This window comes from Pseudomonas sp. KBN12P06040, from assembly GCF_037574965.1.
GTDB lineage: Bacteria > Pseudomonadota > Gammaproteobacteria > Pseudomonadales > Pseudomonadaceae > Pseudomonas > Pseudomonas aeruginosa.
Window position 1 is genome coordinate 6,302,300 of sequence record NZ_JBBELS010000001.1, and the last position, 166,488, is coordinate 6,468,787.

At 66.8% G+C, this 166,488-nt stretch carries 152 protein-coding genes and 1 pseudogene (1 of these 153 running past the window's edge); 79 read left to right on the top strand and 74 right to left on the bottom strand.

Annotated features, from left to right (window positions below):
- From dgcA to VQ067_RS29695, 10 genes are all read left to right on the top strand, one after another.
- Nucleotides 1-2,052, top strand: the 3' portion of a protein-coding gene (dgcA, locus tag VQ067_RS29650) for a dimethylglycine demethylation protein DgcA (RefSeq protein ID WP_003110060.1). 9 nt of this gene lie to the left of the window's left edge; 2,052 of the gene's 2,061 nt are visible here — the last part of the coding sequence; its start codon lies off the left edge, out of view; its stop codon occupies nt 2,050-2,052.
- 104 nt (nt 2,053-2,156) lie between these two features.
- Nucleotides 2,157-4,118, top strand: a complete 1,962-nt coding sequence (gene dgcB / locus VQ067_RS29655) for a dimethylglycine demethylation protein DgcB (protein ID WP_003114447.1) — start codon at nt 2,157-2,159, stop codon at nt 4,116-4,118.
- Nucleotides 4,119-4,236: 118 nt separating this feature from the next.
- Nucleotides 4,237-5,469 carry an electron transfer flavoprotein subunit alpha gene (gene etfA / locus VQ067_RS29660; RefSeq protein WP_033991642.1) on the top strand — a complete coding sequence of 411 codons (1,233 nt, stop codon included), beginning with the start codon at nt 4,237-4,239 and terminating at the stop codon, nt 5,467-5,469.
- A 35-nt stretch (nt 5,470-5,504) separates the two neighbouring features.
- Nucleotides 5,505-6,278 (top strand): electron transfer flavoprotein subunit beta, encoded by a 774-nt coding sequence (gene etfB / locus VQ067_RS29665; protein WP_003105716.1) that lies wholly within the window; start codon nt 5,505-5,507, stop codon nt 6,276-6,278.
- A gap of 124 nt (nt 6,279-6,402) precedes the next feature.
- Entirely contained in the window at nt 6,403-6,972 is a 570-nt protein-coding gene (locus VQ067_RS29670; protein ID WP_009316002.1) for a hypothetical protein, read from the top strand.
- A 7-nt stretch (nt 6,973-6,979) separates the two neighbouring features.
- Nucleotides 6,980-7,186, top strand: a complete 207-nt coding sequence (locus tag VQ067_RS29675; protein ID WP_003096753.1) for a helix-turn-helix domain-containing protein — start codon at nt 6,980-6,982, stop codon at nt 7,184-7,186.
- Nucleotides 7,187-7,217: 31 nt separating this feature from the next.
- Nucleotides 7,218-7,622, top strand: a complete 405-nt coding sequence (locus VQ067_RS29680; RefSeq protein WP_003117179.1) for a hypothetical protein — start codon at nt 7,218-7,220, stop codon at nt 7,620-7,622.
- A 23-nt stretch (nt 7,623-7,645) separates the two neighbouring features.
- Nucleotides 7,646-7,879 carry a hypothetical protein gene (locus VQ067_RS29685; protein WP_003096756.1) on the top strand — a complete coding sequence of 78 codons (234 nt, stop codon included), beginning with the start codon at nt 7,646-7,648 and terminating at the stop codon, nt 7,877-7,879.
- Nucleotides 7,880-7,974: 95 nt separating this feature from the next.
- Nucleotides 7,975-8,208, top strand: a complete 234-nt coding sequence (locus VQ067_RS29690; RefSeq protein WP_003105710.1) for a hypothetical protein — start codon at nt 7,975-7,977, stop codon at nt 8,206-8,208.
- Nucleotides 8,205-8,495, top strand: coding sequence for a cell division protein ZapA (locus VQ067_RS29695; RefSeq protein ID WP_009316004.1), 291 nt, complete (start codon nt 8,205-8,207; stop codon nt 8,493-8,495). Before VQ067_RS29690 ends, VQ067_RS29695 begins: the two co-directional genes overlap by 4 nt.
- Here VQ067_RS29695 and VQ067_RS29700 read toward each other — a convergent pair.
- The 3 genes from VQ067_RS29700 to gbcA all read right to left on the bottom strand — a co-directional run bounded on the left by VQ067_RS29700 (nt 8,492) and on the right by gbcA (nt 10,807).
- Complete coding sequence (locus tag VQ067_RS29700; RefSeq protein WP_003096763.1) at nt 8,492-8,668, bottom strand: hypothetical protein; 177 nt, start codon at nt 8,666-8,668, stop codon at nt 8,492-8,494. The genes VQ067_RS29695 and VQ067_RS29700 overlap by 4 nt on opposite strands.
- A gap of 4 nt (nt 8,669-8,672) precedes the next feature.
- Nucleotides 8,673-9,233 carry an HdeD family acid-resistance protein gene (locus tag VQ067_RS29705; protein WP_003096765.1) on the bottom strand — a complete coding sequence of 187 codons (561 nt, stop codon included), beginning with the start codon at nt 9,231-9,233 and terminating at the stop codon, nt 8,673-8,675.
- A 284-nt stretch (nt 9,234-9,517) separates the two neighbouring features.
- Nucleotides 9,518-10,807, bottom strand: a complete 1,290-nt coding sequence (gbcA, locus tag VQ067_RS29710) for a glycine-betaine demethylase subunit GbcA (RefSeq protein WP_015503868.1) — start codon at nt 10,805-10,807, stop codon at nt 9,518-9,520.
- A 424-nt stretch (nt 10,808-11,231) separates the two neighbouring features.
- Between gbcA and gbcB the strand changes: the two genes are divergently transcribed.
- On the top strand, nt 11,232-12,332 hold the full coding sequence (gene gbcB, locus VQ067_RS29715) for a glycine-betaine demethylase subunit GbcB (protein ID WP_003096769.1): 1,101 nt from the start codon (nt 11,232-11,234) through the stop codon (nt 12,330-12,332).
- Here gbcB and VQ067_RS29720 read toward each other — a convergent pair.
- The 3 genes from VQ067_RS29720 to VQ067_RS29730 form a co-directional block, all read right to left on the bottom strand.
- Nucleotides 12,326-14,755, bottom strand: a complete 2,430-nt coding sequence (locus VQ067_RS29720) for a hypothetical protein (protein ID WP_033991646.1) — start codon at nt 14,753-14,755, stop codon at nt 12,326-12,328. The two genes, gbcB and VQ067_RS29720, sit on opposite strands and share 7 nt — an antisense overlap.
- 1,414 nt (nt 14,756-16,169) lie before the next feature.
- Nucleotides 16,170-17,210: a threonine aldolase family protein gene (locus VQ067_RS29725; protein ID WP_003096773.1), complete on the bottom strand. Its 1,041-nt coding sequence runs from the start codon at nt 17,208-17,210 to the stop codon at nt 16,170-16,172.
- Between the two features lie 83 nt (nt 17,211-17,293).
- Nucleotides 17,294-17,935: a hypothetical protein gene (locus tag VQ067_RS29730; protein WP_033991648.1), complete on the bottom strand. Its 642-nt coding sequence runs from the start codon at nt 17,933-17,935 to the stop codon at nt 17,294-17,296.
- A 215-nt stretch (nt 17,936-18,150) separates the two neighbouring features.
- Here VQ067_RS29730 and glyA point away from each other — a divergent pair, with 215 nt between their 5' ends.
- The 8 genes from glyA (at nt 18,151) to VQ067_RS29770 (ending at nt 28,356) form a co-directional block, all read left to right on the top strand.
- A complete protein-coding gene (gene glyA / locus VQ067_RS29735) occupies nt 18,151-19,404 on the top strand; it encodes a serine hydroxymethyltransferase (RefSeq protein ID WP_034019678.1) in 1,254 nt (417 codons plus the stop codon).
- Nucleotides 19,405-19,489: 85 nt separating this feature from the next.
- A complete protein-coding gene (locus VQ067_RS29740) occupies nt 19,490-20,740 on the top strand; it encodes a sarcosine oxidase subunit beta (protein ID WP_003096779.1) in 1,251 nt (416 codons plus the stop codon).
- A gap of 199 nt (nt 20,741-20,939) precedes the next feature.
- Nucleotides 20,940-21,260 (top strand): sarcosine oxidase subunit delta, encoded by a 321-nt coding sequence (locus VQ067_RS29745; protein WP_003096781.1) that lies wholly within the window; start codon nt 20,940-20,942, stop codon nt 21,258-21,260.
- A complete protein-coding gene (locus tag VQ067_RS29750) occupies nt 21,257-24,274 on the top strand; it encodes a sarcosine oxidase subunit alpha (protein WP_023098250.1) in 3,018 nt (1,005 codons plus the stop codon). The genes VQ067_RS29745 and VQ067_RS29750 overlap by 4 nt, the downstream gene beginning before the upstream one ends.
- A 93-nt stretch (nt 24,275-24,367) precedes the next feature.
- Entirely contained in the window at nt 24,368-25,003 is a 636-nt protein-coding gene (gene soxG, locus VQ067_RS29755) for a sarcosine oxidase subunit gamma (protein WP_003096784.1), read from the top strand.
- 49 nt (nt 25,004-25,052) lie between these two features.
- Nucleotides 25,053-25,910, top strand: a complete 858-nt coding sequence (locus VQ067_RS29760) for a formyltetrahydrofolate deformylase (protein ID WP_003096786.1) — start codon at nt 25,053-25,055, stop codon at nt 25,908-25,910.
- A 206-nt stretch (nt 25,911-26,116) separates the two neighbouring features.
- Nucleotides 26,117-27,316, top strand: coding sequence for a formaldehyde dehydrogenase, glutathione-independent (gene fdhA, locus VQ067_RS29765; RefSeq protein WP_003096788.1), 1,200 nt, complete (start codon nt 26,117-26,119; stop codon nt 27,314-27,316).
- An 83-nt stretch (nt 27,317-27,399) separates the two neighbouring features.
- Nucleotides 27,400-28,356 (top strand): D-hexose-6-phosphate mutarotase, encoded by a 957-nt coding sequence (locus tag VQ067_RS29770; RefSeq protein WP_003142078.1) that lies wholly within the window; start codon nt 27,400-27,402, stop codon nt 28,354-28,356.
- Between the two features lie 65 nt (nt 28,357-28,421).
- On the opposite strand, the gene VQ067_RS29775 is transcribed toward VQ067_RS29770, so the two are convergent.
- From VQ067_RS29775 to purE, 4 genes are all read right to left on the bottom strand, one after another.
- Nucleotides 28,422-28,970 (bottom strand): DUF3299 domain-containing protein, encoded by a 549-nt coding sequence (locus VQ067_RS29775; RefSeq protein ID WP_023876189.1) that lies wholly within the window; start codon nt 28,968-28,970, stop codon nt 28,422-28,424.
- 61 nt (nt 28,971-29,031) lie between these two features.
- A complete protein-coding gene (locus VQ067_RS29780) occupies nt 29,032-29,277 on the bottom strand; it encodes a GlsB/YeaQ/YmgE family stress response membrane protein (RefSeq protein WP_003096795.1) in 246 nt (81 codons plus the stop codon).
- Between the two features lie 114 nt (nt 29,278-29,391).
- Nucleotides 29,392-30,474, bottom strand: coding sequence for a 5-(carboxyamino)imidazole ribonucleotide synthase (locus VQ067_RS29785; protein WP_003142082.1), 1,083 nt, complete (start codon nt 30,472-30,474; stop codon nt 29,392-29,394).
- Nucleotides 30,475-30,504: 30 nt separating this feature from the next.
- Nucleotides 30,505-30,996 (bottom strand): 5-(carboxyamino)imidazole ribonucleotide mutase, encoded by a 492-nt coding sequence (purE, locus tag VQ067_RS29790; RefSeq protein ID WP_003106314.1) that lies wholly within the window; start codon nt 30,994-30,996, stop codon nt 30,505-30,507.
- 347 nt (nt 30,997-31,343) lie between these two features.
- Between purE and adhP the strand changes: the two genes are divergently transcribed.
- On the top strand, nt 31,344-32,372 hold the full coding sequence (adhP, locus tag VQ067_RS29795) for an alcohol dehydrogenase AdhP (protein WP_340080954.1): 1,029 nt from the start codon (nt 31,344-31,346) through the stop codon (nt 32,370-32,372).
- 36 nt (nt 32,373-32,408) lie between these two features.
- Here adhP and VQ067_RS29800 read toward each other — a convergent pair whose 3' ends face one another.
- Entirely contained in the window at nt 32,409-33,317 is a 909-nt protein-coding gene (locus VQ067_RS29800; RefSeq protein ID WP_003122350.1) for a LysR substrate-binding domain-containing protein, read from the bottom strand.
- 175 nt (nt 33,318-33,492) lie between these two features.
- On the opposite strand from VQ067_RS29800, the gene aspA reads away from it, so the two are divergent.
- Nucleotides 33,493-34,917: an aspartate ammonia-lyase gene (gene aspA, locus VQ067_RS29805; RefSeq protein ID WP_003096822.1), complete on the top strand. Its 1,425-nt coding sequence runs from the start codon at nt 33,493-33,495 to the stop codon at nt 34,915-34,917.
- Between the two features lie 363 nt (nt 34,918-35,280).
- Here the strand turns inward: aspA and VQ067_RS29810 are convergent, their stop codons facing one another.
- Both VQ067_RS29810 and pdxR read right to left on the bottom strand, forming a co-directional pair.
- Nucleotides 35,281-36,495, bottom strand: coding sequence for a YeeE/YedE family protein (locus VQ067_RS29810; protein WP_003106317.1), 1,215 nt, complete (start codon nt 36,493-36,495; stop codon nt 35,281-35,283).
- A gap of 36 nt (nt 36,496-36,531) precedes the next feature.
- Complete coding sequence (pdxR, locus tag VQ067_RS29815) at nt 36,532-38,007, bottom strand: MocR-like pyridoxine biosynthesis transcription factor PdxR (protein WP_023092781.1); 1,476 nt, start codon at nt 38,005-38,007, stop codon at nt 36,532-36,534.
- Between the two features lie 127 nt (nt 38,008-38,134).
- Here pdxR and VQ067_RS29820 point away from each other — a divergent pair, with 127 nt between their 5' ends.
- Nucleotides 38,135-38,584 carry a GNAT family N-acetyltransferase gene (locus VQ067_RS29820; protein ID WP_003142089.1) on the top strand — a complete coding sequence of 150 codons (450 nt, stop codon included), beginning with the start codon at nt 38,135-38,137 and terminating at the stop codon, nt 38,582-38,584.
- An 8-nt stretch (nt 38,585-38,592) separates the two neighbouring features.
- Nucleotides 38,593-39,267, top strand: a complete 675-nt coding sequence (locus tag VQ067_RS29825; RefSeq protein WP_009878309.1) for a GNAT family N-acetyltransferase — start codon at nt 38,593-38,595, stop codon at nt 39,265-39,267.
- Between the two features lie 24 nt (nt 39,268-39,291).
- Here the strand turns inward: VQ067_RS29825 and mtr are convergent, their stop codons facing one another.
- The 3 genes from mtr to VQ067_RS29840 form a co-directional block, all read right to left on the bottom strand.
- Nucleotides 39,292-40,545, bottom strand: coding sequence for a tryptophan permease (gene mtr, locus VQ067_RS29830; RefSeq protein ID WP_003146817.1), 1,254 nt, complete (start codon nt 40,543-40,545; stop codon nt 39,292-39,294).
- Between the two features lie 180 nt (nt 40,546-40,725).
- Entirely contained in the window at nt 40,726-42,549 is a 1,824-nt protein-coding gene (gene oadA / locus VQ067_RS29835; protein WP_003105555.1) for a sodium-extruding oxaloacetate decarboxylase subunit alpha, read from the bottom strand.
- A gap of 15 nt (nt 42,550-42,564) precedes the next feature.
- Nucleotides 42,565-43,980, bottom strand: a complete 1,416-nt coding sequence (locus VQ067_RS29840; RefSeq protein ID WP_003096848.1) for an acetyl-CoA carboxylase biotin carboxylase subunit — start codon at nt 43,978-43,980, stop codon at nt 42,565-42,567.
- Between the two features lie 213 nt (nt 43,981-44,193).
- Here VQ067_RS29840 and pycR point away from each other — a divergent pair, with 213 nt between their 5' ends.
- Nucleotides 44,194-45,129, top strand: coding sequence for a LysR family transcriptional regulator PycR (gene pycR / locus VQ067_RS29845; protein WP_003121355.1), 936 nt, complete (start codon nt 44,194-44,196; stop codon nt 45,127-45,129).
- Here pycR and VQ067_RS29850 read toward each other — a convergent pair.
- Together VQ067_RS29850 and hexR are read right to left on the bottom strand one after the other, a co-directional pair.
- Nucleotides 45,083-45,298 (bottom strand): PA3496 family putative envelope integrity protein, encoded by a 216-nt coding sequence (locus VQ067_RS29850; RefSeq protein ID WP_003105559.1) that lies wholly within the window; start codon nt 45,296-45,298, stop codon nt 45,083-45,085. The two genes, pycR and VQ067_RS29850, sit on opposite strands and share 47 nt — an antisense overlap.
- A gap of 106 nt (nt 45,299-45,404) precedes the next feature.
- Entirely contained in the window at nt 45,405-46,286 is an 882-nt protein-coding gene (gene hexR / locus VQ067_RS29855) for a transcriptional regulator HexR (RefSeq protein WP_003096857.1), read from the bottom strand.
- An 85-nt stretch (nt 46,287-46,371) separates the two neighbouring features.
- On the opposite strand from hexR, the gene zwf reads away from it, so the two are divergent.
- Together zwf and trhP are read left to right on the top strand one after the other, a co-directional pair.
- Nucleotides 46,372-47,838: a glucose-6-phosphate dehydrogenase gene (zwf, locus tag VQ067_RS29860; RefSeq protein WP_003096859.1), complete on the top strand. Its 1,467-nt coding sequence runs from the start codon at nt 46,372-46,374 to the stop codon at nt 47,836-47,838.
- 80 nt (nt 47,839-47,918) lie between these two features.
- Entirely contained in the window at nt 47,919-49,313 is a 1,395-nt protein-coding gene (gene trhP / locus VQ067_RS29865) for a prephenate-dependent tRNA uridine(34) hydroxylase TrhP (protein WP_003142098.1), read from the top strand.
- Here trhP and VQ067_RS29870 read toward each other — a convergent pair.
- The 3 genes from VQ067_RS29870 to VQ067_RS29880 are packed head-to-tail and all read right to left on the bottom strand — an operon-like array spanning nt 49,307 to nt 55,138.
- Nucleotides 49,307-50,032, bottom strand: coding sequence for a DUF3142 domain-containing protein (locus VQ067_RS29870; RefSeq protein WP_003096864.1), 726 nt, complete (start codon nt 50,030-50,032; stop codon nt 49,307-49,309). The two genes, trhP and VQ067_RS29870, sit on opposite strands and share 7 nt — an antisense overlap.
- Entirely contained in the window at nt 50,029-52,227 is a 2,199-nt protein-coding gene (locus VQ067_RS29875; protein ID WP_033989954.1) for a hypothetical protein, read from the bottom strand. The genes VQ067_RS29870 and VQ067_RS29875 overlap by 4 nt, the downstream gene beginning before the upstream one ends.
- A 58-nt stretch (nt 52,228-52,285) precedes the next feature.
- A complete protein-coding gene (locus tag VQ067_RS29880; RefSeq protein ID WP_023096349.1) occupies nt 52,286-55,138 on the bottom strand; it encodes a putative bifunctional diguanylate cyclase/phosphodiesterase in 2,853 nt (950 codons plus the stop codon).
- Nucleotides 55,139-55,314: 176 nt separating this feature from the next.
- Between VQ067_RS29880 and uvrD the strand changes: the two genes are divergently transcribed.
- The 4 genes from uvrD (at nt 55,315) to VQ067_RS29900 (ending at nt 60,139) form a co-directional block, all read left to right on the top strand.
- Nucleotides 55,315-57,501 carry a DNA helicase II gene (uvrD, locus tag VQ067_RS29885; RefSeq protein ID WP_003110348.1) on the top strand — a complete coding sequence of 729 codons (2,187 nt, stop codon included), beginning with the start codon at nt 55,315-55,317 and terminating at the stop codon, nt 57,499-57,501.
- A 37-nt stretch (nt 57,502-57,538) separates the two neighbouring features.
- Entirely contained in the window at nt 57,539-57,967 is a 429-nt protein-coding gene (locus VQ067_RS29890; RefSeq protein WP_003110349.1) for an EamA family transporter, read from the top strand.
- A gap of 97 nt (nt 57,968-58,064) precedes the next feature.
- Complete coding sequence (locus VQ067_RS29895) at nt 58,065-59,558, top strand: acetyl-CoA hydrolase/transferase family protein (RefSeq protein WP_003096875.1); 1,494 nt, start codon at nt 58,065-58,067, stop codon at nt 59,556-59,558.
- A gap of 377 nt (nt 59,559-59,935) precedes the next feature.
- Nucleotides 59,936-60,139, top strand: a complete 204-nt coding sequence (locus tag VQ067_RS29900) for a DUF1127 domain-containing protein (protein ID WP_003096877.1) — start codon at nt 59,936-59,938, stop codon at nt 60,137-60,139.
- A 55-nt stretch (nt 60,140-60,194) separates the two neighbouring features.
- Here the strand turns inward: VQ067_RS29900 and wbpZ are convergent.
- From wbpZ to VQ067_RS29945, 9 genes and pseudogenes are all read right to left on the bottom strand, one after another.
- A pseudogene (wbpZ, locus tag VQ067_RS29905) lies at nt 60,195-61,339 on the bottom strand (D-rhamnosyltransferase WbpZ).
- Nucleotides 61,340-62,467, bottom strand: coding sequence for a glycosyltransferase family 4 protein (locus VQ067_RS29910; protein WP_003102573.1), 1,128 nt, complete (start codon nt 62,465-62,467; stop codon nt 61,340-61,342).
- On the bottom strand, nt 62,451-63,833 hold the full coding sequence (locus tag VQ067_RS29915; protein ID WP_003110353.1) for a glycosyltransferase family 4 protein: 1,383 nt from the start codon (nt 63,831-63,833) through the stop codon (nt 62,451-62,453). The genes VQ067_RS29910 and VQ067_RS29915 overlap by 17 nt, the downstream gene beginning before the upstream one ends.
- Nucleotides 63,830-65,095: an ABC transporter ATP-binding protein gene (locus VQ067_RS29920; protein WP_340080956.1), complete on the bottom strand. Its 1,266-nt coding sequence runs from the start codon at nt 65,093-65,095 to the stop codon at nt 63,830-63,832. The genes VQ067_RS29915 and VQ067_RS29920 overlap by 4 nt, the downstream gene beginning before the upstream one ends.
- Nucleotides 65,095-65,892: an ABC transporter permease gene (locus tag VQ067_RS29925; RefSeq protein WP_003096887.1), complete on the bottom strand. Its 798-nt coding sequence runs from the start codon at nt 65,890-65,892 to the stop codon at nt 65,095-65,097. The genes VQ067_RS29920 and VQ067_RS29925 overlap by 1 nt, the downstream gene beginning before the upstream one ends.
- On the bottom strand, nt 65,892-67,331 hold the full coding sequence (locus VQ067_RS29930; protein ID WP_015503879.1) for a mannose-1-phosphate guanylyltransferase/mannose-6-phosphate isomerase: 1,440 nt from the start codon (nt 67,329-67,331) through the stop codon (nt 65,892-65,894). The genes VQ067_RS29925 and VQ067_RS29930 overlap by 1 nt, the downstream gene beginning before the upstream one ends.
- 3 nt (nt 67,332-67,334) lie before the next feature.
- Nucleotides 67,335-68,306 (bottom strand): GDP-mannose 4,6-dehydratase, encoded by a 972-nt coding sequence (gene gmd, locus VQ067_RS29935; RefSeq protein ID WP_003096890.1) that lies wholly within the window; start codon nt 68,304-68,306, stop codon nt 67,335-67,337.
- A complete protein-coding gene (gene rmd, locus VQ067_RS29940; protein ID WP_003096892.1) occupies nt 68,303-69,217 on the bottom strand; it encodes a GDP-6-deoxy-D-mannose reductase in 915 nt (304 codons plus the stop codon). Before rmd ends, gmd begins: the two co-directional genes overlap by 4 nt.
- Before the next feature lie 159 nt (nt 69,218-69,376).
- The gene (locus VQ067_RS29945) at nt 69,377-69,613 is read right to left on the bottom strand and encodes a hypothetical protein (RefSeq protein ID WP_003096896.1); all 237 of its coding nucleotides are present in this window, start codon (nt 69,611-69,613) and stop codon (nt 69,377-69,379) included.
- An 11-nt stretch (nt 69,614-69,624) separates the two neighbouring features.
- On the opposite strand from VQ067_RS29945, the gene VQ067_RS29950 reads away from it, so the two are divergent.
- The 10 genes from VQ067_RS29950 to VQ067_RS29995 all read left to right on the top strand — a co-directional run bounded on the left by VQ067_RS29950 (nt 69,625) and on the right by VQ067_RS29995 (nt 78,892).
- Entirely contained in the window at nt 69,625-71,247 is a 1,623-nt protein-coding gene (locus tag VQ067_RS29950; protein WP_015503881.1) for a glycosyltransferase, read from the top strand.
- Nucleotides 71,241-72,542 carry a glycosyltransferase gene (locus VQ067_RS29955; RefSeq protein ID WP_003125903.1) on the top strand — a complete coding sequence of 434 codons (1,302 nt, stop codon included), beginning with the start codon at nt 71,241-71,243 and terminating at the stop codon, nt 72,540-72,542. Before VQ067_RS29950 ends, VQ067_RS29955 begins: the two co-directional genes overlap by 7 nt.
- Nucleotides 72,539-73,402, top strand: coding sequence for a class I SAM-dependent methyltransferase (locus tag VQ067_RS29960; protein WP_003110359.1), 864 nt, complete (start codon nt 72,539-72,541; stop codon nt 73,400-73,402). The genes VQ067_RS29955 and VQ067_RS29960 overlap by 4 nt, the downstream gene beginning before the upstream one ends.
- Nucleotides 73,399-74,541, top strand: a complete 1,143-nt coding sequence (locus VQ067_RS29965) for an acyltransferase family protein (protein WP_004351842.1) — start codon at nt 73,399-73,401, stop codon at nt 74,539-74,541. Before VQ067_RS29960 ends, VQ067_RS29965 begins: the two co-directional genes overlap by 4 nt.
- On the top strand, nt 74,535-75,371 hold the full coding sequence (locus VQ067_RS29970; protein ID WP_033989956.1) for a class I SAM-dependent methyltransferase: 837 nt from the start codon (nt 74,535-74,537) through the stop codon (nt 75,369-75,371). Before VQ067_RS29965 ends, VQ067_RS29970 begins: the two co-directional genes overlap by 7 nt.
- Nucleotides 75,372-75,533: 162 nt before the next feature.
- Complete coding sequence (locus VQ067_RS29975) at nt 75,534-75,746, top strand: DUF1127 domain-containing protein (protein WP_003096905.1); 213 nt, start codon at nt 75,534-75,536, stop codon at nt 75,744-75,746.
- 95 nt (nt 75,747-75,841) lie between these two features.
- A complete protein-coding gene (locus VQ067_RS29980; protein ID WP_003096907.1) occupies nt 75,842-76,159 on the top strand; it encodes a DUF2388 domain-containing protein in 318 nt (105 codons plus the stop codon).
- A gap of 120 nt (nt 76,160-76,279) precedes the next feature.
- On the top strand, nt 76,280-76,573 hold the full coding sequence (locus VQ067_RS29985) for a DUF2388 domain-containing protein (protein ID WP_003110362.1): 294 nt from the start codon (nt 76,280-76,282) through the stop codon (nt 76,571-76,573).
- A 43-nt stretch (nt 76,574-76,616) separates the two neighbouring features.
- Nucleotides 76,617-76,937: a DUF2388 domain-containing protein gene (locus VQ067_RS29990; protein WP_003114112.1), complete on the top strand. Its 321-nt coding sequence runs from the start codon at nt 76,617-76,619 to the stop codon at nt 76,935-76,937.
- A complete protein-coding gene (locus VQ067_RS29995) occupies nt 76,934-78,892 on the top strand; it encodes a DUF7844 domain-containing protein (protein WP_033989958.1) in 1,959 nt (652 codons plus the stop codon). Before VQ067_RS29990 ends, VQ067_RS29995 begins: the two co-directional genes overlap by 4 nt.
- A 107-nt stretch (nt 78,893-78,999) precedes the next feature.
- On the opposite strand, the gene VQ067_RS30000 is transcribed toward VQ067_RS29995, so the two are convergent.
- Nucleotides 79,000-79,419: a GFA family protein gene (locus VQ067_RS30000; RefSeq protein WP_003110364.1), complete on the bottom strand. Its 420-nt coding sequence runs from the start codon at nt 79,417-79,419 to the stop codon at nt 79,000-79,002.
- A gap of 67 nt (nt 79,420-79,486) precedes the next feature.
- Between VQ067_RS30000 and VQ067_RS30005 the strand changes: the two genes are divergently transcribed.
- The 4 genes from VQ067_RS30005 to VQ067_RS30020 all read left to right on the top strand — a co-directional run bounded on the left by VQ067_RS30005 (nt 79,487) and on the right by VQ067_RS30020 (nt 83,159).
- Nucleotides 79,487-80,431: an AEC family transporter gene (locus VQ067_RS30005; RefSeq protein WP_003096914.1), complete on the top strand. Its 945-nt coding sequence runs from the start codon at nt 79,487-79,489 to the stop codon at nt 80,429-80,431.
- Nucleotides 80,428-80,790: a DUF2388 domain-containing protein gene (locus VQ067_RS30010; protein WP_003102543.1), complete on the top strand. Its 363-nt coding sequence runs from the start codon at nt 80,428-80,430 to the stop codon at nt 80,788-80,790. Before VQ067_RS30005 ends, VQ067_RS30010 begins: the two co-directional genes overlap by 4 nt.
- Nucleotides 80,791-81,069: 279 nt before the next feature.
- Entirely contained in the window at nt 81,070-82,374 is a 1,305-nt protein-coding gene (locus VQ067_RS30015; protein WP_033989959.1) for a CitMHS family transporter, read from the top strand.
- 20 nt (nt 82,375-82,394) lie between these two features.
- Entirely contained in the window at nt 82,395-83,159 is a 765-nt protein-coding gene (locus tag VQ067_RS30020) for a TerC family protein (RefSeq protein ID WP_003110368.1), read from the top strand.
- Nucleotides 83,160-83,164: 5 nt separating this feature from the next.
- Here the strand turns inward: VQ067_RS30020 and prfH are convergent, their stop codons facing one another.
- The 3 genes from prfH to VQ067_RS30035 all read right to left on the bottom strand — a co-directional run bounded on the left by prfH (nt 83,165) and on the right by VQ067_RS30035 (nt 86,083).
- The gene (prfH, locus tag VQ067_RS30025; RefSeq protein ID WP_033989961.1) at nt 83,165-83,779 is read right to left on the bottom strand and encodes a peptide chain release factor H; all 615 of its coding nucleotides are present in this window, start codon (nt 83,777-83,779) and stop codon (nt 83,165-83,167) included.
- Nucleotides 83,776-84,915: an RNA ligase RtcB family protein gene (locus tag VQ067_RS30030; protein ID WP_033989963.1), complete on the bottom strand. Its 1,140-nt coding sequence runs from the start codon at nt 84,913-84,915 to the stop codon at nt 83,776-83,778. The genes prfH and VQ067_RS30030 overlap by 4 nt, the downstream gene beginning before the upstream one ends.
- Before the next feature lie 367 nt (nt 84,916-85,282).
- The gene (locus VQ067_RS30035) at nt 85,283-86,083 is read right to left on the bottom strand and encodes a substrate-binding periplasmic protein (protein ID WP_074241028.1); all 801 of its coding nucleotides are present in this window, start codon (nt 86,081-86,083) and stop codon (nt 85,283-85,285) included.
- Nucleotides 86,084-86,436: 353 nt separating this feature from the next.
- Between VQ067_RS30035 and VQ067_RS30040 the strand changes: the two genes are divergently transcribed.
- Together VQ067_RS30040 and VQ067_RS30045 are read left to right on the top strand one after the other, a co-directional pair.
- Nucleotides 86,437-88,185 (top strand): Na/Pi cotransporter family protein, encoded by a 1,749-nt coding sequence (locus VQ067_RS30040; RefSeq protein ID WP_003096931.1) that lies wholly within the window; start codon nt 86,437-86,439, stop codon nt 88,183-88,185.
- A 68-nt stretch (nt 88,186-88,253) separates the two neighbouring features.
- Nucleotides 88,254-89,627: a M16 family metallopeptidase gene (locus tag VQ067_RS30045; RefSeq protein ID WP_003096933.1), complete on the top strand. Its 1,374-nt coding sequence runs from the start codon at nt 88,254-88,256 to the stop codon at nt 89,625-89,627.
- A gap of 5 nt (nt 89,628-89,632) precedes the next feature.
- Here the strand turns inward: VQ067_RS30045 and VQ067_RS30050 are convergent, their stop codons facing one another.
- Nucleotides 89,633-90,193, bottom strand: coding sequence for a GNAT family N-acetyltransferase (locus VQ067_RS30050; RefSeq protein ID WP_003096934.1), 561 nt, complete (start codon nt 90,191-90,193; stop codon nt 89,633-89,635).
- A gap of 141 nt (nt 90,194-90,334) precedes the next feature.
- Nucleotides 90,335-91,624: an MFS transporter gene (locus VQ067_RS30055; RefSeq protein ID WP_003096941.1), complete on the bottom strand. Its 1,290-nt coding sequence runs from the start codon at nt 91,622-91,624 to the stop codon at nt 90,335-90,337.
- Between the two features lie 374 nt (nt 91,625-91,998).
- On the opposite strand from VQ067_RS30055, the gene VQ067_RS30060 reads away from it, so the two are divergent.
- Nucleotides 91,999-93,039, top strand: coding sequence for a DUF5924 family protein (locus VQ067_RS30060; protein ID WP_023092798.1), 1,041 nt, complete (start codon nt 91,999-92,001; stop codon nt 93,037-93,039).
- Between the two features lie 18 nt (nt 93,040-93,057).
- Here the strand turns inward: VQ067_RS30060 and VQ067_RS30065 are convergent, their stop codons facing one another.
- From VQ067_RS30065 to VQ067_RS30080, 4 genes are all read right to left on the bottom strand, one after another.
- The gene (locus VQ067_RS30065; protein ID WP_003096953.1) at nt 93,058-94,287 is read right to left on the bottom strand and encodes a nucleoside recognition domain-containing protein; all 1,230 of its coding nucleotides are present in this window, start codon (nt 94,285-94,287) and stop codon (nt 93,058-93,060) included.
- A 104-nt stretch (nt 94,288-94,391) separates the two neighbouring features.
- Entirely contained in the window at nt 94,392-95,726 is a 1,335-nt protein-coding gene (gene gltP / locus VQ067_RS30070; protein WP_003096956.1) for a glutamate/aspartate:proton symporter GltP, read from the bottom strand.
- A 712-nt stretch (nt 95,727-96,438) separates the two neighbouring features.
- Nucleotides 96,439-96,906, bottom strand: a complete 468-nt coding sequence (locus VQ067_RS30075; RefSeq protein ID WP_003114119.1) for an inhibitor of vertebrate lysozyme family protein — start codon at nt 96,904-96,906, stop codon at nt 96,439-96,441.
- Between the two features lie 21 nt (nt 96,907-96,927).
- Nucleotides 96,928-97,089: a DUF1328 domain-containing protein gene (locus tag VQ067_RS30080; protein WP_003096961.1), complete on the bottom strand. Its 162-nt coding sequence runs from the start codon at nt 97,087-97,089 to the stop codon at nt 96,928-96,930.
- Between the two features lie 467 nt (nt 97,090-97,556).
- Between VQ067_RS30080 and algB the strand changes: the two genes are divergently transcribed.
- Nucleotides 97,557-98,906: a sigma-54-dependent response regulator transcription factor AlgB gene (algB, locus tag VQ067_RS30085; RefSeq protein ID WP_003096964.1), complete on the top strand. Its 1,350-nt coding sequence runs from the start codon at nt 97,557-97,559 to the stop codon at nt 98,904-98,906.
- Nucleotides 98,903-100,690: a KinB sensor domain-containing domain gene (locus VQ067_RS30090; RefSeq protein WP_003096967.1), complete on the top strand. Its 1,788-nt coding sequence runs from the start codon at nt 98,903-98,905 to the stop codon at nt 100,688-100,690. Before algB ends, VQ067_RS30090 begins: the two co-directional genes overlap by 4 nt.
- Nucleotides 100,691-100,724: 34 nt before the next feature.
- Here the strand turns inward: VQ067_RS30090 and ampDh2 are convergent, their stop codons facing one another.
- From ampDh2 to VQ067_RS30125, 7 genes are all read right to left on the bottom strand, one after another.
- Entirely contained in the window at nt 100,725-101,504 is a 780-nt protein-coding gene (gene ampDh2 / locus VQ067_RS30095; RefSeq protein WP_003096970.1) for an N-acetylmuramoyl-L-alanine amidase AmpDh2, read from the bottom strand.
- A gap of 29 nt (nt 101,505-101,533) precedes the next feature.
- Nucleotides 101,534-102,127: a MarC family protein gene (locus tag VQ067_RS30100; protein ID WP_003102836.1), complete on the bottom strand. Its 594-nt coding sequence runs from the start codon at nt 102,125-102,127 to the stop codon at nt 101,534-101,536.
- A 117-nt stretch (nt 102,128-102,244) separates the two neighbouring features.
- Nucleotides 102,245-104,260: a diguanylate cyclase DgcP gene (gene dgcP / locus VQ067_RS30105; protein WP_009316027.1), complete on the bottom strand. Its 2,016-nt coding sequence runs from the start codon at nt 104,258-104,260 to the stop codon at nt 102,245-102,247.
- The gene (locus VQ067_RS30110) at nt 104,257-105,135 is read right to left on the bottom strand and encodes an endonuclease/exonuclease/phosphatase family protein (RefSeq protein WP_003096975.1); all 879 of its coding nucleotides are present in this window, start codon (nt 105,133-105,135) and stop codon (nt 104,257-104,259) included. The genes dgcP and VQ067_RS30110 overlap by 4 nt, the downstream gene beginning before the upstream one ends.
- Before the next feature lie 15 nt (nt 105,136-105,150).
- Entirely contained in the window at nt 105,151-105,786 is a 636-nt protein-coding gene (gene dsbA, locus VQ067_RS30115) for a thiol:disulfide interchange protein DsbA (protein ID WP_009316028.1), read from the bottom strand.
- Nucleotides 105,787-105,953: 167 nt separating this feature from the next.
- On the bottom strand, nt 105,954-106,559 hold the full coding sequence (locus tag VQ067_RS30120; protein ID WP_003102831.1) for a c-type cytochrome: 606 nt from the start codon (nt 106,557-106,559) through the stop codon (nt 105,954-105,956).
- 45 nt (nt 106,560-106,604) lie between these two features.
- Nucleotides 106,605-106,898 carry a c-type cytochrome gene (locus VQ067_RS30125; protein ID WP_003096979.1) on the bottom strand — a complete coding sequence of 98 codons (294 nt, stop codon included), beginning with the start codon at nt 106,896-106,898 and terminating at the stop codon, nt 106,605-106,607.
- Between the two features lie 183 nt (nt 106,899-107,081).
- On the opposite strand from VQ067_RS30125, the gene yihA reads away from it, so the two are divergent.
- The gene (yihA, locus tag VQ067_RS30130) at nt 107,082-107,729 is read left to right on the top strand and encodes a ribosome biogenesis GTP-binding protein YihA/YsxC (RefSeq protein WP_009316029.1); all 648 of its coding nucleotides are present in this window, start codon (nt 107,082-107,084) and stop codon (nt 107,727-107,729) included.
- Nucleotides 107,730-107,992: 263 nt separating this feature from the next.
- On the opposite strand, the gene polA is transcribed toward yihA, so the two are convergent.
- Nucleotides 107,993-110,734: a DNA polymerase I gene (gene polA, locus VQ067_RS30135; RefSeq protein WP_033989968.1), complete on the bottom strand. Its 2,742-nt coding sequence runs from the start codon at nt 110,732-110,734 to the stop codon at nt 107,993-107,995.
- 77 nt (nt 110,735-110,811) lie between these two features.
- Between polA and VQ067_RS30140 the strand changes: the two genes are divergently transcribed.
- Both VQ067_RS30140 and VQ067_RS30145 read left to right on the top strand, forming a co-directional pair.
- Nucleotides 110,812-111,102, top strand: coding sequence for a DUF2782 domain-containing protein (locus VQ067_RS30140; RefSeq protein WP_003096984.1), 291 nt, complete (start codon nt 110,812-110,814; stop codon nt 111,100-111,102).
- Nucleotides 111,103-111,135: 33 nt separating this feature from the next.
- Nucleotides 111,136-112,086: a homoserine kinase gene (locus tag VQ067_RS30145; protein ID WP_003110565.1), complete on the top strand. Its 951-nt coding sequence runs from the start codon at nt 111,136-111,138 to the stop codon at nt 112,084-112,086.
- 288 nt (nt 112,087-112,374) lie between these two features.
- On the opposite strand, the gene VQ067_RS30150 is transcribed toward VQ067_RS30145, so the two are convergent.
- The 3 genes from VQ067_RS30150 to VQ067_RS30160 form a co-directional block, all read right to left on the bottom strand.
- A complete protein-coding gene (locus VQ067_RS30150) occupies nt 112,375-113,064 on the bottom strand; it encodes a TSCPD domain-containing protein (protein WP_003096987.1) in 690 nt (229 codons plus the stop codon).
- Nucleotides 113,065-113,080: 16 nt separating this feature from the next.
- On the bottom strand, nt 113,081-115,285 hold the full coding sequence (locus VQ067_RS30155; RefSeq protein WP_003136457.1) for an adenosylcobalamin-dependent ribonucleoside-diphosphate reductase: 2,205 nt from the start codon (nt 115,283-115,285) through the stop codon (nt 113,081-113,083).
- 109 nt (nt 115,286-115,394) lie between these two features.
- On the bottom strand, nt 115,395-116,318 hold the full coding sequence (locus VQ067_RS30160) for a zinc ABC transporter substrate-binding protein (RefSeq protein WP_003111666.1): 924 nt from the start codon (nt 116,316-116,318) through the stop codon (nt 115,395-115,397).
- Between the two features lie 69 nt (nt 116,319-116,387).
- Here VQ067_RS30160 and zur point away from each other — a divergent pair, with 69 nt between their 5' ends.
- The 12 genes from zur to VQ067_RS30220 all read left to right on the top strand — a co-directional run bounded on the left by zur (nt 116,388) and on the right by VQ067_RS30220 (nt 127,294).
- Nucleotides 116,388-116,891: a zinc uptake transcriptional repressor Zur gene (zur, locus tag VQ067_RS30165; RefSeq protein WP_003096992.1), complete on the top strand. Its 504-nt coding sequence runs from the start codon at nt 116,388-116,390 to the stop codon at nt 116,889-116,891.
- Nucleotides 116,891-117,700, top strand: a complete 810-nt coding sequence (znuC, locus tag VQ067_RS30170) for a zinc ABC transporter ATP-binding protein ZnuC (RefSeq protein WP_003099732.1) — start codon at nt 116,891-116,893, stop codon at nt 117,698-117,700. The genes zur and znuC overlap by 1 nt, the downstream gene beginning before the upstream one ends.
- Nucleotides 117,693-118,481: a zinc ABC transporter permease subunit ZnuB gene (gene znuB, locus VQ067_RS30175; RefSeq protein WP_003096998.1), complete on the top strand. Its 789-nt coding sequence runs from the start codon at nt 117,693-117,695 to the stop codon at nt 118,479-118,481. The genes znuC and znuB overlap by 8 nt, the downstream gene beginning before the upstream one ends.
- Nucleotides 118,482-118,522: 41 nt before the next feature.
- Nucleotides 118,523-119,311 (top strand): PA5502 family lipoprotein, encoded by a 789-nt coding sequence (locus VQ067_RS30180; RefSeq protein WP_003136459.1) that lies wholly within the window; start codon nt 118,523-118,525, stop codon nt 119,309-119,311.
- Nucleotides 119,312-119,517: 206 nt separating this feature from the next.
- Nucleotides 119,518-120,525, top strand: coding sequence for a methionine ABC transporter ATP-binding protein (locus VQ067_RS30185; RefSeq protein ID WP_003097002.1), 1,008 nt, complete (start codon nt 119,518-119,520; stop codon nt 120,523-120,525).
- Complete coding sequence (locus VQ067_RS30190; RefSeq protein ID WP_003097004.1) at nt 120,525-121,202, top strand: methionine ABC transporter permease; 678 nt, start codon at nt 120,525-120,527, stop codon at nt 121,200-121,202. Before VQ067_RS30185 ends, VQ067_RS30190 begins: the two co-directional genes overlap by 1 nt.
- Before the next feature lie 76 nt (nt 121,203-121,278).
- Complete coding sequence (locus tag VQ067_RS30195) at nt 121,279-122,061, top strand: MetQ/NlpA family ABC transporter substrate-binding protein (protein WP_003097007.1); 783 nt, start codon at nt 121,279-121,281, stop codon at nt 122,059-122,061.
- Nucleotides 122,062-122,263: 202 nt separating this feature from the next.
- Nucleotides 122,264-123,121 carry a transcriptional repressor QapR gene (gene qapR / locus VQ067_RS30200; RefSeq protein WP_003099726.1) on the top strand — a complete coding sequence of 286 codons (858 nt, stop codon included), beginning with the start codon at nt 122,264-122,266 and terminating at the stop codon, nt 123,119-123,121.
- A gap of 4 nt (nt 123,122-123,125) precedes the next feature.
- A complete protein-coding gene (locus VQ067_RS30205; RefSeq protein WP_003097010.1) occupies nt 123,126-123,779 on the top strand; it encodes an isochorismatase family cysteine hydrolase in 654 nt (217 codons plus the stop codon).
- Nucleotides 123,776-125,107, top strand: a complete 1,332-nt coding sequence (locus VQ067_RS30210; RefSeq protein WP_003136461.1) for a glutamine synthetase family protein — start codon at nt 123,776-123,778, stop codon at nt 125,105-125,107. Before VQ067_RS30205 ends, VQ067_RS30210 begins: the two co-directional genes overlap by 4 nt.
- A gap of 67 nt (nt 125,108-125,174) precedes the next feature.
- Nucleotides 125,175-125,843 carry an N-formylglutamate amidohydrolase gene (locus tag VQ067_RS30215; protein WP_003136463.1) on the top strand — a complete coding sequence of 223 codons (669 nt, stop codon included), beginning with the start codon at nt 125,175-125,177 and terminating at the stop codon, nt 125,841-125,843.
- Between the two features lie 101 nt (nt 125,844-125,944).
- Nucleotides 125,945-127,294, top strand: a complete 1,350-nt coding sequence (locus VQ067_RS30220; RefSeq protein WP_003099715.1) for an APC family permease — start codon at nt 125,945-125,947, stop codon at nt 127,292-127,294.
- 18 nt (nt 127,295-127,312) lie between these two features.
- Here VQ067_RS30220 and VQ067_RS30225 read toward each other — a convergent pair whose 3' ends face one another.
- Nucleotides 127,313-128,656 carry a sigma-54-dependent transcriptional regulator gene (locus tag VQ067_RS30225; RefSeq protein ID WP_003099712.1) on the bottom strand — a complete coding sequence of 448 codons (1,344 nt, stop codon included), beginning with the start codon at nt 128,654-128,656 and terminating at the stop codon, nt 127,313-127,315.
- Complete coding sequence (locus VQ067_RS30230) at nt 128,653-130,419, bottom strand: sensor histidine kinase (RefSeq protein ID WP_033989970.1); 1,767 nt, start codon at nt 130,417-130,419, stop codon at nt 128,653-128,655. Before VQ067_RS30230 ends, VQ067_RS30225 begins: the two co-directional genes overlap by 4 nt.
- An 81-nt stretch (nt 130,420-130,500) precedes the next feature.
- On the opposite strand from VQ067_RS30230, the gene poxA reads away from it, so the two are divergent.
- Both poxA and VQ067_RS30240 read left to right on the top strand, forming a co-directional pair.
- On the top strand, nt 130,501-131,379 hold the full coding sequence (poxA, locus tag VQ067_RS30235; RefSeq protein ID WP_033989972.1) for an alpha/beta hydrolase PoxA: 879 nt from the start codon (nt 130,501-130,503) through the stop codon (nt 131,377-131,379).
- 70 nt (nt 131,380-131,449) lie between these two features.
- Nucleotides 131,450-132,238 carry an OXA-50 family oxacillin-hydrolyzing class D beta-lactamase OXA-846 gene (locus VQ067_RS30240; RefSeq protein WP_033989974.1) on the top strand — a complete coding sequence of 263 codons (789 nt, stop codon included), beginning with the start codon at nt 131,450-131,452 and terminating at the stop codon, nt 132,236-132,238.
- A 12-nt stretch (nt 132,239-132,250) separates the two neighbouring features.
- Here VQ067_RS30240 and VQ067_RS30245 read toward each other — a convergent pair whose 3' ends face one another.
- A complete protein-coding gene (locus tag VQ067_RS30245) occupies nt 132,251-132,751 on the bottom strand; it encodes a DUF3301 domain-containing protein (RefSeq protein ID WP_003121391.1) in 501 nt (166 codons plus the stop codon).
- A 32-nt stretch (nt 132,752-132,783) separates the two neighbouring features.
- Between VQ067_RS30245 and pdxY the strand changes: the two genes are divergently transcribed.
- Nucleotides 132,784-133,650: a pyridoxal kinase PdxY gene (pdxY, locus tag VQ067_RS30250; protein WP_003109129.1), complete on the top strand. Its 867-nt coding sequence runs from the start codon at nt 132,784-132,786 to the stop codon at nt 133,648-133,650.
- 37 nt (nt 133,651-133,687) lie between these two features.
- On the opposite strand, the gene VQ067_RS30255 is transcribed toward pdxY, so the two are convergent.
- From VQ067_RS30255 to VQ067_RS30265, 3 genes are all read right to left on the bottom strand, one after another.
- On the bottom strand, nt 133,688-134,272 hold the full coding sequence (locus VQ067_RS30255) for a YqaA family protein (protein WP_003097034.1): 585 nt from the start codon (nt 134,270-134,272) through the stop codon (nt 133,688-133,690).
- Nucleotide 134,273: 1 nt separating this feature from the next.
- Nucleotides 134,274-135,977: a YbaL family putative K(+) efflux transporter gene (gene ybaL / locus VQ067_RS30260; RefSeq protein ID WP_003099695.1), complete on the bottom strand. Its 1,704-nt coding sequence runs from the start codon at nt 135,975-135,977 to the stop codon at nt 134,274-134,276.
- A gap of 378 nt (nt 135,978-136,355) precedes the next feature.
- Nucleotides 136,356-136,838, bottom strand: coding sequence for an acyl-CoA thioesterase (locus VQ067_RS30265; protein WP_003097040.1), 483 nt, complete (start codon nt 136,836-136,838; stop codon nt 136,356-136,358).
- 160 nt (nt 136,839-136,998) lie between these two features.
- Here VQ067_RS30265 and VQ067_RS30270 point away from each other — a divergent pair, with 160 nt between their 5' ends.
- Nucleotides 136,999-137,742: a hypothetical protein gene (locus tag VQ067_RS30270; protein WP_003146836.1), complete on the top strand. Its 744-nt coding sequence runs from the start codon at nt 136,999-137,001 to the stop codon at nt 137,740-137,742.
- A 47-nt stretch (nt 137,743-137,789) separates the two neighbouring features.
- Here VQ067_RS30270 and VQ067_RS30275 read toward each other — a convergent pair whose 3' ends face one another.
- The 3 genes from VQ067_RS30275 to VQ067_RS30285 all read right to left on the bottom strand — a co-directional run bounded on the left by VQ067_RS30275 (nt 137,790) and on the right by VQ067_RS30285 (nt 141,406).
- On the bottom strand, nt 137,790-138,548 hold the full coding sequence (locus tag VQ067_RS30275) for an SDR family NAD(P)-dependent oxidoreductase (protein WP_003097046.1): 759 nt from the start codon (nt 138,546-138,548) through the stop codon (nt 137,790-137,792).
- 94 nt (nt 138,549-138,642) lie between these two features.
- Complete coding sequence (locus tag VQ067_RS30280) at nt 138,643-140,010, bottom strand: glutamine synthetase family protein (RefSeq protein WP_014603445.1); 1,368 nt, start codon at nt 140,008-140,010, stop codon at nt 138,643-138,645.
- A gap of 1 nt (nt 140,011) precedes the next feature.
- Complete coding sequence (locus VQ067_RS30285; protein ID WP_015503894.1) at nt 140,012-141,406, bottom strand: aspartate aminotransferase family protein; 1,395 nt, start codon at nt 141,404-141,406, stop codon at nt 140,012-140,014.
- 115 nt (nt 141,407-141,521) lie between these two features.
- Between VQ067_RS30285 and VQ067_RS30290 the strand changes: the two genes are divergently transcribed.
- Nucleotides 141,522-142,304 carry an SDR family NAD(P)-dependent oxidoreductase gene (locus VQ067_RS30290; RefSeq protein ID WP_033989976.1) on the top strand — a complete coding sequence of 261 codons (783 nt, stop codon included), beginning with the start codon at nt 141,522-141,524 and terminating at the stop codon, nt 142,302-142,304.
- A 64-nt stretch (nt 142,305-142,368) separates the two neighbouring features.
- On the top strand, nt 142,369-143,049 hold the full coding sequence (locus VQ067_RS30295; protein ID WP_003097059.1) for a GntR family transcriptional regulator: 681 nt from the start codon (nt 142,369-142,371) through the stop codon (nt 143,047-143,049).
- Between the two features lie 16 nt (nt 143,050-143,065).
- Here VQ067_RS30295 and VQ067_RS30300 read toward each other — a convergent pair whose 3' ends face one another.
- From VQ067_RS30300 to VQ067_RS30310, 3 genes are all read right to left on the bottom strand, one after another.
- On the bottom strand, nt 143,066-143,278 hold the full coding sequence (locus tag VQ067_RS30300) for a YgdI/YgdR family lipoprotein (RefSeq protein WP_003097061.1): 213 nt from the start codon (nt 143,276-143,278) through the stop codon (nt 143,066-143,068).
- A 217-nt stretch (nt 143,279-143,495) separates the two neighbouring features.
- Entirely contained in the window at nt 143,496-143,897 is a 402-nt protein-coding gene (locus tag VQ067_RS30305; RefSeq protein WP_003099687.1) for an SMI1/KNR4 family protein, read from the bottom strand.
- Nucleotides 143,898-144,092: 195 nt separating this feature from the next.
- Nucleotides 144,093-144,950 carry a Tim44 domain-containing protein gene (locus VQ067_RS30310; protein ID WP_003109134.1) on the bottom strand — a complete coding sequence of 286 codons (858 nt, stop codon included), beginning with the start codon at nt 144,948-144,950 and terminating at the stop codon, nt 144,093-144,095.
- Between the two features lie 363 nt (nt 144,951-145,313).
- Here VQ067_RS30310 and VQ067_RS30315 point away from each other — a divergent pair, with 363 nt between their 5' ends.
- Entirely contained in the window at nt 145,314-147,071 is a 1,758-nt protein-coding gene (locus VQ067_RS30315; RefSeq protein WP_009316041.1) for a cation:proton antiporter, read from the top strand.
- A gap of 315 nt (nt 147,072-147,386) precedes the next feature.
- Nucleotides 147,387-148,694: an MFS transporter gene (locus VQ067_RS30320; protein ID WP_003109136.1), complete on the top strand. Its 1,308-nt coding sequence runs from the start codon at nt 147,387-147,389 to the stop codon at nt 148,692-148,694.
- A gap of 415 nt (nt 148,695-149,109) precedes the next feature.
- Here VQ067_RS30320 and tonB1 read toward each other — a convergent pair whose 3' ends face one another.
- Nucleotides 149,110-150,138 carry an energy transducer TonB1 gene (tonB1, locus tag VQ067_RS30325; RefSeq protein WP_003136512.1) on the bottom strand — a complete coding sequence of 343 codons (1,029 nt, stop codon included), beginning with the start codon at nt 150,136-150,138 and terminating at the stop codon, nt 149,110-149,112.
- A gap of 92 nt (nt 150,139-150,230) precedes the next feature.
- Nucleotides 150,231-151,199 (bottom strand): CobW family GTP-binding protein, encoded by a 969-nt coding sequence (locus VQ067_RS30330; protein ID WP_003122315.1) that lies wholly within the window; start codon nt 151,197-151,199, stop codon nt 150,231-150,233.
- A 102-nt stretch (nt 151,200-151,301) separates the two neighbouring features.
- Here VQ067_RS30330 and VQ067_RS30335 point away from each other — a divergent pair, with 102 nt between their 5' ends.
- Entirely contained in the window at nt 151,302-151,670 is a 369-nt protein-coding gene (locus VQ067_RS30335; RefSeq protein WP_003097081.1) for a hypothetical protein, read from the top strand.
- Nucleotides 151,671-151,822: 152 nt separating this feature from the next.
- Here VQ067_RS30335 and VQ067_RS30340 read toward each other — a convergent pair whose 3' ends face one another.
- From VQ067_RS30340 to dksA, 3 genes are read right to left on the bottom strand one after another with little or no spacing between them, the layout of a single operon-like run.
- Nucleotides 151,823-152,464, bottom strand: a complete 642-nt coding sequence (locus tag VQ067_RS30340; protein ID WP_033989977.1) for a DUF1826 domain-containing protein — start codon at nt 152,462-152,464, stop codon at nt 151,823-151,825.
- Nucleotides 152,461-153,663 (bottom strand): zinc metallochaperone GTPase ZigA, encoded by a 1,203-nt coding sequence (gene zigA / locus VQ067_RS30345; protein WP_003097084.1) that lies wholly within the window; start codon nt 153,661-153,663, stop codon nt 152,461-152,463. The genes VQ067_RS30340 and zigA overlap by 4 nt, the downstream gene beginning before the upstream one ends.
- Before the next feature lie 14 nt (nt 153,664-153,677).
- Nucleotides 153,678-154,082 carry an RNA polymerase-binding protein DksA gene (gene dksA, locus VQ067_RS30350; RefSeq protein ID WP_003097086.1) on the bottom strand — a complete coding sequence of 135 codons (405 nt, stop codon included), beginning with the start codon at nt 154,080-154,082 and terminating at the stop codon, nt 153,678-153,680.
- Between the two features lie 112 nt (nt 154,083-154,194).
- Here dksA and VQ067_RS30355 point away from each other — a divergent pair, with 112 nt between their 5' ends.
- The gene (locus tag VQ067_RS30355; protein ID WP_003097088.1) at nt 154,195-154,611 is read left to right on the top strand and encodes a hypothetical protein; all 417 of its coding nucleotides are present in this window, start codon (nt 154,195-154,197) and stop codon (nt 154,609-154,611) included.
- Here VQ067_RS30355 and VQ067_RS30360 read toward each other — a convergent pair.
- Nucleotides 154,589-155,782: an N-acetylmuramoyl-L-alanine amidase gene (locus VQ067_RS30360; protein WP_003097089.1), complete on the bottom strand. Its 1,194-nt coding sequence runs from the start codon at nt 155,780-155,782 to the stop codon at nt 154,589-154,591. The two genes, VQ067_RS30355 and VQ067_RS30360, sit on opposite strands and share 23 nt — an antisense overlap.
- A gap of 99 nt (nt 155,783-155,881) precedes the next feature.
- Between VQ067_RS30360 and folE2 the strand changes: the two genes are divergently transcribed.
- Genes folE2 through VQ067_RS30375 form a run of 3 tightly spaced genes read left to right on the top strand, consistent with a single transcriptional unit; the run spans nt 155,882 to nt 158,675 of the window.
- Nucleotides 155,882-156,778 carry a GTP cyclohydrolase FolE2 gene (gene folE2 / locus VQ067_RS30365; RefSeq protein ID WP_009316045.1) on the top strand — a complete coding sequence of 299 codons (897 nt, stop codon included), beginning with the start codon at nt 155,882-155,884 and terminating at the stop codon, nt 156,776-156,778.
- Nucleotides 156,775-157,335: a gamma carbonic anhydrase family protein gene (locus VQ067_RS30370; protein WP_003097094.1), complete on the top strand. Its 561-nt coding sequence runs from the start codon at nt 156,775-156,777 to the stop codon at nt 157,333-157,335. The genes folE2 and VQ067_RS30370 overlap by 4 nt, the downstream gene beginning before the upstream one ends.
- Before the next feature lie 2 nt (nt 157,336-157,337).
- Entirely contained in the window at nt 157,338-158,675 is a 1,338-nt protein-coding gene (locus VQ067_RS30375) for a dihydroorotase (protein WP_003097095.1), read from the top strand.
- A gap of 44 nt (nt 158,676-158,719) precedes the next feature.
- On the opposite strand, the gene VQ067_RS30380 is transcribed toward VQ067_RS30375, so the two are convergent.
- The 5 genes from VQ067_RS30380 to cfaB form a co-directional block, all read right to left on the bottom strand.
- Entirely contained in the window at nt 158,720-159,964 is a 1,245-nt protein-coding gene (locus VQ067_RS30380) for a serine hydrolase domain-containing protein (RefSeq protein WP_015503897.1), read from the bottom strand.
- Between the two features lie 86 nt (nt 159,965-160,050).
- On the bottom strand, nt 160,051-160,449 hold the full coding sequence (locus VQ067_RS30385; protein ID WP_003109142.1) for a DUF1850 domain-containing protein: 399 nt from the start codon (nt 160,447-160,449) through the stop codon (nt 160,051-160,053).
- Nucleotides 160,446-162,470: a TRAP transporter permease gene (locus VQ067_RS30390; protein ID WP_003097101.1), complete on the bottom strand. Its 2,025-nt coding sequence runs from the start codon at nt 162,468-162,470 to the stop codon at nt 160,446-160,448. The genes VQ067_RS30385 and VQ067_RS30390 overlap by 4 nt, the downstream gene beginning before the upstream one ends.
- A 74-nt stretch (nt 162,471-162,544) precedes the next feature.
- Nucleotides 162,545-163,504 carry a TAXI family TRAP transporter solute-binding subunit gene (locus VQ067_RS30395; RefSeq protein WP_003097103.1) on the bottom strand — a complete coding sequence of 320 codons (960 nt, stop codon included), beginning with the start codon at nt 163,502-163,504 and terminating at the stop codon, nt 162,545-162,547.
- Between the two features lie 163 nt (nt 163,505-163,667).
- Complete coding sequence (cfaB, locus tag VQ067_RS30400; protein ID WP_003109143.1) at nt 163,668-164,852, bottom strand: C17 cyclopropane fatty acid synthase CfaB; 1,185 nt, start codon at nt 164,850-164,852, stop codon at nt 163,668-163,670.
- 237 nt (nt 164,853-165,089) lie between these two features.
- On the opposite strand from cfaB, the gene VQ067_RS30405 reads away from it, so the two are divergent.
- Together VQ067_RS30405 and VQ067_RS30410 are read left to right on the top strand one after the other, a co-directional pair.
- Nucleotides 165,090-165,713, top strand: a complete 624-nt coding sequence (locus VQ067_RS30405) for an HAD-IB family phosphatase (protein ID WP_003097106.1) — start codon at nt 165,090-165,092, stop codon at nt 165,711-165,713.
- A 353-nt stretch (nt 165,714-166,066) separates the two neighbouring features.
- A partial coding sequence (locus tag VQ067_RS30410) for an MFS transporter (RefSeq protein ID WP_340080957.1) occupies nt 166,067-166,488 on the top strand: 422 nt, incomplete at its 3' end.

Below are 166,488 nucleotides of genomic sequence, written 5' to 3' on the forward strand. Positions count from 1 at the left end.
GAAGCAATGTTCCAGCCGATCCAGATCGGCAAGCTGACCATCCGCAACCGCGTGCTCTCCACCGCCCACGCCGAGGTCTACGCCACCGACGGCGGGATGACCACCGAGCGCTACGTGAAGTACTACGAGGAAAAGGCCAAGGGCGGCATCGGCCTGGCCATCTGTGGCGGCTCCTCGGTGGTCGCCATCGACAGCCCGCAGCAGTGGTGGAGTTCGGTGAACCTGTCCACCGACCGGATCATCCCGCACTTCCAGAACCTGGCGGACGCCATGCACAAGCACGGCGCCAAGATCATGATCCAGATTACCCACATGGGGCGCCGTTCGCGCTGGGACGGCTACCACTGGCCGACCCTGATGTCGCCGTCGGGTATCCGCGAGCCGGTGCACCGCGCCACCTGCAAGACCATCGAGGTGGAGGAGATCTGGCGGGTCATCGGCAACTACGCGCAGGCCGCCCGCCGCGCCAAGGAAGGCGGCCTGGACGGTGTCGAGCTGTCCGCCGTGCACCAGCACATGATCGACCAGTTCTGGAGCCCACGGGTCAACAAGCGCACCGACGAGTGGGGTGGCAGCTTCGAGGGGCGCATGAAGTTCGGCCTCGAGGTGCTCAAGGCGGTGCGCGCCGAGGTCGGCGAGGACTTCTGCGTCGGCATGCGCATCTGCGGTGACGAGTTCCACCCGGACGGCCTGTCCCACGAGGACATGAAGCAGATCGCCAAGTACTACAGCGATACCGGCATGCTCGACTTCATCGGCGTGGTCGGCTCCGGCTGCGATACCCACAACACCCTGGCCAACGTCATCCCCAACATGACCTTCCCGCCGGAGCCGTTCCTGCACCTGGCGGCCGGCATCAAGGAAGTGGTCGACGTGCCGGTGCTGCACGCGCAGAACATCAAGGACCCGAACCAGGCTACGCGGATCCTCGAAGGCGGCTACGTGGACATGGTCGGCATGACTCGCGCGCACATCGCCGACCCGCACCTGATCGCCAAGATCAAGATGGGCCAGGTCGACCAGATCAAGCAGTGCGTCGGCGCCAACTACTGCATCGACCGCCAGTACCAGGGCCTGGACGTGCTGTGCATCCAGAACGCCGCGACCTCCCGCGAATACATGGGCGTGCCGCACATCATCGAGAAGTCCGCCGGACCGAAGCGCAAGGTGGTGGTGGTCGGCGGCGGGCCGGCCGGGATGGAAGCGGCCCGCGTGGCGGCCGAGCGCGGCCACGACGTGACCCTGTTCGAGAAGAAGGAGCAGCTCGGCGGCCAGATCACCACCGCCGCCAAGGCGCCGCAACGCGACCAGATCGCCGGCATCACCCGTTGGTACCAACTGGAGCTGGCGCGCCTGGGCATCGACCTGCGCCTGGGCACCGCGGCCGACCCCGAGACCATCCTCGACCTGCGCCCGGACGTGGTGGTGCTGGCCAACGGCGGACATCCGTTCCTCGAGCAGAACGAACACTGGGGCGCCGCCGACGGCCTCGTGGTGAGCAGCTGGGACGTGCTCGACGGCACGGTCGAGCCAGGCAAGAACGTGCTGGTCTACGACACCATCTGCGAGTTCAGCGGCATGTCGGTGGCGGACTTCCTCGCCGACAAGGGCGCCCAGGTGGAGATCGTCACCGACGACATCAAGCCGGGCGTGGCCATCGGCGGCACCACCTTCCCCACCTACTACCGCAGCATGTATCCCAAGGAAGTGATCATGACCGGCGACCTCATGCTGGAGAAGGTCTACCGCGAGGGCGACAAGCTGGTTGCGGTGCTGGAGAACGAATACACCGGCGCGCGGGAAGAGCGGGTGGTCGACCAGGTGGTGGTGGAGAACGGCGTGCGCCCCGACGAGAGCCTCTACTACGCGCTCAAGCAGGGCTCGCGGAACAAGGGCCAGATCGACGTCGAGGCGCTGTTCGCGATCCAGCCGCAGCCCTGCCTGGACCAGCCCGGCGAAGGCTACCTGCTGTTCCGCATCGGCGACTGCGTGGCCCAGCGCAACACCCATGCGGCGATCTATGACGCGCTGCGCTTGTGCAAGGATTTCTAAGACACGCCTCGTGGCATCCGACCGGCACGGCCGGCCCCCCCTCTCCCGCAAGCGGGAGAGGGGGCCGATCCAGCGCCGCCTGACGTCCCGCAGGGAGACCAGAAATGCTCGACACCCTCCTTCCCGTCCTGCTCTTCGCCGCCCTGGCACTTGCCGTGCTCGGCGCCGCGAAGCGCTTCCTCATGTGGCGCCGCGGCCGACCCGCCAAGGTCGACTGGATCGGCGGCCTCTTGCAGATGCCGCGTCGCTACCTGGTGGACCTGCACCATGTGGTAGAGCGCGACAGGTACATGTCCAGGACCCACGTCGCCACCGCCGGCGGCTTCGTCCTGGCGGCGCTGCTGGCGATCCTGGTACACGGTTTCGGGCTGCACGGCCGGATCCTCGGCTTCGCCCTGCTGGCGGCCACGGCGCTGATGTTCGTCGGCGCGCTGTTCGTCGCCCGCCGCCGCCTCGACCCACCGTCGCGGCTGTCGAAGGGCCCCTGGATGCGCCTGCCGAAGAGCCTGCTGGCGTTCGCCGCGAGCTTCTTCCTCGCCACCCTGCCGGTGGCCGGCATCCTGCCGGAAGGCTTCGGCGGCTGGTTCCTCGCCGGCCTCCTCGCCATTGGCGTGGCCTGGGGCGTGTCCGAGCTGTTCCTCGGCATGACCTGGGGCGGGCCGATGAAGCATGCCTTCGCCGGTGCCCTGCACCTGGCCTGGCACCGCCGCGCCGAACGCTTCGGCGGCGGCCGCTCCACCGGCCTCAAGGCGCTCGACCTGGCCGATCCGCAGGCGCCGCTGGGCGTGGAAAAACCCAGCGACTTCACCTGGAACCAGTTGCTCGGGTTCGACGCCTGCGTGCAGTGCGGCAAGTGCGAGGCGATGTGCCCGGCGTTCGCCGCCGGCCAGCCGCTGAACCCGAAGAAGCTGATCCAGGACATGGTCATCGGCCTGGCCGGAGGCAACGACGCGAAGTTCGCCGGCAGCCCCTATCCAGGCAAACCGCTGGGCGAGCACGGCGGCGGCCCGCACCAGCCGATCGTCGCGCTGGATGGCAAGGCCCTGGTCGACGCCGACACCCTGTGGTCCTGCACCACCTGCCGGGCCTGCGTCGAGGAGTGCCCGATGATGATCGAGCACGTCGACGCCATCGTCGACATGCGCCGCCACCTGACCCTGGAGAAAGGCGCCACGCCGAACAAGGGCGCCGAGGTGCTGGACAACCTGATCGCCACCGACAACCCCGGCGGCTTCGCCCCCGGCGGCCGGTTGAACTGGGCGGCCGACCTGAACCTGCCGCTGATGAGCGAGAAGAAGAGCGCCGACGTGCTGTTCTGGGTCGGCGATGGCGCCTTCGACATGCGCAACCAGCGCACCCTGCGCGCCTTCGTGAAGATCCTCAAGGCAGCCGCGGTGGACTTCGCCGTGCTCGGCCTGGAGGAGCGCGACAGCGGCGACGTGGCGCGCCGGCTGGGCGACGAGGCGACCTTCCAGAACCTGGCCAGGCGCAATATCGCGACCCTGGCGAAATACCGCTTCACCCGCATCGTCAGCTGCGACCCGCACAGCTTCCATGTGCTGAAGAACGAATACGGCGCCCTCGGCGGCGACTACCAGGTACTACACCACAGCACCTTCATCGACGAACTGCTGCGCGCCGGCACGCTGCAACCGGGCCGCAGCAAGGCCGGCAGCGTCACCTACCACGACCCCTGCTACCTGGGCCGCTACAACGGCGAGTACGAGGCGCCGCGCAACGTGCTGCGCGCACTCGGCATCGAGGTCAAGGAAATGCAACGCTCCGGCTTCCGCTCGCGCTGTTGCGGCGGCGGTGGCGGCGCGCCGATCACCGACATCCCCGGCAAGCAACGGATTCCCGACATGCGCATGGCCGACATCCGCGAGACCGGCGCCGAGCTGGTGGCCGTCGGCTGCCCGCAGTGCACCGCGATGCTCGAAGGCGTAGTGGCGCCGCGGCCGGAGATCAAGGACATCGCCGAGCTGGTAGCGGAAGCGCTGATAGAACAGGCGGAAGCGCCGGCAAAAAAGCCGTTGCGGCGTGAAGCCGTGGCGGAGGTGCATTGATGAGAGTGTCGAGCTTCACATCGAACCCGCTGCTGACCGGGGCAGCACGGATAGCGGCCTCTCCCTCCAGGGAGGGGGCCGCAGGATCGGGTAGCCGCAGCCACAGGAAGCATTCCGCATGAACGACATCGTCCGTCGCGATCCACGCGCCGAATGGATCGCCCGCAACCGCCTGCATCCGCTGCATGCGGCCATGCACTCCGCCCAAGGCGGCGAGGTGCGCTGGATGGGCCCCCACGGCGTGGTCCGCAAGAACCCGCACGCCGTCGGCTTCGTCGGCCCCAACGGCATCCGCCGCATCGATCGCTCCGGCGGCCAGCAGGGCAGCGGCGCGCCCCGCGCCAGCGCAGTGCAGGAAGCGCAGTTGCCGCTGCATGTGGTCGAGCAACCGGCATTCCTCGTCGCGGTGGTCCCGGACATGGTCGGCGGCCGTCTCTCCAGCCACGACAAGGACCTCCTCGGACTGGCCCGCAAGCTCGCCGGCAACGACGGCGCGGTGCTCGCCGTGGTGTTCGGCGAACACAAGGAAAGCGCCTTCGACAGCGCCGGCATCGACCGCCTGCTGCACCTCGCCGGCGGCGAGTACGACGGCTACGCGCCCGAGCAGCGAATACTCGCCCTGCGCAACCTGGAGAACCAGCTCGCCCCGCGCCACTGGCTGTTCCCGGACAGTCGCAACGGCGGCGGCGAACTGGGCCGGCGCCTGGCCGCTGCGCTCGGCGAACGGCCGGCCGGACGCGTCTGGCAGGTCGAGGACGGCCGCTGCATCGGCCGCGCCGGCGCCGGCCGCGAGGACATCCAGCGCGCCCTGCCGCGCCTGCTGCTGGCCGCGGCGGAATGCGCCGAGCCGGTCAGCGAAACCCGCCATGAGGCTCGCGAACTGCACATGGCCGCGCAGGTGGCGCGCAACCTGCCACGCATCGAGGACCTCGGCCCGGTGGCCGTGGACCCGGCGCGGATCCCCATGGCCGAGGCCGAGTTCATTCTCTCCGGCGGCAACGGCGTGCAGGACTGGGCGCTGTTCCACCAGGCCGCCGCCGCCCTCGGCGCCACCGAGGGCGCCTCGCGGGTGGCGGTGGACGACGGGCACATGCCGCGCAACCGTCAGGTCGGCGCCACCGGTACCTGGGTCACCGCGCGGGTCTACCTGGCGGTGGGCATCTCCGGGGCGATCCAGCACCTGCAGGGCATCGGCGCCTGCGACAAGGTGGTGGCGGTGAACCGCGACGCCGGCTGCGACATGATCAAGCGCGCCGATCTCTCGGTGATCGGCGACTCGACGGAAATCCTCCGCGCGCTGATCCGCCTGGCCGAGGCACACCGCAACGGCGCCGCCCGCGATGCGGCCTGAACCCGCTTCAACGTACCTTTCATCGGTATCGAACCATGACTGAGCTGAACATCGTCGCGCTGGTCTCCATCGGCGCCCATCCCGCCTCCGGACGCCCGCGCCGTGCCGAACAGGACGCCCGCGCGGTGGAACTCGGCCTGCGCCTGAGCGGCCCACGCCTACAGGTGCTGCACGCCGGCGACCCGCACGCCGAGGCGCTGCGCGGCTATCTCGGCATGGGCCTGGAACGCTTGTCCGTGCTGGAACAGCCGGCCGGCGCCGACGCCCTGCCCGCACTGGCCGAGCACCTGCGCGACTCCCGCGCGCAACTGGTGCTCACCGGCAGCCAGGCGGAAACCGGGGAAGGCTCCGGGATGCTGCCCTTCCTCCTCGCCGAGCGCCTGGGCTGGCCACTGGTGGTCGGCCTGGCCGAGGTCGAGAAGGTCGAAGACGGCAGCGCCCAGGTCCTCCAGGCTCTGCCTCGCGGCCAGCGACGCCGGCTGCGGGTACGCCTGCCGTTCGTCGCCAGCGTCGACAATGCCGCGCCGGTGGCCCGGCAGAGCGCCTTCGGCCCGGCTAGGCGTGGCGAGATCGAGGCCCATGAGGTGGAGGTGGTCGACGACCCACTGCTCGCCGAAGACAGCCTGCAACCGGCCCGGCCGCGACCGAAGCGGCTCAAGGTAATCAAGGCGAAGACCGGCGCCGAGCGGATGAAAGCCGCCACCGCCAAGGCCTCCGGCGGTACCGGGCAGGTACTCAAGGATCTTTCGGCGGAAGCCGGCGCCGAAGCCATCTTCAAGCTCCTGCGCGAGGAAGGCGTGATCCGCTGAAGCGGGTCAGAACGCACTGTGCGCCAGATCACAAGTTATGACGTGGTGACGATAAATTATTGTATTACGATAATTTATTCCCTAGTTTCGCCATCCAGACGCGAAACACACAGGGGAACCCGGCATGGCGCTGTCCACGTATCTCAGCAACCACAAGCTCTATCTGCTCGGCATGCTCTGCGCCATCCTGGCCTGGGGCATGGCCTGCATCGAACTCGGAGCGAACACCCACCTCTGGTTCTCCGGCCTCAGCGAGCAGGGCTACCTGCAGGCCTGGAGCGATGAAATGCCGCGCCTGGCCAGCGACGGCTTCGTCCTGTCCTGGAGCAGCCGGGCGCTGCTGATGCTGCTGGACTACCTGCCGACCCTGCTTTCCGCGTTCGGCCTGGCGCTCACCGGCCTGTTCTTCCGCCGCCTGGCCAAGGGCGAACGCTGGTCGCAGCGCAACGCCAGGACCCTGGTGCACATCGGCCTGCTGTCCTTCCTGGCACTCTTGCTCCAGCCATTTATCAATACGCTGCAAGGTCTTGTACTATCTCTCGACCTGCCCGACGGCGAGCGTGTCCTGAGCGTTTCGATAGGACTCACTTCCGAAGCGGCCTACGAGTTCCTCAAGGCGATCTTTCTCTGCTCGTTCGGCCTGATGATGAGCGAAGCCAGGAAACTGGACGAAGAAGTAAGAGCCTTCATATGACGACCCCATGATCATCATCCGACTAGACGTCATCCTGGCGAAGAACAAGGTCCGCTCCAAGGAGCTGGCGGAAGCCATCGGTATCACCGAACAGAACCTGTCCCTGCTAAAGAACGGCAAGGTCAAGGGCATCCGCCTCGACACCCTGGAGAAGATCTGCGCCTTCCTGGACTGCCAGCCGGGCGACATCCTGGAATACGTCGCGGACGACTGATCCCCGCTCCCCCCTTTCCCAACCAGAAACCATGAACAGACACCTGAACCTCTCGGGCGTTGCGCTCGCGCTCGCCCTGATCTCGGGCTGCGGCCCCTCCGTCCGCTACCAGTACGTGATGCCGCCGAGCGAGGCGGGACGCACCTGCGTCGCCCAGTGCCGCACGCAACAGAGCCAGTGCGAAAGCCTCGCGCGCCTGGAATGGCAGAACGAAAACCGCCTGCGCGAAGCGGAACGGCGCAGCTACCACTATTGCAGCCAGGGCAAGAGCAAAAAGCAGGCGCGCAAGGAATGCCTGGCACCAGGCTATTCCTCCTCGTTCGGCTACAACGGCTTCGGCGGCTCCGGCAACTTCAACTGCGGTTCCGACTACGACCGCTGCTTCACCGACATCTGCGGCGGCACCATCCGCCGCATCGTCGAGCAACCCCAATGATCCCCACCCACCGGAGTATCCCCATGAGCCGACGCCTCTTCCCTTTCCTGCCGTGCCTGTTCCTGGTCGGCTGCGCCCAGGGCTACCCCTCCTTCTCCGGCAGCCTTCCGGACTTCCGCGTCAGCGGCGACGAACGCAGCTACGCCGAGCGCGCCGATGACTGCCTGAAGCGGCGCAACTGCCCGCCGGCCACCGATCGCGATCCCTTCGTCGCCGACCCCGGGCACTACTCGCTGGGCGGCAGCTTTCACTGGTGAAGCCGGGTGCCGAAGCCTGGCAACCGACCACGGACCTGGCTTCGGCAGGCGCTTTTCTTTATCCTGCGCGCCCTTTGAACGACTGGGACGAGATCATGCTGGAGAACACCCTGGAACGCCTGGAAACCCTGGTAGCCGAGCTACTGCAACAGAACCAGGCCCTGCGCGACAGCCACGACCAGCTTCAGCAGCAGCTGCGCCAGGCCACCGAGGAAAACGAAACCCTGCAACTCTCCATGCTCGAGCAGGAAGAAAAGCAGAGCGGCACCCAGGCCCGCCTGGAAGCCCTGGTCGAGCGCCTCAGCGCGCAGCAACCGGTTAGCGCATGAGCCGCGACGGCGTCCAGGTCCTGTCGATCCTCGGCCGGGACTATTCGATCCGCGTGCCGGCCGGCGAGGAACGGGCCCTCGCGGACGCCGCCGCGTTGCTGCAGGCGGAAGTGGACGCCAACAAGCGCAAGTTTCCCTACGTCACCAGCAACGAGCTGGTGGTGCTCTCCGCGCTCAACCTCTGCGCCCGCCAGCTCGGCGCGAACGACGGCGAGTCGCCGCGCCTGCGGGCGGTGGAGCAGCGCCTGGAGGCGCTGGTCGAGCGGATCGCCGGGACATCGAGCTAGTCGCGCGCCTGCGGACTCGCCCAATACAGCTGCCGATGCCCGCGCGCCTGGTAGTCCTTGACCAGCGCGCAGGCCTCGTCGCGCGTCAGGTCGCGGCGCATGACGAAGGCATTGCCGTTGTCGTCCTGGCGCCACAGGCACCAGCGCGTTTCCTCCGCCGGCTTCGCCGCCACCGCCTCAGGCCTTCAGGGTCGAAGTCTTGCGCAGGCGCAGCGCGAGCATGACCAGCAGCACGCCGAAGAACACCGCGTAGGCGCCGATCACCCAGACCACCGCCAGCGCCCCGGCGCCGGGGTTGGCGATCATCAGCACGCCGAACAGCACCGAGATGGCGCCAGAGAGGATCATCCACCATTCGTTCTGGATCGACTTGCGCAGGCGGATCGCCGCGACGATCTGGAAGATGCCCATCGCCAGCGCCCAGCCGGCGATGATCAGGAGCAGGCCGATGGCGGTCAGTTGCGGCCAGAAGAACGCAACCAGGCCGGCCGCCACGCCGATCACCCCGACCAGCGCCAGCGGCCAGTTGAACTGCCCATCGCTGCGCATGTTGAACGCGGCGATCAGGGCGAACGCTCCGTCCACCAGCGCGTAGGCGCCCCAGAACAGCACCAGCACGGTCAGCGCCAGGGCCGGCGAGAGCAGGGTCAGGACGCCGAACACCAGCGCCGCCACGCCGCGCAGGGCCACCAGTTTCCAGTGCTTGCCCAGTTCGGCCCACAGGGGATTGTTTTCCACGCTTGCCTCCAGAGGCCGCCCTTGAGCGGCCCGTTCAGGTTGAGTCCTCCCACCTTAGTCCTTTTGCCGGGAGGCTGTCAGGGGGCGGAAGCGGGAGGCGAGGCGAGGCGTGGCGAGCGCGCGGGCTCAGGGCCGGGACTTCTCCGGCGGCCGCTGGCGGCGCCAGCAGGCGAACAGGTTCCAGGCCAGCAGCAGGCTGACGAAAGCGGAACTGACGTAGAACAGCAGGTTGTCCATGACCTTTCCTCCGCAGCGGCGCCCCGCCAGGGGGCGCCTCGTCCGGCTTAGCTGCCGGCCACCTTGCGCACGTGGGCGGACTCCTCGCCGAGGTTGTTCAGCATGCGCTCGCTGTACCAGTCGAGGAAATTGATCACGCCGAACTCGTAGGTCTTCGAGTATGGACCAGGCTGGTAGGCGTCGGAGTTGATCCCGCGCTGGTTCTCCTCGGCCAGCCGGCGATCCTGGTCGTTGGTCGCGTCCCATACCTCGCGCAGGCGCGCCACGTCGTAGTCGACGCCTTCCACCGCGTCCTTGTGCACCAGCCATTTGGTGGTGACCAGGGTTTCCTGGGCGCTGATCGGCCACACGGTGAAGACGATCAGGTGGTCGCCCATGCAGTGGTTCCAGGAGTGCGGCAGGTGCAGGATGCGCATCGAGCCGAGGTCGGGGTTCTTGATCCGGCCCATGAGCTTCTTGCTGCCCTGCTTGCCGTCCATGGTCATCGACACGGTGCCGTCCAGCAGCGGCATGCGCACGATGCGATTGCGCAGGCCGAAGCTGGCGTGGGCGTACGGGATCTTCTCGGCGTCCCAGGCGCTGGTGCAGGCCGCCACCTGGTCCTTGAACGCCTGGCTGGCGCGCGGGTCGGTGACGTCGTCCCACTCCAGCAGGGTCTTCAGCAGTTCCGGGTGGGAGCCGTTGCAGTGGTAGCACTCGCGGTTGTTCTCGATCACCAGCTTCCAGTTGGCGGCTTCGCGGATGGTGGTCTGCACCGCCACCTTGGCGTTCTCCATGTCGTACGGCTCCATGTAGTGCTCGAGCGTCGCCAGGAAGTCGTCGATGGCCGGCGGGTTCTCCGCCAGGCTGATGAAGATGTAGCCGCCGGCGGTCTTCACCTGGATCGGCTTCAGGCCGTACTCCTTCATGTCGAAGTCGGCGCCCATCTCGGTGCCGGCGAACAGCAGGCGGCCATCCAGTTCGTAGGTCCACTGGTGGTAGGGGCAGACCAGCTTGGCCACCTTGCCCTTCTCGCTCACGCACAGGCGCGAGCCGCGGTGCCGGCAGACATTGTGGAAGGCATGCACCTGGCCTTCGGCGCCACGGATCACCAGGACCGGGTTCCTGCCGATCTGCAGGGTGAGGAAATTACCCTTGGCGGGAATCTCGCAGGTCATGCCGGCGATCAGCCATTCCTTGTGGAAGATCTCCTGCATGTCGATCTCGAACAGGCGCTGGTCGCAGTAGAAGGGCTGCGGCAGCGAGAAGCTGTGGTCGCGGCTGCGCAGCATGTCGGCGGTGGCCTTGCGGGCCGGTTCCAGGGGATCGCCGAGACTCAGGGTGGAAGTGACGTCCATCGGTAACTCCTCATGCCGCCCCCGCGCGGGTGGCGGCGGAAAAAGTGGCTGATACGGTTGCTACGCAAGGTGGCGTTCACAGCCTTCCTCATCCCGGCGCGGCGTCCGGAATCCCGCCCTGCCGATGGACGGGCCCCGCCGTGGCGGGAATGAAGGTCAGTCGCTCTACACGTCCGGGCTCTACCCTCCCGGGGTTCATGCAAACCCTCGTCTCGGCTGGTCTGGAGTGTGGGCCCGCGCCCGCCGCCGACCTTATCCATGGGCGACATGACCGCATCCGTTTCCGACGCTCCGGACCGCGCCCCAGCAGGCAGGTCGCGATAAGCATGTAAATGTCGCTGGCAGGTAAATGAGCGGCCACGGCGATGCGCACAATCCGCCCCATCAGGCCATCGTTCGGCCCCGTGCGCACGGAGAGATCATCATGTCGAGCAACTTCCTCAATCCGGTCACCACCCAGACCTGGGCCAACGGCCGGCACCTCGTGCGCTGCGTCAAGGTCATCCAGGAAACCTGGGACGTGCGCACCTTCTGCTTCATGGCCGACCAGCCGATCCTGTTCTTCTTCAAGCCGGGCCAGTTCGTCACCCTGGAGCTGGAGATCGACGGCGAGCCGGTGATGCGCTCCTACACCATCTCCAGCTCGCCCTCGGTGCCCTACAGTTTCTCCATCACCATCAAGCGGGTGCCGGGCGGGCGGGTTTCCAACTGGCTGCACGACAACCTCAAGGAAGGCCAGGAGCTACCGGTGCACGGTCCGGTCGGCCTGTTCAACGCCATCGACTTCCCGGCCGACAAGGTGCTGTTCCTCTCCGGCGGGGTCGGCATCACCCCGGTGATGTCCATGGCGCGCTGGTTCTTCGATACCAACGCCAACGTCGACATGGTCTTCGTCCACAGCGCCCGTTCGCCGAAGGACATCATCTACCACCGCGAGCTGGAGCACATGGCCTCGCGGATCGACAACTTCAGCCTGCACATCATCTGCGAGCGCCACGGCCTCGGCGAAGCCTGGGCCGGCTACCGCGGCTACCTGAACCTGCGCATGCTGGAACTGATCGCCCCGGACTTCCTCGAACGGGAAATCTTCTGCTGCGGGCCGACGCCCTACATGAGCGCGGTGAAGCACCTGCTGCAGGGCCACGGCTACGACATGAGCCGCTACCACGAGGAAGCCTTCGGGCCGACTCCGCCGGAGGTCCGCGCCGACGTCAGGGAACTGGCCGCGGAAGCCGCCGAGGCGCCGGAGGTACCGGTCGCCGACCAGCACCAGGTGGAATTCACCGCCACCGGCAAGAGCATCCGCGTCAGCCCCGGGGAAACCGTGCACGCCGCCGCCGCCAAGCTCGGCCTGCACATTCCGAAGGCCTGCGGGATGGGCATCTGCGGCACCTGCAAGGTAATGAAGACCGCCGGCGAGGTGGAGATGGAGCACAACGGCGGGATCACCGACGAGGATGTCGCCGAAGGCTACATCCTCTCCTGCTGCAGCGTGCCCAAGGGCGACGTGGTCATCGACTACTGAGGACGCGAGGGAAACGCCAGGCGCTCCCAGTAGCGCCGCCGCGGCAGCTCCTCGGCCGGCAGCCAGCGTCCGACGCAGGCCTGCAGCGACTCGGCGGGAGCCTTCAGCAGCGAGTCCAGGGCCAGCACGTAGCGCCCCGTCCCCGCGCAGCGGAAGCACAGGTCGTCGTCGAAGCTGTCGAAGCACGGGTACTCGCCGAGGTCGTCGCGGTAGCGACGCAACGTCCGCTCTTGCACGTCGAGCAGCAGCAGGCGCCACTGGTCCCGCTCCAGCTCGCTTTCCTCGTAGCGCTGGACGTGCCGGGTCAGCGCCAGGTAGCGACCGTCCGCCGACCAGATCATTGGCGCCGCCAGGTTGCCCAAGCCGATGCCCGACGCGGTCAGCAGGTAGCCATCGCGGCTGAACCCGGCGCGCACGTCCTCGTCGCGGTGCATGCCCTCGTAGTGGAAACCGAAGCCCCAGGCGGCGTCCTTCGCGCCCACCGACGGCAAGACGAAGTTGCCGTCGCTCCAGGGCCGCGGCGGTGCGCCCAGCCAGCGCGACGCGGGGCACAGCCGCCAGGCCGTGCCATCGAACGCCACCCGCGCCTGCTCGTAGTAATGCCGCCAGTCGTCGTGGAAGCGGCCGAATGCGTGCCAGGCGCCGGACTCGGGCAAGCCTTCGTCGAAGCGGCGCAACAGGCCGGGGTCGCCTTCGCCCGGCCCGCCCGGCGGCTGGTAGGCGTTGCGGCCGAGCAGGTGGAGCAGATGCACCTGGCCATCGATGAAACCTTGCAGGTGTAGATCGGCCAGCGGCTCGGCGAGCCACTCCAGACGCCGCTCCCGGCTATCGAGTATGGCCAGGCGCTGCGGCAGGGTCGGCGCCTCGGCGAAGGCCACCAGGGCCAGGTAGCGACCGCAATCGGACACGCGGTGGTCGAGCGTCCACTCGCCATCCAGGCGCCAGTCGCCCAGGCGCAAGGCATAGGCGCCGCGCTCCGCCTCCTGATCGTCGCGCAACCACTCCCAGACGGCCCGGCTGCCATCGGCCAGCGGTGCGCTCTGCAACAGGCATCCCGGCCTGCCGGCCGCGCCATCCAGGGGCAGCAACAGGTCCAGGCGCGGCATGTCGGCCTCGCGCCAGCGCGGCCGGTCGTCCGCATCGCGAGCGTGCAGAAGGTAGAGGCTGGAATGGCTGTACGAACCCAGCGTGCCGTAGCGTTCGTAGGTCAGGCAGGGTTGCGCCAGGTCCAGGCCGAAACGCAGCCAGCCATCCTCCAGCCCGAGCAGTTCGGGCCCGCCGGCATGGGGCTCGGCGGGCAACGCCGACCACGGCGCGCCCAGCGCACGCAGGCCGCCACCCTCTCGCCAAAACCAGTAGGTATCCTGCCCCAGGGGCTCGCCTGCTGCCTGCAGCGCCAGCGCCCGGCCGTCATCGTTCCAAGCCAATGGCGGCGCTTCCCGCGACAGGTAGAGGCCGCTGGCCTCGCCGTTTATCCACAGCTCGCCGCGGTTGGCGCGCAGCGGCGCGAAAGGATCGTCCAGGGCCAGCAGGCTGGCCGGCAGCCAGGGGCGGATTTCCAGCGCGGGCCCGCCAAGCGGGGACGGTAGCGGTTGCGCGCGCAGATCCCCGCTCCAGCGCTGCCATTCGCTTTCGGGCAGCCAGAGGTCACCGATGGCAACGAAGGCCTCGGCCTCGCTGCCGGCCTTGAGCGCCTGCAGCTCGAGGCGCTGCGGTGCGTTGGACGTCAGCGGGCTGTGCCGCCCGATCACCTCGCGCTCGGTGACGCTGTCCAGCTCCCAGAAGTTGTCCACGGCACAGCGGTAAAGCAACCGCTCCTGCCGGTCGAAGATCGCCAGGCCCCACGCGCCTCGGCTCGGTATCGGCGAAACGAAGTGGCGGCCATCGCTGGAAAAGCGTGCCGAAGGATTGCAGTCGGGGATGAAGCAACCGTCGGGCATCAGGTAGTGGCATACCAGCGGGCCGCCCATGGCGATCTCGCCGCCGTCGAACAGGCGGATCGGCTCGCCCTCGGGGGTTCGCTCGGGCGCTTCGCCGCCCCAGGCGCTACCTCCCGCCGGCAGCGGTACGTCCAGCGCCTGCGGAGCCTGGCGCTCCAGGCGCAGGCCACGCTCGAAACGGATCTGCAGCAGCACGCCGCCGATCACCGCCAGCAAGCCACCGCCCAGTCCCAGCCAGAAGCCCGGCAGTGCCTGGCCCAGGGCGATGCCGCCACCCAGAACCCAGAAGAACAGCGCCTGTTGCAGGCGATACGGCACCTTGCCGCGCCAACGATCCGTGGCCCACTCGGCGCCCAGCAGCAGCGCCCAACCCAGCGCTACCAGCGGCAACGGCAGGAGGACGCCAAGGGCCACCAGCACGGCGATCCAGGCGATCTCGCCGAGGCCTTCGAGCAACAAGCGGCCGAGCGGCTTGTCTGACATCCGATCATCCATGATCCATCCCACTTTCCTGGCAAAAGCCAAGGGTAATCAAGGCTCCGGCCAACCACCAGAGCCATCGCGCAGCTCTGTCCTTCTCATACTTGAAAACACCAGGGCGCCAAGGTTGTCCACATTCGGACTGGAATTCCATACAGGTGTCTTCTCGCCACCTTGGCGTTCTCGACGATCGAATGTAAGCATTTGAAGTTAAAGGTAAAAACGGCAAATTCAAGTTGGTTTCAGGCTCCAGGAACAAAGCCCTTGCCGATCTCTGGAGAGGCCTTTCGAGGGTAGGTTGATCACAGACTTATCCACAGACCGTGTGGTCCATGAGACCCCCTGATACCCCGCGGGTCAACGATCGCTATACCGACGATGTCCACTCGCCCTGGCGCATGGGCTCCGCCAGCACATCCGGCTACCCTCCGGGTGAATCGCGCTTCTCCTCCGCTCGCGCTAGGCGCAGTCTCCTGCTCATTTAACGATCAATCCGCCAGAGACCCCGCCGTCCGGCCGCCCCAAGCGTGAGCGAACAATTTTTCCACAGGGCTTTACACTCCCCTTGGGGAAAACCAGAAAAATATTCACAGGATGAAGAAAAAACCTGGCCTATTCTGGCTCTTCATCCCTTCCCGCCCGGCCTGACCATTTATTGACCAACTCCATGCAGGCCTTACCTTATAAGGCTTACAGAACTATCCATACAGGTTGTCCACAAGGCTTTCCAGGCCTTTTGTGAGCAACCCTGCGTTGTGCACATGTCCCCTAAAGCAAGCCGGCAGCCTGTTGACAGAAAATCCGCTCAATTCTTGACCAATAGCCTGGAAGGCGCGGGCCCTCTGGCTCCCAGCATTCTATAAACAGGCTCTGCACACTGACCTCAACAGGAATTGGGGGAAATTCCCGGCGGCGGCCGCAACCGCTGTTCCAGCGCCATCGGAGCGGGAGAATTTTGTCTTTTTCCTCAAGCCGTTACGTCCGCGCAGGGGGTTTGCGGCATTTGCCCCCACTTCGCTCCTTGCTTTTCTATCCACAGACCTGTCTGGGTCCCGCAGGGACAATGCCCGTCACCGTTTCGTCAGCGCTTTTCACCTGAACCTTCATCGTCCTTTCACAAACGGCTGTTTTCGCTCAAAAACCGACCAACCTCCGAAGAGCCCGGCAGGGCGCCGCGCGGAAGCGACTGCGAACACGTTATTCACATTCGACTCCACAGTGTTTGTGGATTGGCCAGGTTCTCCTGGCATGGGAGTGGAACCGCGTGGATAAAGGCTTTCAACACCCCCGGCGGAGATAGGGAGGGTGTTGCCGGGGGCACTTTTGCATAGCTCCCGAACAGTTAGCCCACAGAGTTATCCACAGGAGATGAGGAAAGAGCGGCCGCCCCGGTTCATGGAGGCGGCCGAGAGTGGACTCAGGCGCCCATCACCAGGCGGATGTCCCGCGCCAGTTCGCGGACCCGCTCGATATCGGTATCCCAGGAACACATGAAACGCGCGCCACCTTCACCGATGAAGGTGTAGAAGCGCCAGCCGCGCGCGCGCAAGGCTTCGATCGCCGGCTCGGAAAGCTGTAGGAACACGCCGTTGGCTTCTACCGGGAACATCAGGCTGACGCCGGGAACGTCGGCCACCAGCTCGGCCAGCAGGCGCGCGCAGCGGTTGGCGTGATCGGCGTAGCGCAGCCAGGCATCGTCCTGCAGTACGCCGACCCAGGGCGCGGCGAGGAAGCGCATCTTCGAGGCCAGTTGGCCGGCCTGCTTGCAGCGGTAGTCGAAGTCCTCCGCCAGGTCGCGGTTGAAGAACAGGATCGCCTCGCCCACCGCCATGCCGTTCTTGGTGCCGCCGAAGCAGAGCACGTCGACCCCGGCCTTCCAGCTCAGCTCCGCCGGCGAGCAGCCGAGGAAGGCGCAGGCGTTGGAGAAGCGCGCGCCGTCCATGTGCAGGTGCAGGCCGAGTTCCTTGCAGGTGGCGCTGATCGCCTTCAACTCGTCCGGGCGGTACACCGTGCCGACCTCGGTGGCCTGGGTGAGAGTCACCACGCGCGGCTTCGGATAGTGGATATCCTGGCGCTTGAGAGCGATGTCGCGGATCGACGCCGGGGTCAGCTTGCCGACCTCGGTCTGCGCCAGCAGCAGCTTGGAGCCGTTGGAGAAGAACTCCGGCGCGCCGCACTCGTCGGTCTCGACGTGGGCGGTCTCCGAGCAGATCACGCTGTGGTAGCTCTGGCACAGCGCGGCCAAGGCCAGGGAGTTGGCGGCGGTGCCGTTGAAGGCGAAGAACACTTCGCAATCGGTCTCGAACAACTGGCGGAAGTAGTCCGAAGCGCGCGCGGTCCACTGGTCGTCGCCATAGGCGCGCTCGTGGCCGCGGTTGGCTTCGGCCATCGCCGCCCAGGCTTCGGGGCAGATACCGGAATAGTTGTCGCTGGCGAACTGTTGGGTGTTATCGGTCATGTGGGCCTCGGATGGAACGGTTGCCGAGCCCTCGTGGGGCTCCGTGCGGTCGCGCCGGTACGGGTAGGTGCCGGCACAGTCTGTCAGGGTAGCTTGGTCAGCTTCATCTGCTCGACGAACGGCACCAGCACCTGGCGCATCGCCGTGGCGCTGCCGCCATTGGGCATGTCGCGGGTGCTGAGGGTCAGTACGTAGCGGTTCTTGATCACTCCGCTGAGGGTCGCGACGCCCTCCTCGCCCTTGGCCGGGACCATCACCCCCAACGGGTCGCCCATTCGCGTGGTATCGATCAGCGGCAGGTAGTCCTCGCCGCCGAAGCGCTCGGCGGTGCCGTTCTTCAGGGCGGTCTCGCGGGTCTTGTGAAGCAGGGTCAGGTTGGTCTGGGTCATCTCGCGCAGCTTGTCCTGCGCCGCCCGATAGGCCACCGCGTCGCCCTCGGTCGGCGGCGCCGGCAGGCCGGTGTCGGTGAGGACGATCTCCAGGCGCTTGCTGCCGTCGGCGGCGCCGAAGACCACGGTGGCATCGTTGTAGCCGCACTGGCGGGAGAGGAAGTCGTAGCCGAACAGTGGCTTGCCGGCCGGCGGCAAGGCTACTTCGAGTTCATGGCCGGTGCAGGAATCGGCCGGCAGCGCAGGCGCGGCGGCCTGCTTTTCATCGCCGCCCCCGCACCCTTGCAGGGATGCGCCGAGCAGCACGGCGGAAAGGAAGATCAGCGGGCGTTTCATGGTGTTCTCGCAAGACGAAGAGCACGCAGTTTAGCGCCAGCCCGGGGCGTTCCGCATCGGTTGCCGAATCCCACCGCCATGTCGCAAACGCACCTCCCCGTGGCGTGCATAGGCATCTGGGCCGGCAGGGCCGGTCATACCATCGCTGGCAAAGGGACCGCGTGTCCCGTTGCAGCCATTCCGGCGCGGTTCCGGCGCCGCAGGGAGACCCAGCGATGTTCAGCAAGCATGACCAGATCCGCGGCTACGACGACGAACTGCTCGCCGCGATGGACGCCGAAGAGGTCCGCCAGGAAGACCATCTCGAACTGATTGCCTCGGAGAACTACACCAGCAAGCGGGTCATGCAGGCGCAGGGCAGCGGCCTGACCAACAAATATGCCGAGGGCTATCCGGGCAAGCGCTACTACGGCGGCTGCGAACACGTCGACAAGGTCGAGCAGTTGGCCATCGACCGCGCCAGGCAGCTGTTCGGCGCCGACTACGCCAACGTCCAGCCGCATTCCGGTTCCTCGGCCAACGCCGCGGTGTACCTGGCGCTGCTCAACGCCGGCGACACCATCCTCGGCATGAGCCTGGCCCACGGCGGCCATCTCACCCACGGCGCCAAGGTGTCCTCCTCCGGCAAGCTGTACAACGCCGTGCAGTACGGCCTGGACACCGCTACCGGGCTGATCGACTACGACGAAGTCGAGCGCCTGGCCGTGGAGCATAAGCCGAAGATGATCGTCGCCGGCTTCTCCGCCTACTCCAAGACCCTCGACTTCCCGCGCTTCCGCGCCATCGCCGACAAGGTCGGCGCGCTGCTGTTCGTCGACATGGCCCACGTCGCCGGGCTGGTCGCCGCCGGCCTCTACCCGAACCCGATCCCCTTCGCCGACGTGGTCACCACCACCACCCACAAGACCCTGCGCGGCCCGCGCGGCGGCCTGATCCTGGCGCGCGCCAACGAGGAGATCGAGAAGAAGCTCAACTCCGCGGTATTCCCCGGCGCCCAGGGCGGCCCGCTGATGCACGTGATCGCGGCCAAGGCGGTGTGCTTCAAGGAAGCGCTGGAGCCGGGCTTCAAGGACTACCAGGCGCAGGTGATCCGCAACGCCAAGGCGATGGCCGAGGTGTTCATCGGGCGCGGCTACGACGTGGTTTCCGGCGGCACCGACAACCACCTGATGCTGATCAGCCTGGTGCGCCAGGGCCTGACCGGCAAGGAAGCCGACGCCGCCCTCGGCCGGGTCGGCATCACGGTGAACAAGAACGCCGTGCCGAACGATCCGCAGAGCCCGTTCGTCACCTCCGGCATCCGCATCGGCACCCCGGCCATCACCACCCGCGGGCTGCAGGAAGCGCAGAGCCGCGAACTGGCCGGCTGGATCTGCGACATCCTCGACCACCTCGGCGATGCCGACGTGGAAGCCAAGGTCGCCACCCAAGTCGCCGGTCTCTGCGCGGACTTCCCGGTCTATCGCTGAGCCCCCCGAAGACGGTCGGGGAGCCCGACGCGCCCCGGCCCAACCCTCTCCGCGGGAGAGGGAGCAACAGTTCAGGAGCATCCACATGCAACGCTACTCCGGCTTCGGCCTGTTAAAGCATTCACTGAGCCATCACGAGAACTGGCAACGCATGTGGCGCACGCCCACGCCGAAGCCGGTCTACGACGTGGTCATCGTCGGCGGCGGCGGGCACGGCCTGGCCACCGCCTACTACCTGGCCAAGGAACACGGCATCAGCAACGTGGCGGTGGTCGAGAAAGGTTGGCTGGGCGGCGGCAACACCGCGCGCAACACCACCATCGTGCGCTCCAACTACCTGTGGGACGAGTCCGCGCTGCTCTACGAACACGCGATGAAGCTGTGGGAGGGCCTGTCCCAGGACCTCAACTACAACGTGATGTTCTCCCAGCGCGGGGTCTACAACCTCTGCCACACCCTCCAGGACATGCGCGACGGCGAGCGCCGGGTCAGCGCCAACCGCCTCAACGGCGTCGACGGCGAACTGTTGAACGCGCAGCAGGTGGCGGAGGAGATTCCCTACCTGGACTGCAGCAAGAACACCCGCTACCCGATCATGGGCGCGACCATCCAGCGTCGCGGCGGCGTCGCCCGCCATGATGCGGTGGCCTGGGGCTTCGCCCGCGCCGCCGATGCCCTCGGCGTGGACCTGATCCAGCAGACCGAAGTCACCGGCTTCCGCAAGCAGGACGGCGCGGTGATCGGCGTCGAGACCAACCGCGGCTTCATCGGCGCGCGTCGTGTCGGGGTGGTCACCGCCGGCAACTCCGGGCACATGGCCAGGCTCGCCGGCTTCCGCCTGCCGCTGGAGTCGCACCCGTTGCAGGCGCTGGTCTCCGAGCCGCTGAAGCCGATCATCGACAGCGTGATCATGTCCAACGCCGTGCATGGCTACATCAGCCAGTCGGACAAGGGCGACCTGGTCATCGGCGCCGGCATCGACGGCTACAACGGCTACGGCCAGCGCGGCTCTTACCCGGTGATCGAGCACACCCTGCAAGCCATCGTCGAGATGTTCCCGGTGCTCTCGCGGGTACGCATGAACCGCCAGTGGGGCGGCATCGTCGACACCACCCCGGACGCCTGCCCGATCATCGGCAAGACTCCGGTGCAGAACCTGTTCTTCAACTGCGGCTGGGGCACCGGCGGCTTCAAGGCCACTCCCGGCTCCGGAAACGTCTTCGCCGCCACCCTGGCCAAGGGCGAACCGCATCCGCTGGCCGCGCCCTTCTCCATCGAACGCTTCCACAGCGGTGCGCTGATCGACGAGCACGGCGCGGCGGCAGTGGCGCACTGACAAAAGCCGCCCGAAGGGCGAAATCCGCTGCCCCTCGCCCTTCAGGGAGAGGGTGCCCGAAGGGCGGGAGAGGGTGTTGAAGGCGCGCGCCCACTCTCGACCGTAACGAAACAACCGGGGAGCGACCCTCTCCCCAGCCCTCTCCCTGAAGGAAGAGGGTGCCGGTCAACCGGCAAGAACAGTTTCCGGAGGCTACAAAATGCTGAATATCTTCTGTCCCCACTGCGGCGAACTGCGTTCCGAAGAGGAATTCCACGCCAAGGGTCAGGCCCACATCCCGCGCCCGCTCGACCCGAACGCCTGCAGCGACGAGGAATGGGGCGACTACATGTTCTTCCGCGACAACCCGCGCGGCCTCCATCACGAGCTGTGGGTGCACGCCGCCGGCTGCCGCAAGTACTTCAACGTCACCCGCCATACGGTGACCTACGAGATCCTCGAGACCTACCTGATCGGCGAGCAGCCCAGCGTCGTCGCCGACGGTGAGAAGAAACCCGCCGTACAAGGGGAACCGGCATGAGCCAGATCAATCGCCTGTCCAGCGGCGGCCGCATCGACCGCAACCGCCCGCTGACCTTCAGCTTCAACGGCCAGCACTACCAGGGCTATGCCGGCGACACCCTGGCCGCCGCGCTGCTGGCCAACGGCGTCGACATCGTCGGCCGCAGCTTCAAGTACTCGCGGGCGCGCGGCATCGTCGCCGCCGGCGCCGAGGAGCCCAACGCGATCCTGCAGATCGGCTCCCGCGAAGCCACCCAGATCCCCAACGTGCGCGCCACCCAGCAGGCGCTCTACGGCGGCCTGGTGGCCACCAGCACCAACGGCTGGCCGAACGTGCAGAACGACCTGATGGGAATCTTCGGCAAGGTCGGCGGCAAGCTGATGCCGCCCGGTTTCTACTACAAGACCTTCATGTACCCGCAGTCGATGTGGATGACCTACGAGAAGTACATCCGCAAGGCCGCCGGCCTGGGCCGCGCGCCGACCGAGGTCGATCCGGACAGCTACGACTGGATGAACCACCACTGCGACGTGCTGGTGGTCGGCGCCGGCCCGGCCGGCCTGGCCGCCGCCCTCGCCGCCGCTCGCAGCGGCGCGCGGGTGATTCTCGCCGACGAGCAGGAAGAGTTCGGCGGCAGCCTGCTGGACACCCGCGAGACCCTCGACGGCAAGCCCGCCGCCGAGTGGGTCGCGGACGCCGTGGCCGAGCTGCAAGGCCTGCCGGAAGTCATCCTGCTACCGCGCTCCACGGTCAACGGCTACCACGACCACAACTTCCTCACCATCCACGAGCGGCGCACCGACCACCTCGGCGAGGTCGCCCCGCTCGGCCAGGTCCGCCAGCGCGTGCACCGCGTGCGCGCCAAGCGCGTGGTACTGGCCGCCGGCGCCCATGAGCGGCCGCTGGTCTACGGCAACAACGACCTGCCCGGCAACATGCTCGCCGGCGCGGTTTCCACCTATGTACGGCGCTACGGCGTGGCACCGGGCAAGAAACTGGTGCTGGCCACCAACAACGACTACGCCTACCGCGTCGCCCTCGACTGGCAGGAAGCCGGCCTGCAAGTGGTGGCCATCGCCGACGCCAGGGCCAATCCGCGCGGCGAGTGGGTCGAGGAAGCACGCCAACGCGGTATGCGGGTGATCACCGGCAGTTCGGTGATCGAGGCTCGCGGCGGCAAGCGGGTCAGCGGCGCCAAGGTCGCCCGGATCGACCTGCAGGCCATGCGCGCCAGCGGCGGCGAATGGCTGGACTGCGACCTGATCGCCAGCTCCGGCGGCTACAGCCCGGTCGTGCACCTGGCCTCGCACCTGGGCGGCAAGCCGGAATGGCGCGAGGAAATCCTCGCCTTCGTCCCCGGCGACGGCCTGCAGAAACGCATCTGCGCCGGCGCCGTGAACGGCGTGTTCGGGCTCGCCGAGGTGCTCGCCGACGGCTACCAGGCCGGGAGCCGCGCCGCCCTCGACGCCGGCTACAAGACCGCCGCCGGCAGCCTGCCGAAGGTCCAGCCGCGCCGCGAGGAAGCACCCGTCGCGCTGTTCCAGGTGCCCCACGAAAAGCCCACGGCGCGCGCGCCGAAGCAGTTCGTCGATCCGCAGAACGACGTCACCGCCGCCGCCATCGAACTGGCCTGCCGCGAGGGCTTCGAGTCCATCGAGCACGTCAAGCGCTACACCGCGCTGGGCTTCGGCACCGACCAGGGCAAGCTGGGCAACATCAACGGCCTGGCGATCGCCGCGCGGGCCCAGGGCAAGAGCATCGCCGACACCGGCACCACCATGTTCCGTCCGAACTACACCCCGGTGACCTTCGGCGCCGTCGCCGGCCGCCACTGCGGGCACCTGTTCGAACCGGTGCGTTTCACCGCCCTGCACGCCTGGCACGTGAAGAACGGCGCCGAGTTCGAGGACGTCGGCCAGTGGAAGCGGCCGTGGTACTTCCCGCGCCGCGGCGAGGACATGCACGCCGCCGTGGCCCGCGAATGCCGCGCGGTGCGCGAGGCGGTCGGCCTGCTCGACGCCTCGACCCTGGGCAAGATCGACATCCAGGGCCCGGATGCGCGGGAGTTCCTCAACCGGGTCTACACCAACGCCTGGACCAAGCTCGACGTCGGCAAGGCGCGCTACGGCCTGATGTGCAAGGAAGACGGGATGGTCTTCGACGACGGCGTGACCGCCTGCCTGGCCGACAACCACTTCGTCATGACCACCACCACCGGCGGCGCCGCCCGCGTACTGGAGTGGCTGGAGCTGTACCACCAGACCGAATGGCCGGAGCTGAAGGTGTACTTCACCTCGGTCACCGACCACTACGCGACCCTCACCCTGTCCGGCCCGAACAGCCGCAAGCTGCTCGCCGAAGTCACCGACATCGACCTGGACAAGGACGCCTTCCCCTTCATGACCTGGAAGGAAGGCAAGGTCGCCGGGGTGCCGGCGCGGGTGTTCCGCATCTCCTTCACCGGCGAGCTGAGCTACGAGGTGAACGTCCAGGCCGACTACGCCATGGGCGTGCTCGAAGCGCTCGCCGAGCACGGCGCGAAGTACGGCCTGACACCCTACGGCACCGAGACCATGCACGTCCTGCGCGCCGAGAAGGGCTTCATCATCGTCGGCCAGGACACCGATGCCTCGGTCACCCCGGACGATCTCAACATGGGCTGGGCGGTGGGCCGCAGCAAGCCGTTCTCCTGGATCGGCTGGCGCGGCATGAACCGCGCCGACTGCCTGCGCGAGGATCGCAAGCAACTGGTCGGACTCAGGCCGAGCAACCCGCAGGAGGTACTGCCCGAAGGCGCGCAACTGGTGTTCGACACCCAGCAGGCGATCCCGATGAAGATGGTCGGCCACGTCACCTCCAGCTACATGAGCGCCAGCCTCGGCCACGGCTTCGCCCTGGCGGTGGTGAAAGGCGGCCTCAAGCGCATGGGCCAGAAGGTCTACGCGCCGCTGGCGGACGGCCGCTTCATCGAGGCGGAGATCTGTTCCTCGGTGTTCTACGACCCGAAAGGGGAACGGCAGAACGTGGATTGACCGGAGAGGGGCTCGCCCCTCTCCCCGGCCCTCTCCCCGAAGGGAGAAGGCAGACAGGCTACCAGGGCGCGCGGCGCCCCAAGGTGAAAACGAATGAGCAAGGCAAACGTCTACCAGCAACGCCCCGAACCCGGCGTCCACGCCGAATCGCCGCTGCACCATGCCGAGCTGCACAAGCTCGCCGGCAAGACCGCCGCGAAGGCCGGTATCGTCCTGCGCGAGAAGAAGCTGCTCGGCCACCTGGTGCTGCGCGGCGATGCCGCCGACCCGGCCTTCGCCGCCGCCGTGCACCAGGCCCTCGGCCTGGAACTGCCGGTGGCCCTGACCCTGGTCGCCAGCGGCGAGACCTCGCTGCAATGGCTGGCCCCGGACGAATGGTTGCTGATCGTCCCCGGCGGCGAGGAATATGCCGTCGAACAGCGCCTGCGCCAGGCCCTGGGCGAGGAGCTGCACTACGCGGTGGTCAACGTCAGCGGCGGGCAGACGCTGCTCGAACTGAGCGGAGCGAACGTCCGCGAACTGCTGATGAAATCCACCAGCTACGACGTGCATCCGAGCAACTTCCCGGTGGGCAAGGCGGTCGGCAGCATCTTCGCCAAGTCGCAATGCGTGATCCGCCATACCGGCGAGGACACCTGGGAGCTGGTCGTGCGCCGCAGCTTCGCCGACTACTTCTGGCTCTGGTTGCAGGACGCCAGCGCCGAATACGGCCTGCAGGTAGCGGCATGAGCAGCTTTACCCGCTCCCCGGGAGGGGATACCGGACCCGGAGCCTCGCGATGAGCCGTACCCCCGACACCTGGATCCTCACCGCCGACAGTCCCAGCCTACTGGGCACCGTCGACGTGGTGACGCGCTACCTCTTCGAGCAGCGCTGCTACGTCACCGAGCACCATTCGTTCGACGACCGCCTGGCGCAACGCTTCTTCATCCGCGTGGAGTTCCGCGCCGGCGACGGCTTCGACGAAGCCTCCTTCCGCGCCGGACTGGCCGAACGGGTGGCACCGTTCGGCATGCGTACCGAGCTGACCGCGCCGGGCTACCGCAGCCAGGTGGCGATCATGGTTTCCAAGGCCGACCACTGCCTGAACGACCTGCTCTACCGCCAGCGCATCGGCCAGTTGCCGATGGACGTGGTGGCGGTAATTTCCAATCACCCGGACCTGGAGCCGCTGGCGCGCTGGCACGGCATTCCCTACCACCACTTCCCGCTCGACCCGAACGACAAGCCGGCCCAGGAAGCCAGGGTCTGGCAGGTGCTCGAAGAGAGTGGCGCCGAGCTGGTGATCCTCGCTCGCTACATGCAGGTGCTGTCGCCGGAACTGTGCCGACGCCTGGACGGCTGGGCGATCAACATCCATCACTCCCTGCTGCCCGGCTTCAAGGGCGCCAAGCCGTACCACCAGGCCTACCAGAAGGGCGTGAAGCTGGTCGGCGCCACCGCCCACTACATCAACAACGACCTCGACGAAGGGCCGATCATCGCCCAGGGCGTCGAGACGGTCGACCACGCCCACTACCCCGAGGACCTGATCGCCAAGGGCCGCGACATCGAGTGCCTGACCCTGGCGCGGGCGGTGGGCTACCACATCGAGCGGAGGGTATTCCTCAACGCCAATCGGACCGTGGTGCTGTAAGCGCGCCCTCTCTCCCCAACCCTCGCTGAAGGAAGAGCGCCAGGGAGAGGGGCGCTTCCCACGGCCTTGCGTCCCGAGCAACACCGACAGCCCGCCGGCTGCCAGCATTCTCCGGCCCTGTCGCGCAACAGACGACTTTCCAGTGCAAAGCCGCGCGGCCGTGGACGCCGCGCATTTGTACCCACAACGACAAAGAGGAAACGCGTATGTCTGGCAATCGTGGTGTGGTCTATCTCGGCCCGGGCAAGGTCGAGGTGCAGAACATTCCCTATCCGAAGATGCAGGACCCGCAGGGCCGGCAGATCGACCACGGGGTGATCCTGCGGGTGGTCTCCACCAACATCTGCGGCTCCGACCAGCACATGGTGCGCGGCCGCACCACCGCGCCGGAAGGCCTGGTGCTGGGCCACGAGATCACCGGCGAGGTGGTGGAGATCGGGCGTGGCGTGGAAACCATGAAGATCGGCGACCTGGTCTCGGTACCGTTCAACGTCGCCTGCGGCCATTGCCGTACCTGCAAGGAACAGCACACCGGCGTCTGCCTGACGGTCAATCCGGCGCGGGCCGGCGGCGCCTACGGCTACGTCGACATGGGTGGCTGGGTCGGCGGCCAGGCCGAATACGTGCTGGTGCCCTACGCCGACTTCAACCTGCTGAAACTGCCCAACCGCGAAGCGGCGATGGAGAAGATCCGCGACCTGACCTGCCTTTCGGACATCCTCCCCACCGGCTACCACGGCGCGGTCACCGCTGGCGTCGGCCCGGGCAGCACGGTCTACATCGCCGGCGCCGGTCCGGTCGGCCTGGCCGCGGCGGCCTCGGCACGCCTGCTCGGCGCGGCGGTGGTGATCGTCGGCGACGTCAACCCGACCCGCCTGGCCCATGCCAAGAAACAGGGCTTCGAGATCGCCGACCTGTCCAAGGACACCCCGCTGCACGAACAGATCGCCGCTCTGTTGGGCGAGCCGGAGGTCGACTGCGCGGTCGACGCGGTCGGTTTCGAGGCGCGCGGCCACGGCCATTCGGGCTCGCAGCAGGAAGCCCCGGCCACCGTGCTCAACTCGCTGATGGGCATCACCCGGGTCGCCGGCAAGATCGGCATCCCCGGCCTGTACGTCACCGAAGACCCGGGCGCGGTGGACGCGGCCGCCAAGCACGGCGCCCTGAGCATCCGCTTCGGCCTGGGCTGGGCCAAGTCGCACAGCTTCCATACCGGCCAGACCCCGGTGATGAAGTACAACCGCCAGCTGATGCAGGCGATCATGTGGGACCGGATCAAGATCGCCGACATCGTCGGGGTGGAAGTCATCACCCTCGACGATGCGCCGAAAGGCTACGGCGAGTTCGACGCCGGGGTGCCGAAGAAGTTCGTCATCGACCCGCACAACCTGTTCCGCGCGGCCTGAACCACCGGCAACAACCGACGCGGCCTACGGGCCGCGTCTTCGTTGGCGCTATCCGGGGGAACTGCCGGCGATAAAATGGATCGGTGATACTGCTGCCATCCATTCGCCTCCCGGAGACCGCCATGAGCACCGATAGCCCGATCAACCGCGTCGAACAGGTACAGGTCGACGACCTGGCCTGCTGGCGCATCCACACCGCCCATGGCGAGGCGCTGATCGCCCAGCAGGGCGCGCAACTGCTCAGCTACCAGCCCCACGAACAGCCGCCGCTGGTCTGGCTCAGCGACGAGGCCGGCTACCGGCGCGGGCAGTCGGTACGCGGCGGGGTGCCGGTGTGCTGGCCGTGGTTCGGTCCGCTGGAGCGCAACCCGCAGGAAGTCCGCGGCCAGGTGGAAGATGGCCTGAAGGCGCCCGCCCACGGGCTGGTCCGGGCGGTCGACTGGGAAATCGACGACATCGCCGAGGAGGACGGCGACCTCTGCGTCAGCTTCCGCCTCGACGCCCCCGATGGCCTCCCCGGCTGGCCGCACCCGGCGGCGCTGCGCATGCTGTTCCGCTTCGGCGAGCGCCTGACCTTGCGACTCACCAGCGAGAACCTCGGCAGCAAGCCGCTGGTGCTCAGCCAGGCACTGCACACCTACTTCGCGGTCAGCGACAGCCGCGAGATCGCCATCGAGGGCCTGGAAGGCGCGCGCTACATCGAGACCCTGGAGAACTGGGAAGAACGCACTCAGCACGGCGCGGTACGGGTCAAGGGCGAACTGGACCGCATCTACCTCGGTCTCGAACGCGACCTGCTGATCAAGGACCCGCGCTGGGAACGCAGCATCCACCTGCACGCCCTCGACTCGCGCTCGGCGGTGGTCTGGAACCCCTGGGTGGACAAGTCCCGGCGTCTCTCGCAGTTCGCCGACGACGCCTGGCAGCAGATGCTCTGCATCGAGACCGGGCGGGTCTGGGACGACCTCATGGTGGTCGCCCCCGGGCGCAGCGAAAGCTTTGGCGTGCAGATCTGGAGCGAGCCGCTGAAACGGCCCTGAGCGGGACGGCGAGCGGACGGGGCGGCTCGCATCGTCCGCCATGGGCCGTTGCGCAGGTGCCGGCCCTACAGGTCCGCTTCCTCCACTACCTTCACCTGCGCCTTGTCGATGGCGTAGGCGGCATCGGCCAGGTCATTGCTCACCTGCTCGATCTTCAGCGTGCCGCTGACCCACAGCGGGGTGTAGATATCGGTCAGCTTCAGCCCCTGTGGATAACGCACCAGGACGATCTGGTTCGGCGGCGGCGGCGGCACGTGGATGCAGGCGCCCGGATAGGGCACCAGGAAGAATTCGGTGACGCGGCCCTTGGCGTCGTTCTCCAGCGGCACCGGGTAGCCGCCGAGGCGGATCGCCTTGCCATCCAGGCTGGCGACGGTCTTGGCCGAATACATCACCGCCGGCATCTTTCGGTCCGACTGCTTCAGGCCCCCCTTGCTGGTGAAGGTGCCGGCGGCCTCCGGGGTGTCGTGGACGATGTCGGGCATTTCTTCCAGCGCCTTGCGGTCGGCCGGCGGCATCAGTTCCAGCCAGTCGGTCTCGGGCAGTTCGGCGTGGGCCAGGGGTGAGGACAACAGGGCGAGCAACAACAGGCGGGCGAACGGGAAGCGGCGCATGATGGCGGGAATACCGGCGAAGTGAGGAAACGCCGGCCCCCGCGGGGGCCGGCCAGAGCCATCAATTCTTCTTGATCAGGCCGTAAATGACCAGCAGTACGACGGCGCCGACCACCGCGCCGATGAAACCGGCCGCCTGGCCGGCCTGGTAGAAGCCGATCGCCTGGCCGCCGTAGGTGGCCAGCAGCGAACCGCCGATGCCGAGCAGGATGGTCATGATCCAGCCCATGCTGTCGTCACCTGGCTTCAGAAAGCGTGCAACGAGACCAACGATCAGTCCGACGATGATGGTTCCGATTAATCCCATGACAGTCCCTCCTTACGGGTGTATGCGCATGTATTGCGCCTGCCATGGGACAGTGTAGAAAAGCCTTGGGTTCAGTGCCGCCCGCCAACCCAAGGATGGGCGGACGGCAATCGCTCACGCCTCGATCAGCGCCTCGACCTCGGCGATGCGCGCCTGCAGCGTCGCCCGGTCGGCACAGCGCAGGGTGGCGTGGCCAACCTTGCGGCCGTTCTTGAAGGCCTTGCCGTAGTGATGCAGGTGGCAATCGGCGACGGCGACCACCTGATCCACCGGGGGGACCGCGCCGATGAAATTGAGCATCGCGCTCTCGCCGACCTTGGCGGTCGAGCCCAGCGGCAGGCCGGCGACGGCGCGCAGGTGGTTCTCGAACTGGCTGCACTCGGCGCCTTCGATGGTCCAGTGCCCGGAGTTGTGCACGCGCGGGGCGATCTCGTTGGCCTTCAGGCCGCCGTCCACCTCGAAGAACTCGAAGGCCAGCACGCCGACGTAGTCGAGCCGTGCCAGCACGCGGCCGACGTAGTCCTCGGCCAGCGCCTGCAACGGATGCCCGCTGCTGGCCACGGAGAGCTTGAGGATGCCGCTGTCGTGGGTGTTGTGCACCAGCGGGTAGAAACGCGTCTCGCCATCGCGGGCGCGCACCGCCACCAGCGAGACTTCCCCGGTGAACGGCACGAAGCCCTCGAGGATGCACGGCACGCTGCCCAGTTCGGCGAACGCGCCCTGCACGTCGGCCGGCTGGCGCAGGACCTTCTGGCCCTTGCCGTCGTAGCCCAGGGTGCGGGTCTTGAGCACCGCCGGCAGGCCGATGGCGGCCGCGGCGGCATCGAGGTCGGCCTGGGACTGGACGTCGGCGAAGTCCGGGGTGGGAATGCCGAGGTCCTTGAACATCGACTTCTCGAACCAGCGGTCGCGGGCGATGCGCAGCGACTCGGCGTTCGGGTAGACCGGCACGAACTGGGAGAGGAAGGCCACGGTTTCCGCCGGCACGCTCTCGAACTCGAAGGTCACCAGGTCGACCTCGTCGGCCAGTTGCCGCAGGTGCTCCTGGTCGCCGTAGTCGGCGCGGATGTGCTCGCCCAGGGAGGCCGCGCAGGCGTCCGGCGCCGGGTCGAGGAAAGCGAAGTTCATGCCCAGCGGGGTTCCCGCCAGGGCCAGCATGCGGCCCAGCTGGCCGCCACCGATGACACCGATTTTCATGGTTCGAGCCTTACCTTCTCAGAGCCTGTCTCACGCATCGCGCGGGTCGGGATTGTCCAGCACGGTTTCGGTCTGGTTGGCGCGGAACTGCTTCAGCGCCTCGTGGTACTGCGGGTGCTTGGCGCCGAGGATACTCGCCGAGAGCAGCGCCGCGTTGACCGCGCCGGCCTTGCCGATGGCCAGGGTGGCGACCGGTACGCCGGCGGGCATCTGCACGATGGAGAGCAGCGAGTCGACACCCGACAGCATCGACGACTGTACCGGCACGCCGAGTACCGGCAGGTGGGTCTTGGCCGCGCACATGCCCGGCAGGTGGGCGGCGCCGCCAGCGCCGGCGATGATCACTTCGAGGCCGCGGCCTTCGGCTTCCTCGGCGTACTGGAAGAGCAGGTCCGGGGTGCGGTGGGCGGAAACCACCTTCACTTCGTAGGGGATGCCCAGCTTGTCCAGCATGTCCGCGGTGTGACTGAGGGTGCTCCAGTCCGATTTGGAACCCATGATCACGCCAACCAGTGCGCTCATCGTCGTGCCTCTCTCAAATGCGCCGTCCGGCGCGTCAGAAACCAACAAGCCACGCTTCGTCGAGGGGCGTGGCTTGTACTGGGCCGAGCCGGCGGGCAGTGCCGGTTCGAAGGCGGCGCAGTATACCGCAAAGGCAGGCCGGGCGCGCGCCGGGGGTTACCGTCCGTCCCGTTTTTTCGCGCCATGGCGGGAAACTTGCCGCAACTCAATGCGCGCCTGCCACGAGCGGCCAGACTGGTTGTCGCGGCGCGCTCCGAGGGAGCGGCGGCCGCGCCGGTTCCGCAGCCTGTCGCGGTGCCCGTCAAAGGCGCCGCGACAGGCGCTCAGCCCCGTCCAAGGAGATGACCATGACCCTGCCACAGACCATGAAAGCCGCGGTCGTGCACGCCTACGGCGCGCCGCTGCGGATCGAGGAAGTCAAGGTTCCGCTGCCCAGCCCCGGGCAGGTACTGGTGAAGATCGAAGCCTCCGGCGTCTGCCACACCGACCTGCACGCCGCCGAGGGCGACTGGCCGGTGAAGCCGCCGTTGCCGTTCATTCCCGGTCACGAAGGCGTCGGCTACGTCGCCGCGGTGGGCAGCGGAGTGACCCGGGTGAAGGAAGGCGACCGGGTCGGCATCCCCTGGCTGTACACCGCCTGCGGCTGCTGCGAGCACTGCCTGACCGGCTGGGAGACCCTCTGCGAGAGCCAGCAGAACACCGGCTACTCGGTGAACGGCGGCTATGCCGAATACGTATTGGCCGACCCGAACTACGTCGGAATTCTGCCGAAAAACGTCGAATTCGCTGAAATCGCGCCGATCCTCTGCGCCGGCGTCACCGTCTACAAGGGGCTCAAGCAGACCAACGCGCGCCCCGGCCAGTGGGTGGCGATCTCCGGCATCGGCGGCCTCGGCCACGTCGCCGTGCAGTACGCCAGGGCCATGGGCCTGCACGTCGCCGCCATCGACATCGACGACGCCAAGCTGGAACTGGCGCGCAAGCTCGGTGCCAGCCTGACGGTCAACGCCCGGCAGGAAGACCCGGTGGAGGCGATCCAGCGCGACATCGGCGGCGCCCACGGGGTGCTGGTCACAGCGGTATCCAACAGCGCCTTCGGCCAGGCCATCGGCATGGCCCGCCGCGGCGGCACCATTGCCCTGGTCGGCCTGCCGCCGGGTGACTTCCCGACGCCGATCTTCGACGTGGTGCTCAAGGGCCTGCACATCGCCGGCTCCATCGTCGGCACCCGCGCGGACCTGCAGGAAGCCCTCGACTTTGCCGGCGAAGGCCTGGTCAAGGCGACCATCCATCCGGGCAAGCTGGACGACATCAACCAGATCCTCGACCAGATGCGCGCCGGGCAGATCGAGGGGCGCATCGTCCTTGAGATGTGACCTGCGGGGCGGCGTCCCGGCGCCGCCCTTGCCTGTCTACTCGACGCTGCCCAGCCCGCCTTCCAGCTTGCGCCAGAGCAGGCGGATCGCCGCCTTGCGCACCAGCGCGCAGCGGTACAGGCGGATTTCCTGCGGCACGAACCATTGCGGCCCGCCACAGATCGCCAGTTCGCCGCGCTCCAGTTCGTTGACCACGCTCAGCCGTGGCACCCAGGCCACGCCCATGCCTTGCAGCGCCATGCTCTTCAGGCTGTCGGCCATCGCCGTCTCGTAGACCGTGGTGTAGCGCAGGTTGCGCTGGCGCAGCAGCAGGTTGACCCCGCGACCGAGGAAGGCGCTGGCGCTGTAGGCGAGCAGCGGCACGCTCTGGCCGTTCTCCAGGTCGAACAGCGGCAGGCCCTCGGCGTTCACCGCGCAGACCGGCAGCATCTCGGTGCGCCCCAGGTGCAGCGAGGGGAAGATCTCCGGATCCATCTGCAACGCGGCGTCAGGGTCGTAGAACGCCAGCATCAGGTCGCAGCTACCCTCGCGCAGGGAATGCACCGCCTCGCCGACGTTGGTGGCGATCAGCCGGCTGGCGATGTTCAGCCCCTCGTTGCGCAGCCGCGCGATCCACTGCGGGAAGAAGCCCAGCGCCAGCGAGTGGGCGGCGGCGAACTGCAGCACCTCGCCCTGCCCGCCTTCCAGGTGGTGCAGGTGGCGCACCACCTGGCCGAGCTGCTCGACCACGCTGCGCGCGGTGACCAGGAACAGCTGCCCGGCCTCGGTCAGTTCCACCGGCGTGCGCTGGCGATTCACCAGGGTCAGGCCGAGGGCGTCCTCCAGGCTGCGGATGCGCCGGCTGAAGGCCGGCTGGGTGACGAAGCGCTTCTCCGCCGCCTGGGAAAAGCTGCGGGTGCCGGCCAGGGCGATGAAATCCTCCAGCCACTTCAGTTCGAGGTTCACGACGGGAAAGGCTCCGGTAATGCGACGACACGTCCGCCATCATACCAGCGTCACATCCAACATTATGCCGTTTGTGCATGAGGCAGCGTTTAACAGCATTGGCCACGAAATCGTCACATCCTTAGTCTAGTGGGCATCGCGGCACTGGCCGTGTCCCTCTGAGACAAATCCCGTCATGTCCCCCGTTGCATCTTCCCGTATCGAGAAAGACCTGCTCGGCACCCTCGAAGTGCCCGCTGACGCCTACTACGGCATCCAGACCCTGCGCGCCGTGAACAACTTCCGCCTCTCCGGGGTGCCGCTGTCGCACTACCCGAAGCTGGTCGTTGCCCTGGCCATGGTCAAGCAGGCCGCCGCCGACGCCAACCGTCAGCTCGGCCATCTCCCGGAAGACAAGCACGCCGCCATCAGCGAGGCCTGCGCCCGCCTGATCCGCGGCGATTTCCACGAGCAGTTCGTGGTGGACATGATCCAGGGCGGCGCCGGTACCTCCACCAACATGAACGCGAACGAAGTGATCGCGAACATCGCGCTGGAAGCCATGGGCCATACCAAGGGTGAGTACAAGTACCTGCACCCGAACAACGATGTGAACATGGCGCAGTCGACCAACGACGCCTACCCGACCGCCATCCGCCTGGGCCTGCTGCTCGGCCACGACACCCTGCTGGCCAGCCTCGACAGCCTGATCCAGGCCTTCGCCGCCAAGGGCGTCGAATTCGCCGGCGTACTGAAGATGGGCCGCACCCAATTGCAGGACGCCGTGCCGATGACCCTCGGCCAGGAATTCCACGCTTTCGCCACCACCCTCGGCGAAGACCTCGATCGCCTGCGTCGCCTGGCGCCGGAGCTGCTCACCGAAGTGAACCTCGGCGGCACCGCCATCGGCACCGGCATCAACGCCGACCCCGGCTACCAGAAGCTCGCCGTCGAGCGCCTGGCCGCCATCAGCGGGCAGCCGCTGAAACCGGCCGCCGACCTGATCGAAGCCACCTCCGACATGGGCGCCTTCGTGCTGTTCTCCGGCATGCTCAAGCGCACCGCGGTCAAGCTGTCGAAGATCTGCAACGACCTGCGCCTGCTCTCCAGCGGCCCGCGCACCGGCATCAACGAGATCAACCTGCCGCCGCGCCAGCCGGGCAGTTCGATCATGCCGGGCAAGGTCAACCCGGTGATCCCGGAAGCGGTCAACCAGGTCGCCTTCGAAGTGATCGGCAACGACCTCGCCCTGACCCTGGCGGCCGAAGGCGGCCAGTTGCAACTGAACGTGATGGAGCCGCTGATCGCCTACAAGATCTTCGACTCGATCCGCCTGCTGCAACGCGCCATGGACATGCTCCGCGAGCACTGCATCACCGGCATCACCGCCAACGTCGAGCGCTGCCACGAACTGGTCGAGCACAGCATCGGCCTGGTCACCGCGCTGAACCCGTACATCGGCTACGAGAACTCCACGCGGATCGCCAAGACCGCCCTGGAGAGCGGCCGCGGCGTACTGGAACTGGTACGCGAGGAAAAGCTGCTGGACGAGGCCACCCTGGCCGACATCCTGCTGCCGGAAAACATGATCGCGCCGCGCCTGATTCCGCTGCGCGCCTGATCCGATACGAGATCGAGCGCGCCCAGGTCCGGCTGTCGACGCAGCCGGGCCGCAGCACAGCCGATCGAAGAAGGCTCACCGGTAGAGGGGGAGTACTACCCCCTCGACCTTTAGGGATGGATACCCTTCATCCCTTCTTTTATACCCGGCGCCCCGGCCCAGCCGCGGCGCCACGCTCACCGGTCGAGAGGGATACCAACTTTCCCTCTCTACACTCTGAGGGACACGGCGACCTGCGGTGTCCCTTCTTTTTTTCACCGCTCAGGACGGCCCGCAGATCTTCCCCGTTGCCGAGGTGTTGTGTGGCTGCGCTCACCTGTGGATAACGTCCGCGTCATACGTCCTACGAAGGCATATCCCCTCTCAACACCCCGTCAACCCTTGCTCCCGCCGCTCCTCCGGGAAGAAATAAGGCCTCAATACCCGTACCCCGACGCTGTTGCCGGCAAACGCCGCCACCAACCACAACCAGCCATGCAGGCTGCCGGAAGCGATCCCGCTGAAATACGCGCCGATGTTGCAGCCATAGGCCAGGCGCGCGCCGTAGCCGAGCAGCAGCCCGCCGATCACCGCCGCCGCCAGCGAACGGCGCGGGATGTCCAGGTTCGGCGCGAAGCGTCCGGCCAGGCCGGCGGCGAGCAGCGCGCCGAGGACGATGCCGATGTCCATCACGCTGGTGATGTCTTCCCACAGCGGCGCGGCCAGCGCCTTGGCGTTCGCCGGCGTCTGCCAGAAGGCCCAGGCGCCGACGTCCAGGCCCACGCCCTGGGCGATCTTCGCGCCCCACAGGGCGAAGGCCGACGTGATGCCCCAGGGGCGTCCGGCGAGGTACAGGGTGAGGAAGTTGAGCAGCGCCAGCGCCAGCGCCCCCCAGACCAGCGGCCAGGGGCCGCGGAGGAAGCGCCGCCAACCACGCCATTCGGCGCTCGGCGGGGTTTCCAGGGTGCCGTGGCGGGCCTTCTCCATGCGTACCGTGACCCCGGCGATGCCGATGAACACCGCCAGGCTCAACACCAGCGCCGGTGCCAGGCCCAGTTCGGCGACCAGCGAGATCGGCGGCAGCGACGGCAGGGCGAACCACCAGCCGACATGCTGGGTGGCGATCAGCGAGCCGAGGATGAAGAACAGCAGGGTCACCAGCATCCGCGCGTTGCCGCCGCCGACGGTGAACAGGGTGCCGGAGGCGCAGCCGCCGCCCAGTTGCATGCCGATGCCGAAAATGAAGGCGCCGACGATCACCGAAGTGCCGACCGGCGAGACGAAACCGCTCACCGGCTGGCCGAACAGGCTGCCCGCCGCCAGCGCCGGGAAGAACAGCAGCACCGCCAGCGCCAGCATCACCATCTGCGCGCGCAGCCCGGCGCCACGCCGTTCGCGGATGAATACCCGCCAGGCGGAGGTGAAGCCGAAGGCGGCGTGGTAGAGGGTCAGGCCCAGGGCGCCGCCGACGATGAAAAGGATGGCCTGGCGCGCGCTGACCGCGTTGAACAGGAACAGCCCGCCGAGCACCAGCAGGGCGAAGGCGATCAGGGGGGCGGCGAGCTTGCGCTCGGGCGCGGCGGAAAGGGCGACACTCATGGCTACTCCTGGGCGCGAGGGTGATCCGGGGGCATTCTAGTCAGTCGCGACGACGGGTCCAACCAGGGCCTCCCGCCGCCAGGCCTTGCGCAACGCCCGCAGCGCCTCGTCGATACGCGCCTCGGGTACTGCCGCGAAGCCCAGCACCAGGCCCGCGCGGTCGTCTGGCGCAACGCTGGAGTCGTCCATCCAGTAGTCGCTCAAGGCGCTGACTTCCACCCCGGCGGCTGCCGCCGCGGCGATCAGGGCCCGCTCCCGCGCCAGGCTGTCGACCCGCACGCACAGGTGCAGCCCCGCCTCCACCGCCGGCAACGGCTGGCAACCCGGCGCCTCTGGCCAGCCCCGCAGCAAGGCGTCGCGGCGGGCGCGGGCGGCGCGGCGCATGCGGCGGACGTGGCGCTGGAAATGCCCCTCGGCGATGAAGTCGGCCATGACCCGCTGGGTGCCCACCTCCGAATGGCGTACCTCGATGGCCCGCCGCTGGCGGAAGCGCTCGACCAGCGCCGGCGGGACCACCAGGTAGCCCAGGCGCAACGCCGGGAAGGCGATCTTGCAGAAGGTCCCGACGTAGAGCACCCGGCCCTGTCGGTCCAGCGCGGCCAGCGGCGCCAGCGGCGTACCGCTGTAGCGATACTCGCCGTCGTAGTCGTCCTCGACGATCCAGCCGTCGGCGCGCTCGGCCCACTCCAGCAGCTCCAGGCGCCGCGCCAGCGACAGGGTGACGCCGGTGGGATACTGGTGTGACGGCGTGACATAGGCCAGGCGGCAGCCGGCGATGCCCGCGAGCCGGTCGCTGCGCAGGCCCTCGGCGTCGATGTCGATCCCGTGCGGTACCGCGCCGGTCGCGGCGAAGGCCAGGCGCGCCGCGCGGTAGCCAGGGTTTTCCACAGCCACCGGATCGCCGTTCTCGAGCAACACCTGGGCGCACAGGCGTATGGCCTGCTGCGCGCCATGGGTGACGATCACCTGTTCCGCCTCGCAGCGCAGGCCGCGAGCGCTGCGCAGGTAGGCGGCGATCAGCTCGCGCAGGCGCGCCTCGCCGGCCGGGTCGCCGTAGCCCAGGCAGTCCGCCGGCGGGTTGCGCCAGAAGCGCGCCTGTAGCCGCGCCCAGGTGTCGAAGGGGAACAGGTCGAAGGCCGGCACGCCGACGCGGAACGCTCGCGGCGCGCCTTCCGGTGGCGGCGCCAGGGCCGCCGGGCCGCGCGGCGCGGGAGCGCTCGGGGCGACGGCGGGGGCCCTGCCTGGGATTTCCTGCAACTCGGCAACGTAGGTGCCGTCGCCTGTGCGCCCATCGATATAGCCCTCGGCGTGCAACTGTTCATAGGCCCGCACCACGGTGTTGCGCGAGACCTTCAGGGCCTGGGCCAGCTCGCGGCTGGCGGGCATCCGCGTGCGGCTGCCGAGGCGGCCGTCGAGGATCCGTTCGCGCAGCGCGGCGTAGAGCTGGCGGGCCAGGCCCTGGGCGGGGTCGAGGTGGATGCCGGCGGCGTCGAAGGGCAGTACGGTGGCCATGGCGGTCTCGGAGGGAAGAAAGCGCCAGTGTGGATTGGACCTGTGGAATTGACCAGCAATGGATCTTCTAGCGGACCATTTCCCGGCCTAGTCTGGAGGCACCTTTACCCGGACATGGAACCGAGCCATGAGCACGTCCCTGCAGATTCGTCCCGTCGGCGCCGCCGACCACGCCGCCTGGCTGCCGCTGTGGGAGGGCTACCAGCGCTTCTACAAGACCGAGATCGCCGCCGCTACCAGCGACGCCACCTGGCAGCGCTTCCTCGACGCCGACGAACCGATGAACGCCGCCCTCGCCTGGCTCGACGAGCGCGCCGTGGGCCTGGTGCACTGGATCTACCACCGCTCCTGCTGGACCGTCGGCGACTACTGCTACCTGCAGGACCTGTTCGTCGCCGAGGGCCTGCGCGGCGAAGGCATAGGGCGCCGGCTGATCGAGCATGTCTACGCCGAGGCCGGCGCCGCTGGCTGTTCGCGGGTGCACTGGCTGACCCACGAGAGCAACAGCGACGCGATGAAGCTGTACGAGCGCATCGCCGACAAGTCCGGTTTCCTTCAGTACCGCAGGATTCTCTGAGGCCCACCATGCGCGAACCCTTGAACTGGCGCCCCGTCGCCACTCCGCCCCACGCCCCGCTCGACGGCCGCTTCGTCAAGCTCGAACCACTCGATCCGCAACGCCACGGCGACGAACTGTGGGACGCCCTGCAAGGGCCTGGCGCCGACCCGCTGCTGTGGGAATACCTGGCCTACGGCCCGTTCGCCGAGCGCCCGGCGTTCGACGCCTGGCTGGCCGGCCAGGCGGCCAGCCGCGACCCGCTGTTCTTCGCCGTGCGCGAGCGGCGCACGCAGCGCGCCGTCGGCCTGCTCAGCTACCTGCGGATCACGCCGAAGGATGGCGTCATCGAAATCGGCCATATCGCCTTCGGCGCGCCGATGCAGCGCACACCGGGGTCTACCGAGGCGGTCTACCTGCTCGCCGAACTCGCCCTCGGCCGCCTCGGCTACCGCCGCCTGGAGTGGAAGTGCAATGCCGGCAACGCCCGTTCGATGCGCGCCGCCGAGCGCCTGGGCTTCACCTACGAAGGCACCTTCCGCCAGCACATGGTGGTCAAGCAGCGCAACCGCGACACCGCCTGGTTCTCCCTGCTCGACAGCGAATGGCCGGCGCGACAGGCGGCGTTCGAGCGCTGGCTCGATCCTTCCAACTTCGACGCCGAAGGCCGCCAGCGGCAGACGCTGGAGGCGCTGCGCGACTAGCCCCTGGCAGGGACTGCCGGTCGCTCAACGGTACTCCGGCAGCCAGTGCAGGCTGGCCAGGATGTGCGCGACCGCGTTGGCCACGCCGAACAGCAGCACCAGCACGATCGCCGGCGTGCCGCCCCAGGCGCGGAACAGCGGGCTGCCGAAGCGCTTGCGCGAGGCCCGCGCCATCAGCGCCGGAACGATCACCGCCCAGAACGCCGCGGCCAGCCCGGCGAAACCGATGGCGTAGATGAAGCCGTTGGGGAACAGCAGCCCGCCGATGGTCGGTGGGACGAAGGTCAGCAACGCGGTCTTGAAGCGCCCGAAGTGGCTGTCGTCGAACTTGCACAGGTCGGCCAGGTAGTCGAACAGGCCGAGGGTCACGCCGAGGAAGGAGCTGGCCACCGCCAGGTTGGAGAAGGTGGTGAGCAACGCGTTCAGCGAATCCGACGCGGTGATCCGGTGCAGGTATTCCACCAGGGTGCCGACGTTGCTGCCGCCGGCGATGATGCCCTTGAACTGCTCGCGCGGGATGGTGCCCAGGGTGCTGGCCTGCCACAGCAGGTAGATGGCCAGGGCGATCAGGGTGCCGATCCACAGCGAACGGCTGATCCGCTGCGGGTCCTTGCCGTAGTACTTCATCAGGCTCGGCACGTTGCCGTGGTAGCCGAAGGAAGTCAGGCAGAACGGCAGGGTCGCCAGCAGGTAGGGCCAGTAGACCGCGTCCGGCTCGCCGCTGTTGAACAGGATCGCCGGCTGGATGCGCCCGAGCAGGCCGCTGATGGAGAGGCCGAAGGTAATGATCATGCCGCCGAGCATCAGCGTGGTGATGCGGTCCACCGCGCGGGTGCTCCACCACACCACCAGCGCCACCGCCAGGGCGAACAGCAGCCCGGCGAGCTTTTCCGGCAGGGTCACGCCGAGGCCGCTGGACAGGGTGTAGCCGATGATCGAGCCGCCGCCGGAGATATAGGCATAGGTGAGGATATAGAGGACGAAGGCGATGCTCAGCCCGTTGACCACATTCCAGCCCTGGCCGAGCAGGTCGCGGGTGATGGTCGAGAAGCTCGAGCCCACCGGGTAGTTGAGGTTGGCCTCGAGGATCATCATCCCCGACAGCAGCATGCAGAACCAGGTGAGCAGGAACACCGCCACCGACCAGCCGAACCAGATGCCGGACATGGCGATGGGCAGGGAGAACATTCCGGCACCGACGGCGGTGCCGGCGATGATCATCGAACCGCCGAGCAGCGAGGGCCGGCGGCTGGGCGTTTGAGCTGGAGAGGACGACACCTGGACTTCCCGATAGTCAGCGCCTGCGGCGCGACGCGCCGTTGGGCAGAGGCGGCATTCTAGGCGGCGCGCGCGCCGGGCGCACCCTGGCAGGGCGAACAGCCGGCCGACGCGGCAACCGATGCCGATAAAAAAAGGGGAGCATCATGCTCCCCCAGGGACTTTAACCGTCTGTCGCGGTCAGCCCGCAATCTCGATCAGGATCTCGCCCGGGTTGACCCGGTCGCCCTTGGCCACGTGGATCGCCTTGACCGTACCGGCGATGCCGGCCTGGACCTCGGTTTCCATCTTCATCGCCTCGGTGATCAACACCGCCTGGCCGGCCTTGACGCTATCACCTTCCTTCACCAGCACGTCGACGATGTTGCCCGGCATGGTGGTGCTGACGTGGCCCGGCTCGCTGGCATGCTTGCGGCCGCTGGCGGAGCCGGCGACATATTCGTTGAGCGGCTCGAACACCACTTCTTCCGGCATGCCGTCGATGGACAGGTAGAAGTGCCGCTTGTTGTCGCTCTTCACGCCGACCCCGGTGATGTCGACGCGGTAGGTCTCGCCGTGCACGTCGATGACGAACTCGGTCGGGGTGCCTTCCGCGCCGGCGGCGGCGACGCCCTTGCCGGTGGGAATCGGCAGCAGTTCCTCGGGCTTCAGGGTGCCGGCCTCACGCTCTTCGAGGAACTTGCGCCCGATGTCCGGGAACATCGCGTAGGTGAGTACGTCTTCCTCGGACTTGGCCAGGTTGCCGATCTCGCTGCGCAGCTTGTTCAGCTCCGGCTTGATCAGGTCGGCCGGGCGCACGTCGATGACTTCCTCGCTGCCGATGGCCTGGCGCCGCAGTTGCTCGTTGACCTCGCCGGGGGCCTTGCCATAACGGCCCTGCAGGTACAGCTTCACTTCGTTGGTGATGGTCTTGTAGCGCTCGCCGGCGAGCACGTTGAAGAACGCCTGGGTGCCGACGATCTGCGAAGTCGGCGTCACCAGCGGCGGGAAACCGAGGTCGGCGCGGACCCGCGGGATTTCCTCGAGCACCTCGCCCATACGGTTCAGCGCGCCCTGCTCCTTGAGCTGGTTGGCCAGGTTGGAAATCATCCCGCCCGGCACCTGGTTGACCTGCACGCGGGTATCCACGCCGGTGAATTCGCTCTCGAACTGGTGGTACTTCTTGCGCACCGCGTGGAAGTACATGCCGATCTCCTGGATCAGCTCCAGGTCCAGGCCGGTGTCGTAGGGGGTGCCGCGCAGCGCCGCGACCATCGACTCGGTGCCCGGGTGGCTGGTGCCCCAGGCCATGCTGGAGATCGCCGTGTCGATACGGTCGGCGCCGTTTTCCACGGCCTTCAGCTGGCACATGCTGGCGACACCGGCGGTGTCATGGGAATGCACCACCACGTCCAGCGGCAGGGCGTCCTTCAGGGCCTTGACCAGGTCGCCGGTGGCATAGGGGGTGAGCAGGCCGGCCATGTCCTTGATGGCGATGGAGTCGACGCCCATGTCGGCCATCGCCTTGCCCTGGGCGACGAAGGCCTCGATGGTGTGCACCGGGCTGGTGGTGTAGCAGATGGTGCCCTGGGCGTGCTTGCCGGCGGCCTTCACCGCCTCGATGGAGACGCGCAGGTTACGCACGTCGTTCATCGCGTCGAAGATGCGGAACACGTCGATGCCGTTGACCGCCGCCTTGGCCACGAAGGCGCGCACCACATCGTCGCTGTAGTGGCGGTAGCCGAGCAGGTTCTGCCCACGCAGGAGCATTTGCAGGCGGGTGTTGGGCAGCGCCGCCTTGAGCTTGCGCAGGCGCTCCCACGGGTCTTCCTTGAGGAAGCGCACGCAGGCGTCGAAGGTCGCGCCGCCCCAGACTTCCAGCGACCAGTAGCCGACGCGGTCGAGCTTGTCGCAGATCGGCAGCATGTCCTCGGTGCGCATGCGGGTCGCCAGCAGCGACTGGTGGGCATCGCGCAGGATGGTATCGGTGACGCCGGTCTTCTTCGCTTGGATGGTGTTGCTCATGTTCTGCTCCTTCCCTTACAGGCCGGCGTGGGCCGCGATGGCGGTGGCGATGGCGATGGCCAGGTGCGACGGGTTGCGCTTGATCGAGTACTGGGTCAGTTCCGGGTGGCTTTCGACGAAGCTGGTGTTGAACTGGCCGCTGCGGAATTCCGGGTTGCGGAGGATTTCCTGGTAGTACGGCGCGGTGGTCTTGACCCCTTGCACGCGCATGTCGTCGAGGGCGCGCAGTCCGCGATCGAGGGCCTCTTCCCAGGTCAGCGCCCAGACGATCAGCTTCAGGCACATCGAGTCGTAGTACGGCGGGATGGTGTAGCCGGTGTAGATCGCCGTGTCGGTACGCACGCCGGGGCCGCCGGGGGCGTAGTAGCGGGTGATCTTGCCGAACGAGGGCAGGAAGTTGTTCTTCGGGTCCTCGGCGTTGATGCGGAACTGCAGGGCGTAGCCGCGATGGACGATGTCGTCCTGCTTGACCGACAGCTCCAGCCCGGAAGCGATGCGGATCTGCTCGCGGACCACGTCGATGCCGGTGATTTCCTCGGTGATGGTGTGCTCCACCTGGACCCGGGTGTTCATCTCCATGAAGTACACCTCGCCGTCGGCGAGCAGGAACTCCACGGTGCCGGCGTTCTCGTAGCCCACCGCCTTGGCCGCGCGCACCGCCAGGTCGCCGATGTAGGCGCGCTGCTCGGGGGTGAGCTGCGGGCTCGGGGCGATCTCGATGAGCTTCTGGTTGCGGCGCTGGATCGAGCAGTCGCGCTCGAACAGGTGCACGGTGTTGCCGAAGGAATCGGCGAGGATCTGCGCCTCGATGTGCTTGGGATTGACGATGCACTTCTCGAGGAATACTTCGGCGCTGCCGAAGGCCTTGGTCGCCTCGGAGATCACCCGCGGGAACGCCTGCTCCAGTTCCTCGCGGCTGTTGCAGCGACGGATGCCGCGACCGCCGCCGCCGGAGGTGGCCTTGAGCATCACCGGGTAGCCGATCCGCTCTGCTTCGCGCAGGGCCTCGGCGAGGTCGGCGACGTTGCCTTCGGTGCCGGGGGTGCAGGGCACGCCGGCGGCGATCATGCTGCGGCGGGCTTCGGTCTTGTCGCCCATGCGGCGGATCACTTGCGCCGACGGGCCGATGAACTTGATACCGCGCTCGGCGCAGATTTCCGCCAGCTCGGCATTTTCCGAGAGGAAGCCATAGCCGGGGTGCAGGGCGTCGCAGCCGCTTTCCACCGCCAGGTTCACCAGGGCGCGCGGGTTGAGGTAGCCGGCCAGCGGGTCCGCGCCGATGCTGTGGGCTTCGTCGGCGCGCTTGACGTGCAGCGCGTGGCGATCGGCCTCAGAGTAGACGGCCACCGAGCGGATGCCCATCTCGGCGCAGGCGCGCACGATGCGGACGGCGATCTCGCCGCGGTTGGCGATCAGGATCTTCTTGATCACGGAGGTCTCCCTCTTCGGGGTTGGGAACCTGGTACGGTCGATCCGGATATTCCGGTCGCTGCATGACCGGCAGGCAGCTCCCGGTCGCACTTTTACCCTACCCCCGCGAGGGTGATTAACAAAAATCAATAATTATTGGGATAGCCATTAGAAAAGCTTTATAGTCGCCCGACCGATCTCGGTCAGAGTGTGACTGGAATGCGTAAGTCGTTGATGCGTATGACATTACGGCAGCTTCAGGTTTTCCGTGCCGTATGCGAGAGCCGCTCCTACAGCCGGGCGGCGGAGGAAATGGCCTTGACCCAGCCGGCGGTCAGCCTGCAGATCCGCCAACTGGAAGAGCTGGTCGGCCAGCCGCTGTTCGAGTACGTCGGCAAGAAGCTCTACCTGACCGATGCCGCCGAAGCCCTGCTGAAGACCAGCACCGACCTGTTCCAGCGCCTGGAAAGCCTGGACATGCAGCTCTCGGACCTGAAGGGCTCGCTGCAGGGCCAGTTGCGCCTGGCGGTGGAGTCCAGCGCCAAGTACATCACCCCGCACCTGTTCAAGGCGTTCCAGAACCTGCATCCGGAAGTCAGCCTGAGCCTGACGGTGGTCAACCGCACCCAGGTGATCAAGCGCCTGGCCGACAACCGCGACGACCTGGTGATCATGTCCCTGGTACCGCAGGACATGGCCCTGGAGTTCCTGCCCTTCCTGAACAACCCGATCATCGCCGTGGCGCCGCCGGACCATCCGCTGTGCAACGCCGCGAAGCTGGCCCTGAAGGACCTGGAGCCCTTCCCGCTGCTGGTCCGCGAACCGGGCTCGGGCACCCGCAAGGCCTGCGAGGAGTTCTTCCAGCAACGCCGCGCGCACTTCTCGCAGATCCAGGAGATCGCCTCGCTGGAGTCCCTGCGCGAAGGGGTGATCGCCGGCCTCGGCCTGGCCCTGCTGCCGCGCCATGCGGCGCACCAGGAACTGGCCAACGGCCTGCTGCGCGAACTACCGGTGGAGGAATTGCCGCTCTATCGCAGCTGGTGCCTGGTGCACGCCAAGGGCAAGCGCCTGAGCCCGGTGGCCCAGGCGTTCGTCGCCTTCGTCCGCGAGGAGCGGGCGCTGATCAGCCAGCTCGCTGGGCGCTTCGCCGGCCCTGGCGGTTCGAGCTGAGGTAGGCGGCGGCTACCAGCTCGGGGTAGTCGGCCAGTTCCTGGCGCAGGCGCAGTTCTTCGCAGTGGTCCTCGATCGCCCGGCGGAATTGCATGCGCCGCTGGTCTTCGAGCTTGCGGCGGGTTTTCGAATCCACGTGCTGGGCATTGGCATCGCTATGACGGGGCATCTCGCGTCTCCCATGGCCGACTGGCTGGAGTCGCGAGCATCGCGCAGCAATGTGACGGTTTGGCGGCAGGCCGGTGAAGACTGCGTTATGCCCTCCCGGCGGCGCCTCAGGACGGCTCGCCGCGCTCTTCCTGGTTCTTCATCACCTTCGGCGACAGGCGCAGGCTGCGCAGGCTGCGCTTGACGCTCTTGAGGTGGTTGACCAGGTCCGGGCCGCGGGCCATGGCCACGCCCATCGCCAGCACGTCGATCACCACCAGGTGGGCGATGCGCGAGGTCAGCGGGGTGTAGATGTCGGTGTCCTCGTGCACGTCGATCGCCAGATTGACCGTGGCCAGGTCGGCCAGCGGGGTCTGGCTCGGGCACAGTGTGATCAGCGTGGCGCCGGCCTCGCGGACCAGGTTGGCGGTGATCAGCAGGTCCTTCGAGCGACCCGACTGGGAAATGCAGATGGCCACGTCGCTGGGCTTGAGTGTCACCGCCGACATCGCCTGCATGTGCGGGTCGGAGTAGGCCGCCGCCGACAGCAGCAGGCGGAAGAACTTGTGCTGGGCATCCGAGGCCACCGCGCCGGAAGCGCCGAAGCCGTAGAACTCCACGCGCTGGGCGTGGGCGATGGCGGCGATGGCGCGCTCCAGGGCGTGGGTGTCCAGGTGCTCGCGGACTTCCATCAGGCTGTGCAGCGTGGTGTCGAAGATCTTCAGGCTGAAGTCGGCCACCGAGTCGCTCTCATGGATCGAGAACTGGCCGAAGCTGGCGCCGGCCGCCAGGCTCTGCGCCAGCTTCAGCTTGAGGTCCTGGAAGCCGCTGCAGCCGATGGCGCGGCAGAAACGCACGATGGTCGGCTCGCTGACCCCGACCCCATGGGCCAGTTCGGCCATGGAGCTGTGCATGACCGACGCCGGATCGTTGAGAACGTGATCGGCGACCTTGAGTTCCGACTTGCGGAGCTGTTGGCGGGACTGGGCTATGTGCTGCAGCAGGTTCACAGGCTGGGCTCGATTCTCTGTAGTAACCTTGTAGTTATACTACAAACAGTCAGCCACGCCCAGCCAACGCCGTCGGGAGCTTGCCTTGAGTACACCAGCCACTCCAACGTCCTGCGACATCCTGGTCTTCGGCGGTACCGGCGACCTGGCCCTGCACAAGCTGCTGCCGGCGCTCTATCGCCTGCACCGGGAGGACCGCCTGCCGGCCGATACGCGGATCTTCGCCCTCGCCCGCAGCGCGCTGGACAACGCCGCCTTCCTCGCCCTCGCCGAGCGCAACGTCCGCGCGGTGGTGGCGCGCAGCGAGTTCGCCGCCGAACAATGGAAAGGCTTCGCCGCGCGCCTCGACTACCTGGCCATGGACGCCTCGCAGAGCGCCGACTTCGGCCGTCTCGCGCGGCACCTGAAGAGCAGCGAGGGCCGAGTGCTGGTGCACTACCTGGCGACCTCGCCGAGCCTGTTCGCGCCGATCGCGCAGAACCTCTCCATCGCCGGCCTCGCCGGGCCGCAAGCGCGCATCGTGCTGGAAAAACCGCTGGGCCATTCGCTGGACTCGGCGCGGGCGATCAACCAGTCCATCGGCCGGGTGTTCGACGAGTCGCGGGTGTTCCGCATCGACCACTACCTGGGCAAGGAAACCGTGCAGAACCTGATGGCCCTGCGCTTCGCCAATGCGTTGTTCGAGCCGGTCTGGCGCGCGGCGCACATCGACCATGTGCAGATCAGCGTCAACGAGACCCTTGGCGTGGAGAACCGCGGCGGCTACTACGACCACGCCGGGGCGATGCGCGACATGGTGCAGAACCATCTGCTCCAGTTGCTCTGCCTGGTGGCGATGGAGGCGCCGGTGCGTTTCGACGCCGAGGCGGTGCGCAACGAGAAGCTCAAGGTGCTGCAGGCGCTGAAGCCGATCTCCGGGCTCGACGTGCAGGACAAGACGGTACGCGGCCAGTACGCCGCCGGCAGGATCGGCGGCCAGGAGGTGCCGGCGTACTACTTCGAGAAGAACGTCGACAACGACAGCGATACCGAGACCTTCGTCGCGCTCCAGGCCGAGGTCGAGAACTGGCGCTGGGCCGGGGTGCCGTTCTACCTGCGCACCGGCAAGCGCATGGCGCGCAAGTGCTCGGAAATCGTCATCCAGTTCAAGCCGGTGCCGCACAGCCTGATCGACGGCGGCGGCGGGCCGGCCAACCGCCTGTGGATAAGGTTGCAGCCGGAGGAGCGGATCAGCGTGCAACTGATGGCCAAGACCCCGGGCAAGGGCATGCAACTGGAACCGGTGGAGCTGGACCTCAACCTGGCCGAGGCCCTCAGCCGCAACAAGCGGCGCTGGGACGCCTACGAACGCCTGCTGCTGGACGTGATCGAGGGCGACTCGACGCTGTTCATGCGCCGCGACGAGGTAGAGGCCGCCTGGGGCTGGGTCGACCCGATCCTCGCCGGCTGGCGCGAGCACTACCAGAGCCCGCGGCCCTACCCGGCCGGCAGCAACGGCCCGGAACAGGCGCAACTGCTGCTGGAACTGCAGGGTCGACGCTGGCTGGAATGACGCGGACATTGATCCGGCTCAGGATCGCCCGGCGCGCGCTCGGCTAGAGTCGCGCGCCCACGTCGTTGCGAGCCCGAACCATGACCGCCACCGCCCTCCGCCCCGAACTGCTGTGCCCCGCCGGCACCCTGAAAAGCATGCGCTATGCCTTCGCCTACGGCGCCGATGCCGTCTACGCCGGGCAGCCGCGCTACAGCCTGCGGGTGCGCAACAACGATTTCGACCACGCCCAACTGGCCGAAGGCATCGCCGAGGCCCACGCGCTCGGCAAGCGCTTCTACGTGGTGGTCAACATCGCCCCGCACAACGCCAAGCTGAAGACCTTCCTGCGCGACCTGGAGCCGGTGGTCGCCATGGGTCCGGATGCGCTGATCATGTCCGATCCCGGCCTGATCATGCTGGTTCGCCAGCATTTCCCGCAGATGCCCATCCACCTGTCGGTGCAGGCCAACGCGGTGAACTGGGCCGCGGTGCAGTTCTGGCGGCAGCAGGGCCTGACCCGGGTGATCCTTTCCCGCGAGCTGTCGCTGGAGGAGATCGAGGAAATCCGCCAGCAGGTACCGGACATGGAGCTGGAAGTGTTCGTCCACGGCGCCTTGTGCATGGCCTATTCCGGGCGCTGCCTGCTGTCCGGCTACATCAACCGCCGCGACCCCAACCAGGGCACCTGCACCAATGCCTGCCGCTGGGAATACAAGGCGGTGGAGGGCCGCGAGGACGAGCTGGGCAACGTGGTGGCGCGGGAGCCGACCCTGGGACGCGGCGCGCCGACCGAGCAGGTGTTCCTCCTCGAGGAAGGCAACCGTCCCGGCGAACCGATGGCCGCCTTCGAGGACGAACACGGCACCTACATCATGAATTCCAAGGACCTCCGCGCCGTACAGCACGTCGAGCGGCTGGCGCGGATCGGCGTGCACTCGCTGAAGATCGAGGGCCGCACCAAGTCCCACTACTATGTGGCGCGCACCGCCCAGGTCTACCGCCAGGCGATCGACGACGCGGCGGCCGGCAAGCCGTTCGACCGCGGTCTGATGGACACCCTGGAGTCCCTCGCCCACCGCGGCTACACCGAGGGCTTCCTGCGCCGCCACGTGCACGACGAGTACCAGAACTACCAGCACGGCCATTCGTTGTCCGAGCGCCAGCAGTTCGTCGGCGAACTCACCGGCGAACGCCGCGACGGCCTGGCCGAGGTGGAGGTGAAGAACCGCTTCCAGCGCGGCGACAGCGTCGAGCTGATGACTCCGCGAGGCAACCTGAGCCTGCGCGTGGAGGACCTGCGCAACGCCGCCGGCGAAGCCATCGAGGTGGCGCCGGGCAATGGCCACGTGGTCTACCTGGCGCTGCCGGAAGGCCTGGACCTGCGCTACGCGTTACTGATGCGCGATCTCCAGCCCGGCCAGGACACCCGCCAGCCGCAGGCCGAACGCAGCGGCGGGTGTGCCGGCAAGGGCGCTTGCGGCTGCGCTCACTGAGGGTTGAGCAGGAACACCACGTAGCCCCTGAACCAGGGGCTCTTTTCCAGGTAGTCGGGGGCTTGCCAGTCGCCGCCCTGGACCAGGCCGATCCGGTACGGCAGTTGCAGGCGGCTGACCCGCGGGAGGTAGGCGGCGTGGTTGGGAATGCTGTGGCGCCCCTGGTAGGTCTGCACCACCACTTCGTCGACCACGCCCTTGAGCCGGTTGATCGCCGCCGGCTCGGCGTTGCTGCCCCAGTCGAGCAACCCGGTGATGCTCAAGCGGTATTCGCGGGGCAGGCGCCGGCGCAGGTCGCGGAGGAAATCGACGTACTCGTCGAGGTAGCGGGTACGCGCATCGAAGTCGATCTGGATGCCGACCACCGGGTTGCCGGCACGCTTCCAGCGCTGCACCTGGTTCAGCACGGCCTGGTAGATCTGCGGCGTCCAGCGCAGGGTATGGGCGCGGTACACCACCCAGACCTCACCCCGCGCCAGGCGCGGCACCGAGATGCCCTGGGCGATCAGCCGCACGCCCTCACCGGGGCGCCGGCGCGACTGGCTGATCTGTCCCTGCAGGATGTACAGCGTCTCGGCCCGCGCCAGCACCGGCTGCGGCGCGACGCCGCTCCACAGCCAGAAAGCGCCGTAGTCCTCGGCGCGCACCGCGGCCTCGACGGACGGCAACAGCGGCAGGCCCAGCAACAGGCCCGCCAGCCAGGCTCGCCAGCGCCTCACCAGTAGTACTTCAGTTCCTTGGCCCAGGAGCTGTCGGCGTAGGTCGACTTGAGCGTACGGAACCATTGCTTGCGCTCGGCCTGCGGGATGTCCTGCTGTCCGCAGGTGTTGTAGCCGGCCGGGGCGAAGCAGTTGATCGCGCGGAACAGCGCGTAGGCCTTGTCTTCGCGCGGTGCCTTGGGGTTGTCCATGACCAGGCGATAGCCATCCAGCCGGGAGTACACCGCGCCCTTGAAGCCGCTCGGGGTGCCGCCCAGCTCGTTGGCCTCGGGCTGGCTGTCCAGCGGCATGCCGTCAAGACCGTTGCGCAGGATGAATTCGCCCAGGCAGTTCAGGCCCTTCGGGTCCTTGTCATCGGCGGCCAGCGCCGCGGCCGACTCGGCGATGGCCGGGCAAACGTAGCCGGACTCGGCCTTGTCGCCCTTCCAGCGGAACAGCTCCAGGCTGTTGCCGGCGCCGTAGACATAGCCGAGGCTGGTGCCCAGCTTGGTCTGCGAGGGGGTTTCGCCGAGCAGCGCGAAGTCCTTGCCGAAGTCGGAGAAGCGGCTGCGGCGCAGGTCCTTGTAAAGGAGAGTGAACAGCGCGCTGTCGCGCTCTTCCGCCGTCGCGCCCTGCTTGGCCTGGCGGCGCAACAGCGCGGCGTCGGCGACGTTGCGCAGGAGGATGCTGCGCAGCAGCGGCTCCTGGACCGGCGAACCTTCGGCGAAGACCTTTTCCAACTGGCCGCTGCGCTCGTAGTTGAGCGCCAGGGCCAACTGCAACTGGCCCTTCTGGTACGGCTGCGCGGCCTGCGGCAACAGTTCCAGCCAGAGCGCCTCGGCGGCTTTCCAGTCCTTCTGCTGCTCCAGCGCCAGCCCGCGCAGGGTCTGCTGGCTGAAGCCGACGTAGTCGAGGCTGCCGACCTTTTGCGGCAGCGCTTCGAGGGTCTTCGCCGGGTCCTGGTCGACATAGAAGCGATAGGCCGCCTGCAGGTAGGCGAACAGTTCGGGATGCGCGGCGAAGCTGGCCTGCTGGGCCTGTAGCGTTTCCCAGGTGAAGCTGCGCGGGGTCGACGGATCGTGGGCGCGCATCTGCACCAGGTCGGCCACCGCCAGCAGCAGCGGGGTCTGGATGTCGCCGAGCTGGATACCGGTCAGGAGCTTGTTGTCGACCTCCTGGACCAGGTCTTCCAGGGCCATGTTGCGCTGCCCTTGCTCGGCTTCGGCGAATTGCGCGGCATAGTCCTGGGCCAGCAGCTTCTGGTCGCCGGCCAGCCAATGCACGCGCCGCTGCAAGCCCTTGGCCGAGGCGGCGTAGAGCCCCTTCGGATACGCCTGCAGGTAGGCATCGAGGGCGCTGCGGGTCTGTTCCAGGCGAGCCTTGTCGACATTCTGCAACTCGGGGAAGCCCATGTCGTCGAAGGCGTTCTGCTGGGCGGCGTTGAGCAGGGTGCGCGCCTGCAGGTACAGGGCGGTTTCCTTCAGCCAGGGCTGCGACACGTCCTGCAACGCCTTGAAGCCCTGTTCGGCTTCGTCGAAGCGGCCGCTGTAGAAGTTGGCCGCAGCCTCCAAGTACGTGGCGAAGGCCTTGCCTGCGGCCGACTCGACGCCTTGCGCGAGCACACCGCCCAGTTCCTCTTGTTCCCAGCCGCAGGCACCGAGCAGCTCCAGGCGGCTGTTGGCCAGTGCCTTGGTCTCCGCCTCGCCCAGCCCGGCGTCACGCACCTGGCGAAGAAACGCCAGCGCGCTGTCCTGGTCGTTGCTGCGGCAGCGGCTGCCCTCGCCCTCGAAGAATTCGGCGCCGGCGATCTTTTCCGGTAGCGCTGCGGCGCCCATCTGCCGGGCCAGTTCGGCGAGCGGCGAGGGCGCTGGCGCAGGCGGCGGTGTCTCCGCCTCGCTCGCCGCCGGCGCAGGCGGCTGGCTGCCGTCGCCGGGCAGCAGGCGGAACAGGCCGAACGGCACCAGGCCGTAGCCTTCGAGCTTCTCTTCCTCCGACGGCGGCGCCTCCACCAGCCGCCAGTGGCCGGCGTCGGCCAGCAGCAGGCGCAGGTTGGCGCGGGTGTCGTTGCCCGGGGCGAGGAACGGCAGGGTATCGCAGACACCGCCGCCGACCAGCGACCAATCGGGATAGCAGGAGTCGTCGCTGCTGGCCTGGGCCAGCGGGGAGAGACCGGCGCCCACCAGCAGGAGGGCAGGAAGAAGCGGCTTCGAGCGCATGAATCGTCCTTAATTCGTGGGAGTCGAAAGTGCTACAGCATACTCCGCCGGATCGCGTTCAACGAGCCTGGCGCAAACCTTCCTCCAGGGCATGGGCCGGCAACGGCCGGCCGATCAGGTAGCCCTGCAGCTCGTCGCAACGCTGGGCCACCAGGAAGTCCCGCTGCTCGATGGTTTCCACGCCTTCGGCGACCACCTTCAGGTCGAGGCTGTGGGCCATGGCGATGATCGCCCGGATGATCGCCGCATCCTCGCTGTTCTGGGTCAGGTCGCGGACGAACGACTGGTCGATCTTCAGGTAGTCCAGCGGCAGGCGCTTCAGGTAGCTGAGCGAGGAATAGCCGGTGCCGAAGTCGTCGACCGACAGCTTCACCCCCATCTCGCGCAACTGGCGGAAGGTCGCCAGGACACTGTCGAGGGCGTCCAGCCACTGGCTTTCGGTCAACTCCAGCTCCAGTTGCGCCGCCGGCAGGCCGCTGTCGGCCAGCGCCGAGCGCACTACGTCGAGCAGGTCGCCCTGGCGCAACTGGTGGACCGAGAGGTTCACCGAGACCCGCAGGTTCAGGCCCCGCTGGCTCCACTCGGCGGCCTGCAGGCAGGCCCGGCGCAGGACGAATTCGCCGATCTCGCCGATCAACCCGCACTCCTCGGCCAGGCCGATGAAGGTCGACGGCGGGATCATGCCCTCCTCCGGATGGTGCCAGCGCACCAGCGCCTCGACCGAGTCCGGGCGGCCGCTGGCCAGGCACAGCTTGGGCTGGTAATGCACGTCCAGCTGGCCCTCCTCGACCGCCTTGCGCAACCGGGTTTCCAGGCGCAGGCGTTCGAGGGTGCTGTCCTGCAGGTTGTCGCGGAAGAACTGGAAGGTGTTGCCGCCGAGTTGCTTGGCATGTTGCATCGCCAGGTTCGCCTGGCTCATGAGCACGGAGATTTCCCGCGCCTGCTCGGAAAACAGGCTGATCCCCAGCGAGGCGCCGAGGATCAGCTCGTGGCCGAGCACGCTCACCGGCTGGCGCAACTGGACCAGCAGGCGTTCGGCCAGGCGCGACAGGGCCGCGGCGCCGGTGCCGCCATCGAGGAGGATGGCGAACTCGTCGCCGGCCAGACGCGCCAGGGTGTTGGCTTCCGGCGCGGTGCGCCGCAGGCGCTGGGCCATCTCCCTGAGCAACTGGTCGGCGACCTCATGGCCGAGGCTGTCGTTGAGCAGCTTGAAGCGGTCCAGGTCGATCAGCAGCAGGGCCAGCCCGCCCTCCTCCTGGCGCGCCCGCTGGGCCGCCTCGTGCAGCCGCTCGCGGAACAACCGGCGGTTGGCCAGGCCGGTCAGTTCGTCGTAGTGCAGCAGATGACGCAGGCGCTCCTCGACGTCGCGGCGGGCACTGAGATCGGTGAAGAAACCGACGATGTGGGTCGCCTCGCCATTGCCGTCGCGCAGCAGGTTGAGCTGCAGCCATTGGGGATAGGGATCGCCATTCTTCCGCGTATCCACCAGTTCGCCCTGCCACTGCCCGTGCTGGCGCAGCTCGGCGCGGATCTGCCGGTAGTGGCGCTGGGCCTCGGGGGTATTCACCAGCAGGCTGGCGTTGCGCCCGACCACGTCCTCGCGGCGATAGCCGGTGATGCGACTGAAGGCCTGGTTGACCGCCAGCAGGTTGTAGGCCGGATCGAGGATCACAATGCTCTCGCTGGCCGCCTCGAACACTGTCGCGGCCAGTTGCTGCTGCTCTTCCAGGCGCTTGCGCGCGCTGATGTCGCTGCGCGTGCCGAGCATCCGCGTCACCCGTCCCCGCGGGTCGCGAGCCATGGCCCGGCCGCGATCCTCCAGCCAGCGCCAGCCGCCCTCCCGGTCGCGCACGCGGTACTCCACCCGGTACAGCTCGCTGCGCCCCTTGAGATGTTCGGCGAGGGCGCGACGGATACGCGGCAGGTCGCCGGGGTGGATGCTTTCGATCAGCCTGCGATAGTCCTCGGGACCGTCCCCGGCGCTGAAGACCGCCTCGAGATAGGAATGCTGGACCCGGCCGCTCTCCAGGTTCCAGTCCCACAACCCCAGTTCGCTGGCCTCCAGGGCCATGGCCAGACGCGCCTCGCTCTGGCTGAGCGCCTGGCTGGTCGCGCCAAGCTCCTCGGTGCGCGCCTCCACCCGGCGCTGCAAGGCATCGCGGGCGGCGCGCAGCTCGCGTTCGACCAGGCGTCGCTGGCCGACCTCCTGGGCGAGCTTGCGATTGAGCGCTTCGGCCTCGGCGTTGACGCGTTCCAGGTGCAGGTTCAGCGCCTGGGTCTGGAAGCGTCGCAGCAGCGCGCCCTGCACCAGCCGGTGGATCTGCCCGGCGACCACCAGCAGCGCCACCAGCAGGATCAGGCCGAGCACACCCCAGCCCTGCAACAGGCTATGCGGCTGCAACAGCAGGAAAACGATGGACGGCAGCAGGCCCGGCAAGGCGAAGGTGAGGAAGGCCGGCAGGCTCACCGCATAGGCGACGCTGGCGGAGAGGATCGCCGCCGCCACCAGGCCGAACACCAGCACCTGCTGGAGGAAGGCATCGGCCGGGACCAGCATGATCACCGCGAACGCCAGGGTCAGGCCCGAGGCGCCGGCGCCGCACAGGAAGGTCCGCCGCCAGTGGCGGCTGGCCTGGCGACGGCTGTCGGCCTGCTGGAAGGCGGCGACCTGCAGCAGGCGCAGGACGGCGAGCAACACCAGCCAGACCAGCCAGCCACCGAGCAGCCAGCTGCTGACCTTGCCCCACACCAGGCAGGCGCTGGTCACGCCGCCGAGCAGCATGAGCAGGGTCGGCGTGCGCGAGCCGAGATAAAGGAGCCGGGTACGCTCGATGGCAATTTCGCGGGCGTAGAGCCGCAGTACATCGGTGCTGCCGCCCGGCAGCGCCAAGGGCTCGACATGGACGGTCATAGGCGCTTGTTCTTGTAGTGGTTTGCCTTGAAGTGGCCGGAGCATAACCGAGCAGGGGCAGGCTGCCCAAGGCCGGGATAGAGCATTTTTCCGCAGCCAGGCCCGACGCTGCGCCGGCCTGCGCCGAATGGCGGCCCGGTTTGCCCGGCTTTTCCCCGCCCCGGTAGAATGCCGCGATGAACGACGACCTCTCCCTCCTGCTGAACTCCCTCAACGACCCGCAGCGCCAGGCCGTGGCCGCGCCGCTGGGCCGCCAACTGGTCCTCGCCGGCGCCGGCTCGGGCAAGACCCGCGTGCTGGTGCACCGGATCGCCTGGCTGATCCAGGTCGAGCACGCCTCGCCCTACAGCATCCTGTCGGTGACCTTCACCAACAAGGCGGCGGCGGAGATGCGCCACCGCATCGAGCAGTTGCTCGGGATCAATCCGGCGGGCATGTGGGTCGGCACCTTCCACGGCCTCGCCCATCGCCTGCTGCGCGCGCACTGGCGCGAGGCCGGGCTGAGCGAGAACTTCCAGATCCTCGACAGCGACGACCAGCAACGCCTGGTCAAGCGGGTGATCCGCGAACTCGGTCTCGACGAGCAACGCTGGCCGGCGCGCCAGGCCCAGTGGTTCATCAACGGGCAGAAGGACGAGGGCCTGCGGCCGCAACACATCCAGCCCGGCGGCGACCTGTTCCTCGCCACCATGCTGAAGATCTACGAAGCCTACGAGGCGGCCTGCGCCCGCGCCGGGGTGATCGACTTCTCCGAGCTGCTGCTGCGCGCCCTGGACCTCTGGCGCGACCATCCCGGCGTGCTCGAGCACTACCAGCGGCGCTTCCGCCATATCCTGGTGGACGAGTTCCAGGACACCAACGCCGTGCAGTACGCCTGGCTGCGGATTCTCGCCAAGGGCGGCGACAGCCTGATGGTGGTCGGCGACGACGACCAGTCGATCTACGGCTGGCGTGGCGCACGGATCGAGAACATCCAGCAGTTCAGCGACGACTTCGCCGACGCCGAGGTGATCCGCCTGGAGCAGAACTACCGTTCCACCGCGTCGATCCTCAAGGCCGCCAACGCCCTGATCGCCAACAACCAGGGACGCCTGGGCAAGGAGTTGTGGACCGACGGCGAGGACGGCGAGTCGCTGAGCCTGTACGCCGCGTTCAACGAGCACGACGAGGCGCGCTACGTGGTCGAGTCGATCGAGAGCGCGCTCAGGGGCGGCCTGGCGCGCAGCGAGATCGCCATCCTCTACCGCTCCAACGCCCAGTCGCGGGTGCTGGAGGAAGCCCTGCTGCGGGAGAAGATTCCCTACCGCATCTACGGCGGCCAGCGCTTCTTCGAGCGTGCCGAAATCAAGAACGCCATGGCCTACCTGCGCCTGCTCGACGGCCGCGGCAACGACGCGGCGCTGGAACGGGTGGTCAACGTGCCGGCACGCGGCATCGGCGAGAAGACCGTGGAGAGCATCCGCGAATTCGCCCGCGGCAACGATGTGTCGATGTGGGAGGCGATTCGCCTGATGATCGCCAACAAGGTCCTGCCCGGCCGCGCCGCCAGCGCCCTGACCGGCTTCGTCGAGCTGATCGAGAATCTTTCGGCGAAGGTCATGGACATGCCGCTGCACCTGATGACCCAGACGGTGATCGAGCAGTCCGGACTGATCAGCTACCACAAGGAAGAAAAAGGCGAGAAAGGCCAGGCCCGGGTGGAGAACCTCGAGGAACTGGTCAGCGCCGCCCGCGCCTTCGAGAACAGCGAGGAAGAGGAAGACCTCACCCCGCTGCAGGCCTTCCTCAGCCACGCCTCCCTGGAGGCCGGGGAAACCCAGGCCGACGCCCACGAGGACAGTGTCCAGCTGATGACCCTGCACAGCGCCAAGGGCCTGGAGTTCCCGCTGGTGTTCCTGGTCGGCATGGAGGAAGGGCTGTTCCCGCACAAGATGAGCCTGGAGGAATCCGGCCGCCTGGAAGAGGAACGCCGCCTGGCCTACGTCGGCGTCACCCGCGCCATGCAGCGACTGGTCCTGACCTACGCGGAGACCCGCCGGCTCTACGGCAGCGAGACCTACAACAAGGTTTCGCGCTTCATCCGCGAGATCCCACCGTCGCTGATCCAGGAAGTGCGCCTGTCCAATACCGTCAGCCGCCCCTACGGCGGCACTTCGCGCAACGCCGGCGGCAGCCTGTTCAGCGGCGCCGGGGTGCCGGAGACGCCCTTCTCCCTCGGCCAGCGGGTGCGCCACGCGCTGTTCGGCGAAGGGACTATCCTCAACTTCGAAGGCGCCGGCGCCCAGGCCCGGGTGCAGGTGAACTTCGAGAGCGAAGGCAGCAAGTGGCTGATGCTCGGCTACGCCAAGCTGGAAGCCCTGTAGCGGCGCAGCCCGTGGAGAAAGCCCGGAGGAGGACGACATGCTGGCATCCTGGGCCTTCTGGGCACTGCTTTCGGCGCTGTTCGCCGCGCTGACCGCGATCTTCGCCAAGATCGGCCTTGACCGGGTCGATTCGGACTTCGCCACCTTCATCCGCACCCTGGTGATCCTCGTCACCCTCGGCGGCATCCTCGCGGTCCTGGGCAAGTTCCAGGCCCCGGGCAGCATCCCGCCGCGCAGCTGGCTGTTCCTGGTGCTCTCCGGGCTGGCCACCGGTGCCTCCTGGATCTGCTATTTCCGCGCCCTCAAGCTCGGCCCGGCGTCGCTGGTGGCGCCGCTGGACAAGTTCAGCGTGGTGCTGGTGGCACTGCTCGGCGTGGCCCTCCTCGGCGAACGCCTGGACCTGCGCCAATGGCTCGGCGTAGCCCTGGTGACAGCGGGCGTGGTGGTCCTGGCAATCCGCCCATAAGCCCGCTGAATGGCGCTTCGACCTTGGTATAAAGGCGAAAAATCGCGGAAACCCTAGACTGGCGGCCTCTAATAATTCGTCGTCTGAGGTTCGTTCCATGTACCGTGATCGCGTGCGCCTGCCCTCCCTGCTCGACAAGGTGATGAGTGCGGCCGAAGCCGCCGACCTGATCCAGGACGGCATGACCGTCGGCATGAGCGGTTTCACCCGCGCCGGCGAGGCCAAGGCCGTACCCCAGGCGCTGGCCATGCGCGCCAAGGAACGTCCGCTGCGTATCAGCCTGATGACCGGCGCCAGCCTCGGCAACGACCTCGACAAGCAGCTCACCGAGGCCGGCGTGCTCGCCCGGCGCATGCCGTTCCAGGTCGACAGCACCCTGCGCAAGGCGATCAACGCCGGCGAAGTGATGTTCATCGACCAGCACCTCTCGGAAACCGTCGAGCAGTTGCGCAACCACCAGCTGAAGCTGCCGGACATCGCCGTCATCGAAGCCGCCGCGATCACCGAGCAGGGCCACATCGTGCCAACCACCTCGGTGGGCAACTCGGCGAGCTTCGCGATCTTCGCCAAGCAGGTCATCGTCGAGATCAACCTGGCCCACAGCACCAACCTGGAAGGCCTGCACGACATCTATATCCCGACCTACCGGCCGACCCGCACGCCGATCCCGCTGACCCGCGTCGACGACCGCATCGGCAGCACGGCGATCCCGATCCCGCCGGAGAAGATCGTCGCCATCGTCATCAACGACCAGCCGGACTCGCCATCCACCGTGCTGCCGCCGGACGGCGAGACCCAGGCCATCGCCAACCACCTGATCGATTTCTTCAAGCGCGAGGTCGACGCCGGACGCATGAGCAACAGCCTCGGCCCGCTGCAGGCCGGTATCGGCAGCATCGCCAACGCGGTGATGTGCGGCCTGATCGAGTCACCGTTCGAGAACCTGACCATGTACTCCGAAGTGCTGCAGGACTCGACCTTCGACCTGATCGACGCCGGCAAGCTGCGCTTCGCCTCGGGCAGCTCGATCACCCTGTCGCCGCGGCGCAACGCCGACGTGTTCGGTAACCTGGAGCGTTACAAGGACAAGCTGGTGCTGCGCCCGCAGGAAATCTCCAACCACCCCGAGGTGGTCCGTCGCCTGGGCATCATCGGCATCAATACGGCGCTGGAGTTCGACATCTACGGCAACGTCAACTCGACCCACGTCGGCGGCACTAAGATGATGAACGGCATCGGCGGCTCCGGCGACTTCGCCCGCAACGCGCACCTGGCGATCTTCGTCACCAAGTCGATCGCCAAGGGCGGCAACATTTCCAGCGTGGTGCCGATGGTCAGCCACGTCGACCACACCGAGCACGACGTCGACATCCTCGTCACCGAGCAGGGCCTCGCCGACCTGCGCGGCCTGGCGCCTCGCGAACGGGCCCGGGTGATCATCGAGAACTGTGTCCACCCGTCCTACCAGGCACCGCTGCTGGACTACTTCGAGGCGGCTTGCGCGAAAGGCGGCCACACGCCGCATCTGTTGCGCGAGGCGCTGGCCTGGCACCTGAACCTGGAAGAACGTGGACACATGCTGGCCGGCTGAGGCTGAACCGTTTCATCCGCAACTATTTCCAGCGCCCGGACGATTAATTCTTCCGGGCGTCTGGACAGGGCAGAAAAAACCACGTAAAAACATATTTCGGCGGCCTTTTCTCTTGCCGCCATCGCAACACGCCCACCCGGCCCTTTCGCTTTTCCTGCTGTAACACTTCGCTGTTTCTTTCGGTAACGCACCATGACGGTGCAGAGCGGTACAGTTACGCACCGAAACAACCCATACAGTTCGGAAACACACCCCGGTGATCCAACGCAATTCTCCGCAACTGTTCCTATTCTTGTTGACCTGTTAGTCAGATCATATTGCTCAGTTAATCACTAGCAACCTGACTACCCACCACAAGTGGGAAGGATCGACACATCATGGAACGTACCCTCGGTTCCAACACTTTCGACATCGCTCGCTCCAACCGCCGCAGCAGCAGCCTGCTGGGCACCATGAAACTGTGGCAGCGCCGCATCCAGAGCCGTCGCCAGCTGGCCCGCCTGGACTCCCGCCTGCTCGCCGACGCCGGCATCAGCGAAGCCCAGCGCTACGCCGAGCTGAACAAGCCGTTCTGGCGCTAAGCGATACTGTAACGCCCCGGTTCGACCCAGCCTGAACTGTACCGTAGGCCGCTCCTTACCGAGCGGCCTTCACGTATCTGGAAGAAGCCTTTTCCTCCAGCAGTTCACGGTACAGCTCGCTCCAGCGACGCCCCATCTCTTCGGCGGTGAACAGTTGCCGATAGCGGGCCTCCGCGTTCCTGCCCATTTCCTCCGCCTGCTGCGGATGCTCCCAGAGCCAGCGCATCGCTTGGCGAAACGCGCCGGCTGGCTGGGCGGCACGACCAGGCCGGTCTCGCCATGGATATTGATGTAGCTGGTGCCGGTGCCGATCTCGCTGGAGATCATCGGCTTGCCGTACATCGCGCCCTCCAGCAGGGAAATGCCGAACGCCTCGGAACGCAGGTGCGACGGAAAGACCATGGCGTAGCTGAGTTGCAGCAGGGCGACCTTGTCCTCGTCGTCCACCCGCCCGAGGAAGTGCACGTTGCGCAACCCCAGCGCCGCGGCCTGGGCATACAGCTCGGCCTGCAACGGCCCGGCACCGACGATCACCACCGGGTAATCGGTGCCCTGCAACGCATCCAGCAGGATATGCAGGCCCTTGTAGTAGCGCATCACCCCGACGAACAGGAAGAACCGCGGCCCGAGTTTCTCTCGCCAGTGCTCCAGACGCTGTGCCGCAGGCTTCGGGTAGCCGTCCTTGTCCAGGCCGTAGGTGATCACCCGGGTCTTTTCCCGGTACTGGCGGAGCACGTCGCTGGTACTGAAGTAGTTGGGCGAGGCTGCGACGATGCGATCCACGCTGTGGAGGAAACGACTCATCAGCGGCCGGTACAGTTTCAACAGGACGCGCTGGCGGATGATGTCCGAATGGTAGGTGACCACGCTCGGCTTGTTCATACCGGTGAGGAAATGCACCAGGTCCATGAACGGCCAGGGGAAGTGGTAGTTGACCACGTCCGCCTCCGCCGCCAGCTCGCGGAACTGCTTGAACACGCTCAGGGAAAACCCGGTGGAGGCGAGTTGCAGGTCGAGCCTGGCGCGATGCACCACATGTCCGCCGAAGGGCACGACAGGCGGATGCGGGTCGCTGCTCAGGGTCAGGACGTGGTTGTCGATCCCCCACGGCCCGCTGCTCTCGCAAAGCTGGAAGATCACCTGTTCGATCCCGCCTACCGTTTCGCTCAGGTAGGTCTTGTAGAAGTGCAGTACCCGCATTCAGCCCTCCACGGCACGACGATAGGCTGCAGCGGTGAGATTCGCGCAACGTTTCCAGGAAAACTGCTCCGCCCGTCGCAGGCCGGCTTCCCGGCAGCACTCCCAGTAGACGGTATCCTCGGTCATGCGGACCAGCATGTCAGATAGCCCATTGGCATCATCCGGGTCAATATAGCTGCCCGCCTCGCCGGCCACCTCCGGCATTGCGGAGAGTCGCGTGAGCAATACCGGCGTGCCGCTGGCCATGGCTTCCAGCACAGGCAGGCCGAAGCCTTCGTAGATCGAGGGGAAGACCAGCGCCCGAGCGCCCGACATCAACTCGGCGACCCGCTCGTCCGGCAGGTAGCCGAGCAGCCGCACCGTCCCCGAAGCCAGCGCCTGGCGCAGTTCGTCGTCAAGCGAGCGACTTTCCCATCCCGGCATGCCGACGATCATCAGCGGAAAACGCTGGCGGACCGCCGCCGGCAGTTGCCCATGGGCGCGCAGGGCCAGCGACAGGTTCTTGCGCGGTTCGAGGGTTCCTACGCAGAGGAAGTACCCGCGCGGCACCAGGCCATGCGCGCGCAAGGGCTCGCGCAGGGACTCCCGGTCCCGCGGACGGAACCGCGCGGCATGGCCGAGGGGCGCCACCACGAAGCGCTCGCGCGGCAGGCCGAAATACGCCTGCGCCTCGTCGGCGATCGCCTGCGAGTCGGTCAGGATCAACCGGGCCTTTTCCATCCCGCGCGCCAGCCGGCGTTCTATTTCGCGCAAGCGGGCGGCGGGTTGCGTCGCCGGATAATGCAGGTGGGTCAGGTCGTGCAGGGTCATCAACATCGGCCCGTCGAAGTCCAGCGGCCAGAGACTGGGCTCATGGTAGAGATCGACCGGCGGCCGACCGCTATCGAAACGCCGCTGCTCCAGCCAGCGTCGTGCCCGGTAGGCTCCGGGCAGGTTGCGCAGCCAGGGCGACAGACGCGAATAGCCGGGCAGCGCCGCCGCCGGCAGGTCGCCGCTCCAGCCCCAGCCATGGAACAGGGAAAACTCGAAGTCCGCGTGCGCCTGCAACGCGCCCAGCAACTCGACCAGGTAATGTCCGATGCCGGTCCGCGGCGCCTGGAGAATCCGTGCGTTAACCGCAATCCGCATGTACTGCCTCGCCATGCGTCGGGGCCTTGCCGAGGGCGAGCAGGATCCGCGCGATCAGTTGCCGACTCGCTTCGTGCCAGCCGATCCAGCGCCATTCGCCGACCGGTCGCTCGGCCGGGAACTCGCCCGTGGCTTCGAAGCGGGTGACCAGGTTCGCCAGGGTCTGCGGATCGGCAAGGTCGAAGTAGGCCATGAATTCGCCGCCGATCTCGCGGAACACCGGGATGTCGCTGCCCATCGCCGGCAGGCCGCGCTGCATGGCCTCCACCAGCGGCAGGCCGAAACCTTCCACATAGGACGGGAAGACCAGCGATGCGGCATGGGAGTATGCGTACTCCAGGCTCTTGTCGGAGAGGTCGTTGAACATGAACAGGCGCTTGTTCAGCTCCGGATGCTGCCGCACCCGTTCCACCAGCGCCTCGCACTTCCAGCCGATGCGTCCGGCGATGCACAACCGCACCTGCGAACCCTGGGCCCAGGCGCGCTCGAAGGCATCCAGCAGGTAACCGTGGTTCTTCCGCGGCTCGATGGTGCTGACCATCAGGAATACCGGCGCCTTGGCCTTGAACATGCGCAGCAGGTCGGGCTCGACGGAGGCGCCGTCCTCCACCAGGTCCAGCTCCGAACCCAGGTGGAAATAATCGAACCAGCGTTGCGCGACCTTCTCCGGGCCGATACGCCGCAGCATCTCCGCGCGCACTTCGTCGCGAATGGTCTCGGAAATCGCGACGTAGCCGTCGGCGGTGGCCGCGATCCAGTCGAACCAGTGGTTGAATACCTTGACCAGGCCGGCATCGCAGAATTGCGGATGGGTCAGGGGAATCAGGTCGTAGATCACCGAGACGATGCCCACGCCCTCGCTCTTGAGGCGTTCCGCCAGCGGGAAGAAATCGGCGTGCCAGGAGGAGTCCAGCAAGACCAGTTGGTCGCCGGCCCGATGTTCGAGCGGGGTCGCGCGCACGGGTGCAGGCTGCTGCTTGCCGAGGATGCGGTCGAGCAGGCGCAGCGGAATGCTGAGGAAGGCGAAGGCGAACAGGCGGCAGGCTACATAGAGAAGGCGCCGGGCCCACGGCGAGGAACGGAACGGGCGGCGCTTTTCCAGGGTGCGCTGGCCCAGCCAGAAGTAGTTGGCGGCTCGCTCCACCAGGATGCGCAGGCGTACCAGCGGCGAATGCGGCCGTGGGTCCAGCGGCGCCAGGCTGTGGACCTGATACAGGGTGCCGTCGAGCATTGCCACCGGGATGCACTCCACCGTCTCGTCGGCTTCCGGCAACTCGCGGATGACGTTGCGCACCACCCGCTGAATACCGGAATTGACCTTGGGATGCTCGAACACATAGGTGCATTCGACCAACAGACGCGTCATGGAGTGCTCTCCGCGGAAGTGGGGTCCAGAGCCGCCTCGCCGGAGCGGCTGATATGGGTTTCGGCGCCCAGCCAGGAGCAACCGACGAAGTCTTCCTGGCGGTTGTTGATGACATGGAAGACCAGGCCGTAGTCGCGCCATTCGAAGTTGCGGTCCAGGTGCGAGTCCAGCCGCGACAGGCTCAGCGCCACCGAGTAGTGCCCCTTGCCCAGGCGCATGTCGAAGGCGAAGCGGTAGGTGATGCGCTCGCCGGCCTTCAGGTCGGTGAGGGCCTTGTCCAGGCGGTGGGTATTGATCCCGTACATCGGCTGGCCGAGGCGGTCCTTGATCATGAAGCCGAGGATCAGCCGCTCGATGTCCTGGCGAACTTCGACCTCGACTTCCAGCGTCACCGCCTGGCCTACCTCGACCACCTCCAGCGCGCGCTGCCGCTGGTCGACCATCCGTACGTCGAGGATCGCTGCCTCGCCGGTGCCGGAAATCGTCCGCACCTGGCCGTCGGCGAGCATTTCCTGGCGCACGGTCTGCCCCTCGCGCTCGGCGAGCAGGGCGTTGTAGTAGTCCATAACCTCTTCCGGCCGCCCGCGCATGGCCATCCGTCCCTGCTCCAGGAGGATCGCGGAGTCGCAGATGGACTGGATCGCCGAGCGGTCGTGGGAAACGATCAGCAGGGTGGTGCCGGCCTTGCGGAAACTGCGGATGCGCTCGAAGCTCTTGTGCTGGAAATAGGCATCGCCAACCGACAGGGCCTCGTCGACGATCAGGATGTCCGGCCGCCGGGCAGTCGCCACGCTGAACGCCAGGCGCATCTGCATGCCGCTGGAGTAGGTGCGCACCGGTTGCTCGATGGCCTCGCCGATTTCGGCGAAGGCCTCGATCTCCGGCATCAGCGCCTGGATTTCCTCGACCTGCATGCCCAGCAATTGCCCGGCCATGAAGACGTTCTGCCGGCCGGTGAAGTCCGGGTGGAAGCCCATGCCCAGCTCGAGCAGCGCGGCGACCCGGCCGGCCACGCGGATCTCGCCGCAGGTCGGCTGGGTGGTGCCGGCGATCATCTTCAGCAAGGTGCTCTTGCCGGCGCCGTTGATCCCGACGATGCCGACCGCTTCGCCCGGCTCGATGGTGAACTCGACCTCGCGCAGGATCCAGTGCAGGTGGTGGCGCGGAGGGCTGTAAGGCACCAGCCATTCGAACAACCGGCTCCAGCGATTGGGATACTGTTTGTAGGCCTTGCCGAGGCCGGATACGCGTATCTGTCCCATCAGAGTTCATCCACCATTTCGCCGACCCGCTGGCGGAACAGACGCAGGCCGAGCGCGCACAGCAGCAGCGCCAGCAGGGTGATCGGCAGCAATGAAGGCCAGTCCGGCCATTGCCCGTGGAGGAACAGCTGCTGGTAGCTGCGCATCAGCGCGGTCATCGGGTTGAGTTCGATCAGCGAGCGGATACCCTCGGGCAGGATGCCGATCGGATAGACGATCGGCGTCAGCCAGAACCAGAACTGCAGGCAGATGCCGAACAACTGGCCGACGTCGCGGAAGAACACGTTGAGCACCCCGAGGATCATCCCCAGTCCCGCCGCGAACAGCACCTGGATCGCCAGCAGCGGCACCAGCGCGAGCAATGCCGCGCCCGGCAGGCGCCCGCTGAGTGCGAGAAAGCCGAGGAACAAGGCGAGGATGATGGCGAAATTGACCCCGGCGTTGAGCAGTACGATGACCGGCAGGCAGATGCGCGGGAAGCTGATCTTCTTCAGCAGGTTGGCGTTCTCGATGAACATGCTCTGGCTGCGCGAGGTGATTTCCGCGAACAGGCCCCAGGTCAGCAGGCCGGCGCAGAGATAGACGCTGTAGGCCAGGCCGTCGTCGACCCCCGGCAGGCGCGCGCGCATCACCTGGGAGAAGATCACCGTGTAGACGACGATCATCGACAGCGGATTGAGCACCGTCCACAACGCGCCGAACAGCGATCCGCGGTAGCGCGACTGGAACTCGCGCTTGACGCTGCCGAGAACGAAGCCACGATAGCCCCACAAGGAACGAGACAAGCCAAGAAGCATCAGACCACCCTGCCGTACTGGTCCTCGAAGCGGACGATGTCGTCCTCTCCCAGGTATTCGCCGCTCTGCACCTCGATCATCACCAGGTCGATGACCCCCGGGTTTTCCAGGCGATGCCGGTGGCCCGCGGGAATGTAGGTCGACTCGTTGCTGTTGACCAGCCGCGCGCCATCGCCATTGGTGACCCTGGCCATGCCTTGCACCACGATCCAGTGCTCGCTGCGGTGATGGTGCATCTGCAGCGACAAGCGCTCTCCGGGCCTGACCACGATTCGCTTGATCTTGAAGCGCGACCCTTCCTCGAGGACGGTATAGCTGCCCCAGGGACGGTTGACGGTCCGATGCAGCCGATAGGCCTCGTGCCGCTCGTCCTTCAACCGCTGCACCACCCTGCGCACCTCCTGGACCCGGTCGGCGCGGGCGATCAGCAGCGCATCGGAAGTATCCACCACGACCAGGTCGTCGACCCCGACCGTGGCGACCAGGCGCCCGTCGCTCTGCACGAAGGTGTTACGGGTGTCGACGAACAGGGTGTCGCCGCTGCCGCGATTGCCCTTTGCGTCCGCGTCGAGCAGCGCGCTCATCGCGCCCCAGGAACCGATATCGCTCCAGTCGAAGGCCGCAGGCACCACGGCGACCCGCGCGGAGCGCTCCATCAGCGCATAGTCGATGGAAATGTCCGGCAGCGCGGCGAAGGCTTCGCCCGCCAGCTCATGCTGGATGCCATCGGCCATCTTCACCGCCGCACTGGCGGCCAGGCAGGCCCTGGCCTGCTCCAGCAGGGCCGGGGCATGCTGCGCCAGCTCGTCGACCAGGGTCGAGGCCGTGAAACAGAACATCCCGGAATTCCACAGGAAACCGCCACTTTCCACGTAGCGACGGGCGGTTTCCTCATCGGGTTTCTCGACGAAGCGGCGCACCTTGGCCGCCCCCTGCTCGTCCAGCCGGTCGCCCAGCTCGATATAGCCGAAACCGGTTTCCGCTGCGTCCGGCACCACGCCGAAGGTAACCAGGTGCCCGGCGACGGCGAGACGCGCGGCATGCCCCACCGCCTCGCGGAAGGCCTCCTCGTTGCGGATCAGGTGATCCGCCGGCATCACCACCAGTACCGCCGCGTCACCATGTTCGGCTTGCAGCGCCAGGGCGGCGACGGCAATCGCCGGAGCGGTGTTGCGCCCGGTCGGTTCGAGGATGAAATGTCCCCGGTGCCGCCCCAGGCGGGCCGCCTGGAACTGGTCCTTGCTCTGGAAGTAATGCTCGCGGTTGGTCACCGTGACGATTTCGCCATGCCCGGCCAGGAGCCCGGCGGCACGTCGGTAGGTCTTGCCCAGCAGGGTCTGGCCATCGGGCAGGCGCATGAACGGCTTCGGCTGTCCTTCACGCGACACTGGCCACAGGCGGGTACCGGCGCCGCCGGAAAGCACCACGGGAATCAGCATGGCTTACTCCCGGGAAACGCGTCGCAGGTCCGCCTCGACCATCATCCGGATCAGCTCGTCCAGGCTGGTCCTGGGCTTCCAGCCGAGCACACGCTGGGCCTTGGCCGGATTACCCAGCAGCACGTCGACCTCGGCGGGCCGGAAGAACGCCGGGTCGATCTTGAGGAAGTCGCGGTAGTCCAGGCCCACATGCTCGAAAGCGATCTGGCACATGTCGCGCACGGTGGTAGTGACACCGGTGGCCACCACGTAGTCGTCGGCCTTGTCCTGCTGCAACATCAGCCACATGGCTTCGACGTAGTCCCCGGCAAAGCCCCAGTCGCGCTTGGCGTCGACGTTGCCCAGGCGCAATTCCTGCTGCTTGCCGAGCTTGATGCGGGCCACCGCGTCGGTAACCTTGCGCGTGACGAACTCGATGCCGCGCAGCGGCGACTCGTGGTTGAACAGGATGCCGCTGGAGGCATGCAGGCCGAAGCTCTCGCGATAGTTGACGGTGATCCAGTGGCCATAGAGCTTGGCCACGCCGTAGGGGCTGCGCGGGTAGAACGGCGTGTTCTCGTCCTGGCGCTCGGCCTGGATCAGGCCGAACATCTCGCTGGTGGAAGCCTGGTAGAAGCGCGTTTCCGGGCTGAACTGGCGGATCGCCTCGAGCAGGTGGGTCACGCCCAGGCCGTCGACGACGCCGGTGGTCACCGGCTGGTTCCAGGAAGCCCCGACGAAGCTCTGTGCCGCCAGGTTGTAGACCTCCTGCGGCTGCGCCTTGATCACCGCGCGCTGCACCGAACAGGCATCGGCCATGTCGCCGTCCTCGTACTGGATATCGCCTTCGATCCCCAGTTCGCGCAGGCGCCAGCGCGTGTCGCTGCTGCGCCGCGCCACCAGGCCGTGGACCCGGTAGCCCTTCTCCAGCAGCAGCTTGGCCAGGTACGCTCCATCCTGACCGGTGATCCCAGTTACCAGTGCACTTCTTGTCATTCTTCTCGTACCCGTGACTCCCAGTCGGACAGGATCGCCCGCAGGGACTGTTTTATGGTTATTTCAGGCTTCCAGCCCGTGGCGTCGTGCAGTCGCGCATGGCTGCCGCGAACCCGACGCTGTTCCGCCCGGCGCATCCGGGCAGGGTCCTGAACGATTTCCAGCTCGACCTGGGCGATGTCCGCCAGCAGTTCGATCAGCTCGCGAATCTTCTGCTCCTGCCCGGAACAGACGTTATAGACGGCGCCCGCCTCGCCGTGGGAGAGCAGGCGCAGATAGGCTGACAGCACGTCCTGGACATCGAGGAAATCACGGCTGACGTCGATGTCCCCCACTTCCAGCCGATTGGCCTGCAAGCCCTGCTTCATCCGGGCGATCTGCCGCGCGGCGCTGGCAATCACGAAGCTGTCCTTCTGCCCCGGCCCGATATGGTTGAACGGCCGCGCCACCAGCACCCGCCAGCCTTCGGTGATACCCCACTGCAGGCACAGCGACTCGGCCGCCAGCTTGCTGACCGCATAGGGATTGCGCGGGTGGGGGATGAGTTCCTCGTGGATCGGCAACGCCGCCTCGGCCACCTGGCCGTAGACGTCGCCGGAGCTGATGTACAGGAAGGTACCGGAGAAGCCCCGCGCCTTAAGCGCCTGGAGCAGGTTCAGGGTGCCAAGGAGGTTGATCTGCAGGGTCCGCGCAGGATCGCGGAAGGCCTCCGGCACATAGGTCTGCCCGGCCAGGTGGATGACCGCATCCGGCAGCTCCGGCCAGAGGTCGCCCAGCGAATCCGGCTCCAGCAGGTCGTAACGATGCGGTACGGGAAGGAGCGCCCACGGCGTGTGGGCCGCTGCCAGATAAGCTTGAAGATGCTTGCCTACGAAACCGGAGAGCCCGGTGACGAACAGACGCTGAGTCAAGGAAGCGGGCCTTTTATCTGATGCTACGCTCGGCGACGCTCTTCCTAGGAATACGACGTTCCAGATGTCATGCCGGATAGCGTGTTGTTCTGATTATCGCGCTCCAATCTGTGCCAAGAATGCGCCAATTTCAACCGCTTATTCGTGACCGGTAGGTTCTCACTCGAACGGCATGACGTTTTCTCCGTCAGCCTTCACGTTTTTGCGAAAGGTATGTTTAGAATGCCTCTCGATTTCGTGCTTGACTGCCTCCTGTTCTGTTGATCGAACAGGTCGCGGCTGCGATAACAGAACAAGAACACGATGGGTCGACCAGTCCGCCGGGAAGGCTTCCGGACAACGAAGCAGCGCCTGGCCTCGCTCATCACCACCAAGCTGTCGAACGGGCAGTTTCATCACGAGATGCCATGAATTTCATCCTTTACTCGGATATCAACGAGCGCTCGATCGGCCACAACCTCGGTCGCCCCGAATACAGCTACTACTTCGTCCTCAAGGCCTACCGGCCAATCCTCGAATCGCTGGGACAGGTCCACCTGGTACAGAGCACGGACGAAGTCGACCCGCTCTATCGGCAACTGCATGAACAGGGCGAAGACTGCCTGTTCCTCTCCTTCACCCCGCCGCACAAGGCGGCGCGGGACCTGCAATGCCCGATGCTGTGCGTGGTCGCCTGGGAGTTCGAGTCGATTCCCGACGTGGCGTGGGACGGCGATCCGGCGCAGGACTGGAGCCAGGTCCTGGCCGGCCATGGCGCAGCCATCACCCTCTCCGAGCAGACTGCCCGCGCGGTTCGCCGGGTGCTGGGCGAAGATTTTCCGGTGCTGGCGCTGCCGACGCCGATCTGGGAGGAGTTCGCCGCGATCCGCCAGCAAGGCGAACGGAATCCGGTCAAGTCCGGCGAGACCCTGCAACTCAAGGGCTGCGTCATCGACAGCCGCCTGCTGGGCCTTTCCGCCGACGGCCTCATCGCACCGATCATGGAAGAGACCGAGGACGAGATCCTCGAGGTCCTCCCCGAGACGCCCGCCGAGCCCGAACCGGTCCCTGAGCCAGAACCAGAGCCAGAGCCGGTTCCTCTCGACTGGAGGCGCCGACTGGTCATCAGCAAGCACTACCTGCTGCTGTGGTACCGGGAAGCTGTCAGCGACCTCGTACCCATACCGGTACGCCGCTGGCTGTTCCGTCACCTGCGCCAGCCGCTGCCGCCCCCGCCAACGGCGCTGGAAACGCTGCCGGAGCCATTGCCCCAGGCCATCGAGCCGATGCCGCCCGCCGAGCCCGAGCATCCGCCGGCGCTGCTGCCGGACGTCGACCAGCACCAGCAGGTCGTCGTGGACGGGGTGGTCTACGTCTCGGTGTTCAATCCGCTGGACGGGCGCAAGAACTGGCATCAGCTGATCTCCGCCTTCTGCTGGGCATTCCGCGACACCAGCGATGCCACGCTGGTGCTGAAGATGACCCAGAGCGACCTGACGACCTACCACGTCGAACTGCTCACCCTGCTTTCCCAACTGTCGCCGTTCGCCTGCAGGGTCATCGCCCTGCACGGCTATCTCGACGCCGCGGAGTACGCCCGTCTGTACGGAGCCGCCAGCTACTACGTGAACGCCTCGCGCTGCGAAGGCCTGTGCCTGCCGCTGATGGAGTTCATGTCCTGCGGCACCCCGGCGATCGCTCCGGACCATTCGGCGATGGCCGACTACATGGACGCCCAGGTGGGCTTCGTGGTCCGCTCCAGCCAGGAGCCCGCGGCCTGGCCGCAGGATTCGCGCCGGTTGTACAGCACCCGGCGCTACCGGCCGAGCTGGGAGTCCCTGAAGGAGGCCTACCTGGAGAGCTACCGGGTGGCCCGGGAACAGCCGGAGCGCTATCGGCAGCTGTCCACCGCGGCCAACCAACGCATGCGCGGCTACTGCGCCGGCGACGTGGTCCGCCAGCGCCTGGAACCCTTCCTTTCCGCTCGCAAGGCAACCCCTGCGCCCGGCGTCGAACTGGCGGCCACCGCCACAGGCAACGTTCCATGCTGATCATCATCCACTCCGAGACCAACAAGACCACCATCCGGCAGAACCTCGGGCGCCCGGAGTACAGCTATTACTTCGTCCTCAAGGAATTCCGTCCGCTGCTGGAAGAGATCGGCCAGGTGGTCGAAGTCAGCGATCCCGACGAACTGGTGGACCGCCTCTACCACGACTGCCGCAAGCGCGGCGAACCCTGCGTCTTCCTCTCCTTCTCGCCGCCCCATCGCACGCCGATCCACCATGCCTGCCCAACCATCCCGGTGTTCGCCTGGGAGTTCAGCACCCTGCCCAGCGAAACCTGGCACGGCGAACCGCGCCACGACTGGCGACACGTGCTGCGCCACAGCGGACGGGCCATCACCCATTCCAGCTTCACGGTCGACGTGGTGCGCGCCGCCATGGGTCGCGACTACCCGGTACTGAGCGTGCCGGCGCCGGTCTGGGATCGCTTCGCCAACCGCGCCTCGCAGCAGGCGGGCCGTCCCGAAGCCCGGGATGTGCGCCTGCGCCTGGACGGCCTGCTGGTGGACAGCCGCCAGCTGGACCTGGCCGTCCATGCCGACCCCGAGCCCTCGGCGGAGGTCCTGGCCCTGCCGGACCGCGCGGCGAAACAGGTCGAGCTGAGCCTCGACGGGGTCATCTACACCTCGGTGTTCAACCCCTACGACGGGCGCAAGAACTGGCAGGACATGATCAGCGCGTTCTGCGCCACCTTCCGCGACGAGCCCGACGCCACCCTGGTGCTGAAACTGACCCACCACAACGTCGGCGAAGCGCTGGCCGACATGCTTCACCACCTGTACAAGAACCAGTCCTACCGCTGCCGCATCGTGCTGATCCACGGCTACCTCGCCGACCCGGACTACGAGCGGCTGGTCGAGGCCACCAGCTACGTGGTGAACACCTCCTACGGCGAAGGCCAATGCCTGCCGCTGATGGAATTCATGTCCAGCGGCAAGCCGGCCGTGGCTCCGCGCAATACCGCGATGATCGACTACATCGACGCCGACAACGCCTTCATCGTCGACTCCTCGGAAGAAGCCACCGCCTGGCCCCACGACCCGCGTGCGGCCTACCGCACGCTGCGCTACATCACCGACTGGGAGTCGCTGTGCCGGGCCTACCGGGCCAGTTTCGAGGTCGCTCGCCAGGAGCCGGAGCGCTACGCACGCATGTCCGCGCATGCCAGCGCCAGCCTCGAACGCTTCTGCAGCCGCAAGCTGGCCGTGGAGCGCCTGCGTCGCTTCCTCGACGAAGCGGCACAAGGCGACCCCGCCGCCTTGCAAAGCATCCCGGCATGATCCGCGCCCTGCTCCAACGCTGGCGTTCCCGTCCCGCTGCGGCGAGCGAACCGGTGTCGCCACGCATGTGCGGTCTGCGCGATGCGGTGCTGGATGGCTGGTTCCGCAGCGAAACCGGCGAACTGCTCGCCGGCTTCGCCATCGGCGCCCAGGACACCCTGCTCGATCTCGGCTGCGGCGAAGGCGTCGCCACCCTCTTCGCCGCCCGCCAGGGCGCTTCGGTGATCTTCACCGACAGCGAGGAGGACAAGGTGCGGAGCCTGGCGCAGCAGGTCGAGGCGGTGGCCCGGAGGCCCTTCACCGGCCTGGTCAGCGACAGCGACCCGCTGCCGCTGCGCGACGCCTGCGCCGACAAGCTGGTGTGCATGGAAGTGCTCGAACACGTGGCCAACCCAGCGCGGGTGATGGCCGAACTCGTGCGTCTCGGGCGCCCTGGCGCGCAGTACCTGCTGAGCGTGCCGGACCCGGTCGGCGAACACCTGCAGCAGGGCATCGCCCCGGCCGACTACTTCCGGGCGCCCAACCACATCCACATCTTCTCCCGCGACGACTTCGCGCGCCTGGTGCAGGACGCCGGGCTGGTCATCGAGCACCGCCAGGCCAGCGGCTTCTTCTGGGTGATGGGCATGATCTTCTTCTGGGCCAGCGAACGGGCCGCCGGCCGTGAGCTCGGAGGCGCCGTCCGCGACCGTATCCAACCGCCCTACCCGGCGCTGATGGAAGACTGGGCACGGCTCTGGGAAAACCTCCTGGCCCGTCCCGACGGCCTGGAGATCAAGCACCTGCTCGACCATTTCATGCCCAAGAGTCAGGTGATCATCGCGCGCAAGCCGCTCGACCCTGGACCGTCGCGGACATGAGCGGCAAACGCATCCTCGACATCGAACTGTTGCGCGGGCTGGCCGTACTCGGCGTGGTATTCCACCATCTGCACGGCAACCTGTTCAGCGGCTCCCCGGCACTGCTGGACGGCATCAACCAGCGCGTCCAGTTCTGGTGGGGCGTGGACCTGTTCTTCGCCATCTCCGGCTTCGTCATCGCCCGCACCCTCATCCCGCAACTGCGCGAGGCGCCCACACGCCAGGCATTCTGGGAACAGGCGCGGTACTTCTGGATCCGCCGCGCCTTCCGCCTGCTGCCCTCGGCCTGGCTGTGGCTGGCGCTGATCCTGGCCTGTTGCCTGCTGCTGAACCGCTCCGGAGCCTTCGGCAGCCTGTCGGCCAACCTCGCGGCGAGCCTCGCCGGTTTCCTTCAGGTCGCCAACTTCCGCTTCGCCGACAGTTTCTACCGCTACGAATACGGTGCCAGCTTCGTCTACTGGAGCCTTTCCCTGGAGGAACAGTTCTACCTCCTGCTGCCGCTGCTGATCCTCTGCCTGCGTCGCTACCTGGGCTGGGCCCTGCTGGCGCTGGTGCTGGTCCAGTTCTTCAGCCTGCGCACGCCGCTGCTGATGGTATTGCGCACTGACGCCCTGGCCATCGGCGTACTGCTCGCCCTCGCCTCCCTGCAGCCTGGCTATGCCCGCTGGAACCCCACCCTGCTGGGCCGCGCCTGGAGCGGGCCGTTGCTGCTGGTCGCCGTGGCCGCGGCCCTGGGCGTGCTGGCCAGCGAAGCGTACAGCCTGGTCGCCGTGCGGATCGGCGCCATCGCGCTATTGTGCGGACTGCTGGTGTGGATAGCCTCCTACGACCGCGACTACCTGCTCTCCAACGGGCCGCTGAAGCGCTTGCTGGTCTGGGTCGGCGCGCGCTCCTATGCGATCTACCTGATCCACATCCCGGCGTTCTATCTCAGTCGCGAACTCTGCTTCCGCCTGGGCTGGGACGCCGGCGAGCGGCCCCTGTCGCTGCTCGGCACCAGCCTGGTCCTGATCGTCGTACTCAGCGAGCTCAACTACCGCTTCGTCGAGAGCCCCTGCCGCGACCTGGGCTCCCGCCTGGTCAAGCGCCTGAGCGCCGCCCGCCGCGTCGCCACCACTTCCGGAGCCACCTCATGCTGAACTTCCTCAAGAAGATCGTCTCGCCGCCCAGCCCCGCCACCGAGCCCGTCGCCGCGCCACCCGCCCCCGCGCCGGTCGACCCGTACATGCTCGGGTTGCGCGACGCGGTGCTCAGCGGCTGGTTCAACCAGGAGACCGACGAGCTGTTCAGCGGCTTTCCGATTTCCGCCGAGGACACCGTGCTCGACGTGGGGTGCGGCGACGGCGGCAACGTTCATTTCTGCGCCATGCGCGGCGCTCGCATCATCATCGCCGACATCGACGCGGAAAAGATCGCCAGGACCCGCGAGCGCCTGGCCGATACCCCGGCCCGCGAACTGGAATGCCTGGTCAGCGACTGCGACCCGTTGCCCCTGGCTGACGCCACGGCCACCCGGGTGGTCTCCACCGAGGTCATCGAGCACGTCGACGATCCGCGGCAGTTCCTCGCCGAGCTGGTACGGGTCGGCCAGCCCGGCGCACTCTATCTGCTCAGCGTGCCGCATCCCACGTCGGAAGACCTGCAGAAAGACTTCGCCGCCGACGAATACTTCCGCAAGCCCAACCACATCCGCGTGCTCGGCGAGGAGCAGTTCGCCGCACTGGTGCGCGAAGCCGGGCTGGAAATCCTCAGCCACAGCCGCTACGGCTTCTACTGGTCGCTGTGGATGCTGCTGTTCTGGGAGGCCAAGGTCGATTTCGGCAATCCCGACCATCCCCTCCTCGAACACTGGGCCAGGACCTGGCAGGTGCTGCTCGACTCGCCGCGCGGCCCGGCCATCAAGCAGGCCCTGGACGCCGTGGTCGCCAAGAGCCAGGTGATCATCGCGCGCAAGCCCGCCCAGGCGTAGAACCACCGGAACAGTTCCGCTACAGCCGGGCGGAACAGTTGCCGGGGCCACCGAACTGTTCCGTCCAACTCCCGCGTGGTTGCCCCTGAGCAAGCCAGCGGTCCCGGCGCATCATGAGGTTCCACACCCCGCCCCCATCCCCGGGATGGGAAGGAACGCACGATGAGGACATCCCCGCACCCGCACGCCGGGAGTTCCAGCGGTCTCCCGGCTGCCCATCCACATCTCGCCGCCCTGCTGGAAAAATTGAATTCCTGGCGACAAAACGCTCGATCGCGCAAGCATCTTGCGCAAATGTCCGAACACGACCTCGCCGACCTGGCGATCAGCCCGAGCGAACGCTACGTAGAGATTTCGAAACCTTTCTGGCGCTGAGCCGCTGGTGACGTGGCGCACAGTTGGTTAGTCTCAGCGTTGACACGGCCGCGCGGATGCGGCCGTCTACGCTGACTTCGTTCGGAGCAACTCACATGAAACGTCTGCGCCTGATCGGTGCCGCTGCCCTGCTCGCCTGCGCCTCCAGCGCGTTCGCCAGCAGCTTCGTGGTCACCACGGATACCCTGGTCCGCGCCACCGGCATGACCTCCAATGCCACTTCGGACATCACCAATTCCTTCCGCGACGACAAGATCGTCCTCGAAGCGCGCGACGACGCCGCCAGCTTCGTCGCCAGCCAGGGCGACATCCGCGGCTCGCACCTGGAAGCCGCACTGCGCCACATCCGTGGCAAGCTGCCGAGCCTGGCCGCCAACGACATGCAACTGGCCCAGGCGATCCTGACCATCTGAGTCGCCCGCCCCGCCGCCGCAGCCGCCCGGCTGCGGCGATGACCCGGCCGGCCACACTGGCTCCGCGCCGCACATTCCGTTAGCCTTGGCGGCTGTTCCAGTCCTATTCCGCTCAACCCCATGCGTTACCGGTTCTCGTTGTTCTTCTGTTGCCTGCTGGCGCCCGCTGCGCACGCCTTCGATACCACGACGGCGTTCACCGCGAAGTCTCTTTACGTCACCAGCAAGCTGACCAGCACGCCGTTCGAGAACAAATTGTTACGCGATGCCCGGGGCGATGCGGCCAGTTTCGTCGCCAGCGATGGCAGCATCCGCGGTGCGCGCCTGGAAGCGGCATTGCGCTGGCTGCGTGTCGCGCACCCCGAGCTGGCGGCCAGCGATCAGGAACTGGCCGAAGCAATTCTTGCCCAATAGGCGATCACCACCGTTCCGGAGAACCTCCATGCGCCGTAGCTCCATGCGTCATAGCCCCCTGTTCGCCGCCCTGCTGCTGGCGCTCTGCGCCACGGCCGCGGAAGCACGCTCGGTGGTCGCGACCAGCAATATCATCGTCCGCGCCCTCGACCGCAGCATCGACTTCACTTCCGACACCACCACTTCCGTGCGCGACATGAAAGTGGTCACCGAGGCGCGCGACGACGCCGCCAGTTTCGTCGCCAGCGACGGCGCCATTCGCGGCGCCCAGCTGGAAGCCGCGATGCGGACCCTGCGCAGCCGTCTGCCGGAAGCCCGCGAAGCCTCCGACCAGGTACTTGCCGAAGCCATTCTCGCCCTGTGAGGAAGGCCTGCGCCTGGCTGCTGGCGCTGGCCCTCTGCGGAGCCGGCAACGCGACGGCGGCCCTGCGCCTGAAACTCGACGCGCCTGAGCTGGACCCTGCGCAGCGCGAGGCCAGCCAGCAACTCTTGGACGAAGCCGCGGACAAGCTGCCGCCGGCCTTCCGCGAACGCCTGGACCGCGAGATCGAGGTCGAGTGGCGCGACGACCTGCCCGCCAACGGCATGGGCCAGGCCCGTGGCCCGCAGCGCATCGCGCTGAACCGCAAGTACCTGGCCGATCTCACCGACGGCAGCGCCGCCAGCCGCCAGACCGGGCGCGTGCACGGCACCGAGCGGCGCGAACTGCTGGCGACCCTGCTGCACGAGCTGACCCACGTCTACGATCGCGCGCGCCTGTGGTCGGCGGAGGAAAAACGCGAGATCCGCCGCTGCACGCGCCAGGAAGAAACCCTCGGCCGGATCGCCCAGCCCACCGATTGCCGCGGGCAGAGCGGGCGCCGCTTCACGCTCTCCGACGACCCGCGCCTGCTCGATCTCGCCGGCTGGCCGCAGCGCGCCGGCCAGCGCGGGCGGCGCGAGGCGCACAATGGCTTCGTACTGCGCAGCCCGGACGTCTACGAGCTGAGCAATCCGCGCGAGTTCGTCGCGGTGAACATGGAGTACTTCCTTCTCGATCCCAGCTACGCCTGCCGCCGCCCGGCGCTCTACCGCTACTACCAGCAACGCTTCGGCTGGGCGCCGGAACACAGCACCTGTGCGCAGAGCTTCGCCTACCTCAACGCCGGCCGCGACTTCGGCCAGCAGCCGCTGGGCCAGCTCGACCCCGAGCGGGTCTACGAGGTCGACTACCTGCTGGCCGAGGCCAACGACAACCTGGTCAGCCGCTGGGGCCACACCATGCTCCGCCTGGTGATCTGCGCCCCCGGCCGGCCGCGTGGGCCGGACTGCCGGCTGGACCTCGACCAGCATCTGGTGCTGTCCTACCGCGCCTTCGTCGGCGACCTGCAATTGTCCAGCTGGGACGGCCTGACCGGCGCCTATCCGTCGCGCCTGTTCGTCCTGCCGCTGTCGCAGGTGATCGAGGAATACACCAAGGTCGAGCTGCGCAGCCTCGCCTCGGTGCCGCTGAAGCTGGACCGCGAGGAGGTCGCCAGCCTGGTCGAGCGCGCCGCGCAGAGTCACTGGAGCTACGACGGTCAGTACTACTTCATCTCCAACAATTGCGCGGTGGAAACCCTCAAGCTGCTGCGCAGCGGCATCCCCCGGCGACCGCTGCAAAGCCTGGACAGCATCACCCCCTACGGCGTGCTCGAGATGCTGGAGAACCGCAAGCTGGCCGATCCCAGCGTGCTCGACGACCCCAAGGAAGCCCTGCGCCTGGGCTACCGCTTCGACTCCTTCCGCGACCGCTACCAGGCGATGTTCGATGTGCTCAAGCAGCGCCTGCACATTCCCCAGGACAAGGTCGAGGACTGGCTGGCGCTGCCGGCCAGGGAGCGCCAGCCCTGGTTCGCCAAGGCCGACCTGCGCGCCAGCGCCGCGCTGCTGCTGCTCGAGCAGGCCTCGCTGCGGCGCCAGCTGCTGCTCGCCCAGGACGAGTTGAAGCGCCTGTACCTCGGCCATCTGGACAAGCCGGCCGGCGACCAGCGCCTGGAAGTGGCCGGCAAGACCTTCCAGCAGATCCTCGACGACAGCGGCTTCCTCAGTCGTCCGGCGGAACTCCTGGAGGGCGGCTACGGCCTGCCGCAGGCCGCCGAGTGGAAGCACCTGGAAGAGCAGACCCGCGAACGCCAGGCGCGCCTGCGCCGGCTCAGCGACGACCTCGACCGCGAGGTCCGCGCCCTGCTCGATCCCGAGCGCCGCGCCGAGCTGGAAGCCAACGAGGCCAACATCAAGGAGGTCGGCGCGCACCTGCGCGAGCTGCACAAGGCGGCCGGCGGGCTGATGCTGCCCTGAGGGAGGCGCCTGCAGGACGCATGGTCTCGGGCGCTCTTCCAGCGCCTCGCAGACGGCGGATAACGCTCTGCGTTATTCACCCTACAGGTGCCAGCTCCGGTCTTCGCTCACGGGGCGTCCGCTCCGGCGATGAACTCCTCGTCCTCTTCGGGCAACTGCGGGTCGAGGTGTAGCCATGGCAGGCGGCTGCCGACCCAGATGTGCCGGTTGGCGGGGGCGCGCTCGGGATGGTCGAGGCTGGCCACGGTGAAGTCCAGGGTATCGGCGCTGAGCCGGGTGAACAACGCCAGGTTGGCCCCGCAACGCGGGCAGAAGTAGCGCGTGCAACTGGCCGACGAGGCATATTCCGCCGCTTCGCCCGCCAGCCAGCGGAACGCCGCGCGCGGCACCGTGGCCCAGGTGGTGACGATGCCGCCGGTGGTGCGCCGGCAGATCGAGCAGTGGCAGTGAGCGACATCGTCCAGCGGCGCGGCGACGGCGTAGCGCAGATAGCCGCAATGGCAACCGCCGGTATGGGTCTCGGGCATGGCGAATCCTCCTCGCGGGAGTGCCAGCATAAGCCGGACTTGCCCTGTGCCGCAGCCACCTCGCAAGATGAGCGGATTCCACTATCCGGGGGTGCCCGTGACCGCTCTGCTCTACTCCCTCTGGCCGCTGTTCGCCCTCATCGTCGGCGGTTACGCCCTGCGCCGCTGGGACTTTCCCGGCGAAGCCTTCTGGCCTGCCGCCGAACGCCTGAACTACTTCATCCTGTTTCCCGCGCTGCTGTTCAGCAACCTGGCGACCGCGCCGCTGGACGACCCCGGCCTGGCCCGCCAGGCCCTGGCCGTACTGCTCGGGCTCGGCGTCGCCTGGCTCGCCCTGCTGCTCTGCAAGCGCTGGCGCGGCTGGGACGCCGGGCGCTTCGGCGCCATCGCCCAGGGCGTATTGCGCTTCAACACCTATCTCGGCCTGGCCGCGGTCGGCAGCCTGTACGGCAAGCCGGGGCTGACCCTGGCCGCGCTGATGCTGGCGCTGATGGTGCCGACGGTGAACGTGATGTCGGTCTGGGCGCTGACCGCCGAGCGCGGCATCAGCCTGCGCGCGCTGCTGCTGCCGATCCTGAAGAACCCGCTGATCCTCGCCTGCCTCGCCGGCGCACTGGTCAACCTGGCCGGCGTCGGCCTGCCCGGCGGCAGCGATCGCCTGCTCAACCTGCTGGCGGTGGCCAGCCTGCCGCTGGGCCTGCTGTGCGTCGGCGCGGCGCTGAAACCCCAGGAACTCGGCGGCGAAGTCGCGGCCCTTGGCTGGAACTGCGCGGCGCGGCTGCTGGCGATGCCCCTGCTGGCCTTCGCCATCGCTCGCGGGCTGGGCCTGCCGAGCATGGAAAGCGCCGTGCTGGTGCTGTTCTTCGCCCTGCCGACGGCGCCCACCGCCTATGTGCTGACCCGCCAACTGGGCGGCGACGGCCACCTGATGGCGGGCATCATCACCTTGCAAACGCTGCTTTCCGGCGCCACCCTGGTCGGCGTACTCCTCGTGCTGCAAGGAAGCCCATGACAACAGGACGCGTGGCCGCCGCCCTCACGGCGCTCTGCCTGCTCTGCCAACCGGCCTTCGGTTTCATCAAGGTGTTTCCCGAATTCGACGACGAACCCGGCGCCGCCACCTTCTTCTGGGCGGCCGTCACCACCGTCGGCCCGTTCATCGGCAGCACCGTCAGCGCACAGGAGTCCAGCGCTGACGAGGGCGACAAGCTCGTCCAGGCGCGGGACGACGCCGCCAGCTTCGTCGCCAGCGACGGTGCGATCCGTGGCGCGTACCTCCAGGCGGCCTTGCAGGTCCTGCGCCAGGCCCCGGAATACGCCGGGTACAGCGACCTGCAACTGGCCGCGGCGCTCCTCGCGCGGCAGCCCTGATCGACCACATATCCGAAATTACCCGCACGTTTCCCGCCGTTATCCAGCGAAAGCTGCCTGAAAGCTTCCCGCCGTAGCATCCGCCCACCACCGGCAGAAGACCGGTCACGACGGCGCGTCCATGAGACGCCCGCTTACCCGTACAAAAACAACAATGGTGATTGCCATGCCCCGTTCCGCACACGCCTACAGCCGCACTCCGTCCGCGCGACGCCTCCCGCCCGCCGCCTGCTGACCGCACGCCGCACGCCCGTCCGCCGTCTTCCCCGGAGTGAACCCATGCTGACCCTGCTCGCCTTCGCCATGGTGGCGACCTTCATGTTCCTGATCATGACCAAGCGCCTGTCCGCGCTGATCGCGCTGATCCTGGTTCCGATCGCCTTCGCCCTCATCGGCGGTTTCGCCGCCGGCCTCGGCCCGATGATGCTCGACGGCATCCGCACCCTGGCGCCGACCGGGGTGATGCTGATGTTCGCGATCCTCTACTTCGCCATCATGATCGACTCCGGGCTGTTCGACCCGGCGGTGCGCAAGATCCTCCGGCTGGTCAAGGGCGACCCGCTGAAGGTCTCGCTGGGCACCGCGGCGCTGGCGATGATCGTCTCCCTCGACGGCGACGGCTCGACCACCTACATGATCTGCGTGGCCGCCGTACTGCCGTTGTACAGCCGCCTGGGCATGAGTCCGCTGGTGATGGCCTGCCTGATCATGCTCTCCAGCGGCGTGCTCAACATGACCCCCTGGGGTGGCCCCACCGCCCGCGCGGCGAGTGCCCTGCACGTCGACCCGGCGGATATCTTCGTGCCGATGATCCCGGCGATGATCGCCGGGCTGCTGGCGATCTTCGCCATCGCCTGGATCTACGGCAAGCGCGAGCGCGCCCGCCTCGGCGAGCTGCACCTGCCCACCGACCACGAGGACCTGGCGGAGATCAGCGTGTCGCAGTATCCGGAGGCGCGCCGGCCCAAGCTGCTGTGGTTCAACGCCATTCTCACCGTGGCCCTGATGGCGACCCTGATCGCCGGCCTGCTGCCGATGCCGGTGCTGTTCATGATCGCCTTCGGCATCGCCATGATCGTCAACTACCCGTGCATCCAGGAGCAGAAGAAGCGCATAGGCGCGCACGCCGAGAACATTCTCGCGGTGGTCTCGCTGATCTTCGCCGCCGGGGTGTTCACCGGCATCCTCTCCGGCACCGGGATGGTCGACGCCATGTCCAAGAGCCTGCTGGCGGTGATCCCGCCGGCGCTGGGCCCGTACCTGGCGACCATCACCGCGCTGGTGAGCATGCCGTTCACCTTCTTCATGTCCAACGACGCCTTCTACTACGGCGTCCTGCCGATCCTCACCCAGGCCGCCGCCGAATACGGCATCACCCCGGTGGAAATGGCCCGCGCCTCGATCGTCGGCCAGCCGGTGCACCTGCTCAGCCCGCTGGTGCCCTCCACCTACCTGCTGGTGGGGCTGGCCAAGATCGACTTCGGCGACCACCAGCGCTTCACCCTGAAATGGGCCGTGCTGGTGTGCCTGGCGATCCTCGCCATGGCCCTGCTGCTGGGCCTGTTCCCCCTGTTCAGTAACTGACCGAGACGAGTGACCGCTTCATGGAATGGCTGACCAGCCCGGAAATCTGGATTGCGTTCTTCACCCTGACCGCCCTGGAGATCGTCCTCGGCATCGACAACATCATCATGATCTCGATCCTGGTCGGGCGCATGCCGAAGCACCTGCAGCCACGCACCCGCTTCTTCGGCCTGGCCCTGGCGATGGTGACGCGGATCCTGCTGTTGCTGTCGATCACCTGGGTCATGCGCCTGACCGCCGACCTCTTCCACCTGTTCGGCCAGGGCATCTCCGGACGCGACCTGATCCTGTTCTTCGGCGGCCTGTTCCTGCTCTGGAAAAGCAGCTCGGAGATCTACCAGGGCCTGGAAGGCGAGGAAGAAAGCGGCGAGGAACCGAAGGGTTCGGCGGGCGGCTTCATCGGCACCATCATCCAGATCGCGATCATCGACATCGTCTTTTCCCTGGACTCGGTGATCACCGCCGTCGGCATGGTCTCCCACGTGCCGGTGATGGTCGCGGCGATCATCGTCGCGGTACTGGTGATGATGCTCTGCGCCGGCGCTATCAGCGACTTCATCGACAAGCACCCGTCGCTGAAGATGCTCGCCCTGTCGTTCCTCATCGTGGTCGGCACGGTGCTGATCGCCGAAGCCTTCGAAGTCCATGTGCCGAAGGGCTACGTCTACTTCGCCATGGCCTTCTCCCTGGCCGTGGAGGCGCTGAACATCCGCATGCGCGGCGCCGCCGCGCGCAAGCGGGGCGAAGAGCCAGTGAAGCTGCGCAAGGAAGTGCTCGGCGACTGAGCCGCTCAGGCCGGCTCGAAACGCTCGCCGCGGAATACCCGGCGAGCCGCGCCGCGACTGATCCGGCCGTGGGCCTGGCGGCGCTCCGCGCGCAGCGCGTCGGCCGCGCTGCTCGCCTGGTCCGCGAGGCGCCGGGCGATCAGCAAGATCGCCAGGCGTTTGTTGGCGTGCTGGCTACGCTGGCTCTGCACCCTGACGCTGATGCCGCTGGCCAGGTGGGTGGCGCGCACCGCCGAGTCGGTGGTGTTGACATGCTGGCCGCCGGGGCCGGAAGAGCGCAGGGTCTCGAAACGGATCTCGCCCTCCAGACTGGCCGGCGGCGCGGCGAAGCGCTCCGCGCCGATGAACCAGTTCTTGCGCGCATGCCTCGCCCGGTAGGGACTGGTGCAGATCCACTGGATACCGCCGCACCAGTGCTCGGCGAGCGCTTCGGCGGCAACGCCGCGCAGCCCCAGGAGCAGCGAACGCCAGGTGCGCGGACGCTCGCCGGCCACCTCCTCGAGCACCTCGACCTCGACGCCGGCTTGCGCCGCCTCGAGGCACAGCCGCTCGAACGCCTTCGCCACCGCCAGGCAGCATTCCGCCGGGCCCTGGGCCGCGGAGAGTTGCAGCAGGATCATCGGCAGCACTCCCCACGGGTCTTGTAGGTCAGCACCGGCTTCAGGCGGGCGACCAGGCGCAGCAGGCCGGCTTCGAGCAGCGCGCCGACCACCGAGTCGATACCCTTGTAGGCTTCCGGCGCTTCCTCGTAGATCAGCTGGCGGTCGCCGCAGATCACCCGGCTACCAAGGCGCGTGCGGCCCAGCTGGTCGACGTTGAAGCGCGCCGCCAGGCGTTCCCGGCACTCGCCGCGCTGCCATTTGCGACCGGCGCCGTGGGCCAGGGAGAACAGGCTCTGCGCGCTCGGCACGGGCTCCACCAGGTAGCTGTAGTCGCCGCGCGAGCCGGGGATCACCAGCACGCCCTGGTCGGCCGGGGTGGCGCCCTTGCGGTGCAGCCAGCCGTCGACGCCATCGACCTGTGCCGGCGCCACCAGGTTGTGGTTGACGTCGAGCAGTTCCAGGCCGTCGCAGCGCAAGCGTTCGAGAATGCGCCGGGCGATGAGCTGGCGGTTACCCTCGGCGAAGCGCAACGCATTGGCGTGGCGCGCCAGGTAGGCGGAAGCTTCCAGGCTGCCGTCGAGCAGGCCGGCGTGGCCGTGCAGGCTGACATGCTCTTGCAGGATCGCCTGGCCGAGCCCGCGCGAGCCGCTGTGCACCAGCAGTTGCAGGCGATCGGCATCGAGGCCGAGGGCGTGCAGGGCAGCCTGGTCGAACACGGTCTCGACCTGCTGTAGTTCGGCGAAGTGATTGCCGCCACCGATCGTGCCGAGCGCGCGCCAGTGCTCGCGGGCCGGCAGCTCCAGGGCTTCGATGCAATCGTTCCAGGTCTCGTCCAGCGGCAGGTCGAGATTGCCCAGGCGCTTTTCCAGTTTGTCCGCCGACAGCTTGCCGGGGGCCAGGCCGGTTTCCCACAGGGCCATGCCACAGCCGATGTCGTTGCCGACCAGCGCCGGGTAGAAGCGGCCGACGGAGAAGAACGCCGCGCCGACCGGATAGCCGCGACCGGGATGCAGGTCCGGGAGACCGACGACGCGGCGCATGCCGTCCAGCTCGGCGGTGGTTTGCAGTTGCTGGATCGCCTTGCCTTCGATCCAGGTGCTGTCCGAGGCGATCAGTGCGACGCCCGCGGACAAAGGCTTGATGTAGTTGCCCATAATCCAATCCATGTGATTGAAACGGTAGATCCGGGGGGCAGACCGAAGCCGAGCGGGCACTCGCGGAAGGGCGAAGGGCGTCTAACGGAGAAGTGAAAACCTGGGGAGCGGTGACCGCGGCAGCCGATGACCTCTCGCCGGAAGCTTGCGCGGACGCAAGGGCGGGAATCGTTCAGCGGTGCAGGGGGTCGAGCGGTAGGTTTCGGTGGCCGTTAGGCCAGGCGCAGCCTGCAAAGGGTAGAGAACTGAATCATCGATGTAACCTCCTTTGCGGTGCGTGAGTGGGGGAAATGAAGGGCGAATCCTAGGCGTTTCATTCCCGCCGCGCAAGCCCCGGAAAGGCTGCGCGGTGGAAATGAGCGGCGCATCACTGCGCCGAAAGGGCCTGCACGGCGCCGGGCACCTCGCTGTTCCAGCGCTGGTAGAGCGCCCGCAGCTCGCCGGACGCCGCCATCTGCCGTACCCGCGCGTCATAGACCTCGCGCAGGAGCCGGCCGCTGGCGCTGTCGGCGAAGGTCATGAAGGACTCCTTGCCGGGCGGCAGTTGCGCGATCGGATAGGCATCGGCCGGCAGATGCGCTTCGCTGCGCTGCTTTTCCAGTTCGTCCGGCTCGTCGAGGAAGAAATCCAGCTCGCCGTTCTGGACCTGCTCGGTGCAACGCTCGGGGCGGACGCACTCGACCAGGGTGAAGTCGCGCTGCTCCGCGGGGATCAGGTTGTAGCTGTGGCGCCAGCCGACGCGCTTGCCGGTGAGGCTGGCGCGGCCGGAAAAGGGCGTCTTCGCCGCATGCATCACGCCGTGGTACTCGATGTCGATCGGCAACTGGGCGTACAGCTTGCCCTCAACGCCGGGGATCTCGCCCGGCACGCCATCGACCATGGAGCCCGCGGTCATCAGCTTGTTGGCGCGGTTCCAGGGCATGTTGATGAATTTCACGTCGAGCCCGTAGGGCGCATAGACCTGCTTCAGCAGGTCCCAGTACAGACCGCTGCCGTCGGCGTTGGTATAGCCTTCCCAGGCCGGCGCGGCGAAGGTCGCCTTGCGGATGTGCACCTGCTCCAGGCTATCGCCCAGCGCATCGGCCCGAACCGCCGGCGCTCCCCCTACCCCGAGCGCCAACACCGCTGCCGAGAGGCAGCCACTGATCCCCGCAAATCGCATCCGCACCACTCCTCTGTATCCCTCTAGACCGGGGCTTTTCAAAAGGTGCAAAGGATACCCTTCCTGTCGGCTAATTCCATGGCCTGTGGCGCAAACGCATGCATCGCACGGAAGGCGAAAAAATCTTCGCCGTTTCGCGGCGCGCACGCTTGAATGAAGGGTAGGCGCCCTGCCGCTCGGGCTGCCGGGACGAACTCCCGCGGGGGGCGCCTGTCCAAATATGACGTTCGTGTTACAACTCGCCTGAACGCTGCCTTTCCATCGTGGCCGTTGGCGCCGTTGTCCGGGCTCTGCGGCGCAACGCACGCGGAACCTGGCGCGAGGTTGGCCATTCGTCGTAGTGCCAGGGGGGCCACGCCATGCTGAAACTGCTCGACCTGCTCTCTGCCGTCGCCCTGCTGGTGTGGGGCACGCATATCGTCCGCACCGGAATTCTCCGGGTCTACGGCGCCGACCTGCGGCGCATCCTCAGTCGCAGCGTGGAAAAACGCCCGCTGGCGTTCGCCGCCGGCATCGGCGTCACCGCTCTGGTGCAAAGCAGCAACGCCACCGCCCTGCTGGCCACCTCCTTCGTCGCCCAGGGCCTGATGGCACTGGCGCCGGCCCTGGCGATCATGCTCGGCGCCGATGTCGGCACCGCGCTGATGGCGCGGGTGCTGACCCTCGACCTGTCGTGGCTTTCGCCATTGCTGATCTTCTTCGGCGTGATTTTCTTCCTCAGCCGCAAACAGACCCGCCTCGGCCAGCTCGGCCGGGTATTCATCGGCCTCGGCCTGATCATCCTGGCGCTCCAGCTGATCGTCGCTGCCGCCGAGCCGATGACCCAAGCCAAGGGCGTCAAGGTACTGTTCTCCAGCCTGACCGGCGACATCATGCTCGACGCGCTGACCGGCGCGTTGTTCGCCATGATTTCCTATTCCAGCCTGGCCGCCGTGCTGCTTACCGCGACCCTCGCCGCGTCCAAGGTGATCTCGCTGAAAGTCGCGCTGTGCCTGGTGGTCGGCGCCAACCTCGGCAGCGGCATCCTGGCCATGCTCAGCGCCACCGCGCAAAACGCCGCCGGTCGCCGGGTGGCCCTCGGCAGCCTGTTGTTCAAGGTCGCCGGCTGCCTGCTGGTGCTGCCCCTGGTGGGGCCGCTGGCGGACTGGATGGATCACTGGCAGTTCAGCACAGCCGAACTGGTGATCGCCTTCCACGTGCTCTACAACGCCGCGCGCTGCCTCGCCTGCCTGCCGCTGACCAACGCCATGGCCAGCTTCTGCACCCGGGTGATGCCCGACCGTGCCCTTCCCGACGACGTCGCCCGGCCGCGCCATCTCGACCCCGCCGCCCTCGACACGCCGAGCCTGGCGCTGGCCAACGCGGTGCGCGAGACCCTGCGCATGGGCGACACCGTCGAGCAGATGCTGAACAATCTGATGCAGATCATCCGCGGCGGCGATCCGCTGCTCGGCAAGGACATCCGCAAGCTCGACGACGACGTCGACGCCCTCTACACCGCGATCAAGCTGTATCTGGCAAGGATGCCGCGCGAGGACCTGTCCGAACGCGACAGCCGGCGCTGGGCGGAGATCATCGAGCTGGCGATCAACCTGGAGCAGGCCGGCGACATCATCGAGCACATGCTCGCCGCCGTGCAGGACAAGAAGACCTCGCGCAGCCGCTCGTTCTCCGACACCGGCCTGGAAGAGATCGGCACCCTGTACCAGCAGTTGGTCTCCAACCTGCGCCTGGGTCTCTCGGTGTTCCTCAACGGCGACCTCGACAGCGCCAAGCGCCTGCGCCGGGCCAAGCAGCGCTTCCGCCTGCAGGAACGGCGCTACGCCCATGCCCATGTCGACCGCCTGCACCAGCAGGTGGTACAGAGCATCGAGACCAGCTCGCTGCACCTGGACCTGATCAGCGACATGAAGCGTCTCAACTCGCTGTTCTGCGCCATCGCCTACGCCGTGCTGGACAATCCAGACGCGCCGAGCAGCGCGGCCGACGAGGGCACTCGGCGGGACGAGGACGACTGGGCCGACGAAGTCGACGACATGACCTCGGCGCCGCTGGCCGAGCCAGCGCTCGCCGAGGAGCGAGCGGAAACGCGCCGTTCGCGACATTAGCCGTTCTGCGGGTAGGTTCGTCATGAAGCATCCGCTATTCTCGGTATTTTCAGTTCCAGGCTCGGCCCATGCGTTCGTTGTCCACCCTGCTGCTGTTCTGCCTGCTCTGCCCCTGGTCGTACGCCGACCAGCGCAGCGAGGTCGAAGCCTTCCAGCTGGAAAACGGCATGGGCGTGCTGCTCAAGCCCACCGAGCAGCACCGGCACGTCTCGATCCGGCTGGTGGTGGGGGTCGGTTTCGCCGACTTCTCGTGCCGTGAAAAGCAGCTGCCGCACCTGCTCGAGCACCTGTTCTTCAGCGGCCTGGACGGCGGCGACGAGGCCGACCTGGAAGCCCGCATGCAGGCCCTCGGCGGACAATGGAACGCCTACACCAGCGAAGGCGACACCACCTTCGTCATCGAGGCACCTGCCGCCACCCAGCGGCAGGTCCTCGACCTGCTGCTGGACACCATCACCCGCACCGAACTGGACGAGCCGCGCATCGCCGCCGCCAAGCGAGTGATCGAGCGCGAAGGCGGCGGCCATTACTCGCACCTGCAGCGCTGGCTCGACCGCGAGAACCTGGGCCGTGGCGCCATGGACCAACTGGCGGTGGAACTGGGCCTGGCCTGCTCCCAGCGCGCGCCGCTGGCGCCGCTTGGCGCGGAGCAGCTGGAGCGGCTGCGCAGCGACTGGTACGTACCGGGCAACATGACCCTGATCCTGGTCGGTGACCTCGATCCGCGCCTGCCTGCCTATCTGACCCGGACCTTCGGCACCCTGGAAGACCACGAGCTCCCCGAGCGCCGCGAGCTGCCGGCGGCCAACGGGCATGCCGAGGCCAGGCGCACCCTGATCACCCGGCCATTCGGCGAGGGTGCGATGCTGCACTGGATCTATCCGGAGCCGGACGACGCCGACCCGGACGCCATGGTCCTGCTCCAGGCCTATATGAACGACGCGCTGTACGCCGACCTGCGTGTGCGTCGCGGACTCACCTACGGGCCATCGACCGATCGCCAGGTGTTCGCCAACCAGGGCTTCTTCAGCCTCGACGCGGATGTCGAGCGCAGCGACCTGCCCGCCACCGAGGCCGCCCTGCGCGAGTTGCTCGACGGCATCCGCCAGCATGGCCTGGACCCGGGGCGTTTCAAGCGGGTGCAATTCGCCGAGCGCGCCAGGCTGGCCTGGAGCACTCAGGGCAACGCGGCGCTGGCGGACTATTACTGGGGCTCGCTGGCCGACTACGAGGACGGCCATTTCCCCAATGAGGAGCGCCGCCTGGCGAAGGTCAGCCTGCAACAGGCGAACGCGCTGGCGAAGCGGCTGTTCGACGGCGAAGGCTACCTGCGCATCGAAAAGCCGCTGTTCGACGACGACATGCTCTACCCGTTGCTACTCGCCGCCGGTCTCCTGGCCAGCGGCCTGCTCTGGTTCGGCCTGCGCCGCCGGCGCGCCTGAGCGGGCTACAGGGCCAGGCGGTGGATGACCTGGGTCGAGTCGTCCGGGTCGCGCTGGCCGACGAAGCCCAGTGCGCAACACAGGTCGCGCATCGCCCGGTTGGCCGCCGAGTCCACCGAATACATCTGGCGGAAGCCGTTGCGCCGCGCCACGTCGATCAGATGGCGCATCAGCACGGCGTCGAGGCCCAGTCCCTGGTAGTCGTCGGCGATGGTTACCGCGCATTCGCACTGCCCTTCCTCGCAACAGGCGGCGTAGCGGCTGATACCGACCTCGCGCAGCTCACCGTCCTCGTGCACCAGGGCAACGAAGGCCATGCTCTGCTGGTAGTCGATGTCCATCAGTTGGTCGAGCAGCGCCGGGCTGGCTTCCTTGATCTCGCCGAGGAAGCGGAAGTGGCGGGTCGCCGGGGACAGCCGGTTGATGAACTGGCGTTCGCGCTCCCGGTCCTCCTCGCGCAGGGGACGGATCAGCACGTGGCGGCCATCGTCGAGGGACTCGACCCAATGGTCGCCCTCTACCGCCGCGAACGCGGAAGACCGGCTGGCATTTTGTACATTGGACATGATGCGATCTCCAGGAAGGGAAGGAAGTCGGTACAACCACTTCCTTCCTGTCTACGCGGTTTGGCGCAGCTCCGGTTGATCGACATCAACGCCGCCGCCGCAGCCCCGCGGGAGCCGACGCACGGCATGCGGCGAAACGCCTCAGGCGTTGGCCAGCTCGGCCTCGGCGATCTCCTTGCCGCGCCGGCGGAACAGCACCAGGGTGGCGAGCAGCCCCAGCAGCGCCGCGCCACTGAGCCAGATGCCCGGGGCCGCGCGGTTGTCCAGGGTGTGGATCAGCCAGGTGCAGACCGCCGGGGTGAAACCACCGAAGGTCGCCGTAGCCAGGCTGTAGGCGAGGGAGAAACCGGTGGTGCGCACGTCCGCCGGCATCACCTCGGTCAACGCCACCACCATCGCGCCGTTGTAGCTGCTGTAGAGGAACGACAGCCACAACTCGACGCCGAGCAGGCCGGCGAAACTCGGCTCGCGGACCAGCCAGGACAGCGCCGGGTAGGCGGTCAGCAGTGCCAACGCGGAGGCACCCAGCAACAATGGCTTGCGCCCGATGCGGTCGGAGAACGCGCCCATCACCGGCAGCCAGATGAAGTTGGACAGGCCGATGCACATGGTCACCAGCAGGCTGTCGAGGTCCGACAGTTGCAACTCATTCTTGCCGAAGGTCGGCGTGTAGGCGGTGATCAGGTAGAACGATACGGTGGTCATCACCACCATCGCGGTACCGGCCAGCACTACGCCGAAGTTCTGCCCGATGGAGCGCAGCACCTGCGACAGCGACGGGCGGTGGGTGCGCGCCTCGAACTCCGGCGTTTCCTCCAGCGAGCGACGGATGACGAACAGCGCCGGAACGATCAGGCAGCCGATGAAGAACGGTACGCGCCAGCCCCATTCGCCCATGTCCTGCGGGCTCAGCCACTGGTTGAGGAGCACGCCGAGCAGGCCGGCGAAGACCACCGCGACCTGCTGGCTGGCCGACTGCCAACTGACGAAGAAGCCTTTGCGTCCTGGCGTGGCGATCTCCGACAGGTAGACCGAAACCCCTCCCAGCTCGACGCCGGCGGAAAAACCCTGCAGGAGCCGGCCGAACAGCACCAGCAACGGCGCCGCCACGCCCAGCGTGGCATAGCCGGGAACGAAGGCGATCAGCAGGGTGCCCATGGCCATCAGGCCGAGGGTAATGATCAGGCCCTGGCGGCGGCCGTGGCGATCGATGTAGGCGCCCAGGAACACCGCACCCAACGGCCGCATCAGGAAGCCGGCGCCAAAGGTGGCGAGGGACAGCATCAGGGAGGCGAACGGGTTGTCGCCGGGGAAGAAGGTCTTGGCGATGGCGGTGGCGTAGAAGCCATACACCATGAAGTCGTACATCTCGAGGAAGTTGCCACTGACCACACGGAAAATGGCGACGCCTTTGGATTTATTAGAGGCCATGGGACACACACTCAGGCAGACACGGGGAAGCGGTCCATGGCGGCGTCGATGGCCACGCAGGCGGGTACGTCATCCATCGACCGAGTTGTAACCATATGTGTAAAAACTCCTGTCGAACAATCTAAAATTGCCCGAAAGGTGCGAATTGAAGGGGTTTGAAAGGCTGCCGAAAGCTTCGCGACCATCGGTCGGGAAAGCGACGCCTTTTTCCCTGGTCGCCCTCCGCGAAAGGAGAGCGGAGCCTCTGTCGGGCGAAGGAAACATTCGCCGCGCGGTAGCTGTCCTTCGTTCATACCCAGGAAACCCGGCCGGGGTTATGCTGCGCGCCCCGGCCGGCTGGCCGAGCAGATCCGATCGAGAACCCGCTGTTCCCCATGCCCAACCAACAACGCCCCATCCTCAAGGTCCGCCTGGAGCAACTGATCGCCCTGGTCGGCGGCCTGATGGCCCGCTATCCACGCACCATCGCCCTGTTCGGCTTCTGTTCGGGCGTGTTCAGTTTCATCATGGTCGACCGGCAGAAGGGCTTCGCCCAGGTACTCGCAATCATCATGCTGGTCAGCTGGGTCTGGTTGATCCTCGAGAACCTCCTGCGGGAGACCTTCGCCCGCCGCTTCGGCTGGGAGATCCCGGCGCCGCTGCTGCGCTACGCGACCCAACTGATCCACCAGGAAAGCCTGTTCTTCGTCCTGCCGTTCTTTCTCATCACCACCACCTGGAACAGCGGTCAGGCGCTGTTCACAGGGACGCTGGCCGCCGCGGCGCTGATCTCCATCACCGATCCGCTCTACTATCGCTGGCTGTCCAGGCGTCGCTGGGTGTTCCTCGCCTACCACACCCTGACCCTGTTTGCGGTGTTGCTGACCTCGCTGCCGATCCTGCTGCACCTGACCACCCCGGAAAGCTACCGGTTGTCGCTGGGCATCGCCGTCGTGCTGTCCTTCCCCAGCCTGCTCGTGACCTTCCCGCTACAGCACTGGTGGCGCGGCTTCCTGCTTCTCGGCCTGACCCTGGCGGTAGGCCTGGCCGGCTGGTTCGGCCGTACCTGGGTGCCGCCGGCCACCCTGTGGCTGACCGAAGTGGCGGTGAGCAGCCAGTTCGACGACCAGAGCCGCACGCCCGGCGACAGCCTGGAGCAGGTCGGCGCCAGCCAGTTGCGCAGCCAGGGCCTGTTCGCCTATACCGCGATCAACGCGCCGCGCGGCCTCGACGAGCGCATCTATCACGTGTGGATGTTCAACGGGAAGGAGTTCGACCGCATCGCCCTGGATATCCACGGCGGCCGCAAGGAGGGCTACCGGGCCTGGACCCACAAGCAGAACTTCCCCGGCGACCCGGTCGGCCACTGGCAGGTGAAGGTACTCACCGAGGCCGGACAGATGATCGGCACCCTGCGCTTCGACGTCACCCAGTGACGTCGAAGCCTGGCGACCTCAGGCGAAGAACCAGTAGCACACGCCGATGGAGGCGATGACCCCGGCCAGGTCCGCGGTCAGCGCGCAGCCCACCGCGTGGCGCGCGCGCTGCAGGCCGACCGAGCCGAAATAGACGGCGAGCACGTAGAAGGTGGTCTCGGTACTGCCCTGCACGGTGGCGGCGACCAGCGCCGGGAAACTGTCGACGCCGTGGGTCTGCATGGTCTCCAGCAGCATCGCCCGCGCCGCGCTGCCGGAGAACGGCTTGACCAGCGCGGTGGGCAGCGCCTCGACGAAGCGGCTGTCCCAGCCCAGCCCCTCGACCGCCCAGCGTATCCCGCCGAGTACCACTTCCAGCGCCCCGGAGGCGCGCAACACGCCAACCGCGCAAAGCATTGCGACCAGGTACGGCAACAGGTTCCTGGCGACGTCGAAACCTTCCTTCGCCCCCTCCACGAAGCTCTCGTAGACCGGCACCTTCTTCAGCGCGCCGACGATCAGGAACAGCACGATCAGGCTGAACAGCGTCAGGTTGCCCAGCAGCGAGGACAGCTGCGCCAGCGCGGTGGCCGAGAGCGTGCCGAGCACCGCCATGAAGCCGGCCAGCAGCAACGCGCCGGGGATTAGGTAGGCCAGCACCACCGGGTCCCACAAGCGCAGGCGCTGCATCAGCGCCACCGACAGCAGGCCGGCCAGGGTCGAGGCGCTGGTGGCCAGGAGGATCGGCAGGAATACCAGGGTCGGATCGGCCGCGCCCTGCTGCGCGCGGTACATGAAGATGGTCACCGGCAGCAGGGTTAGGGACGAGGCGTTGAGCACCAGGAAGAGGATCTGCGCATTGCTCGCGGTGGTGCTGCTGGGATTGAGTTCCTGCAGCGCCTTCATCGCCTTCAGGCCGATCGGCGTGGCGGCGTTGTCCAGGCCCAGGCCATTGGCGGCGAAGTTCAGGGTGATCAGGCCGATCGCCGGATGCCCCGGCGGCACTTCCGGCATCAGCCGACGGAACAGCGGACCGAGCAGCACCGCCAGGCGCTCCACCAGACCGGCCTTCTCGGCGATGCGCAGGAAGCCGAGCCAGAGCGTCAGGGTGCCGAACAGCAGGACCATCACCTCGACCGCCAGCTTGGCCATGGCGAACAGGCTCTCCACCATCGCCGCGAACACCGTCGCATCGCCGCCGATCAACCAGCGCGCCAGCGCGCTCGCCGCCGCCACCAGGAAAAAACCCAACCACAAGCCGTTCAGCATTCAGAATCCCCCGCGTTGCGCGGATGATAGCGGCGCAGGCGGTGCCGGCGCCAGAAACGCCGAGGCCCCGGACGATGCCGGGGCCTCCTGGGCGGGAAGCCGCCTTATTCGAGGGTGGCCTGCTTGCCCTTGGCTTCGCCGACCGCCTGCCGCAGGTGCGGCAGCGAATCCCAGTAGCGCTGGCCCTTGGCCGCGTCGTACATGCCTTCCCACTTGGAGATGACCAGCACCGCGAGGGCATTGCCGATCACGTTGAGGGCGGTACGCGCCATGTCCATGATGCGGTCCACGCCGGCGATGAAGGCCAGGCCCTCGAGCGGGATGCCGACGCTGCCCAGGGTGGCGAGCAGCACCACGAAGGACACGCCCGGCACGCCGGCGATACCCTTGGAGGTCACCATCAGGGTCAGCACCAGCATGATCTGCTGGCCGATGGACAGGTCGATACCGTAGAGCTGCGCGATGAAGATCGCCGCGATGCTCTGGTACAGGGTCGAGCCATCGAGGTTGAAGGAGTAGCCGGTGGGCACCACGAAGCTGCTGATCGCCTTCGGCGCGCCGTAGGCTTCCATTTTCTCGATGATGCGCGGCAGCACGGTTTCCGAGCTGGCGGTGGAATAGGCGAGGACCAGGTCGTCCTTGAAGATGCGAATCAGGCGCATGATCGAGAAGCCGAACATCCGCGCGATCAGGCCCAGCACCACCAGGGCGAAGAAGACGATGGCCACGTAGACTAGGATCACCAGCTTGGCCAGCGGCAGCAGCGAGGCGAAGCCGAAGTTGGCGACGGTCACCGCGATCAGGGCGAAGACACCGATAGGGGCGTACTTCATGATCATGTGGGTGACCTTGAACATGGTCTCGGAAACGCCCTGGAACACCTTCACCAGCGGCTCGCGCAGGTCGTTGGGCAGGCTCGACAGGCCGAGGCCGAACATCACCGAGAAGAAGATGATCGGCAGCATCTCGCCACGGGCGATGGCGGCGAAGACGTTGGAGGGAATCAGGTTGAGGATGGTCGCGATGAACGCATGGTCATGCTGCACTTCCTGGGTGGTCTTCTGGTACTGGGAAATGTCCACGGTACCCAGGGTGCTCATGTCGATGCCGGTGCCGGGCTGGAACAGGTTGGCCAGCAGCAGGCCGACGACGATGGCGACGGTGGTGACGATCTCGAAGTAGATGATGGTCTTCAGGCCGATGCGGCCAAGCTTCTTCGCGTCGCCGACGCCGGCGATGCCGACCACCAGCGAGGAAATCACGATCGGCACCACGATCATCTTGATCAGACGGATGAAGATGTCGCCGGCCGGTTGCAGCACGTTGGCGATCCACCAGGCCTTTTCGGCGCTGAAATGGTTGAGCACTGCGCCGACGGCGATACCGAGTGCCAGACCGATCACGATCTGCCAGGCGAGGCTTAGCTTGGCTTTACCCATGTTTCGTCACCCTTAATTCTTGTGGAAGTCGGGAGTCGCTCCAACGGGAGAGTCGCTCCCGACAGGCGAAAGGGCGCAATGATTCATGCGCTCCCCTACCCCGTCTAATGCCGTAAGTGACTGCCCCATGCCGAATCGGCATGAGAAATCACTAATGAAACGTCCGTCCCACAGGAAATTGCCCTTGATTTTCGTACAAGAACAGGGAGCGGAAGGCACTCCGTGCAAGGCCCGGGAGCCTCGTGCCCATCCTGGGAAGTTGAAAGTCGCTCATCATCGCTGCGATGGATGGTCGCAGGACACGCAACGCCGTCCGGCACGCCATCGCCGGCTGTGGATAAGCGGCACTCTGTGGATAACCGCGCGGTAAAGCCCTTCTGGGAGGGCGCCTCGGAACGCGCGGGTGGTCGATTGTAAAACGACTCAGCCATCCACAGGCATTGATCGATATCAGGGAAGTTCGCGGAGTATCGGTGCGGAAGCCGACGCTCCGCCGGACGGCGGAGCGTCGTACCCCTTCTATATATAGAAGCGCGCCGGAAGGCAGCGAGACATCGGTGGCTCCCCTCCGGCGCGTTTTCGCCTGGCCCGACCCCGAAGGAGGTACTCCCTGTACCCCTGGAACCCGCCGGATCGACCTCACCCAGCGCATCCCGGTCCCCTGGCCATGCCCCGCTGCGGGCGGGGCGGTGTCACGCAAGCCCGTTCCGCCTCAGTACCAGTTCGGATCGGCCTTGAGTTGTTCGTCGAGGATCTTCTGTACCGCCGGCTCCGGCTTGCCCAGCCAGCGGAAGCTGGCGTGCTTGCTCGGCGACTTGTCCTGCGGCAGCCCTTCGGGCACCTGCACGTAGAGCCCGTAGGCATGACTCTTGTCCCAATCGAAGGCGACCAGCAGGCGCTGGCCCTTGCAATCGGACTTCTCGCAGAGACCGCCGACCAGATACTTGTCGCCCTGGTCGTCGACGGCATGCATCGGCGTAGCGGTTCCCGAGAGATTCATCACCCAGTCGGGCAAGCGGCTCTCGTCTTCCACCAGGTTCTGCCAGGCCTTGCGGTATCCGGCATCGGTGCTCTGCAATTCGTTCAAGCGGTATTCGCCGTCCCTGTCGGCCGCCACCGCCAGCGAACTGGCGGCGGCACCGAGCAGCAGTGCGTTCATCAGGTTACGCATGAGTCGCATCGCTTTCTCCTTGGCATCCGGCTAGCCGCGACGGCGTCCGAAGAAGAACGAGACCACGAAGAGCACCAGGAACAGCACGAAGAGGATCTTCGCGATTCCGGTGGCGGCACCTGCGATGCCACCAAACCCGAGGACGGCAGCGATGATGGCGATGATCAGAAAGGTGATAGCCCAACTAAGCATGATGTTTTCTCCTGTGTGCCTTCGGAACTGTCGGTACCGCCTCGGGGCCGGGCCCATCGGGGTAGCGAACCGGCCTGTGTCCATTTTTTCTTCAGGGAGACCGTGACTACCTCATTGCACGCCCCATGCCAGCCTTTCTGAAAAATAAAAATACTTTTAATTCAATAAGTTATAAAACAACCCAGGTAGTCTGCGCAGTTCATCCTGCACGACGCGACAAATTATTCCGGGCGTTTTGCACGATCGGCGCGGTACGCTGTCACATGCAACAGGGAAGCGACCCGGCACCTGCTACCCGGAGCCATCCGTGGAGCCGCCACGGCTTCCCGAAAACCCAAGAACAGCAACATCGGCAGGTTGCACGCCGCCCGGATGGGCGGCGGGGCGCTCTGCAACTTGCATGGGCTTTCCGGGGACTAACCCAGAAGCCGAATGGCAGTGAATTCCCTAGAGGATAAAAAGCAACGATGGAAACCACTTCCGAAAAACAGGGGCGCATCCTGCTGGTCGATGACGAGTCGGCGATCCTGCGCACTTTCCGTTATTGCCTCGAAGACGAAGGCTACAGCGTGGCCACCGCCAGCAGCGCGCCGCAGGCGGAGGCCCTGTTGCAGCGCCAGGTATTCGACCTGTGCTTCCTCGACCTGCGCCTGGGCGAAGACAACGGGCTCGACGTTCTCGCCCAGATGCGCGTCCAGGCGCCATGGATGCGCGTGGTGATCGTCACCGCGCATTCGGCGGTGGATACCGCGGTCGACGCCATGCAGGCCGGCGCGGTGGATTACCTGGTCAAGCCCTGCAGCCCGGACCAACTGCGCCTGGCCGCCGCCAAGCAACTGGAGGTGCGCCAACTGACCGCGCGCCTGGAGGCCCTGGAGGACGAAGTGCGCCGCCAGGGCGACGGCCTGGAATCGCACAGCCCGGCCATGGCCGCGGTACTGGAGACCGCGCGCCAGGTCGCGGCGACCGACGCCAACATCCTCATCCTCGGCGAATCCGGCTCCGGCAAGGGCGAACTGGCACGCGCCATCCACACCTGGAGCAAACGCGCGAAGAAGCCCCAGGTCACCATCAACTGCCCGTCGCTGACCGCCGAACTGATGGAAAGCGAACTGTTCGGGCACAGTCGCGGCGCCTTCACCGGTGCCACCGAAAGCACCCTGGGCAGGGTCAGCCAGGCTGACGGCGGCACCCTGTTCCTCGACGAGATCGGCGACTTCCCGCTGACCTTGCAACCCAAGCTGCTGCGCTTCATCCAGGACAAGGAATACGAACGCGTCGGCGATCCGGTGACCCGCCGCGCCGATGTGCGCATCCTTGCCGCGACCAACCGCGACCTGGGCGCGATGGTCGCCCAGGGCCAGTTCCGCGAGGACCTGCTCTACCGCCTCAACGTGATCGTGCTCAACCTGCCTCCCCTGCGCGAACGCGCCGAGGATATCCTCGGCCTGGCCGAACGTTTCCTCGCCCGCTTCGTCAAGGACTACGGCCGCCCCGCCCGCGGCTTCAGCGAAGCCGCCCGCGAGGCCATGCGGCAATACCCCTGGCCGGGCAACGTACGCGAGCTACGCAACGTGATCGAGCGCGCCAGCATCATCTGCAACCAGGAACGGGTGGATGTCGACCACCTCGGTTTCAGCGCTGCGCAATCTGCCAGCAGCGCGCCGCGGATCGGCGAATCGCTGAGCCTGGAAGACCTGGAGAAAGCCCATATCACGGCGGTGATGGCCTCCAGCGCGACCCTCGACCAGGCCGCCAAGACCCTCGGTATCGATGCCTCGACCCTGTACCGGAAGCGCAAGCAGTACGGCCTATGAGCATGCCGCTGCCGATGAAGCTCCGGACCCGGTTGTTCCTCAGCATTTCCGCGCTGATCACCGTCTCGCTGTTCGGCCTGTTGCTCGGGTTGTTCAGCGTGATGCAGCTCGGCCGCGCTCAGGAGCAACGGATGTCGCACCACCACGCGACCATCGAGGTGAGCCAGCAGTTGCGCCAGCTGCTCGGCGACCAGTTGGTCATACTGCTCCGCGAAAAACCCGACGGGCAGGCCCTGGAGCGCTCGCAAAACGACTTCCGACGAGTCCTGGAACAGGGCCGGGCGAATACCGTCGACGGCGCCGAGCAGGCCGCCCTGGATGGCGTTCGCGACGCCTACCTGCAACTGCAGGCGCACACCCCGGCGCTGCTCAAGGCGCCCATGGCCGACAACGACGGCTTCAGCGAAGCCTTCAATACCCTGCGCCTACGCTTGCAGGACCTGCAGCAACTGGCGCTGGCCGGCATCAGCGACGCCGAGACCAGCGCCCGCCACCGAGCCTACCTGGTCGCCGGCCTGCTTGGCCTGGTGGGCGTCGCCATCCTGCTGATCGGTTTCGTCACCGCCCACAGCATCGCCCGGCGCTTCGGCGCGCCGATCGAAACCCTGGCGCGGGCGGCAGACAGGATCGGCGAAGGCGATTTCGACGTGACCCTGCCGATGACCAACGTCGCCGAGGTCGGCCAGTTGACCCGGCGTTTCGGCCTGATGGCCGAGGCCCTGCGGCAGTACCGCAAGACCAGCGTCGAAGAGGTGCTTTCCGGCGAGCGGCGCCTGCAGGCGGTACTCGACAGCATCGACGACGGCCTGGTGATCTTCGACAACCAGGGGCGCATCGAACACGCCAACCCGGTCGCGATCCGCCAGCTGTTCGTCTCCAACGACCCCCATGGCAAGCGGATCGACGAAATACTCAGCGATGTCGATGTCCAGGAAGCGGTGGAAAAGGCCCTGCTCGGCGAAGTCCAGGACGAGGCGATGCCCGACCTGGTGGTGGACGTCGCCGGCGAGTCGCGCCTGCTGGCCTGGTCGCTGTATCCGGTCACCCATCCCGGCGGGCATAGCGTCGGCGCGGTGCTGGTGGTCCGCGACGTGACCGAGCAGCGCGCCTTCGAACGGGTCCGCAGCGAATTCGTCCTGCGCGCCTCCCACGAACTGCGTACGCCGGTGACCGGCATGCAGATGGCCTTCAGCCTGCTCCGCGAACGCCTGGACTTCCCCGCGGAGTCACGGGAAGCGGACCTGATCCAGACGGTGGACGAAGAGATGTCGCGGCTGGTCCTGCTGATCAACGACCTGTTGAACTTCTCGCGCTACCAGACCGGCATGCAGAAGCTCGAACTGGCTTCCTGCGACCTCGTCGACCTGCTCACCCAGGCGCAGCAGCGTTTCACTCCCAAGGGCGAGGCCCGCCGGGTCTCGCTGCAACTGGAGCTGGGCGATGAACTGCCGCGCCTGCAGCTCGACCGCCTGCAGATCGAGCGGGTGATCGACAACCTGCTGGAAAACGCCCTGCGCCATAGCAGCGAAGGCGGGCAGATCCACCTGCAGGCCCGGCGCCAGGGCGACCGGGTGCTGATCGCGGTGGAAGACAATGGCGAAGGCATTCCCTTCAGCCAGCAAGGACGGATCTTCGAGCCTTTCGTCCAGGTCGGACGCAAGAAGGGCGGCGCCGGCCTCGGCCTGGCGCTGTGCAAGGAAATCATCCAGCTGCATGGCGGGCGCATCGCGGTGCGCTCGCAACCGGGCCAGGGCGCGCGCTTCTACATGCTGCTGCCGGTGTGACCGGGGCCGCTCCCGGCAGGCTTTTCCACAGGCCTCAGGAAGTCGGCACCGCCAGCAGCAGCGCGGCGGTTTCCAGGTCCGGCTCGCCATCGAAGCGGGCCGGACGGTATTTCATCTGGAAAGCGCCGATGACGTCGCGGGTGTCCTTCTCCAGCTCGCCGGTCTGCGGCACCAGGTAACCGTGCCGCGCTAACTGCTGCTGGAACCAGCGCACATCCGGCAGCTGGCCGTTCAGTTCGGCGAGCCGGCGCGCCAATTCGCCGGGCTTCGGCCAGGGCACCAGACCGGCATCGGCGAGGCGCTTCCAGGGGAACAGCGGACCCGGATCAACCTTGCGGCCCGGCGCGATATCGCTGTGTCCGATGATCCGGTCCGGGGTGATGCCGTGGCGCTTGGCGATGTCCTTCAGCAGGGGGATGAGCGCCTGGATCTGCGCTTCGCTGAACGGATACCAGACCCGCCCCTGGGGTGTATCGCGATAGCCCTGGTTGACGATCTCGATGCCGATCGAGGTGGCGTTCAGCCAGGTCCGGCCCTGCCATTCACTGACCCCGGCGTGCCAGGCGCGGCGGTTCTCATCCACCAGGCGGTAGACGGTGGCCGGCTCGTCGTCGCCGATCAGGTAGTGCGCGCTGACGCCGCCGTGGGTGAGGATGCCCAGCGAATGCGGCAGATCGGTGGAGGTGTAGTGGAGGACGATGAACTGGACGCGGCTGTCCTGGTTCGCCGAGGTGTAGTCGGTATTCAGGCGCGGGCCGCTGGAGCAGCCGGCCAGCAGCGACAGGGTGAAAGCCAGTAAAACGAACGAACGCATGATGACTCCGAAAAAAATGGGCAGCGCGGTCAGGCGGCGATGTGCAACACGCTGCGCAGGTTGTCCAACAGCATATCGACGCTGAGCATGATCAGCAGCATGCCGGCCAGGCGCTCGATGGCGGTCAGCCCGCGCGGGCCGAGGAAACGCTGGAGGAACGCCGCCTGCAGCAGGATCAGCGCAGTAGCGGCCCAGGCCAGCACCACCGCCAGGTAAAGCTCCCACAGCGGACCGTCGAAGGTGGTGCGCAGGGTGATCAGCATCGCCAGCGCCGAGGGCCCGGCCACCGCCGGGGTGGCCAGGGGTACCAGCAGCGGCTCGCCGTCGGGCACTTCGCCGAGCAGCCCTTGGGGCGACGGGAAGATCAGGCGCATGGCGATCACGAACAGGATGATGCCACCCGCGATCCCGGTCGCCTCGCGGGACAGGCCGAGGCCGCTGAGGATGTGCTCGCCGAGGGTGAGGAAGAGCAGCAGCAGGCCCAGGGCGAAGGCCAGCTCGCGAAACGCCACGCGCAAGCGGCGCCCGGGGGCGACGCCTTTCAGCGCGGCGAGGAACACGGCGATGTTGCCGAAGGGATCGGTGACCAGAAAGATCAGGACGGCGACGCCGAACATATCCATGGGAGTTTCCAGAGCGGGACAGCCGGTCATTCTACCGGGCGGGACCATTCTAGCGAGCCGCGGCAACACCTGCAGGCGAGCCCGTCCCGAGTCGCCGGAATGTGCGCTGGTCGCCCTTCAGGCCACTTCCAGGCGATCCCGGCCGGCGCGCTTGGCTCGATACAGCGCTTGGTCGGCGCGCTCGAAAACCACTTCGCCGGCCTCGTTGCCTTCGAACGCGGTGATGCCGGCGGAACAGGTGATGCTCAGGGGCTCGCCCTTGAAATGGAACGGACAGGCGGCGATCGCCGCGCGCAGCCGTTCGAGCAGTTGCCGGCCGGCTTCCAGGGACGTGGCCGGGAGCAGGACGACGAACTCCTCGCCGCCGAAACGGGCGATGAAATCGGCCTGGCGCAACCGTTTGCGCAATTCGCCGGCAATGATCTTCAGCACCTTGTCCCCGGCCAGGTGGCCGAAGTCGTCGTTGATCCGCTTGAAGTGGTCGATGTCCAGCACCGCCAGCAGCAGATCGCCGCCGTCCCGGTGCCGGCGCGCCACCTCCTGTTCCAGGCGCTCGCTGAGCGCCGCGCGGTTGGGCAGCCCGGTCAGCGGATCGGTCAGGGCTTTCTGTCGCTGGTCCTCCAGGTGGCTGTGGAACGCCTTGGCATCCTGTTCCATGCTGTTGACCCGTTCCATCAGCGCCTGCAGGCGGCCGGACACCTCCTGTTCGTGCTCGGCCTGTTCGCGCTGGTGTTCGTCCATGGAGGCGAGCAGGCCGTTCAGCCGGCTGTCCACCGCCAGCTTGAGGCTGTTCAGGTCGGTCGCCTGCTGCACGCTGGCCTGCAGGCCACTGACCTGCTCACGCAGCGATTGGTCGAAGCCGCGCGCGTTGTCCAGCACGTCGGTATAGCCGGCGTGGGCGTCGCCCAGGTGGCCGAGGAAGCTTTCCAGGCGCTCGTTGAGTTGCCGCAGGTATTCCTCGAAGTCGCGCTGGCCACTGTCCGCCAGGGACAGCACCAGCACCGCCAGGTCGTCGAGTACCGGCACCAGCTCATACCAGTTCAGGCTGCCATCGATCCGCTCCCGCAGCGCCTCGGCCTGGGGCTGGTGGCTGCTCGGCAGGGACAGGCCGTCGAGCAGCCGCAGCAGGCTGGCCTCGATGTGCGGCGCCACCGCGCTGTAGCCGGGCTCCGGTATCGGCGGCGGCAGTTCGTAGGCCTCGTCTACCGCCTGCCCGTCGAGGTTATCCACAGGGGTGGCCGGAGCTTCGGGCGCGCTTTCAACGTCCGCCGGCACTGCGGGCGGCGACTCCGCACCCGCGTCTTCCAGCGTCTCGCTAAAGCTCAGGCCGGCCGGCAGCGGCAGGCTGTCGAGCCAGATTTCCCGAGGCTCATCCAGCAGGATCTGGTTCGGCTCGCCACGCTCGGCGACCCCGACCCAACCCGCTGGCGCGCTTTCGATGGCGGCGACCGTGCGGGCGGGCAACGGCTGCGGCGGACCGCCTGGCGCCTCGTCGTGCTCGGCGACCGGCAGGGACGGCGCGGCCGCCGCCGGTTGGATCGGTGTATTGCTTGCCGCCACAACGGACGGCACCGATGCGCTCGGCTCCGCGGCGGTTTCCGACTCCTTGCCGCCGAACAGGCGTTGCAACAGGCTCGGGCGACCGTCTTCGGCATCGCCGCCCTTGCGCTCGGCCAGCGCCTGGCGTTGCAGCCTGCTCAGCTCGCTGAGCAGGATCGGAATCTCGCGCGACTGCCGGGCGCGCTCCTCGATATCGCGGGCGAACTGCTTCAGCGGCTTGCGCAGTTCCCGCGGCAGGTTCAGGGCCAGCAACTGCTGGGCCAGTTCGCCGAGGGCATCGATGTTCTGCTGGGTGCGTTGCTGGCGGCGTTGTTCGGAGTCGAGCACGGCCTTTTCCAGGCGCGGAATCAGGCCCGACAGGCCGGCGTCCATGTCGTCGCGACGGAGGATCTCGCGCAGCTCCTTCATGCACTGGTCGACCGCCTTGTCGCTGCCTTCGGCCGCCAGACTGCTACGCACCAGGCCGCGACGTAGCAGGTCGATGCGGGCATCCCAGCGCCGTTGCAGGCGCTCCTGCTGCTCGATGTTCTCCAGGTACTTGTCTTTCCAGCGCTGGACGTCGTCGCGACTCATGGCGGACTCCCGGCATCCCCGCGCACGACCAAGGCCTTGTCGCGCAGGTTGTCCGGCAGGCGAATCTCCACCGATACCGGCAGATGGTCGGAGATCGGCTGGTCGAGCACGTCGACCCGCTCGAGAGCGAGATCGGAACTGAGCAGGATGTGGTCGAGATTGCGCTGCGGCCGCCAGCTGGGAAACGTCGCCTCGACCTGCGGCGCCATCAGGCCGAGGTCGCGCAGGGGCGAGTTTTCCAGAAGATCGACGGCATGGGTGTTCATGTCGCCCATCAGCACCTGGTGGCGGTAGTCGCCGATCAGCTCGCGGATATAGGCGAGCTGGCGGGTGCGGGTGCGAGCGCCGAGAGCGAGATGCATCATCACTACCACCAGCGCGTCGGCGCCTTCGCCAAAACGCACGAAGATCGCGCCGCGCCCCGGCGGACCGGGCAACGGATGATCTTCCAGCAGGGTCGGCCGCCAGCGGCTGAGCAGGCCGTTGCTGTGCTGGGCGATACGCCCGAGGTTGCGGTTGAGCTGCTGGTACCAGTAGGGGAACGCCCCCAACTGGGCCAGGTGCTCGACCTGGTTGACGTAGCCGGAACGCAGGCTGCCGCCGTCGGCTTCCTGGAGGGCGACGAGATCGTAGTCGGCGAGCAGTTCGCCGATCCGCTTCAGGTTGGTCGCCCGCCCCGCGTGGGGCAGCAGGTGCTGCCAACCGCGGGTCAGGTAGTGGCGGTAGCGCTCGGTGCTGATACCGACCTGGATGTTGAAGCTGAGAAGGCGCAGGCGGCCGTCGTCGGGCAGCTCCCGCGAATCGTCACAGGAGGGGTTCACTCGCGGGTCGCAGCTGCCTGCGACCCGAGGTTCACGCTGCCAGCGGCGCAACATGCCGAATCACCTTGCCTACTTCTTGGCCGCTGCGCGCTCTTTCTCGATCAGGTAGTCGGCCAGCTTGAGGGTTTCCTCCGGACCACCGGCGGAGCCGATGTCGAAGCGGTATTTGCCATTGACCACCATGGTCGGTACGCCGGTGACCTGGTAGGCCATCGCCAGCTTCTTGGCCTTTTCCATCTGGCCCTTGATGGCAAAGGAATTATAGGTGCTCAGGAATTTTTCCTTGTCCACGCCCTTGCCGGCGAGGAAATCGGCCATTTCCTCCGGAGTGGCGAGCTTCTTGTGCTCCTTGTGGATCGCCTCGAACACGGCGTTGTGTACGTCATGCTCGACACCCATGCTTTCCAGGGTCAGGAACATCTGCCCATGGACGTTCCAGATACCGCCGAACAGGGCAGGCAGGCGCACGAAATGGACATCTGCCGGCAGCTTCTCGCTCCACGGCACGATGGTCGGCTCGAACGCGTAGCAATGCGGGCAGCCATACCAGAACAGTTCCACCACTTCGATCTTGCCCGGCTGGGACACCGGCACCGGGCTGCTCAGCTCGACGTATTCCTTGCCGGCGGTATAGTCGTCGGCCTGGGCGGCCATGCCGAACAGGCTGGCCATGGCCAGCATGACGGTGAGAATCAGGTTACGCATCGTTCACTCCTAGGCGAGGTCAGTGCCGCTCTCCGGCCGGGTTCGGCCCGGTCAGTTCGACCGGGGGGAGCGGTCACGGGTTCCAGCATTGTAGCGATGGCGGACGCAAAAAAGGGCAGCCGAGGCCACCCTTTTTCATACATCTTTTTTGCCGTGCTACGCAGCGATCAGTGCAGACCCTGGATGTAGCTGGAAATCGCGGCGATGTCCTTGTTCGACAGCTTGGCGGCGATGGACTGCATGATCTTGGTGTCGCCGTCGTTGGTGCGGGTGCCTTCGCGGAAGTCGGTCAGCTGCTTGGCCACGTAGGTCGCGTGCTGGCCGCCCAGGTGCGGGAAACCGGCGGTTGCGATGCCGACGCCGCTCGGGGAATGGCAACCGGTGCAGGCCGGCATGCCTTCGGCGATCTTGCCGCCGCGGAACAGCGCTTCGCCCTGGGCCACCAGGTTCGGATCGGCCATGCCGACGCTCATCTTCTGGCTGGCGAAGTAGGCGGCGATGTCGGCCAGGTCCTGGTCGCTGAGGTTGGTCAGCAGGCCGGTCATTTCCAGCACGGTACGCTTGCCGTCCTTGATGTCATGCATCTGCTTGAGCAGGTAACGCTCGCCCTGGCCGGCCAGTTTCGGGAAGTTCGGCGCCGGGCTGTTGCCATCCGCACCGTGACAGGCGCCGCATACCGCGGCTTTCGCCTGGCCCGCGGCGGCATCGCCAGCGGCATGGGCAAGGCCGGTCAGACCCAGGGTCAACAGCAGACTCACGAGAAGTTTGTTCATCAGCTAATCCAATTACGGCTAAGGGTGAAAGATAGTGGGCTTCGGCTACTTCTTCACCATCCACTGGATGGTTGCCTGGTAGTCTTCGGCACTGCAGTCGGTGCACAGGCCGCGGGGCGGCATGGCGTTGAATCCGTTGGTCACATGCTGGACCAGGGTCGGCATGCCCTTGGCCAGCCGCGGCTCCCAGGCGGCATGGTCGCCCTTTTTCGGCGCCATCGGCAGCTGGCCGTCGTGACACGCGCCACAGGTCCGGTTGAACACTGCTTCCGGGTCCTGCGCCGCCTGCGCCGTAACGGCCACCGCAACGACTGTCGCTGCGAGCAGCAGTTTCTTCATGATCGTCCTCATCAGGGGGAACGCCCGCGTTCTACCGCGCGGAAAATGCTCTGTCCGTTCCCGCGCGCGCTCGACCCTGGGGGATAAAGCGCACACAAAATCCGCGGCATTATATACTTCCGATACCGAAACGGAAACGAAACAGCCCCCCGCGACACCGAGTCGCACCCCTGTGGATAACCCATGTCAGAGAAGAACCCCATCGTCGGCCTGTGCCAGAAGGCCAGCTTTCTCATCAGTGCCGCCCAGGTCGACCAGTGCCCCCCCGACGAGGGCCTGGAAGTCGCTTTCGCCGGGCGCTCCAATGCCGGCAAGTCGAGCGCGCTGAACACCCTCACCCACGCCAACCTGGCGCGCACCTCGAAAACCCCGGGACGTACCCAACTGCTCAATTTCTTCGCCCTGGACGACTCGCGGCGCCTGGTGGACCTGCCCGGCTACGGCTACGCGAAGGTGCCGATCCCCCTGAAGCAGCACTGGCAGCGCCACCTGGAAGCCTACCTGAGCAGCCGCGCAAGCCTGGCCGGGGTGTTCCTGATGATGGACATCCGCCATCCGCTCACCGACTTCGACCGACTGATGCTGGATTGGGCACAGGCCAGCCAGCTGCCGATCCATGTACTGATGACCAAGGCCGACAAGCTGGCCTTCGGCGCGGCCAAGAACGCCCTGCTCAAGGTACGCCGGGAAGTCCAGCAAGGCTGGGGCGACGTCGCCACCCTGCAACTGTTCTCCGCGCCCAAGCGCCAGGGCGTCGACGAGGCGCAAATGGTCCTGGCGCAATGGCTGGGCCTGCTGGACGAGGAACAAGAGGCGTTCGGGGAAGCCTGAATTCCAGGCAAAAAAAACCCCGAGCTTCGTATGGGGAGGGGGAAGTTCGGGGTTCAAGTCCGGACCGCTAGGGCGGGGTCCAGGAATCTGCCAACACTAAACACTGCAAAGGAGCATCGAAGGGCTCAAGAAGCCATTCGTGTGTTATGACTGTCGGCAAAACGGGAAAGTTCAGCGCGCCGCGAAAAACTTTTCCACGGCACCCTCCGCGGGCACTCCGGACCTGCTCGCAAGGCCCGCCACACGGGCCTCGCAACCGTTCATCAGTGGGCTTCGTCCCAGTTCGAACCGACACCCGCCTCGACCACCAGCGGTACGTCCAGGGTCGCCGCGCCGCTCATCAACGGGCGGATTCCCTCGCGCACCTGCTCGACCAGGTCCTCGCGCACTTCCAGCACCAGTTCGTCGTGCACCTGGAGGATCACCCGGGCATCGAGGCCGCTTTCCAGTAGCCAGTTATCCACAGCGACCATGGCGCGCTTCATGATGTCCGCCGCGGTGCCCTGCATCGGCGCGTTGATCGCGGTGCGCTCGGCGGCCTTGCGCATGGCACCGTTCTTCGAATGGATCTCCGGCAGGTACAGGCGACGGCCGAACAGGGTTTCGACGAAGCCCTGCTCCGCGGCCTGGGCGCGGGTCCGTTCCATGTACGCCAGGACGCCGGGGTAGCGGGCGAAGTAACGGTCGATGTAGGCCTGGGCCTCCTTGCGCTCGACGCCGATCTGCTTGGCCAGGCCGAAGGCGCTCATGCCGTAGATCAATCCGAAGTTGATCGCCTTGGCGCTGCGTCGCTGGTCGCCGCTGACGTCTTCCAGCGGCACGCCGAAGACTTCCGCCGCGGTGGCGCGGTGTACGTCCAGGTCGTGGCGGAAGGCATCCAGCAGGCCGTCGTCCTTGGCCAGGTGGGCCATGATCCGCAGCTCGATCTGCGAGTAGTCCGCGGCCAATAGCTTGTAGCCCTGCGGCGCGACGAACGCCTGGCGGATGCGCCGGCCCTCCGCGGTGCGGATCGGGATGTTCTGCAGGTTCGGGTCGCTCGACGACAGCCGCCCGGTAGCCGCCACCGCCTGGTGGTATGAGGTATGGATGCGCCCGGTGCGCGGGTTGATCTGCTCGGGCAGGCGGTCGGTGTAGGTGCTCTTGAGCTTGCTCATGGAGCGGTACTGCATGATCACCTTGGGCAGCTCGAAGTCCTGCTCGGCCAGTTCGGCGAGCACCGCCTCGGCGGTGGACGGCTGGCCGGTCGCGGTCTTGCTCAGCACCGGCAGGCCGAGCTTGTCGTAGAGGATCGCGCCGAGCTGCTTGGGCGAGCCGAGGTTGAATTCCTGCCCCGCCAGGTCGTATGCCTGGCGCTCCAGGGCGACCATCTTCTCGCCCAGTTCGCGGCTCTGGATGCCCAGCAGGTTGGCGTCGACCAGCGCGCCGTTGCGCTCGATCCGCGCCAGCACCGGTACCAGCGGCATCTCGATATCGGTCAGGACCCTGGCCAGGGACGGGATCGCCTCCAGCTTCTGCCACAGGGCCTGGTGCAGGCGCAGGGTCACGTCGGCGTCCTCCGCCGCATAGGGCCCGGCCTGTTCGATGGCGATCTGGTCGAAGGTCAGTTGCTTGGCGCCCTTGCCGGCGATGTCCTCGAAACGGATGGTGCTGTGGCCGAGGTACTTCAGGGCCAGGCTGTCCATGTCGTGGCGAGTGGCGGTGGAGTCCAGCACATAGGACTCGAGCATGGTGTCGTAGGCTACGCCCCGCAGCGCGATGGGGGTACTGGCATTGGCCAGGACATTGATGTCGTACTTGGCATGCTGGCCGACCTTGAGCCTCTTCGGATCCTCCAGCAGCGGTTTCAACGCACGCAGCACCGCGTCACGGTCCAGTTGCTCGGGAACGCCCATGTAGCTGTGGGCCAGCGGCACGTAGGCGGCCTCGCCCTCCTTCACGGCGAAGGACACCCCCACCAACTGCGCCTGCTGGGCGTCGATGCTGGTGGTCTCGGTATCGAAGGCGATCAGCTCGGCCTCCTCCAGCTTCTTCAGCCAGGCGTCGAACCCGGCCTGGTCGAGCACCACGTCGTAGTCGACCTCGGCCTGGATAGGCGTTTCCGCCTCGCCGTTCTCGCCGGCCTCCTTGGCCTCGCGCAGGAGGTCGTCCAGCCAGTTCTTGAACTCCAGCTCGCGGTACAGGGCGATCAGTGCTTCGCGCTGCGGCTCGCCGGGATACAGCTTGTCGATCTCCACGTCCAGTTCGACGTCGGTCTTGATGGTCGCCAACTGATAGGACAGGAACGCCTGCTCGCGATTTTCCTCGAGCTTCGCCGGCAAACCCTTGGCGCCGCGGATCGGTAGCTCGGGCACCTTGTCCAGGCTGGCGTAGAGCACCTCCAGGCCGCCACCGACGCCGGTCAGCAGGCCCAGCGCGGTTTTCTCGCCGACGCCGGGAACGCCGGGGATGTTGTCGACCTTGTCGCCCATCAGGGCGAGGAAATCGATGATCAGCTCAGGACCGACGCCGAATTTCTCTTTCACGCCATCCACGTCGAGGCGGCTACCGGTCATGGTGTTGACCAGCGTAATGTGCCCGTCGACCAGTTGCGCCATGTCCTTGTCGCCGGTGGAAATCACCACCGGGCGGTCAGCCGCGGCGCTGCTGCGCGCCAGGGTGCCGATCACGTCGTCGGCCTCGACCCCCTCCACGCACAGCAGCGGCAGGCCGAGGGCGCGGACGCTGGCATGCAGCGGCTCGACCTGGACCCGCAGGTCGTCGGGCATCGACGGCCGATTGGCCTTGTACTCGGCGAACAGCTCGTCGCGGAAGGTCGGGCCCTTGGCGTCGAAGACCACCGCGAACGGGCTGTCCGGGTACTGCTTGCGCAGGCTCAGGAGCATGTTCAGCACGCCCTTCACCGCACCGGTGGGCTTACCGGTCGAAGTGGTCAGCGGCGGCAGGGCATGGAAGGCGCGGTACAGGTACGAGGAACCGTCCACCAGGACGAGGGGCGCTTGGCTCATGAGGGGAATCAACCTTTTCCGGAGACCAGGGCGTGTAGAATGAACCCTGGACGATTCGATAAAGGAGCAAGGTTACCATGCGTACGCTGAACCGCTTGATGCTCGCCGGACTGCTGGCGTTCGCCCCGCTCGTCGCGATGGCGGCGGACGACGACGCGCCCTCCGGCGAGCCCGACGTAACCATCCGCCAGGAGGGCGACAAGACCATCCAGGAATACCGCGTGAATGGCTTCCTCTACGCCATCAAGGTGGTTCCCAAGCATGGCAAACCCTATTTCCTGGTCCGCGCCGACGGCAGCGATGGCAACTTCATTCGCTCCGACCAGCCGGACAAGCTGATTCCACAATGGGAGATCTTCAGCTGGTGATGTGCATTTCCAACCTGGCGAGGCCGCGCTGACATGTCGGTGTTCACCCCACTCGAACGCTCGACCCTGGAAGCCTTCCTCGCCCCCTACGACCTGGGCCGCCTGCGGGATTTCCGTGGCATCGCCGAAGGCTCCGAGAACAGCAACTTCTTCGTCAGCCTGGAACACGGCGAGTTCGTCCTGACCCTGGTCGAGCGCGGGCCGGTGCAGGACCTGCCGTTCTTCATCGAACTGCTCGACGTGCTCCACGAGGACGGCCTGCCGGTACCCTACGCCCTGCGCACCCGCGACGGCGAGGCCCTGCGCCGTCTCGAAGGCAAGCCGGCGCTGCTGCAACCGCGCCTGGCCGGCCGCCACGAGCGGCAGCCGAACGCCCACCACTGCCAGGAAGTGGGCGATCTGCTCGGCCACCTTCACGCCGCCACCCGCGGGCGCATCCTCGAACGCCCCAGCGACCGTGGCCTGCCCTGGATGCTGGAACAAGGTGCCAACCTCGCCCCGCGGCTACCGGAACAGGCCCGCGCCCTGCTCGCCCCGGCCCTGGCGGAGATCGCCGCGCTGGATGCCGAGCGCCCTGCGCTGCCGCGCGCCAACCTGCATGCCGACCTGTTCCGCGACAACGTGCTGTTCGACGGCCCGCACCTGGCCGGCCTGATCGACTTCTACAACGCCTGCTCCGGCTGGATGCTCTACGACCTGGCGATCACCCTGAACGACTGGTGCTCCAATGCCGACGGCAGCCTGGACCCGGCCCGCGCCCGCGCCCTGCTCGCCGCCTACGCCAACCGCCGGCCGTTCACCGCGCTGGAAGCCGAGCACTGGCCGAGCATGCTGCGGGTCGCCTGCGTGCGCTTCTGGCTGTCGCGACTGATCGCCGCCGAGGCGTTCGCCGGACAGGACGTGCTGATCCATGATCCGGCGGAGTTCGAGATGCGCCTGGCGCAACGGCAGAACGTGGAGATTCATTTGCCGTTTGCGTTGTAGGCAGGAACCACAGGAGCACGGCCGTCCTGCGGCCGTTCGCCCTTCAAAAACCATGCGGTTCGGCGTCTCGGAGTGAGGCCGAGCCGACATCCTGTCGAGGCCTCGTCGTTCAGCCCACCCCCGGCCCGGCCATCCTGGCCGGTCGTTCGCATTGAAAAACGCATGCGGTTCGGCGTCTTGGGTAAGGCCGAGCTGACATCCTGTCGAGGCTTCGTCGTTCAGCCCCCCCCCAGCCCGGCCATCCTGGCCGGTCGTTCGCATTGAAAAACGCATGCGTTTTTCAAGTGCTCACCCACATTTCGAGTGTCCGCAGTTGAGGCAGGTGGCGCAGCCGTCCATCTGTACCACCGCCATGCTGTTGCACTTGCCGCACAGTTGCGCGCCGGCGGGGAAGCCTTCGCCCGGCTCGACCTTGCTGGTGCCCTGGGCGGCCTCGTAGGCGGCGCGTTTTTCCGCGAGGAAAAGACGCTGTTCCTCGTCCAGTTCAGGGCCACGCAACAGGCCGATGGCCGTCAGGTGGCGCTCCAGCACGCCGCCGATCTCGGCGACGATGGAAGGCATGTAGATGCCGCCTTTCTTCAGGTAGCCCCCGCGCGGGTCGAATACCGCCTTGAGTTCCTCGACAAGGAAGGTACAGTCGCCGCCCTTGCGGAAAACCGCGGACATGATGCGGGTAAGTGCGACGATCCACTGGAAATGATCCATGTTCTTCGAGTTGATGAAGATCTCGAAGGGACGCCGCTGCTCGTGCGCCGTGCCCGCGTTGAGGACCATGTCGTTGATGGTCACGTAGAGCGCGTGCTCGAACAGCGGCGACTTGATCTTGTAGGTGGCGCCGATCAGGGTATCCGGGCGCTCCAGGGTCTCGTCCATCTGCACCACCGACGCGGCTTCCGCGGCGGCGGCAAGGGCCTGCTCCTCGGCTTCGTTGACGACCTTGAAGCCCTTGATCTTCTGCGTGATCTTGACTGCTGACATATCGATTCCCCCGGCCTCAGTACTTGCCGTAATAGCCTTCTTTCAAGGCGTCGAAGAGGTTGGCGGCGGTATGGATCTCACCGTCGTACTCGACCTGCTCGTTGCCCTTGAACTCCACCACGCTGCCGTCCTCCAGTTCGAAGCGGTAGCGGGTCTTCTCCAGGTCGGACTCCTTGACCAGCACGCCCTGGAACGCCTCGGGATTGAAGCGGAAGGTGGTGCAGCCCTTGAGTCCCTGGTGCCAGGCGTAGCGGTAGATGTCCTTGAAGTCCTCGAACGGGTAGTCGGTGGGCACGTTGGCGGTCTTGGAGATCGACGAATCGACCCACTTCTGCGCCGCCGCCTGGATGTCCACGTGCTGCGCCGGGGTGACGCTGTCGGCGGTGATGAAGTAGTCCGGCAGGCGTCGCGCCGGGTCGTCGCTGTCCGGCAGGGCCTGGGCGTTGACCAGGGTCCGGTAGGCCAGCAGCTCGTAGCTGTAGACCTCGACCTTTTCCTTGGTCTTGCGGCCTTCGCGGATCAGGTTGCGCGAATAATGGTGGGCGAAGCTCGGCTCGATGCCGTTGGAGGCGTTGTTCGCCAGGCTCAGGCTGATGGTACCGGTCGGCGCGATGGAGCTGTGGTGGGTGAAGCGCGCGCCGGTTTCAGCCAACGCCTCGATCAGTTCCGGAGCATGTTCAGCGACCCGCTGCATGTAGCGGGAATACTTGGCGTGAAGCACGCTGCCGCGGATGCGGTCGCCGGCCTTATAGCCATCGGCGGCCATTTCCGGACGCTTGCGAAGCATTTCCGCGGTGACTTCGTAGTCCTGCGCCAGGATCGGCGCCGGGCCCTTCTCCCTGGCCAGCTCCAGGGCCACTTCCCAGCCCACCAGGGCCATTTCCCGCGCCACTTCCTCGGTGAATACGCAGGCCTCGGGACTGCCGTAGCGCAGCTTGAGCAAGGTCAGGGTCGAGCCCAAGCCGAGGAAGCCCATGCCATGCCGGCGCTTGCCAAGGATTTCCTGGCGTTGCTGTTCCAGCGGCAGGCCGTTGATTTCCACCACGTTGTCGAGCATCCGGGTAAACACCCGCACCACTTCGCGGAAACGGTCCCAGTCGAAGCGCGCCTCGTCGCCAAATGGCTGCTCGACGAAGCAGGTGAGATTCACCGAGCCGAGCAGGCACGAGCCATACGGCGGCAGCGGTTGCTCGCCGCAGGGGTTGGTGGCGCGGATCGCCTCGCACCACCAGTTGTTGTTCAGTTCGTTGACCCGGTCGATGAGGATGAAGCCCGGCTCCGCATAGTCGTAGGTGGAGACCATGATCATGTCCCACAGGTGACGGGCGCGGACCTGGCCGTAGACCTTGCAGGCGACCAGCCCGTCGGCGCGCTGGACGTAGTCGTCCTGGATCGGCCATTCGCGCCAGACCACCGCGTTGGGGTCGTCGAGGTCGATCTCGTCGCGCTCCTTCACGTGCACCGGGAATACCAGCGGCCAGTCGGCGTCCTGTTCCACCGCCTGCATGAACTGGTCGGTGATCAGCAGGCTCAGGTTGAACTGGCGCAAGCGCCCGTCCTCGCGCTTGGCGCGGATGAATTCGCGGACGTCCGGGTGGCTGACATCGAAGGTGCCCATCTGCGCGCCGCGGCGGCCGCCGGCGGAGCTGACGGTGAAGCACATCTTGTCGTAGATGTCCATGAACGACAGCGGCCCGCTGGTGTAGGCTCCGGCACCGGAAACGTAGGCGCCGCGCGGGCGCAGGGTGCTGAACTCATAGCCGATGCCGCAGCCGGCCTTGAGCGTCAGGCCGGCCTCGTGGACTTTCTCGAGGATGTGGTCCATGGAGTCCTGGATGGTCCCGGACACCGTGCAGTTGATGGTCGAGGTGGCCGGCTTGTGCCCCAGGGCGCCGGCATTGGAAATGATCCGGCCGGCCGGGATGGCGCCGTTGCGCAGGGCCCAGAGGAAGCGCCCGTACCAGTGTTCGCGGGAGGCCTTGTCCTCGACATCGGCAAGGGCGCGGGCGACGCGTTGCCAGGTACCGTCGACGCTGGCATCCACCGGCGTACCGTCCTTGCTCTTGAGCCGGTACTTCTTGTCCCAGATATCCTGCGACGCGTCCTGCAGGGCGATGGTCCCGCGTTCGGTGCGGGGACTGCGTGCGTCTGTCTTGGCCATCCGCTGATTAACCTCCCGATGGTTGTTGGGGCGTCCGAAGCCGGCCACCGTACGCAACATCTAGTTATCCGTACCTGACGGGAATCAATATCTTGTGTCAGGCAGCAACAGACAACCTTAGTCATCGGGACGCCGCGCGCAAGAGGGCGCGGCCATCAGTCACGGGTTTTCAGAGCTTTTCCAGACAGCCGGCAAATTCGCCTGCCAGGTTGTTCAGAAGATTCTCATAGCCGTTGGCGTCCACGCTCACGTTCACGCCCAGGTCGTCCAGTTCGGCCAGGCGCACCGGCAGGCCTTCGCTGAGGGTGTCGGCCAGCCGCGGTCGAAGCGGCGGCTCGCTGAAGATGCAGGCCGGACCGGCGGCCTTCAGCTGGGCGCGCATGGCGGCGACATGGCGTGCTCCCGGCTGGACCTCCGCGGATACCGCGAACACGCCGGTATGGCGCAGCCCATAGGCTTCCTCGAAATAGTCGAAGGCTTCGTGGAAGACGAAGAAAGGCTTGCCGGCAAGCTTGCCCAGGCGTTCGCGGAGTTTCCCGTCGAGCCCGCCGAGGCGCTCCTCGAAGGCCTTCAGGTTGGCCCGGTAGCGCCCGGCGTTGGCCGGGTCGACCTGGGCCAGGTCCTCGGCCATCCGCGCGGCGATGGTGCGGGCGTTGGCCGGCAACAGCCAGAGGTGGGCGTCGAGCATGCCGGGACGATGGTCATGGTCGTGCTCGTCGTGCCCGGCATGCTCCTCTTCCTCGAAATTGACGAACTTGCGCAGGTGCATGCCCGGCAGGTCCTGCACCGCGACGCTGGTGCCCTGGCGGCCGGCGAGCACCTTGGGCAGGAAGTTCTCCAGGTCCGGGCCGATCCAGTAGAACAATTGCACCTCGCGCAGCCGCCGTACGTCGGAAGGACGCAGGGCGTACTGGTGTGGCGAGGCGCCCGGCGGCAGCAGTACGTCCGGCTGGCCGACGCCGTCCTGGATGGCCGCGGCGACCAGTTGCAGCGGTTTGATGCTGGTCAGCACGCTGACCTCGGCGAGCGCCGGCGAAGCCAGCAGGAACAGGGCGAAGCAGGCGGACAGCAGGGCAAAGGGACGCAGGGTCACGGCGGCACTCACATGAAAGGTGGTTAGCGGGTAATATAATAACGTCTCTACCCTCGAGCGTCGCAGCCCATGTACAAGATTGCGCCCAAGACCCCGCTGGCCTGCCAGCCCCATGACCACAGCCAGTGCGTCAGCACCGCGCTGGCCGAGGCCGATGCGCTGTGCGCGCGCCAGGGCGTGCGCCTGACCGAACTACGGCGGCGCGTGCTGGAACTGGTCTGGCAGAGCCACAAGCCGCTGGGGGCCTACGATATCCTCGCGGTGCTCAGCGAAACCGACGGCCGCCGCGCCGCGCCGCCGACCGTCTACCGCGCGCTGGACTTCCTCCAGGAGAACGGCCTGGTGCACCGCATCGCCTCGCTCAACGCATTCGTCGGCTGCAACAACCCGGAGCACAGCCACCAGGGCCAGTTCCTCATCTGCCGCACCTGCCACACCGCGATCGAGCTGGAACAGCCGGATATCAGCCGGGCCATCGTCGCCGGAGCGAACAGCGTCGGCTTCGCCGTGGAAAGCCAGACCGTCGAGGTGGTCGGCCTCTGCGGCACCTGCCGGGACCAGAAGGACGCCTGATGGACAACGCGCTGGTGCGGCTGACCCAGGTCGGCGTGTCCTTCAACGGCCAGGCGGTGCTGAGCGATGTCGACCTGGCCATCGAGCCCGGCCAGATCGTCACCCTGATCGGCCCCAACGGCGCCGGCAAGACCACCCTGGTACGCAGCGTGCTCGGCCTGCTCAAGCCGCACGTCGGCGAGGTCTGGCGACGGCCGCGGCTGACCATCGGCTACATGCCGCAGAAACTCCACGTCGACGCCACCCTGCCGCTCAGCGTACTGCGCTTCCTCCGCCTGGTACCCGGGGTCAGGCGCGAGCAGGCGCTGGCGGCGTTGCGCGAGGTCGGCGCGGCGCACGTGCTGGAGCGCCCGCTGCAAAGCATTTCCGGTGGCGAACTGCAACGCGTGCTGCTGGCCCGCGCCCTGCTGCGCAAGCCCGAGCTGCTGGTGCTCGACGAGCCGGTGCAGGGCGTCGACGTCGCCGGCCAGGCCGAACTCTACCGCCTCATCGGCAAACTGCGCGACCGCTACGGCTGCGGTGTGCTGATGGTCTCCCACGACCTGCACCTGGTGATGAGCGCCACCGACCAGGTGGTCTGCCTGAACCGCCATGTCTGCTGCTCCGGGCACCCCGAGCAGGTCAGCGGCGACCCGGCCTTCGTCGAGCTGTTCGGCCAGGACGCTCGCAGCCTGGCGATCTACCACCACCACCACGATCACGCCCACGACCTCCACGGCGAGGTGGTCAAGGCCGGACCCGGCGCCTTGCCTCCAGGCACCCGCTTCACTCCTGTCCACAAGCACGGCCCCGACTGCAACCATGGCTGACTTCCTGCTCAACGCCCTCCTCGCCGGCCTCGCCCTGGCCCTGGTGGCCGGCCCCCTGGGCTCCTTCGTGGTCTGGCGACGGATGGCCTATTTCGGCGATACCCTGTCCCACGCCGCACTGCTCGGGGTAGCCCTGGGTTTCCTCCTCGATGTCAGCCCGACCCTGGCAGTGACCGTCGGCTGCGTGCTGCTCGCAGTGCTGCTGGTGACCCTGCAGCAGCGCCAGCCGCTGGCCGCCGACACCCTGCTGGGCATCCTCGCCCACAGCACCCTGTCGCTGGGCCTGGTCACCCTGAGCTTCATGAAGGAAGTGCGGGTCGACCTGATGGCTTACCTGTTCGGCGATCTGCTGGCGGTGAGCGCCAGCGACCTGCTGTGGATAATCGCCGGCAGCGCGCTGGTCCTGGCACTGATCTGCTTCCTCTGGCGGCCGCTGCTGGCGATCACCGTGCACGAGGAACTGGCGAAGGTGGAAGGCCTGCCGGTCGGAGCGATCCGCCTGGCGCTGATGTTGCTGATCGCCATCGTCATCGCCGTGGCGATGAAGATCGTCGGCGTACTGCTGATCACCTCGCTGCTGATCATTCCCGCCGCCGCCGCCCAGCGCCATGCCCGCAGTCCCGAGCAGATGGCGGTCGGTGCCAGCCTGCTGGGACTGGTCGCGGTGTGCGCCGGCCTGGCCCTGTCCTGGTTCAAGGATACCCCCGCCGGCCCCTCGATCGTGGTCAGCGCCGCCGGCCTGTTCCTGCTGAGTTTTGTCCTGCCCCGCCGCACGGTGTAGAATCTGGCGATTTTTTGACCAAACGAGAACCCGCAGGAATGATGTCGTCCTTCTTTCGCCTGCTGTCCATCCTGGCGGCGGCGCTGCTGGTCAGCGCCTGCCAGGGCAATGCGTCGTCGCAACCGACGCCGGTGGTCGCGCCCCAGGCGCAGCCCGCCGATCCCTATGCCGAACTGCAGGAAACCCTGGCCGCCGGCAAGCTCGAACAGGCCGAGCAACAATGGCTGGCCCTGCGCAGCGCCGCCGCCGGCGACGAGCGCGTCGAAGCATTCCGCCGCCAGTTGGCCGAGGCCTACATGCAGCGCGGGGAAACCGCGCTGCGCCAAGGAGACCTCAACACCGCCACCAGTGCCCTCGGCCATGCCCGCGGACTGATGCCCAAGGCGCCGGCGCTGACCGCCGGGCTGGACGGTGCGATCAACCGCGCCAAGGTCGATCCCGCCCGTGCCGAGCAGGCCCGACGCATGCAGCAGGCGGCCCAGCAGCAGATGCAGCAGATCATCCAGACGCCGCCCGACGGCCAACTGAAGCCGCTGCCCGGCGCTCCCCACCTGATCGATCCGCAAGCGGCCAGCAGCGCCGTGCCCCTGCCGATGCTCGACGGCACCGGCCAGGGCGGCCTCGGTGCGGTGCTCGACGCGGTGGCCGCGGATGTCGTCGCCTACCGTTGCAGGGTGCATATCGAAGTGCGCCGGGACAGCGACTATCCGCTGGTTTCCGACCAGCTCCTGGCGCGGGTGAAGAAGCTCTCACCCGATTTCGACCTGCATCTCAGCCATGTCGTACAGGCCGACAAGCCGACCCGATTGATACTTACCCCCCGGAATTGAGGCCGGTCCAGCCCCGGCCGCAGCAGAAAGCGCTTGTCGGGAGCGAGCCAGACGCTTATTCCATTTCAATGTTTTTTCATCACCAATAAATATTAATAATGCATAAGAAAGCAAGGTAAAATGCTCGGTTTAGCTGACCGCCCATGCTTCCCGCCAAGCCCGTGCTCCAGCCGTAACAGCATCGCCGCACCCACAAGGTTCGCCCAGTGATCGAATTCCACGACGTCCACAAGACCTATCGAGTTGCCGGTCGGGAAATCCCCGCCTTGCAACCGACCCGCCTGAACATCCAGGCCGGGCAGATTTTCGGCCTGATCGGCCATTCCGGTGCCGGCAAGAGCACCCTGCTGCGCCTGATCAACCGCCTCGAGGAGCCCAGCGGCGGCCGCATCCTGGTCGAGGGCGAAGACGTCACCGCCCTCGACGCCGAAGGCCTGCGCCGTTTCCGCCAGCGCGTCGGGATGATCTTCCAGCACTTCAACCTGCTGTCCTCGAAGACCGTCGCCGACAACATCGCCATGCCCCTGCGCCTGGCCGGCGGCTTCAGCCGTGCCGAAGTCGATGCGCGGGTCTCCGAGCTGCTCGCGCGGGTCGGCCTGTCCGACCACGCGCGCAAGTATCCGGCCCAGCTCTCCGGCGGACAGAAACAGCGCGTCGGCATCGCTCGCGCCCTGGCCTGCCGGCCGAGCATCCTGCTCTGCGACGAGGCCACCAGCGCCCTCGATCCGCAGACCACCGCCTCGGTCCTGCAACTGCTGGCGGAAATCAATCGCGAGCTGAAGCTGACCATCGTCCTCATCACCCACGAGATGGACGTGATCCGTCGTGTCTGCGACCAGGTCGCGGTCATGGACGGCGGCGCCATCGTCGAGCAGGGCGATGTCGCCGATGTCTTCCTCCATCCGCAGCACCCGACCACCCGCCGCTTCGTGTTCGAGGCCGAACGGGTCGACGAGGACGAGCGCCACGACGATTTCGCCCACGTGCCGGGTCTCATCCTGCGCCTGACCTTCCGCGGCGAAGCCACCTATGCGCCGCTGCTGGGCACCGTGGCGCGGCAGACCGGGGTCGACTACAGCATCCTTTCCGGACGCATCGACCGCATCAAGGACACGCCCTACGGCCAGCTGACCCTGGCCCTGGTCGGCGGTGACCTGGAAGCCGCCATGAGCCAGTTGAACGCCGCTGACGTACATGTGGAGGTACTGCGCTGATGGACTTCTTCGAAACCATGAGCTTCGCCAACATCGACTGGTACGAAATCTGGCTGGCCAGCGTCGACACCTTCTGGATGCTCGGCGGTTCGCTGCTATTCACGGTGGTCCTCGGCCTGCCCCTCGGCGTCCTGCTGTTCCTTACCGGGCCACGGCAGATGTTCGAGCAGAAGGCGGTCTACACCCTGCTCTCGCTAGTGGTGAACATCCTCCGTTCGTTGCCGTTCATCATCCTGCTGATCGTGATGATCCCGCTGACCGTACTGATAACCGGTACCTCGCTGGGCGTCGCCGGGGCCATCCCGCCGCTGGTGGTGGGCGCCACGCCGTTCTTCGCGCGCCTGGTGGAAACCGCGCTGCGCGAGGTCGACAAGGGCATCATCGAGGCAACCCAGGCGATGGGCGCCAGCACCCGGCAGATCATCTGGAACGCCCTGCTGCCGGAAGCCCGGCCGGGCATCATCGCCGCCATCACCGTCACCGCCATCACCCTGGTCTCGTACACCGCGATGGCCGGAGTGGTCGGCGCCGGCGGGCTGGGCGACCTGGCGATCCGCTTCGGCTATCAGCGCTTCCAGACCGACGTGATGGTGGTCACCGTGGTGATGCTGCTGATCCTCGTCCAGATTCTGCAAACCGTGGGCGACAAGCTGGTGGTGCACTTCTCGCGCAAGTAAGCTTGCCGGCCAAGCCCAAAACCCTGAGCGCCGCGGTTATCCACAGCCGCCAGGAACACCTCGAAAGGAGTTGAAGATGAAAAAACTGCTTGCTGCTTTCTCCGCTGTCGCGGCGCTCGGCCTCACCGCCGCCCAGGCCGCCGAGTCCCTCACCGTCGCGGCCACCCCGGTGCCGCACGCGGAGATCCTCAACGTGGTCAAGCCGCTGCTGGCCAAGGAAGGCGTGGACCTGAAGATCAAGGAGTTCACCGACTACGTGCAGCCGAACGTGCAGGTCTCGGAAAAGCGCCTGGACGCCAACTTCTTCCAGCACCAGCCGTACCTCGATGAGTTCAACAAGGCCAAGGGCACCGACCTGGTCGCCGTGACCGGCGTACACATCGAGCCGCTGGGCGCCTACTCGAGCAAGTACAAGAAGCTCGACGAACTGCCTTCCGGCGCTACCGTGGTGATCCCCAACGACGCCACCAACGGCGGCCGCGCCCTGCTCCTGCTGGACAAGGCTGGGGTGATCAAGCTCAAGGACAACAAGAGCATCACCGCCACGCCGAAGGACATCGTCGACAATCCGAAGAACATCAAGATCCGCGAACTGGAAGCCGCGACCCTGCCGCGCGTGCTGACCCAGGTCGACATGGCGCTGATCAATACCAACTACGCCCTGGAAGCCAAGCTGAACCCGACCAAGGATGCGCTGGCCATCGAAGGCAGCGACTCGCCCTACGTGAACATCCTCGTCGCGCGGCCGGACAACAAGGACAGCGACGCCATGCAGAAGCTGGCCAAGGCCCTGCACAGCGCCGAGGTCAAGCAGTTCATCCAGGAGAAATACAAAGGCGCGGTGGTGCCGGCGTTCTGAGCCACGCTGCGTAACCGCCCCTGGAAAAAGCCCGGTCTTCGACCGGGCTTTTTCGTTTCCGGCCCGGCCGCACGTCTGCCTGCCGTGCCACGACAGCGGTCATTCGGTCGTTTTCGGGGAATGTAGTGAAAAAAACATTCCGTCACATATTGAACAATCTGAAAAATTCACTACACAATCGACCCACCTTCGAGGATGCCCCATGCAAGAACTAAAACAACGCCTGGCCTCCCCGCCCGCCGAACTGACGCCCGCGGAGCGCAAGGTGGTGCGTGCCCTGCTCGATGACTACCCGCGCCTCGGCCTCGGCCCGATGACGCGCCTGGCCCGGCACGCCGGAGTCAGCGACCCGACGATCATGCGCCTGGTGAAAAAGCTCGGCTTCGCCGGCTACGGCGACTTCCAGGAAGCGCTGCTGGCCGACGTCGACGACCGCCTGCGCTCGCCGCGCACCCTGCTCGCCGAACGCCGCGAGCGGATGGGCCGCGACGACACCTGGGCGCGCTACCTCGACCAGGCTGGCCAGAGCCTGCAACAGACCCTCGGCCTGACCCGCCCCGATGACATCCAGCGCCTCGCCGACTGGCTGCTCGACAGCCGCCTGCGCGTGCACTGCCACGGCGGACGCTTCAGCCGTTTCCTCGCCGGCTACCTGGTCACCCATCTGCGCCTGCTGCGCCCGCAATGCCGATTACTCGACGACGGCGCCCTGCTCCCCGACCAGCTCTACGACCTCGGCCGCCAGGACCTGCTGGTCCTGTTCGACTATCGCCGCTACCAGAGCCAGGCCCAGCACGTGGCCCAGGCCGCCAAGGCACGCGGCACACGGCTGGTGCTGTTCACCGACATCTACGCCTCGCCGCTGCGCGAACACGCCGACCTGATCGTCAGTTCGCCAGTGGAATCCGCCTCGCCCTTCGACTCGCTGGTGCCGGCCATGGCCCAGGTCGAGGCACTGGTAGCGACCCTGGTGGCGCGCATGGGCGCGCCGCTCGACGAACGCCTGGAGGGCATCGACCAGCTCCGCAACGCGTTCAGCAGTCATATTCTGGAGGAATGACCCGATGTTCAGCCTGCCCCACCACTCGCCGCGCGACCTGCCATTCGGCCGCCGGCAGACCGCCATCCTGTTCGTCGACATGCAGCGTGCCTGGGTCGAGCCGGGGCGCGACCCGCACGTCGATCCGCAGGCGGCCGGCTACTTCTACGAGCGCGTGCAGAACCAGGTGATCCCCAACCAGCAGCGCCTGCTCGGGGCCATGCGCGCAGTGGACGAGAACGTCCTGCACACCGTCATCGAGAGCCTCACCGCCGATGGCCGCGACCGCTCGCTGGATCACAAGCTGTCGGAGATGCACCTGCCCAAGGGCAGCCCGGACGCCAGGGTGATCGACGCCCTGGAGCCGACCGCCAACGAGATCGTGCTGCCGAAGACCTCTTCCGGCGTTTTCAACTCCACCGCCATCGACTACGTACTGCGCAACCTCGGCACCCGCCACCTGATCGTCTGCGGGGTGGTCACCGACCAGTGCGTGGACATGGCCGTGCGCGATGCCGCCGACCGCGGCTACCTGGTCACCCTGGTCGAGGATGCCTGTGCCACCCATACCCCGGAACGCCACCAGGCCTGCCTGGAAGCGATCAAGGGCTACTGCTGGATCAGCGACACCGAGACCGTCCTGCAACGCATCGCCGCCCTCGGCCGGAGCAACCTGTGAACCGCCTGCAGCCGGTACGCCTGGTCAGCTTCGTCACCACCGACCTGGCCGGCATCACCCGCGGGCGCTCGCTGCCCCTGGCGACCCTGGAAGAGCAACTGGCCAGCGGTTGCGGCTGGGTACCGGCGAACAGTTCGCTGACCCCGCAGGACCTGATCGACGAGAGCAGCCCCTGGGGCAGCCACGGCGACCTGCGCCTGCTGCCCGACCCGAACAGCCGGGTGCGCGTCGAGCAGGGTCCCGACGCCGCTGCGCCGGCGCTCGACTACCTGCACGGCAACCTGGTGGAAACCGACGGCACGCCGTGGCCGGCCTGCCCGCGCGGCCTGCTGCTGGCCGAGGTGGAGCGCTATCGCGACAGCGGCCTGCAGGTCATCGCGGCGTTCGAACACGAATTCAGCCTGCTCGGCCTGCCCGGCGAGCGTCCGGCCGCGGCGTTTTCGCTGCAGGCCCAGCGTGCCGCCGGGCAGTTCCCCGGCTGGCTGGTCAGCGCCCTGGCCCAGGCCGGCACCGAGCCGGAGATGTTCCTCCCCGAATACGGCCAGCGCCAGTACGAGGTCACCTGCCGCCCGGCGCAGGGCGTGGCCGCCGCCGACCGCGCGGTGAACGTCCGCGAGGTCACTCGCGAAGTGGCGCGGCAGATGGGCCTGCGTACCTGCTTCGCACCGCTGCCGGCACCCGGCGCGGTGACCAACGGGGTGCACCTGCACCTGAGCCTGCAACATGCCGACGGCAGCCCGCTGCTGTACGAGCCCGGTCGACCCAACGATCTCTCCGAACTCGGCGAGCACTGGGCCGCCGGCGTGCTCGCGCACCTGCCGGCGCTGTGCGCGCTGACCGCGCCTACCGCCGCCTCCTACCTGCGCCTGAAACCCCACCACTGGAGCGCCGCCTACGCCTGCCTGGGACTGCGCAACCGCGAAGCGGCGCTGCGCATCTGCCCGGTGGTGAGCGTCGGCGGCAAGCCGCTGGGCAAGCAGTACAACCTGGAATTCCGGCCGATGGACGCCACCGCCTGTCCGCACCTGGCGATGGCCGCGGTGCTGATCGCCGGCCGCCTGGGCATCGAACGACGCCTGCCGCTGCGCGCCCTGGCCGATGTCGATCCGCACGGCCTCAGCGACGAAGAGCGCCAGGCCCGCGGCATCCAGACCCTGCCGGCGACCCTCGGCGATGCGCTCGACTGCCTGCAGCGCGACGAGACGCTCTGCGCCGAGCTGCCAAAGCCGCTGCTGGACACTTACCTCGCCATGAAGCGCCACGAACTGGCACTGACGGCGGGCCTTTCCGACGACGACCTGTGCCGCCACTATGCCGAGCTTTACTGACAACCCCGAACTCGGCATCTACCAGCTGCCACCCTACCGCCTGCTCAACCCCGAAGGGCGCAGCCCGGTGGTCCTGGTCTGCGAGCACGCCAGCCGGCACATCCCGCTGGAGTTGCAGCGCCTCGGCCTGGACCAGGCCGCGGCGGAAGAACACATCGCCTGGGATATCGGCGCCCTGGCGCTGGCCGAAGAGCTTTCCCGGCGGCTCGACGCGCCATTGCTGGCGGCCGGCTACTCGCGCCTGCTGATCGACCTGAACCGACCGCTGGAGGCACCCGACAGCATTCCGCCGCACAGCGAGATCTACCCGGTTCCCGGCAACCGCGAGCTGTCCGAGACGGTGCGCCGCTATCGCCAGGATTGCCTGTTCCATCCGTTCCACCAGCGCCTGACGCAACTGCTCGACGAGCGCCAGGCCGCCGGCGTGCCGACCCGCGTGGTCGGCGTGCACAGTTTTACCCCGGTGTACCACGGCAGACCCCGCCCGCTGGTTGCCGGGGTGCTTTATCGCAACGCCGGCGCCTACGCCGGGCGCATCCTCGACGGTTTGCGCCGGCACGGCCTGGAAGTCGCCGGCAACCAGCCCTATGCGATCGACCCGGCGGAAGACACTACCGTTCCGGTGCATGGCGACGCACGCGGTCTGGAAGCGGTGCTGCTGGAGATCCGCAACGATGGATTGCGCACGCCGGATGCGGTGAGCGCCTGGGCCGAGCGTCTGTATCCCTGGCTCTGATGCGATGACCGGCGCCGCCGGTCGCCAATAACGAGAAAGAGGCCCGCTTCGCGTGCGGCGCCGATAACGACAATACGCTGCCTTTTCCCGAGGAGCCCGTCATGGCCATCGAACAGTTCGGATACCGGCAACAGCTGCGCCGCAGCCTGTCCCTGAGCGACCTGATCATCTACGGGATGATCTTCATGATCCCCATCGCCCCGTTCGGGGTCTACGGCTGGGTCCATGCCGACGCCCACGGCATGGTGCCGATGGCCTACCTGGTGGGCATGCTGGCGATGCTCTTCACCGCCCTCAGCTACGGAGCCATGGCCAAGGCCTTTCCGATTGCCGGCTCGGTGTATTCCTACGCCCAGCGCGGCATCCACCCCCATGTCGGCTTCATCGCCGGCTGGGTGCTGCTGCTCGACTACCTGCTGATCCCGCCGCTGCTCTACGTGTTCAGCGCGCTGGCGCTGAACCACTTGTTCCCGGCGATCCCCAAGCTGGCCTGGATGCTGCTGTTCCTGGTCTCGGCGACCCTGGTCAACCTGCGCGGCATCACCTTCGCCGCCCGCGCCAACCTGTTGTTCCTGATCGGAGAGCTGGTGGTCCTGGCGATCTTCCTGGTGGTCGGCTACCAGGCGCTGGAAGGCGGCCTGGGCAACGGCCGGCTGACCCTCGAGCCGCTGTATCGCCCGGAGGCCTTCGATCTCGGCCTGGTGATGAAGGCCGCCTCGATCGCCGTACTGTCGTTCCTCGGCTTCGACGCCATCTCCACCCTCGCCGAGGAGGTCAAGGGCGATCCCGCGCGACAGATCGGCCGCGCCGCGCTGATCGCGCTGTTCATCATGGGCGGCATCTTCATCGCGCAGACCTGGCTGGCCACCGACCTCGCCGCCGGGATGAACTTCAAGTCGGCGGACACCGCCTTCTACGAGATCGCCGAAGCGGCCGGTGGCCAGTGGCTGTCGATGCTGACCGCGGTAGCCACCGCGCTGGCCTGGGGTGTCACCGTGTCGATCACCTCGCAGGCAGCGGTCTCGCGCCTGCTCTACTCGATGGCCCGCGACGGCAGGCTGCCGCGCGCGCTGGCCAGGGTCCATCCGCGCTACCAGACGCCGCACGTCAGCCTGTACCTGGTGGCGGTGCTGTCGCTGGGAATCGGCTGGGCCTTCCTCGACGCACCGGACGTGCTCACCTCACTGGTGAACTTCGGTGCCCTCACCGGCTTCTGCCTGCTGCACCTGAGCGTGATCAACCACTACTACCGCCGCCAGCGCTCCGGCCAGTGGTTGCGGCATCTACTGTTCCCGCTGGTGGGCCTGGCGATCATCGCCTACGTGCTGTACAGCATGAGCCTCGACGCACAGTTGCTCGGACTGGCCTGGATCGCGGTGGGGCTGGTCTACCTGGCGTTGCTGCAACGCGGCGGGCGCCAGGCGCCAACGGAGTTGGCCAAGGATCTCTGACGCCTCGCGAGGGCTGCTTCAGGCCGGCTCTTCGCCGACGAAATCGCTGCGGCTGAGGCCATGCCGCAGCATCTTTTCGTTGAGTGTCCGGCGCGGCAGTTGCAGCAACTCCATCACCGCCTTGATGTCCCCGCGGCACTGGCCGAGCGCCTGGCGCAGGCACTCCGCCTCGAAGGCTTCCATGCGTTCCGCCAGCCCCGAGGTAAGGCCGCCGCCTTCCTCCGCGTCCCCACGCTCCAGGCCGAGGACATGACGCTCGGCGGCGTTGGCCAGCTCGCGTACATTGCCAGGCCAGTCGTGGGCCATCAGCCGCGCCAGTTCCGCCGGCGCGGCGGGCTGCGGCTCGCGGCCGAGGCGCTGGCTGGCAACGCTGGCGAAATGTTCGAAGAGCAGCGGGATGTCCTCGCGACGCTCGCGGATCGGCGGCAGGCGCAGCTCAGCGACGTTCAGGCGATACACCAGGTCCTCGCGGAAGCGTCCGGCACGTGCTTCGGCCAGCAGGTCGGGCTTGGTCGCGGCAATCACCCGCAGGTCGACGTGGATGCTCTGGTTCGAGCCGAGCCGCTCCAGTTGCTGCTCCTGCAGGACGCGCAGCAGCTTGACCTGCTGCGCCAACGGCATGCTTTCGATCTCGTCGAGGAACAGGGTGCCGCCATGGGCATGCTCGAGCTTGCCGATGCGCTTGCCCTGCGCGCCGGTGAAGGCGCCGCTCTCATGACCGAACAGCTCGCTCTCGAACAGTTGCTCGGGAATCGCCGCGCAGTTCAGCGCCACGAACGGCTTGTCGGCGCGCGGCCCGAAGTCGTGCAGGCAGCGGGCAACCAGTTCCTTGCCGCTGCCGGTCTCGCCACGGATCAGGACGTTCACCGGGGTCGGCGCCAGGGCCAGAACCTGCCGGCGCAACGCTTCCATCGGCTTGGACACGCCGAGCAGACGCGCATCGACCTGGTCCTTGAGACTGGCCTGCTCCTTCAGGCGCCGGTTCTCCAGCACCAGGCGGCGCTTTTCCAGCGCACGCCGCAAACTGCCGAGCAGGCGCTCGGGCGTGAAGGGTTTCTCGATGAAGTCGTAGGCACCCTGGCGCATGGCCTCCACCGCCATCGGCACGTCGCCGTGCCCGGTGACCATGATCACCGGCAGGTCGCGATCGACCGCCTGCAGGTTGGCGAGCAGTTGCAGGCCGTCCATGCCGGGCATGCGCACATCGCTGATGACCACCCCGGCGAAGGACTTGTCCAATGCTCCCAGGCATTCCTCGGCGCGCAGGCACAGGCGCACCTCGAAGCCGGACAGCTCCAGCCATTGCTGCACCGCTTCGCGGATCGTCGCTTCGTCGTCGACGAAGATCACCTGGTCGCTCATGTCGTTACGCTCGTGTCATCGGGGGCCGCCGGCAGGATCAGGCTAAACACCGCTCCCGCCTCGGCATTGGCGACCTGCAGGCGGCCGCCGAGTTCGTGGACGATCCCATAGGATACCGCCAGGCCGAGGCCGAGTCCCTCTCCCACCGGCTTGGTGGTGAAGAACGGATCGAAGACGCTGCCCAGGTGCTCGGCGGGAATCCCGCCGCCGTTGTCGGCGACGCTCAGCACCCAGTCACCGCCAAGCCGTTGCAGGGCCAGGCGGATCCATGGCCGCTCCTGGCCGGCAACGGCATCCAGGGCGTTGCGCAGCAGGTTGACCAGCACCTGTTCCAGGCGGATCGCGTCACCCATCACCCAGGCCGGCCAGAGCAGCGCCTGCTCGATCTCCACCCGTTCGGCGCGAATTCGCGGCAGCAACAACTGCTGCGCCTGTTCGACCACGTGACCTAACTCGATACGCTCGCGCAGGCCGCCGGCGCTCTTGCGCGCGAAGGTCTTCAGGTGGCCGGTGAGCGCGGCCATGCGTTCGAGCATCTGGTCGATGCGCGGCAACGCCTGGCGCGCCTCGTCGTGGCGTCCGGCGTCGAGCAGCAGGCGCAGGCTGGCCAGTTGCATGCGCTGGGCGGTGAGCGGCTGGTTGATCTCATGGGCCAGGGCCGCCGACATCTGCCCCAGGGCGGCCAGCTTGGCCGCCTGCACCAGGCCGTCCTGCGCGGTACGCAGGTCGGCGGTGCGCTGCTCGACCAGGCGCTCCAGCTCCTCCCGGCTACGTTGCCGCAGGCGGGCGATACGCCAGCGCTGGTGCAGGAACAAGCCGAGGAAGACCAGCGCCAGCCAGGTGCCGGCGGCGGCCAGGCGCGCGGTGGCGACGTCGTCCTGGATGCTCGCGGTGTCGCGCAGCAAGTGCAGGGTCCAGCCGTCGTTGGGCAGGTCCAGCGATTGCCAGAGGTAGTCCTTCTCGCCGTCGGCGCTTTCCACCCGCGCCAGACGGCTGTCTTCGCCGTAGCTGCGCAAGGTCTGGTGGCGCAGGGGTGTCAGGGGCTGGCGATCGTATTGCCGGGTCTCCGCCAGTTCGAAGCGGTCCACGGTATCCAGCGGTTCCAGTTCGCGGTAGCGCCAGCCGGCGTGGTTGGCGAGGAACACGATGCCCTTGGCGTCGCTGGCCAGGACCAGGTCGGGGGTCTGGTTCCACTGCCGTTCCAGATCGGGAAACTCCAGCTTGACCACGATTGCGCCCAGGAAGCTGCCGTCCTCGGCGCGCACCGCGTGGGACAGGAAATAACCGGGCATCCCGCTGATCACCCCGACCGCATAGAAACGTCCGGAGCCTTGGGCGATGGTCTGGCGGAAATAGGGACGGAAACCGTAGTTGTGGCCCACGTAGCTGGTCGGCAGGTTCCAGTTGCTCGCCGCCACGGCCAGCCCGGTACGGTCGAGCAGCTCCAGGGTGGAGGAGCGGGCGGCCAGGTTGATGCTTTCCAGCTTGAGGTTGAGGCGCTGCTGCAACTCGCCGTCGATCGGCCCGGCCAGCGCCGCGCGCAGGTCCGGATCCAGCGCCAGTACCGCCGGCAGGCTGCGGAAGCGTTCGATCAGGGTCTGCAGCGAGCCGGCGTAGAGGTCCAGCTGCTTGCGCACCTGTTCGCCCTCGGCGCGTAGCGCCTGCTGTCGCGCCTGGCGACCCGCCCAGTCCATGGACAGCAGCAGGCCGCCGAGCAGCGGCAGCAACAGCAGGAACAGGCGCAGCGGACGGGACAAGGACATCGGCGGATCGAAACGGCGGCGGGAAGCGGCGACGATAGCACGGCGCCCGGTTACACTGCGCGCCGTACGAGGAGTCTGCCCATGTCGCTATCCCCCTGGTCCCATTCTTGCTCGGCCGGTTTCACCCTGCGCGGCTGGCGCAGCGAACCGAGCGGCAAGCCGTTGCTGCATTTCCTCCATGGCAACGGCTTCTGCGGCCGCACCTACGAACCGATGCTGCGTCTGTTGGCGGAGGATTTCGACCTCTGGCTGTGCGACATCCAGGGCCACGGCGAAAGCGACCATGGCGGCCGCTTCCACGGCTGGAACCGCAACGCCGAGATGGCGGTGGAGGCCTTCGAGGCCGGGCGCGGTCCCTATGGCGATGTCCAGCGACTGGCCTGCGGGCACAGCTTCGGCGGCGTCCTCAGCAGCCTCGTCCTGGCCCGCCATCCCACCCTGTTCGCCCGCGCCGTGCTGCTCGACCCGGTACTGTTCACCCCGGCGATGATCGGCGTGATGGCACTTTCCGAGACCCTCGGCCTGCAATTGCGCGGCAGCCTGGCGAAGAAGGCGCGCCTACGCCGCAGCCAGTGGCCCGATCGCGCAGCCGCCTACGCCGGCTTGCGCGGCCGCGGTATCTTCAAGGGCTGGACCGACGAGGCGCTGTGGGCCTACGTGGAATATGCGCTGAAGGAGAGCGACGGCGGAGTCGAGCTGAAGTGCCGGCCAAGCCGCGAAGCGGAGATCTTCAGTTCCTTCCCCAGGCGGCTGTGGCCGTCGCTGGGCAAGATCATCACGCCGACCCGCGTGCTCTACGGTGACCGCACCTACCCTTTCGTCGCCAAGTCGGTGGCGCGCTGGTGCTCGCTCAACCCCCAGGTCAGCGCCCACGCGGTGGTCGGCGGCCACTGCTTCATGCAGGAAGACCCGGCCGCTGCCACCGAACGCGTACGCGACTTTCTCCTGCCCAATCCATGAACGCTCCTTCCGTGGGGAATCCGGCGCTCATCCATCGGTCCCAGGGAGGATGACCCCACAGGACCGAGCCATGCGCCCTCTCCTCTTCAGTGCCCTTCTCCTGCTTTCCGGGCATGCCCAGGCCAGCGAATGGAACGACAGCCAGGCCGTGGACAAGCTATTCGGCGCGGCCGGGGTGAAAGGCACCTTCGTCCTCTACGATGTGCAGCGGCAGCGCTATGTCGGCCATGACCGGGAGCGCGCGGAAACCCGCTTCGTTCCCGCTTCCACCTACAAGGTGGCGAACAGCCTGATCGGCTTATCCACAGGGGCGGTTAGATCCGCCGACGAGGTTCTTCCCTATGGCGGCAAGCCCCAGCGCTTCAAGGCCTGGGAGCACGACATGAGCCTGCGCGACGCAATCGAGGCATCGAACGTACCGGTCTACCAGGAACTGGCGCGGCGCATCGGCCTGGAGCGGATGCGCGCCAATGTCTCGCGTCTGGGTTACGGCAACGCGGAAATCGGCCAGGTTGTGGATAACTTCTGGTTGGTGGGACCGCTGAAGATCAGCGCGATGGAACAGACCCGCTTTCTGCTCCGACTGGCGCAGGGAGAATTGCCATTCCCCGCCCCGGTGCAGTCCACCGTGCGCGCCATGACCCTGCTGGAAAGCGGCCCGGGCTGGGAGCTGCACGGCAAGACCGGCTGGTGCTTCGACTGCACGCCGGAACTCGGCTGGTGGGTGGGCTGGGTGAAGCGCAACGAGCGGCTCTACGGCTTCGCCCTGAACATCGACATGCCCGGCGGCGAGGCCGACATCGGCAAGCGCGTCGAACTGGGCAAGGCCAGTCTCAAGGCTCTCGGGATACTGCCCTGACGCTCTGCCGCCTCAGTCGCCGACCTTTTTCTGCCGGGACTGCCGCCACTCGTCGAGGCGAATCACCTCGGCGCTATGCACCGGCGGGTTGTCGACCTCGGCGGCCGCCTCGAAGCGATGCGGGGCCAATTCGATGGCGCCGAGGTGATAGCCATACATGACGATGCGCCCGGCGTAGCGTTCCTCGCCGCTGACGGTGAATTCGAAACCGAACTCGCGGCTCAGCCGCCACTGACCACGGTGGTCACGGGCCAGGCGCAGGCGCCGGCGCGCGACATTCTCGTCGAGCAGTTCCACGCCCTGCTTGGCGCAATGCTGCTTGGCCAGCAGCAACGCCCGCTCGCGCACGCCATGGGCGCGCCACCACCAGGCTGCGGCGGCGCCCAACAGGAGCATGACGAAAAGGTTACCCAGGGTCACGAGCGGAATCCGGTGTAGGGGGACGGCCAGCTTACCCGTTCTCCCGGCAGGCAGCGAGTGGGGGGTGTTTTCGCCATGTGAATTAGCCCCCATACTGCGCCGACTCAGCTGTAGGAAGTCGTCTCATGCCACGTACGCCCCACCTGCTCGCCATCCAGTCCCATGTGGTCTTCGGCCACGCCGGCAATGCCGCGGCGGTGTTCCCGATGCAGCGCATCGGAATCAACGTCTGGCCGTTGAACACGGTGCAATTCTCCAACCACACCCAGTACGGTCAATGGACCGGGCAGGTGCTGCCGCCGGAGCAGATTCCGGCGCTGGTGGACGGTATTGCCGGCATCGGCGAACTGGGCAACTGCGACGCAGTGCTGTCCGGCTATCTCGGCAGCGCCGCCCAGGGCCGCGCCATTCTCGACGTGGTGGCACGGATCAAACAGGCCAACCCTCGGGCGTTGTACCTCTGCGACCCGGTCATGGGCCACCCGGAAAAAGGCTGCATCGTGGCCCCGGAAGTCAGCGACTTCCTGCTGGAAGAAGCCGCCGCGGTCGCCGACTACCTGTGCCCCAACCAGTTGGAGCTGGACAGCTTCTGCGACCGCCAGCCGAACTCCCTCGCCGACTGCGTGGAAATGGCACGGAGCCTGCTGGCACGCGGTCCCAGGGCAATCCTGGTAAAGCACCTGAACTATCCGGGCAAGGCCGGCGACACCTTCGAGATGCTACTGGTGGCCGCCGATCAGGCCTGGCACCTGCAACGCCCGCTGCTGGCCTTCCCGCGGCAACCGGTCGGGGTCGGCGACCTGGCCTCGGGGCTGTTCCTCTCTCGCCTGCTGCTCGGCGACGACTTGCGTAACGCCTTCGAATTCACCGGCGCCGCGGTCCATGAAGTGCTGCTGGAAACCCAGGCCTGCGGCAGCTACGAGCTGGAGCTGGTGCGGGCGCAGGATCGGATCGCACACCCAAGGGTTCGTTTCGACGCAGTGCGCCTTTAGTCTCCATCCCAGTGGGTGAAAATCATCCACAGGCAGCTCAAAGAACGTATTTCCCCAGCATCAACCCACCGACCACCATCACCGCCATCAGCACGAAAGCCATGCCCAGGCGCCGCTCGATCAGGGTCTTCAGGCGTGGGCCAGCCCAGAACAGCAAAGCGCAGGTAGCGGCGAAGCGCAGGCTGCGGGCGACAAGGCTGAGGCCGACGAACAGCCAGAGGTCGAGCTGGGTCACTCCGCTGGTAATGGTGATCACCTTGTACGGCAGCGGCGTGAAGCCGCCGCCCAGCAGCACCATCAGCCAGCCCAGTTCGTTGTAGCGTTCGGCGACCTGTTCGAAGTTCTCCAGCAAGCCGTAGAACGCCAGGATCGGCATGGCCACGCTCTCGAACAGCAGCAAGCCGATGAAATAGCCGGCGATGCCGCCCAGCACCGAGCTGATCGCGCAGATCGTCGCGTAGCGCCAGGCCTTGGCCCGGTTGGCCAGGACCATCGGCACCAGCAAGGCGTCCGGCGGAATCGGGAAGAACGAGCTTTCGGCGAAGGTCACCCCGCCCAGGGCCAGCTCCGCGCGGGGATGGCCGGCCAGGCGCAGGGTCCAGTCGTAGAGACGGCGCAACATGTCAGGCCGACTGCGGCAGCGGTGCGTCGGCGCCGCGCTCGTCACGGTCGAGTCCCAGGCGATGGACCATGCCGCAGGCGATCTCGCGCTCGCCCATGATCACCAGGTTGGCGCCGTTCTGCTCCAGGTAGTCCACCTCGGCGTCGAAATGCGCCCGGGCGACGATGTCCAGCGGCGGGTTCACCGCGCGGGCGTGGCTGGCGATCTGCCCGGCCTCGAAGCCGTTGGGAATGGCGATCAGCAACCAGCGCGCCTCGGCGATGTTGGCCAGTTCCAGCACGCCGGGACTGGCGGCGTTGCCGAGGACCACGCTGTAGCCCTGTTCGCGCAGTTCGTCGGCCTTGTCACGCTTGTCCACCACCACCACGAAGGGCGTCCCGGCGGCGCGCAGGCGAGCGCTGACCAACCCGCCAACCCGGCCATGACCGATCAGCACCGCATGCTCGCGCTCCAGGATCGGCGGCGGCAGGTCCTGCGCCGGCATCTCGCGAACCCCGCCAGCGGCCTCCGCCAGGCGCTGCTCCTTGCGTTGCTGCAGGCGATCGATGGCGATGAACAGCAGCGGATTGACCAGGATCGACAGGATCGCCCCGGCCAGCACCAGGTCGCGGCTCTGCTCCGGCACCAGTTCGAGGCCAATGCCCAGGCCGATGAGAATGAAGGAAAACTCGCCGATCTGCGCCAGGCTGGCGGCGATCACCAGTGCGGTGCTGTTCGGATGGCCGAAAGCGCGGACGATCAGGTAGGCGGCCACCGACTTGCCGAAGACGATGACCAGGAAGGTGGCCAGGACCGTCAGCGGCTCCTGCAACAGGATCATCGGATTGAACAGCATCCCCACCGAGACGAAGAACAACACCGCGAAAGCGTCGCGCAGCGGCAACGAGTTCTCCGCCGCCTCGTGGCTGAGTTCGGACTCGTTGAGGATCATCCCGGCGAAGAAGGCGCCTAGCGCGAAGGACACCCCGAACAGCACCGCCGAGCCATAGGCGATGCCCAGGGCGATGGCCAGCACGGCCAGGGTGAAGAGTTCCCGCGAACCGCTGGCGGCGATCCTCTCCAGCACCCAGGGCACCACCCGGCGACCGCCGAAGATCATCAGGGCGACGAAGGCGGCGACCTTGCCCAGGGTAATCAGCAGCGGCCAGAGCAGACCGGCGTCGCCGCCGTCGGTCTTGCCGCCGAGGGTGCCGGCGAGCGCCGGCAGGAGTACCAGGGTCAGGACCATCGCCAGGTCCTCGACGATCAGCCAGCCGATGGCGATCCTGCCACGCTTGGTGTCCAGCAACTGGCGCTGCTCCAGGGCGCGCAACAGCACCACGGTACTGGCCACCGACAGGCTCAGGCCGAATACCAGGCCGCCGCCGAAGCTCCAGCCGAGCAGCTTGGCCAGGCCGATGCCAAGCAGCGTGGCGACGCCGATCTGCACCAGCGCCCCGGGAATGGCAATGGCCTTCACCGAGAGCAGGTCCTTGAGCGAGAAGTGCAGGCCGACGCCGAACATCAGCAGGATCACGCCGAGTTCGGCGATTTCCTGCGACAGCGCCTGGTCGGCGACATAACCGGGAGTGAACGGCCCGGCCAGAACACCTGCGAGCAAGTAGCCGACCAGCGGCGAAATGCGCAGGCGATTGGCCAGGGCCCCGAAGAGGAAGGCGAGGACGAACCCCGCGGCGAGTGTGGTGAGTAACGGCGTATGGTGCATCAGGACTCCCGGCAACACGGGGAACGCGTCCTCCGCGGCCTGGCCGGCGGACGACGACGTTCGAAATGGATCACGGACCCGCGCCCGTGACGGCAAGGCGGAAAGGTTTTCCGCCAACGGAGCCGGGCAGAGCGACCGGCCCATGGCATTCGAGCGACCCGACGGCGGCTATGGTTCCTGGAGAAACCCGGCGCGATACCGACAGGTTAACCCGTTGACGTTGCTGGAGTTTTAACAGGCACGCCGGTTTCTTATCAAGAAATGTCAGGAATGGACGCCAGCAGAGGCAAACTTCTGCGTTTTCTTATGAAAAGCTGCGAAAATTCGCGAAACGGCATCAGGTCCGAAGCGGGCTCGACCGGACACCGGCAGCCTTCTTCAACCGTCTTCGCGAATCGCCTGGTAGCGGGCCTCCAGCTCCGCGCGCAGCTGGCGGCGTTGCTGGGCCTGGGCGAAGCGGCGCTTCTGCTCGGCGGTTTCCAACTCCAGCGGACGGACGGCCACCGGCTTGCGCTCGTCATCCAGGGCGACCATGGTGAAGAAACAGCTGTTGGTATGACGCACGGACTGCTCGCGGATGTTTTCGGTGATGACCTTGACGCCGATCTCCATGGAAGTCCGCCCGGTGTAGTTGACCGAAGCGAGGAAGGTCACCAGTTCGCCGACATGCACCGGCTCGCGGAAGATCACCTGATCCACCGACAGGGTCACCACGTAGCGACCGGCATAGCGACTGGCGCATGCATAGGCGACTTCGTCGAGATACTTCAGGAGGGTACCGCCATGGACATTGCCGGAGAAATTGGCCATGTCCGGGGTCATCAGCACGGTCATCGACAGTTGGTTGTTTCCGGGTTGCATAGCGCTTTTTCTCTCATCAGGACGGGCGGGGGACACCATAGACGCAAACGAAGACGGCAGCGGCCACAAATTTTCAATCGTCATGATCGAAATCGCGCCGGGTCGTGCAGACATCCGCGGGCTTTTCTAGACTGGCCCTTTTCCACCGGGAATCGCGCCAATGCCTGCCGCCATTCGCATCCTTCTCCTGGCCCTGGCCGTGCTTGCCGGCATCGGTGCCGCTGCCATCCAGGCCGAGGATACGCCCTGCGCCACAGCCGCGGAATGCAACACGCGCGGCACCCAGGCTTATCGACAGGGGAGTTATCCACAGGCGCTGGACGCCTTCGCCTGGCAATTGCGCCTGGCCGAACGCCAGGAACAGGGCGGAGCCGACTCGGAACAGGCGCTGAACAATCTCGCGCTGACCAGCCTCAAGGCCGGGCAACCGGGACGCGCCCGCGCCTGGATGAACCTGGCGCTGGATCGCGGCTACAGCGGCAAGGCCACGCGCCACAACCTGGAACAGGTTGCCCTGAAAGTCGACTATCCGTCCCTCCAGGGCCTCGCCGGGCACTACCTGCGCTACGCCGGGCAGGCCGAATGGGAAAGCCTGCAGATCGAACCGGTGAAGGGCGGCTACCAGGCGAGCTTCGCCCTGATGCGCATCGGCAATCCGGAGAAACTGATGGAATATGGGCCCGCGGCGGTCGGCGAGTTGTCCGGTCGGCTGGAGGGGCAAGGCGCCCTCTACCGACTGCGCAGCGAAGGCCTGGGCGCCGGCTGCAGCCTGCTGGTATGGCAGGAAGGCATCGACCTGCGAGTGGTGGAGAGCCTTGGCGGGGACTGCCAGGGTTACGGCGGCATGGGCATCGCCGCCGCCGGTAACTGGGTGAAGATATCCAGTCAGGCCAGGGACGACTGAAACTTTTCCACAGGCCGCTCCAGCGGAGCGACCCGTGGAAAATCCACTCAGCGGCCAGCGGACAGGCCGAAGTCCACCGCCAGGTCGGCGCCCGTGATCGCTTCGGCCTGAGGGCCGCAGAGATACCAGACCAGCTCGGCGACTTCTTCCGGGCGGATGAAGCGTGCCGCCTTGCCCTGTGGATAATCCTTCAGCAGCGCGCGCTTGTAGCCATCCGGATTGCCCATCCCATAGCGTTCGGCCTGGTAGTCGAGCATCGGCGTGGCGATATCCGCCGGCGACACGGCGTTGACCCGCACGCCCTGCTCGGCCAGTTCCAGCGCGAGGGTCTTGCTCAGCATGGTCAGCGCCGCCTTGCTCGCGCAATACGCCGCCGAACCCCGGTAGGCCTGGCGTCCGGAGTCGCTGGAGATGTTGACGATGCTGCCCTGGTTTTCCTTCAGGTAGGGTATCGCGGCCTGACACATGTAGAAGGAGGCCTTGAGGTTGACTCCCAGGACCAGGTCGAAATCCTCCTCGGTGAAGTTTTCCACAGGCCCCTCGCGCCAGACGCCCGCGGCATTCACCAGGGCGTCGAGACGTCCGGTACGGGCGAGAATCTTCGACATCAGGGTATGGCAGTTATCCGCGCTGCGCAGGTCGGCGACCCCGCTGGCGTCCAACGGCACCTGCGCGTTCAGCGCGTGCAGGCCCTCCTTATCCACATCCGTGGCGGCGATGCGCCAATGACTCTGGGCGAAACGCTTGGCGATTGCCCGGCCCAAGCCGCCGGCTGCACCAGTGATAAGAACGACGGGCGTGCTCATCTGCTTTTCCTTACTCCTGTGCCGCGTGGAAAACACCGACGGCCAATCGGCCGCCCGCTTCAATGACTGACCGGCAACGCCGGCAGCCGTTCATTCAGGCCTGGTTGAGATACCAGCGCCAGTCCTGCTCGCCGACCTCGCCCATGAAGGCACGGTATTCGGCCTGCTTGATCGCCAGGTAGATCTTCAGGAAATCCTCGCCGAGCGCCTCGCGCGCCCAGGCCGAGCCCTCCAGCGCGCGGAGCGCGGTCAGCCAGTCGCTCGGCAACGCCTGGGTGGCTTGAGCGTAGCCGTTGCCAGTGATCGGCGCACCGGGGTCGAGTCGCTCGCGAATACCCAGGCGCACCGCCGCGAGCAACGCCGCCGCCGCCAGGTAGGGATTGGCGTCGGCGCCGCAGATGCGGTGCTCGATGTGCCGGCTGGACGGCGGGCCGCCGGGAACCCGCAGCGACACGGTGCGGTTGTTGATTCCCCAGGTCGGCGCCAGCGGCGCGTAGCTGTTCGCCTGGAAGCGGCGGAACGAGTTGGCGTTCGGACAGAACAGCGCCAAAGACTCCAGCAGGCACGCCTTCATTCCACCGATGGCCTGGCGCAGCAGCGGGGTCCCGGCCGGGTCCTCGCTGGCGAACAGATTGTTGCCAGCGGCGTCGGCCAGGCTGACGTGCAGGTGCAGGCCGTTGCCGGATAGATCGGCGAACGGCTTGGCCATAAAGCAGGCCTGCAACCCATGGCGATTCGCCACACCCTTGACCAGGCGCTTGTAGCGCACGCCTTCGTCGATCGCCTGGAGCGCGTCGAAGCGGTGCTGCAGGGTAATCTCCACCTGCCCCGGCGCGTACTCCGAGATCGCCGTGCGCGCCGGCAGGCCCTGGGCCTCGCAGGCGGCATACAAGTCATCGAGGAATGGCTGCAACTGCTCCAGCTCGTAGACGCCATAGACCTGGGTCGCCCGCGGCCGCTGGCCATTCATCTGCAACGCCGGCAACGGCCGGCCGTCGCTGTCGCGTTCGCGGTCGAGCAGGTAGAACTCCAGTTCCACCGCCATCACCGGGTGGAAACCCTCCGCCTGCAGGCTGTGGATAACCCGCTGCAGCACATGCCGGGGATCGCCCGCCGCGGCCGGTAGCCCGAACTCGGGATGCATGCTGACCTGCACCTGTCCGGTCGGTGACTGCCGCCAGGGTTGCAGGGTCAGGCTGCCGGGCAGCGGGAAGGTCCAGCAATCGGCATCGCCGACGTCCCAGACCAGGCCGGTCTCCTCGACGTCATCGCCATTGATGGTCAGGCCGAGGATGGTGCTCGGCAGCGGCCGCCCGCTTTCGTAGACCGCCAGCAGCTCGTCGCGATGCAGCAGCTTGCCACGCGGCACGCCGTTGGCGTCGATCAGGAACAGCTCGATGCTGCGCACCTCGGGGTGTGCGGCGAGGAACTCGCGGGCTTCCCGCGGATCGGCGAAATGCATCTCAGGCCTCCCGCGCGCCGGGTATGGCGAGCAACTCGCCGAGCGCCTCGTCGAGGCTGGAGAGCAGGCGGTCGACGTCTTCTTCGCGAGTGTCCGGGCAACACAGGGTCATGTTGTGGAACGGCGTGATGAGGATGCCGCGGTTGATCAGATACAGGTGCAAGGCCATCTGCAGGCTGTCGTGGAACGCCGCCTCGGCGGCCGCGCCGTCGCGTGGGGGGTGCGGGCAGAACTGGAACTCGCTGCGCGCGCCGAGCTCGGTCACCGACCAGGCCAGGCCGTGCTTGTGGATAATCCTGCGGAAGCCCTCGGCCAGACGCGCCGCCAGGGGCAGCATGTGGGCGTAGGCGGCATCGGTCATCACCTCTTCCAGGTTGGCGCGCATACAGCGCATCGCCAGGGCGTTGGCCGACAGCGTGGTACCCATGCCGCTGTGGCCGTGGCCTTCGCTCTGCTCGCTGGCACGTGCCCTGGCCAGTTGCATGGCGCTGGCCATCGCCGCGCTGCAACCATACACCGAGCACGGTACGCCGCCGGCGATCGGCTTGCCGAGGGTGATGAAGTCCGGCTCGAGTTTCCAGGCGCGGGTACAGCCGCCTGGTCCGGTGGAGATGGTGTGGGTCTCGTCGATGATCAGCAGCGTGCCGTGACGACGGGTCAGCTCGCGCAGCTTCTGGTGGAAGCCGGGTTGCGGCAGGACCATGCCGATGTTGGTCATCGCCGGCTCGCAGAGCACGGCGGCCACGTCTTCGCTGGCCAGCGCCCGCTCCAGGGCCTGGAGGTCGTTGAACGGCACCGCGCGGCTGAACTGGGTGAGGTCGTGGGCCTGGCCGAGCAGGCCGGAGCGATGCACGGTGCGGCCGTCGCGGCAGCGAACCAGGGTGTCGTCGACCGTGCCGTGGTAGCAGCCGTCGAATACCAACACCACCTTGCGACCGGTGATCGCGCGCGCCCAGCGCAGGACGAAGCGGTTGGCGTCGGTGGCGGTGGTCGCTACCTGCCAGAACGGCAGGCCGAAGCGCTGCGCCAGCAGCTCGCCTGCGACGATGGCATCCTCCCCCGGAAGCATGGTGGTCAGGCCATTCGCGCCCTGCTCGGCGAGTGCCCGGGCGATCGGCGCCGGAGAATGACCGAACATGCTGCCGGTGTCGCCCAGGCAGAAGTCCACGTAGACGTGGCCATCCACATCATGGAAACGCGCGCCGTGGGCACGCTCCACGAACAGCGGACAGGGTGTCGACCAATCGCTCATCCAGTGCATCGGCACGCCGTCGAACAACGCACGCCGGGCTCGCTCGGCGAGCGCGACGGACTGTGGATTTTGCGCAAGGAAACGTTGCTGCTCGCGGGCCATGAAGGTTTCCACGGCGGCTTCGGCGATGCCACTGGCGGTCATTTCGAACACCTCGTTTTTTATTTCGCACAACTTTCATTTGTGATCACAAAAAAGTCAATACAGTATTTGAAAGCACTGATAATCTGTTTTCCATGTCAATTTTGTGATCACAAAAATGAACGACTTTCCGAAGTGGACAGGCCAGGTCGCGCTCATCAGCGGCGCCGGCAGCGAACTCGGCATCGGTTTCGCCATTGCCCGGCGGCTGGCCCGCGAAGACGTGCGCCTGCTGATCACCGCCAGCAGCGAGCGGATTAGGCAACGAGCGGAGGAACTGAGCGCATGTGGTCACGACGTGCGCGCCGCGAGCGCCGACCTGACCGACGAAGCCCAGGTGCAGGGTCTGCTGGACTGGGCCGAAGCCCAGTGGGGACGGGTCGACATCCTGGTGAACAATGCCGGCATGGCCCAGTTGAACAGCGCGGAACCCTTCAGCACAGTGGAAGCGACCTCGCTGCGGGATTGGCAACTGTCCCTGTCGCGCAACCTGACCAGCGCTTTCCTGCTCACCCGCGGCCTGCTGCCGGGCATGCGCGAGCGCGGCTACGGGCGGATCGTCAACGTCGCCTCCACCACCGGAACCCGCGGCAGCAATCCGGGCGAAGCCGCGTATAGCGCGGCCAAGGCCGGTCTGGTCGGCTGGAGCATGGGCCTGGCGCTGGAGGTGGCGAAGAGCGGCATCACGGTGAACAGCGTCGCGCCGGGCTGGATCGCCACCGGCTCGAGCACCGCCGAAGAACGCCAGGCCGCCCTGGCCAGCCCCAGCGGACGTGCCGGCCGGCCCGAAGAGGTGGCCGCCGCGGTGGCCTTCCTCGCCTCGCCCGAAGCCAGCTTCGTCAACGGCGAACTGCTGGTGGTGGACGGCGGCAACTGCCTGATCGAAAACAAACGGAGCTGAACATGCGCAACTGCAACCTGACGCTTTCCCAGCTTCCGGCGCCACCGGCGACCCGGAGCTGACCATGGCCGAGAATCTCCAGGAACGACTCTACCAACGACTGCGGGAAGACTTGCTGGCCGGACGTTTCCAGCCCGGCGAGCGACTGAAGATCCGCGACCTGGCGAACCAGTGGGGAACCAGCCCGATGCCGGTTCGCGCCGCCCTGCAACGGCTGGTGGCGGAAGGGGCGCTGGAGGGCGAGGCACAACGCTCGCTCAGGGTGCCGCTGATGACCCGCGAACGTTTCCTGCAGATCCTCCAGGTGCGCCTGTCCCTCGAAGGGCTGGCGGCCGAAAGCGCCAGCGGCCGGCTGGACGAGCAGGCACTGGAAGGGCTCGAAGGATGTCTGCGGCGAATGGAGGACGCCTTGCGCCGACGCGAGGTACAGGCCTACCTGGAAGCCAACAGCGAATTCCACCTGACGCTCTACCGCGCCTGCGGCAACCCGGTGCTGCTGCGTCTCATCGAGACGCTCTGGCTACAGGTCGGGCCGTTCTTCAACCGGCTGTTCACCGAGGCCGACCTCTCCCTACGCCTGAACGATTTCCACGAGGACGCCCTGGACGCGCTACGCCGCGGCGACGGCCCGGCCGCGCGCGCGGCGATCGAACAGGACCTGGCCTACTTCGGCCAGTACCTGCTGAACCTCCTGGAGCTGGAGGCCCGGCCACGAAAGCGACACCGTTCCGGCGAGCACGCCTGACGGGAGATAAGCGCCGCTACTGCGGGCGAATGGTGCGCACATTGTCCTTCTTGATCAGGATGGTGTCGCCATTCAGCTGTTCGAACTCGTAGTAGTCATTGTATTTGTCGTAATCCGACTGATCCTTGACCAGGACCTCGCTGCCATCTTGCAAAGTGACCACCGCCTGGTTGGCGCAACCCGCCAGGCTGGTCAGCAGCAATGCAGCGAACAGAGCTTTGAACTTCATAGAATCTCCACACGGGGCAGCGCACTTGCCTACATCCGGAGCGACAAGTGCGGAATTGCCCTTGTGACCGTGGCAATCGAGGGAAATTCCTTAGCACAGCGGCGCTTTGTCGGAGACGAAGCGCCGACGGCGGCGCGCAGGGCCTCCAGGCAGCCTCGCGCGACGTCGGGAAGTCAGCCGAAAAGGCACGTTGCAGAGCCTTTGCGGCGGTTCAGGTTCAGCTCTCCAGCCAGACGTCGCGAGCCCAGACCCACACCGAATCCCAGCTTTCATCGGTGAGGTCGCCATCGGCCCAGAGCACCACCTCGCCGTCCTCCGCCACGCAGTAGTAGCTGCCGTCGTCCTCGCAAAGCGGGATCAGCTCGCGCGGAACGCCCAGGTCCCAGGCAGTGGCCGCCACTTCGGGCAGGTAGGTGTGCGAGTGCGGATCGGTCACGGTCACCGGCTCCAGGCGGCCGTAGACCACATCGCTGACCAGCAGGAGGAATTCGCGGAATTCGGCGGGAATGCCGATCAGCAGCTCTTCCTCGATTTCCACCAGCAGTTCTTCTTCCGGCAGTTCCAGGGGCACCGGAACCGGTTCGTTGAGTTCACGCAGTTTTTCGATGACGTCTTCCACGACAGGCTCTCTCGCAACGGGTGGCGCGCTTTTTATACAGTAGCCGCACCGAGCGCAAGACAAGTGTCGTGGCTGGCCTTCGGCCATGGCGCCGGACGAATGGTCGGTCAACCCGCCAACGGAAATGAAAAACCCCCGCTCCCTGGCGGGAGCGGGGGTTTCGGCGGCCCCCGAAGGGACCGCAACCACTCGGGATCAGTTCTGCCGGATACCGGCCACCAGCCATGGCTGGTTCTCGCCCTGGGCGCGCTCCATCCGCCAGCTTTCGCTGAAGGCTTCGCCCTGGTCGAAGCGCGAGGTCTTCGACACACCGCTGAAGGTCAGGGTGGCGATGGTCTTGTCGGCCTGGTCGTCGACGCCGTCCAGTTGCACGACCAGATTGTCGATGTAGGTGGACTGGTAGGCGTCGCCGATCTCGGCGCGCTCCTGCTTCAGCCATTGCAGCATCTGCGGGGTGACGAACTCGGCGATCTTGTCCATCTCGTTGGCATCCCAATGCTGCTGCAGGGACATGAAGTGTTCGCGAGCGGCACCGACGAAGCGCTCCTCGTTGAACCAGCTCGGCGCGTTGATCACCGGGCTCGGCGCAACGGCGGCAGCGGCGGTGGCGCCACCGAAGATCGGCGCCTGGGCCGGCATTTCGCGCTGCATCGGCGCGTGCCCGGCCATCGCCGGCTGCCCCTGGTTCTGCTGGCGTCGGCGAGCGGCGATGAAGCGGAAGGCAATGAAGGCCACCAGGGCGATCAACAGGATATCGAGCATCTGGATGCCTTCGAAGCCGTCGCCCATGAACATGGAGGCGAGCAGGCCGCCGGCGGCGATACCGGCCAGCGGGCCGAGCCAGCGCGAAGCACCGCTGGCGGCAGCGGCGGGACGGGCGGCGTTGGGGGCGGCAGCAGTGGCGTTCGGCGCAGTGGCCGGCTGCGCCTGGCGGGTCTGGTGGCTGGGTGCCGAGCCGAGGCTCTTGCCGCCGCCGAAGCGCTTGGCATTGGCATCCAGGCTGACGGTCAGCGCCAGGCAGAAGGCGAGGGCGATGCTGAGAACACGCTGCATTGTAGTCTTTCTCTCTTGGGGGAATCGACGCGCGTCATGTTGCGGCGGTACGGGCGGCAGGACCAGCCGGATTTTGTTTCGGGCTATTGCTCCGCGGCCGCCGTTTTTTCGCCCGCCGCGTCTGGCTCGCGGGTCGGCGCCAGGGTACACCGTCGTTGACGAGGATGACAGGCGCTATCCCGGATCGGCGGACGAACGCCCGCCCGGCGGCTGGAAAGGCGCAGCGCAAAGCCTTGCAGAAAGGTCTGTTACAGTTTTTTTCAGTACCCCGATCAAGCACTTGCCAGTGCTAGTCTGCGGCTCTGCGAGGCTTCCCGGTCGCGCGTTTGCCGACCCATTCCCACTCGAGCGAGGACCGCCGCCATGCATGCCGTCGATTTCATCCAGGACCTCGCCGTGATCATGCTGGTGGCCGGTGTGGTCACCATTCTCTTCCACCGCCTGCGCCAACCGGTGGTCCTCGGCTACATCGTCGCCGGTTTCATCATCGGCCCGCACACCCCGCCCTTCGGGCTGATCCACGACGAAGACACGATCAAGACCCTGGCCGAACTCGGGGTGATCTTCCTGATGTTCTGCCTCGGCCTGGAATTCAGCCTGCGCAAGCTCTTCCAGGTCGGCGCCACGGCGTTCATCGCGGCGTTCCTGGAAATCGTCCTGATGATCTGGATCGGCTTCGAGATCGGTCGCTTCTTCGAGTGGAGCACCATGGACTCGCTGTTCCTCGGCGCGATCCTGGCGATCTCCTCCACCACCATCATCGTCAAGGCGCTCGGCGACCTGAAGATGAAGAACGAGCGCTTCGCCCAACTGATCTTCGGCGTGTTGATCGTCGAGGACATCCTCGGCATCGGCATCATCGCCCTGCTGTCGGGAATCGCCGTGAGCGGTTCGGTGGAAACCGGCGAGGTGTTCTCCACGGTCGGCAAGCTCAGCCTGTTCATGATCGTCGCGCTGGTCGTCGGCATCCTCCTGGTGCCGCGCCTGCTGGCCTACGTGGCGAAGTTCGAGAGCAACGAGATGCTGCTGGTCACCGTGCTCGGCCTGTGCTTCGGCTTCTGCCTGCTGGTGGTGAAGCTGGAGTACAGCATGGTGCTCGGCGCCTTCCTGATCGGCGCGATCATGGCCGAGTCTCGCCAGTTGGTGCAGATCGAACGGCTGATCGAGCCGGTCCGTGACATGTTCAGTGCGATCTTCTTCGTCGCCATCGGCCTGCTGATCGATCCGAAGATCCTCGTCGAGTACGCCTGGCCGATCGCCCTGATCACCGTCGCGGTGGTGCTCGGCAAGATGTTTTCCTGCGGCATGGGCGCGTTCATCGCCGGCAACGATGGACGCACCTCGCTGCGGGTCGGCATGGGCCTGTCGCAGATCGGCGAGTTCTCCTTCATCATCGCCGCCCTGGGCATGACCCTGAAAGTCACCAGCGACTTCCTCTACCCGGTGGCGGTAGCGGTCTCGGCCATCACCACCCTGCTCACCCCGTACCTGATCCGCGCCGCCGATCCGCTCTCGCAGCACCTGGCCAACGCCATGCCGCAGCGCATGGCGAGGATCTTCGGCCACTACGGCGACTGGCTGCGCAGCATCCAGCCGCAGGGCGACCGTGCGGTGCTGGCGGCGATGATCCGGCGCATCCTGCTGCAAGTCGGGGTGAACCTGGCGCTGGTGATCGCGATCTTCCTCGCCGGCGGCTATTTCGCCGATACGCTTTCCGCCTGGATGAGCCAGTGGGTCGCCTACGATGGACTGCACAAGGCATTGATCTGGGGCGGCGCGCTGCTGGTCTCGCTGGCCTTCCTGATCGCCGCGTACCGCAAGCTCAAGGCTCTGTCGATGCTGCTGGCCGAACTCGGGGTCAAGCCGGAGAAAGCCGGACGCCATACGGCGCGGGTACGCCGGGTGATCTCCGAGGTGATCCCGCTGCTGTCGCTGGCCGGCATGATGGTGCTGCTGGCTGCGCTCAGCTCGAGCATCCTGCCGCCGGGCGAGTTGCTGGTCGTAGTGGTCCTGGTCGCCGGCCTAGTGATCGCAGTGCTCTGGCGCTGGCTGATCCGCGTGCATTCGCGGATGCAGATCGCCCTGATGGAAACCCTCGACCAGGAAAAGGGCAGCCACTGAGAGCCAAGCGATCCCGGCCTGCCGTCGAATCGGCGGATAACCACGCTGCGGTTATTCGCCCTCGCCTGCACCTGATGTCGCTATCGGACCCTTTGCCCTGAAGGATCGGCGGATTTCCGCTTATCCACTCTCCCGGTCGGCGGACTCCCGCTCGGCCAAGACCACCCCGCTCCTCTTCCAACCCAGTCCCCACGCGGCTTTCCCGCGTTGGCACGGCACCTGCTATCGAGCCATCCAATACGTCGCCCTCGCGATGTGCCGGTGTGCTGCGCCCTGATCAGCACATCCAAGACAACAACGAAAAGAGGAAACACGATGGAAAGCGCCAACGCCATTTCCGCGTCTGCCCAGCCCCGCACCACTTCGCAACGCATCAAGTCGATCTTCAGCGGTTCCGTCGGCAACCTGGTCGAGTGGTACGATTGGTACGTCTACGCCGCCTTCTCGCTGTACTTCGCCAAGGCATTCTTCCCCCAGGGCGACATGACCGCCCAACTGCTGAACACCGCAGCTATCTTCGCCGTGGGCTTCCTGATGCGCCCGATCGGCGGCTGGCTGATGGGTATCTATGCCGACCGCAAGGGCCGCAAGGCGGCGTTGCTGGCCTCGGTGCTGCTGATGTGCTTCGGCTCGCTGATCATCGCCCTGACCCCCAGCTACGAAACCATCGGCGTCGCCGCGCCGATCCTGCTGGTGGTCGCGCGCCTGCTCCAGGGCCTGTCGGTCGGCGGCGAATACGGCACCTCCGCCACCTACCTGAGCGAGATGGCGAACAAGGAACAGCGCGGGTTCTTCTCCAGCTTCCAGTACGTGACCCTGATTTCCGGCCAGCTCATCGCCCTGGCGGTGCTGATCGTCCTGCAACAGACCCTGACCGTAGAACAACTGGAAAGCTGGGGCTGGCGCGTCCCCTTCTTCATCGGCGCGCTGTGCGCAGTGGTGGCGATGTTCCTGCGTCGCGGCATGGAAGAGACCGAGTCCTTCTCGAAGAAGAAGGAAGAGCCGAAGGAAAGCCTGCTGCGCACCCTGCTGCGCCACCCGAAGGAAGTGCTGACCGTGGTCGGCCTGACCATGGGCGGCACCCTGGCCTTCTACACCTACACCACCTACATGCAGAAGTACCTGGTGAACACGGTAGGCATGAGCAAGACCGATTCGACCATGATCTCGGCTGCCACCCTGTTCCTCTTCATGCTGCTGCAGCCCATCGTCGGCGCCCTCTCCGACAAGATCGGCCGGCGGCCGATCCTGATCGCCTTCGGCGTACTCGGCACCATCTTCACCTACCCGATCCTCAGCACCCTGCACAGCGTCGACAGCTGGTGGGGCGCGTTCTTCCTGATCATGGCGGCGCTGGTGATCGTCAGCGGCTACACCTCGATCAACGCGGTAGTGAAGGCCGAACTGTTCCCCACCGAGATCCGCGCCCTGGGCGTCGGCCTGCCGTATGCCCTGACCGTGTCGATCTTCGGCGGCACCGCCGAATACGTTGCCTTGTGGTTCAAGAGCGTCGGCCTGGAGAGCGGCTTCTACTGGTACGTCACCGCCTGCATCGCCTGCTCGCTGCTGGTCTATGTGTTCATGAAGGACACCCAGAAGCACTCGAAGATCACGACCGATTGATTGAGCCTCGTGCTCATGGCCCCGACACACTCCGGGCCTTTTTATCCACAGGACGGCGACCTTCGGGTCGCCGTCCTGCTTTTTGGCGCGGCAACCGATTTCCCCACACCCGCCGGCTGTTGGTCCACGGCACGGCATCCCGACCGGAACCCTAGGGCGCGCAACGCCGGCGGAGTAATCCGCCGGTGCCCCTGCGTTCCACGGCGGATAACCGCAAGCGGTTATTCACCCTGCGGCTCGTCATTCCGGCGGGGCTGGAACCTTGGCGCGTAAACGCCGATCTCCTCGCGTTCCCACGGCGGAACAGCGCAAGGGGCCTGCCGTCCCCAGGCAGCGAGGCCCCGTCTGCGAGACCTACCGGGAATAAAAAAACCGCGCTCGAAGGCGCGGCTCTTTTCGTTGTCGGCGAACCGCCTCAGCGGCGCTTCTCGATCTTGAAGAAGAACATCTTGGTCGCCTGGCGGGCGACGATCTTGCCACCGCTGACACGCGGCTCGAAACGCCACTTGGCCATGGCCTGGCGCACTTCGCGGTCGAACATGCGCGACGGCACCGACTCCAGCACCTGGATGTCGTCAATGCGGCCATCGCTGGTGATGGTGAACAGCACCTTCACCCGGCCTTCGATACCCCGCGCCTGGGCCATCCGCGGATAGACCGGAGGATCCATGCGCAGCGGCTTGATGTCGCTGTCGTTGAGGCTGCCGCTGGGCAGGCCGGCCGGGCCTTGCGAGCCGCTGGGCGCAGTCTGCGCGCCGGGCGTGCTCTGCCCGACGGTAGGCGCGGGCGGCGGCGCGGCGCTGGACGGGCTGGGCTGGCTGGATGCTTCCGTGCTCGGCTCGGGTTCCGGCTTGGGTTTGGGTTCCGGCTTCGGCTTGGCCTTGGGAATGGCGTTTTCCACCGGTTTGGGCTTGGGTTTCGGCTTGGGCTTGGGTTTTTCCACCGGCTTCGGCTTCGGCGGCTCCGGCTTGGGTTCCTCGATCTTCGGCGGCGTCGGTTCCGGCGCGGCAGCCGGCGGCTGCGGGGTCGGCTCGGCCTTCTTCTCGAGCTGGACGAAATTCACCTGCATGGTCTTCGGCAGTTCGCCGTGGCCAAGGTTGAGTTCGGCCGGGGTCGGCATCACCCACACCAGCGCACCGATGATCGCCACATGCATCGCCACCGCCGCGCCGGAAGACAGCCACCAGCGCGACTTGGGCGGCTCGCCGGGGACGTCGTCGGGATCGCTGCCATGGGCGTAGGGGATCAGCACTTCCTCGACCGCCACTTCCTCGTCGCGGCGCGCACCGGAGCAGTCCACCACGCGCAGGTTGGGTTCTCCGCGCTGGGCATTCACGCATGGCAGGGACTCGCTTTCGTCTCCCTGGGCGGGAGCGGTGGGGTGGTCTTCGGCGAGCGCGGCCAGCGAAAAACGGTCAGGCGACCGTGAAGGCTGTGGCGACATGAGGGCGACCTGCGGAGAAGTGAAAGGTAAGGAAGTAGAGTCTTCTGATAATTATTATCATTCAGTCGCGTCCTCAGGGCAACCTTGGCGGATCATTCCGCGACCATCCGACACGCCAGGAACGCCTCTTCGAGCGCCTCTTCATCCGCGCCTGCGGCGAGGATCAGTTCCAGCCGATTATCCCGCCGCCACGAGGACTTGCCCCAGTTATCCACAAACGGCGCGGCATTCGCTGCATACCAACCGTCCGCGCAATGCAGCACCGCCTTGGCCCGCCGCAGTCCGGACAAACGGCTCAGCCAGGCGTCCACTGCGACCCGATCGAAACGCACCGACGGCGCCAGCCGCCAGCCGATGGCCAACTGGCCGTCCTGCTCGCGCACGGCGCGCAGCGGTCGCTCGGCGGGCAGCACCGTTCCCAACTGAGCAGGCGCGTCCGGCAGGGCCGCCCAGGTCGTCGCGCTACCTTCCCCGGCAACGCTGGTCGGCAGATCGCGCAATGCCAGGTGGCCGCGCACGCTCCAGCGCAACGGCAGGACCGGCAGGCGCGCGCGCACGGCGCAGCGCTGCGTCGCGTCGAGCGCTTCGGATTTGTTCAGCAGCAACATGCCGGCCGCTTCCAGCGCCTGTTCCTGTGCCTCCGGCAGCGGTTGGCCGGAGGCCAGCGCGGCGGCATCCAGCACCACTACCAGGGGTTGCAGGGCCAGGACGCCGGACCAGGGAGGAGCCTGCAGCTGCTTCCACAGCGCCAGCGGATGTCCCAACCCGGAGGGTTCGATGAACAGCCGGTCCGGTCGTGCCCGACGCAACAAGCGACCGAGCCCCACCTGGAACGGCACGCCATTGACGCAGCAGAGGCACCCGCCCGCCACCTCGCCGATGGCCACGCCGTCGACGTCCGTGGCCAGCAGCGCGGCATCCAGGCCGATCTCGCCGAACTCGTTGACCAGCACCGCCCAGCGCTCGCCCGCCGGCTTCTGCGCCAGCAGCGAGCGGATCAGGCTGGTCTTGCCGGCCCCCAGGGGGCCGCCGATCAGGTGTGTGGGTATCTCTCGAAGCATCTGCGCAACCGGAATGTGAAAGCCTGTGGATCAATGCGGTCCTTGCCTGCGGGGAGCCAGGCCCCATGCTAGAGTCGCGCCCGTCTGCAATGGAGTCCTCGCATGCGTCCGTTCCTGTTCTTCCTGTCCTGCCTGCCGGGCCTGGCCCTGGCCGAAGCCTGCATCGTCCATAGCCAGGCGAAGAATCTCGATGTGAAGGTCTGCCAGCAGAACCGCAGCATCCCGGCCAAGCTGTTCCGCGAAGGCTTCTGCCAGCCACAACTGCAGGGCCAGAAGGTCGAGGTGGCGTTCGCCGAGGAGTGTCCGACGGGCGCCTTCGGTGTCTGCCGCGACGCCAGGGTACCCAACGCGCCCTATCGGCAGGACATCTTCTACTACGGCATCGCGACCGACGCACGCTACCTGGAGCCGTTCTGCGCCAGCCAGAGCCAAGGCCGCTGGGAAGAGCCTAGCGCCGCGAAAAAGCCCTGAGCGCGTCATCAGCCTGTCACAGCGTCCGGGCTAAATGGGAGTCGGGTACCTCAGCACCCTTCGTCCCCATCCCCAAGGTAGGACGACTTTTTGGTGATAGGCCATCTGCGGATGGCCTTTTTTTATTCCTCGAAAGACACTTGTCCACAGGCTCAGGCAAGCCAGTCCAGGGTCAACAGCAGGCGCGCCAGCCCGGGCTCCGCTCGCGGCGAGCGATGCACCAGTCCGGCACCTTCGTTACCCTCCCAGCGTTCGCCCTTGAGCAGCGCCACGTCGCCTGTGGACAAGCTATGGATAAGCTGTTCATCGACAACGTCCGCCTGTGCTCCACCAAGCAGCCGACGGTCCAGGCCGGACTCGTCCAGCCATTCGCTGGCAGCGCCCTGGTAGGTGGTGACCAGCCGCAGCGGCACGTGGTCGACATGGAAACGCGGGCACATCGGTTTATCCAGAACGCGCAGGCGCAGGCCGATACGCCGCGCCCCGGTCAGGCAAAAGAAGGCCTCGACCAGCCAGCCCAGGTCGTCGAGGAAATCGGCTTGTCCCGGCAGTTGCCGCGCGTCGAGCAGGCCGTCCAAGGCGGGTAGCCGTTCCTCTTCCATCTCCAGCGTCTGGCTCAGCGCCAGTCCCGGCCGGTTGCGTACCAGGGCGGCGGCGAAGTCGCGCAGCGCCGGGTTCAGCCGGCGTGTCCAGACCGCCAGGTTGACCCCGTCGCGAAGCACCTCGGCCAGCACCTGGGGGTCTTCGCCGAACGCCTGGCGCGGCAACAGACTTTCCTGTGGCAGTGCGCTCATGCGGCGTGCCCCCAGTCCTCGAAGGGGTCGTCCAGGCCCTGCCAGCCCGGAATGCCCAGGTTCATCTCGGCATCATCCAGCAGGCAAGCATCGAGGGCTGCGCGCAGGGCCGTGAAGTCCAGGTTCTGGCCGATGAAAACCAGCTCCTGGCGACAGTCGCCGACGCCTTCCTCCCAGTGCCGCATGATCGCCCGCAGGCCCTCTTCGTCCTGTGGCCACTGTCCGGTCGGCACGAAGCGCCACCAGCGGCCCGCCAGGCCGTAGCGCATCAGGCCGCCGGCCTGCGACCAGCTGCCAGCCTCGCGGGGCCGGCTGGCGAGCCAGAAGAAGCCCTTGGAGCGCAGCAGCCGCCCCTGCTTCAGCGGATTGTGCAGGAAGGCGTGGAAGCGCGCGGGGTGGAACGGACGGCGCGCCCGGTAGGCCATGGAGGCGATGCCATATTCCTCGGTTTCCGGCAGGTGCTCGCCGCGCAGTTCCTTCAGCCAGCCCGGCGCGGACGCCGCGCGATCGAAATCGAAGCGACCGGTATCGAGGATCTTCGCCAGCGGCACCTGACCCATCACCATCGGCAGGATCTCCGCCTCGGCATTGAGCTGGCGCAGGATCGCCAGCAGTTCCTCGCGCTGCTCGCTGGAGATCAGGTCGATCTTGCTGACCAGGATCACATCGGCGAATTCGACCTGGTCGATCAGCAGGTCGGTGATCGAGCGCTGATCCTCCTCACCGAGGGTTTCGCCACGGCTGGCCAGGCTGGCGGCCTCCTGGTAGTCGCGGAGGAAATTCATCCCGTCGACCACCGTGACCATGGTATCCAGTCGCGCCACGTCGGACAGGCTGCGGTCCAGCTCGTCGCGGAAGGTGAAGGTCTCGGCCACCGGCATCGGTTCGGAAATCCCGGTGGACTCGATCAGCAGGTAGTCGAAGCGGCCTTCCCGGGCGAGACGGCCGACCTCTTCCAGCAGGTCTTCGCGCAGGGTGCAGCAGATACAGCCGTTGCTCATCTCCACCAGGCGCTCTTCAGCGCGGTTCAGGCTGACATCGCGCTGGACTTCGCTGCCATCGATATTGATTTCACTCATATCGTTGACGATCACCGCAACCCGGCGGTTCTCGCGGTTCTTCAGCACATGGTTGAGCAGCGTGCTCTTGCCGGCGCCGAGAAAGCCGGACAGCACGGTGACAGGTAGGCGTTGGTTCACGGTTGGTAACCTCTTCAGTTGTGCCGCACGTGGCGTTCGCGCTTCTCCTGGCGCTCTTTCGCCTCGATGCAGAGGGTGGCGGTGGGACGCAACAGCAGGCGGCGCAGGCCGATCGGCTCGCCGGTTTCCTGGCACCAGCCGTAGTCGCCGCGGGCCAGGCGCTCCAGCGCTTCGTCGATCTTGTCGAGCAGCTTCTTCTCCCGCTCCAGCAGGCGAAGTTGCCATTGCCGCTGTTCCTCGCGGGAAGCCAGGTCGGCCTCGTCGCTGGGGCGTTCGAGATCGCGCAGCTCGCCGAATTCGCCTTCGATGCGCGCCTGCAGTTCCTGGCGCTGGCGCAGCAGCAGGTCGCGGAAGAAGTCCTGCTGGGCTTCGTCCATGTAGGCAGCGTCGGGTTGGGCAAGCAGTTCCTGTTCGGTCATAGGCTGAACCTGGGAAATTTAAAACGTTATACTATAACAATTAACACCACAATCGATGGCCCGCCAATCGCCTTCCGGCTACCCTGGGCCCACGTCATCCCGGGATCCACCGATGCGCCGCGTCCTCCGCCTTTACTGCCTGGCCCTCCTGCTGCTCGCTCCGGCGGCACAGGCGCAGGGCTTTCTTCCCGGCACCCGCCCGGCGGAATGCGCTTACCTGCGCACCGTTCTGGCCTGCATGGATCGGCTGGGCAACCACTACAGCGTCGCCACCGGCGGCAACGACACCTGGTTGCGCGGCTACGACGCGGCGAGCGGACGACGCTGGGCCCAGACCAATACGCGCTACGGGCGCCTGACCTTCTTCAGCGGCATCGCCAGCGACGGGGAAATCTGGGTCGGCCTCAGCCGCAACATCGGCTGGACCAGCGTCAGCCGCCTGAGCAGTTCATCGGGCCAGCGCCAACGCCTGACCTGCGGGCGGGTCAGCGGCTGCAGCGAAGGCCCTAGCCGGGAGGCTGCGCGCTGAGCGCCGCCAGGTAGCTGCCGGCGGGAGGGCGTTGCCGGAAGTAGCCCTGCACGCCAGCGAAGATCGCCTCGGCCAGGCGCTGGCGATGGCGTTCGTCCATCAACCGGCGACAATCGCCGCGATTCGAGATGAAGCCGGTCTCCACCAGGATCGAAGGGATGTCCGGCGACTTGAGCACGGCGAAGCCGGCCTGCTCGACACGCTTCTGGTGCAGCGCGGTGACGTCCGACAACTGGCCGAGAACGCTGTGGCCGAGGTCCAGGCTGCTGGCGATGGTCGAACTCAGGGCCATGTCGAGGATCACCCCGGCGAGTACCTTGTCGCGGCCCTGTAGCGGCAGGTTGCCGCTGTTGCCGATCAGGTCGGCGCCGTTCTCGCGATCGGCCATCCAGCGCGCCATGGTCGAGCTGGCGCCATGCTCGGAGAGGGCATATACCGATGCGCCGGAGGCGGTCAGTCGCGGCGCCGCGTCGGCGTGCACCGAGACGAACATGTCGGCGTTGTAGCGCCGAGCCACTTCCGGCCGCTTGCGCAGCGGAACGAACACGTCGCCGTTGCGCACCAGGCGCGCCTTGAAGCCTTTCTCGCGGTCGATCCGCCGCGCCAGCAGGCGGGCGATGGCCAGCGCCACGTCCTTTTCGCGCTCGCCCTTGCTACCGACCGCGCCGGGGTCCTTGCCGCCATGGCCGGCATCGACCACCACGAGGATGTCGCGGCCCGTCGAGGGTAGCGGGCGGGCCAGCGCCAGCATCGGCTCGGGGGGCGCCGCCAGCGCCTGTGGATAAAGGTCTAGGACCAGGCGATGACCCTTTCCTGCCTGCGGTTCCAGGGCGAAGCTGCGCGGCCTGACCGCCTGGCGCAGGTCGAGGACGATGCGCGTCCCGCCGCCACCCAGTTGGCCGCTGCGGATGGCGCGCACGGGGCCGTCCAGCGGCAGCTCGGAGAGCGTTGCGAGCAATTGCGCGTCGGGCAGGTCGAGGATCAACCGCTCGGGGGCCTGCAGGGAAAAGGTTCGATAACGCGGCGGGCCGTCCAGTTCCAGCACCAGGCGCCAGCTTTCCGAGGAGTTCCAGGCGCGGGCCTGGCGGATTCGTACATTGGCGCTGGCGGCCAGGAACGGCTGGAGGGCCAGGCCGGCGAGCAGGCTTTGCAGGAGGCGACGGCGCTTCATCGACGAAATACCCGATTGCAAGGGTCGGCATTAGCTAATACGTTATATTATAACATTTAAGCCATTTCCAGGCCTTGCCTGCCCTTCTTCGAGTTCTCCATGAATGCCTTGACGCTTCCCGATATTGCCCGCCAGACCACCACCGCCGATCTTCCCCTGGACTGGGTCGGCATGCAGGGCATCGCCCTCCCCGTGCAGATCGGCGGGCAGAGGGTCGCCGCCGAAGCCGATGCCGGTGTCAGCCTGGACGACCCGCAGGCCCGCGGCATCCATATGTCGCGCCTCTACCTGGCGCTGGCCGAACTGGAACAGGGCGAGCTGGACCTTTCCTGCCTGCGCGCCGTCCTGCAACGCTTCCTCGACAGCCACGCCGGCCTGTCGCGTCGCGCCTACCTGCGCCTGCGCCTCGCGCCGCTGCTGCGGCGTCCGGCGCTGGTCAGCCCGCTGAGCGGCTGGAAACGTTATCCACTGGTGCTGGACACGCGCCTGGAAGGCGATGACTTCCAGGCCGAAGTCCATCTCGAGCTGACCTACTCCTCGACCTGCCCCTGTTCGGCGGCACTGGCCCGGCAATTGATCCAGGAGCGCTTCGACCAGGACTTCGCCGGACAGCCGCTCGATCATGCCAGCGTGCTCGCCTGGCTCGGCAGCAGCGCCGGCATCGTCGCCACCCCGCACAGCCAGCGCAGCAGCGCACACCTGCGCATCGGCCTGGCGGAAGACTGCATCGGACTGCCCCTGGAAGAGCTGGCGGATCTCGGCGAAAGCGCCCTCGGCACCGCGGTGCAGACTGCGGTGAAACGCGCCGACGAGCAGGCCTTCGCCCTCGCCAACGGACAGAACCTGATGTTCTGCGAAGACGCGGTGCGTCGGCTGCACCGCGCCCTGCAGGGTTATCCACAGGCGAGCCGGTTCTCCGTACGGGTCGTCCATGCGGAAAGCCTGCATGCCCACGACGCCGTCGCCGAAAGCCACTGGCAGCGAGGTGCCGCATGATCCGCAAGAATCCCTCCGGCGACCTGCCGGTGATCGACGAATCGGCCTATGTGGACAAGACCGCAATCATCTGCGGCAAGGTGATCATCCAGGCCAACGTCTTCGTCGGTCCCTACGCGGTGATCCGTGCCGACGAAGTCAACGCCGACGGCGGCATGCAACCGATCGTGATCGGCGCCAACTCGAACATCCAGGACGGCGTGGTGATCCATTCCAAGTCGGGTGCCGCGGTGACCATCGGCGAGCACAGCTCCATCGCCCACCGCTCCATCGTCCACGGTCCTTGCGAAGTCGGCGACCGGGTCTTCATCGGCTTCAACAGCGTGCTGTTCAACTGCCGGGTCGGCGATGGCTGCGTGGTCCGCCACAACGCGGTGGTCGACGGCTGCGACCTGCCAGCGGGTTTCTACGTCCCGTCCACCGAGCGCATCGGTCCGCGCACCGACCTGGCGAGCATGCCGCGGGTCAGCGTTTCCGCCAGCGAGTTCTCGGAAGACGTGGCGCGCACCAACGTCGACCTGGTACGCGGCTACAAGTCACTGCAGAACGAGTTCTGAACATGCAAAGCCTGCTGATCCGCAATGCCCGGATGGTCAACGAGGGGCAGGTACGCGAAGGCGATCTGCTGGTCCGCCACGGTCGCATCGAACGCATCGCCGGCTGCCTGGAAAACTGCGGCGCCAGCCGGGAGATCGATGCCGCCGGACGCTACCTGCTGCCGGGAATGATCGACGACCAGGTGCACTTCCGCGAGCCGGGTTATCCACAGAAGGGCTCGATCGCCAGCGAATCCCGCGCCGCCGTGGCGGGCGGCATCACCAGTTTCATGGACATGCCCAATACCCGCCCGGCGACGCTGAGCCTCGAAGCGCTGGCGGAAAAGAAGCGCCTCGCCGCCGCCCATAGCGTGGCCAACTACGGTTTCCACTTCGGCGTCAGCCGCGACAACCTCGACACCGTGGCCGCCCTCGATCCACGCGAGGTCGCCGCGGTGAAGGTGTTCATGGGCGCCTCCACCGGCGACATGCTGGTGGACGACCTGCCGACCCTGGAGCGCCTGTTCGCCAGCGTTCCGACCCTGCTGCTGAGCCATTGCGAAGACACGCCGCGGATCGAAGCCAACCTCGCGCGCTGGCGACAACGCTTCGGTGAACGTATTCCGGCAGCCGCCCACCCGCGCATTCGCGACGCCGAGGCTTGCTACCGTTCCACCGCCCTGGCGGTGGAACTGGCGCAACGGCATGGCACGCTGCTGCATGTCCTGCACTTATCCACAGCGCGTGAACTGGCCCTGTTCGAGGACAAGCCGCTGTGCCAGAAACGCATCACCGCGGAAGTCTGCGTCCACCATCTGCTGTTCGACGACAGCGACTACGCCCGCCTCGGCCATCTGCTCAAGTGCAACCCGGCGATCAAGAGCCGCGAGGACCGCGACGCCCTGCGCAGGGCGCTGGCCGGCAACCGCCTGGACGTGATCGGCACCGACCACGCGCCGCACGCCTGGGCCGAGAAGCAGCAGGCTTATCCACAGGCGCCGGCCGGCCTGCCACTGGTCCAGCATGCGTTGCCGGCACTCCTGGAGCTGGTCCGCGAAGGCTGGCTGTCGCTGGCCACCCTGGTGGCGAAGACCAGCCACCGGGTCGCCGAACTGTTCGCCATCGCCGATCGCGGTTTCCTCCGCGAAGGCTACTGGGCCGACCTGGTGCTGGTCAGCGAACTGGAGCACCCGGCGCTGGCCAGCGCCATGCCGCTGCTGTCGCGCTGCAACTGGACGCCGTTCCGCCACCGGGCATTCCACCATCGGATCGATACCACCATCGTCTCCGGGCAACTCGCCTGGCACGCGGGACGCCTGTCCGACGATTGCCAGGGACTGCCCCTGCGGTTTTCCCGCTGAAGTCTTGTCCACAGACTGCTGTGGATATCCGTTCGCCCACGGCCCTAGCGCAGGGCTTTCACCGCCGCGCCAAGGAAGGCATAGGTCTCCTCCTCGCGATCGTCCATCTCCGGCTTCGGCCAGGCGCTCCAGACCACCGCCACGATCTTCTCCTTGCGGTTGATGTAGAGGTACTGGCCGAAGATGCCCTGGGCTTCGAAGGCCCCGCCGTCATGCTCGGGCAGGGCCTTGGCGCCCACCGGGAAGGTCCACCACTGGTAGCCGTAGCCGAGCGCGTATTCGCCATCGTAGAGCTTGCCCGGGGCCAGGTGGGAAGAAGCCTCGACGCGACTGGCACGATCGACCCAACCCTCGGGAAGGATACGTTCGCCATCGATCACCCCATCTTCGAGGACGAACTGGCCGAAGCGGCCATAGTCGCGCAGGGTCGCGCTCAAGCCGCTGCTGCCGATCTCTTGCCCGGCCGGCGATTCCAGTTGCCAGAAGCCGTCGCTCTCCATGCCCATCCGCGCCCAGATCCGCTCGGACAGGTAGTCGCTCACCGGAATGCGGGTCGCCGCGTGCAGCAGCTCGCTCTGCAGGTGCGACTCGCCGGTGCTGTAGGTGAAGTGGGTACCGGTCGGGTACTGCCGCGGCAGGCTCGCCAGCAGCCGCAGGATGCCACCGGGACGTTCGGCGAGCTGGGCGTCGAACATCTGCCGGCGGTCGGACTTCGGATCGCGATAGGTCTCGTTCCAGCGGACCCCGGAACTCATCTGCAGGACCTGCTCCACCGTAACCCCCTGGTAGGCGGAGCCGGCCAGGCTCGGCAGGTACTTGTCCACAGGCTGGTCGAGAGCCAGCAGGCCCTGCTGCACGGCGGCGCCCACCAGGGTCGAGGAGATCGACTTGACCACCGAGAACGAGGTCCAGCGCGTGCGTTCGTCGTTGCCCAGGCCGTAGCGCTCCAGGGCGACCTTGCCATCCTTGAGGACCAGCACGCCGCCAACGCGGTTGCGCCGCATAAAATCGTCGACGCCGTATTCCTCGCCGCCGATCCGGTAGCGCGGCGCGATGGCCGCACCCGCCGGCAGCGGACGGACCTTGGTCCCTTTGTGGATAACCCGGGTCGGATAGACCTTGTCCATGTTCCGATAGGTGTCCGGCTGGTATTCCGGGATCAGTTCATAGAGATCGGCGGCACGGCCGATCCGCGGGTTTTCCACAGCCGCGTCGGCGCCGGCCGAGCCGCTTGCCGAGACGAACAGCGCCAGCAGGGCCGGCCGGAAGACGGATATACAGCTACGCATGGACGTTTTCCTTATGACCGGAAGCAGCTCCGGCTTCGTCGTTTTTATGGATGTGGACTGGCGTCGCAGGGTTATCCACAGGACGTTCAGTCGCTCGGGTCCCGTATCGGACACGCCCAGAGTTCGACCGCCGGGCGCTCAGGGTCCGGCGGACCGATCCAGCGCGCCAGCGCATCGCAGCGCCCCTGACGGCAGATCCGGTAGTCGCCGGCCTCCGGCGTGCGCCCCAGTCGCAAAGGTTGCAGCGGCGGCAACCCACGGCGGTAATGCCAGGCGCCGTCACGCAGCACGGCGCCCTCGGGAATCTCCATCCCCGCCCCGCTGCCCCGCACCCGGGCCTCTTCCAGCAGCAGGCCGCGCTCGCTCAGGCGATAGTCTTCTTCCCAGAGCACCTTCTCGACCGTGTGTTGCCAGGCCAGGGTGAACGACTGCAGCGGCAGCGTCGCCCAGACGCTGCCGGCCATGCCCAGGCACAGCGCGATCACGCCACCGCCTCGCGCGCACGCTGGCGCCAGAGGTGCCAGCCGATCACCAGCGCGCCGAGGACGAAGCCCAGCTCGTCGCTGATCGGCAAGGCCAGGACCAGGCTGGCTCCCGCGGCGAACGCCACCAGGCGCTCCCACCAGGCCAGCGGCCCCTGCAGGTAGCCGATGGAAGCCATGCCCCACAGGCCGATGGCCAGCACCGCCTTGCAGGTGACATAGAGCGTCGCCCCCCAACCGCCTTCCTGCAGCATCAGCGCCGGGGAATACACCGCCATGAACGGCACCACGAAACCCGCCAGGGCGATGCGCACCGCCCAGAAGCTGATCTTCAATCCCCTTTCCTTGGCGATCGGCGCCGCCGCGAAGCAGGCCAGCGCCACCGGAGGGGTGAGGTCGGCGAGGATGCCGAAGTAGAAGACGAACATGTGCGAGACGATCAGCGGCACCCCCAGTTCCAGCAGCGCCGGCGCGGCGATGGAGCTGGTGATGATGTAGTTGGGGATGGTCGGGATGCCCATTCCCAGGACCAGGCAGGTGACCATGGTCAGGACCAGCGACAGCAGCAGGTTCTCCCGTCCCAGGTCGAGCACGTAGCTGGCGAAGGTGGTGGCGATGCCGGTCAGCGAAATCACCCCGATGATGACTCCCACCAGGGTGCAGGCGATGCCCACCGGAATCGCATGTCGCGCACCTTCTGCGAGGGCGCGGACGCAGATGCGCAGGGTTTCCCGGCCGCCACGGACGAACCAGCAGGCCAGGGCCAGGGCCGCGATCACAACGAAGATCACTCCGATGCCGAGGCGGAAGAACCCCGCGCAGAGCAGCCCCAGCGCCACCCAGAAGGCGATGCGCAGGCCGAGCGAGGACACCCGCAGGATGATCGCCGAACCGAGGATGACGATGGCGGTCAGCGCCAGGCCGATGGTTCCGGAGAACAGCGGCGTGCGCCCGGAGAACAGCAGCGCGATCAGCACCAGCAACGGAATCAGCAGGAACCAGCGCTCGCGGACGGCACCCCAGGCGCTCGGACACTGCTCGCGCGGCAGGCCCTTGAGGTCGGCCCGGCGGGCCTCGAGATGGACCATCCAGTACACCGAGCCGAAATACAGCAAGGCCGGGATCAGCGCCGCCTTGGCGATCTCCACGTAGGGGACGTTGATGGTCTCGGCCATGATGAACGCCACCGCCCCCATCACCGGCGGCATCAGTTGGCTGCCCATGCTCGCGGTCGCCTCGACGCCGCCGGCGAACGCCGGCTTGTAGCCGAAACGCTTCATCAGCGGGATGGTGAACTGTCCGGTGGTGACCACGTTGGCCACGCCGGAGCCGGTGATGGTGCCCATCAGCGCCGAGGAGAATACCGAGACCTTGGCCGGCCCGCCGACCCGGTGGCCGAACAGGCCCATGGCGAAATCGGTGAACAGGCGGATCATGCCGGCCTGCTCGAGGAAGGCGCCGAACAGGATGAACAGATAGATGTAGGTTGCCGACACGTAGGTCGGCGTGCCGTAGAGACCTTCGGTACCGAACGACAGCTGGTTGACGATCTGGTCGAAGCCGTAGCCGCGGTGGGCCAGGTCGCCCGGCAGGTGTTCGCCGAACAGGCCATAGGCAAGAAACAGCGCGCAGATGATCGGCAAGGCGATGCCCATCACCCGTCGCGCCGCCTCGAAGACCAGGACGATCAGCACCACGCCGACGACCATGTCGGCCTGGGTCAGCTCTCCGGAGCGCTGGATCAGGTCGGCCTCGAAAACCCACTGGTAGACCGCCGTGCCCAGGCCGGCCATGCCCAGCAACCAGGCCAACGGCTGCCAGGGGCGACGTATGCCGAAGGCGGGATAGCTGATGTACACCACCAGCAACAGCAGTCCGACGTGCATTGCCCGCAGGACCTGGGTGGAAATCAGGGGAAAGGCCGCGGTGACGACCTGGAACACGGAAAAGGCCAGGGCCACGGCGAACAGCGCGCGCGGCCAGTTTTCCGCCTCGAGGTGCAGCCCGTTCTGATGATCGCTCATGCATCGACTCCCTACAGCCGGAAACGCGGGGAACCCGGTCCGCCGCACGGACCGGGGCTACGGAGAAACGAGCCTCACTCGGGCAGTACGCCCTTCTCCTTGTAGAAGCGCTCGGCGCCGGGATGCAGCGGAATCGGCAGGTTCTTCGCCGCCTTGTCCAGGGCGATGTCCTTGGCGGCAGCATGGGCGGTGACCAGGCGCGGCAGGTTGTCGAACATCAGCTTGGTCATCTGGTAGGCCAGCTCGTCGCTGACCCCGGAGTGGCTGACCAGGATATTGTCGATCGCCACCGTCGGCACGTCCTGCTCCTGGCCGTCGTAGGTGCCGGCGGGAATGCTCGCGGCGTGGTAGGCCGGGCTGTCGATCTTCGCCACCACGTCCGCCGGGATCGCGACGAAGGTGATCGGCATGGTCGAGGCCAGGTCGCGGATGGCCGCCATGCCCAAGCCGGAGGATTGCAGCGTAGCGTCGAGCTGGCGGTTCTTGATCAGCTCCACCGACTCGGCGTAGGGCAGGTACTCCACCTTGCCCATGTCCTCGTAGCTCAGGCCGGCGGCCTTGAAGATCGCCCGGGCGTTCAGCTCGGTACCGCTCTTGGGCGCGCCCACCGAAATGCGTTTGCCTTTCAGGTCGGCCAGGGTCTTGATGCCCGAGGCTTGGCTGGCCACTACCTGGATATAGTTCGGATAGGTATTGCCGATAGCCCGCAGCTTTTTCAACGGCGCCTTGAAGCCGGCGTCGGCGACCCCGTTCCAGGCGTCGGCGACCGAGTCGCCCAGCGCCAGCGCCAGTTCTCCACGCCCGGCCTGCAGCAGGTTGAGGTTCTCGACCGAGGCCTTGGTGGCCTGCACCGAGGTTTTCGCGCCCTGGATATCGTGCCCGTAGATCTGCGAGAGGCCGACCCCTATGGGGTAATAGACCCCGCTGGTGCCGCCGGTGAGGATATTGATGAAGGTCGGCGCGGCGAAGACCGCGGTACTGAAGGTCACCGTTGCGGCAAGCGTGAAAAGACCGAAGCGTCTGCTCAGCGACATGGGAAGTCTCCTGTTCTTATCGTTGTTGTCGCGCTGTCGCGGAAGCGTCCCGGCTTCCCTCGACCGCGCAGGACTTCGTGCAGACTAGACCGCCCCGCCACGCAGGACAATCCGCAAGGACCGATTGCGCGACCGGCTCCGCAAGGGAGCCGGTCGCCGGCGTTCAGGCGTACAGGTCGCGCCGCGACCAGGGCAGCTCGTGGGAGCCATCCTCGTGGGGGCGAATGGCGAGGATCTGGTGCAGGTTGATCCAGCCGCGCTTGAAGCCGTAGGCACATCCGGCCAGGTACAGCCGCCAGATCCGCAGGGTTTCCTCGGGCACCAGGCGAGCCGCCTCCTTCAGCCTGGCTTCCAGGTTGGCGCTCCAAAAGTCCAGGGTCCGGGCGTAGTGCAGACGCAGGCTTTCCACGTCGACTACTTCCAGCCCGGCTTCGCTCATCCGCGCCACCGCCAGCGACAGGTGCGGCAGCTCGCCGTGGGGAAACACGTAGCGATCGATGAAGTCGCCGGCCCCCTTGCCCACCGGGCGGCCGTCGGTGTAGCGCGAGGTGATGCCGTGGTTCATCACCAGGCCGCCGGGACGCACCGCATCGTACAGTTGCTGGAAGTACAGCCCCAGGTTGGCGTGCCCGACGTGCTCGAACATGCCGACGCTGACCACCTTGTCGAAGCGACCATCGCGCGGCAGGTCGCGGTAGTCCAGCAGCTTGAGGGTGACCCGGTCCTCCAGGCCTTCGGCCTTGACCCGCTTCCGCCCGAGCGCCAGCTGCTCCTTGCTCAATGTGATGCCAGTGACCTCGACGCCGAACTCGCGAGCGGCCAGGCGCGCCAGGCCCCCCCAGCCGCAACCGACATCGAGCAGCTTCTCGCCCGGCTGCAAACGCAGCTTGCGGCACAGGTGACGGAGCTTGGCCAGTTGCGCGGTGGCGAGGTCTTCCTTGCCGGTCTCGAAATAAGCGCAGGAATAGACCATTTCCGGATCCAGCCAGAGCTGGTAGAAATCGTTGGACAGGTCGTAGTGGTAATGGATGGCTTCGGCGTCGGTGTCCTTGTCGTGGCTTTCGCGAACCGGCGGCGCGCCGCCATCGGGTTCGCCGAGCGCTTCGCTGAGGGCATCGCCGATACCGATGACCTGGCTGATCGGTCCTTCGATGTCGAGACGCTTCTCGACGTAGGCCTTGCCCAGCGCATCGAGGCTGGGATGGGTGATCTCGGTTAGCAGCGAGGGATCGCGAATGACCATGGTTACCTGTGGATCCGGCCCCAGATCGAACGCCTGAGCATCGCCGATGCGGATCCGCAACGGCAGTTGCAGGGACAGCAACTCAGAGGGGAGCTGTGCAATCATGCCAAACCTCCTGGTCACAAGACGGAATCACTATAGTCCAGTACCTTGATAGAGTTTTGCTATCGGCTACTTAGCCTCCTATCTATCGATGCAAAACCCCTGAACACTCGGATTCAGGTTAGCAGCCAGTCTGCCTATGAATAATTGACAGTTTTGATATACAAACTTTCCCTTGCTGCAATAACGGAACGACGCATAGTCCGTGTCAAAGGAAAGGAAGCGATATAAGGAACGCCGATGAACGAGACCGTGTCCCTCGAAACACGCGAAGTACGCTTTCTCTCCGTGTTCGACTTCGACGGTACGCTGACATACCGAGACAGCTTCGTGCCCTTCCTGCGCTTCGCCTTCGGCAACCGAGTGTTCGTCCGCCGCATGCTGCGCATGGCAGGACCCAGCCTGGCCTATCTCTGCCGGCGTATCGGCCGCGACGACCTGAAGGCGCGCCTGATCGCCACCTTCCTCACCGATGTGCCCGTACATGTGCTGGAAGAGCGGGCGCTGGCCTACCAGAACCGCTTCTGGGAAACACTGATGCGTCCCCACGCATTGACCGCGGTGGCCGACCAGGTCAGCAGCGGCAGCACCGTGACCATCTGTTCCGCCTCCCCTTCGCTGCTACTCAGGCCGTTCGCCGAGAAGCTCGGCGTGCACCTGATCGCCACCGAGCTGGAAGTGGTAGACGGCGTACTGACCGGCAGGATCGTCGGCCGCAACTGCCGGCGCGACGAGAAAGTCTGCCGCCTGGAGCGGCACTACGGTCCGCTGACCCAATACTCCCTACGCGCCTGGGGCGACTCGCGCGGCGATACGGAACTGCTGGCGGCGGCGCTGGAGCGCTTCTGGAAACCGTTCCGCTGACCTGTTGCCGGGTATGGTCTGGTCCGAGTATCAATCCAAAGTGGGAACCAAACCGGGGCGAATGTCGCGATATCCGGCAGGAGAGCAGAATTCGGCTAACGTTCCGATAGGGTAGTTTCTCCTGCGCTCCCAAGCCCGGGCGGTTCCGCTTGCGGCGATACTCCGAAGCCTTCTTCGATGAAATCGTGCACTGGCGCCCGGAATCTCGCTTCGTTCCCTTCTTTTCTCCCCGCCGTTCCCGCACCAGCCACACAACCATCCCCTCCATAGCCCGAGCGGTTCAGCCCTGGCGCCGGCTCCGCGAGCCGGCGCCCCCTTGGCGTTCGTCCGCTCATTCAGCCAAAGAGAACATCATGAACCAGAAAATTTCCCCGCCTTCACAGAAGCTCGACGGCCTGTTCCTGCTGGCCCTGTCGATGGCCGTGTTCTTCGTCGGCGTGACCGAGTTCATGCTGTCCTCCATGCTCGGGCCGCTGGCGCAGGCGTTCCACACCACCACCAGCGGCGCCGCCTGGCTGATCTCCAGCTACGCGTTCTCCTATGCGATCGCCGCGCCGTTGCTGGGCTACTTCTCCGACCGCATGCAACGCAGGAAGCTGCTGCTGCTCGCCCTGATCCTCTTCGCGGTCGATACTCTGGCCATCGTCATCGCCCCGACCCTGGAAATTGCCGTCGTCCTGCGGGTAATCGGGGGCATCGCCTCGGCAATCATCATCCCGACCACCTTCGCCCTGGTCGCGGAAGTGGTCGCCCCGCAAAGACAGGCCGGTGCCAT

What these genes read in the sequence shown, in the direction of transcription:
- VQ067_RS30150 (WP_003096987.1), bottom strand. Translation starts at nt 113,064, where the DNA reads ATGTCAGCAGTCAAGATCACGCAGAAGATCAAGGGCTTCAAGGTCGTC.
- VQ067_RS30335 (WP_003097081.1), top strand. Translation starts at nt 151,302, where the DNA reads ATGCGTCCGTTCCTGTTCTTCCTGTCCTGCCTGCCGGGCCTGGCCCTG.
- VQ067_RS29820 (WP_003142089.1), top strand. Translation starts at nt 38,135, where the DNA reads ATGAGCACGTCCCTGCAGATTCGTCCCGTCGGCGCCGCCGACCACGCC.
- polA (WP_033989968.1), bottom strand. Translation starts at nt 110,734, where the DNA reads ATGAGCCAAGCGCCCCTCGTCCTGGTGGACGGTTCCTCGTACCTGTAC.
- VQ067_RS30355 (WP_003097088.1), top strand. Translation starts at nt 154,195, where the DNA reads ATGCGCCGCGTCCTCCGCCTTTACTGCCTGGCCCTCCTGCTGCTCGCT.
- VQ067_RS29970 (WP_033989956.1), top strand. Translation starts at nt 74,535, where the DNA reads ATGCTGAACTTCCTCAAGAAGATCGTCTCGCCGCCCAGCCCCGCCACC.
- yihA (WP_009316029.1), top strand. Translation starts at nt 107,082, where the DNA reads ATGTCAGAGAAGAACCCCATCGTCGGCCTGTGCCAGAAGGCCAGCTTT.
- VQ067_RS29910 (WP_003102573.1), bottom strand. Translation starts at nt 62,467, where the DNA reads ATGCGGATTGCGGTTAACGCACGGATTCTCCAGGCGCCGCGGACCGGC.
- VQ067_RS30380 (WP_015503897.1), bottom strand. Translation starts at nt 159,964, where the DNA reads ATGCGTAGCTGTATATCCGTCTTCCGGCCGGCCCTGCTGGCGCTGTTC.
- znuC (WP_003099732.1), top strand. Translation starts at nt 116,891, where the DNA reads ATGGACAACGCGCTGGTGCGGCTGACCCAGGTCGGCGTGTCCTTCAAC.
- VQ067_RS30050 (WP_003096934.1), bottom strand. Translation starts at nt 90,193, where the DNA reads ATGTCCAATGTACAAAATGCCAGCCGGTCTTCCGCGTTCGCGGCGGTA.
- VQ067_RS29925 (WP_003096887.1), bottom strand. Translation starts at nt 65,892, where the DNA reads ATGCTTCTTGGCTTGTCTCGTTCCTTGTGGGGCTATCGTGGCTTCGTT.
- VQ067_RS29915 (WP_003110353.1), bottom strand. Translation starts at nt 63,833, where the DNA reads ATGACGCGTCTGTTGGTCGAATGCACCTATGTGTTCGAGCATCCCAAG.
- VQ067_RS29720 (WP_033991646.1), bottom strand. Translation starts at nt 14,755, where the DNA reads ATGTCAGACAAGCCGCTCGGCCGCTTGTTGCTCGAAGGCCTCGGCGAG.
- dksA (WP_003097086.1), bottom strand. Translation starts at nt 154,082, where the DNA reads ATGACCGAACAGGAACTGCTTGCCCAACCCGACGCTGCCTACATGGAC.
- VQ067_RS29825 (WP_009878309.1), top strand. Translation starts at nt 38,593, where the DNA reads ATGCGCGAACCCTTGAACTGGCGCCCCGTCGCCACTCCGCCCCACGCC.
- VQ067_RS30140 (WP_003096984.1), top strand. Translation starts at nt 110,812, where the DNA reads ATGCGTACGCTGAACCGCTTGATGCTCGCCGGACTGCTGGCGTTCGCC.
- VQ067_RS30055 (WP_003096941.1), bottom strand. Translation starts at nt 91,624, where the DNA reads ATGGCCTCTAATAAATCCAAAGGCGTCGCCATTTTCCGTGTGGTCAGT.
- prfH (WP_033989961.1), bottom strand. Translation starts at nt 83,779, where the DNA reads ATGATCCTGCTGCAACTCTCCGCGGCCCAGGGCCCGGCGGAATGCTGC.
- VQ067_RS30100 (WP_003102836.1), bottom strand. Translation starts at nt 102,127, where the DNA reads ATGGATATGTTCGGCGTCGCCGTCCTGATCTTTCTGGTCACCGATCCC.
- adhP (WP_340080954.1), top strand. Translation starts at nt 31,344, where the DNA reads ATGACCCTGCCACAGACCATGAAAGCCGCGGTCGTGCACGCCTACGGC.
- VQ067_RS29760 (WP_003096786.1), top strand. Translation starts at nt 25,053, where the DNA reads ATGAGCCGTACCCCCGACACCTGGATCCTCACCGCCGACAGTCCCAGC.
- aspA (WP_003096822.1), top strand. Translation starts at nt 33,493, where the DNA reads ATGTCCCCCGTTGCATCTTCCCGTATCGAGAAAGACCTGCTCGGCACC.
- pycR (WP_003121355.1), top strand. Translation starts at nt 44,194, where the DNA reads ATGCGTATGACATTACGGCAGCTTCAGGTTTTCCGTGCCGTATGCGAG.
- ampDh2 (WP_003096970.1), bottom strand. Translation starts at nt 101,504, where the DNA reads ATGCGTTCGTTCGTTTTACTGGCTTTCACCCTGTCGCTGCTGGCCGGC.
- VQ067_RS30220 (WP_003099715.1), top strand. Translation starts at nt 125,945, where the DNA reads ATGGCCATCGAACAGTTCGGATACCGGCAACAGCTGCGCCGCAGCCTG.
- dgcB (WP_003114447.1), top strand. Translation starts at nt 2,157, where the DNA reads ATGCTCGACACCCTCCTTCCCGTCCTGCTCTTCGCCGCCCTGGCACTT.
- fdhA (WP_003096788.1), top strand. Translation starts at nt 26,117, where the DNA reads ATGTCTGGCAATCGTGGTGTGGTCTATCTCGGCCCGGGCAAGGTCGAG.
- oadA (WP_003105555.1), bottom strand. Translation starts at nt 42,549, where the DNA reads ATGAGCAACACCATCCAAGCGAAGAAGACCGGCGTCACCGATACCATC.
- VQ067_RS30270 (WP_003146836.1), top strand. Translation starts at nt 136,999, where the DNA reads ATGCCTGCCGCCATTCGCATCCTTCTCCTGGCCCTGGCCGTGCTTGCC.
- VQ067_RS30075 (WP_003114119.1), bottom strand. Translation starts at nt 96,906, where the DNA reads ATGCGACTCATGCGTAACCTGATGAACGCACTGCTGCTCGGTGCCGCC.
- VQ067_RS29775 (WP_023876189.1), bottom strand. Translation starts at nt 28,970, where the DNA reads ATGCGCCGCTTCCCGTTCGCCCGCCTGTTGTTGCTCGCCCTGTTGTCC.
- dgcP (WP_009316027.1), bottom strand. Translation starts at nt 104,260, where the DNA reads ATGAGTCGCGACGACGTCCAGCGCTGGAAAGACAAGTACCTGGAGAAC.
- etfB (WP_003105716.1), top strand. Translation starts at nt 5,505, where the DNA reads ATGACTGAGCTGAACATCGTCGCGCTGGTCTCCATCGGCGCCCATCCC.
- VQ067_RS30065 (WP_003096953.1), bottom strand. Translation starts at nt 94,287, where the DNA reads ATGCTGAACGGCTTGTGGTTGGGTTTTTTCCTGGTGGCGGCGGCGAGC.
- trhP (WP_003142098.1), top strand. Translation starts at nt 47,919, where the DNA reads ATGACCGCCACCGCCCTCCGCCCCGAACTGCTGTGCCCCGCCGGCACC.
- VQ067_RS29670 (WP_009316002.1), top strand. Translation starts at nt 6,403, where the DNA reads ATGGCGCTGTCCACGTATCTCAGCAACCACAAGCTCTATCTGCTCGGC.
- VQ067_RS30285 (WP_015503894.1), bottom strand. Translation starts at nt 141,406, where the DNA reads ATGACCGCCAGTGGCATCGCCGAAGCCGCCGTGGAAACCTTCATGGCC.
- dsbA (WP_009316028.1), bottom strand. Translation starts at nt 105,786, where the DNA reads ATGCGTAACCTGATTCTCACCGTCATGCTGGCCATGGCCAGCCTGTTC.
- VQ067_RS29880 (WP_023096349.1), bottom strand. Translation starts at nt 55,138, where the DNA reads ATGACCGTCCATGTCGAGCCCTTGGCGCTGCCGGGCGGCAGCACCGAT.
- VQ067_RS30155 (WP_003136457.1), bottom strand. Translation starts at nt 115,285, where the DNA reads ATGTTGCGTACGGTGGCCGGCTTCGGACGCCCCAACAACCATCGGGAG.
- VQ067_RS29945 (WP_003096896.1), bottom strand. Translation starts at nt 69,613, where the DNA reads ATGAAACTGCCCGTTCGACAGCTTGGTGGTGATGAGCGAGGCCAGGCG.
- VQ067_RS29730 (WP_033991648.1), bottom strand. Translation starts at nt 17,935, where the DNA reads ATGAAACGCCCGCTGATCTTCCTTTCCGCCGTGCTGCTCGGCGCATCC.
- ybaL (WP_003099695.1), bottom strand. Translation starts at nt 135,977, where the DNA reads ATGCACCATACGCCGTTACTCACCACACTCGCCGCGGGGTTCGTCCTC.
- VQ067_RS30000 (WP_003110364.1), bottom strand. Translation starts at nt 79,419, where the DNA reads ATGCCCGAGACCCATACCGGCGGTTGCCATTGCGGCTATCTGCGCTAC.
- glyA (WP_034019678.1), top strand. Translation starts at nt 18,151, where the DNA reads ATGTTCAGCAAGCATGACCAGATCCGCGGCTACGACGACGAACTGCTC.
- VQ067_RS30295 (WP_003097059.1), top strand. Translation starts at nt 142,369, where the DNA reads ATGGCCGAGAATCTCCAGGAACGACTCTACCAACGACTGCGGGAAGAC.
- VQ067_RS29695 (WP_009316004.1), top strand. Translation starts at nt 8,205, where the DNA reads ATGAGCCGCGACGGCGTCCAGGTCCTGTCGATCCTCGGCCGGGACTAT.
- VQ067_RS30340 (WP_033989977.1), bottom strand. Translation starts at nt 152,464, where the DNA reads ATGAGCGCACTGCCACAGGAAAGTCTGTTGCCGCGCCAGGCGTTCGGC.
- VQ067_RS29980 (WP_003096907.1), top strand. Translation starts at nt 75,842, where the DNA reads ATGAAACGTCTGCGCCTGATCGGTGCCGCTGCCCTGCTCGCCTGCGCC.
- VQ067_RS30020 (WP_003110368.1), top strand. Translation starts at nt 82,395, where the DNA reads ATGGAATGGCTGACCAGCCCGGAAATCTGGATTGCGTTCTTCACCCTG.
- VQ067_RS29990 (WP_003114112.1), top strand. Translation starts at nt 76,617, where the DNA reads ATGCGTCATAGCCCCCTGTTCGCCGCCCTGCTGCTGGCGCTCTGCGCC.
- VQ067_RS29965 (WP_004351842.1), top strand. Translation starts at nt 73,399, where the DNA reads ATGAGCGGCAAACGCATCCTCGACATCGAACTGTTGCGCGGGCTGGCC.
- VQ067_RS30040 (WP_003096931.1), top strand. Translation starts at nt 86,437, where the DNA reads ATGCTGAAACTGCTCGACCTGCTCTCTGCCGTCGCCCTGCTGGTGTGG.
- VQ067_RS30045 (WP_003096933.1), top strand. Translation starts at nt 88,254, where the DNA reads ATGCGTTCGTTGTCCACCCTGCTGCTGTTCTGCCTGCTCTGCCCCTGG.
- VQ067_RS30225 (WP_003099712.1), bottom strand. Translation starts at nt 128,656, where the DNA reads ATGAGCGACCAGGTGATCTTCGTCGACGACGAAGCGACGATCCGCGAA.
- VQ067_RS30310 (WP_003109134.1), bottom strand. Translation starts at nt 144,950, where the DNA reads ATGCAGCGTGTTCTCAGCATCGCCCTCGCCTTCTGCCTGGCGCTGACC.
- VQ067_RS30265 (WP_003097040.1), bottom strand. Translation starts at nt 136,838, where the DNA reads ATGCAACCCGGAAACAACCAACTGTCGATGACCGTGCTGATGACCCCG.
- purE (WP_003106314.1), bottom strand. Translation starts at nt 30,996, where the DNA reads ATGAGCGCACTGGTTGGCGTGATCATGGGTTCCAAATCGGACTGGAGC.
- VQ067_RS30010 (WP_003102543.1), top strand. Translation starts at nt 80,428, where the DNA reads ATGACAACAGGACGCGTGGCCGCCGCCCTCACGGCGCTCTGCCTGCTC.
- VQ067_RS29960 (WP_003110359.1), top strand. Translation starts at nt 72,539, where the DNA reads ATGATCCGCGCCCTGCTCCAACGCTGGCGTTCCCGTCCCGCTGCGGCG.
- VQ067_RS30005 (WP_003096914.1), top strand. Translation starts at nt 79,487, where the DNA reads ATGAGCGGATTCCACTATCCGGGGGTGCCCGTGACCGCTCTGCTCTAC.
- uvrD (WP_003110348.1), top strand. Translation starts at nt 55,315, where the DNA reads ATGAACGACGACCTCTCCCTCCTGCTGAACTCCCTCAACGACCCGCAG.
- tonB1 (WP_003136512.1), bottom strand. Translation starts at nt 150,138, where the DNA reads ATGTCGCCACAGCCTTCACGGTCGCCTGACCGTTTTTCGCTGGCCGCG.
- VQ067_RS30195 (WP_003097007.1), top strand. Translation starts at nt 121,279, where the DNA reads ATGAAAAAACTGCTTGCTGCTTTCTCCGCTGTCGCGGCGCTCGGCCTC.
- VQ067_RS29680 (WP_003117179.1), top strand. Translation starts at nt 7,218, where the DNA reads ATGAACAGACACCTGAACCTCTCGGGCGTTGCGCTCGCGCTCGCCCTG.
- soxG (WP_003096784.1), top strand. Translation starts at nt 24,368, where the DNA reads ATGAGCAAGGCAAACGTCTACCAGCAACGCCCCGAACCCGGCGTCCAC.
- VQ067_RS30060 (WP_023092798.1), top strand. Translation starts at nt 91,999, where the DNA reads ATGCCCAACCAACAACGCCCCATCCTCAAGGTCCGCCTGGAGCAACTG.
- VQ067_RS30370 (WP_003097094.1), top strand. Translation starts at nt 156,775, where the DNA reads ATGATCCGCAAGAATCCCTCCGGCGACCTGCCGGTGATCGACGAATCG.
- VQ067_RS30405 (WP_003097106.1), top strand. Translation starts at nt 165,090, where the DNA reads ATGAACGAGACCGTGTCCCTCGAAACACGCGAAGTACGCTTTCTCTCC.
- VQ067_RS29745 (WP_003096781.1), top strand. Translation starts at nt 20,940, where the DNA reads ATGCTGAATATCTTCTGTCCCCACTGCGGCGAACTGCGTTCCGAAGAG.
- algB (WP_003096964.1), top strand. Translation starts at nt 97,557, where the DNA reads ATGGAAACCACTTCCGAAAAACAGGGGCGCATCCTGCTGGTCGATGAC.
- VQ067_RS29950 (WP_015503881.1), top strand. Translation starts at nt 69,625, where the DNA reads ATGAATTTCATCCTTTACTCGGATATCAACGAGCGCTCGATCGGCCAC.
- VQ067_RS30280 (WP_014603445.1), bottom strand. Translation starts at nt 140,010, where the DNA reads ATGCATTTCGCCGATCCGCGGGAAGCCCGCGAGTTCCTCGCCGCACAC.
- VQ067_RS30255 (WP_003097034.1), bottom strand. Translation starts at nt 134,272, where the DNA reads ATGTTGCGCCGTCTCTACGACTGGACCCTGCGCCTGGCCGGCCATCCC.
- VQ067_RS30330 (WP_003122315.1), bottom strand. Translation starts at nt 151,199, where the DNA reads ATGCTTCGAGAGATACCCACACACCTGATCGGCGGCCCCCTGGGGGCC.
- zur (WP_003096992.1), top strand. Translation starts at nt 116,388, where the DNA reads ATGTACAAGATTGCGCCCAAGACCCCGCTGGCCTGCCAGCCCCATGAC.
- VQ067_RS30030 (WP_033989963.1), bottom strand. Translation starts at nt 84,915, where the DNA reads ATGGGCAACTACATCAAGCCTTTGTCCGCGGGCGTCGCACTGATCGCC.
- VQ067_RS30110 (WP_003096975.1), bottom strand. Translation starts at nt 105,135, where the DNA reads ATGTTGCGCCGCTGGCAGCGTGAACCTCGGGTCGCAGGCAGCTGCGAC.
- VQ067_RS30360 (WP_003097089.1), bottom strand. Translation starts at nt 155,782, where the DNA reads ATGAAGCGCCGTCGCCTCCTGCAAAGCCTGCTCGCCGGCCTGGCCCTC.
- VQ067_RS29955 (WP_003125903.1), top strand. Translation starts at nt 71,241, where the DNA reads ATGCTGATCATCATCCACTCCGAGACCAACAAGACCACCATCCGGCAG.
- VQ067_RS30320 (WP_003109136.1), top strand. Translation starts at nt 147,387, where the DNA reads ATGGAAAGCGCCAACGCCATTTCCGCGTCTGCCCAGCCCCGCACCACT.
- VQ067_RS30180 (WP_003136459.1), top strand. Translation starts at nt 118,523, where the DNA reads ATGTCGTCCTTCTTTCGCCTGCTGTCCATCCTGGCGGCGGCGCTGCTG.
- gbcA (WP_015503868.1), bottom strand. Translation starts at nt 10,807, where the DNA reads ATGGACGTCACTTCCACCCTGAGTCTCGGCGATCCCCTGGAACCGGCC.
- pdxY (WP_003109129.1), top strand. Translation starts at nt 132,784, where the DNA reads ATGCCACGTACGCCCCACCTGCTCGCCATCCAGTCCCATGTGGTCTTC.
- VQ067_RS29785 (WP_003142082.1), bottom strand. Translation starts at nt 30,474, where the DNA reads ATGAAAATCGGTGTCATCGGTGGCGGCCAGCTGGGCCGCATGCTGGCC.
- VQ067_RS30275 (WP_003097046.1), bottom strand. Translation starts at nt 138,548, where the DNA reads ATGAGCACGCCCGTCGTTCTTATCACTGGTGCAGCCGGCGGCTTGGGC.
- VQ067_RS30145 (WP_003110565.1), top strand. Translation starts at nt 111,136, where the DNA reads ATGTCGGTGTTCACCCCACTCGAACGCTCGACCCTGGAAGCCTTCCTC.
- VQ067_RS29895 (WP_003096875.1), top strand. Translation starts at nt 58,065, where the DNA reads ATGTACCGTGATCGCGTGCGCCTGCCCTCCCTGCTCGACAAGGTGATG.
- VQ067_RS29780 (WP_003096795.1), bottom strand. Translation starts at nt 29,277, where the DNA reads ATGGGATTAATCGGAACCATCATCGTCGGACTGATCGTTGGTCTCGTT.
- poxA (WP_033989972.1), top strand. Translation starts at nt 130,501, where the DNA reads ATGTCGCTATCCCCCTGGTCCCATTCTTGCTCGGCCGGTTTCACCCTG.
- VQ067_RS29930 (WP_015503879.1), bottom strand. Translation starts at nt 67,331, where the DNA reads ATGCTGATTCCCGTGGTGCTTTCCGGCGGCGCCGGTACCCGCCTGTGG.
- VQ067_RS29975 (WP_003096905.1), top strand. Translation starts at nt 75,534, where the DNA reads ATGAGGACATCCCCGCACCCGCACGCCGGGAGTTCCAGCGGTCTCCCG.
- folE2 (WP_009316045.1), top strand. Translation starts at nt 155,882, where the DNA reads ATGAATGCCTTGACGCTTCCCGATATTGCCCGCCAGACCACCACCGCC.
- VQ067_RS29725 (WP_003096773.1), bottom strand. Translation starts at nt 17,210, where the DNA reads ATGACCGATAACACCCAACAGTTCGCCAGCGACAACTATTCCGGTATC.
- VQ067_RS29675 (WP_003096753.1), top strand. Translation starts at nt 6,980, where the DNA reads ATGATCATCATCCGACTAGACGTCATCCTGGCGAAGAACAAGGTCCGC.
- VQ067_RS30090 (WP_003096967.1), top strand. Translation starts at nt 98,903, where the DNA reads ATGAGCATGCCGCTGCCGATGAAGCTCCGGACCCGGTTGTTCCTCAGC.
- VQ067_RS29740 (WP_003096779.1), top strand. Translation starts at nt 19,490, where the DNA reads ATGCAACGCTACTCCGGCTTCGGCCTGTTAAAGCATTCACTGAGCCAT.
- VQ067_RS29685 (WP_003096756.1), top strand. Translation starts at nt 7,646, where the DNA reads ATGAGCCGACGCCTCTTCCCTTTCCTGCCGTGCCTGTTCCTGGTCGGC.
- VQ067_RS30240 (WP_033989974.1), top strand. Translation starts at nt 131,450, where the DNA reads ATGCGCCCTCTCCTCTTCAGTGCCCTTCTCCTGCTTTCCGGGCATGCC.
- VQ067_RS30205 (WP_003097010.1), top strand. Translation starts at nt 123,126, where the DNA reads ATGTTCAGCCTGCCCCACCACTCGCCGCGCGACCTGCCATTCGGCCGC.
- pdxR (WP_023092781.1), bottom strand. Translation starts at nt 38,007, where the DNA reads ATGGCCACCGTACTGCCCTTCGACGCCGCCGGCATCCACCTCGACCCC.
- gltP (WP_003096956.1), bottom strand. Translation starts at nt 95,726, where the DNA reads ATGGGTAAAGCCAAGCTAAGCCTCGCCTGGCAGATCGTGATCGGTCTG.
- gbcB (WP_003096769.1), top strand. Translation starts at nt 11,232, where the DNA reads ATGTCGAGCAACTTCCTCAATCCGGTCACCACCCAGACCTGGGCCAAC.
- VQ067_RS30390 (WP_003097101.1), bottom strand. Translation starts at nt 162,470, where the DNA reads ATGAGCGATCATCAGAACGGGCTGCACCTCGAGGCGGAAAACTGGCCG.
- gmd (WP_003096890.1), bottom strand. Translation starts at nt 68,306, where the DNA reads ATGACAAGAAGTGCACTGGTAACTGGGATCACCGGTCAGGATGGAGCG.
- VQ067_RS29690 (WP_003105710.1), top strand. Translation starts at nt 7,975, where the DNA reads ATGCTGGAGAACACCCTGGAACGCCTGGAAACCCTGGTAGCCGAGCTA.
- VQ067_RS29890 (WP_003110349.1), top strand. Translation starts at nt 57,539, where the DNA reads ATGCTGGCATCCTGGGCCTTCTGGGCACTGCTTTCGGCGCTGTTCGCC.
- VQ067_RS30015 (WP_033989959.1), top strand. Translation starts at nt 81,070, where the DNA reads ATGCTGACCCTGCTCGCCTTCGCCATGGTGGCGACCTTCATGTTCCTG.
- VQ067_RS29920 (WP_340080956.1), bottom strand. Translation starts at nt 65,095, where the DNA reads ATGGGACAGATACGCGTATCCGGCCTCGGCAAGGCCTACAAACAGTAT.
- VQ067_RS30375 (WP_003097095.1), top strand. Translation starts at nt 157,338, where the DNA reads ATGCAAAGCCTGCTGATCCGCAATGCCCGGATGGTCAACGAGGGGCAG.
- qapR (WP_003099726.1), top strand. Translation starts at nt 122,264, where the DNA reads ATGCAAGAACTAAAACAACGCCTGGCCTCCCCGCCCGCCGAACTGACG.
- VQ067_RS29850 (WP_003105559.1), bottom strand. Translation starts at nt 45,298, where the DNA reads ATGCCCCGTCATAGCGATGCCAATGCCCAGCACGTGGATTCGAAAACC.
- VQ067_RS30300 (WP_003097061.1), bottom strand. Translation starts at nt 143,278, where the DNA reads ATGAAGTTCAAAGCTCTGTTCGCTGCATTGCTGCTGACCAGCCTGGCG.
- etfA (WP_033991642.1), top strand. Translation starts at nt 4,237, where the DNA reads ATGAACGACATCGTCCGTCGCGATCCACGCGCCGAATGGATCGCCCGC.
- VQ067_RS30120 (WP_003102831.1), bottom strand. Translation starts at nt 106,559, where the DNA reads ATGAACAAACTTCTCGTGAGTCTGCTGTTGACCCTGGGTCTGACCGGC.
- VQ067_RS29985 (WP_003110362.1), top strand. Translation starts at nt 76,280, where the DNA reads ATGCGTTACCGGTTCTCGTTGTTCTTCTGTTGCCTGCTGGCGCCCGCT.
- VQ067_RS30290 (WP_033989976.1), top strand. Translation starts at nt 141,522, where the DNA reads ATGAACGACTTTCCGAAGTGGACAGGCCAGGTCGCGCTCATCAGCGGC.
- VQ067_RS30080 (WP_003096961.1), bottom strand. Translation starts at nt 97,089, where the DNA reads ATGCTTAGTTGGGCTATCACCTTTCTGATCATCGCCATCATCGCTGCC.
- VQ067_RS29900 (WP_003096877.1), top strand. Translation starts at nt 59,936, where the DNA reads ATGGAACGTACCCTCGGTTCCAACACTTTCGACATCGCTCGCTCCAAC.
- VQ067_RS29750 (WP_023098250.1), top strand. Translation starts at nt 21,257, where the DNA reads ATGAGCCAGATCAATCGCCTGTCCAGCGGCGGCCGCATCGACCGCAAC.
- VQ067_RS30230 (WP_033989970.1), bottom strand. Translation starts at nt 130,419, where the DNA reads ATGTCCTTGTCCCGTCCGCTGCGCCTGTTCCTGCTGTTGCTGCCGCTG.
- VQ067_RS30190 (WP_003097004.1), top strand. Translation starts at nt 120,525, where the DNA reads ATGGACTTCTTCGAAACCATGAGCTTCGCCAACATCGACTGGTACGAA.
- VQ067_RS29875 (WP_033989954.1), bottom strand. Translation starts at nt 52,227, where the DNA reads ATGCGCTCGAAGCCGCTTCTTCCTGCCCTCCTGCTGGTGGGCGCCGGT.
- VQ067_RS30395 (WP_003097103.1), bottom strand. Translation starts at nt 163,504, where the DNA reads ATGTCGCTGAGCAGACGCTTCGGTCTTTTCACGCTTGCCGCAACGGTG.
- VQ067_RS30245 (WP_003121391.1), bottom strand. Translation starts at nt 132,751, where the DNA reads ATGGGGGCTAATTCACATGGCGAAAACACCCCCCACTCGCTGCCTGCC.
- VQ067_RS29810 (WP_003106317.1), bottom strand. Translation starts at nt 36,495, where the DNA reads ATGAGTGTCGCCCTTTCCGCCGCGCCCGAGCGCAAGCTCGCCGCCCCC.
- VQ067_RS30125 (WP_003096979.1), bottom strand. Translation starts at nt 106,898, where the DNA reads ATGAAGAAACTGCTGCTCGCAGCGACAGTCGTTGCGGTGGCCGTTACG.
- cfaB (WP_003109143.1), bottom strand. Translation starts at nt 164,852, where the DNA reads ATGATTGCACAGCTCCCCTCTGAGTTGCTGTCCCTGCAACTGCCGTTG.
- VQ067_RS30315 (WP_009316041.1), top strand. Translation starts at nt 145,314, where the DNA reads ATGCATGCCGTCGATTTCATCCAGGACCTCGCCGTGATCATGCTGGTG.
- znuB (WP_003096998.1), top strand. Translation starts at nt 117,693, where the DNA reads ATGGCTGACTTCCTGCTCAACGCCCTCCTCGCCGGCCTCGCCCTGGCC.